The 223,198-nt window shown below is 63.6% G+C and carries 191 protein-coding genes and 4 pseudogenes (1 of these 195 cut by a window edge); 80 read left to right on the top strand and 115 right to left on the bottom strand.

Going from position 1 to position 223,198, the window contains the following annotated elements; translation table 11 throughout:
- From NCR37_RS19500 to NCR37_RS19460, 9 genes and pseudogenes are all read left to right on the top strand, one after another.
- Positions 1–117: pseudogene (locus NCR37_RS19500) on the top strand (citrate synthase); the annotation flags it as partial.
- 89 nt (positions 118–206) lie between these two features.
- On the top strand, positions 207–728 hold the full coding sequence (locus NCR37_RS19495) for a hypothetical protein (protein ID WP_250474469.1): 522 nt from the start codon (positions 207–209) through the stop codon (positions 726–728).
- Positions 729–759: 31 nt separating this feature from the next.
- On the top strand, positions 760–2,211 hold the full coding sequence (locus NCR37_RS19490; RefSeq protein ID WP_250474468.1) for a bifunctional 2-methylcitrate dehydratase/aconitate hydratase: 1,452 nt from the start codon (positions 760–762) through the stop codon (positions 2,209–2,211).
- 69 nt (positions 2,212–2,280) lie between these two features.
- The gene (acnA, locus tag NCR37_RS19485) at positions 2,281–4,986 is read left to right on the top strand and encodes an aconitate hydratase AcnA (RefSeq protein WP_250474467.1); all 2,706 of its coding nucleotides are present in this window, start codon (positions 2,281–2,283) and stop codon (positions 4,984–4,986) included.
- Between the two features lie 685 nt (positions 4,987–5,671).
- The gene (tssF, locus tag NCR37_RS19480; RefSeq protein WP_250474466.1) at positions 5,672–7,552 is read left to right on the top strand and encodes a type VI secretion system baseplate subunit TssF; all 1,881 of its coding nucleotides are present in this window, start codon (positions 5,672–5,674) and stop codon (positions 7,550–7,552) included.
- Positions 7,553–7,561: 9 nt separating this feature from the next.
- Positions 7,562–10,369: a type VI secretion system Vgr family protein gene (locus NCR37_RS19475; protein ID WP_250474465.1), complete on the top strand. Its 2,808-nt coding sequence runs from the start codon at positions 7,562–7,564 to the stop codon at positions 10,367–10,369.
- Positions 10,370–10,451: 82 nt separating this feature from the next.
- Positions 10,452–11,585: a hypothetical protein gene (locus NCR37_RS19470; RefSeq protein WP_250474464.1), complete on the top strand. Its 1,134-nt coding sequence runs from the start codon at positions 10,452–10,454 to the stop codon at positions 11,583–11,585.
- A 10-nt stretch (positions 11,586–11,595) separates the two neighbouring features.
- Complete coding sequence (locus NCR37_RS19465; RefSeq protein WP_250474463.1) at positions 11,596–13,350, top strand: TIGR02594 family protein; 1,755 nt, start codon at positions 11,596–11,598, stop codon at positions 13,348–13,350.
- 21 nt (positions 13,351–13,371) lie between these two features.
- Entirely contained in the window at positions 13,372–13,833 is a 462-nt protein-coding gene (locus NCR37_RS19460) for a hypothetical protein (protein ID WP_250474462.1), read from the top strand.
- A 225-nt stretch (positions 13,834–14,058) separates the two neighbouring features.
- Here NCR37_RS19460 and NCR37_RS19455 read toward each other — a convergent pair whose 3' ends face one another.
- Genes NCR37_RS19455 through NCR37_RS19445 form a run of 3 tightly spaced genes read right to left on the bottom strand, consistent with a single transcriptional unit; the run spans position 14,059 to position 16,013 of the window.
- On the bottom strand, positions 14,059–14,670 hold the full coding sequence (locus NCR37_RS19455; RefSeq protein ID WP_175940897.1) for a DUF5666 domain-containing protein: 612 nt from the start codon (positions 14,668–14,670) through the stop codon (positions 14,059–14,061).
- Between the two features lie 49 nt (positions 14,671–14,719).
- On the bottom strand, positions 14,720–15,487 hold the full coding sequence (locus NCR37_RS19450) for a molybdopterin-dependent oxidoreductase (RefSeq protein WP_250474461.1): 768 nt from the start codon (positions 15,485–15,487) through the stop codon (positions 14,720–14,722).
- 4 nt (positions 15,488–15,491) lie between these two features.
- On the bottom strand, positions 15,492–16,013 hold the full coding sequence (locus NCR37_RS19445) for a cytochrome b/b6 domain-containing protein (RefSeq protein ID WP_250474481.1): 522 nt from the start codon (positions 16,011–16,013) through the stop codon (positions 15,492–15,494).
- Positions 16,014–16,248: 235 nt separating this feature from the next.
- Between NCR37_RS19445 and NCR37_RS19440 the strand changes: the two genes are divergently transcribed.
- Both NCR37_RS19440 and NCR37_RS19435 read left to right on the top strand, forming a co-directional pair.
- Positions 16,249–16,920 (top strand): heavy metal response regulator transcription factor, encoded by a 672-nt coding sequence (locus NCR37_RS19440; RefSeq protein WP_206469105.1) that lies wholly within the window; start codon positions 16,249–16,251, stop codon positions 16,918–16,920.
- The gene (locus NCR37_RS19435) at positions 16,917–18,329 is read left to right on the top strand and encodes a heavy metal sensor histidine kinase (protein WP_250474460.1); all 1,413 of its coding nucleotides are present in this window, start codon (positions 16,917–16,919) and stop codon (positions 18,327–18,329) included. The genes NCR37_RS19440 and NCR37_RS19435 overlap by 4 nt, the downstream gene beginning before the upstream one ends.
- Before the next feature lie 18 nt (positions 18,330–18,347).
- Here the strand turns inward: NCR37_RS19435 and NCR37_RS19430 are convergent, their stop codons facing one another.
- From NCR37_RS19430 to NCR37_RS19380, 11 genes are all read right to left on the bottom strand, one after another.
- Entirely contained in the window at positions 18,348–20,141 is a 1,794-nt protein-coding gene (locus tag NCR37_RS19430; RefSeq protein ID WP_250474459.1) for an FAD-dependent oxidoreductase, read from the bottom strand.
- Positions 20,138–21,250, bottom strand: a complete 1,113-nt coding sequence (locus NCR37_RS19425) for a DedA family protein/thiosulfate sulfurtransferase GlpE (RefSeq protein WP_250474480.1) — start codon at positions 21,248–21,250, stop codon at positions 20,138–20,140. The genes NCR37_RS19430 and NCR37_RS19425 overlap by 4 nt, the downstream gene beginning before the upstream one ends.
- Before the next feature lie 379 nt (positions 21,251–21,629).
- Positions 21,630–22,595, bottom strand: a complete 966-nt coding sequence (gene denD / locus NCR37_RS19420) for a D-erythronate dehydrogenase (protein ID WP_250474458.1) — start codon at positions 22,593–22,595, stop codon at positions 21,630–21,632.
- A 28-nt stretch (positions 22,596–22,623) separates the two neighbouring features.
- Complete coding sequence (gene otnI / locus NCR37_RS19415; RefSeq protein ID WP_250474457.1) at positions 22,624–23,412, bottom strand: 2-oxo-tetronate isomerase; 789 nt, start codon at positions 23,410–23,412, stop codon at positions 22,624–22,626.
- A gap of 67 nt (positions 23,413–23,479) precedes the next feature.
- On the bottom strand, positions 23,480–24,433 hold the full coding sequence (gene ltnD / locus NCR37_RS19410) for an L-threonate dehydrogenase (RefSeq protein ID WP_250474456.1): 954 nt from the start codon (positions 24,431–24,433) through the stop codon (positions 23,480–23,482).
- Positions 24,396–25,100, bottom strand: coding sequence for a FadR/GntR family transcriptional regulator (locus NCR37_RS19405; RefSeq protein WP_175942340.1), 705 nt, complete (start codon positions 25,098–25,100; stop codon positions 24,396–24,398). Before NCR37_RS19405 ends, ltnD begins: the two co-directional genes overlap by 38 nt.
- A gap of 101 nt (positions 25,101–25,201) precedes the next feature.
- On the bottom strand, positions 25,202–25,540 hold the full coding sequence (locus NCR37_RS19400) for a thioredoxin family protein (protein WP_250474455.1): 339 nt from the start codon (positions 25,538–25,540) through the stop codon (positions 25,202–25,204).
- Positions 25,541–25,811: 271 nt separating this feature from the next.
- Positions 25,812–26,339: a chromate transporter gene (locus NCR37_RS19395; protein WP_250474454.1), complete on the bottom strand. Its 528-nt coding sequence runs from the start codon at positions 26,337–26,339 to the stop codon at positions 25,812–25,814.
- The gene (locus NCR37_RS19390) at positions 26,336–26,881 is read right to left on the bottom strand and encodes a chromate transporter (protein ID WP_250474453.1); all 546 of its coding nucleotides are present in this window, start codon (positions 26,879–26,881) and stop codon (positions 26,336–26,338) included. Before NCR37_RS19390 ends, NCR37_RS19395 begins: the two co-directional genes overlap by 4 nt.
- A 69-nt stretch (positions 26,882–26,950) precedes the next feature.
- A complete protein-coding gene (gene panE, locus NCR37_RS19385; protein ID WP_250474452.1) occupies positions 26,951–27,889 on the bottom strand; it encodes a 2-dehydropantoate 2-reductase in 939 nt (312 codons plus the stop codon).
- Between the two features lie 60 nt (positions 27,890–27,949).
- On the bottom strand, positions 27,950–28,291 hold the full coding sequence (locus tag NCR37_RS19380) for a hypothetical protein (protein WP_206469091.1): 342 nt from the start codon (positions 28,289–28,291) through the stop codon (positions 27,950–27,952).
- A gap of 283 nt (positions 28,292–28,574) precedes the next feature.
- On the opposite strand from NCR37_RS19380, the gene gnd reads away from it, so the two are divergent.
- The 5 genes from gnd to NCR37_RS28725 all read left to right on the top strand — a co-directional run bounded on the left by gnd (position 28,575) and on the right by NCR37_RS28725 (position 37,916).
- Positions 28,575–29,981 (top strand): NADP-dependent phosphogluconate dehydrogenase, encoded by a 1,407-nt coding sequence (gene gnd, locus NCR37_RS19375; protein ID WP_250474451.1) that lies wholly within the window; start codon positions 28,575–28,577, stop codon positions 29,979–29,981.
- A 539-nt stretch (positions 29,982–30,520) separates the two neighbouring features.
- Positions 30,521–32,407, top strand: coding sequence for a type VI secretion system baseplate subunit TssF (gene tssF / locus NCR37_RS19370; RefSeq protein WP_250474450.1), 1,887 nt, complete (start codon positions 30,521–30,523; stop codon positions 32,405–32,407).
- A 34-nt stretch (positions 32,408–32,441) separates the two neighbouring features.
- Entirely contained in the window at positions 32,442–34,961 is a 2,520-nt protein-coding gene (locus tag NCR37_RS19365; protein WP_250474449.1) for a type VI secretion system Vgr family protein, read from the top strand.
- Between the two features lie 3 nt (positions 34,962–34,964).
- Positions 34,965–37,310 (top strand): hypothetical protein, encoded by a 2,346-nt coding sequence (locus tag NCR37_RS19360; RefSeq protein ID WP_250474448.1) that lies wholly within the window; start codon positions 34,965–34,967, stop codon positions 37,308–37,310.
- Positions 37,311–37,316: 6 nt separating this feature from the next.
- Positions 37,317–37,916, top strand: coding sequence for an XAC2610-related protein (locus NCR37_RS28725; RefSeq protein ID WP_502800558.1), 600 nt, complete (start codon positions 37,317–37,319; stop codon positions 37,914–37,916).
- A 1,606-nt stretch (positions 37,917–39,522) separates the two neighbouring features.
- On the opposite strand, the gene NCR37_RS19355 is transcribed toward NCR37_RS28725, so the two are convergent.
- From NCR37_RS19355 to NCR37_RS19330, 6 genes are read right to left on the bottom strand one after another with little or no spacing between them, the layout of a single operon-like run.
- The gene (locus NCR37_RS19355) at positions 39,523–40,644 is read right to left on the bottom strand and encodes a Gfo/Idh/MocA family protein (protein WP_250474447.1); all 1,122 of its coding nucleotides are present in this window, start codon (positions 40,642–40,644) and stop codon (positions 39,523–39,525) included.
- Entirely contained in the window at positions 40,641–41,702 is a 1,062-nt protein-coding gene (locus NCR37_RS19350; protein WP_250474446.1) for a sugar phosphate isomerase/epimerase family protein, read from the bottom strand. Before NCR37_RS19350 ends, NCR37_RS19355 begins: the two co-directional genes overlap by 4 nt.
- 55 nt (positions 41,703–41,757) lie before the next feature.
- Entirely contained in the window at positions 41,758–42,720 is a 963-nt protein-coding gene (locus NCR37_RS19345) for a substrate-binding domain-containing protein (RefSeq protein WP_250474445.1), read from the bottom strand.
- A gap of 31 nt (positions 42,721–42,751) precedes the next feature.
- Complete coding sequence (locus NCR37_RS19340; protein ID WP_250474444.1) at positions 42,752–43,768, bottom strand: ABC transporter permease; 1,017 nt, start codon at positions 43,766–43,768, stop codon at positions 42,752–42,754.
- On the bottom strand, positions 43,749–45,236 hold the full coding sequence (locus NCR37_RS19335; protein ID WP_250474443.1) for a sugar ABC transporter ATP-binding protein: 1,488 nt from the start codon (positions 45,234–45,236) through the stop codon (positions 43,749–43,751). Before NCR37_RS19335 ends, NCR37_RS19340 begins: the two co-directional genes overlap by 20 nt.
- 2 nt (positions 45,237–45,238) lie before the next feature.
- Positions 45,239–46,258, bottom strand: coding sequence for a LacI family DNA-binding transcriptional regulator (locus tag NCR37_RS19330; protein ID WP_250474442.1), 1,020 nt, complete (start codon positions 46,256–46,258; stop codon positions 45,239–45,241).
- 198 nt (positions 46,259–46,456) lie between these two features.
- Here NCR37_RS19330 and NCR37_RS19325 point away from each other — a divergent pair, with 198 nt between their 5' ends.
- Entirely contained in the window at positions 46,457–46,876 is a 420-nt protein-coding gene (locus NCR37_RS19325) for a YciI family protein (RefSeq protein ID WP_244849746.1), read from the top strand.
- On the opposite strand, the gene NCR37_RS19320 is transcribed toward NCR37_RS19325, so the two are convergent.
- Together NCR37_RS19320 and NCR37_RS19315 are read right to left on the bottom strand one after the other, a co-directional pair.
- On the bottom strand, positions 46,873–47,580 hold the full coding sequence (locus NCR37_RS19320) for an SDR family oxidoreductase (protein ID WP_250474441.1): 708 nt from the start codon (positions 47,578–47,580) through the stop codon (positions 46,873–46,875). The two genes, NCR37_RS19325 and NCR37_RS19320, sit on opposite strands and share 4 nt — an antisense overlap.
- A 76-nt stretch (positions 47,581–47,656) precedes the next feature.
- Positions 47,657–48,085: a MarR family winged helix-turn-helix transcriptional regulator gene (locus NCR37_RS19315; protein WP_248322910.1), complete on the bottom strand. Its 429-nt coding sequence runs from the start codon at positions 48,083–48,085 to the stop codon at positions 47,657–47,659.
- Positions 48,086–48,446: 361 nt separating this feature from the next.
- On the opposite strand from NCR37_RS19315, the gene NCR37_RS19310 reads away from it, so the two are divergent.
- Entirely contained in the window at positions 48,447–49,607 is a 1,161-nt protein-coding gene (locus tag NCR37_RS19310; protein ID WP_250474440.1) for a branched-chain amino acid ABC transporter substrate-binding protein, read from the top strand.
- A gap of 3 nt (positions 49,608–49,610) precedes the next feature.
- Here the strand turns inward: NCR37_RS19310 and NCR37_RS19305 are convergent, their stop codons facing one another.
- Positions 49,611–50,549: a LysR substrate-binding domain-containing protein gene (locus tag NCR37_RS19305; protein WP_250474439.1), complete on the bottom strand. Its 939-nt coding sequence runs from the start codon at positions 50,547–50,549 to the stop codon at positions 49,611–49,613.
- A 93-nt stretch (positions 50,550–50,642) separates the two neighbouring features.
- Here NCR37_RS19305 and NCR37_RS19300 point away from each other — a divergent pair, with 93 nt between their 5' ends.
- From NCR37_RS19300 to NCR37_RS19290, 3 genes are all read left to right on the top strand, one after another.
- Complete coding sequence (locus NCR37_RS19300; protein ID WP_250474438.1) at positions 50,643–51,797, top strand: methionine aminotransferase; 1,155 nt, start codon at positions 50,643–50,645, stop codon at positions 51,795–51,797.
- Positions 51,798–51,820: 23 nt separating this feature from the next.
- Positions 51,821–52,603 carry an ABC transporter substrate-binding protein gene (locus tag NCR37_RS19295; RefSeq protein WP_250474437.1) on the top strand — a complete coding sequence of 261 codons (783 nt, stop codon included), beginning with the start codon at positions 51,821–51,823 and terminating at the stop codon, positions 52,601–52,603.
- Between the two features lie 104 nt (positions 52,604–52,707).
- Positions 52,708–54,276, top strand: coding sequence for a DHA2 family efflux MFS transporter permease subunit (locus NCR37_RS19290; RefSeq protein ID WP_250474436.1), 1,569 nt, complete (start codon positions 52,708–52,710; stop codon positions 54,274–54,276).
- 19 nt (positions 54,277–54,295) lie between these two features.
- Here the strand turns inward: NCR37_RS19290 and NCR37_RS19285 are convergent, their stop codons facing one another.
- The 3 genes from NCR37_RS19285 to NCR37_RS19275 all read right to left on the bottom strand — a co-directional run bounded on the left by NCR37_RS19285 (position 54,296) and on the right by NCR37_RS19275 (position 60,088).
- Entirely contained in the window at positions 54,296–54,733 is a 438-nt protein-coding gene (locus NCR37_RS19285; RefSeq protein ID WP_250474435.1) for a DUF29 domain-containing protein, read from the bottom strand.
- Between the two features lie 92 nt (positions 54,734–54,825).
- Entirely contained in the window at positions 54,826–58,488 is a 3,663-nt protein-coding gene (locus NCR37_RS19280; protein ID WP_250474434.1) for a DUF748 domain-containing protein, read from the bottom strand.
- A gap of 133 nt (positions 58,489–58,621) precedes the next feature.
- Entirely contained in the window at positions 58,622–60,088 is a 1,467-nt protein-coding gene (locus NCR37_RS19275) for a DUF1254 domain-containing protein (protein WP_250474433.1), read from the bottom strand.
- Positions 60,089–60,353: 265 nt separating this feature from the next.
- Between NCR37_RS19275 and NCR37_RS19270 the strand changes: the two genes are divergently transcribed.
- From NCR37_RS19270 to purU, 5 genes are all read left to right on the top strand, one after another.
- The gene (locus NCR37_RS19270) at positions 60,354–61,004 is read left to right on the top strand and encodes an FMN-binding negative transcriptional regulator (RefSeq protein ID WP_250474432.1); all 651 of its coding nucleotides are present in this window, start codon (positions 60,354–60,356) and stop codon (positions 61,002–61,004) included.
- A 94-nt stretch (positions 61,005–61,098) separates the two neighbouring features.
- On the top strand, positions 61,099–63,393 hold the full coding sequence (locus tag NCR37_RS19265) for a heavy metal translocating P-type ATPase (RefSeq protein WP_250474431.1): 2,295 nt from the start codon (positions 61,099–61,101) through the stop codon (positions 63,391–63,393).
- Between the two features lie 779 nt (positions 63,394–64,172).
- On the top strand, positions 64,173–67,241 hold the full coding sequence (locus NCR37_RS19260) for an acetoacetate--CoA ligase (RefSeq protein ID WP_284506938.1): 3,069 nt from the start codon (positions 64,173–64,175) through the stop codon (positions 67,239–67,241).
- 207 nt (positions 67,242–67,448) lie between these two features.
- The gene (locus NCR37_RS19255) at positions 67,449–68,768 is read left to right on the top strand and encodes a glycosyltransferase family protein (protein WP_250474429.1); all 1,320 of its coding nucleotides are present in this window, start codon (positions 67,449–67,451) and stop codon (positions 68,766–68,768) included.
- A 117-nt stretch (positions 68,769–68,885) separates the two neighbouring features.
- Complete coding sequence (gene purU / locus NCR37_RS19250) at positions 68,886–69,761, top strand: formyltetrahydrofolate deformylase (RefSeq protein ID WP_250474428.1); 876 nt, start codon at positions 68,886–68,888, stop codon at positions 69,759–69,761.
- A gap of 72 nt (positions 69,762–69,833) precedes the next feature.
- Here purU and NCR37_RS19245 read toward each other — a convergent pair whose 3' ends face one another.
- From NCR37_RS19245 to NCR37_RS19200, 10 genes are all read right to left on the bottom strand, one after another.
- Entirely contained in the window at positions 69,834–70,688 is an 855-nt protein-coding gene (locus NCR37_RS19245) for a glycine betaine ABC transporter substrate-binding protein (RefSeq protein ID WP_250474427.1), read from the bottom strand.
- A 100-nt stretch (positions 70,689–70,788) separates the two neighbouring features.
- A complete protein-coding gene (locus NCR37_RS19240; RefSeq protein WP_502800557.1) occupies positions 70,789–71,982 on the bottom strand; it encodes an FAD-binding oxidoreductase in 1,194 nt (397 codons plus the stop codon).
- A gap of 20 nt (positions 71,983–72,002) precedes the next feature.
- Positions 72,003–73,298: an aromatic ring-hydroxylating oxygenase subunit alpha gene (locus NCR37_RS19235; protein WP_250474426.1), complete on the bottom strand. Its 1,296-nt coding sequence runs from the start codon at positions 73,296–73,298 to the stop codon at positions 72,003–72,005.
- 51 nt (positions 73,299–73,349) lie between these two features.
- A complete protein-coding gene (locus NCR37_RS19230; RefSeq protein WP_250474425.1) occupies positions 73,350–74,108 on the bottom strand; it encodes an electron transfer flavoprotein subunit beta/FixA family protein in 759 nt (252 codons plus the stop codon).
- Complete coding sequence (locus NCR37_RS19225) at positions 74,105–75,271, bottom strand: electron transfer flavoprotein subunit alpha/FixB family protein (protein ID WP_250474424.1); 1,167 nt, start codon at positions 75,269–75,271, stop codon at positions 74,105–74,107. The genes NCR37_RS19230 and NCR37_RS19225 overlap by 4 nt, the downstream gene beginning before the upstream one ends.
- Positions 75,272–75,274: 3 nt before the next feature.
- Positions 75,275–77,188 carry a (Fe-S)-binding protein gene (locus NCR37_RS19220; protein ID WP_250474423.1) on the bottom strand — a complete coding sequence of 638 codons (1,914 nt, stop codon included), beginning with the start codon at positions 77,186–77,188 and terminating at the stop codon, positions 75,275–75,277.
- Positions 77,189–77,203: 15 nt separating this feature from the next.
- Positions 77,204–79,267 carry an NADH:flavin oxidoreductase gene (locus NCR37_RS19215; RefSeq protein ID WP_250474422.1) on the bottom strand — a complete coding sequence of 688 codons (2,064 nt, stop codon included), beginning with the start codon at positions 79,265–79,267 and terminating at the stop codon, positions 77,204–77,206.
- Positions 79,268–79,289: 22 nt separating this feature from the next.
- A complete protein-coding gene (locus NCR37_RS19210; protein ID WP_250474421.1) occupies positions 79,290–79,832 on the bottom strand; it encodes a DUF5943 domain-containing protein in 543 nt (180 codons plus the stop codon).
- Positions 79,833–79,861: 29 nt separating this feature from the next.
- Positions 79,862–80,833, bottom strand: coding sequence for a dipeptidase (locus NCR37_RS19205; protein ID WP_206469039.1), 972 nt, complete (start codon positions 80,831–80,833; stop codon positions 79,862–79,864).
- Positions 80,834–80,854: 21 nt separating this feature from the next.
- Complete coding sequence (locus tag NCR37_RS19200; RefSeq protein WP_250474420.1) at positions 80,855–82,129, bottom strand: serine hydroxymethyltransferase; 1,275 nt, start codon at positions 82,127–82,129, stop codon at positions 80,855–80,857.
- A gap of 449 nt (positions 82,130–82,578) precedes the next feature.
- Between NCR37_RS19200 and NCR37_RS19195 the strand changes: the two genes are divergently transcribed.
- Positions 82,579–83,574: a GlxA family transcriptional regulator gene (locus tag NCR37_RS19195; protein ID WP_250474419.1), complete on the top strand. Its 996-nt coding sequence runs from the start codon at positions 82,579–82,581 to the stop codon at positions 83,572–83,574.
- Between the two features lie 54 nt (positions 83,575–83,628).
- On the opposite strand, the gene fdhA is transcribed toward NCR37_RS19195, so the two are convergent.
- The 17 genes and pseudogenes from fdhA to NCR37_RS19110 form a co-directional block, all read right to left on the bottom strand.
- Entirely contained in the window at positions 83,629–84,825 is a 1,197-nt protein-coding gene (gene fdhA / locus NCR37_RS19190) for a formaldehyde dehydrogenase, glutathione-independent (protein ID WP_250474418.1), read from the bottom strand.
- Between the two features lie 141 nt (positions 84,826–84,966).
- On the bottom strand, positions 84,967–86,385 hold the full coding sequence (locus NCR37_RS19185) for an MFS transporter (RefSeq protein WP_250474417.1): 1,419 nt from the start codon (positions 86,383–86,385) through the stop codon (positions 84,967–84,969).
- Between the two features lie 1,220 nt (positions 86,386–87,605).
- Positions 87,606–87,905 carry a type I-E CRISPR-associated endoribonuclease Cas2e gene (gene cas2e / locus NCR37_RS19180; RefSeq protein WP_250474416.1) on the bottom strand — a complete coding sequence of 100 codons (300 nt, stop codon included), beginning with the start codon at positions 87,903–87,905 and terminating at the stop codon, positions 87,606–87,608.
- A complete protein-coding gene (gene cas1e / locus NCR37_RS19175) occupies positions 87,877–88,782 on the bottom strand; it encodes a type I-E CRISPR-associated endonuclease Cas1e (RefSeq protein WP_250474415.1) in 906 nt (301 codons plus the stop codon). Before cas1e ends, cas2e begins: the two co-directional genes overlap by 29 nt.
- Complete coding sequence (gene cas6e, locus NCR37_RS19170) at positions 88,779–89,543, bottom strand: type I-E CRISPR-associated protein Cas6/Cse3/CasE (RefSeq protein ID WP_250474414.1); 765 nt, start codon at positions 89,541–89,543, stop codon at positions 88,779–88,781. The genes cas1e and cas6e overlap by 4 nt, the downstream gene beginning before the upstream one ends.
- Positions 89,530–90,294 (bottom strand): type I-E CRISPR-associated protein Cas5/CasD, encoded by a 765-nt coding sequence (cas5e, locus tag NCR37_RS19165; protein ID WP_250474413.1) that lies wholly within the window; start codon positions 90,292–90,294, stop codon positions 89,530–89,532. Before cas5e ends, cas6e begins: the two co-directional genes overlap by 14 nt.
- A 1-nt stretch (position 90,295) precedes the next feature.
- Positions 90,296–91,471 carry a type I-E CRISPR-associated protein Cas7/Cse4/CasC gene (cas7e, locus tag NCR37_RS19160; RefSeq protein WP_250474412.1) on the bottom strand — a complete coding sequence of 392 codons (1,176 nt, stop codon included), beginning with the start codon at positions 91,469–91,471 and terminating at the stop codon, positions 90,296–90,298.
- Positions 91,472–91,517: 46 nt separating this feature from the next.
- Positions 91,518–92,144: a type I-E CRISPR-associated protein Cse2/CasB gene (gene casB / locus NCR37_RS19155; RefSeq protein WP_250474411.1), complete on the bottom strand. Its 627-nt coding sequence runs from the start codon at positions 92,142–92,144 to the stop codon at positions 91,518–91,520.
- The gene (locus NCR37_RS19150; protein ID WP_250474410.1) at positions 92,141–93,751 is read right to left on the bottom strand and encodes a type I-E CRISPR-associated protein Cse1/CasA; all 1,611 of its coding nucleotides are present in this window, start codon (positions 93,749–93,751) and stop codon (positions 92,141–92,143) included. Before NCR37_RS19150 ends, casB begins: the two co-directional genes overlap by 4 nt.
- Position 93,752: 1 nt before the next feature.
- A complete protein-coding gene (gene cas3 / locus NCR37_RS19145) occupies positions 93,753–96,410 on the bottom strand; it encodes a CRISPR-associated helicase Cas3' (protein WP_250474409.1) in 2,658 nt (885 codons plus the stop codon).
- A 1,899-nt stretch (positions 96,411–98,309) separates the two neighbouring features.
- Positions 98,310–98,564: pseudogene (locus NCR37_RS19140) on the bottom strand (hypothetical protein); the annotation flags it as partial.
- A complete protein-coding gene (locus tag NCR37_RS19135) occupies positions 98,561–98,989 on the bottom strand; it encodes a dihydroneopterin aldolase (protein ID WP_250474408.1) in 429 nt (142 codons plus the stop codon). The pseudogene NCR37_RS19140 and the gene NCR37_RS19135, both read right to left, overlap by 4 nt.
- The gene (locus NCR37_RS19130; protein ID WP_250474407.1) at positions 98,986–99,651 is read right to left on the bottom strand and encodes a sarcosine oxidase subunit gamma; all 666 of its coding nucleotides are present in this window, start codon (positions 99,649–99,651) and stop codon (positions 98,986–98,988) included. The genes NCR37_RS19135 and NCR37_RS19130 overlap by 4 nt, the downstream gene beginning before the upstream one ends.
- The gene (locus tag NCR37_RS19125; protein WP_250474406.1) at positions 99,641–102,643 is read right to left on the bottom strand and encodes a sarcosine oxidase subunit alpha family protein; all 3,003 of its coding nucleotides are present in this window, start codon (positions 102,641–102,643) and stop codon (positions 99,641–99,643) included. Before NCR37_RS19125 ends, NCR37_RS19130 begins: the two co-directional genes overlap by 11 nt.
- Positions 102,640–102,939 carry a sarcosine oxidase subunit delta gene (locus NCR37_RS19120; RefSeq protein WP_250474405.1) on the bottom strand — a complete coding sequence of 100 codons (300 nt, stop codon included), beginning with the start codon at positions 102,937–102,939 and terminating at the stop codon, positions 102,640–102,642. The genes NCR37_RS19125 and NCR37_RS19120 overlap by 4 nt, the downstream gene beginning before the upstream one ends.
- Before the next feature lie 13 nt (positions 102,940–102,952).
- A complete protein-coding gene (locus NCR37_RS19115; protein ID WP_250474404.1) occupies positions 102,953–104,197 on the bottom strand; it encodes a sarcosine oxidase subunit beta family protein in 1,245 nt (414 codons plus the stop codon).
- Between the two features lie 25 nt (positions 104,198–104,222).
- Positions 104,223–105,617, bottom strand: a complete 1,395-nt coding sequence (locus NCR37_RS19110; protein ID WP_250474403.1) for an L-serine ammonia-lyase — start codon at positions 105,615–105,617, stop codon at positions 104,223–104,225.
- 308 nt (positions 105,618–105,925) lie between these two features.
- On the opposite strand from NCR37_RS19110, the gene NCR37_RS19105 reads away from it, so the two are divergent.
- The 3 genes from NCR37_RS19105 (at position 105,926) to NCR37_RS19095 (ending at position 108,234) form a co-directional block, all read left to right on the top strand.
- Positions 105,926–106,240, top strand: a complete 315-nt coding sequence (locus tag NCR37_RS19105; protein WP_250474402.1) for a hypothetical protein — start codon at positions 105,926–105,928, stop codon at positions 106,238–106,240.
- Between the two features lie 119 nt (positions 106,241–106,359).
- A complete protein-coding gene (locus NCR37_RS19100; RefSeq protein ID WP_250474401.1) occupies positions 106,360–107,445 on the top strand; it encodes a GlxA family transcriptional regulator in 1,086 nt (361 codons plus the stop codon).
- Between the two features lie 24 nt (positions 107,446–107,469).
- Positions 107,470–108,234 carry a class II aldolase/adducin family protein gene (locus tag NCR37_RS19095; RefSeq protein ID WP_250474400.1) on the top strand — a complete coding sequence of 255 codons (765 nt, stop codon included), beginning with the start codon at positions 107,470–107,472 and terminating at the stop codon, positions 108,232–108,234.
- A 32-nt stretch (positions 108,235–108,266) separates the two neighbouring features.
- On the opposite strand, the gene NCR37_RS19090 is transcribed toward NCR37_RS19095, so the two are convergent.
- The 7 genes from NCR37_RS19090 to NCR37_RS19060 all read right to left on the bottom strand — a co-directional run bounded on the left by NCR37_RS19090 (position 108,267) and on the right by NCR37_RS19060 (position 114,251).
- On the bottom strand, positions 108,267–109,259 hold the full coding sequence (locus tag NCR37_RS19090; RefSeq protein ID WP_250474399.1) for a GlxA family transcriptional regulator: 993 nt from the start codon (positions 109,257–109,259) through the stop codon (positions 108,267–108,269).
- Positions 109,260–109,266: 7 nt separating this feature from the next.
- A complete protein-coding gene (gene choW / locus NCR37_RS19085) occupies positions 109,267–110,169 on the bottom strand; it encodes a choline ABC transporter permease subunit (RefSeq protein WP_250474398.1) in 903 nt (300 codons plus the stop codon).
- Positions 110,162–111,340 carry a quaternary amine ABC transporter ATP-binding protein gene (locus NCR37_RS19080; RefSeq protein ID WP_175940830.1) on the bottom strand — a complete coding sequence of 393 codons (1,179 nt, stop codon included), beginning with the start codon at positions 111,338–111,340 and terminating at the stop codon, positions 110,162–110,164. Before NCR37_RS19080 ends, choW begins: the two co-directional genes overlap by 8 nt.
- A gap of 253 nt (positions 111,341–111,593) precedes the next feature.
- Positions 111,594–112,211 carry a flavin reductase family protein gene (locus NCR37_RS19075; protein WP_250474397.1) on the bottom strand — a complete coding sequence of 206 codons (618 nt, stop codon included), beginning with the start codon at positions 112,209–112,211 and terminating at the stop codon, positions 111,594–111,596.
- 233 nt (positions 112,212–112,444) lie between these two features.
- A complete protein-coding gene (locus NCR37_RS19070) occupies positions 112,445–112,597 on the bottom strand; it encodes a hypothetical protein (protein ID WP_250474396.1) in 153 nt (50 codons plus the stop codon).
- A 214-nt stretch (positions 112,598–112,811) separates the two neighbouring features.
- Positions 112,812–113,447, bottom strand: coding sequence for a hypothetical protein (locus NCR37_RS19065; RefSeq protein WP_250474482.1), 636 nt, complete (start codon positions 113,445–113,447; stop codon positions 112,812–112,814).
- 120 nt (positions 113,448–113,567) lie between these two features.
- Positions 113,568–114,251: an MgtC/SapB family protein gene (locus NCR37_RS19060; RefSeq protein WP_250474395.1), complete on the bottom strand. Its 684-nt coding sequence runs from the start codon at positions 114,249–114,251 to the stop codon at positions 113,568–113,570.
- Positions 114,252–114,356: 105 nt separating this feature from the next.
- Here NCR37_RS19060 and NCR37_RS19055 point away from each other — a divergent pair, with 105 nt between their 5' ends.
- Positions 114,357–115,469, top strand: coding sequence for an AGE family epimerase/isomerase (locus tag NCR37_RS19055; protein ID WP_250474394.1), 1,113 nt, complete (start codon positions 114,357–114,359; stop codon positions 115,467–115,469).
- Here the strand turns inward: NCR37_RS19055 and NCR37_RS19050 are convergent.
- A complete protein-coding gene (locus NCR37_RS19050; RefSeq protein WP_250474393.1) occupies positions 115,466–117,007 on the bottom strand; it encodes a methyl-accepting chemotaxis protein in 1,542 nt (513 codons plus the stop codon). The genes NCR37_RS19055 and NCR37_RS19050 overlap by 4 nt on opposite strands.
- A 247-nt stretch (positions 117,008–117,254) precedes the next feature.
- Between NCR37_RS19050 and NCR37_RS19045 the strand changes: the two genes are divergently transcribed.
- Positions 117,255–117,692 carry a PaaI family thioesterase gene (locus NCR37_RS19045; protein WP_206469020.1) on the top strand — a complete coding sequence of 146 codons (438 nt, stop codon included), beginning with the start codon at positions 117,255–117,257 and terminating at the stop codon, positions 117,690–117,692.
- Between the two features lie 73 nt (positions 117,693–117,765).
- Here the strand turns inward: NCR37_RS19045 and NCR37_RS19040 are convergent, their stop codons facing one another.
- Genes NCR37_RS19040 through NCR37_RS19025 form a run of 4 tightly spaced genes read right to left on the bottom strand, consistent with a single transcriptional unit; the run spans position 117,766 to position 121,347 of the window.
- Positions 117,766–118,614 carry an ureidoglycolate lyase gene (locus tag NCR37_RS19040; RefSeq protein WP_250474392.1) on the bottom strand — a complete coding sequence of 283 codons (849 nt, stop codon included), beginning with the start codon at positions 118,612–118,614 and terminating at the stop codon, positions 117,766–117,768.
- Between the two features lie 45 nt (positions 118,615–118,659).
- Positions 118,660–119,403 (bottom strand): SDR family oxidoreductase, encoded by a 744-nt coding sequence (locus NCR37_RS19035; protein WP_250474391.1) that lies wholly within the window; start codon positions 119,401–119,403, stop codon positions 118,660–118,662.
- A 52-nt stretch (positions 119,404–119,455) separates the two neighbouring features.
- Positions 119,456–120,304: an amidohydrolase family protein gene (locus NCR37_RS19030; protein WP_250474390.1), complete on the bottom strand. Its 849-nt coding sequence runs from the start codon at positions 120,302–120,304 to the stop codon at positions 119,456–119,458.
- Positions 120,301–121,347, bottom strand: a complete 1,047-nt coding sequence (locus tag NCR37_RS19025) for an aldo/keto reductase (RefSeq protein ID WP_250474389.1) — start codon at positions 121,345–121,347, stop codon at positions 120,301–120,303. Before NCR37_RS19025 ends, NCR37_RS19030 begins: the two co-directional genes overlap by 4 nt.
- Positions 121,348–121,546: 199 nt before the next feature.
- Between NCR37_RS19025 and NCR37_RS19020 the strand changes: the two genes are divergently transcribed.
- Both NCR37_RS19020 and NCR37_RS19015 read left to right on the top strand, forming a co-directional pair.
- Entirely contained in the window at positions 121,547–122,347 is an 801-nt protein-coding gene (locus NCR37_RS19020; protein WP_250474388.1) for an IclR family transcriptional regulator, read from the top strand.
- 87 nt (positions 122,348–122,434) lie between these two features.
- Positions 122,435–122,980 carry a hypothetical protein gene (locus NCR37_RS19015; RefSeq protein WP_250474387.1) on the top strand — a complete coding sequence of 182 codons (546 nt, stop codon included), beginning with the start codon at positions 122,435–122,437 and terminating at the stop codon, positions 122,978–122,980.
- Between the two features lie 20 nt (positions 122,981–123,000).
- Here the strand turns inward: NCR37_RS19015 and NCR37_RS19010 are convergent, their stop codons facing one another.
- Positions 123,001–125,403, bottom strand: coding sequence for a bifunctional acetate--CoA ligase family protein/GNAT family N-acetyltransferase (locus NCR37_RS19010; RefSeq protein WP_250474386.1), 2,403 nt, complete (start codon positions 125,401–125,403; stop codon positions 123,001–123,003).
- A 241-nt stretch (positions 125,404–125,644) separates the two neighbouring features.
- Between NCR37_RS19010 and parA the strand changes: the two genes are divergently transcribed.
- The 3 genes and pseudogenes from parA to NCR37_RS19000 form a co-directional block, all read left to right on the top strand.
- On the top strand, positions 125,645–126,307 hold the full coding sequence (parA, locus tag NCR37_RS19005) for a ParA family partition ATPase (RefSeq protein ID WP_250474385.1): 663 nt from the start codon (positions 125,645–125,647) through the stop codon (positions 126,305–126,307).
- A 24-nt stretch (positions 126,308–126,331) separates the two neighbouring features.
- Positions 126,332–126,437, top strand: a pseudogene (locus NCR37_RS28720) (ParB/RepB/Spo0J family partition protein); the annotation flags it as partial.
- A gap of 86 nt (positions 126,438–126,523) precedes the next feature.
- Positions 126,524–127,396 (top strand): annotated as a pseudogene (locus NCR37_RS19000) (ParB/RepB/Spo0J family partition protein); the annotation flags it as partial.
- Positions 127,397–127,439: 43 nt separating this feature from the next.
- Here the strand turns inward: NCR37_RS19000 and NCR37_RS18995 are convergent.
- Positions 127,440–128,804, bottom strand: a complete 1,365-nt coding sequence (locus NCR37_RS18995) for a replication initiation protein (protein ID WP_250474383.1) — start codon at positions 128,802–128,804, stop codon at positions 127,440–127,442.
- A 1,650-nt stretch (positions 128,805–130,454) separates the two neighbouring features.
- Between NCR37_RS18995 and NCR37_RS18990 the strand changes: the two genes are divergently transcribed.
- Positions 130,455–131,651: a DNA-binding protein gene (locus NCR37_RS18990; protein ID WP_250474382.1), complete on the top strand. Its 1,197-nt coding sequence runs from the start codon at positions 130,455–130,457 to the stop codon at positions 131,649–131,651.
- A gap of 48 nt (positions 131,652–131,699) precedes the next feature.
- On the opposite strand, the gene NCR37_RS18985 is transcribed toward NCR37_RS18990, so the two are convergent.
- Together NCR37_RS18985 and NCR37_RS18980 are read right to left on the bottom strand one after the other, a co-directional pair.
- Entirely contained in the window at positions 131,700–132,713 is a 1,014-nt protein-coding gene (locus NCR37_RS18985) for a tyrosine-type recombinase/integrase (protein ID WP_250474478.1), read from the bottom strand.
- Positions 132,714–132,894: 181 nt separating this feature from the next.
- Positions 132,895–133,251 carry a DUF2471 family protein gene (locus tag NCR37_RS18980; protein WP_250474381.1) on the bottom strand — a complete coding sequence of 119 codons (357 nt, stop codon included), beginning with the start codon at positions 133,249–133,251 and terminating at the stop codon, positions 132,895–132,897.
- Positions 133,252–133,487: 236 nt separating this feature from the next.
- On the opposite strand from NCR37_RS18980, the gene NCR37_RS18975 reads away from it, so the two are divergent.
- Positions 133,488–133,676, top strand: coding sequence for a CsbD family protein (locus NCR37_RS18975; protein WP_206469004.1), 189 nt, complete (start codon positions 133,488–133,490; stop codon positions 133,674–133,676).
- A 121-nt stretch (positions 133,677–133,797) separates the two neighbouring features.
- Here the strand turns inward: NCR37_RS18975 and NCR37_RS18970 are convergent, their stop codons facing one another.
- The gene (locus tag NCR37_RS18970) at positions 133,798–134,400 is read right to left on the bottom strand and encodes a helix-turn-helix domain-containing protein (RefSeq protein ID WP_250474380.1); all 603 of its coding nucleotides are present in this window, start codon (positions 134,398–134,400) and stop codon (positions 133,798–133,800) included.
- 132 nt (positions 134,401–134,532) lie between these two features.
- On the opposite strand from NCR37_RS18970, the gene NCR37_RS18965 reads away from it, so the two are divergent.
- Positions 134,533–135,735: a glycine C-acetyltransferase gene (locus NCR37_RS18965; protein WP_250474379.1), complete on the top strand. Its 1,203-nt coding sequence runs from the start codon at positions 134,533–134,535 to the stop codon at positions 135,733–135,735.
- Between the two features lie 90 nt (positions 135,736–135,825).
- Complete coding sequence (gene tdh, locus NCR37_RS18960) at positions 135,826–136,857, top strand: L-threonine 3-dehydrogenase (protein WP_250474378.1); 1,032 nt, start codon at positions 135,826–135,828, stop codon at positions 136,855–136,857.
- A gap of 8 nt (positions 136,858–136,865) precedes the next feature.
- On the opposite strand, the gene NCR37_RS18955 is transcribed toward tdh, so the two are convergent.
- A complete protein-coding gene (locus NCR37_RS18955; protein ID WP_250474377.1) occupies positions 136,866–137,495 on the bottom strand; it encodes a YceI family protein in 630 nt (209 codons plus the stop codon).
- A gap of 188 nt (positions 137,496–137,683) precedes the next feature.
- Here NCR37_RS18955 and NCR37_RS18950 point away from each other — a divergent pair, with 188 nt between their 5' ends.
- The 4 genes from NCR37_RS18950 to NCR37_RS18935 all read left to right on the top strand — a co-directional run bounded on the left by NCR37_RS18950 (position 137,684) and on the right by NCR37_RS18935 (position 141,092).
- Complete coding sequence (locus tag NCR37_RS18950) at positions 137,684–138,211, top strand: hypothetical protein (RefSeq protein WP_250474376.1); 528 nt, start codon at positions 137,684–137,686, stop codon at positions 138,209–138,211.
- 593 nt (positions 138,212–138,804) lie between these two features.
- On the top strand, positions 138,805–139,467 hold the full coding sequence (locus NCR37_RS18945; RefSeq protein ID WP_175940799.1) for a response regulator: 663 nt from the start codon (positions 138,805–138,807) through the stop codon (positions 139,465–139,467).
- The gene (locus NCR37_RS18940; RefSeq protein WP_250474375.1) at positions 139,464–140,843 is read left to right on the top strand and encodes an ATP-binding protein; all 1,380 of its coding nucleotides are present in this window, start codon (positions 139,464–139,466) and stop codon (positions 140,841–140,843) included. Before NCR37_RS18945 ends, NCR37_RS18940 begins: the two co-directional genes overlap by 4 nt.
- Positions 140,844–140,873: 30 nt before the next feature.
- The gene (locus tag NCR37_RS18935) at positions 140,874–141,092 is read left to right on the top strand and encodes a hypothetical protein (protein WP_250474374.1); all 219 of its coding nucleotides are present in this window, start codon (positions 140,874–140,876) and stop codon (positions 141,090–141,092) included.
- Between the two features lie 47 nt (positions 141,093–141,139).
- On the opposite strand, the gene NCR37_RS18930 is transcribed toward NCR37_RS18935, so the two are convergent.
- Both NCR37_RS18930 and NCR37_RS18925 read right to left on the bottom strand, forming a co-directional pair.
- On the bottom strand, positions 141,140–142,063 hold the full coding sequence (locus NCR37_RS18930; RefSeq protein ID WP_250474373.1) for a LysR family transcriptional regulator: 924 nt from the start codon (positions 142,061–142,063) through the stop codon (positions 141,140–141,142).
- Positions 142,064–142,158: 95 nt separating this feature from the next.
- Entirely contained in the window at positions 142,159–143,565 is a 1,407-nt protein-coding gene (locus NCR37_RS18925; protein ID WP_250474372.1) for an MFS transporter, read from the bottom strand.
- 273 nt (positions 143,566–143,838) lie between these two features.
- On the opposite strand from NCR37_RS18925, the gene NCR37_RS18920 reads away from it, so the two are divergent.
- Positions 143,839–144,609 carry an IclR family transcriptional regulator domain-containing protein gene (locus tag NCR37_RS18920; RefSeq protein WP_250474371.1) on the top strand — a complete coding sequence of 257 codons (771 nt, stop codon included), beginning with the start codon at positions 143,839–143,841 and terminating at the stop codon, positions 144,607–144,609.
- 24 nt (positions 144,610–144,633) lie between these two features.
- Here the strand turns inward: NCR37_RS18920 and NCR37_RS18915 are convergent, their stop codons facing one another.
- Both NCR37_RS18915 and wrbA read right to left on the bottom strand, forming a co-directional pair.
- Positions 144,634–145,167 (bottom strand): nucleoside deaminase, encoded by a 534-nt coding sequence (locus tag NCR37_RS18915; RefSeq protein WP_250474370.1) that lies wholly within the window; start codon positions 145,165–145,167, stop codon positions 144,634–144,636.
- Positions 145,168–146,010: 843 nt separating this feature from the next.
- Positions 146,011–146,616 (bottom strand): NAD(P)H:quinone oxidoreductase, encoded by a 606-nt coding sequence (gene wrbA / locus NCR37_RS18910; RefSeq protein WP_250474369.1) that lies wholly within the window; start codon positions 146,614–146,616, stop codon positions 146,011–146,013.
- A 155-nt stretch (positions 146,617–146,771) separates the two neighbouring features.
- Here wrbA and NCR37_RS18905 point away from each other — a divergent pair, with 155 nt between their 5' ends.
- Positions 146,772–148,073: an FUSC family protein gene (locus tag NCR37_RS18905; RefSeq protein WP_250474368.1), complete on the top strand. Its 1,302-nt coding sequence runs from the start codon at positions 146,772–146,774 to the stop codon at positions 148,071–148,073.
- A gap of 1 nt (position 148,074) precedes the next feature.
- On the opposite strand, the gene zwf is transcribed toward NCR37_RS18905, so the two are convergent.
- The 4 genes from zwf to NCR37_RS18885 all read right to left on the bottom strand — a co-directional run bounded on the left by zwf (position 148,075) and on the right by NCR37_RS18885 (position 153,430).
- Complete coding sequence (gene zwf / locus NCR37_RS18900; RefSeq protein WP_250474367.1) at positions 148,075–149,550, bottom strand: glucose-6-phosphate dehydrogenase; 1,476 nt, start codon at positions 149,548–149,550, stop codon at positions 148,075–148,077.
- Between the two features lie 181 nt (positions 149,551–149,731).
- Positions 149,732–150,631 (bottom strand): LysR family transcriptional regulator, encoded by a 900-nt coding sequence (locus NCR37_RS18895; RefSeq protein ID WP_250474366.1) that lies wholly within the window; start codon positions 150,629–150,631, stop codon positions 149,732–149,734.
- A 77-nt stretch (positions 150,632–150,708) separates the two neighbouring features.
- Positions 150,709–152,787 carry a 2Fe-2S iron-sulfur cluster-binding protein gene (locus NCR37_RS18890; protein WP_250474365.1) on the bottom strand — a complete coding sequence of 693 codons (2,079 nt, stop codon included), beginning with the start codon at positions 152,785–152,787 and terminating at the stop codon, positions 150,709–150,711.
- Positions 152,788–152,809: 22 nt separating this feature from the next.
- On the bottom strand, positions 152,810–153,430 hold the full coding sequence (locus tag NCR37_RS18885) for a glutathione S-transferase family protein (protein WP_250474364.1): 621 nt from the start codon (positions 153,428–153,430) through the stop codon (positions 152,810–152,812).
- A 230-nt stretch (positions 153,431–153,660) separates the two neighbouring features.
- Here NCR37_RS18885 and NCR37_RS18880 point away from each other — a divergent pair, with 230 nt between their 5' ends.
- Complete coding sequence (locus NCR37_RS18880) at positions 153,661–155,685, top strand: AI-2E family transporter (RefSeq protein WP_250474363.1); 2,025 nt, start codon at positions 153,661–153,663, stop codon at positions 155,683–155,685.
- On the opposite strand, the gene NCR37_RS18875 is transcribed toward NCR37_RS18880, so the two are convergent.
- The 4 genes from NCR37_RS18875 to NCR37_RS18860 all read right to left on the bottom strand — a co-directional run bounded on the left by NCR37_RS18875 (position 155,682) and on the right by NCR37_RS18860 (position 159,764).
- On the bottom strand, positions 155,682–155,915 hold the full coding sequence (locus tag NCR37_RS18875) for a hypothetical protein (protein WP_159839271.1): 234 nt from the start codon (positions 155,913–155,915) through the stop codon (positions 155,682–155,684). The two genes, NCR37_RS18880 and NCR37_RS18875, sit on opposite strands and share 4 nt — an antisense overlap.
- Before the next feature lie 164 nt (positions 155,916–156,079).
- Positions 156,080–156,871 (bottom strand): 3-hydroxybutyrate dehydrogenase, encoded by a 792-nt coding sequence (locus NCR37_RS18870; RefSeq protein ID WP_250474362.1) that lies wholly within the window; start codon positions 156,869–156,871, stop codon positions 156,080–156,082.
- A gap of 64 nt (positions 156,872–156,935) precedes the next feature.
- On the bottom strand, positions 156,936–157,733 hold the full coding sequence (locus tag NCR37_RS18865) for a GNAT family N-acetyltransferase (RefSeq protein WP_250474361.1): 798 nt from the start codon (positions 157,731–157,733) through the stop codon (positions 156,936–156,938).
- Between the two features lie 630 nt (positions 157,734–158,363).
- On the bottom strand, positions 158,364–159,764 hold the full coding sequence (locus NCR37_RS18860) for a GntP family permease (RefSeq protein WP_250474360.1): 1,401 nt from the start codon (positions 159,762–159,764) through the stop codon (positions 158,364–158,366).
- A gap of 278 nt (positions 159,765–160,042) precedes the next feature.
- Between NCR37_RS18860 and NCR37_RS18855 the strand changes: the two genes are divergently transcribed.
- Together NCR37_RS18855 and NCR37_RS18850 are read left to right on the top strand one after the other, a co-directional pair.
- On the top strand, positions 160,043–161,485 hold the full coding sequence (locus NCR37_RS18855; RefSeq protein WP_250474359.1) for a sigma-54 interaction domain-containing protein: 1,443 nt from the start codon (positions 160,043–160,045) through the stop codon (positions 161,483–161,485).
- Between the two features lie 99 nt (positions 161,486–161,584).
- On the top strand, positions 161,585–161,839 hold the full coding sequence (locus NCR37_RS18850) for a hypothetical protein (protein ID WP_175940781.1): 255 nt from the start codon (positions 161,585–161,587) through the stop codon (positions 161,837–161,839).
- 12 nt (positions 161,840–161,851) lie between these two features.
- Here the strand turns inward: NCR37_RS18850 and NCR37_RS18845 are convergent, their stop codons facing one another.
- Entirely contained in the window at positions 161,852–162,421 is a 570-nt protein-coding gene (locus NCR37_RS18845; protein ID WP_250474358.1) for a lipocalin family protein, read from the bottom strand.
- Positions 162,422–162,881: 460 nt separating this feature from the next.
- Here NCR37_RS18845 and NCR37_RS18840 point away from each other — a divergent pair, with 460 nt between their 5' ends.
- Both NCR37_RS18840 and NCR37_RS18835 read left to right on the top strand, forming a co-directional pair.
- A complete protein-coding gene (locus NCR37_RS18840) occupies positions 162,882–163,856 on the top strand; it encodes an AEC family transporter (RefSeq protein ID WP_250474357.1) in 975 nt (324 codons plus the stop codon).
- A gap of 587 nt (positions 163,857–164,443) precedes the next feature.
- Positions 164,444–164,995 carry an NADPH-dependent FMN reductase gene (locus tag NCR37_RS18835; protein WP_250474356.1) on the top strand — a complete coding sequence of 184 codons (552 nt, stop codon included), beginning with the start codon at positions 164,444–164,446 and terminating at the stop codon, positions 164,993–164,995.
- A gap of 64 nt (positions 164,996–165,059) precedes the next feature.
- Here NCR37_RS18835 and NCR37_RS18830 read toward each other — a convergent pair whose 3' ends face one another.
- Together NCR37_RS18830 and NCR37_RS18825 are read right to left on the bottom strand one after the other, a co-directional pair.
- Complete coding sequence (locus tag NCR37_RS18830; RefSeq protein WP_250474355.1) at positions 165,060–166,436, bottom strand: general stress protein; 1,377 nt, start codon at positions 166,434–166,436, stop codon at positions 165,060–165,062.
- Between the two features lie 93 nt (positions 166,437–166,529).
- Positions 166,530–168,779 (bottom strand): hybrid sensor histidine kinase/response regulator family protein, encoded by a 2,250-nt coding sequence (locus tag NCR37_RS18825; RefSeq protein ID WP_250474354.1) that lies wholly within the window; start codon positions 168,777–168,779, stop codon positions 166,530–166,532.
- Positions 168,780–169,480: 701 nt separating this feature from the next.
- Between NCR37_RS18825 and NCR37_RS18820 the strand changes: the two genes are divergently transcribed.
- From NCR37_RS18820 to NCR37_RS18785, 8 genes are all read left to right on the top strand, one after another.
- On the top strand, positions 169,481–169,849 hold the full coding sequence (locus NCR37_RS18820; RefSeq protein ID WP_175940775.1) for a response regulator: 369 nt from the start codon (positions 169,481–169,483) through the stop codon (positions 169,847–169,849).
- Positions 169,842–170,465 carry a chemotaxis protein CheC gene (locus tag NCR37_RS18815; protein WP_175940774.1) on the top strand — a complete coding sequence of 208 codons (624 nt, stop codon included), beginning with the start codon at positions 169,842–169,844 and terminating at the stop codon, positions 170,463–170,465. The genes NCR37_RS18820 and NCR37_RS18815 overlap by 8 nt, the downstream gene beginning before the upstream one ends.
- 12 nt (positions 170,466–170,477) lie before the next feature.
- Entirely contained in the window at positions 170,478–171,419 is a 942-nt protein-coding gene (locus tag NCR37_RS18810) for a GGDEF domain-containing protein (RefSeq protein WP_250474353.1), read from the top strand.
- A gap of 213 nt (positions 171,420–171,632) precedes the next feature.
- Positions 171,633–172,481: a presqualene diphosphate synthase HpnD gene (gene hpnD / locus NCR37_RS18805; protein ID WP_206468943.1), complete on the top strand. Its 849-nt coding sequence runs from the start codon at positions 171,633–171,635 to the stop codon at positions 172,479–172,481.
- The gene (gene hpnE, locus NCR37_RS18800; RefSeq protein ID WP_250474352.1) at positions 172,481–173,767 is read left to right on the top strand and encodes a hydroxysqualene dehydroxylase HpnE; all 1,287 of its coding nucleotides are present in this window, start codon (positions 172,481–172,483) and stop codon (positions 173,765–173,767) included. The genes hpnD and hpnE overlap by 1 nt, the downstream gene beginning before the upstream one ends.
- The gene (gene shc, locus NCR37_RS18795) at positions 173,767–175,746 is read left to right on the top strand and encodes a squalene--hopene cyclase (RefSeq protein ID WP_250474351.1); all 1,980 of its coding nucleotides are present in this window, start codon (positions 173,767–173,769) and stop codon (positions 175,744–175,746) included. Before hpnE ends, shc begins: the two co-directional genes overlap by 1 nt.
- A 62-nt stretch (positions 175,747–175,808) precedes the next feature.
- Positions 175,809–176,465, top strand: a complete 657-nt coding sequence (locus NCR37_RS18790; protein WP_250474477.1) for a phosphorylase — start codon at positions 175,809–175,811, stop codon at positions 176,463–176,465.
- 120 nt (positions 176,466–176,585) lie between these two features.
- On the top strand, positions 176,586–177,059 hold the full coding sequence (locus NCR37_RS18785; protein WP_250474350.1) for an acyl-CoA thioesterase: 474 nt from the start codon (positions 176,586–176,588) through the stop codon (positions 177,057–177,059).
- Positions 177,060–177,113: 54 nt separating this feature from the next.
- On the opposite strand, the gene NCR37_RS18780 is transcribed toward NCR37_RS18785, so the two are convergent.
- Together NCR37_RS18780 and hpnN are read right to left on the bottom strand one after the other, a co-directional pair.
- On the bottom strand, positions 177,114–178,091 hold the full coding sequence (locus tag NCR37_RS18780) for an MlaA family lipoprotein (RefSeq protein ID WP_502800556.1): 978 nt from the start codon (positions 178,089–178,091) through the stop codon (positions 177,114–177,116).
- Positions 178,088–180,745, bottom strand: coding sequence for a hopanoid transporter HpnN (hpnN, locus tag NCR37_RS18775; protein ID WP_250474349.1), 2,658 nt, complete (start codon positions 180,743–180,745; stop codon positions 178,088–178,090). Before hpnN ends, NCR37_RS18780 begins: the two co-directional genes overlap by 4 nt.
- 263 nt (positions 180,746–181,008) lie before the next feature.
- On the opposite strand from hpnN, the gene NCR37_RS18770 reads away from it, so the two are divergent.
- Positions 181,009–181,626: an MlaC/ttg2D family ABC transporter substrate-binding protein gene (locus NCR37_RS18770; RefSeq protein ID WP_244849638.1), complete on the top strand. Its 618-nt coding sequence runs from the start codon at positions 181,009–181,011 to the stop codon at positions 181,624–181,626.
- A 1-nt stretch (position 181,627) separates the two neighbouring features.
- Here NCR37_RS18770 and NCR37_RS18765 read toward each other — a convergent pair whose 3' ends face one another.
- Both NCR37_RS18765 and NCR37_RS18760 read right to left on the bottom strand, forming a co-directional pair.
- Positions 181,628–182,266 (bottom strand): response regulator, encoded by a 639-nt coding sequence (locus NCR37_RS18765; RefSeq protein ID WP_250474348.1) that lies wholly within the window; start codon positions 182,264–182,266, stop codon positions 181,628–181,630.
- Entirely contained in the window at positions 182,256–183,668 is a 1,413-nt protein-coding gene (locus NCR37_RS18760; RefSeq protein WP_250474347.1) for a cache domain-containing protein, read from the bottom strand. Before NCR37_RS18760 ends, NCR37_RS18765 begins: the two co-directional genes overlap by 11 nt.
- Before the next feature lie 160 nt (positions 183,669–183,828).
- Between NCR37_RS18760 and NCR37_RS18755 the strand changes: the two genes are divergently transcribed.
- The 4 genes from NCR37_RS18755 (at position 183,829) to NCR37_RS18740 (ending at position 186,907) form a co-directional block, all read left to right on the top strand.
- Positions 183,829–185,913, top strand: a complete 2,085-nt coding sequence (locus NCR37_RS18755) for a carbon starvation CstA family protein (protein WP_250474346.1) — start codon at positions 183,829–183,831, stop codon at positions 185,911–185,913.
- 24 nt (positions 185,914–185,937) lie between these two features.
- Positions 185,938–186,132: a YbdD/YjiX family protein gene (locus NCR37_RS18750; RefSeq protein WP_086967065.1), complete on the top strand. Its 195-nt coding sequence runs from the start codon at positions 185,938–185,940 to the stop codon at positions 186,130–186,132.
- 143 nt (positions 186,133–186,275) lie between these two features.
- Positions 186,276–186,515 carry a type II toxin-antitoxin system Phd/YefM family antitoxin gene (locus NCR37_RS18745; RefSeq protein WP_250474475.1) on the top strand — a complete coding sequence of 80 codons (240 nt, stop codon included), beginning with the start codon at positions 186,276–186,278 and terminating at the stop codon, positions 186,513–186,515.
- Positions 186,512–186,907 (top strand): type II toxin-antitoxin system VapC family toxin, encoded by a 396-nt coding sequence (locus NCR37_RS18740; RefSeq protein ID WP_250474474.1) that lies wholly within the window; start codon positions 186,512–186,514, stop codon positions 186,905–186,907. Before NCR37_RS18745 ends, NCR37_RS18740 begins: the two co-directional genes overlap by 4 nt.
- 82 nt (positions 186,908–186,989) lie before the next feature.
- On the opposite strand, the gene hpnH is transcribed toward NCR37_RS18740, so the two are convergent.
- Complete coding sequence (hpnH, locus tag NCR37_RS18735; protein WP_250474345.1) at positions 186,990–188,144, bottom strand: adenosyl-hopene transferase HpnH; 1,155 nt, start codon at positions 188,142–188,144, stop codon at positions 186,990–186,992.
- A 14-nt stretch (positions 188,145–188,158) separates the two neighbouring features.
- A complete protein-coding gene (ispH, locus tag NCR37_RS18730; RefSeq protein WP_244849634.1) occupies positions 188,159–189,130 on the bottom strand; it encodes a 4-hydroxy-3-methylbut-2-enyl diphosphate reductase in 972 nt (323 codons plus the stop codon).
- Between the two features lie 454 nt (positions 189,131–189,584).
- Between ispH and NCR37_RS18725 the strand changes: the two genes are divergently transcribed.
- The gene (locus tag NCR37_RS18725; RefSeq protein WP_250474344.1) at positions 189,585–190,787 is read left to right on the top strand and encodes a glycosyltransferase; all 1,203 of its coding nucleotides are present in this window, start codon (positions 189,585–189,587) and stop codon (positions 190,785–190,787) included.
- Positions 190,788–190,806: 19 nt separating this feature from the next.
- Here NCR37_RS18725 and NCR37_RS18720 read toward each other — a convergent pair whose 3' ends face one another.
- The 4 genes from NCR37_RS18720 to hpnA form a co-directional block, all read right to left on the bottom strand.
- Positions 190,807–191,364 (bottom strand): hypothetical protein, encoded by a 558-nt coding sequence (locus NCR37_RS18720; protein ID WP_250474343.1) that lies wholly within the window; start codon positions 191,362–191,364, stop codon positions 190,807–190,809.
- Entirely contained in the window at positions 191,351–191,563 is a 213-nt protein-coding gene (locus NCR37_RS18715) for a hypothetical protein (protein ID WP_250474342.1), read from the bottom strand. The genes NCR37_RS18720 and NCR37_RS18715 overlap by 14 nt, the downstream gene beginning before the upstream one ends.
- Before the next feature lie 20 nt (positions 191,564–191,583).
- Positions 191,584–193,830 carry an NADP-dependent isocitrate dehydrogenase gene (locus NCR37_RS18710; protein ID WP_250474340.1) on the bottom strand — a complete coding sequence of 749 codons (2,247 nt, stop codon included), beginning with the start codon at positions 193,828–193,830 and terminating at the stop codon, positions 191,584–191,586.
- A gap of 276 nt (positions 193,831–194,106) precedes the next feature.
- The gene (gene hpnA, locus NCR37_RS18705) at positions 194,107–195,117 is read right to left on the bottom strand and encodes a hopanoid-associated sugar epimerase (RefSeq protein WP_250474339.1); all 1,011 of its coding nucleotides are present in this window, start codon (positions 195,115–195,117) and stop codon (positions 194,107–194,109) included.
- 173 nt (positions 195,118–195,290) lie between these two features.
- Between hpnA and NCR37_RS18700 the strand changes: the two genes are divergently transcribed.
- The 5 genes from NCR37_RS18700 (at position 195,291) to NCR37_RS18680 (ending at position 201,447) form a co-directional block, all read left to right on the top strand.
- The gene (locus NCR37_RS18700) at positions 195,291–198,431 is read left to right on the top strand and encodes a response regulator (RefSeq protein WP_250474338.1); all 3,141 of its coding nucleotides are present in this window, start codon (positions 195,291–195,293) and stop codon (positions 198,429–198,431) included.
- A 16-nt stretch (positions 198,432–198,447) separates the two neighbouring features.
- On the top strand, positions 198,448–199,284 hold the full coding sequence (locus tag NCR37_RS18695; RefSeq protein WP_250474336.1) for a CheR family methyltransferase: 837 nt from the start codon (positions 198,448–198,450) through the stop codon (positions 199,282–199,284).
- A gap of 2 nt (positions 199,285–199,286) precedes the next feature.
- A complete protein-coding gene (locus NCR37_RS18690) occupies positions 199,287–199,886 on the top strand; it encodes a chemotaxis protein CheB (RefSeq protein ID WP_250474335.1) in 600 nt (199 codons plus the stop codon).
- Positions 199,887–199,925: 39 nt separating this feature from the next.
- Positions 199,926–201,065, top strand: a complete 1,140-nt coding sequence (locus tag NCR37_RS18685; RefSeq protein ID WP_250474334.1) for a hybrid sensor histidine kinase/response regulator — start codon at positions 199,926–199,928, stop codon at positions 201,063–201,065.
- A gap of 85 nt (positions 201,066–201,150) precedes the next feature.
- Complete coding sequence (locus NCR37_RS18680; RefSeq protein ID WP_175942315.1) at positions 201,151–201,447, top strand: acylphosphatase; 297 nt, start codon at positions 201,151–201,153, stop codon at positions 201,445–201,447.
- 19 nt (positions 201,448–201,466) lie between these two features.
- Here NCR37_RS18680 and egtD read toward each other — a convergent pair whose 3' ends face one another.
- Entirely contained in the window at positions 201,467–202,435 is a 969-nt protein-coding gene (gene egtD, locus NCR37_RS18675) for an L-histidine N(alpha)-methyltransferase (RefSeq protein ID WP_250474333.1), read from the bottom strand.
- A gap of 287 nt (positions 202,436–202,722) precedes the next feature.
- On the opposite strand from egtD, the gene rarD reads away from it, so the two are divergent.
- Entirely contained in the window at positions 202,723–203,652 is a 930-nt protein-coding gene (gene rarD / locus NCR37_RS18670) for an EamA family transporter RarD (protein ID WP_250474332.1), read from the top strand.
- A 105-nt stretch (positions 203,653–203,757) separates the two neighbouring features.
- On the opposite strand, the gene NCR37_RS18665 is transcribed toward rarD, so the two are convergent.
- Positions 203,758–204,231, bottom strand: a complete 474-nt coding sequence (locus tag NCR37_RS18665; protein ID WP_250474331.1) for a hypothetical protein — start codon at positions 204,229–204,231, stop codon at positions 203,758–203,760.
- Between the two features lie 362 nt (positions 204,232–204,593).
- On the opposite strand from NCR37_RS18665, the gene NCR37_RS18660 reads away from it, so the two are divergent.
- Positions 204,594–204,914: a hypothetical protein gene (locus NCR37_RS18660; protein WP_250474330.1), complete on the top strand. Its 321-nt coding sequence runs from the start codon at positions 204,594–204,596 to the stop codon at positions 204,912–204,914.
- Positions 204,915–205,019: 105 nt separating this feature from the next.
- On the top strand, positions 205,020–205,424 hold the full coding sequence (locus NCR37_RS18655; RefSeq protein ID WP_250474329.1) for a hypothetical protein: 405 nt from the start codon (positions 205,020–205,022) through the stop codon (positions 205,422–205,424).
- Positions 205,425–205,543: 119 nt separating this feature from the next.
- Here NCR37_RS18655 and NCR37_RS18650 read toward each other — a convergent pair whose 3' ends face one another.
- The 3 genes from NCR37_RS18650 to NCR37_RS18640 form a co-directional block, all read right to left on the bottom strand.
- Complete coding sequence (locus NCR37_RS18650) at positions 205,544–206,110, bottom strand: transglycosylase SLT domain-containing protein (protein WP_502800554.1); 567 nt, start codon at positions 206,108–206,110, stop codon at positions 205,544–205,546.
- A 104-nt stretch (positions 206,111–206,214) separates the two neighbouring features.
- Positions 206,215–207,609 (bottom strand): DHA2 family efflux MFS transporter permease subunit, encoded by a 1,395-nt coding sequence (locus tag NCR37_RS18645; protein ID WP_250474328.1) that lies wholly within the window; start codon positions 207,607–207,609, stop codon positions 206,215–206,217.
- Positions 207,610–207,714: 105 nt separating this feature from the next.
- A complete protein-coding gene (locus NCR37_RS18640; protein WP_250474327.1) occupies positions 207,715–208,257 on the bottom strand; it encodes a phosphonate degradation HD-domain oxygenase in 543 nt (180 codons plus the stop codon).
- A gap of 93 nt (positions 208,258–208,350) precedes the next feature.
- Here NCR37_RS18640 and NCR37_RS18635 point away from each other — a divergent pair, with 93 nt between their 5' ends.
- The gene (locus NCR37_RS18635; RefSeq protein ID WP_250474326.1) at positions 208,351–208,677 is read left to right on the top strand and encodes a hypothetical protein; all 327 of its coding nucleotides are present in this window, start codon (positions 208,351–208,353) and stop codon (positions 208,675–208,677) included.
- A 67-nt stretch (positions 208,678–208,744) separates the two neighbouring features.
- Positions 208,745–209,296 (top strand): J domain-containing protein, encoded by a 552-nt coding sequence (locus NCR37_RS18630; protein WP_250474325.1) that lies wholly within the window; start codon positions 208,745–208,747, stop codon positions 209,294–209,296.
- Here the strand turns inward: NCR37_RS18630 and NCR37_RS18625 are convergent.
- The 4 genes from NCR37_RS18625 to NCR37_RS18610 all read right to left on the bottom strand — a co-directional run bounded on the left by NCR37_RS18625 (position 209,293) and on the right by NCR37_RS18610 (position 210,779).
- Positions 209,293–209,541 carry a hypothetical protein gene (locus tag NCR37_RS18625; RefSeq protein ID WP_250474324.1) on the bottom strand — a complete coding sequence of 83 codons (249 nt, stop codon included), beginning with the start codon at positions 209,539–209,541 and terminating at the stop codon, positions 209,293–209,295. The two genes, NCR37_RS18630 and NCR37_RS18625, sit on opposite strands and share 4 nt — an antisense overlap.
- A 199-nt stretch (positions 209,542–209,740) precedes the next feature.
- Positions 209,741–210,112, bottom strand: coding sequence for a VOC family protein (locus tag NCR37_RS18620; protein ID WP_250474323.1), 372 nt, complete (start codon positions 210,110–210,112; stop codon positions 209,741–209,743).
- A 5-nt stretch (positions 210,113–210,117) separates the two neighbouring features.
- Positions 210,118–210,426, bottom strand: a complete 309-nt coding sequence (locus NCR37_RS18615) for a hypothetical protein (protein ID WP_250474321.1) — start codon at positions 210,424–210,426, stop codon at positions 210,118–210,120.
- A gap of 143 nt (positions 210,427–210,569) precedes the next feature.
- Entirely contained in the window at positions 210,570–210,779 is a 210-nt protein-coding gene (locus NCR37_RS18610; RefSeq protein WP_250474320.1) for a hypothetical protein, read from the bottom strand.
- Positions 210,780–211,026: 247 nt separating this feature from the next.
- Here NCR37_RS18610 and NCR37_RS18605 point away from each other — a divergent pair, with 247 nt between their 5' ends.
- The 4 genes from NCR37_RS18605 to NCR37_RS18590 all read left to right on the top strand — a co-directional run bounded on the left by NCR37_RS18605 (position 211,027) and on the right by NCR37_RS18590 (position 214,429).
- Positions 211,027–211,560: a DUF3280 domain-containing protein gene (locus NCR37_RS18605; RefSeq protein WP_250474319.1), complete on the top strand. Its 534-nt coding sequence runs from the start codon at positions 211,027–211,029 to the stop codon at positions 211,558–211,560.
- A gap of 149 nt (positions 211,561–211,709) precedes the next feature.
- Entirely contained in the window at positions 211,710–212,774 is a 1,065-nt protein-coding gene (locus NCR37_RS18600) for a beta-propeller fold lactonase family protein (protein WP_250474318.1), read from the top strand.
- Between the two features lie 110 nt (positions 212,775–212,884).
- Positions 212,885–213,295 (top strand): hypothetical protein, encoded by a 411-nt coding sequence (locus NCR37_RS18595; RefSeq protein ID WP_250474317.1) that lies wholly within the window; start codon positions 212,885–212,887, stop codon positions 213,293–213,295.
- 93 nt (positions 213,296–213,388) lie between these two features.
- Positions 213,389–214,429 (top strand): histidine kinase, encoded by a 1,041-nt coding sequence (locus NCR37_RS18590; protein ID WP_250474316.1) that lies wholly within the window; start codon positions 213,389–213,391, stop codon positions 214,427–214,429.
- Here NCR37_RS18590 and NCR37_RS18585 read toward each other — a convergent pair.
- From NCR37_RS18585 to NCR37_RS18540, 10 genes are all read right to left on the bottom strand, one after another.
- Positions 214,360–215,058 (bottom strand): response regulator, encoded by a 699-nt coding sequence (locus tag NCR37_RS18585; protein ID WP_250474315.1) that lies wholly within the window; start codon positions 215,056–215,058, stop codon positions 214,360–214,362. The genes NCR37_RS18590 and NCR37_RS18585 overlap by 70 nt on opposite strands.
- A gap of 4 nt (positions 215,059–215,062) precedes the next feature.
- Complete coding sequence (gene pqqE, locus NCR37_RS18580) at positions 215,063–216,250, bottom strand: pyrroloquinoline quinone biosynthesis protein PqqE (RefSeq protein WP_250474314.1); 1,188 nt, start codon at positions 216,248–216,250, stop codon at positions 215,063–215,065.
- 24 nt (positions 216,251–216,274) lie between these two features.
- Positions 216,275–216,574: a pyrroloquinoline quinone biosynthesis peptide chaperone PqqD gene (gene pqqD, locus NCR37_RS18575; protein WP_250474472.1), complete on the bottom strand. Its 300-nt coding sequence runs from the start codon at positions 216,572–216,574 to the stop codon at positions 216,275–216,277.
- A gap of 5 nt (positions 216,575–216,579) precedes the next feature.
- Positions 216,580–217,314, bottom strand: a complete 735-nt coding sequence (gene pqqC / locus NCR37_RS18570) for a pyrroloquinoline-quinone synthase PqqC (RefSeq protein WP_250474471.1) — start codon at positions 217,312–217,314, stop codon at positions 216,580–216,582.
- Between the two features lie 45 nt (positions 217,315–217,359).
- Positions 217,360–218,280 (bottom strand): pyrroloquinoline quinone biosynthesis protein PqqB, encoded by a 921-nt coding sequence (gene pqqB / locus NCR37_RS18565; RefSeq protein ID WP_250474313.1) that lies wholly within the window; start codon positions 218,278–218,280, stop codon positions 217,360–217,362.
- A gap of 31 nt (positions 218,281–218,311) precedes the next feature.
- The gene (locus NCR37_RS18560; protein WP_250474312.1) at positions 218,312–218,881 is read right to left on the bottom strand and encodes a cytochrome b; all 570 of its coding nucleotides are present in this window, start codon (positions 218,879–218,881) and stop codon (positions 218,312–218,314) included.
- A gap of 62 nt (positions 218,882–218,943) precedes the next feature.
- Positions 218,944–219,765 carry a formylmethanofuran dehydrogenase subunit C gene (locus tag NCR37_RS18555; protein WP_250474311.1) on the bottom strand — a complete coding sequence of 274 codons (822 nt, stop codon included), beginning with the start codon at positions 219,763–219,765 and terminating at the stop codon, positions 218,944–218,946.
- Positions 219,762–220,703, bottom strand: coding sequence for a formylmethanofuran--tetrahydromethanopterin N-formyltransferase (gene fhcD, locus NCR37_RS18550; RefSeq protein WP_502800559.1), 942 nt, complete (start codon positions 220,701–220,703; stop codon positions 219,762–219,764). Before fhcD ends, NCR37_RS18555 begins: the two co-directional genes overlap by 4 nt.
- Positions 220,704–220,714: 11 nt before the next feature.
- Positions 220,715–222,418, bottom strand: a complete 1,704-nt coding sequence (locus NCR37_RS18545) for a formylmethanofuran dehydrogenase subunit A (RefSeq protein ID WP_250474309.1) — start codon at positions 222,416–222,418, stop codon at positions 220,715–220,717.
- A protein-coding gene (locus NCR37_RS18540) for a molybdopterin-binding domain-containing protein (RefSeq protein WP_502800553.1) crosses the window boundary here: on the bottom strand, positions 222,418–223,198 show its 3' portion. The gene runs 323 nt beyond the window's last position; 781 of the gene's 1,104 nt are visible here — the last part of the coding sequence; its start codon lies off the right edge, out of view — the gene reads right to left on this strand; its stop codon occupies positions 222,418–222,420. The genes NCR37_RS18545 and NCR37_RS18540 overlap by 1 nt, the downstream gene beginning before the upstream one ends.

Below are 223,198 nucleotides of genomic sequence, written 5' to 3'. Positions count from 1 at the left end.
TCGGGCTGGAGCGCGCACATTATCGAGCAGCGCATCGACAACAAGATCATTCGGCCGAGCGCGAATTACACGGGGCCCGAGAATTTGAAGTTCGTGCCGATAAATAAGCGAAAATAGCGGGCTGCGCGATCGGAAATCGCGTTTTGGCGACTCCCATCCGCGCAGCAACCGCCACTCAACCCAAATGTTTCTGAAAGGTTTCACCGATGAATAAACTTCTGATCGCTGCAATCGTCGGCACGCTCGCCACGTCGAGCGTGTTCGTGAGTGCCGACGCCTTCGCCGCGACAACCGAATCGAGCGCGGCCAAGGCCAAGCGCCCCGCTCCGGCACGCCGCCTGATCAAGCGCAAGCCCAAGGCCGAAGCGGCTGCGGCAGCGAAGACGGACCCGATCCCCGACGGCTCAGTCAAGTGGTCCTGCAAGGACGGCATGGCTTTCTACCTGAAAGGCGACATGAAGCGTGACGCGATCGTCACGGTGAACTGGGCCAAGAAGGACTACAAGCTGCCGCGTCAGGACACCACGACCGGCGCAGACCGCTTCCACGACGCCGCAACCGGCATGGACCTCGTCGTCATCCCGACGAAGGCGATGCTGTTCTCGGACAAGGACTCGTCGCGTCTCGCCGACGAGTGCGTGACGCCCGAGATGGCAGCCGGCGCCACGGCGCCCACGCAGGCAGAAGCGTTGAAGCAGAACCCGCTGATGCTCAAGCCGGCGGAATAAGCCACATCAGTATTCAATACAGGAATCCTCGATGTCCGCACCGATCTCCAATGTCCGGCCCGAACCGGACAAGGTACTCGTCGACATAGTCGACTACGTTCTCGATTACGACGTCGACAGCGCCCTTGCGCTGGAAACCGCGCGCAATTGCCTGATCGACACGCTCGGTTGCGGACTCGAAGCCCTCTCGTACCCCGCCTGCACCAAGCTGATGGGACCGATCGTGCCCGGCACGATCGTCCCCAACGGCGCGAAGGTGCCGGGCACCCAATTCCAGCTCGATCCGGTCCAGGCCGCGTTCAACATCGGCGCGATGATCCGCTGGCTCGACTTCAACGACACATGGCTCGCCGCCGAATGGGGCCATCCGTCGGACAATCTCGGCGGCATTCTCGCGACCGCGGACTGGCTCTCGCGCAACGCCGTCGCGACCGGCAAGAAGCCGCTCACGATGAAAGACGTCCTGATCGCGATGGTCAAGGCGCACGAGATTCAAGGCTGCATCGCGCTCGAAAACTCGTTCAACAAGGTCGGGCTCGATCACGTGCTGCTCGTCAAGGTCGCATCGACTGCGGTGGTCGGGCAGATGATCGGCCTGTCGCGCGAAGAACTGATCAACGCGGTCTCGCTCGCCTTCGTCGATGGCCACTCGCTGCGCACGTATCGGCATGCGCCGAACACGGGCTCGCGCAAGTCGTGGGCGGCGGGCGACGCCACTTCGCGCGCCGTGCGTCTCGCGCTAATCGCCAAAACCGGCGAGATGGGCTATCCGTCCGTGCTGACCGCCAAGACGTGGGGCTTCTACGACGTCCTCTTCAAGGGCAACGAGTTCAAGTTCCAGCGTCCGTATGGCTCGTATGTGATGGAAAACGTGCTCTTCAAGATTTCGTTTCCGGCCGAGTTCCATTCGCAAACGGCGGTGGAAGCGGCCATGACGCTGCACGACAAGCTGAAGGAAGCGGGCAAGGGCGTCGAAGACATTACGAAGATCACCATTCGCACGCACGAAGCGGCGATTCGCATCATCGACAAGAAAGGCCCGCTCGATAATCCCGCAGACCGCGATCACTGCATTCAGTACATGATCGCCGTGCCGCTGATTTTCGGCCGGCTGACCGCCGCCGATTACGAAGATGTCGTGGCGAAAGATCCGCGCATCGACACCTTGCGCGCGAAGATGGAATGCGTGGAAGACCCGCAATTCACGAAGGATTATTTCGACCCGGACAAGCGTTCGATCGCGAATGCGCTGACCGTCGAGTTTAACGACGGCACGAAGCTCGATGAAATCGCGGTCGACTATCCGATCGGACACAAGCGCCGCCGCGCGGACGGCATTCCGCTGCTCGTCGAGAAGTTCAAGACGAACCTCGCGCGGCGCTTTCCCACCAGGCAACAGCAGGCGATCCTCGCGGTATCGCTGGACCAGGCAAAGCTGGAAGCAATGCCGGTCAATGAATACGTCGATCTGTACGTGATTTAGTCGATCGACTCGGTCATACAGAAACGTTGCATCGAAGCTATTTCCTCGTTTAGCCCTAGGAAAATAACCATGGCCCACAATCTCCACAACACGCTCAAGGAATTCGACAGCGGCTCCGGCAAAGGCAAGTACTACTCGCTGCCGCAACTCGGAAATGCACTGAACGTCGACATTCAGCGCCTGCCGGTTTCGATTCGTCTCGTGCTCGAATCCGTGCTGCGCAACTACGACGAAAAGAAGATCAGCGAGGAGCACATCAAGCAGCTCGCGAACTGGAAGCCGAACGCGGCCCGCGTCGATGAAATTCCGTTCGTCGTCGCGCGCGTGGTGCTGCAGGACTTCACCGGCGTGCCGCTGCTCGCCGACATCGCCGCCATGCGCGGCGTGGCGAAGCGCACGGGCAAGGACCCGAAGGCCATCGAGCCGCTCGTGCCGGTGGATCTGGTCGTCGATCACTCGGTGCAGATCGATCACTTCCGCGAGCCGAACGCGCTCGATCTGAACATGAAGCTGGAATTCCAGCGCAACAACGAGCGCTACCAGTTCATGAAGTGGGGCATGCAGGCGTTCGACACGTTCAAGGTCGTGCCGCCGGGCGTCGGCATCGTGCACCAGGTGAACCTCGAATACCTCGCGCGCGGCGTTCACAAGAAGGACGGCGTCTATTATCCGGACACGCTCGTCGGCACCGACAGCCACACGACGATGATCAACGGCATCGGCGTCGTCGGCTGGGGCGTGGGCGGCATCGAAGCGGAAGCGGGCATGCTCGGCCAGCCGGTGTACTTCCTGACGCCGGACGTGGTCGGCGTCGAGCTGAAGGGCAAGCTGCGCGAAGGCTGCACGGCCACCGACCTCGTGCTGACCATCACTGAGATGCTGCGCAAGGAGAAGGTCGTCGGCAAGTTCGTCGAGTTCTTCGGCGAAGGCACGGCGTCGATCGCGGTGCCGGACCGCGCGACCATCGGCAACATGGCGCCGGAATACGGCGCGACCATGGGCTTCTTCCCGGTCGATGAAAAGACCATCGACTACTTCCGGGGCACGGGCCGCAGCGACGAAGAAATCTCGGCGTTCGAGAATTACTTCAAGGCACAGAACCTCTGGGGCGTGCCGAAGGCCGGCGACATCGAATACACGAAGACGCTGACGCTCGATCTGTCGACCGTCGCGCCGTCGCTCGCAGGTCCGAAGCGTCCGCAAGACCGCATCGAGATCGGCAATGTGAAGAGCACGTTCACCGATCTGTTCTCGAAGCCGGTAGGCGAAAACGGCTTCGCAAAGAAGCCGGACGATTTGCAAGCGACGTACAAGACGGCGGACGGCATCGACGTGAAGAACGGCGACGTGCTGATCGCGGCCATCACCTCGTGCACGAACACGTCGAACCCGAGCGTGCTGCTCGCCGCCGGCCTGCTCGCGAAGAAGGCGGTGGAAGCCGGCCTGACGGTTGCGCCGCACATCAAGACGTCGCTCGCCCCGGGATCGCGCATCGTCACCGACTATCTGACGAAGACGAACCTGCTGCCGTATCTCGACCAGCTCGGCTTCACGCTGGCCGCTTACGGCTGCACGACGTGTATCGGCAACGCGGGAGACCTGACGCCGGAACTGAACGACGCGATCGTGAAGAACGATATCGTCGCCGCGGCCGTGCTGTCGGGCAACCGCAACTTCGAGGCGCGCATTCACCCGAACATCCGCGCGAACTTCCTGGCATCGCCGCCGCTGGTCGTCGCGTATGCGATCGCCGGCAACATCACGCGCGATCTGATGACCGAGCCGGTCGGCCAAGGCAAGGATGGCCGCGACGTGTTCCTGGGCGATATCTGGCCGACGAGCGAAGAAGTGCACGCGCTGCTCAAGTTCGCCCTCGATGCCGATACGTTCCGCCAGAACTATTCTCAGCTCACGAAGGAAGGCGATCTGTGGAGCAAGATCGCGGGCGAAACCGGTCAGGTTTATGACTGGCCGAAGTCGACGTACATTGCAGAGCCGCCGTTCTTCGGCAATGACTTCTCGATGAAGCCGGCCGATTCGATTCCCGCAGTGACGAAGGCACGTGCGCTCGGCATCTTCGGTGACTCGGTGACGACCGACCACATCAGCCCGGCGGGTTCGATCAAGGAAACGTCGCCGGCGGGCGTGTGGCTGAAGGCGAATGGCGTGCAGAAGGCCGACTTCAACAGCTACGGCTCGCGCCGCGGCAACCACGACGTGATGATGCGCGGCACCTTCGCGAACGTGCGGATCAAGAACCTGATGATCCCGCCGAAAGCGGACGGCACGCGCGTGGAAGGCGGCCTGACCATCCACCAGCCGAGCGGCGAACAACTGTCGATCTACGACGCCGCGATGAAGTACATCGACGAAGGCACGCCGACCATCGTCTTCGCGGGTGAGGAATATGGCACGGGTTCGTCGCGCGACTGGGCGGCGAAGGGCACGCAACTGCTCGGCGTGAAGGCCGTGGTGGCGCGCAGCTTCGAGCGGATCCATCGTTCGAACCTCGTCGGCATGGGCGTGCTGCCGCTGCAGTTCAAGGGCTCGGACAGCGTGCAGTCGCTCAACATCACGGGCGAAGAGACCTATGACATCGAAGGTCTCGGCGACGACTTCAAGCCGCAGCAGGAAGTCACGCTGGTGATTCATCGCAAGGACGGCAAGGAAGATCGCGTGGCGGTGCTGCTGCGTATCGATACGCCGATCGAAGTGGATTACTACAAGCACGGCGGGATTCTGCCGTTCGTGCTGCGCTCGCTGCTCGCGGCTTAAGCGGAAGCGTTTTGCAGGTGACCGCGCCCGAAAGGGCGCGGGAACATTGAACCCGGCCTTGGCCGGGTTTTTTTTCGGGTGCGTGATCAACTACTGAGTTTGCATGGTCGCGCGAACGTGCGCCAGCAGGCGCAGATTGGCTTCAACCCATTCCGCATCGACTTGATGCCTGCCAATACGTCGATAACGGACTGCACAAGTCAAGGACAGGACTTGACGTGAACACTGTGTCGAGGCACAACGATACCCTCCTCGTCGAATGTCTGCACTACTACACTTGTATGCACTGCCAAACGCTCCGAAGCTGCGGCTCGTCGATGTGCCGCGACTAGCAGCGGCGCTGGATATTAACGCTGCCGCGGCACTGCTTTCGCATCCGAGCCCAGGTCGATTTCCATCGATATGCTCTTTCGAAAGCCGACGGTGACACACATCGTATCGCAGCATGCGTTCGAGCTTCTGCAACCGGCTCAGGTGGTACTCGCGCGGCCGTTGGCACACTATAGTGATCCATGAGGCGACAAATGCCACGATTCTTTGCACCTGCTCACCATTCGTCGAGGTTAAACTTAGGCGCATCTTCGAGGAAAAACAATCTAAAAGAATGCGCGAACTCGTGATTCTCCTGGTGTCACTGACCGTTGATCGTCGAGCTTTCGCGCCATATGCAAACTAAGGCGAAGCGATGGACCCGCGTCTGCTTGACCACTACAATCGCGAACTACATCGCCACAGGGAACTCATGCTCGAGTTCGCCGAAACTCATAAGAAGGTCTCCCAGCGCATGGGAATACAAGTCGGCGATATCAACGACACCTATGTCGATCGGTTGATTCAGTCGTCGTCGTTTGTGACCGCGCGTGCCGACATGCGTCTTGCCGATGAATTCGGCCTTCTCACGCAAGCGCTGCTGCAAACGACATACCCGAACTACATAACGCCAACACCGTCTATGTCCATCGCCCGTCTCGTTCCGGGCGAGAAGACAGGCACACTTCGCCGGGGGGTTACTCTACCGCGCGGCAGCGTATTGAAATCTCGCATTCCGAACAATGAGCAAACGGCGTGTGAGTTTACAACCAGTCAGGATGTCACCCTCTATCCGCTCGAAGTCAGTGAAGCACGACTAACCGGTATTCCGCCGGATATTCCGGCGTTAGACCGATTCGTGCCCGCAGGGGCGCAGGTGCAAGGCGCGCTGCGATTAACGCTGCGCATCATCGGCGATGCTTGCTGCAACGAATTGGACGGTGTCGACCGACTTCCCATCTACCTTTCCGGCGACGAGACGGTCGCCTCACACCTATTCGAACTAATTCACGCTGCGAGCATAGCAAGCGTTATTGGCGCGCCAGGGCAATTTGCGTCCGACCGGTTGCACCCGGTTACCCGCGATGCGGTCGTCCACGAGGCGCTTGAACCGGAAAACAGCCTTCTGCCCGCCGTCCCGCATAAGCTTCATGGGCACAACCTCGTGCAGGAGTATTTCTGTTTTCCCCAACGATTCTGGTTTTTCACCATCACGGGCTTGAAGCGCGCGTTCGCTGGTATACATGGAAAGCACGCCGAGGTCGTTCTGTTGTTGAGTCGTCCTGTTGGAAATCTTGCTAACTTAGTCGACGCGACTAACTTTGCTTTGCTTTGCTCACCTGTTATCAATCTCTTTCCGCGTAGCAGCGGACGCCTCAGCATCGACCCGAAGAAAGCCGAGCATCTTCTCGTACCGGTTCCGTCCAACCCCAACGACTTCGAAGTGCATTCTGTAAGCCTTGCAAAAGGGCAGATAGCGCATACATCCGAAGGCGTCACCTTCTACCCGTTGCACGACAGATACTTCGAAGACACCGCTCAGGCGCACCGCTATTTCACGCTGCGCCGCCAGGTGAACCGACCGCAGCTTCAGCTGCGTCCTTACGGTACCCATCGCCAATTTACCGAGACGCGTACTTACATTTCGCTCGTCGATGGCGAAGGACGTCCGGATGCCGAAGGCATGCGCTATTTAAAAGTAGACGCGCTGCTGACCAACCGCGATTTGCCGTCCCTGTTATCTGTCACCGGACTGAGTGATCTCGATGTCGACGATTCATTACCCGTTCGGAGCATCGGTCTTTTGCGCCGACCGACAAACTCAACACCACCCCTAGGATTGGGGGAACGTGCGTGGCAGCTGTATAGCCAGCTTCACCTGGATTATCTGATATTCGAGCCAACTCCTGACACGCTGCCCGGCGAAGGGCTGCGGCGACTTCTTCGCCTCTACGCGACCGCGTACGACGCGGCTTATCTACACCAGATCGAAGCCCTGATCGGCGCCTCTGCGAAGCCAGTTAATCGTCGCTTGCCTCGGAGCTTCGATCAGCCGTATGGAAGGGGTATCGAATGCAAATTAACGATCGACGAGACCGCCTTCAACGGCAGCCCCTATACGTTAGGGCTAGTGCTCGAGCGTTATCTTGCTCGCCATATCTCGGACAGTTCGTTCACAACAACTGTGCTCCGTTCAAAGCAGCGCGGCGACATCGCTCAATGGCCGCCACGCCGAGGTTGCCGCGCGGCCTTCTGATTTACTTCTATGGAAACAAATATTCAGACGTCGTGGTTCACTCAGCCGCGAACCCTCGATTTGTCGGGCGCATCGCTGCCACGCTTCGCGGGGAAGCCGCTTTTCGCCGTTGCTCGCGTGAGGGGAAGCGAAGAACTCGGTCGCTTGTACGAATATGACGTGGATCTTGTCACAATCGATGATCCGCGTTTACTCGCGTCGGATGTTCACGCGCTCGTCGACCTAGATTCCTTGATTGGCAAAGAAGTCACGCTTTCAATTGCAGTCGAGGGCAACGGCACGTGGGTACAAGGCCAAGCCGGCAATGAAGACTGCCGCAACATTGGCGCCGATGTGCGAAGAATAACGGGACTCGTCACGGCCGCGGAATGTGTCGGCAGCAACGAACGACGTGCCCGCTACAGTCTGAAGGTCAGGCCGTGGCTGTTTATATCGACGCTCAATCAGGATAGCCGTATCTGGCTTGGACAGGACATCGTACAGATCACGCAGGACGTCCTCGACGCCTATCCTTTTCCATATGAACTTCGCTTGGCCGGTCCCGGCGGTGGCGGAGCCTACCCGAAGCGCGATTATCAGCGCCAGTATTGGGAAAGCGACTTCGCCCTGCTCGACAGACTTTGGCAAGAATGGGGCATCACTTACTTCTTCGATGGCATCACGCTAGTTCTCTGCGACTCACCCGCAGCATTCAGAAAGCACGGCCCCGCATATGAGACGGTGCGATATCTTGACCGAAACGCGCAACGCATTGACGAGGAACACATACATGAGTTCCGCGTGGCTCGCCAACTCACGACCGGCAGGGTATCGCTGGTGGATTACGACTACACCCGATCGCTCGCGAAGCTGACTGCGCAGCAATCTGATCATAGCGAGCGAGTCTTCGATAACGCGGAGCACTACGGCTGGGGCGATTACTCGCAACCGCTCGCCGACGCGATGGGGATTTACGGCGAGCCGAACGACTACAAGTGCGAGGCCGAACACCTCGCGAGGATCAAAGTCGATGCCAATCGTTGCCAGAGCTTACGTGCAAAGGGCAAGGGCAATCTCCGAGGCTTGATGACAGGTCACACCTTTCATCTCAGAGACTATCCGCTCAAACCCGGCGACGGAGAGTATCTCGTGATTTCTACCGAGATGGAGATTGTCAATAACGACACGGTCACGCAAAACAGCGTAGCCGTGCAGCAGTACACATGTGAAACGTCGTTCACAGCACAACCGGCGAACGTCTTCTACCGCACACCACAGACGGCAAAAAAGCCCCGCGCCTTCTCGGAGACAGCAATGGTGACCGGATATGGCGATGAGCCGATCTGGACCGATGCGTTTGGCAGAGTGAAGGTACATTTCGTCTGGGACCGTCGTCGCGAGAAAGATCAAGCCGCGAGTTGCTGGCTGCAGGTCGCTTCGCCGTGGCAAGGTCAAAACCACGGAGCGGTCTGGGTGCCGCGGGTCGGCCACATGGTCTCCGTGGGGTATCACGACAGCGATCCCGATCGCCCGTACGTGTCATGCGAGCACACTACCGAATTTCACCAGCTTCCATGGGCTTTACCTAAGAACGATGCGCTCTCGGGCTGGCGGAGTCAGGAGCTAAACGGCGCCTCCGCTAACAGCATCGTGACGGACGACACGCCGGGTAAGCTGCAAGTGCAGGTGGCGAGCGACCACGCACAGTCACGCCTCGTATTGGGTTACAACACGCGTATCGACGGTCACGCGGGTCGCAAAGAAGCGCGAGGCGAAGGGTTCGAGCTTGCCACAGAAGCACACGGCGTAGTGCGGGCGAACAAAGGGCTGTTGGTCACCACGGAGTCGCGCAACGGCGCAAGTGCTCCCGCCAAGGCCATGGAGGAACCCGTCCTGCGACTGACGGAAGCGAGCGCGCAACACCAAACGCTGCATGAGCTTGGAGTTCGGCACAAAGCACACCAACAGCTTGGACATCTTGACGACATTGCGTCCGCGATAGGAACGCAAGTCAGTGCTATCTGTGGCGCCGCGGCGGATCTGCCTGGACGGCTGCCTGAATTGGCGCGACCCGATTTCGTATTGGCAAGCAGCGCGGGCATCGCGACAACGGCGACTGAAAGCACACACATTGCCAGTCAGCAAGATCATGCGGTGACGGCTGGCCGAGACGTGAGTCTGTCTTCCGGCCGATCGTTTTTCGCATCGATCCGCGGAGCTATCTCAATGTTCGCGCAACAATTGGGAATACGGCTTGTAGCCGCCAAGGGCAACGTCGAAATCCAGTCTCAACGTGACCAGATCGCACTGACTGCCCTCAAGGACGTGGCGGTGACCAGCGTCAACGGAAAGGTCGTGATCACTGCGTCTGAGGAAGTCTGGATTGGTGCGGGGGGCTCGTACATCCGCATCAATGGAACCGGAATCGTCAATGGCTCGCCGGGTGCAATTCTCGAGAAGGCGGCAGTCTGGAGCAAAGAAGCGGCCGACGGCGCCGACCAGCAGACGCAGACATTTTTTGAAAGCCAGTCTGAACGGCAATACAGCCAGCAGATACGCGTCGACGAGACAACCCTCGGTCCGTATAACGACAAGCTCGTCAAATACTACTTTCAGAACGAGGCTGGCGAAAACCTTGGTGTCGGGAATCTCGACAAACAAGGCTCAACGCTCCGGATATTCACCGACTCTCCGACTAAGATCAAGTCGGTTCTGGATGTTGCCAATGGGAAGTGGAGCGTCCTTAAGTTCAGTGAGCCGTTCATCTTCGAAGAGAACCGCACGGATCACCCAGAAGCCGCCGTCTTCGATTACGACGACCACGATGAGTGCTTCTGACGTATTAAAAAAACGTTCGGCTCCCGGTACGTCCGCCATCCACAGACTTGCGTCCCCGCCGAGACAAGGAAATCAACTTCAGATGTCATCTACATGGCCAAAACTCGGTGCCGCCGTCACGGCCGCACTGCTTACGATAGCCTCGTTTCCGACCGCGGCTGCGCCAGTGCAAATCGACTTGAGAGCGCCGACAGGTTTTACCGCCGTCTCCATTGATCCCGTTGGAAACGACCACTTCTGTATTACTGGGGATTTGACAAGCGACGACGGCGAGTCGCGCACCGCCTGGGCCACATTGGTCGATGTGGTTCCTAAGCAGATTGCCTGGGCGCAACGTCTCCCCCCGCCAGATCATTACATCGGTAATTCCGCTGTTCGCTGCGCGACCGACGGTCACTCATATTACGTGCTGACGCAAGCCTACACGCATTCCGAGTCGACCTTGAATCAAACGAAGGTATTCATCAACCAGCTATCACCGAAAGGTGAACTAGGCATTTCGACACTAGTTTCTGCTGGCTTCGATGAATGGGCGACTGCGCTAGATGCGTCGCCTGCGGCTATATCTGTCATCGGCGGCGCCAATAGCGCGCTCGACAGTCAAGGACGCTTCAGTATGTACGTCCAGCAGTTCGACGCAACGTTGAAGCTCACGCACAGCGTGACGATACCGCATGGCGCTTTCGCACCCAATTCGGAGGCCAGTCTCCGACAAGGAAGCCTCCGCATTGCTGGTGAGTTCCTGCCGGACACGGTAGCGAACGCAGCCGGACGACAGGCGTTCGCGTTTTCTGACGTTGACCTGCGGACCGGTCGCTATTCGTGGTCAACATACGTCTCTCCACCCAAGACAAGGTCCGAGAAATCGTTACTTGCGAGCGACGGAAGGGATTTATACGTAGGTCTCACTCCGAATGACATGACAGTGGCAGTCGTCAATGCCAAGGGAGAAGTTGCTCAAACGTTCTCTACAGCTAACCCCCTCTGCGAGATAAAAGCCATCGGCGGTAGCGGCGATACGTTGTACCTACTTGGCGCTGCGTGCAATCAAGAGGCGACAGGCCAACTTTTTTTGATAGACGTCAAGCATAGGACCACCAAGTTAGTCAGAGAACTTCCAGGTTACATAGTGGTAGCGCGGTTCACCGACAGCGGCTGGGCAGCGGTAATGAAACAAAAAGATGGAATGTTGTCGCTAATGCACGACGGCTTTTGAGTGTTAAGAAATGAGTTACAGCCAAGAAGACAAGATCAATTTCATAAAAAGCCTTTACTGCCCCGCTCGACAAGTCTCGGCAGAACAGGGCTGTTCGTGGGAATTGATTCTCGCACAAGCTGCGCAGGAAACGGGGTGGGGAGAAAAGATTCTGCCCGGAACCAATAACGTTTTCAATATCAAGGCCGATGCCAGTTGGACGGGAGAATCGACCGTCCACAGAGTATGGGAAGTGACACCAGGCGGGGCGACGGAGTGGGTCAACGCACCTTTCCGAGTCTATCCATCGATATTGGAAAGCCTGCGCGACCGACAGAGCTTCCTGGCGTCGCAACCGCGCTACAAGACTGCTGGCCTGTTTGACGACGACGTGCGCGGCGATCTCGCTAAAGAAGCCGATGCTCTGCAAAAGGCCAAGTATGCGACAGACCCAGCGTACGCGGCACACATCGTCGATGTTTTTCAAGGCCGCACCATGCAGAAGGCGGTCGCAGAAGCCAAAAAAGAAGGCTGCAAAGGCTGCCTACCTACGATAAATGTTCAACTCCTCGACGCGGCTAAGACCCCATTAGCCAGTACGAGAATCAAAGCATCGCAAGGCACGAAAACTCTGACGACCACCACGGATGCGGACGGCCGCGCGCAAGTTCAAGCCGCGCTCCCCGGCGGCACCGTTGCGATCTCGGTTTGGTCTGACCATGACCGCAAGTGGACGAAGGTCGCAGAGAATCTCGTTCCAACGTCGCCACCGGTCCTGCTCACCATCACGGCTCCCACGATCGTCGTTAATGCACAGACGGAGCCGCATCGCCATGTAGCGAGCGAAATTGAGCCCGCGCGCACGGAGCAACCAACTTCTCCTAGCAAGACGACGGAATCGGCTGCGGCCTCCACGCCGAAGATGCAGTACACGGAGTACAAAGTCCGCAAGGGCGACACGCTCAGCAAGATCGCTCGCTCGATTGGGACACATTACGCGCTCATTGCGCATCTAAATGGTATCGCTTCGCCGTACCGCCTTTTTCCCGGCCAGGTCATCAAAGTGCCGCTGCAGTCGGGACGAAGCCAGGCATCCTCTCGCCCGCACGATGCCCGGACCACGCCCGGAAGTAGTGAACACAGCAATCCAAGCTCTTCGCGCAACAGCGAGCAGGACCAACCGGTCGGTCCACAGTTGCACCCACACAGCGAGGTCCATGTCATCAACACCACGGCAACGCAAGATCACCCATTGACCGAAGTTTTCTCTTCACAACATGCTCCGTGGATGGCCGTAGCAGAGAAGGAGTTCCAAGCGGGTGTTAGGCGTCGCGGGGGCAAACAGCCGGACGAACACATCGAAGAGTATTTCAGTGCGACCTCGCTAGGAAAGCAACGTAACGACAAGCTGGCCTACTGCGCCGCGTTCGTCAACTGGTGTCTGACGCAGGCCGGCGTTGAAGGAAACAACAGCGCATCGGCGGCGTCCCTAGCCTCGTGGGGACGGCCGACGCGAAACAATCAACCCGCCTATGGCGCAGTCGCCGTTGTAAAGATCGGCACGGGTCACCACGTCACTTTCGTAAACGGTCGAACCAAGGACAAGCGCTTAGCGACGCTCGGAGGCAATCAAGGTCGCAACCACGGAGTAACGAAGAGCGCGTTGCCACTCTCCTGGGTGACTGACTATCGATTCCCGAAAGACTATGTCGAAAAGGACGAAGACTATGATCTACACATCGTCGGTGTAGACGGCTCGACGATGACTTATGCATCGACACATTAGGATCGACGAAGCAAATTTGCTATGAAAAAATCAGTAATTCGTTATCTGGGCATAGCCGTCCCGGCCCTTTTCATAACGGCCGCACAGGCGGGCGAAAAGTTCTACGTATTAACCTCAAAAGGCGAAGTCCCGTACAATGCACAGATCAAAATTGCGAAAGGCGCAGGGTGGCGTGAAGGCAACAAGACCGTGTCATACGACATGACGCTAGACTCGGCGCATTGTCACACGCACATGACCGGTCACGCGAAGTTCTACTCGAAGCTCGACTCCGTCGGCAGCGACTCCTCCATCCTGCCCGATGGAAGGTACGTGCTATCGAACGTGTTCAGGGACGTTGGCGCGAACGGAGTTGTGGAGATCACCATGGACGTGCAATCTCGCACGCCCCAATATGTCGGCGTGGGAATCCAAAACGCCCCGCTGACGCCTGGAAGCTGCATCACAGAGAAGGACGACGGCTGGAATTTCTTTCGATGGTAAGTTCGACTCGTGCGCAACGACTCGAGCGTTCGCTGACGACGAACGAGGACGCTTTGTGACTCGGCACCTGCGTCAACTCAAATAGGCGCACGTAGTGAAGTGTTCCGTGCAGTCCTTTCACTACGCCCTCCACGGACACGTCGATAGTTGGTCGCGAGCCACGCGCGCCCGCAAGGACTTCGCGAATCTCCTGCGGGCCGCTCACCTTCACTGCAACCTACAACCTCACATCGGCGGCACAACCCCCTCCTTCTCCACCACGATCCGCTGTGCCGCAAAATCCCCACCGGCCGGGCTCGCCACGACGAACACCTTCTTCCCCGGCTTCAAATCATCGTGCGTGGCAGGCGCGAACGTCACCACCGGCACATTCTCCGGCACCGTGATCGAACTGGAACCGCCCTTATACGACAGCTTCAGATCACGTCCGCTCGTGCCCTGAACGACCTGATCGACGTTCGCGTTCGTCATCGAGCTCTGCGGGCCCAGGTCCCACGCGTAATGTCCCTCGCCCGTGCCGCGCGCCGCTTCCGGGAACACCAGCACTTCGGTCGCCGTGAGCTTGCCGTCGGTGCCCGTCGTCGCCGCCGTGCCGACGAACTCGCCCGGCTTGATGTCCTGCAGCTTGATGTTCCTGAGCGCCGTCACCGGCGTGTCGGCTTTGACCGTGATTTTGACCGTATCGCCGCTGCGGCGATGCACCGTGAGCGTGTCGCCCGACAGCGCGACGATATCGCCGCGAATACGCGTGGGCTTGGCGGCGGGCGTCTGCGCGAACGCGCCAGCCGTGAATGCGAGCGCCGCAATGCTGACGCCGAGTTTCATGCGAATCGACATGCAATCTCCTTGTGGTTGAACAAAAGACAAGCGTTGAATCAATGTTTGATCAGGAACCGCCGAACCAGTTGTAGCCCTGGTTCTCCCAATAGCCGCCGGGGTATTCGTTAGTCACGGTTATCGCGACGATATGCTTCGGGTTCTTGTAGCCGAGCTTGGTCGGCATGCGCAGCTTCATCGGGAAACCATACTTCGGCGGCAAGATCTGGCCGTCGTACGTCAGCGTGAGCAGCGTCTGCGCGTGCAGCGCGGTCGGCATGTCGATGCTCGTCGAGTAGTTGTCCGCGCAATGGAACGCGACATACTTCGCGCTCGTATCCGCGCCGGCGCGCGCCAGAAAATGCGCGAAGCGCACGCCGCCCCATTTGCCGATCGCGCTCCAGCCTTCTATGCAGATATGCCGCGTGATCTGGCTTTCCTGCGGCATCGCGTGAAGTTCGTCGAGCGTCCACACGCGCTTGCCTTTGACGAGCCCGCCGACTGCCAGCTTGTACGCGGACGGATCCACTTCCGGCACTTGGTCGATGTCATAGAACGCGTTGAACGGAAACGGCCGCGTGATCATCGACTCGGGATAGGTCGGCGCGAGCTTGTTCGGATCGAAGAGCAGCGCCTGCGCGTCGTCGTTCAGCGACGAAATCTTGCGCAGCATCGCGTTCACGGATCTGTCGTCGGTGATATTGCAGCCGGACAGCATCACGAGGCCGCCCAGCGAAAGAATGCGCTTGCCGAACAGGCGCCGCGCGGGCGCTTTCAGTTCCTTCGCGGCGTCCTTGATGATGGACTCGGCGTCGAGTGTGTTCTTGCTGATCCGCATGGCGTCAACGTCCTTTGATCATCAATACGAGCGAGCGCGGCACGAGCGCGACCATCGCCACATGCAGCACGACAAACGCAACGAGAAAGCTCATGCCGAAGAAATGTACGACGCGGGCGTTGTCATAGCCGCCCATCAGCGTGCGCAGCCACGGAAACTGCACGGACTTCCACACGACCAGCCCCGACAGAATGATCACGACGATATCCACGATCACCGCGAGATACGCGAGCTTCTGCACCGCGTTGTAATGCGTGAGATCGTCGTGGCCGAGCTTGCCGCGCAGCGCGGCGAACGCATCGCTGAAGACACTCTTGATGCTCAACGGAAACATGCGGCGGCACAGGCGGCCGGTCGCCACATTCATCGCGAGATAGACGATAAAGTTCGCGACCAGCAGCCACATCGCCGCGAAATGCCACTGAAGCGCGCCGCCGAGCCAGCCGCCGAGCGTGATGGCGGGCGAGAACGTGAGCGCCTTGAAGATGGGCGACGCGTTATAGATTTGCCAGCCGCTCGTCACCATCACGAGAATGGCGAGCGCATTCACCCAATGCGTGATGCGCAACCAGAGCGGCTGAACCGGCCGAAGTGTTCGTTCTTGCACGTAGTGCCTCGCGGGTCGATGATCGAGCATGGACGCATGCTAACGGCCTCGCGCTGATCGATCGATGACGTCTCCATGACGTTTTTGTCATTTGCGGCGGAACAAGGCAGACGCTCGATAGAATCACGTCAACCTGATAACGAAGCTCGCGCGCATGACCATCCTCGTGATCGAAGACGACCGCAAGACCGGCGACTACCTGAAAAAAGGGCTCATCGAGTCCGGCTATCAGGTGGACCTCGTGCGCAACGGCACGGACGGCCTGCATCAGGCGCTCGCCAACCCGTACGAGCTGATCGTGCTGGACGTCATGCTGCCCGGCATCGACGGATGGCAAGTCATGGCCGCATTACGCGCGAAACGTGACTTGCCTGTCATTTTTCTCACGGCGCGCGATCACGTCACGGACCGCATTCACGGACTGGAACTCGGCGCGGACGATTATCTCGTCAAGCCGTTCTCCTTCACCGAACTGGTCTTGCGCATTCGCACGCTGCTGCGTCGCGGCGTGATGCGCGAGTCCGATACGTTTCAGATCGCCGATCTACATGTGGATGTCTTGCGCCGCAAAGTCACGCGCAAGGGCATCGACATCGTGTTGACCAACAAGGAGTTCGCGCTGCTGCATCTGTTCTGCAAGCATCCCGGCGAAGCGTTGTCGCGCACGCTCATCGCATCCGAAGTGTGGGACATGAACTTCGACAGCGACACCAATGTGGTCGATGTCGCTGTCAAACGCCTGCGCGCGAAAATCGACAACGCGTTCGAGCCGAAGCTCATTCACACGGTGCGCAGCATCGGCTATTCGTTCGGAGAGGACGCTTGAACCGGCGCTTGATTCCGCGCTCGCGCTCGCTTGCACTGCGCATCGCGCTGTCGTTCGCAGCCATCGTGTGGATCGTGGTCGGCATGGTCGGCGTGGCGCTGTATCAAGCGACGAACTCGGCGCTGTCCACGCGCGCTGATTATCAGTTGATCGGACGCGTGGAGCATTTTCGCTCGCTGCTGCACGATCTTTATACGATCAACGAGATCGAAGCGCGCCCCCGGCTCTTCGAAACCATGCTCGGCGACCGGCAGGACGTGATCATTTTCCGGCGCGCCGGATCGGCGGCGTTCATCAACGTCAATCCCGATCATATGCCATTGCCGCCGCTGCATATCGTGCCGGTCGACCGCGCGATCGGGCTCGACGATCTGTACGAAGGCGCCCGCGCCGACGGCGTGCGCATGCGCTGGATCGGCGCGCAGGCGCGCATCGGCGAGAGCGGCGAAGTGGTCGAGATCATCGCGGCGCATGTGATGACGCAGGAAGCGCGCGTGCTGTCCACGTACCTCGTTCGCGTGTGGGTCAACATGATCGGCGCGGCGCTCATCGCGATGTTGCTGGCGTACTGGGCCACGAGCCGCGGCCTGCGACCGCTCAAGCTCATGGCCGACAAAGCCGCCGAGATCACGCCCCACCGCCTGTCCTCGCGTCTCGACGTGGCGCATGCGCCGACTGAATTGCAGGGCCTCGCCGCGTCGTTCAACGCCATGCTCGACCGTCTGGAAACCGGTTACGAGCGCCTGCTGCAATTCTCGGCGGACCTCGCGCACGAACTGCGCACGCCCATCGGCGTGTTGATCGGCGAGACGCAGGTGACGCTCGCGCACGCGCGCAGCGCGCCGGAATATCGCAACGTGCTCGAATCGAATCTCGAAGAACTGGAGCGGCTCGCGCGCATCGCGCAGAACATACTGTTTCTCGCGCAAGCGGATCACGGCGAGCAGGCCATCGAGCGCGAGCGTCTCGACATACGCGAGGAATTGCAGAGCATCGCGGCGTATTTCGAAGGCATCGCGGAAGAACGCCGCATCACGTTCGATATCGACGCAACCGGCGACATGCACGCCAACGCGATCATGTGCCGCCGCGCTATCGGCAATGTCGTGGTGAACGCGGTGCGGTATGCGACGCCGGATAGCGTCGTGCGTCTGTCCGGCCACGCGGATGCCGAGGGCGCGTGCATCGTCGTCGGAAATCGCGGCGCGCCGATCCCGCGCGAAGCACTCGCGCGGCTTTTCGACCGCTTTTATCGTGGCGACGCAGCGCGCAGCGAATGGACCGAATCGAGCGGACTGGGCCTCGCCATCGTTCAGGCGATCATGCGGATGCACGGCGGAAGCGCGTCGGCGGAGTGCTCGGCCGACGGCTGGATCGAGTTCACGCTGCGCTTTCCCGCCGAAGCCTGAGCGCGCCTGGCCAAGCGCTCACGTCCCCGCGACGCTCGCCACTTCGCGCTGCGCCAGCAACGCGTGGATCTGCGAGACGACCGCCGCGCCTTCGCCCACGGCCGCCGCCACGCGCTTGGTCGAACTGGAGCGCACGTCGCCGATGGCGAACACGCCCGGCACGCTTGTTTCCAGTCCCATCACGCCTTCGGTGCGTCCCTCGTGCGCCTCGGGTCCGGTCAGCACGAATCCTTTTGCATCCGTATTCACGCTGCAATCGCGCAGCCAGTCGGTGTTCGGGTCCGCGCCGGTGAACAGGAACAGATGCCGCGATTCGAGCTTGAGCGGTCCATCCGGCGTCTTGCAGTTGATGGCCGTGAGCATGCGGTCATCGCCTTCCAGCGAGACGATCTGCGTATGCGTGCGTACCGTCACGTTCGGCAACGAGCCGATGCGCTCCACCAGATAGTGCGACATGCTCGCCGAGAGGCTCGCGCCGCGAATCAACACGTCGACGTGGCGCGCGTGCGATGCGAGATACACCGCCGCCTGCCCCGCCGAATTGCCGCCGCCCACCAGTACGACGTCCGCGTTCTTGCAGAGCTTCGCCTCGACCGGCGACGCCCAGTAGTAGGTGCCACGGCCCTCGTAACGTTCCAGCCCTTCGATGGCCGGCCGCCGGTACGCCGCGCCCGACGCGATCACGACCGTCTGCGTGGCAACGCGCGTGCCGTTTTCCAGTTCGATTTGAATGGGCGACTCGCCGCAATGCAGCGCCTTGATGCGCGTCGGAATGGCGATGTGCGCGCCGAACTTCTGCGCCTGCACGAACGCCCGCCCCGCGAGCGCCTGACCGGAAATGCCGGTAGGAAAGCCGAGATAGTTTTCGATACGCGAGCTCGCGCCCGCTTGCCCGCCCGGCGCGCGGCAATCGAACACCGCCACCGACAATCCTTCGGACGCCGCATAAACCGCCGTCGCAAGACCGGCCGGCCCCGCGCCGACGATCGCGACATCGTAGACGTGGCTCGAGTCGAACTCGGGCAGCCAGCCGAGCTGCGTCGCCACCTGGTTCTCGTCGGGCGCGCGCAACACCGTGCCGTCCGGACAAATGACGAGCGGAAAATCCGCCGTGGAGGCCGAGATGCGCTCCAAAAGCGCGATGGCGTCCGGGTCCGTGCTCGCGTCGATGACCGTGTGCGGATAGCCGTTGCGCCGGAAGAAGCCTTGCAGCGAGATGAGCCGGCCATCGTCCGCCTGGCCGAGCAACACGGGCCCGCTGCCCTTCTCGATCAACCCGACGCGCCGCAGGATCAGCGCGCGCATGATGCGCTCGCCCAGTTCCGCTTCGGCGACGAGCAGCGCGCGCAGCCGTTCGGGCGGGATCACGATGCCTTCGACATCCTCGGCCGCCATGCCGTCAACCAGACACGGTTTGCCGGAAAGCTGCGCGACTTCCGCGAGAAAGTGCCCCGCGCCGTGTGCGACGACGATATGCGACTTGCCGAGCGCATCGCGCCGGGTGACGCGCACGAGTCCCTTCAGTATGACCACCATGCCGCGCCCGACTTCGCCCGTGCGGAACATCCACTCGCCCGCGCGCCAGCGCGCCGCCTTGCCGAAGCGGGACATGCGCTGGATCTCGTCGTCGGTGAGACGCGGAAACATCTGGTGCGCCCGCGTTTGCAGCGGCGAGAACGGCGCGCTCTCCGCTTCGGGCGCGGCCGCGGCCGGCGCTGGCGTGCCCGAATCGTCCGGCGGCGGCATGCCCGGACTCCACGCCACGACGTTCGGCATCTGCGTGGCGTGATCGCTGTTCGGGGTGGTGCTCATGCGTGATCTCCGTGAGGTAAGCCGGGTTCATGCAGGGGCGCCGACGTTATGTTGGCGGACGGTGTGTTGGGCGACGCCGCATCTCGCACCATCGGCAGCGAGCACGTATTGGCCATCTGCTCCGCTTCCTCCGGCGTCGCCGCGACGATTTCGCCGAACTCGGTCAGCTTCGCCACTTCGAAGCCGGCGAGCCGCCATGCGTCGAGGCCGCCCGTGAGCGGAAGAACGTCGCGAAAGCCCGCGTTGCGCAGCGTCTTCGCCATCCATGCGGCGGACACTTCGTTCGGGCACGAGCAGTAGATGACGAGCTTGCGCTCCTTGTCGTAGTTCTCGATGATCTTCTGCAACTCGCGCTCGTCCGCGAACAGCGCGCCCGGAATCACGTACGGGTCGAGCATCCGCTTTTCCGCCGAGCGGATATCGAAGATGACGGGCAGCGGATCGCCGTGCATCAGCGCGTACAGATCGTCCACCGAAATGCGCGCTTTCTCCAGCGTCGCCATGAGCGCGCGGCGGCGCCACCAGCGGTAGGTCACGTAGACGGCGAGCAGCACCGCCACCACGATCACCGCCTGGCGTCCGAGCCGCGAGATCATCGCGAAGACCATTTCCAGTTCCGCCGCGAACACCACGCCGACGGAGAGGCCGACCGCGCTCCACAACGCGACGCCCGCGCCGTCGTGCAGGACGAAGCTGCGCAACCGCACGCCCATCGCGCCCGCGAGCGGCACCGACACGAGCGACAAACCGGGGATGAACTTCGCGACGAGAAGGATGCGCACGCCCCAGCGTCCGAAGAAGCGTTCGGTCTTCTTCACGCAGGTATCGCGCGAAAGCGACAGCTTGCAGATGGTTTTGAGCGTGCGGTCGCCGTACTTGCGCCCGCCCTGGAACCAGACGAGATCGCCCAGCACGCCGCCCAGCACAGCGACGGCGAGCACGCCGACGAGCGGCGGCCAGAACGCTCCGCCGTTCACGGCCATGAGCGCGGTGGATGCACCGACGATGATCATCGTCGGCATGGCGGGCACGGGCAGCCCGAGCGCGGAGCCCATGACGTTGATGAAAACGATCGCCGGGCCGAAACGATCGACTAGCTGGTGGAGCAACATGGGATCTCCCGCGTGCGCGATGGCGTTCTGACGTGACCGAAGCGCTTGCCGCGAGCGCGGCGAAGGCGGCAATCCGGCCGCGAGCGAGGGAGAAACGGGCGTGCGACGCCCGTGATCCACTGCGGCCTTCGTCACACTGAAGAGAGGAGTGTAGCGCGGAAATAAGGATGTAAGCGTGACACGTGCGCGGCATGCCGAGCGCGATGGCGTTAGCTATCCGCTCCTTTGAATTGGCTGCGCGCGTTTGCGCTCCTGGCGCTAAACAGTGTGCGGTTCGCGCGAGCTTCACGCGACGAGCGCGGCTAAGAGGTCGGCGGCTGCATCACCCGACGGTTCTGCCGCGCCGCTCCCGCATGAAGTTCGCCGTCTTGCCCCGCTACCCGCGCATTTCCTCGATATAAGCGCGAATCACCTCAGCGAACGACCGGTCCCCCGTCAGTCCCAATTGCTGGGCGCGCGACGTATCCCACGCGCCCGGCCAGCTTGCGACGATCTTCGCAATGCGCTCGTCGCGCTGCCAGTCGATGCGCGACGCCGCTTCGTCGCCCGCCACTTCGCGCAGCGCCGCGACCATCTCGTTCACGCTCACCGACAACCCCGGCAGATTGATGATCGGCCGCATGCCGAACTCGGCGCGGTCGATCTCGCAGCCGGCGATCAGCGCATCGACGGCGCTCTTCGGCGAGAGCAGCCACAGCCGCGTTTCGCCGTCCACCGGACACACCGAGCGTTCGCCGTTCAGCGGCTCGCGAATGATGCCGCTCGCAAACGACGACGCCGCCGCGTTCGGCTTGCCCGGCCGCACGCTGATGGTCGGCAGCCGCAGCACGCGGCCATCCACGAAGCCGCGCCGCGAGTAATCGCAGAGCAACAGTTCCGCAATGGCCTTCTGCGTTCCATACGACGTTTGAGGGTTCAGCGCCGTGTCGTCCTGCACGATGTCCGGCAGCACGCCGCCATAGACCGCAACCGAACTCGTGAACACGACGCGCGGCGCGTGCCCCGACGCGCGGCAGACTTCGAGCAGCGTGCGCGACGCGTCCAGATTGATGCGCATGCCGAGATCGAACTCTGCTTCGGCCTGGCCGGAGACGATGGCCGCGAGATGGAAGATGGCGCGCGTCTCGCCGTCGATGCAGCGTTCCAGCACGGCGCGCTCCGCAATATCGCCGGTCTCGGCGCGCACGCGCGGGTCGGCGAGCAGATGCGCGTCGGCGGGACGCGCCACGTCGAGCAGCAGCACTTCGGTGACCGGCTGGCCGTCGAGCGTCCCACGCTCAAGCAACCGCTTGGCGAGCCGCTGGCCGAGAAAGCCCGCGCCGCCCGTGATCAGTATTTTCATGTCGTCGCTCCGGAACGCATCACACGCATCACAGATAAGGCTTCAGCCAGCCGAGACCTTCGGAAGTGCCCGCTCTCGGCCGGTATTCGCAGCCGATCCATCCGTCGTAGCCGAGCGAATCGATCAGTTCGAACAGATACGGGTAGTTCAGCTCGCCGATATCCGGCTCGTTACGGTCCGGCACGCCCGCGATCTGAATGTGCCCGATGCCGGCGTTCGGCCGCTTCATGTCGCGCTTGAGTTTCACGGCGATATCGCCTTCGACGATCTGGCAGTGATAGATGTCGAACTGCACTTGCAGATTCGGCGCGCCGATTTCATCGCAAATGGCTTGCGCCTCGTCCTGTCGATTCAGGAAGAAGCCGGGGATGTCGCGCGTGTTGATCGGCTCGATCACGATGCCGACGCCCGCCGTCTGCCCCGTTTTCGCCGCGTATTCGAGATTGCGCAGATAGACGGCGCCGTGCTCGTCGCGCGGCTGATCCGGCGCGATGAGGCCGGCCATCACGTGCAGCTTCTTGTTGCCGAGCGCGGCCGTGTATTCGAGCGCCTTGTCGATGCTTTTCCGGAACTGGTCCTCGCGCCCCGGCAACGACGCGATGCCGCGTTCGCCTGCCGCCCAGTCGCCGGGCGGCGCGTTGAAAAGCGCCTGCGTCAGGCCGTTGTCGGTCAGGCGCGCCTTAATATCGGCGGCGGGAAAGTCGTACGGGAACAGGAATTCGACTGCCTCGAAGCCGTCTCTCGCGGCTGCGGCGAAGCGGTCGAGGAACGCGTGTTCGGGGTACATCATCGTCAGATTCGCGGCGAAGCGGGGCATCGCGTGTTCTCCTTCAGTGTCTTTGTGGCGGCTCGGCGGCGTGCGGCTCGTCTTATCGCATCAAGCGTCACTTCGCGCCTTTCGGAAGCTCGATGCCGGGAAAGATCTTGATGACCGAGGAATCGTCCTCGCCGCCGTACCCGGCCGTCGACGCCATCATGAACATCTGATGCGCGGCCGCAGAAAGCGGCAGCGGAAACTTCGTGCTGCGCGCCGTATCGAGCACGAGGCCCAGGTCTTTCACGAAAATATCGACAGCGGAAAGCGGCGTGGTGTCGCCCGCGAGGATATGCGGCACGCGGTTCTCGAACATCCACGAATTGCCCGCGCTGTGCGTGATGACGTCATAGAGCGCCTCCGGATCGACGCCTTCGCGCAAGCCGAGCGCCATCGCTTCGGCGGCCGCCGCGATATGCACGCCCGCGAGCAGTTGATTGATGATCTTGACCTTCGAGCCCGCGCCGTGCGCGTCTCCCAGCCGATACACCTTGCCGGCCATCGCATCCAGCACGTCTTCGCACGCGGCGTAGGCGGCGGCGGGGCCGGAAGTCATCATCGTCATTTCGCCGGATGCGGCCTTCGCCGCGCCGCCGGATACCGGCGAGTCGAGCATCAGCACGCCTTTTTGCGCGATGCGCTCGCCCAGTTGCACGGCGAACGCAGGCGCGACCGTCGCGCAGGCCAGCACGACGCCGCCGGGCTTCATCGCGTCGACGGCACCGGACTCGCCGAACAGCACGGCTTCCGTTTGCGCCGCGTTGACGACGAGCGTCACGACGACATCGCACTGGCTGCCCAACTCGGCCGGCGACGCGCACGCGATGCCGCCTTCCGCCGCGAAGGCGTCGAGCACGTCGCGGCGCACGTCGCACGCATGGACGGCGAATCCCGCCCGCAAGAGCGAGCGCGCGACGCCCATTCCCATCGCGCCCAGCCCGATGACTCCGACGTTTCTCGACATGGCGTTCCTCTGGTTTGATGTGTTAGCGAATGCCCGCTTCCGCGAGACGGCGCGCGGCATTGATGAGATGCGTCTGCGCGGCGTTGCGCGCGGCCACGGCGTCGCCCGCGCGGATGGCATCGGCAATGGCGGCGTGTTCTTCGCGCACCTGCCGCGAGAAGTCCTCGCGCAACGCTTCGTTGCGGCGCGTGACGACCGTGCCGGCTTCGAGATATTGATTAAGAAACGCGAGCGTCTTCAGAAAATACGGATTGCCGGTCGCGTTCGCGATCTCGCGATGAAACGCCACGTCTTCGGCCACGCCGTCGCGTCCTTCGCGCACGGCTTCGTCGATACGGCCAAGCGCCGCGTCAATCGCCTGCAAATGCGCGTCCGTGCGATGCATCGCGGCTTCGGATGCCACTTCGGCTTCAATCGCGCGACGCAGCGCGAGAATCTGCACGACCGCGCCCGGTTCGACCGCCTGCGCGTAATCGATGCGCAGCGGCCGGATGCCCGCGCGCTCGACGATGAACACGCCGCTGCCCTGCCGCGGCTCGACCATGCCTTCGTTTTTCAGACGAGAGACGGCTTCGCGGATCACCGTGCGGCTCACGCCGAACTCCTGCGCGAGCACGGCTTCGCTCGGCAGCTTGCCACTCGCGGCGAAGCTGCCATTCTCGATCAGCGTCTGCAGTTGCTGCGCGACTGTGTCCGATAACGCGCGAGGCGGAATTTTTTCGAACAGGCGCGGAGTGGACGGTTGTAAAGTCATCGGGTCATCATACAAGTCAGATGCGGCGCTGTCTTGCTGGCGATAACCCTGAGCGCGCTAAAAAGCGCGAACGGTCATTCAGCGAGCGGCTCGTCGATGAGCGCGAGCGCGTCGCGAATTTCTCCGACGTCGCCCGGGCGCACTAGACGCGCGACTTCCTTGCCTTCGAGCATGAAGATGAGCGTCGGCCACAGCTTCACGCGGAAGGATCGGCCGAGCGGGCGGCCGCTGCCATCCTCGATCTTGATGTGATGCACGCCGCGATGCGCCTGAAACGCCTGCGCGATCAGCGGCTGCGCGGCGCGGCAGAAGCCGCACCAGTCCGTGCCGAATTCGACGACGGTCGGCGCGGTCATCGCGTCGATTTCGCTGCGTTCGGGCGCGGTCTTCGCGTATTCGGTGGTCATGGTCATGGCGCATTCCTCGTGTTTGCGTCGGCTGTTTGCATCTGCTTGAAGTTCAGCAGGAAGCCTGCCAGGTTGGCGCCCAGCCGGTTAGCGGCCGAAGCCCGACAGCTTGCCGTTGCCCGGTCACTGCTTCGGGCACAGTAAGCCCGTCATTCGTCGGTCACTGCTCCGAGCCGGTCATGAGCGCGCCGTTAGCCGGTTGGCGCGCGAAATCCGATCAGCTTGCCGTTGCTCGTTTGCTTCCGAAGAACCGACAGTCACAATTCGCCGTTGTCGGTCACTGCCCGAAGCCCGACAGCCCGATCAGCGCGCCGCCCGCGAGCAGCCACAGCGGATGCAGCTTCGTCTTGTATGCGAGCACCGCGACCGTCGCCGTGATACCGACGAGCACCGCCGCGCGGTCCGACGCCTCGGCAATCAAAAGCGCGCTCGCCGCGACGAGTCCGACGGTGATCGGCGCGAGCCCGAGCTGCACATAGCGCCGCCACGGGCGGTCCTTGAACTGCTCCCACGCGTGCAGCGCGAGAATCGTCACGAGCGACGACGGCCCGAACTTCGCGAGCGACGTCACGACGACGCCCGGCCATCCCGCGACGTGCCAGCCGATCAGCGTGACGACCATCATGTTCGGCCCCGGCGCGGCCTGCGCGAGCGCGAAGAGCGCGGAGAAATCGGCCTTCGTCATCCAGTGATGCACCTGCACGACCTGCCGCTGCATCTCCGGCAAGATGGTGTTGCCACCGCCGAACGCAAGCAACGACAACTGGCTGAAGATGGCCGCGAGCGAAAAGAGATCGTCTTTCATCGGCGCACCTTCCAGGCGATCAGCACGGAGATAGGCGTGAGCACGAGCATCGACGGGAGCAGCGGCGTGCGCAGCAACGCGATGCTCGCGAACATCACGATCGCGACGGCGGCGGCCTCCGGCTTCTTGCGCAGCGGCCAGAGCAGCTTCACGGCCATCGCGATCAGAAGCCCCGCCGCGGCCGCCGCGAGCCCTGCGAAGAGATGCGCGACGCGCGGGTCCTGATGCGTGCGCTGATAGATGACGCCGAGCCCGATCACGATCAGCGACGGCCCGACGAGCAGCCCCAGCAGACCGGCGAGCGCGCCCGGCACGCCGCGAAAGCGCATGCCGACAGCCACCGATAGATTGATCACGTTGCCGCCCGGCAGGAACTGGCAGAGGCCGAGCAGATCGGTGAAGGCTTCGGCATCGAGCCATTTGCGGCGCTCGACGATCTCGCGTCGCGCGAGCGGCAGCGCGCCGCCGAACGCCGTGAGGCCGAGCGTCAGAAAGCCTAGGAAAAGTTCGGGAATCGTGGGACGGGCGGAATCCGGTGGCATGGCGCGGTGAAGAGCAAAAGCCAAGAGCGTACAGCGTCGGGCCGCCCGGCATAAGCGGCCCGCGCGGGTTCATGCCTGAGAAGCGCGCGCCCGCCTTGCTTCATACGCCTTCAGATGCGCATACGCCGTTGCCAGCACGGAGGACGACGCATCCACCGCCGATTTCCGCCGCGCAAGCAAATCGCCGACGATATGGTCCGCTTCGATCGGCGCGTTGTTCTCGATATCGCGCAGCATGGACGCCGTCATCTGCGAGCCGCGCTCGGAGAAGAACGCACGCGCACGCGCGAGCACGGCATCGCCGGGAGCGTGGCCGTTGTCGGCGGCGATCTCGCGGCATTCATCGAAGAGCCGACGCAGTAGCGCTTCGCCGCCCGGCGCGGCCACGATGTCGCCGATCGGCGCGCGCATGAGACACGTGCCGCTCGCGAGCGTCGCGAGAAAGACCCACTTGTCCCACATCGACTGAAGAACGTTCTCGCTCACGTTGAGTTCGAAGCGCGCGCCGCCGAGTTGCTGCTCGATGGCGTCGATGCGCGGCGTCCGGCCGCCCGCGCGCTCGCCGATGGTCATCGACTGCATGTTGTTCAGATGCCGGATCGTCCCTTCTGCATCGAGCGTCGCGGCGATCACGCACTGGCCGCCGAGCACGTTCGCGGCTTCGAAACGCGCGTCGAGCGCATCGAGGTGAGCCATGCCGTTCAGGAGCGGCAGAATGGCCGTGTCGGGACCGACGGCGGGCGTGAAGGAATCGATCGCGCCTTGCAGATCGTAGGCTTTGCAACTCAGCAGAATGAGATCGAAAGGCTGGTCGATGTCTTCCGCAAGAACGACAGGCGGATTCGCGAACGTCAGATCGCCTTCAGGGCTTCGAACGTTCAGCCCGCCTTCGCGCAGCCGCTCGGCGCGGCGTTCGCGCACGAGGAAGGTCACGTCCCTGCCCGCTTCCAGCAGCCGCGCGCCGAAATAACCGCCGATCGCCCCCGCGCCTACGACCAGAATCCGCATGTCTCGCTCCTTATCGCGATAGTTGTCCGATAGTTGCCTGATAATCGCCGCTGTTCGCCTTCAAGCCTGCCAGACGCCGTAACCCGCTTCGCGCAAGCCGATCGCCAGTTCTACTTCCATGTCGCGCGCGCCGTCGTAGGGCATCGGGTTGTACATCTCGTACAGATGCGGCAAGAGCCGCAGCCCGAATTCGCGCACATAACGATTCGACTGAATGCCCGCCTTATGCTTGTCGAAACGCACATCCGGGTCCACGCCCGTCATGCCGACATACACGAACGGCTTGCCGAGCACGTAATCCGGATTTGCACGACGAAAGCGCGCTTCGTTCCAGACGGCGTCCGAGAGTTCGACGACATAAACCGAATAGTGATGCGCTCGCGTGCGCCGGGAAAGCGCCATGATTCGTTGATAGCGTGGCTCTTGGCGTGTTGCGCCGATGGCGGGCGTCCATTCTATGCCGGCGAACCGCGCCGCGCACAACCGCGCCGCTGCCGGATAACGCCCGAAGTGGTAAATTCGGGCGGTCTGCGCTCGCGCACCGGCCGGGCGGCGGCGCAATCCTTCGCCGGTCGGACAAGAGGACGACCCCTCCCGCGCGAAGCCCGCATTCAATCGACACGTTTCTTTCCCGAAGCGACAAGCGCCACGAGCCGCGATCGCTTCGGTCATTCGGAGATCAAGCATGAGCAAACAAGCTATCGGCGTGGTGGGTCTCGCCGTCATGGGCAGCAATCTGGCCTTGAACATCGAGAGCCGCGGGCACGCTGTGTCGGTCTACAACCGCAGCCGCGCCAGAACCGACGAACTGATTGCCGAACACCCCGACAAGAAGCTCGTGCCCACGTACACGCTCGAAGAGTTCGTGCAGTCGCTCGAGACGCCGCGCCGCATCCTGATGATGGTGAAAGCCGGCGCCGGCACCGACGACACCATCGCGGCGCTGCGTCCGCTGCTCGAAAAGGGCGACATTCTCATCGACGGCGGCAACACGCATTTCACCGACACCATCCGCCGCAATCAGGACCTCGCGAAGTCGGGCCTGCATTTCATCGGCACGGGCGTGTCGGGCGGCGAGGAAGGCGCGCTGAAAGGGCCGTCGATCATGCCGGGCGGACAGAAGGAAGCGTACGAACTGGTCGCGCCGATCCTCACTGAAATCGCCGCGAAAGCGCCGGACGGCGAGCCGTGCGTCGCGTACATGGGACCGGACGGCGCGGGCCATTTCGTGAAGATGGTGCACAACGGCATCGAATACGGCGACATGCAGCTGATCGCCGAAAGCTACGATGTGCTGAAGCGCGTCGCGGGGCTGTCGAATGAAGAGTTGGGCAAGGTCTACGTCGAATGGAATCAGGGCGAGCTGGATAGCTATCTGATCGAGATTACGTCGAAGATTTTTTCGAAGAGGGACGAGGAGACCGGCAAGGATCTCGTCGATGTCATTCTGGATCGCGCCGCGCAAAAGGGCACGGGCAAGTGGACGAGCCAGAACGCGCTGGATCTGGGCGCGCCGCTGCCGCTGATTACGGAGGCGGTGTTTGCGCGCGTGCTGTCGTCGCTAAAGGATCAGCGCGTGGCGGCGAGCAAGGTGCTGTCGGGACCGGCGCCGAAGTTCGACGGCGATCGCGCGGCGTTTATCGAGTCGGTGCGACGTGCGCTGTATCTTTCGAAGATCGTTTCTTATGCGCAGGGCTTCGCGCAGTTGCGCGCGGCGTCGGAAGAGTACAACTGGAATCTGCAATACGGCGAGATCGCGAAGATTTTCCGGGCGGGCTGCATTATCCGCGCACGCTTCCTGCAGAAGATCACCGACGCTTATGCTACGAATAAAGACCTCGCGAATCTGCTGCTCGATCCGTATTTCAGCGACATCGCGGCGAAGTATCAGGACGCACTGCGCGATGTGGTCGTCGCGGCGGTGAAGGCGGGCATTCCGGTGCCGGCGTTTTCATCGGCGATTGCTTATTTCGACGCGTATCGGTCGGAGCGGCTGCCGGCGAATCTGGTTCAGGCGCAGCGCGACTTCTTCGGCGCGCATACGTTCGAACGGACGGATAAGGCGGGGAGTTTTCACGCGAATTGGGCGTGAGGAGTTGGTTGAGGCGTTAGTCGTGACGGGCGGTTTGTGTTGCACTGACTGCTGAGAGAGCCCTGGCTTCGTGAGCTGAGCCCCAAGAGTTGGACATTAATCCGACCTTGGGGTTTTTTCATGAAGAAGCACGATGAACAGTTGAAACGCGAAGTAGTGCTGAGTACCACGATAAGACTTGCGTTCGACCGGCTCCGGCCCACCGTCGTCAGCCTTTCCGGTCACACCCTCATCGTCGTCTGCGCTCGCCGATAGCGACAAGAGTTGCTTCCAAGGATAAAAGCGGTGGCTGCTCGAGTGCAGCGTCGCGCTGTTAGTCCAATCTCTAATCCATATCACGGCGAACCTGGGGTGGCCGGAGCCTTTCGGGACGGGGTGGGCATCACCCACTTTTGTCACGTTTAGTCGCATCAATAGCCGACGCATGTTTAGGATGGCAAACTCTTCGGCATCCGTCCCTATCTCGGCGCCATGCGACTCGAATTCGTCATGCCAAGCAGCAACTCCGCATCCCGCCGTTCCGGGGCGCGTCGATAGCCATGGATCCGCGCTTTCTCGAGCAGTATCTGCAGCAACTGCGCTATATCGAAGCGAGCGCGCATGAATTCGGCAATGATCATCTAAAGATCGGCCGACGGCTGGGCATCAGCGAGAACGAAGTGGCCGATCCTTTCGTTCAAAGGCTGCTCGAAACGTTCGCCTTCGTCATGGCGCGTGGCGCGCAGCGTATCGAGGACGCGTTTCCTGACTTCATCCAGCCGTTGTTGGCGGTGACATACCCGAACTACGTGACACCTATTCCTTCAATGGCCGTGGCGCGTGCGTTCCCCACAGACGGCGACGGTCATCGTCGCGACGGCATCCTGTTGCCACGTGGCACCGCGTTCAAATCCGTCGTGTCGGAGGAAGCCCAAACTGCATGCGAATTCCGCAGCAGCCAGGACGTGCAGATCTTCCCGCTCGACATCGCGCGGGTTCGAGCCATCAACGCTCCACCGCCCGACATTCCGATGCTTTATCGCTACGTGCCGGCAGACCAAACCGTGCTCGGCGCGCTGCGCATCACGCTGCGCACCGTCAACGGCATGCCGATCTCCGGGCTAAGCGGCCTGGACCGCCTGCCGGTGTATCTGGCCGGCGATCAGACCACGGCCTCGCACCTGTTCGAACTGCTGCATACCGCGAGCATCTCGACGGTTATCGCCGCGCCCGGCGCGTTCGCCAACGGCAGGCTGCACTGCGTCTCCCGCGATGCCGTGGTTCACGAGGGGCTGGAGCCTGAGCAGAGCCTCTTGCCGTGCGTGCCCGACCGTTTCCACGGCCACAATCTGCTGCACGAGTGGTTTTGTTTTCCGGCGCGCTTCGGCTTTTTCACGCTGACCGGTCTGAGCAAGGCGCTCGCGTCGATTCATGGATCCGGGGCCGAGATCGTCGTGCTGTTGAATCGGCCGTTCGGGGCGCTCGCGGAGCGGATAAGCGCGGCGGACTTCGCCCTTCACTGCACGCCGATCATCAACCTGTTTGCGCGAACTGTCGGGCCGCTTAAGATCGACGCTGCCGCTCGTGAGCATGTCCTGACGCCCGTGCCCGACGCGCCACGTGACTACGAAGTGCATTCGGTGCAAGCCGTGCGCGCGCAAGCCGGGCAAGACTCTCCGCCGGTGGCCTTTCACGATTATCACGCCGCGTATCGAGACGACCGCTTGCGCGACGCACGCTACTTCGCGCTGCGTCGCGTGCTCAATCAGACGGACTACGACGAGCGTCAGTACGAGACGCGCCGTCCGTTCACCGAGACGCGCACGCTGCTCGCGCTGATGAACAAAGACGGCCAGCCGCTAGCGCAAGCCTTTGGTTATCTAACGCTAGACGCGTGGCTCACCAATCGCAATCTGCCTTGTCTGATCGCGTGCAACGGACACAACGATGTGGTTGCCGACCGCACACTGCCGATCACGGGCATCGGGTTGATTCGCGCGCCCACAGCGCCGAAACCGGCTATGGCGATCGGCAAGCGGGCCTGGGAGTTGTACGGGCAACTGAACCTCGACTACCACACGCTCAATTCGTCGCCGGATGAGTCGTCCGCGGAAGGCTTGCGCCGCCTGTTGCGCCTGTATCTGAACGACGACTCCGCATCGCAGCGTCGTCAGCTCGATGCCCTCGTCGGCACGCGCACGCAACCGGTGACGTGCCTGCTGTCGCCCGAGTTAGACCAGCCGTACGGACGCGCGATCGAATGCACGCTCACTTTCGATGAGGCGCGCATGGACGGCGTGAGCCCCTATGCGCTTGCGTTGGCGCTGGAGCGCTATGTCGCGCGGCACGTGTCCACGCACAGCTATACGACTATGGCGCTCAGATCCTTGCAGCGGGGGCTTATTACGCAATGGCTGCCGCGCATGGGCACGCGAGGCATCGCTTGAGTCTCACAAGTAGAAACAAGAAAGGAGTTGCAGCATGAGTTGGTTCGATCAGCCGCGTACGCTCGCCTTGTCGGGCCGCGCGCTGCCGCAATGGCTCGATGAGCCGTTGCTCGTCGTCTCGCGCGTGAAGGGCAACGAAGAGCTCGGGAAGCTCTATGAATACGACATCGAGGTCAGCACCGTAGAGGCTGCCCACCTGCCCGTGCAGCAGGCGCAGGCACTGGTGGATCTGGATAAACTCGCCGGCAAGGAAGTCACGCTCAGCATTGCCGTAGAGGGCAACGGCACATGGGTACAAGGCGCCACGCGCGCCTCGATGCTCAACATCGGCGCGGATGTGCGCAAGATCACCGGCGTGATAGCGGAAGCGCAAGCCATCGGCGCGGACGAGCGGCGCGCGTTCTATCGCTTCAAGCTGCGCCCGCGGCTTTGGATTGCCACCCTCAATCGCGATAGCCGAACGTACCAAAACCGCGATATCAAGCAGATTTCGACGGAAATTCTCAACCGGCTGAGCATTCCGTTCGAGTTTCGGCTCAGCGGACCGTTTCTCGGCAAGCGCGGATATCCGGCGCGCGACTATCAGAGACAGTGGTGGGAGTCGGACTACGCGTTCCTCGACCGGCTCTGGCAGGAATGGGGCATCACCTACTTCTACGACGACGCGACGCTCGTGCTCTGTGACTCGCCCGGCTCATTCAAGCAGCACGGCCCGGCCTATCAAACGGTGCGCTATCTGGATCGCGGCGGCCAGCGTATCGACGAAGAGCATATCCACGCGTTCAATGTCACCCGCCGCCTCACCACCGGCAAGGTGTCGCTGGTGGACTATGACTACACGCAGTCCGTCGTGAAGCTCACCGCGCAGCGTACGCAGCACAGCGAGAGCACGCAGGACAACGCCGAAGAGTACGCCTGGGGCGACTACGCGCAACCGCTCGCAACGCCGCTCGGCGTCTCGGGACGCCCCAACGATGCGATATTCGAAGCCGAGCATCTGGCGCAGGTCAAAGTCGAGGCGCATCGCGCGCAAAGTCGGCTCGCGAGCGGCTCGGGCAATCTGCGCGGGCTGATGACCGGCTATAAGTTCCGGCTCGAAGGTTATCCGCTCACGCCGGGCGATGGCGAGTATCTCGTCGTGTCGACAGCGCTGGAAATCGTCAACAACGATACGGTCACCCATCGCGGCGCGCTCGAGCGCCGCTATCAGTGCGAGACGCACTTCACGGCCGTGCCCGCCGACACGTTCTATCGCACGCCGCAGACGGCGACCAAGCCGCGCGCTTTCGGCGAGATGGCGGTGGTGGTCGGTTTCGACGATCAGGACAAGATCCTCACCGACCCGTATGGGCGCGTGAAGGTGCATTTCGTCTGGGACCGCGTGAGTCCGCTCAACGACACGGCGAGTTGCTGGCTGCAGGTGGCGTCGCCCTGGCAAGGACCCGGCTACGGCGCGTTGTGGACGCCGCGCGTGGGGCAGATGGTGCAGATCGGCTATTTCGATAGCGATCCGGACCGGCCGTTCGTGATGGCTGCGCACAGCACGGAGAACCATCAACTGCCGTGGGAGTTGCCGCGCAATAGCGTGCTCTCGGGCTGGCGCAGCCGCGACTTGAACGGGCAGTCGGCCAATAGCGTGCTCACCGACGATACGCCGGGCCAACTTCAGGTTCAGGTGGCGAGCGATCACGCGCAGTCGCGGCTGGTGCTGGGGTCCAATACGCGCATCGACGGGCATAAGGGGCGCAGCGAGGCGCGGGGCGTTGGGTTCGAACTCGCGACCGAGGCGCACGGTGTCCTGCGGGCCAACGCTGGTCTCTTGATGACGACCGAGGCGCGCGCCGGTGCGACATCGCCCGTCAAGGACATGGGCGAGACTGTCGCGCGGCTCACGCAGGCGCGCGGGCAGCATGAGGAGATGGGGCGAATTGCGCAGCAGCATCTGGCGCAGACGGCCGACATAAGCCAGGCCGACGCGGCGCAAGCCATCAAGACGCAGAACGAGGCGATCAAAGGCGGCGCAAAGGCGCACGACAATCCGTCGCCGGAGATGACGCGGCCCGACGTGGTGCTCGCGAGCAGCGCGGGGATCGCGACGACTGCGGCTGAGAGTACCCATCAGGCGAGCGGTCAGGATCATGCGATCACCGCCGGGCGGGATATGAGCGTGTCGCTCGGTCGCTCATTGCTTGCGTCCGTGCGTGGCGCGATTTCGATGTTCGCGTATCAGCTTGGGCTGAAGTTGATTGCGGCGAAAGGCAAGGTCGAGATTCAGGCGCAAAGCGATCAGATGGCGCTCGCGGCGCTCAAGGACGTCACGATCAGCAGCACGGACGGGAAAGTCGTGATTACCGCGTCGAAAGAGGTGTGGATTGGCGCGGGCGGATCGTATGTCCAGATCAACGGCAGCGGGATCGTGAACGGATCACCTGGACCGATCTTGGAGAAAGGGGCGTCGTGGGACGTGCCGGGGCCGGATGCGAAGCTGGAGCCGGCTCCAGCCATGCCCCAAGGCAATTCGAGAACAACAGACATCTATCACCATTCGCGCTAAGCCATGATTATCAGCCCCCCCTTTCTACCGCAGTCCGCGCTTAATGCCCGGAACAATGCCGACCCCGATGCGATGATGACCGCAGTCGAAGCATATGAGGCGGGATATCACGGCTGCTTTCCGGTGACAGTCGACCGCCGCTGGCATTGCGGCATTCATCTTGTGCCTGCGTCGCAGTCGGAGCCCGTTCGAGCCATCGCAGACGGAGAGGTCGTCGCCTACCGTATCAGTCAAAGTCCGATTTCCGATGGTCACGTTGACCAAACGACAGGACGCCAGGTGCTGAACACGAACACAGGGTTCGTGCTTCTTCGCCACGTCACCGAGACGGGAGAAGAACGCAAGCTCACCTTTTACTCGCTATATATGCACCTGCTCGATCTCACCGCTCAGCATGCGTTGATCTCATCGCAGGTCGGGAACCCGCCTGAAAAGACCTCGCCGACTGCCCTTTCGTCTTGGCTGCTCGAGGCTGGGGAGAATGTCAAACCAGGAAACGGAAAGAAGGTGTGTCGAAAGGATATGCTCGGGTATCAAGGGCAGTCGCAAGGACTGCGGCACTTGCATGTCGAGATATTCATGACCGAAGAGGATTTCACCGCTTGGTTTCAGAAACCTGGCCGCGATGTGCAGTTGGGCGAGAAGAACCCTAAACAGCCGACATCGGACGATTGGTGGGGACATGCATACTTCGTCATTCCGGCATCGGTTCAATTTGTCGATCGCCCCGGGACGCAACACGACGATACCTGGTTTCCCAGGTTGGCCGCCGGTCGATTGCCAAACGACAGAAGTAAGCTCTACGTCGAGGCATATTTTCACTTGGGGCAACGCTATACACGTGCGTGGTTGGATGAACATGGTGATGGCAATTGCGTGCTACTCACCCATGATCCGATCAAGGATCGCTACGACGACTACGAATACAAACTGTATGAGCGCGCGATGGCCCTCTACCCAAAATGCGCGAGCGACGGCTATGAGCTACTACGGTTTGGGCGCATCCTTTCGCAAGCTCCCACGCTAACTTCCGCCGCCGATACAGCGACGTGGGTTGCGGTGCCGTTTGGTGCCGACGGCAGACAGGGCTACGTGAATCTTGCTCAAACATCGATCGTCAAGCTGTCGGATGCTGACTTCCCGTTCTTCACTGGCTGGCAGAAAATCGACTCCGCAAGTGCACCCGTTGGCTCGGATGGCTTATTCGATTACGACAAACTCTGCCGACTTCTCAACGATACACCTCATCCGGCAATCGCTGCGTCTGGGGCGTCCGATCCAAGGGCTCTTGATCGACAAGTCTCGAACTACGTACAAGGCACCGACGGTGCGCGGATCGCAATGTCCGGGTTTGTATGTCACGCGAAGAGCGAGTGGGATCCTGCTAACAACGCGGCCCGCTATCAAGACTTGAACAAACCTGACGGTTATTTCGGCCAGCGAAAGGCAACGGACCCGGACGGCTATGACAAATTCATTAGCTTCCTCAAGAAGCTTCAGTTTTTGGACAAGGTTCCGCAGTTGGCAGGCGGGAAGAAGTTCTGGTTTTTTCATCCGCTCGCTTTCATTCGGCATTTCAGGAAATGCGGTTGGCTAAGCGATGCCGAGCTCGGAAGAGCTATCCCCCGAAGGATCATTGAGCAGACGAGAGATCACGCTCATCGTACGGTCTATCCGACCTCTTTGATGGAATGGAGGGTGGCCCATTCGCGCAGCCAGCGTTTTGTCAAACCATTGAACCTTGCCCTAAGAAAGTATTGCATTTCGAACAATGCCATCCGGCTATCGTATTTCCTCGGAAATGCGATTCAAGAAACGACATACCTGAGCAGCACGACTGAGCTCGGCGGATCTAATACACGCTATGCCCCTTGGTTTGGACGCGGCGTTATTCAACTTACCTTTGAAGAGAACTACAGGCGTTACGGGACTTTCAGAGGCTGGAACGATGCCCCCGCAACGTACCGGGACCTTTTGGCGACGGATCTAGTTATAGCGAGCGACTCGGCCGGGTTCTACTGGGTCTCTTGCGCAAAACCCGCTGGCCAGATGCATAACATCAACCGAGAGGGCGACGTGCAGCCCGAGTTCGAGCGCACCATCGTCTCGAACGCGTGCTCGGACTATAGCTATGGTCAGCATAGCTGTCGAAGGGAGTTGTCACCGATGGATTTTCTAAGTTGCAAACAGTTCGAGAGAGCAGCCCGCGCGGTCAATACCGGCAATCCGAATAGCACCATTCCGATGAACGGCCTGATTCCTCGAACCAATGTTTTCTTAGCTGCTATTGCTGTGATGTCAGACGTTCTGATCGACTTCACCGCGGCATATGACCAGAAACCTGTTTAAGACACCATGAGAACGTTTCAGTTGCGAAGGAACAGAATGCGAACCAGATGTCTGAGAAGCGTGGGAAGCCTCGCTGCAGTCAGTGCGCTCATGTGTGCACTTGCGACTACCACCGTGTGTTGCGGAGAATCCGTGGCCAAGCCAAACTTAAGAATTGAAGGGTCCGTGGTTTTCATCAAGACTCCTGCAGGAAAAGACCAGAAGCTAGTGTTCGACCATACGATAGTCGCGTCCGATATCACAGTACAAAGCCTCTCGTTCGGACGGTTCGCAGATTTAAAGGTTCTTGACACGGAGGGCGCAAATCAAAAGCTGTATAAGGTCTTCTTGTACCATCCGGACACGGGGCTCTATGTCTTCAATTCGAAGCTCAGTAATATACCTTGCTTAGAAGTCGATCAGAGGCGGAAGCAATTGATAGGAGCCTGTTTTCACGCGAGTGCTTGTGAAAACTGGACGGAGCGGTACAAATTTTCTCCCCCTGAAAAGCTATCGCTTGTAGAAAGGGCCGGGACATATTGCGATGCAGCCGGAGAAGGCTACGAATACATCGAGAAGTATAGTAACGGGAAGACAGTTTCGTCTACCGTGAGGCCTGCCCGATAGGAAGTTCCACCGGAAGGTCGGCGAGAATGCTTCAAGGCGCATAAGTTATCAATGTCGCGGAAGCATACTTTGCTGAACCTGTCGGATTCGTCGTGCGCCGAGGTCATTAGACGATAGACGATACAGCGTCCTATGACCGAAGCGCCCGACAAGGAAGACCGAGCCTCCAAAGAGCCGAAGCGGTTCCGATCAGTTGTTGAGCGATCGACTGGAGGAGAGCGAACGCTCAGAAGGCTTTGAGTAGCAGCACCGATCAATGAAGTGTAGAAGCGGATTACTTGGCACCCTAGTTTGCGTTCTATCTCTTGAGTGAGCGGGCGCGCGTTCGAAAAAAATGGTTCAACACTTCTAAGCCCGAGGAAGATGACACACCTTGTCAATCACATTATCACTTTAAGCTCGGCAGAACAAAACGGCAATGCTGACTTCTATTAGGGTCGTGCTGATGAAGGACTCGGACGAATGGACGAGTCCGAACTCCAGCGAAAAGTTCGATCTACGAGGGATCAACTCTCCGGCAATTGGGTTCGAGCCTAAGTGCGAAGCGGCCCTCATACCGATGACAGTGAAATGTTAGTCGGAACGCGCAAGTCAGCGGACTCAAGGGCGCGCTTGCAGTGACATATGGTTCAAGATCTTCGCCGAGTCTGTCAATTTCCTGTCGTAAGGCGAAATCTCGAAAGCCCGCTCTCAACTCTAGGGTTTTTCGAGGAAACATCACTGCAACGGTGACTCAAAGAGACGACCCATTCGAGCGAACGTGGTTGTCCGCAAGAAATCTGAGCAAAAACCAGTGAAAGAGGGCAACGAACCCATAGTTGCCCGAGACGCGGTTACGGATGACGCAGCTAGCCCACCCTTTGCCCACCCATGAACAAGCGAGGATTTGATAGGCAAATGTTTGTGGCGGTGCAGCGCTTCATCAACAATGCACGCCAGCGCAGGCGTACCTGGGCCAGCAAGGTAGTCGCTATACTGACGTTCAACCAGCTCAAAGATCCTTACTTGCTGAAACGGCGGAAATTATCACAAGTGGGACGAGCGTACGCGAACAAGGATTAGAGCATCCGGAGATGGTATGTGATCTTCAGACGGGGAATATAAGATAGGACACGATTGTTACTGCGAACCTGGACAAGTCACTCACGAACTCCATCAGCGAGATAAAGACCAATATGGAAATATGGAGCAGGCCAAACAACGGGCCATCCGTGAAAATACAGGGAAGGTCGTTATGCCGATCATGTTGAAGGCTTCGAGTGAATTTCTTCGGTCTGGTTGCCGTTATGCTACTCGCGAATCATTCATTTGCTGCACGTCACACACCGGACGGCGTACTGGTTCTGACGGAAGGATAGCTCCGATACGCAGTGGGATAATCGTCGTCGATGCGCCTCGCGACAAGCGAGTTATCAGCTCGCCGCCTTCTGCCCAGCGAGCGTTATTGGCCGCAACGAGATCGTGTTCCCCAAAGCGTCGTCGCGTCACCTGGAGGAAAGGCGAGCAGGCGGCTCGTGGAGGCAGAGCTGTTCGCTGCCACGTAGGCGCGCGTAGAGACTTGCTTCGAAATAGTCGTTCACGTAGCGACGGTCGACCGCCGCTTCTCCTACTCCACCCCCACCCACTCCCCATCCCCCGCACTACTCCTCAACACCGCCTCCACAAACCTCAACCCCGCGACCCCATCCTCCACAGTCGTAAGCCACTCATCACCCTGCGTCGTCCCGAGCGCAATACACCCCGCCGCATCCGCATAAACCTGCGCGAACGCTTCGATATACCCTTCCGGATGCCCCGCCGGCACGCGCGTCGCACGAAGCGCCTCGGGGCTTTGCACACGCCCGCGCGTGATGCGCTCCGACGCCCCACCGACCGGCGTGAACCACAGCTCGTTCGGCGCTTGCTGGTCGAACATCAAACCGGCCTTCGTGCCGTACACGCGCAGCCGCAGCGCGTTCTCCTCGCCCGCCGCGACCTGACTCGCCCACAGCATGCCACGCGCGCCGTTTGCATAACGCAGCATGGCCTGCACGTGATCGTCGACGCGTCGTCCCGGCACGAACGTCGTCGCTTCCGCCGATAGCTGCGAGGGCCGCATGCCCGTCACATACTCGGCCAACTGATACGCATGCGTGCCGATATCGCCGAGACAGCCCGCCGGGCCCGCGAGCGCCGGATCGGTGCGCCACGCCGCCTGCCGGTTCGCCTGCGTCTCGACCGGCATCGAAAGCCAGTCCTGCGCATACTCCACCTGCACGACGCGGATATCGCCGAGCGCGCCGTTCCGCACCAGCGCGCGCGCATGGCGCACGAGCGGATAGCCGGTGTACGTGTATGTCACCGCGAACACGCGGTTCTTATCCCGCGCGAGCTTCGCCAACGCCTCGCCTTCATCGAGCGATACCGCGAGCGGCTTGTCGCAGATCACGTGGATGCCGGCTTCCAGAAACGCCGTCGCAATGGGCGCGTGCAGATGATTCGGCGTGACGATCGCAACCGCTTCGATGCCGTCGGCGCGACTCGCTTCGACGCGCGCCATCTCACGGTAATCGTCGTAGCTGCGCGGCAAGCCGATGGCCGCAGCGCTCGCCGCCGCGCGCTGCGGATCGGACGACAACGCGCCCGCCAGCAACTCATACCGGTCATCCAGCCGCGCCGCCATGCGATGCACCGCGCCGATAAACGCGCCCTCGCCGCCGCCGACCATGCCGAGCCGCACGCGCCTCATCGCTGACCTCCAATCCCCAGGACATCGCGCATTTGTTCACGGCTCGCGCCGCTGCCGGCAAAGTCGTCGAACGCATGCTCGGCCACGCGAATGATGTGATCGCGGATGAACGTTGCGCCTTGCCGCGCGCCGTCCTCCGGATGCTTCAACGCGCATTCCCATTCCAGCACGGCCCAGCCGGGAAAGTCGTATTGCGCCATCTTCGAGAAGATCGCCTTGAAGTCGATCTGGCCGTCGCCGAGCGACCGGAAACGCCCCGCGCGCTCGACCCATCCCGAATAGCCGCCGTACACGCCTTGGCGACCGTTCGGCCGGAACTCCGCGTCCTTCACATGGAACGCCTTGATGCGCGCGTGATAGATGTCGATGAACGCGAGGTAGTCCAGTTGCTGCAAGACGAAGTGACTCGGATCGTAAAGGATGTTCGCGCGCGGATGATCGTCCACGGCCGCGAGAAAACGCTCGAACGTCACGCCGTCGTGCAGGTCTTCGCCGGGATGCAGCTCGTAGCACACGTCGATGCCCGCGCGGTCGAACTCATCCAGAATCGGACGCCAGCGCGTGGCCAATTCATCGAAAGCGGCTTCGACGAGACCCGCCGGGCGCTGCGGCCACGGATACACGTACGGCCACGCGAGCGCGCCGGAGAACGTGACGTGCGCACTCAAGCCCAGCCGCTTCGATGCCGCGGCCGCGTGCTTCAACTGCGATATCGCCCATTCGGTGCGCGCCTGCGGGTTGCCGCGCACATGCGGCGCGGCGAAGCCGTCGAAAAGCGTGTCGTAGGCCGGATGCACGGCGACCAGCTGGCCTTGCAAATGCGTCGACAATTCGGTGATGACAACGCCCGCATCCTCGACCGTGCGGCGGATCTCGTCGCAATAGGCATCGCTCGATGCGGCTTTTTCCACGTCGATCAGGCGCGGATCGGCGGGCACCTGAATGCCCTTGTAGCCGAGTCCCGCCGCCCACGACGCCAGACTGGCGAGCGTGTCGAACGGCGCTTCCCCGCCCATGAATTGCGCGAGAAAAATCGCCGGGCCCTTGATGGTCTTCATCTTTCGCCTCGTTAGAAACGCCGGTCAGCGCCATTTAGCGTGACCGGCTGTGCACTCAGAACGGCGAGTTCGGGTAATAGAACTGCTTCGCGTTGTCCTTCGTGATGAGCACCGAAGGAATGATGGTCGTCGGCGGCAGCTTGTCGCCCTTCAGGCGCGCCTCGGCCGTGAGCTTGATCGCGTCGTAGATGAACTTCGGCGAGTACGAGACGTCCGCCTTCACGCGCTGGTCGCCGTCCATGATGCGCTTGACCGCTTCCTTCGATCCCGCGCCGCCGAACACTTCCTTGATATCCGTGCGGTGCGCCTGATCGATCGCCTTGAGCACGCCGATCATCATGTCGTCGTCGGCGGCCCAGACGGCGTCGATATGCTTGAAGCGCGTCAGATAGTCCTGCATCACCTTGAAGGCGTCGTCGCGGTTCCAGTTCGCGTACTTGGCATCCAGAATCTTGATGTCCGGATGCTGCTTCATCACGCCTTCGAAAGCGGTCCAGCGTTCGTTGTCGAGCGTCGTCGGAATGCCGCGCAGCGCGACGATATCGCCCTTGCCGTTCAGCGTCTTTGCCAGATATTCGGCGGGCAGCTTGCCGAACGCCGTGTTATCGCCCGCAACGTACGCGTCTTGCGCGCTGGTGTCGGTCAAACCGCGATCGACCACGGTCACGTACACGCCCTTCTTCTTCACCTGCATGACAGGCTGCGTGAGCGACGCCGATTCGAACGGGAAGATCACGAGCGCGTTGATCTTGTTGACCGTCACGAGATCCTGCAACTGATTGGCCTGCTCGGGCGCGCCGGACGCCGTCTTCACGATGATCTTGAGGTCAGGATGCGCCTTCTCCAGCTCCTTTTTGGCCTCGTTCGCCCACCAGACGATGCCGCCCGTGAAGCCGTGCGTGGCGGTCGGGATGGCGACGCCGAGCACGACTTTGTCGGCGGCGAAGGCGGACGATGCCGTGGCGAACGCGCTCGCCGCGAGCGTCAGCGCGCCGAGCGCGCGAAGCAGTTTTTTCATGACGAAGTCTCCTGTTATTCGAAGTAGGAAGTTACCGACGGCCACGCTGCAAGAAGGCTACGAAAATGATCACGGCGCCCTGCACCGCCGCGTTCAGATACACGCTGATGATGCTCGTGAGGTTCAGGATGTTGTTGATGACCGAAAGCAGGATCGCGCCGATGACGGTGCCGATCACGCGCCCTTCGCCGCCCTTGAGCGCCGTGCCGCCGACCACCACGGCGGCGATCGCTTCGAGTTCCCAGAGAAGACCGGTCGTCGGCGTAGCTGACCCTAAGCGCGGCACATAAAGGACGGTCGCCACGGCCACGCACAGTCCGAGCAGCACGTACGTCGCGATCTTTACGTTATCCACGCGGATGGCCGCATAACGCGCGACCTGTTCGTTCGAGCCGATGGCCTGCACGTGCCGCCCGAACACCGTGCGGTTCAGCACGAGCGCGCCGCCCGCCGCGACCATCGCGAAGACCCAGATGGGCACCGGCACGCCGAACAGATTCGCGTAATACACGGGGCCGTAGAGATCGACGAGCGAATTGTCGAGGGTGAGCGCGCCGCCGTCCGCGAGCCACGTCAGAAGCGCGCGAAACACGCCGAGCGTGCCGAGCGTCACAATGAACGGCTCGATGCGCCCTTTGGTCACGAGCAGTCCGTGCGCGAAGCCGAACAGCGCGCCGAGCACGAGCGCGAGCACGATGCCGAGCGCCACGATCAGAAGCGACGGCAGCGCATGCCCGCGCACGCCTTGAAGCAGGCCGTTCATCATGTAGATCATGCTGCCCGCGATGAGCGCGGCCATCGAGCCCACGGACAGATCGATGCCACCCGAGATGATCACGAAGGTCATGCCCACCGCGATAATCCCGATGAACGACGTGCGCGTGAGCACGTTCATCGCGTTGTCAAAGGTGGCGAAGTCGCCGTTCAGAAGCGTGCCGCCGATGCACAGCGCGATAAGCCCGATCAGCGGCCCGACGCCGAGCAGAAACCGCGCAGTGGCGGTGAGGCGGCTTTCTTGCGCGGTGTCTTCAGTGTGTGCCGGTCGCATGCGCGATCAACCTCTCTTCGGTCAGAAGGTCCATGCCGAGCGTCGCGACCAGTTCGCCCGCGCGCATCACGGCAACGCGATGACACAGCCCGATCAGTTCGATCAGCTCGGAAGAAATGACGATCACCGCGCGGCCTTCGGCGGCGAGGCGGTGAATCAGGAAATAGATGTCGCGTTTCGCGCCGACATCGACGCCGCGCGTGGGCTCGTCCAGCACGACCACGCGCGGATCCGGATGCAGGAACTTCGCGAGCGCGAGCTTTTGCTGGTTGCCGCCCGAGAGCATGCGGGCGCGGCTGCGCGTGTTGCCGGTGCGAATGCCGAAGTCCTTGACCGCGAGCGTCAACGCGTCGCGCTCGGCGCGCGAGTCGATGAGCGGGTGCGCGTAGCGTTCCAGCGTCATCATCGTGAGGTTGTCCTTGAGCGCCATGTCCACGTGCAGGCCGCGTCCCTTGCGGTCTTCGCTCAAGTACGTGATGCCGTGGCGCATCGCGTCGCGCGGGTTCTTGAGCCGCACGCTCTCCCCCTCGATGGCGATGCGCCCCGCCGCGAGCGGCCGCAGGCCGACCAGCGCCTCGAACAACTCCGTGCGTCCCGCGCCGACGAGCCCCGCGAAGCCGAACACTTCGCCCTGGCGCACGGAAAAGCTCACGCCTTCGGCCCATCCGGGCACCGACGCGCCTTCCACCTGAAACGCGAGCGGCGCGTTCGCGGCGAGCGCGGGCTTCTCTGGAAACATGTCGGAGACTTCGCGGCCCACCATGAGATTGGCCATTTCGCGGCGGGTGAGGTCGGCGGTCGGCGCGCGCGCGACGAAGCGGCCATCGCGCATCACGATCACTTCGTCGGTCACGCGTTCCACTTCGTCGAGCTTGTGCGAGATATAGACGATGGTCGTGCCTGCTTCCTTCAGCCGCGCCATCAGCGCGAAAAGGCGCTGCGTCTCCGAGGGCGTGAGCGTAGCGGTCGGCTCGTCCATGACGAGCAGGCGCGTGTCGCGCAGCATGGCCTTCGCGATCTCGACAAGCTGCTTCTCCGCGACGATCAGCTCGCGCACCTTGGTGTCCGGATTCTTGTGCAGGCCGACTTCGTTGAGCGCGGCGCGGGCCTCCTCGCGCATGGCGGGTTCATCGAGGAAGAAGCCTTTGCGCAGTTCGTGGCCGAGAAACATGTTCTGCGTGATGCTCAGGTGATCCGCGAGATTCAGTTCCTGGTGAATCAGCACGATGCCCGCGCGCTCGGCGTCGCGCGAACTCGCGAAGGCGGCGGGCTTGCCGTCGATCAGCACGTCGCCGGCGCTCGCGCGCTCGTAGCCCGCGAGGATTTTCATGAGCGTGGACTTGCCCGCGCCGTTTTCGCCGAGCAAGCCGTAGATGTGCCCCGGCGCGAGATCGAAGCTCACGCCGTGGAGCACGCGCACCGGGCCGAAATTCTTCTCGACTGCGTCAAAGCGCACGGCAAGGGTCATCGTCAGGCGCTCCTTCTTTCTATCAGGCGATGCGGCAGAAGCACGCCGGGCACCTCCGCGCGCGGATCGCGCAGGCGCTTGAGCAAGAGCTCCGCCGCCGTCTCGCCGAGCGCGCGCATCGGCTGCGCGACCGTCGTGAGCGGCGGCACGGCGTGCGCCGCCACGGCAATGTCATCGAAGCCGACGACCGCGACATCTTCCGGCACGCGCAGCCCCGCGCTGCGCAGGCCGTTCAGCACGCCGATGGCGAGCGTGTCCGACACCGCGAAGATGGCGGTCGGCCGGTCGCGCCCGAGCGACGCGAGCTGCCGGGCGGCGCGTTCGCCGGCGTCGTAATCGAGGCTGTCCAGTTCGACCTGCCACGCCGGATTCGCGACAATGCCCGCAGCTTGCAGCGCATCGCGATACCCCGCGAGGCGCTGTCGGCCATACAGATAGCCTTCGCCCGAGTTGATCAGCGCAATGCGCTCGTGGCCCTTGTCCAACAGATAACGCACGACATCGCCTGCGGCAAGATGATTGTCGATGCCCACGTAAGGCACGCGCGCGGCCGGATCGAATTCGCAGCACGCGACCCACGGGAGCGTCGACGCCTGCTCGACGAGCGCCTTCTGCACGGCGGCAGGGTCGAGACAAATGGCGCCGTCCGCGCGACGCCCGCGCAGCAGGTCAAAGTAGCTGCGCTCGCGCAACGGATCGGCGCCGGTGTCGCAGAGAAGCATGAAGTAGCCGTTCTGCCGCGCGACCGTGTCGATGCCGCGCACGATGGCCGCATAGAACGGGTTGCCGAAGTCGGGCACCATGGTGAGAAGCAGGCGGCTCTCGGCCGTGCGCAGATTGCGCGCAAGCTCGTTCACGCGATAGCCGCTCGCCGCGACCGCCTCGCGCACTTTCTCGCGCGTGGCCTCGCGCACATTGCTGTGGCTATTGAGCACGCGCGACACCGTGGCGACGGAGACGCCGGCACGCCGGGCAACGTCGGCGATCGATACTTCCTCGGTTGGACGCACGGTATCGGACATGCTGCGCGCCGGGCGGCGAACGAAATGTAATGGATTACATTATTCGACGGTGTTCGTCCGGAAGGCAACCCGAATCGGATAGGGATAAACGCCTAAGCCAAAAGTTGACGGCTGATGTCGATCACGCGGCGGCGTGCGCGTCGTAAGGTGTGAGCGCGCGGAACTGCGCGTTTGTCGACCTCGAACAGGAGCACTCCCATGCGATTCATGATGCTGATGATCCCGCGCGGCTACGAAAGCGCGGAGCCGGGCGCGATGCCGAGCGCTGAAGCCGTCGCCGCGATGATGAAGTATAACGAAGAACTGCAGAAGGCCGGCGTGCTGCTCGCGCTCGACGGGCTGCACCCACCGTCGATGGGCGCGCGCGTCACGTTCGAAGGCGGCAAGCCGCGGGTGACCGACGGGCCGTTCGCCGAGGCGAAGGAAGTGCTCGGCGGCTACTGGATGATTCAGGTGAAGTCGCGCGAAGAGGCGATCGAATGGGCGAAGCGGTGCCCCGCTTCGGCAAACGAGATCATCGAAGTGCGGCAAGTGCAGGAGTTCGGCGACTTCCCGCCCGACGTGCAGGAAGCCGCCGCCGGCTTCGAAGAAATGCAGAAGGCGCAGAAGCCGGCTTAACCGGGAATGCCGGTGATGTAAATCGGCTTCGCGGTGGACAGCGACTGCTTGACACCGCGGCCGGTGTCATCCACGAGCACTTCTTCTTCGTCTCGCTCGATAGCCGCGAGCACTTGCTCGACCACGCTCGTCGGCGACGTTTTCGGCGCAGTGACTTCCGCGACCATGTCCGTGTCGATGTAGCCCGGATGCACGCCCACCACGAGCGTGCCCTGTCCGCGCAACTCGCCGCGCAGCGCGTTGGTCACGGCCCAGGCCGCCGATTTCGACGCGCTGTAGGCGCCGGCGTCCGGCAGCGCGACCCAGCTCAGCACGGACAGCACGTTGATGACCGCGCCGCCGCCGTTCTTCTTGAGCGTGGGCGCGAACGCCTGCGTCATGGCGAGCGGACCAATCACGTTGACCTCGAAAAGATCGCGCATGGCTTGCGTCGATGCAGGATCGACCAACGCGCCGCGCGCCAACGCCCCCGCGTTGTTGACGACAATCTGCACGTCCGGGTACTTGGCCGCGGCTTCGGCGATGTCGGCGGGCTTCGTGACATCGAGGCGGATGGCTTCGACGCCTTCGATATCCACGCTGCCCGGATTGCGCGCCGCCGCATAAACCTTGGCGGCGCCCGCCTGCAACAGCGACTTCGCGAACTGCTTGCCGAGACCGCGGTTGGCGCCGGTGACGAGTACGACTTTTCCGTTGATCTGCATGACTGTTCCTATTAGTGCATATGCACTTTTAACGACATAAAAAAAGCACGCGGCTTTGCGTGCCCGTTTGCTGGATTCAATCCATCGCGGTGATCTGAAACAGCATCTGACGCAGCGACTTCGCGCGCTTCTCGCCGTACTTCTGCTCGAATTCGGCCTGCGCCGTTCGCCACTTCTCGACGCCCTGCGCGAGCAGCGCCTTCCCCGCCGCCGTCAACGTGAGACCGACCGCTCGAGAATTCGGCGACTGCTGATCCGCCTGCACCATGCCGTCGCGCTGAAGCGGCTTGAGCGCGCGCACGAGCGTGGTGCGGTCCATGACCATGGCGTCCGCGAGTTCGACCATCTGCACGCCGGGCTTGCGCGCAATCGACGCCAGCAGCGTGAATTGCGCCGAAGTCAGGCCGACTTCGCCCATGTGCCGCTCGTAGAGTTGCGAGACATAACGCGCGGCCTGCCGGATGGCGAAGCAGTTGCAGTCGAGAGGAGATGAGTGCGTTGACATGAGTCGTAGCTTATATGTGTATATGCACTGGTGTCAAATGGCGTGTTTTCATCGACGCGATAGGCCAAGCGCATGACGCGGCACGAATCGTCGCGCGCCCGGGCTCGGCGAAAGGCGTGACGCCGCGCCGCGTCTGACAAAGCGCCCTGCCGGGCCTGTGCCGAAATCCGCAGTCGCCGCGCGACGAATCGACAAGACGCGGCCAATTTGGCTTCCTACATTGCCCTTGTCCGCCGTCATGCCGGTACGGATGCCACTTTCGCCGCGCCGAGGGCAACCCCGTCTTGCGGGCGGGTAATTGGTCATGTTCCATGCAGTAGCCGCGTTCCTGGATTGCGAAACCACAAAAGGAGAGGAAACCATGCGTATCCGTACGAACCTCAAACCCTTGGCATGGCTGGTGGCGTGCGCCAGCGCCGCACTCGCCGCCGTGCCCATGACCGCCGCCGCCGAAGATGCCACGGTCAAGATCGGCTTCGCCGCGCCACTCACGGGCGCGAACGCGGGCTACGGAAAGGATCTCCAGAACGGCGTGCAGCTCGCGCTCGACGAGGCGAACGCCAAGAAGATCAGCATAGGCGGCAAGACGGCGAAGTTCGAGATTCAGGCGGAAGACGATCAGGCGGACCCGCGCGTCGGCGTGCAGGCGGCGCAGAAGCTGGTGGATGACGGCGTGGCCGTCGTCGTCGGTCATTTCAATTCCGGCACGACGCTGCCCGCTTCGCCCGTCTACAACAACGCCGGCATTCCGATGATCGATCCGGCCGCGACGAATCCGACCATCACCACGCGCGGCCTCGAGAACGTGTTCACGGTAATTTCCAGCGACGCGCAGAACGCGGGCAATGCCGGCGCGTACGCGGTCACGACGACGAAAGCCAAGCGCATCGCGATCATCGACGACCGCACGGCCTTCGGTCAGGGCGAAGCGGACGAGTTCGAGAAAGCGGCGAAGGCGAAAGGCGGCAATATCGTCGGTCGCGAATTCAGCGACAACCAGACCGTTGATTTCAGCGCGCAACTCACGCGCATCAAGGCCACGAACGCGGACCTGATTTTCTTCGGCGGACTGGACCGGCAGGCGGCGGCTGTCGTGAAGCGCATGAAGCAGCTCGGCATGAACGCGCAGTTCGTGGGCGGCGGCGGCGTGATGGACGCCGACTTCCTGAAACTCGCGGGCGACGCCGCTGAAGGCGCGCAGGCGTGGGAATACGGCAGCCCGCTCGACAAGCTGCCGCAAGGCAAGGCGTTCAGCGAGAAGTTCCAGAAGCGCTTCGGCGTCGCGATTCTGTCGTACGCACCGTTCGGCTACGACGCGGCGTGGGCCGCCATCCACGCAATGGAGAAGGCGAATTCCTCGGATCCGAAGGTGTATCGCCCGGTGCTGAAGAAAATTTCGTTCGAGGGCATCACGGGCCCCATTGCCTTCGACGACAACGGCGCGCTGAAAAACGCGTCATCGACGCTGTATCAGGTGAAGAATGGGCAATGGGAAACCGTCGTCACCAAGCACGGCATGTAGGCGCTATTGAAGACGCAGGGTGTCGCGCGTGGCCGCGGCTTCGCCGTTCAGCCACTGCGCGAACTGCTGCAACGCGGGCGACGGCGCCGGCCGCTCCGGATAGACGAGGTAGTAGGCCGCGCCGCTCGGCACGCGCAACGCGAATGGCGCGATCACGCGTTTCGCGCGCAGGTCTTCTTCGATTAGCGAGACATCGCCGATGGTGACGCCCAGGCCCTGCATCGCCGACGAGATGGCGAGGTCGAGCGTGTCGAAATGTTGCGCCTTCGCGGATGGCAAGCCGTCGTAGCCGTACGCGCCGAGCCACAAGAGCCAGTCGCGGCGATCGCGCGTCGGGTGCAACAGCGTCTGGCCCGCGAGATCGTCGGGCGTCGGCTCCGCGTTGCCGCGCGGTTTCCACAGCTCGGGCGCGCAAACCGGCGTGAGGACTTCATCGAACAGATGGTGCACGGTCAGGCCCTTGCCCGACGGCTTGGCGGACGTCGCGCTAAAGACGATGGCGGCGTCGAACTGTTCCGCATTGAATTCGACGCCGTGCGACACCGACGCCGTCACTTCCACCACCTGTTCGGGCCGCTCGTTTTGCAGCCGGATCACGCGCGGAAGGACCCAGCGCATGGCGCAGGTCGGACACTTGACGCGCAAGGTCCCGGAGGCGCTGCCGCCCTTGGCGAGCGCGTCGCCGATTTGCGCGAATGCCTGCTGCAACGGCGCGATGAGCAGCGCGCCGTGATGCGTGAGCGCGAGCCCGCGCGCCTGCCGCACGAAAAGCGCGTAGCCGAGCTGCGCCTCCAGTCCCGCGATCTGCCGGCTGACCGCGCCCTGCGTCACGTTGAGCGCATCGGCCGCGCGCGTGAAGTTCAGCTTCTGAGCGACAACGAGAAAGGTCTTGAGAACGTCGAGCGAGGGCAGCGGTTTCATCGGGTTAACGAAAGGAGCCATGAGCGGCGCACATGGCTAGTATGACAAAGTTTCGATTGTCGGCCGTTTATTGCCGCGGTTGAATCGTCGCACTGTCCATTGGAGCGAGCCGTCGTGCACAGCGCCTGTATTCCTGAATCGAAGCTGCCGAAAGTCGGCACCACCATTTTCACGGTCATCGGCCAGCTTGCCGAAGAACATCACGCGCTGAACCTGTCGCAAGGCGCGCCGAATTTCGCGTGCGATCCGAAGCTCGTCGAAGGCGTCACGCGAGCCATGCAGGCAGGACATAACCAGTACTCGCCGATGTCCGGAGTGCTTGCGCTGCGCGAGGCAATCGCCGTCAAGACGCAGAAAGTCTACGGCGCGCAGTACGATCCGGGCACGGAAGTGACCGTGGTCGCGAGCGCGAGCGAAGGGCTGTACGCGACCATCAGCGCGCTCGTGCATCCCGGCGACGAGGTGATCTACTTCGAGCCGTCGTTCGACAGCTACGCGCCGATCGTGCAGCTTCAGGGCGCGACGCCGATCGCGATCAAGCTGTCGCCGGAGAATTTCCGCATCGACTGGGACGAAGTCGCCGCCGCCATCACGCCGAAGACGCGCATGATTCTCGTCAACACGCCGCACAATCCGACGGGCAGCGCGTTCACGCCCGCCGACATCGAGCGGCTCACGGCGCTCACGCGCGATACGAAGATCGTCGTGCTGTCGGACGAAGTGTACGAGCACGTCGTGTTCGACGGCGCGCCGCATCATGGCATGGCGCGTTATCCGGCGCTCGCCGAACGCAGCGTGATCGTGTCGTCGTTCGGCAAGTCGTATCACGTGACGGGCTGGCGCGTCGGCTATTGCCTCGCGCCCGCCGCGCTGACAGCCGAGATCCGCAAGATCCACCAGTTCATGACCTTCTCCGCCGACACGCCGATGCAAATGGCGTTCGCCGAGGCGCTCGCCGACGAATCGAGCTATCTGAACCTCGGGCCGTTCTATCAGCACAAGCGCGACGTGCTCGCCAACGCGCTCGCCGGCTCGCGCTTCGAACTGTTGCCGAGCGCAGGCAGTTTCTTCATGCTCGCGCGCTACAGCGCCATCTCGGACGCGCCCGACAGCGATTTCGTGCTGCGGCTGATCCGCGAGGCGCGGGTCGCCACCATTCCGCTGTCCGCGTTCTACACGGACGGCACCGACAATCGCCTGATTCGCCTGTCGTTCGCAAAGGACGACGATACGCTCATTGAAGGCGCGCGCCGCCTTTGCCAGATCTAGCCCTTGATTTCCCGGAGACCACGATGAAGAAGAACCACCTCGCCGCCGCGCTTTTCGTCGCGTGCTCGCTCGCGAGCGGCGCGGCGCTCGCCGCCGACACCCTGCGCTTCGGCGTCGAAGCGCAATACCCGCCGTTCGAATCCAAATCGGCGACGGGGGAACTGCAAGGACTCGATATCGACGTGGGCAATGCCGTCTGCGTCGCCGCGAAGATGCAGTGCAAATGGGTCGAAACGTCGTTCGACGGCCTCATTCCCGCGCTGCAGGGCCGCAAGTTCGACGCGATCAATTCCGCCATGAACGCCACCGAGCAGCGCCGCCAGGCGATCGACTTCACGACCGTCGTGTATCGCGTGCCGACGCAACTCATCGCGAAAACGGGCAGCGGTATCGAACCGACGGCGGCGGCGCTGAAAGGCAAAAGCGTGGGCGTGCTGCAAGGCTCCATTCAGGAGACGTTCGCCAAGGCGCACTGGGAAAACGAAGGCGTGAAGATCGTGCCGTATCAGGACCAGAATCAGGTCTACGCGGACCTCAAGTCCGGCCGTCTCGACGCGACGCTCGTGCTCGCGCCCGCCGGACAAAGCGGGTTCCTCTCGAAGCCGGACGGCGAAGGCTTTTCGTTCGCCGGCGCGCCGGTGCGCGACGACAAGATTCTCGGCAGCGGCATCGCGTACGGCATCCGCAAGGGCGACGATGCGCTGAAGGCCAAGCTCGACGCGGCCATCGCGAAGGTGAAAGCGGACGGCACCATCGACAAGTACGCGAAGAAGTATCTCGGCAACATCGACATTTCAGCGAAGTAAGCTGCGGGCGGCGGCTCTGCAGCTTTTTTGAAGCGCAGGCACACTGGCGGATTCGTTGACATCCGGCCGCGACCTGAGCGTCGCGGCGCTTCGCCGGGAGATGCATGAGCACGCCGCCGCCAACCACCGCCGCACCGCCTCCACCGCCGCTCAAGGGCGGCCAGCTCGTGCTCGCCACCTTCGCCGTGGCGCTCGCGACCTTCATGAACGTGCTGGATTCGTCGATTGCCAACGTCGCGATCCCGACGATCTCCGGCAACCTCGGCGTGTCGGTGAACGAGGGCACGTGGGTCATCACCGTGTTTGCGGCGTCGAACGCGGTTTCCATTCCGCTCACCGGCTGGCTCACGCAACGGCTCGGGCAGATCCGGCTTTTCGTCGGCGCCATTCTGATGTTCGTGCTGTCGTCGTGGCTCTGCGGTCTCGCGCCGAATTTGCCGGTGCTGCTCATTGCCCGCGTGCTGCAAGGCGCGGTGGCCGGGCCGCTGATTCCGCTTTCGCAGGCCATTCTGCTCGGCTCGTATCCGAAAGAGAAAGCGTCGATGGCGCTCTCGCTCTGGGCGATGACCGCGACCGTCGGGCCAATTGCCGGCCCCGCGCTCGGCGGCTGGATCACCGACAGCTATTCGTGGTCGTGGATCTTCTACATCAACATACCGGTGGGCATCTTCGCGGCGGGCGTGACGTGGTTCATCTACCGCACGCGTGAATCGCCGACGCGCAAGGCGCCGATCGACGTGATCGGGCTCGCGCTGCTCGTCGCGTGGGTGGCGTCGCTGCAGATCATGCTCGACAAGGGACGCGACCTCGACTGGTTCTCGTCGCCGGTCATCGTGATGCTGGCGATCGTGGCAGTTATCTCATTCGCGTTCTTCGTCGTGTGGGAATTGACGGAGGCGAATCCGGTGGTCGATTTGCGGCTCTTCACCGGGCGCAATTTCTTCGGCGGGACGGTGGCGATTTCGGTGGCGTACGGCGTGTTCTTCGGCAACCTCGTGCTTCTGCCGCAGTGGATGCAGCAGTATCTGAACTACCGCTCCGTCGATGCCGGGCTCGTCACCGCGCCGCTCGGCATCTTCGCCGTGATCCTCGCGCCCGTGATGGGCAAGGTTCTGCCGCGCAGCGACGCCCGCGTGATCGCGACGATGGCGTTCATCGGCTTCGCGTTCGTGTTCTGGCTGCGCTCGAAATACGTGATCGAGATCGACACCTTCCATCTCGTGCTGCCGACGCTGCTTCAGGGCATTCCGATGGCGATGTTCTTCGTGCCGCTGACGGCCATCGTGCTGTCGGGCCTGCCGCCTTCGAAGATTCCGGCGGCGGCCGGGTTATCGAACTTCGCGCGGGTGTTTTGCGGCGCGGTGGGCACGTCGCTCGCGGGTAACGCGTGGGACGACCGCATCGCGCTGCACCACGAGCGGCTCACCGAGCAGGCCAACGCCTTCAACCCGACGTTCTGGCAGGCGCTCGGCGCGTCGCAATCGACGCTCGATATCAGCGAAGCGCAGGCACGCGGCATGTTCAACTTCACCGTGAATTCGCAGGCCGCGATGATGGGCCTCAACGATATCTTTCTGATCTCGGCGGTGATCTTCATTCTGATCATTCCGCTGATCTGGATCACGAAGGTGGCGAAAGGCGGTGGAGGTGGGGCCGCGGCGGGGGCGCATTAGAGCGGGGGCGGGCCTCCGCTCAGTCAGGATAAAACTCCGGATCGAGAACCTGCGTCATCGGCCAGGGGCAGGTCTCGGGAAACGCGTCGATATCCAGACCCGTTTCCGATTCCGCGAGATTGCGTGCGCGCGACCACACTACGTCGATCCACGCCGCGTCGTCGAACTTTCCGCGCAGGCTCGGCGCTTCTTTCAGCGCGTATTCCACTTCTTTGCGCTGCGTCCGGATAGTATGGCTCCAGCTCTTGCTGCGTCTTGCGTGCTGATACGTCCACTTCAACAAATGCGCCAGCAACACCGACATCCGGCTCGCCAGTTCGCGCTGTTCGCTCTTGCCCACGTCCTCGATTTCCTCTGCGATATGCTCGATATCGATGGCCGTGAGCTTCCCTGCACGCAGCAGCGCGGCCTGTTCCCTGGCCCACGCGACGACGTCCTGCTCGTAAGGCGTTCCCATTGGCTGACTCCCGTTTTCTTTCGAATCTCCGGTTTGGCTCATCGTAATTCGCCCCTCGCTGTTCTTCGAGATCGTCCGTTCGGCTAACGCCGCTATTTCAGGCCCAGATCGACGCGGCTTCCCGCGCCTTTGTCGTCGATGCCGTCGGCAGTCAGCTTCGGCGCGACGACGAAAATCCGGCTGCTGTCGATCTTTCCGTCGAAATATTCCTTGACCGCCTGCGCGCGCCGCTGCGCGAGGTCGCGCAACGAAGCCTCGTCGACCGGCGCGTTCTGCAACAGCGCGGCCTTCATGTCGGCATCCGGCACAGTCTTGGTGAGACCGATCATATTGCGCGGCTTCTTGAAATCGACCGACTTGTAAACCTTCGTCAGGTACTTGTCGTAGTCGTCGCCGGACACCTTCACGCTCGCCCAGTCGACGTTTTCGCCGTTGCCCGACATGTCGCGCACCTTCGCGCGCTTCACCTGCGCGTCGAGCCACGCGCTGCGCAAGCCCGGTTCGTCCACCTTCGGATCGACGCGGCCGGTCACGTCCAGCCGGATCGACGGCTTGTCCGCGAGCGCCTTCGCGATCGTGTCGAGCTTCTTCTGCGCGGCATCGGTGAGCGTGGCCGAGCCGGCGTCGAATTCCACGTAGTTCAACTCCTCGCCGCTGCCGCCGAACGCATGCGCAAGCAGCGAGAACGGCGCGGTCACGGCCTTCTGCACGAGGTTCAGAATGGCCTGCCACACGAGCCCGCCGACCGAAAACTCCGGATTCGACAGCGAGCCGGAAATCGGAATGTTCACGTCGATTTCGCCGCGCGAGTTCTTCAGCAACGATACCGCGAGCCGCACCGGCAGCTTCGTCGCGCTCGGATTGTCGATGTGATCGCCGAAGGTCAACTGGTCGATGAACAGGTGGTTGTTCGCCGTCAGCTTGTCGTCGGCGAGCATGTAGTGCAGATCGACGTTCAGCTTGCCCTTGGTGATCGGATAGCCCGCGTATTTCGCCGAATACGGCGTGAGGTTGGTCAACTCCACGTCGTGCGCGCTCGCGGTCAGATCGAGCGCGGGTTTCGCGATCAGCGGATTCACCTGCCCCTTGATCGACACCGGCCCGTTGGCCGCGAGCTTCGCGGTGACATCGACGGGCGCGGGCGTCGTGGATTGCGTGCCGAACGCGCCGATGGTCCCGTTGATCGCCACGAGATTCGCCGTGTAGTTCGGCTTGATGAAGTTGTCGGTGTACGTGACGCGGCCGTTCTGCAACACGAGTTCGCCGAAGCGCAGGTTCACCGGCGGCCCGGACTTCGCCGTGTCGGCGGGCGCGCTCGCGGCAACCGGCGCCGAGGCTGACGCAGACGCCGCCGGCTGCGTCACCGATTGCCCGGCTGCGTGATCGCTCGCCACGACGTTCTTCAGGTTCAGCTTGCCCTGCGCATCGAGCAGCACGCGGCCATAGAAGTTGGCAAACGTGACGCGCGCCGCCTCCACGTCCGTGCCGCGCTCGCCGTAGCTCGCCTTCAGATTCGTGAGGCCCAGCAGCTTCCAGCCGGCGAAGCGGTCGGACGTGGCCTTGTCGATCATGCGCACGTCGGTGAGCGACGCGTCGCCCTTGTACGACGCCGCGAGCGTCTTGCCGCTGCCCGACATCGCCATGTCGCCGTTCGCGTTGAGCGCCGCGCTCGCCACTTCGACGTTGAGTTTGTCGCCGAAATACGGCTCGAACGCGGACACATCCACCTGGTCGCCCTTCACATGCAGCGCGACCTTGAGCGGACTGAGCGTGACGTTGCCGTTCACGGCGAGCGCGCCGCGGCCGTTGAGCGTGAGCTTGCCGTCGACGGGAAGCGGCTTCGTCATGTCGTCGCTGAACTGCCTGACATCGAGAGCCAGCGGCGCGACGCTCAGCTTCACCGGCCGCGCGGGCGTTTCGTCCGTGAACGTGGCCGATGCGCCGTCCAGCCCGATCTGGCCGATCTGATAGCGCCACGCCGGACCGGCCTGCTGCGCCTTCTGCACCTTGCGCGTCGCCGTTTGCTCCGGCGCGGCCTCGTGCGGTCCCGCGAGCGCCGCCAGATCGATGCTTCCGTCCTTGCGGCGCGTCGCCTCCAGCGCGAGGCCGCTCACCCGCACGCTGTCGAGCGCGGCGGTGCGCGCGGCCACATCGACCTTGCCGATCTTCGCGACCGCCGAGCCGAGCTTGATCGGCGCCGCGCCCGCCGCGTTCGACGGCACGAGTGTGAGACCGGCGACTGTGACATCGCCCGCGCCGACCTGCGCGCCCGCATCGGGCTTCGACCAGTCGACCGACACCGGCAGATTCGCGCTCACCGTGCCAGCGACGACGCGCGCCGCCACCATGTTCGCGATGTACGGCTGCAGCGGCGGCAGCGCCAACGCGTCGAGCGCGAGCTTTGCGTCCGCCGTGTGGGCGGCAAGCGTGACGTTGCCCGAGGCCGCGAGCGTGCCGCCTTTGTCCGACGCCGTCTTGAGCGCGTAGCGCGCGGGCGTCTTGCCGAGCGTGGAGAAGTCGTCGAGCGTGACGGCGAGGTTCGTCAGCGCGGCTTCGACGTGCTGCTTCAAGAGATCGTCGGCATATGCGAGGCGCCCGCCGTCGATGGCGAGATGGCGGATCGCGAGGTCGAGCGGTTGCGACTTGCTGTCCGCGGGCTTCGCGGTTTCAGGCTTCGAAGGCGACGCGAGCCTGGTCACGTTGAACGCGCCCGAGGCGTCGCGCGTGATATGCGCATCCGGCCCGGACAGCGTGATTTCGTCGAAGTGATATACGCTGCGCAGCGGCTGCATGTCCGCGATCTTGACGTGCAGCGCGCGCGCGGCAATGAGCGGAGCGTTCGCGCGATCGGTCACGGCGGCGTCGGCGAGATCGGCGGTGCCGTCGATCCGGATGGTCGGCACGTCGCCCGCAATTGCGAAACGCACGTTGAGATCGGTCGAGAGCCGGCCGCTCTTGACCGCGACCGGCAGCGAGGCGGGCGCATACGACGCCAATTGCGGCACGTCGAGCCCGTCGAGCGTCAGCGCGATTTCCGACTCCCGCGACTGCGCGAACGGCTTCGTGCGGCCCTTGAGCACGAGCGGCGAGCCGTCGATGCGCGCCTGCAAAAGCGGCGTCACGAAGATATCCGCGGCGGACGGCAACGTGGCGATGAACGGAATGCCGAGCGCGATGCGGTCGATGGTGTGCTTTGTTTTCGTGAGCCTGTCGTCGAAAACGATGCGCCCGTTCTCGATCCGGATATTCGACACCGAGAACCGCGCGGGCTTGTCCGAGGGCGGCGACGAAGGCTTCGAGAACTTCGCGATCAGATCGGAGAAATTGAAATGCTCGGCGTCGTACCGGACGATGTTGATGCGCGGCGAGTCGATCTTCAGTTCATCGATCACCGGCGCGAGCCGGAACAGCGACGTCCACGACGTGCGCACGACGAGCCGCGACACATCGACGAAGCCCGGCGCGTTCGGGCCTTGGGCGCGGGATTCGCCGATATGCACGTCATCGGCTTCGAGATCGAGCGTATAGGGATTGAGCGCGATGCGCCGGATGCTCGCCGGCCGGTCGAGCTGTTTCGAAAGCTGCTGTTCGGCGACGTGCCGGATGACCGGCGGGGCGACAAAGAACCCGAGCAGCCCGATCACCAGCAGCGCGACGACGAACCCGATTGCGATGCGCCGCGTGCGGCGCGCGTGGACCACGCCGCGCAAGGTCTGCCCGGCCGTGGTGAACGTTGACTTCGTGGTGCTTGACATGCGATGCGCGGCGACGCGATGCGCGCATCGGCGCGGCGCGATCTCGCCGTCTCGGAAGGAGGATGCCCGAGTATACGACGACGCGCCGCGCCAACGTTGTCAAAACTCTTCGATGACGCGGCGCGAAAAGACGCTATTGCCGCTGCACGGGCGGCGGCGCCCACGTGCCGTCGCTCGCCTGCGGCTTGGGCGCATAGAGGCGCATGGCCAGCTGGAACTCGCCTGCGGGCGCGGGCAGCCAGTTCGACGCACGCCCCTTGCCCGGCGACTCCGACGACACGATCACGTCGATCGAGCCGTCGCGATTCTTCTTCAGGCGGTCGCGGTCCGAAAGGGACAGGCGCGGCGCTTTGGCATCGGCGAGCGCGCCGTCTTTGGTATAGGCCGTGAGCGTCCAGAAGCCGCGCACCGGCGGAAGCTGATTCGGCTCGAAGTGCAGCACGTAGTCGTTCGCGCCGTTCAGCGCGTGGCCGTCGCTGTCGACGGATGCAACCGGCTTCGTTTCGCCGTCTTTCGTGCTCGTCGCCGTCTGCCGGCGCGCGAGATAGGCGCGCAGCGTGTAGTCGGTGCCGTAGTTGCCGACGCCGTCGCCGAACCACGTCCAGCCGTTCTTCGTGATTGCGTTGGGCGGCACGGTCGAGAGCCGCTCGCGCGCCTCGGCGATGCCCGCGTCGAGCACCGGCGCGTCCGTCGTCGTGAAGTGCACCGGCTCGCCGGGCTTCACGCCGATGGCGGCGAGACGGCTCATCGCGGGCGTGTCGGCGGTGGCGGGCGGGTTGTCGTCGAGCGAGCGGGCAAGACGCGCGAAGAAGGCGCTTGCGTCGAGCGATTCGGCTTGCGCACCGGGCGATGCCGTCGGGGGCGCGGCGGGCAGCGGCGGCACCGCCGGCTGCTGGCCGCTGCTGCCGCCGGGCCACGCGCCGGTGACGGCGGGCGTCGCATCCGCAACGGAACCTTTTGCGGGCGTGAGCGCCTCGATGCGCATCGCGGTTTGCAGCTTGCGTGCCTCGCGCACGTCGCGCGGGCCGTTCACGCGCACGCGCACGGAGAGCCACACGTAGCGCGTGCGGCATTCGACGCGCGTGGCATCCGCGGGCAGCGTGCCGCTGAAGCCCGCCGGCACGAACGCAATCGACTGCATCTTCGGATACGGCGTCGTGTCGGCGCTCGAATAGAGCGCGTTGGTCCACGCGTCGAAGGCGCGCGCATCCAGATACCGCCCGCGCGGCGCGGCGGGCAGCGAGACGATCACCGGATCGGCCGACACATCCAGCCATGCGGTCGAATCGAGCGTATCGACGCTCGGCCAGCCCGCCGCGCCGACGGGCGGCAGCGCGCTCGCGTGCCGGAACGTGTTGAGCGGCGCGCGGCCCGACTGCGCCGCGTTGCCGCTCGCGCGCTCACGGGCGATGTCCGAGGCAACGAGCGGAAAGCCGAACGTGTAGGCATCCGCCACCTGGTCCTTCACCCAGCCGGTGCTGGCTTTGGCCTCGGGCGGCTTGTTCGCCGCGCAGCCGGACAGGAGGCTCATTCCGGCGATGCTTGCGCCCAGACAGAAAGCGGCGTTGAGCGGGAAGGTCCAGCGTCGTTGTAGGTTCATTCGAATGGGAGTCCGGTTCTTGTTTCGCATGGGTTGGCGCAACTTCCGGCGCGCAAACCGATGCTGCCGCCTTAACGTTTGCGCCTTTGTTACGGGCGCGGAAACTATCTCGAAAGTCGGGTTTTAACGTATCCGCTGATGATAGGCAAGGAGCCGCTGCCAAAACCGTCGTAAGGCGCTAATAACTGAAGCAAACCGCATGCGCCGGCATCGCGTAACATCGGGTTTCTTGCTGTTCTTCATTCCACCGTCACAGAGCCGACCGATGTATCTGCCCGCCCATTTCGAAGAAAACCGCGCCGACGTGCTCCACGCGCTGATCGCCGCGAACCCGTTCGGCGCGCTCGTCACGCACGGCCCGAACGGGCTGGACGCAAATCATGTTCCGTTCGAATTCGACGCGACTGCGAGCGAGCACGGCGTCCTGCGCGCGCATGTGGCGCGGGCCAATCCGGTCTGGAAAGAAGTGGCGCCGGGGGAGAACGTGCTCGTGATCTTCCAGGGCGAAGCCGGGTACATCTCGCCGAATTTCTATCCGAGCAAGCAGGAAACGCATCGGCAGGTGCCGACCTGGAATTATTTCGTCGTGCACGCGCACGGCCGCATCACGGTGCGCGATGACGAAGCGTACGTGCGCGGCGTCGTCGCGCGGCTCACGCGCAAGATGGAAGCGGCCGAGCCCGCGCCGTGGAAGATGGGCGACGCGCCGCGCGATTACATCGACGAGCTGCTGGGCGCGATCGTCGGCATCGAGATCGAGGTGACGCGGCTCGTCGGCAAGGCCAAGCTCTCGCAGAACAAGGCCGACGCCGACCGCCTGGGCGCGGTCGCCGGCCTGCGTCAGCGCGGCGGCGACGCGGCGCACGCGCTTGCCGACGCCATGTCCGCCACCCTGAACGATCCGCCGCGGGGCTGAGAACCGCGCTTGACCTTCCAGTCATGGGAAGGTCGATACTGGATGCATGAGAACGGGAATTGCGCCCGTTCAGCCAGATCCGGAGCGTTTCACCATGTCATCGGCTTCAACTCAATCCGAACGGACCGCCGAATTCGCCGTCGGCGGCATGACGTGCGCGTCGTGCGTCGCGCGCGTCGAAAAGATGCTCAAGCGCGTGCCGGGCGTGGATGCCGTCGCCGTCAATCTCGCGACCGAGCGCGCCACCGTTCACGCGAGCGACGCCGTCACCGACGACCAATTGCTCGCCGCTATCACCAAAGCCGGCTACGAAGCCACGCGGATCGTCCGTGACGCGCCGCCCGCCGCCGACGCCGGACCCGCGCGGGACCGGGAACTCGCGGCGGTCATCGGCAGCGCGGTGCTCTCCGTGCCACTTCTTGCGCCGATGTTTGCGCCGATGCTCGGCCTCGACCTCTCGCCGTGGCTGCAACTGGCGCTCGCGAGCGTCGTGCAGTTCGGCTTCGGATGGCGCTTCTACGTCGGCGGCTATCGCGCCGTGCGGGCGCTCTCGGGAAACATGGATCTGCTCGTCGCGCTCGGGACGTCGGCGGCATGGGGCGTGTCCGTTTATCAGATGTTCGCGCACGGCCATGCGCATCTGTATTTCGAGGCGTCGGCGGTGGTCATCACGCTGGTGCGCTTCGGCAAGTGGCTGGAGGCCCGCGCGAAGCGGCAGACGACCGACGCCATCCGCGCGCTCAACGCGCTTCGCCCGGACAAGGCGCGCATCCGCGATGCCAGCGATCCCACGCGGGAACGCGAAATCGCGCTCGCGGACGTGCGGATCGGCGATATCGCCATCGTGCGGCCGGGCGAGCGCGTGCCGGTGGACGGCATCGTGCGCGAGGGCCGCACGCATATCGACGAATCGCTGATTACCGGCGAGAGCCTGCCGGTCGCCAAGGAACCGGGCGCGCGCGCGACAGGCGGCTCGATCAACGGCGAAGGCGTGATCGCCATCGAAACCACCGCCGTCGGCGCGGAGACGACGCTCGCGCGCATCATCCGGCTGGTCGAGTCCGCGCAGGCGGAGAAGGCGCCGATCCAGCGGCTCGTCGATCGCGTGTCGGCCGTGTTCGTGCCGGCGATTCTCGGCATCGCGCTCGTGACGCTCGCCGGCTGGCTGCTGCACGGCGCGAGCGGCGAGACGGCGTTGCTCAATGCGGTCGCGGTGCTGGTGATTGCGTGCCCGTGCGCGCTCGGCCTCGCGACGCCGACCGCGATCATGGCCGGCACGGGCGTCGCGGCGCGTCAGGGCATTCTCATCAAGGACGCCGAGGCGCTGGAGCGCGCACATGCCGTCGAAATCGTCGCGTTCGACAAGACCGGCACGCTCACAGTCGGGCGGCCGGCGCTCGTCGCGTTCGACGCCGCGCCGGGCCAGCATCGCGACGACGCGCTCGCGCTCGCGGCGGCCGTGCAGCGCATGAGCGAGCATCCGCTCGCGAAGGCCGTCGTGGCGGCAGCGGGCGTGACCGACGACGCGCGGCGCTTTCAGGCACGCGCGGTTCGCGCAATCGCGGGGCGCGGCGTGGAAGCGGACGTCCCCACGGCCGGGGACGCTGTCGCGCCGCGACGCGTCGCAATCGGCAGCGGGCGCTGGCTGAAAGAATCGAACGCGGCGGTGCCCGGCGCGCTCGCCGAGCGTGCCCGCCAGCTCGAAGCGCAGGGCAACACCGTCTCGTGGCTGTTCGAGCCGGAGCGCGGCGCGGTGCTCGCGCTGCTCGCGTTCGGCGACACCGTGAAGCCTGCCGCGCGCGCCGCCATCGAGCGTCTCTCGCAGATGGGCGTGACGAGCGCGCTCGTGACCGGCGACAACGCGGGCAGCGCGCATGCCGTCGCACGGGCGCTCGGCATCGCGCAGGAGCGGGTGTTCGCGCAGACGCTGCCCGGCGACAAGGCGCAGGTCGTCGCGCAACTGAAGGCGTCGGCGAAAGGCGTCGTGGCGATGGCGGGCGACGGCATCAACGACGCGCCCGCGCTCGCCGCCGCCGACATCGGCATTGCGATGGCAAGCGGCACGGACGTCGCGATCGAAGCGGCGGGCATCACGCTGATGCGCGGCGATCCCGCGCTGGTCGCGGATGCCATCGACATCTCGCGGCGCACGTATCGCAAGATCCGCCAGAACCTGTTCTGGGCGTTCGTCTATAACCTGATCGGCATTCCGCTCGCGGCACTCGGCATGCTCGATCCCATGTACGCGGGCGCGGCGATGGCGTTTTCGAGCGTGAGCGTGGTGACCAACGCGTTGCTGCTCAGGACGTGGCGCGCACGGGCCGGACACGCGGGCTCTGAGACGGCCGATGCCGGGCGCGACGGAAAGCCGGTCACGCGGACCGCATAACGCGCGTTGTCGCGGCGGCGGGATGGCGACGATGCCGCCGTCGCGAGAAGCGGTCTTCCGGGCCGCACCGGAAAGTGCTTGCATGCGCTTCTTGCCACGCGCATGGCGCTCCGCGCTCGCGGTATTGCCCGCCGCGACGCCATGCCGATGCCGCTGGTCTGCGTGCCCGAGTAGTCTGCGGCCGCCGAATGGCGACGATGCCGCCGTCGTGAGAGGCGGCTTTCCGGGCCGCGTCGGAACGCGCTTGCATGCGATCCTTGCAACGCGCATGGAGCTCTGCGCTAGCGGTGTCGCTCGCCGCGAGCGCCATGCCGATGTCGCCGGTCCGCGTGCCCGAGTAGTTCGCGGCCGCGCGATGGCGACGATGCCGCCATCGCGAGAAGCGGCTCTCGGGGCCGCACCCAGAACGCGCTTGCATGCGCTTCTTACAACACGCAGCGATTCGCAGCCCCCAACCCGGTGCGCGAATTCCCCACGCTGCCACATGGCAATGATCGACGCGCACCGTGACAAGCATTTTGAAATCCGAAATGTTTCTCATCCTGACCGAGGCAACATCGCCATGACAAAGCACTCGGCACAGACCGCTCGATAGACAGAAAAACACGGATGCCCGTTTGTGCGTGGTCGCACATTGCGGCGATTTCGCTCGCGGTACTCTGGCTTCACACACCTGACCGGCGGCGAGGCGCTGTACCGGAAACTGAGAGATTTTCGGGGCCCGACGCTGAACACATAAGCATTCATACACGCAGCGCAGATTACAGGTCCGTCGCAACATGCAACGTCTTAACGCTATGCGCGAGCGTGCGCGTATGGGCTCGCGCCCGTCCCTGTTCCAGCCAGACGCGGAGCGCATCGCGCGCTCCAGCATGACCCGCTTTACCGAGGGCTTCGAAACACTGACGGGCGAGCACTTCGCCGATTACCCGTCATTGCACGCCTACAGCGCCCGCGAATTCCGCCGCTTCTGGCAATACTTTCTGCAATCTGCGCAAGGGCTCGAATGGTCGGGCAACGCGGACCCGGTTTGCATCGGCGACCGCTGCGAGACCGCGCGCTTCTTTCCGCATGTTCAGTTGAACTATGCCGAGAATCTCCTGAATCCGGGCATTGCGCCCGACGACGCCCCCGCGCTCGCTTCCTGTTATGCCGATGGCGGCCGCGTCGCCTACACGCGTGGCGAACTGCGCGACCGCGTCATGCGGCTTGCGCACGCGTTGCGCGAACTGGGGCTCGCACCGGGCGATCGCGTCGTCGCCATCATGCGCAACGACGCCGACGCGATCACCGCCGCGCTCGCCGTCACCGCGCTCGGCGCGACGCTCTCCACGGCCGCACCGGAGAATGGCGTGCAATCCATCGTCGACCGCTTCGCGCCGCTCGCGCCGCGCATGTTGTTCGCGCATACCATGCCGCGTTCGTTCGATACGGCCGGCTCGCTCAGCGCGCACGTCGCGGCGGTCGCGGCCGAACTGCCGTCGCTCACGGACACCGTGTGTCTCGACGACATGCCGCTGCCGACCGGAATCGGCACGCGTCAGCACGTATTGCACGACCTGATTCTGCTAGGCGACGCGGCGCAATTCGCGTGGCAGCGGTTCGCGTTCGCGCATCCGCTCTTCATCATGTTTTCGTCGGGCACGACGGGTAAGCCGAAATGCATCGTGCATGGCGCGGGCGGGACGCTCATCGAGCATGTGAAGGAGCACCGGTTGCATAGCGACCTCGGCCCCGGCGACAAGCTGTTCTTCTTCACAAGCTGCTCGTGGATGATGTGGAACTGGCAGTTGTCGGCGCTCGCGTCGGGCGTGCAGATCGTCACCTACGACGGCCCCGTCGCGGCCGTGGATACGCTCTGGCGCATCGTGGCGAACGAGCGCGTCACGGTGTTCGGCACCAGTCCCGCTTATCTGAAGATGAGCGAGGACGCGGCCCTCGAACCCGGCGCGCAGTTCGACCTGTCTGCCCTGCGCGCGATGATGTCGACCGGCGCCGTGCTTTTCGATTCGCAGTTCCACTGGGTGCATCGGCATGTGAAGCCGTTGCAGCTTCAGTCGATCTCGGGCGGCACCGATATCCTCGGCTGCTTCGTGCTGGGTAATCCGAATCTGCCGGTGTTCGCGGGCGAGGCTCAGTGCAAGAGCCTCGGCCTCGACGTGCAGGCGTTCGATCATGGCGCGCCGACGGCGCTGCCCGGCGAGCTCGTCTGCACGAATCCGTTTCCGTCCCGGCCGCTCGGTTTCTTTGGCGACGACGAGGGCGCGCGCTTTCACAGCGCGTATTTCTCGCAGAACGAAGGCGTCTGGACGCACGGCGACGTCATCGAATTCTCGGCCGAAGGCTCCGCGCGTCTGCATGGCCGCAGCGACGGCGTGCTCAATGTTCGCGGCATCAACGTGAGTCCCGGCGAGATCTATCGCATCCTCAGCGACATTCCCGAAGTCTGTCAGGCGATGGCCGTGGCGCAGACCGGCGAGCGCGTGGGCGAGAGCGGCCAGCGGATCGTGCTGCTGCTCGTGCTGCGGCCCGGCGCGCATCTGAATGCGACGCTCGCCGTGCACATGCGACGCGAGATCATGCGGCAAGGCTCCGCAGCGCTCGTGCCCGACGTGATCGTGCAGGTCGACGGCCTGCCGGTCACGCACAACGGCAAGCCGTCCGAAGCCGCCGCCCGCGATGCCGTCAACGGCCTGCCGGCGCGCAACGTGTCGTCGCTCGCGAACCCCGGCTGTCTCGATGGCATCCGCGAGCACCCGCTGCTCGCGCGGCAGACGGGCGAACTGCCCGCGCCGGGGGAATCGGTGGAGAGTGTGGAAGCCTATCTGTGCGCGCTGTGGGAGCAATACTTCAACTTCGCGCCGATCGGCCGGGACGACAACTTCTTCGAACTCGGCGGACACTCGCTGCTGGCCGCCCGCATGCTCGCCGATATTCGGCGGACGACCGGTCGCACCCTCCCGATTGCCACGTTGATCGTCGCGCCAACGATTGCGCGGCTCGCCGGCGCAATCGTTTCCGACCAGGGCACGAGCGCCGCGAACTCGACGCTCGTGCAGATGCGCGCGGGGCGCGGCCGCCCGCTCTTCATGGTCCATAGCATCACGGGATCGGTCATGGAGTGCCTGACGCTCGCGGCTACGCTTCAAAGCGAGCGGCCCATCTACGGGCTTCAGGCGCAGGGACTCGATGGCGATGAAACGCCGCAGCGCAGCGTCGAGGACATGGCGCGCGCTTACGTGCTGCGCATGCGCGGCGTACAGCCGACCGGGCCGTACGCGCTCGTCGGCTATTCGTTCGGCGGACTGGTCGCGCTGGAGATCGCGCAGCAGCTCGTGAAGGCGGGCGAGCAGATCGAAATGCTCTGTCTGCTCGATACCTACGTGCACGAACGTTGTCTGCCGCTTTCGGCGTGGGCGCGCTATCAGGCCGCCATGCTCGCGTATCGCATGCGGGAATTCCGCTCGCTCGACGCGCGCTCGCGCGTGCGCTACGTGCGCGGCAAGGCGCTCGCGCTGACGGACCACGTCCGCATGCGGCTCGGCAAGACGGCGCAGCGGCCCGGCCCGGAAACGCGCAGCCTGCCGCCGCCGCTGATGCTCGTGCGTGAATCCATGCGCGTCGCGATGACGACCTACAAGCCGCGCCGTTATCTCGGCGGCCCGATCGTCTACGTGCGCGCGTCGATCATGCAGGACGATCGCGGCGATCCGCTGCCGGTGTGGCAGCGCGTCGCGAAGCAGGGCCTGCGCATCATGCAGGTGGAAGGACGGCATCACGACCTCGTCGTGGAGCCGCATCTGGCAACCGTCGCGCTGGCGCTCGCGCAGGTGTTGTCGAATATGTGAGCCGTCGACGGCGGCGCATGACACTTCACGCGATATGAAAACCCGGCCGTCTCTCGACCGGCCCCCCTCTTTGCCTACGCGGCGCGTCCATCGAATTTCTTCGATTTCAGACATGCCCGATACCACTCTGCGCGCAGGCTCCTCATACTTCGGAAACTGTAAAAAATCCGCAATCACGCAACGTCCGCATTGTTTCCAGTACGACCTATGACTACCCGCTGCCTGAGCTTTCTCCGAGTCGACGCACCCGCAGTTCTCGTCAATCACAAACACTATTGCGCGCAACTGGGCTACGAGCACGAAACCATATCGTTGGTCGGGCTCGAATCGAAAGCGCAACGCCTCTTGCTGAAGTACGAAACGGTGCTGCACCATCTTCGGCAGATGCCTGAACATGCGCTGCTCGTCTGCTTCAGCGAAGACTGCCTGGTGCTCAACATGCATCCGGTCGAACCCATGGCCGATGGCCGTCAGCATCTTCTGCCCGCGCTCGGCGGCAACACCGGCAAGGAACAGACGGCGCTGCAAATCTGGCGCAATACGCAGCCTATCCGCGATTTCATCGTTCATTGCATCGAGCAATGCAAGATCTGCGGCGCGACCGACGACGAGATCCAGCTTCTCTCCCCGCTCGACTATATCGAGCCGCACGGCGAGCGCGGCGGCATCATGTGCGCCATGTTCTGCAATCCGCGCTTCGAACCGGTCTGGGCGAACCGCGTCAATCTGTGGACTATCGTCATGGCCGAACAGGAGATGTACGGGTTCATCCATGCGTCCTTTCGCAATGCGCTCGCCGAGCACATCAACGATTGCCAGCAGAAAGGCGCGCGGCTTCTCGACTTCTCGCGGCACGCGGCATACATGCCCGCCGAGCCCTTCAGCGTCTTCAATCCCGGCCGCCCGATCGCGCTGGTGACCTATTACACGGCGAATGTGCGCAACTACGGCGCGGTCGCGGAGCAGAACATGCGGCGCTATTGCGAGCGCCACGGCTACACGCTCTACGTCTATCGCGACACGCCCGCCGACGCCGATCCCGGCAGCACCGGCACCTGGCTCAAGCCGTGGTTCCTGCGCAAGCACTTGCCGCATCACGAATGGATGATCTGGATCGACGCCGACATTCTCTTCGTCAACCAGAAGAAGCCGCTCGAACCGCTGCTCGCTGATCGCGACATTCTCGCCGCGCACGACATCGGTCCGTGGGTCATCAACGCGGGCGTGCTGGGCTTCCGGCGCACGCCGGGAAACACGGCTTTCGTCGACGAAATCTATCGCCATGTGAGCGCTGCGCCCGACAAGTCGAGCACGTACGCGAACGGCGGCGATCAGACGATCATCGCCAATCTGCTGCGCGACCGGCTCGGCTGGACGCTCGGGAGCGGCCAGGACTGCGTGAGTCTCAATACGCCGTGGTATTTCCAGCAGCCGTCGAGCCTCATGGTGCATTTCGTCGCCATCCAACCGCCAATGCGCGCCATGATGATGTGCGCGCAAGAACGCGTGAGCCTGCAAGCGGGCTGACGCTTTCATACCAGCGCGACGGCGTAACGCTTCTATCGCGCGCGCCACTCCGTTTGCTCTACTAGCGAGACGCTCGCCCGATTGCGGGCGACGCCTTCTCTCGAACGTGGAGCACGCATGTCAGCGCAACCTCGCCTCAATCAACTGGTGCTCACCGTCGCGTGCCCGAGCGCGGCGGGTCAGGTAGCCGCGATAGTCGGCTTTCTGGAGCATCACCACGGCTATATCGACGAACTCAGCGTCTTCGACGACGACCTGAGCGAACGCTTCTTCGTGCGGTGCGTCTTCCATGCCGCGCGCCGCGACGACACGCTGGACCTCGCCATCCTGCAACGCGAATTCGCGCCCATCGCCACGCGCTTTTCGATGACGTGGGCCATGCACGATCTCGCCGTGCGGCCGAAGGTGCTCATCATGGTGTCGAAGCTCGAACACTGCCTCGCGGACCTGCTGTTCCGCTGGCGCATGGGCGAGCTCAAGATGGATATCGTGGGCATCGCTTCGAATCATACGGATCTCGCGCCGCTCGCTGCGCAGCACGGTCTGCCGTTTCATCATCTGCCGATCACGGCCGACACCAAGCCGCAGCAGGAAGCGCGCGTGCTCGATCTCTTCGAAACATCGGGCGCCGAGTTGCTGATTCTCGCGCGCTACATGCAGATTCTCTCGGCCGACACCAGCCGCAAGCTCGCGGGCCGCGCGATCAACATCCATCACTCGTTCCTGCCCGGCTTCAAGGGCGCGAAGCCATATCATCAGGCTCATGCGCGCGGCGTGAAACTCATCGGCGCGACCGCGCACTTCGTCACCGACGATCTCGACGAAGGCCCGATCATCGAGCAGGAAGTGGAGCGCGTCGATCACGCGTATAGCCCGGAGCGTCTGCTCGCGACCGGGCGCGACGTCGAATGCATCACGCTTGCGCGTGCCGTGAAGGCGTTCGTCGAGCGGCGCGTGTTCATCAACGGCGAGAGGACCGTCGTGCTGCGCTAGCGGCCTGAAGCGCGCCTGAAACGTCAAAGCGCCGCTCGAGAGCGGCGCTTTTCATCGGGCCCTGCCTGACGCTTACTTCACCCAGCTATCCACGCGATCGCCGTGTGCGCTGATCCATGCATCCGCGGCGGCAGTCGGCTTCTCGCCGTTCTGCGTCGCGAGCATCACGCTGTCGATTTCGCCCGGCTTCCACTGGAACTTCTTCAGGAACGCGACTACAGGCGGCGCCTTCTTTTCCAGCTCGGGGTTGACGACGTTATCGACATGCTCGGCCTCGCCGAAGACCTTCTTCGGATCTTCGAGGAATTTGAGCTTGTACTTCGCGAACATCCAGTGCGGCTTCCAGCCGGTCACGATGATCGGCTTGTTGGCCGCTTCCGAGCGCGCAAGCTCGGCCGTCATCGCGCTGCCGGAACTCGGCATGAGCCGGTAATCGAGGTTGTATGCCTTGATCGCTTCGCTCGTCTTTTGCATGACGCCCGCGCCCGCGTCGATGCCGACGATGCGCGAATCGAACTCCGCCTTCTTCGCTTCGAGATCGGACAGGCTCGTTACGTCCGCGTTTTCCGGCACGATCAGGCCGATCTTCGCGTCATTGAAGTTCGGTCCGAGATTCACGACCTTTGACTTGAAGTTGTTCCAGTACGCGCCGTGCGTGACCGGCAGCCATGCGGACAGCGTCGCATCGAGGTCGCCACGCGCCACGCCTTGCCACATCACGCCCGCCGCGACCGGCACCAGTTGCACCTGATAGCCGAGCCGCTTTTCGATGATGCGCGCCGCCACGTTCGACGTCGCCACGCTATCGTCCCATCCTTCGACGTAGCCGATCTTGATGGTCGGCTTCTCATCGGCGCCCGCACCCATGCTCGCGGCAAGGGCCGCGCTCATCGCGCCCAGCACGAACAGTCTTCTCATCGCTTTCATTGCTTTCCCCTTTGCGGCCCCACGCCGTGTATGCAGAATCGCCAGCCAGAATTGCCACGTAACGCGCTTTTACGACACGCAGTTGTCCAGAAACGACGCGCTATTTATCGACGACGAGATCGGTGAGCGGCGTGCTGCAACACAGCAGCACCATGCCCTGATCGATTTCGCGCTGACGGATGCCGCCCGCATGTTTCATCGATACTTCGCCCGAGACGAGCTTCACCTTGCATGTGCCGCACATGCCTTGCGTGCACGACGACGGCAGGCGCACGCCCGCCTTCTTCGCGGCATCTAGAACATGCTGCGTGCTGCCGCATTCGATCTCGCGCCGGCTCTTGGCAAAGCTCACCTTGAACGTGGTGTCGACGGGCGCGGGCGCGAAGCCGCTCGATTCATCGCGTGCTTCGATCGCATCGGCGTGCGCGGCGATGGCATCACCAACATGTGCGCTCGCCAACTGCGAGGCCACGTCCGCGATGGTCTCGAACGAAAAGCTCTCTTCGTGGTAGTGCGTGCGGTCGAAGCCGCCTTCGTCGAGCAGATCGCGCACCGCCTTCATATACGGCGCCGGACCGCACGTGAAGATTTCGCGTTCGAGAAAGTCCGGCGCAATCAGCTTCAGCAGCGGCAAGCTCAAAAAGCCCGTGATTCCAGGCCAATTCGTGCGCGCGCCCACGCGCTCGCACACGAACGCCGTGCGGAAATTCGCATGATTCGACGCGATCAAATCCAGCTCGCGAGCGAAGATGATGTCGTCCGGCGTGCGCGCGCTATGCACGAAGACGATATCGGCGTCGTCGCCCAGTTCGTGATGCGCGCGGCTCATCGACATGAGCGGCGTAATGCCCGATCCCGCCGAGAGAAACAAGAACTTGCGCGCCGGATGCCGCGCGCAGGTGAACTCGCCCGATGGTCCGAGCACGCGCACGCGCGATCCCGCGACGACGTTGTCATGCAGCCAGTTCGACACCTTGCCGCCCGGCACGCGCTTCACCGTGATCGAGATGGTGTGCGGACGCGTGGGCGCGGACGAGATCGTATAGCAGCGGTTCACCGGCTCGCCGTCGATGTCGAGTTCGAGCGTGATGAACTGTCCCGGCTCGAAGACGAATGTGCGTTCATCGGCTGCACGGAAGAAAAAGCTCTTCACGTCGTGCGTTTCCTGCCGGACGTGGCAGCAGACGAGCGTATCCTCGGTGTCGCTGTTCCAGCGCGCGGGCAGCGCGCCCCAGAACCTCGGTTGAGTCACGCGGCTGGGAGTCGGCTCGAACGTCGCCTGATCGCGCATCATGATGTGCCTCTTTAACGCGCCTAGCGCATGAAGGAAACGACTTTCTCGCCATGCGGGGCGAGCTTCTCGTCGGGCGCGTTCGCATAGTCACCGAGTCGCCCGATGTACCACTCGGAGAACTTCTCGACGAGCCCCTCCGTATAGGGCGAGTACGGGCCCGGCTCGTAGGCGCTGCTCACCGCGCCGAGTTGCGAGTACTCGACGAGCGTGCGGTCCTGATCGTTCGTCGCGCGCCAAACGGCGGTGAGATTATCGACGTCGTAGTCGATGCCTTCCTGCGCATCCTTATGCACGAGCCACTTCGTGCGCACGAGCGTTTCGCCTGCGGACAGCGGGATCACGCAGAACGTCACGATGTGATCGCTCATGAAGTGATGCCACGAATTTGGCTGCGTCCAGAACGACAAGCCGCCCAGGTCCGCGCGCGCGAAGCCGCCCAGCAGCTTCTTCGATGCGACCTTCGCATCGAGCGTCTGCGATTCGCCGTCGCGGTCGAGCGGCAGGCGCTGCGTGCGAAAGCCGGTGACGAGATCGGACAGACGGTCGATCTCCGCGGACGGCAGACTCATCGCTTCCCACTGCTTCGTGCGTTCGACGACCGTGCGCTCGAACGCCGCCATGCCTTCCTCGTTCGCGGGCGAGCGTTGATAGCCGAAGCCGTATTCATAGAGCGAAATGGTGAGCTCCGGATGATTCGCGACGCAGTGGTAACACTCGCGATTGTTCTCCATCGTGAGCTTCCAGTTGCCCTTCTCCACGATATCGATGCTTGCCGCGATCTTGCAATCCTCAAGGCCATGCGGAAGCAGATATGGCTCCATGGCCGCGCGCATCACGGCGAAATCGGCGGGCGGTTCATCGGCGAGACAGATGAAGATCAAGCCTGCGAGATTCTCGACATGCACCTTCTTCAGGCTGTGCTTGCAGCGGTCGAACTGGTCGCCCATGTGCTCCGCGAACATGAGATCGCCGTTGAGGCTATACGTCCAGCTGTGATACGGGCACACGATGTTGCCGAGCGAGCCTTTCTCCTCGTTGCACAGACGCGCGCCGCGATGACGGCACACGTTATGGAACGCGCGAATCTGCATGTCGTCGTCGCGCACGATCAGAATCGAATCGGCGCCGATCTCGACTGTCGTGTAGTCACCGGGCTCGGGCACGTCCGGCTCTACAGCGACCTGAATCCAGTGCCGCTTGAAGATGGCGTCCATATCGAGCGCGTGAATCTCCTCGCTCGTATAGAACGGCGCTTCGAGCGTGTAGCCTTTCTTGCGGCGTTCGATCATTGCGCGAACGTCTGCCGATACTTTCATCGTGTGCTCCTGCATCGCTTTGGCCCGTTTATCGTCTGCTGCGCGTCGAAATCAGTAATCGACCAGTTGATGCTCGCGCAAATACGCCAGAATCACTTGTGCTTTTTCGACGGAACTCCCTTCAATTACGACGCTGCCGCCACGGCTCTCCGTCGTCGTCGCGGAGAGCATGCGCGCGTGACCGCTGCGCTTCTCCGGCGCGGCGAGGCGCTTGGGTTTCGCTGCGATAGGGCCGAGCGTCCACGCCTTGCCCTCGTTGTCCACCGGCGCACTCGATGCCACCGGCACGACGTGTCCCTCGCGCATGCGCGCATACGCATAACGCGGCGCGGCATTGGCGAGCGGATGCACGGCGATGAGCGCAGGCGGTTGCACGCGCACGCGCCGGCGCAGGCCCTTGGGCATGAACTGGCGCACTTCCACGCCTTCCTTGGTCACGCTCAAATCCACCGCGGAACCAACGAGCGCGATATTCAACGCGTTCGCCAGCTTGTACGGCAACGTGCCGCTATCGAATGCGCCTTCTGCGCGCGTGCCCGTCAGCACGAGGTCATAGCCCGCGATGCGCTGTGCGAGCGCGGCGCACGCATCGCCTTCGGTGTTGAGCACTTCGACGCGCGGCGCGCCGAGTGCTAGATATTCCGCAAGCGCGGCATTCGAAGGATCGCCCGCGTGCAACACGTCGAGCTGCGCGCCTTGATGTCTCGCGATATCGAGCGCAATGGTCAGCGCAGCGGCGTCGTTGCGGCTATAGCGCGCGACACCGCTCACCGGGTGGCGTCCCACGGAAACGAGCACGGCGATCTTCATGCGAACACTCCTTCCGCGAGCGGCGCGTCGAGCACGATGGACGCGCCATTACCACGCGATGCCCGCGCTGCCGAAGCCGCGTCGGTAAGCGCCTTGATCGTCTCCTGCGTATCCGCGACGACCGTGAGATTCGCGCGCTTCGCGATGGGCGCGCTCGCATCGGAATTCACCGCGATGACGTGACGGCAATCCTTGATGCCTTGCAGATGCTGCACCGCGCCCGAGATGCCGAACGCGATATACACGCTCGCCTGCACGGTCTTGCCCGTTGCGCCGATCTGCTTGTCGCGCGTGAACTTGCCGTCATCCACTGCGACACGGCTCGCGCCTATTGCAGCGCCGAGCGTGCTGGCTAGCGCCTCGAACGCGGCAACGTCGGAGACGCCATTGCCCGCCGAGACAATGAAATCCGCCTCTTCAAGCGCGATCTGCGCGGCGTCCAGCTCTTCGATGCCGAGATCGACATATGCGCTCGCCGTCGGTGCAGGCACGATGCCCTCGCTCGGCACGCGCTCGCCCGCGCCGACGAAAGGCAGCTTCGCATCCACGGCATTCGGGGCTAGCATGACGACCTCCGGCAATGCGCGCGATGCCCATGCGCGGCCCGCTTGCGCATAACTCGCGGCGTGCGTGGCATCCAGTTCCGCGACATGCGTCGCGATGCTCGCACCCGCGAGCGCCGCGTAACGGCGGCCGAGATCGCCATCGCCTGTCGCGTTGTCGGGCATGAAGAGATGCGCGGGCGCGAAGGCAGCGGCGCATGCGGCGAGCGCGCGCAGTTCTTCGTCGGGCGCGAAACGCCGGCTGTCGAAGGCGTCCAGTTCGACATAGCGATCCGCGCCGAGCGATGCCGCGTTGTCGTTGAACGCGCCGAACACGATCAGCACGACTTCCGTGTCGTCGTCAGCGAGCAGCGCGGCAGCGGCAAGCGCCTGGCGCGTGTGGTCGTCCAACGCGCCGCGATCCGTATGCGCCGCCACCAGCACGCTGCGCCGCGCGGGCTTCGTCGTGCGGCGCGGCTTCGCCGTATCGCGATGCGCGGCATGCGCCGACGCGAAGTCCTGCAACGCGCCCGTGCCGACTTCGCCCAGCGTGATGCGCCGCAGTCCCGCTGTCGTGACGATGAACGGCCGGCGCGGATCGATTCGTTTGATCGTGTTCATGCGTTACTCCAGTGCTGCGGCGACCAGCTCCGCCACGTCGAGCACTTCGGGACGAGCACCGACCACGCCTTCGAGCATCGCGGTGCATTGCGGGCAGCCCACCGCGACCACATCGGCGCCGACCGCTTTGGCGTCCGCCATGCGGATATCGGGAATGCGCTGCTTGCCGGGGATATCCGTGAGCGGCGCACCGCCCCCGCCGCCGCAACACCGCGCGCGCATGCCGTGGCGTTCCATCTCGACAACCTTGATTCCGATGGACTTCAGCAGCTTGCGCGGCGCCTCGGTCTCGCCGTTGTAGCGGCCGAGATAACAGGGGTCGTGATACGTGATCTTCTTGTCCGCGAGCACGGCGGCCGCCTTCGGCGTGAGCTTGCCGCTGGCCACGAGCCCGGCCATGAACGCAGTGTGATGCTGCACTTCGTAGAAGCCGCCGAGCGCGCGATATTCGTTGCGCAGGCTATGCAGCACGTGCGGATCCGCCGTGACAATGCGCCGGAACGTATAGCGCGAAAGCGTCTCCATGAGCTTCGAGGCGCATTGCTGGAACGTGGCTTCGTCGCCTAAGCGGCGAGCGGTATCGCCCGTATCGGTTTCCACGCCGCCGAGCACCGCATAATCGACGCCCGCCTTGTTCAGCACCTTCACGAATGCGCGCAGCGTGCGTTGATAGCGCATGTCGAACGCGCCTTCGCCTGCTATCAGCAAGACATCCACCGGCCGCCCGGGCTGCGCGACCTGCACTTGCAGATCCACCGACCAGTCGTAACGCGCGCCGATGTCGTAGCCATTCGCGCTGCCGGTCTCGCGCAGGTTGGCGAGCGTGATCGGACCTTTGCCCGGCACGTCGCCTTCGACGAGCGTCTGATTGCGGCGCATATCGACGATGGCATCGACATGTTCGATCAGCATCGGACACTCCTGCACGCACGCGCGGCACGTGGTGCAGGACCAGATGGTGTCCGCTTCGACCATGCTCGAAATCAGCGGCTTGCCCGGCGCGCCCGCGTGCTTGCCGACGGGAATCCCCGGCGTGGCGCTGCCTGCATACGCCGCGTCCGTGCCGCCGACCATGCCGGTCACGAGATCCTGTATCAGCTTCTTCGGGTTCAACGGCTGACCCGATGCGAACGCGGGGCACGCCGCTTCGCACTTGCCGCACTGCACGCATGCATCGAAACTCAGGAGCTGATTCCAGCGGAACTCGACCGGCTTGCCGACGCCGTATTCCCTGGCATCGAGAACGGGCTTCTTCAGCGCCGTGGGCGGCACCACATCGTTTTCATGCTGCGCCTTGAAACGCTCCTGGCGCGGATGAAACGCGAGATGCAGAAGACCCGCCATCGCGTGCTTCATCGGGCCGCCGCGCGCCGCGCCGAAGGTCATCGTGTAAGCGCCCGCCGCAATCGACAAAGCGACGATGATCGCAAGCGCACCCGACATCCACGTTGCGGGCAGCAGCGTGAACAGTGCGAGGCCGAGGGCGAACGCGCCGAGCAGCAACGGCAACGCGTCCCACGGTCCGCGCGACAGACGCGCCGGCACTTGTTTCGCGCCGTGCCTGCGCTTCCACACGAAGAACGTGCCGCCCAACATGACGAGCGCCGCGATGAAGATCAGCTTGTCGATCCACGGCGAATAGATCGCGAGACCGTAGTTGACGAAGACGAGCGCCATCGCGAGAATCGCGCCGCCCGCTGTCGCCACGTGCGTCTTCGCGATATACGGATCGCGCGCCACGACATGGTGCAGGTCCACGAAGTACCGCTTCGGGATACTAAGGAGATTTCCCCAGCCGTACGCGCCGGCCGCGGTGGCGCGGCCTTCGCGCCAGTATGCCGCGCGCTTCATGACGGCGAAGGCGAGACCCGCCACCGAGAGCCACAGCAAGGCGGTGATGACAAACACGGGGTTCATCGTGCAATGCCCTCGTCAAAAGTCTTTGCAAAGCCGCAGCGCGTCGTAGATCGCGCCGTGGATGTTGTGCATCGAGATGCAGTCGCCGACTCTGAACAGCAGAAAGCGCCCGTTGCCGAGTTCTTCGGACAAGCACGGCTGCGCTTGCGCCGCGAAGAGCGTGTGCACGTCCACCTGGCCGCGATTCAGCGATTCGGGCTTGAGCTTCCAGTACAGCGCGTCGTTGGGCGTGCTGCCGTTCTCGATCACCACCTGATCGACCGCGCGTTCTTCCTGCTCTTCCGTGTACTCGTTGCGCAGCACGGCGATCTTCTTGCCGTCTTCCTCGTACACCTTGTCGAGCCAGTAGTTCGGCGTATGAATCACGCCTTGCGCATACAGGCGCCGATAGAAGATCGGGAACGTGGTGCCGCCCACGTCATCGGCCACTTTCACATCGGGCGTCACGATCTCCACGTTTCCACCGCGCGATGCGATGAAGTCCGCCACGCCCGCGCCGGCATGCGTGCTCACGCCGTCGTAGACGAGCACGTTCTTGCCCGGCTCGACCTTGCCCGAGAGAATGTCCCACGCGCTCACGGCGAGCCCTTGCTCGACGCCCCACGCAGGCACCTGATCCGTGAACGACGAACCGCCCGTCGCAAGCACGACGATATCGGGCTTCTCCGCCATGATGGTCTTATCGTCCGCCGCGACACCCAAGCGCCGGTCCACGCCGAGCCGCTTCGTTTCCATGTCGAACCATCGAACGATGCCCGCCATCTGCTCGCGTTGCGGCGCCTTTGCGGCAAGCATGATCTGACCGCCGACGTAATCGTTCTTCTCGAAGAGCACGACGTCATGCCCGCGCGATTTCGCCACGCGCGCCGCCTCCAGTCCCGCAGGCCCCGCGCCGACGACCACGACCTTGCGCTTCGGTCCGCGCGTCTTTTCGATGACATGCGGCATGGTCGCTTCGCGCGACGTCGCCGCGTTCTGCACGCACAGCACGTCGAGCCCGTTGTACTGGCGGTCGATGCAATAGTTTGCGCCGACGCATTGCTTGATCTCGTCCTCGCGGCCATCGCGAATCTTGATGACCATATGCGGGTCGGCAATCTGCGCGCGCGTCATGCCGACGAGATCGACCATGCCGTTCGCAAGCAGACGCTCGGCCTGCCCCGCATCGCGAATGCTTTGCGCGTGCATGATCGGCAGCTTCACCACCGACTTGATGCCCGCTGCGAGATGCACGAAAGGCTCGGGCGGGAGCGCCATCGGCGGCATGCAGTTGGCGAGCGTGTTGTGCGTATCCGCGCCCGAGCCGATCACGCCGATGTAATCGATGAGGCCCGTCTCCGACATGGCCTGCGCGATCTCCTTGAGGTTTTCGTGCGACAGGCCGTCTTCATGGAACTCGTCGCCGCACATGCGCAGGCCCACGCAAAAGTCGGCGCCCACGGCTTCGCGCACGGCCTTCAGCACTTCCACGCCGAAACGCAGGCGGTTTTCGAGCGAGCCGCCCCATTCGTCCGTGCGAAAGTTGGTGCGCGGGCTCCAGAACTGATCGATCAGATGCTGGTGCGCCGCCGAGATTTCGATGCCGTCCATGCCCGCATCTTTCACGCGCTTCGCAGCGGCTGCGAAGTCTTCGATGATGCGGCGAATCTCTTCCACTTCGATGATCTTGGCGTTACCGCGATGCACCGGCTCGCGCACGCCCGATGGCGTCATCAGATGCGGCCAGTTCTCCCCATGCCATGCAGAGCGGCGGCCCATGTGCGTGGCCTGAATCATGATCTTCGCGCCGTGACGGTGCATGGCTTCGGCAAGACGCGACAGCGGATCGATGATCTTGTCGGTCGACAGGTTCACCGACTTCCACCAGCCTTGCGGACTGTCGATCGATACCGGGCTCGAGCCGCCGCACACGGCGAGCCCCACGCCACCCTTCGCTTTTTCCTCGTAATAGCGGATATAGCGGTCGCCGGGCAGGCCGCCCGGTTCGGCATAAACCTCCGCATGCGCCGTGCTGACGATGCGGTTACGCAGAGTCAGCTTGTTCAGCGTGAGCGGCTTGAAAAGGTTCGGGTAACGCATGGCGGACGACCTCGGATTGAAGCTACGCGTGGAGTTGCAACGGCGACACTTCGAACACGCAATGATCGTGGCCTTCGGCCGCGCATTGCGTTTCGATGGATCGCGAGCGCGGGCCTTTATTCGCGCTGTCTGATACGGTGTCGTTCACCCAGTCCATCGCGCCGGCGAACCAGCCCGCGAACATGTAGCAGAGCTTGCCCTGCTTGCCAGGCTGCGCGAGCACGAACGACGAGTGCCGCAAGTGAATGCGCGCCATCGCGCTTTGCGGGTCCGATTCGACGATATCGAAGAGACCCCAGCCGCGCTGCGACAGGCGCTTCAGGTAATGCTCGAACACGTCCATGCCGGCGATGCCGTGCTTCGCGGCTTCCTTGTCGCACCAGTGATACGCGGACTTGTAGCCGGCCTTGTAGAGAATTTCGGCATACGTCTCGCGTCCCAGTGCTTCTTCCACGGCCACATGATTGTTCGTGAAGAAGTGACGCGGCACGTAAAGCATCGGCAGTGCGTCGGTGGTCCAGACGCCCGTTTGCGCGTCGACGTCGATAGGCAGTTGCGGTTGCATCTCAGGTTCCTGTTCTTGTGTCGTTGCGTTCACACGTTCCAGACTTCGCCGAATACGCGCAGCCAGTTTTCGCCCATCACCTTCTTGATGCGCGACTCGCTCCAGCCCGCGCGCTCCATTGCGGCCGTCAAATTCGGGAATTCACCGATCGTTCGGATTCCTTCCGGATTCACGACCTTGCCAAAGTTCGTGAGTTGGCGATAACGGCCCTTGTCATGCGTGATCCAGTCGAAGAACTCCGTGCTGTAGCCTTGCGTGAAGTCCGTGCCGATACCCACGCGGTCCTCGCCGATGAGATCGACCACGTATTCGATGGCCTCCAGATAGTCCTCGACCGTCGCGTCCGGGCCGCGCTTCAGGAACGGCGCGAACATCGTCACGCCGACGAAGCCGTTGGCGTCGGCAATTTCCTTCAGTTGCTCATCCGTCTTGTTGCGCGGATGTTCTTTAAGGCCCGACGGGCAGCAATGCGAATACGTGACGGGCTTCTTCGAGCAGGCGATGGCATCCGATGATGTCTTCGCGCCCACGTGCGACAGATCGACCATGATGCCGACGCGATTCATCTCCTGAATCACTTCGCGGCCATAGCCGGACAGACCGCCGTCGGCTTCATAGCAGCCGGTGCCGACGAGGTTCTGCGTGTTGTAGCAGAGCTGCACCACATTCACGCCGAGTTCCTTGAACACTTCGATATAGCCGAGGTTGTCCTCGAACGCATACGAGTTCTGGAAGCCAAAGATGATGCCCGTCTTGTTCTCTTTCTTCGCGCGCAGAATGTCGTCGGTGGTGCGCACCAGCGTGAGAATCTCGCTGTAATCGCGGATTTGCTGCTTCATTTCCGCGATGTTGTCCACGGTCTTCTGAAAGTCTTCCCACACGGACACCGTGCAGTTCACCGCCGTGACGCCGCCCTTGCGCATGTCCTCGAACACGGAGCGCTCGAACTTCGAGATGTTGAGGCCGTCGATGATGATGCTGTTATCGTGCAGAGTGCTCATCGCTTGTTGCTCCGTGTGTGCTCAGTAGATGGGGAAACGTTCGCACAGCGCGAAGATTTCGCGGCGCACGCGTTGTTCTGTTTGCGGATCGCCATCGGGATGCGCGCGCAGCGAGTCGAAGACTTCCAGAATCAGGCGGCCGATGTCGCGGAACTCGTTCACGCCGAAGCCGCGTGTCGTGCCGGCCGGCGTGCCGAGGCGAACGCCTGACGTGACGGTGGGCTTTTCCGTATCGAACGGAATGCCGTTCTTGTTGCAGGTGATGCCCGCGCGCTCCAGCGCCTGCTCGACCTGGTTGCCCTTCAGGTTCTTCGGACGCAGATCGACGAGCAACAGATGGTTGTCGGTGCCGCCCGTTACCAGATCGACGCCGCCTGCCTTGAGCACTTCGCCGAGTGCTTGCGCGTTGGCGAGCACGTTGTCGATATAGCTCGTGAAATCGGGCTGTAGCGCCTCGCCGAAGGCCACCGCCTTGCCCGCGATCACATGCATGAGCGGACCGCCTTGCAGCCCCGGGAAAACGGCGGAGTTGATCTTCTTCGCGATGTCTTCGTCGTTGGTCAGCACGAAGCCGCCGCGCGGACCACGCAGCGTCTTGTGCGTGGTGGACGTCACGACATGCGCGTGCTCCACCGGATTGTCATGACGCCCCGCCGCGATGATGCCCGCGATGTGCGCCATATCGACCATCAGCTTCGCGCCCGCGTTGTCCGCAATCGCGCGCAGCCGCTTGAAGTCCAGCTTGCGTGGATAAGCCGAGAAGCCCGCGATGATGAGCGAAGGCTTGTGCTGCTGCGCCAACTCCTCGATCTGCTCGTAGTCGATGAGCATGGTGTCGCGACTCACGCCGTACTGCACCGCGTTGAACCACTTGCCCGAGAGCGCCGGCTTCGCGCCATGCGTGAGATGGCCGCCTGCATCGAGCGACATGCCGAGCACGGTGTCGCCCGGCTTCGCCAGCGCGAGCATCACCGCGCCGTTGGCCTGCGCGCCCGAATGCGGCTGCACGTTCGCGAACTTCGCGCCGAAGAGTTGCTTGATGCGATCGATCGCGAGCGCCTCGACTTCATCGACGAACTCGCAGCCGCCGTAATAGCGCTTGCCCGGATAGCCTTCTGCGTACTTATTCGTCAGAACGGAGCCTTGTGCTTCCAGCACGGCGCGCGACACGATGTTTTCCGACGCGATCAGTTCCACCTGCGATTGCTGGCGCTCCAGCTCTTTCAGTACCGCGCTGCGCACCGAGGCATCGCGGGCCGCGAGCGGCGCTTCGAAGAAGGGATTCGAGTTCGACATGGGCTTGAGTCCGGGTCAGAAAGAACGGTCGTTGGATGAAGCTCGCGTCGCGTGTTTCAGGCCGCTCGTGTCTTCATCGTTGCGTCTATTCTTGACCCTCGCCTTGCTGGTCAATTTATGAATTCAGACGTGTTCTTGGCCTTTTCCGACATGCGCGTCCTTTTTCGACAAGTGGCGAAAAGGCTTTGGGTGTAGGACGCTTTGCCCGCACGCGCTGCACTGCGGAGGAACGATCGTGCGCTTTATGAGTGCTTTCAAACGGGCGTTCGCGCCGCGTTAGTGCGTGCTTCGACGCGTGAATCGCAGATGCATGAAGGCGCTCAGGGTTTAGCCTGATGGCATGCTAGTTGCACTCGAAATCAAAATGCAGAACTGTCTACCCATGACAGAAGTGACAAGCGCCGCGAATGACGGCGTCGAACATCAGATTCCAAGGAATCAACTCCCCCATGTCCTCCGATCGCACGGCGTCGCTGTCGCACTTCGCCTTCATGCCGCTTCCCAACTTCACGATGATGGCGTTCACCAACGCGATCGAAGTGCTGCGCATGGCGAACTATCTGACAGGACAGCCGCTGTATCGATGGTCCATCGTGAGTCCCACGGGCGGACCGGTCACGGCGAGCAATGGACTCTCCGTCGATACGGGACCGGTGGAATGCGTGGGCCAGCCGGATATCGTGTTCGTGGTGGGCGGCATCGACGTGCAGCGCTCGACCGCCCTCGAGCATCTTGCTGCGTTGCGCCGCTTCGCGCGCACGGGCTGCGTGCTAGGCAGCCTGTGCACCGGCACGTATGCGCTCGCGCGTGCAGGTTTATTGGCGGGCTATGCCTGCGCGATTCACTGGGAGAACATGTCGGCGCTTAAAGAAGAGTTTCCGGACACGCGCTTCCTGAAGGAACTCTTCGTGATCGACCGCGATCGCGTGACGTGTACCGGCGGGGTCGCGCCGCTCGACATGATGCTGAATCTGATCGCCTCGCGCGTCGGCACTGCGCGCGTCACGCAGATTGCCGAGCAGTTCATCGTCGAACACGTGCGGGATACGAGCGCCCAGCAGCGCATGCCCCTGGTCGCGCGGCTCGGATCGGCGAACAAGTCCTTGTTCGAAGTGATCTCGCTGATGGAGAACAACATCGAAGAGCCGTTGTCGCGCGAAGAACTCGCGCGGCTTGCCGGCATGTCGCAACGGCAATTGCAGCGGCTCTTTCGCGAGCATCTCGGCATGACGCCGACGCATTACTATCTGACGCTGCGTTTGCGACGCGCGCGCGAGCTGCTGTTGCAGACGGATATGTCCATCATGCACATCACGATGGCGTGCGGATTTCAGTCCGCTTGCCACTTCTCGAAGAGCTATCGCGATGCATTCGGCACTGCGCCGACGCGCGAGAGAAGGAAGCAGGTGCCGCCTTTGAGTCCGGTCCCGGTGATGGTGGCCTGAGCTTACTGGTGCTTCGCATGAAAAAGCGCCCCTTGTTTAAGGGGCGCTTTTGCTTTAAGCGGCTTTGAGCATGCCGTGCGGATCGAGCACGAACTTGCGCGGCGCGCCGCCATCGAATTGACGATAACCGTCCGGCGCCTGATCGAGCGATACCACCGAGACGTTCACGATATCCGCAATCGGCAGACGATCCCACAAAATCGCCTGCATGAGATTGCGGTTGTACTTCATCACCGGCGTTTGGCCCGTATGGAACGAATGCGACTTCGCCCAGCCGAGGCCGAAGCGGATGCTGAGACTGCCCTTCTGCGCGGCCGCATCGGCGGCGCCGGGGTCGTCGGTGACATAGAGGCCCGGAATGCCGATCGCGCCCGCTGCCTTCGTGATTTCCATCAGCGAATTGAGGACCGTTGCCGGCGCCTCCGCGTTGTGCTCGCTGCCATGACCATGCGCTTCGAAGCCGACGCAATCGACGGCGCTATCCACTTCCGGCTTGCCGAGAATCTGTTCGATTTGTTGCGCGAGCGTGGCGTCTTTCGATAGATCGACCGTCTCGAAGCCCATCTTGCGCGCGTGCGCGAGGCGCTCTTCGTTCATGTCGCCGACGATGGTGCAGGCCGCGCCCAACAGACGCGCCGATGCCGCCGCCGCCATGCCGACCGGTCCCGCGCCCGCGACATAGACGGTCGCGCCTGGCTTCACGCCCGCCATGACGGCGCCGTGATAGCCGGTCGGGAGAATGTCGGAGAGACAAGTGAGGTCGCGGATCTTCGACATCGCCTGTGCCTTGTCGGGGAACTTCAGCAGGTTGAAGTCGGCGTACGGGACCATCACGTACTCGGCTTGTCCGCCGATCCAGCCGCCCATGTCGACGTAGCCGTACGCCCCGCCCGCCCGCGACGGGTTCACGTTCAGGCACACGCCCGTGTGCTGCGCCTTGCACGTGGGACAGCGTCCGCACGCGACGTTGAACGGCACGGACACGAGATCGCCGATGGCGAGCGTTTCGACGTCGCGGCCGATCTCGATGACTTCGCCTGTTATCTCGTGTCCCAGCACGAGTCCGATGGGCGCAGTGGTGCGGCCGCGAACCATGTGCTGGTCCGAACCGCAGATGTTGGTGCTGACGACTTTGAGAATGACGCCGTGGCCGATGTCGCGGCCACGCGGATCGACCATTCTCGGATAGTCGATGGACTGGACTTCGACCTTGCCCTGACCGAGATATACGACGCCGCGATTCGTGCTCATGTGACTCGTCTCCTTGGATTCGTGGACGGCGGGCGCGAGCTCATTCTTTGCGATGCTCGCGGCCGTGCGGGAAGAGTACGCTTGATCGCGAATTTCGCCGGCGTCGAATGCGACGTGGGTTTGGTTCGGAGCGACAGCGATTCAGTTCTCCGCCGAGGCCCAGACCTTTGCGCCTTCATCGTGTTCGGCTTCCGAGACGAGCTTCTCCAGCGCCACGCCTCGCGTCTCCACGCCCAATACCCAGACTGCGGAAGCCGCCACCACGAAGCACATCGCTCCGAGCGAGAACACGCCGCCCTGGCCGAACACCGGCAACACGACGCCCACGACATAAGGACCGATCAACGATCCCACGCGCCCTATCGCCGACGCGAAGCCCGACCCGGTGGCACGCGCGCCCGTTCCGTACAACTCGGGCGTGTAGGTGTAGAGCGCGGCCCACATCGCGAAGAGAAAGAACTGCATCGCCAGTCCGGCGCAGATCAGCAACGTGGGCGTTTCGGCGTGCAGCGCGGTCTGTCCGTAGAGGTAAGCCATCACGCCACTGCCGACGAGCGATGCGATGCACGTCGGCTTGCGTCCCCATCGCTCGACGAGCCACGCCGCGCACAAGAAACCCGGCACGCCGCCGAGCGAAATCAGCACCGTATAGAGCACGGACTTCGTCACCGCAAACCCCGCTTGCTGCATCAGCGCGCCGAGCCATGACGTCAGCCCATAGAAGCCGAGCAGCGCGAAGAACCACAGCATCCACACCATGATCGTCCGACGCCTGTAGGCCGCGCTCCAGATTTCACGGAATGCGCCGACGCCTTTCGCGACCGGCGGCTCGGCGAGCATCGAGGGCGCCGGCAGCTGGCGCAAGCCGGTCGCCTTCATCACCTTCGCTTCGACGTTCGCGAGCACGCTGTCCGCGTCCGCCGTGCGCCCGCGATGTTCGAGCCAACGCGGTGATTCGGGCACCACGCGCCGCACGATCAGCACGAATACAGCGGGAATGGCGAGCAACGCGAACTCGGTACGCCAGCCGAAGTGCGGCAACACGAAGTAGGAAACCACGCCGGATGCGATGAACCCGAGGGGCCAGAAGCCATCCATCAGGGCAATCACTCTGCCGCGCGAAGCGGTCGGCACGAATTCGGACAACAACGTCTGCGCGATCGGGAATTCCATTCCCATGCCGATGCCAAGCAGCACGCGATAGAAGATCAGAGATTCGACCGAATGCGCCGTCGAACAGAGATACGACGCGACGCCCCAGAGCACCATGCTCCACTGGAATACGGGACGTCGGCCGAAGCGATCGGCGAGCAGGCCCGCGACAGCCGCGCCCAGCACCATGCCGAAGAAACTGGCGCTCGCGACGAGACCCGCTGTCGCCGTCGAGAGGCCGAACTCGGTCTTGATCGAGCCGAGCACGAAGGTCATGGTGCCGAGATCGACGGAATCGAAGAAGAAAGCCACCGCGATGATGATGAAGATGGTGCGGTGATAGCTCGAGAACGGCAGGCGTTCGAGCCGCGCCGCGGCGCTCGCGCGGGGGTGTGTGGCGGTGGACATTTTTTGGTTCCTCTCGATGCGGACGTGACCGCTTGGGTTCGTTGCAGGTCTTTTCAGTAGACGCCGACATAAAGCCGGGACATAGAAGGAATGCGTCATGGGGGTGGAATGGGGGCGTCATGGGGGGCGGAGGGTAGCTCCGCGTGTGCGGAGGAAGCTGAACCGTTGCCGCTGCGCAGTTTCCCGGATTGGGCCTATCTCCGCGTGTGCGGAGAAACCGCGTGCATCGCTCGACGGCGCAGCAGGCGATGCGGCCTATCTCCGTGTACGCGGAGGAACCACAGCCGGGTACCAAGGCGAAGCGACGCAGAAGGGCCTATCTCCCCGTACGCGGGAGAACGTCAGCAATGAAGCCACGCAACACTGACTCAGGCGGCCTATCTCCGCGTACGCGGAGGAATCTGCGGCCCGTAGCCGGCCGGGTAAACCTGCCCGGGCCTATCTTCGCGTGCGCGGAGGAACCTGCATGGCGGCGACGTGCTACGGCCACGCCACGGGCCTATCTCCGCGTAAGCGGAGGAACCCGCAGCGCCGAGGCGTGCCTTGTCGGACATGATGGCCTATCTCCGCGTACGCGGAGGAACCACGTGCACAAAGCCGATTGAGCCATCAGCCAGGGCCTATCTCCGCGTACGCGGGGGAACTCCATGATTACGCCGTCGATCGTCTGACCGACGAGGCCTATCTCTGCGTACGCGGAGGAACCTGGTCTTCAGCCGCGCGGATGGAAGTCTCGAAGGGTCTATCTCCGCGTACGCGGAGGAACCATCCAAGGTGGGCAGGTCTTTATCAGCCAGGCGGGTCTATCTCCGCGTACGCGGAGGAACCTGAATGCGCCATGACTCCGATCTTCGGTACCACGGTCTATCTCCGCGTACGCGGAGGAACCCGGCCGGGTCCATCGTGAGGACGTCATGCTGTGGGTCTATCTCCGCGTACGCGGAGGAACCATGGTCGGTGAGCAAGCCCGCACACTGAGCCAAGGTCTATCTCCGCGCACGCGGAGGAACCTGGGTCGCGGAATCGGAAGCCGATCCCACAGGGGGTCTATCTCCGCGCACGCGGAGGAACCTGGCTGAAGGACAACGAAATCATCGACGTCGAGGGTCTATCTCCGCGCACGCGGAGGAACCTCTCCCACGTAACTCGATGATCGGAAACACAAAACGCCCCCCATCCATCGAAAAATCCAAATTTTCAGAGAACGAATGTCGGCTCGCCTACCGCGCTTCCCGCCTAACCAGATACATCCCATCTACATCCACGAGCTGCCTCGCAGGCGATCCCAACTGCGCGATCCCGATTCCCCCAACCGCATCGAGCTCCCGCCACACCATCAGGACGCTGCCCCTCGGCTCCGCGCCATGCCACTCGGCGAGCACGGACCACGTCCGCTCGCGCACGCCTTTGTTCATCCGCGGCGCGACGTACACGCCACCCGACACCTCGAGCATCACCGAGGCCAGATAGCCCCGAAAGCGGTCCGCCACGTCACGCGTCACCACTACGACCAGCGCCATCCGCGTCCTCCAGCTTCTCGTCGACCCGCAACACCTGCTTGATGCGATCGATCATCGCGGGAATCACCTGCAGCTTCCGAAAGACGCGCGCCGCCTCTCGTCGCACGAGCCGGTCGATCGTCTCCGCGCCACGTTCGGCCTGCTTGACCGCGGCAAAGGCTATCGAGAGCGTCACGTCATCGCGAAATAGATTAGCGATATCCAGGACGAATGCCTGACCCGAGTCCTCGTGGATGAATCCCAACTGCGGCACAGCCGCAAGCGCCTGCACGGCGATGGCCGCCGCCGCTTGCACAGCCGTCGCCGCGTGATTGATGGCCTGATTGGCGAGATCGGCGGCCTCGGGATTCGCGCGGTCGTCGTGCCGTCCGTTCCAATCGATGCCGAATTGCTGCGCGCGCAACCGATAAATCGTCTTCACGCGCGCCCCTTCGATGCCGCGCAGCGTATCCAGATCGCGATGCGGCAACACCTCGCCCAACCGGAGCGCATACATGTGCCGCGCAACGGCCAGGCGTCGGCGCGCGCTGCCCCACAGCTCGGCTTGCCGCCGCGCGACACCCGAGCGATCGGGCATGAGCGGCAACGCGGTGTAACTGCGCACCCCGCTCGCGCCAACCGCCGCAAGCAAGGTGCCGTGGCGCGCAAGCAAACGCAGTGCGTCATGCGTCACGCTGCCGCCGGGACCGAGCAAAATCATAGATACCGACTGATGCGGAATCTGATCAACGTACTGCCCGCTCGTGAAATGCAGGCATCCATCGTGACGCTGAGTTCGCCACGCTCCAGCCGCAGCAGCCCGTGACGATCCCCATGCGGCACGCGCGACGTGTCGAGCCCCAGCCGCCCCTTCAGCATGTCGCGCCTGCGCGATCAACCGTCGATAGACGCGGGCTTCAGCACCAACATACCGAACCCGAACGCCCGATGCCGTCCGACGCCGCGCGCAAGCAGCCGAGCGAAGGCATCCGCCTCTTCGACACGCAAGTGTCCGCTGAACACCGCATCCGGGCCGTCGATGGAACGTGACTGTCGAGGCGTGCCGCCGCCAGAAACGGCTTGCGTGCGACGAAGCACCGGCGTGAGCTGGAACCGCGTCATGCGAGCTTCGACCAGACTGGCCGCTTCAGTCGATCGGAACTGTTCGTTCAGCCATTCGGCATAGACGGCCTCGCGTCGCAGATCGTCGTCTTCCGGTCTTTGCGAGCACGCGACCAGAAACGCGTCGCGTTCGCGGACTCTCTTCTCGTCAACGTGCTCGCGGCGTCGCGTGGGCCGCACGCGCACTTCGAAGCCCAGCACGCGCCCTGCCTGCCATTGCGTCGGAAACGCGCGGATGTTGAGTCCCGCGCTACGCGGCCCTGCATCGAGGCCGAGTGCATCGGCCAGTTCCGGCGCGGCGCAAAGCGCGCTCGCCTCCCACAACGCCTCGGCGGAGTGTGGGGAATAGGCAATCAGCCCGGCACGCGCGTCGCGGTAATAGAAAGGCTTGGGCGCGAGCGGACCAAAGACTGCCTGCAGCGCCGCGTGCAATGCGTAACCGAGATCGCCGCCGGACGGCAGCACGCCATGCCGCGATGCCCACAGCCCAAACTTCTGCGGATCGGGCTGACAGTGAATGAGATTAAGCGCGGTCATACGAAAATTCCGGCGATATCGATGGATGTTCGACGAACGATGCCCGCTTCGCGCTCATTTCGAGAACGGGACGCCATCCGCCATGCACGCCGCTCGTCCAGTTGCGCTCGTCGCAGACGTCGAGCGCCTCTGTCTTTGCCTCAGACATCGTGCCTTCGTCTTTCGGCCATTGCATGCGGAAGGCGCCATCGGCGACGCCTGGAGGCAAGGGCACGCGCAACAACGCATCGAGCACATGCTCGGCGTCGATGAAACCGGCGAACACGCGCGTGGACGGCAAGCATGGTTTGCGTCCGATAAAAAGCGGACGCTGCGGCCGGTCGAGCGCGCGAGCAATGTCGGCGAGCGTGGGCGACTCGTCGGCGGGATCGAGCCGCAATGCGACCAGCGCGTCGAGGCCGGCGTGATAGTCGCGGTATCGCAGATGCGGGCTTTTGTAGGTATCCTCGCCGCCATCCCGCGACTCGGGAATGCCTCGCCACGTCCAGCCGCTATCTTTCCGCGAGATCTGAGCCGTCTGAAAGTCGCAGAGCCGCTCGCCGGAGTTGTCCAGCCGCGTTCCCATCACGAGACGCGCCTGAAGGCGCTCATGCTTCTCGCATTCGCCGCGATCCCAGCCGAGCGCGTTCGCGATCAGCCCGGTAATCATCGACAGCGCCGGGAAATCGCGGATCACGCCGTACCTGTCGATCGCCTCGCCTCCGAACGCGACGAGCGGCGCACGCAGGCGCATCAACATGTGACGCCGCATGTCACGCGCCCTTGACGATGCGCGTCTGCACCCAATTCGCGAGCTTATCCAGCGAATAGTGCTTGGCGTTCGGGATATCGGCGGGATTGAGAGCGACAAAGCCTCGGTCCAGCGCGCCGTAAGCGGCATCGTGCTTCTTCAATTCCTGCGCGATGCGATCGACAGCGGCGTTGCGTATATCATGGCCCCTCAACGGCAACGCGGTTTCGAAAGCCGCGCTCAGGCTGCGCGGCTGCCAATCTCCCGTCTCGACCAGCATGAGATTCGCATAGCCGAAAGGAGCGGTCGATCCGCGTTTTGCGCCGGGGCTAACGGTAGCGATCAGATGCAACAGGTGATGCACGACCTGAGCAGCAAGCTCGCGCCGGTCCGGCGACGCATTGAAGCACTCGCTGGCGGCGATTCCTTCCAGGTTCGCCACCAGTTGCGGAACATCCACGACGACGTAACCGTAGTAAAGGCCCGATGCCAGTTCGGTATCGAAGAGGCCCGCCGAGCCTTGCTCGCCCGCTTCCCGAAGCAGATCGTCGACCACGGTGAAGTAGTCGTTCTCCACCTGCGCCTCGTGCACCGTGAACGCATGCGCGACGTACACAGCGGCATCGCGCTGGGCGAGCACGTCGGATGTCACCATGCGCCCGAACAACGCCGATTCGAGACCGCTGCCATGCTTGAGCGCGACGATATTGGCGGACTCGTTCTTCAGAAACGCCGCGACGGCCGCCTTGAGGCCGTCTTCGTCCTGATGCTCGCGCGCAAGGGCCGTGCAACGTTCGACCAGGTACTTGATCTCCGCCGTGCCAAGCAGCACCGCCTGACCTGTCTTAACGGCATCGTCTCCTTTGCGGACTTTGCCGGCCTTGTCCAGAAGACCGCCGAAGCGCAACGCTTCGACGGCTGTCTGAGCCAACGCCTCAGCGACGCCATTCTTGACCAACTCGTCGCGAACAAGTGCGAGCGTTTCCCGAGAACGGATGGCCATCGGAACGCCGAGCGTCGAAAGCGCATGACGGTCGTCCGCAACGCGCCAGTGTCGCTTCAGACACTGCGATGAAATACGCGTGCGAATGGCATCGCCCATAGGCAGCCGCTTGGCCATGCCGGAATCGTCGCGGTTGAGCAAGGCGGCGGAATAGCTGTGCAGCGTGTGAATCTGAATAAAGCGCGGATACGTCATTTTCTTGTCCTAGACTTGTCGAACGTTGTTGCCAGCCTTCCCATCCTCAGTCGTCCCGCGATTCGCCAGGCTTCGCCGAGAAGAACGCATGCGCGATATCGAGGCGAGTCTTCTCAGCGATACGCCGTCCCTTGTCATCGCGCGCGCCTTCGTTCAGGACGAGCCTCGCGAGTTGTACCCAGTTAGGCTTCACGCTTTTGCTCGCCAACAACCGAAGGACGCGGCGCAGCAACTGGAAGAACACCGCTCCGCGCGCGTCGAGCAGCCGCGTCACGCGCGCCTCCGACACACCGGCCGTCGCGAGTTGTCGGCCAAAATTTGCGCCGATGCCGCCGCTCTCCGCGCCTCGATCATGCCCGGCAAGCGCGATGCCGTATGCGATGAACGCCCACCGGCGCCATCGGTCGAGACTCCAGTGAATGGTGTCCAGCTTCGCGCGCTGTGCGGCGTTTGTGAGCGCGGCGATTTGCGCGGTGGTGAGTTCCTCGGCTTCCGGGTCAAGACGCGCGAGCGCCACCCGGTCGTTCTTCGATGCCTTGACTCCCTCGCCGGCGTCTTGCAGAAATGCAGCGATGGCTTCTATTTGGTAGCTCAGGCTGGGCGTCGCAGTCTGTGCAGCAGCTTGCCCCGCAGACTGCTCCAGTGCTCCGGCCGATGTATCTGTCGACTTCATATCGCACGTCCTTGCATATCCGTTTCCATAGCTGCCTTGCGCGCTTGCGAACGTTGCTTCAGCACACGCGCCATGGTCTGCAATTCCTCCTTCTTCTTTGAATGGATACCGACGCGGAACCGCGAGAGCGCTGTGCTCTGCGCGCGATACCGCCTCGTACTCGCGCGCGGCCCTGCCACGAACGCGCGAATCAATACCTGTTCCGCGCGATCCGCCAGTTCACCGAGCCATTGCTCGTGCGCAAGTTCCCGTTCTTCAGACGTGTTGCCATCGACTTCCAAGATCAGGTCGTCAAAGAAGCGACGGTCTTCGGCCTGCTCGAATGACTTCGCGAAGCGACTCGCCTTGTCCTTAACGTCGTCCGAAGCGGTGTCTTCGCCGTTGCCGAACAGAGCACAAAGCGCGCTCCATAGCACTGTGCGCATCTCGCCGATCACGCTGATGCGCCTGCGGGCGGCGTGGGCGAGTTCATCGATGCGACCATTTAGAAACGCCTCGCGCATATTCCGGGATACGGGCATGCGTCGTTCGTGATAGCCCTCTGTCTTTCCCTGCCCGCGCGCGACAGCTTGCGCAAGCAGCACGACGCCCTTCTCGCCGTCATCGCGCGTGACGTTGCGAGTGATCGTCTCTTTGTAGTCGCCTTCGAACGCCAGCTTGCTCATCAGCTTGTAGTCGAAGCCTCTCGCCGTGATGGACAACGCTTCTCCGCCCGCCGCGGCGACGGGCGTCCAGGCATCCCCAGTTGCGCCCAAACGATCTTTCGCGGCGATGCGCGTGGTCTTGCTACTCGTCGTGAGCGCGAAGAGCTTTCCGTTCGCCAAGTTCAGACGCACGCGGCGGCACACTTCGATATAGAACGGATCGAGTTCGCTGAACAATAGACTGCTAACGCCGTCCCAGGGCTTCGTCCAGACCAGCGCAAGTCCGTTGATCTCCTTGAGCCCGATCTCGTCGACGATCTTCTGACGATGCTGAAGCAGCCGCCGCGAGTCTCGCTGCCACCGCTTGCCCCAAAGTCCTTGCGGAACTGCTCCGAAAGCCGGCCGGCTGGACAGACCGCCGTTCATGCGTGAGATGCCGTAGTTGCCGGCGCCCATGACGCCCTCTTGCGTCTGCAAACTCACGAGCGCGTACACCCAGTCCTCCGGCTGCGCGCTTGTCATGCGCGCGGCTTTCACGTCGTGATTGCGCGAAGTCACCAGCATGTCCAATGCGTCGGGCGTCACAAGCGGCGCTTTCTTCCACGAGTGCGATTCCCCTGGCGTGCACGGCGCTTGCAAAAACGCAGGACGGTCGTCAGGCGCAACGAGCGAAAACGCCGCGCCATCCGGATCCTCCGGCGTCAAAGCGAGAAGCCCCGCCCGCCATTCGCCCGCTGTCTCGAACGGCTCCGACCGCCCGGCTGCATGCAACGCAATCGCCGCGAGTTGTGTCAGGAACGCGTGCCACGGATGCCGTTGATGCGGCCGCAGCGCAGGGAAGTCGCGCACGGTGTCGGCCGTCATCGCGACGAACAGTTCGGGCAGCGTGGCATTGTGCGCGTGACCCGAAGCATCGCGATAGCGCAGCAGGCGGTCGTCGAGCAAGCGATGGTGGAGGGTCATGTTAGTCATCGTCCTTGCGCTGCGCGTTCACACGCTCGACGCCGTAGCGGCCATAGCGGAACACGTTCGTGCCGAGCGAGAATTCGAAGCCGTGCTCCACGAGCTTAATGTTGGAGGGTTTCGCGTCTGGATCGACGTCGTCGTCCAGCATGTGATGACGCAGCGCGATACGCTGTACATCGACGCCGAATGGGCCGGGCACGGGTGGATCGAATTCGACCAGGCGGTCTTCCATGCCAAGTCGTGTCGCCAGGCGTCGCTCGTCGTCCGGAAATAGAAGGTCGAAGAATGGCGTCTTGTAGTCGAGCGCATGCATGCGGGCTAGAGACCGCTCGGCCCCTTGCCCGCCTTCGAGTTGTTGATGGAGCTTTTCCCACGCGTGTCCGAGTTCGCGTTGAATCGCACGCAAACAGTCGGGGTGCGTCGCGCGTTCGACCAGAAGACGGTTATCGCGCGGAATCACGCGGCATGGCGCCTCTACGATGAGTCGTCGGGTGGCTTCGATCATGCGCAGATCGGGGTACACGCCGCCGCCGTTCTTCGATCGCCCGAGTCCATTGCGGGGCTTGTCGAGATAGGCTTCGAGCGAATTCCCAGCTGGCGTCAACACCCACGCATGTGCGTCCCGAAAGCCCTCCGGACGCTCTCTTGGGTCTCGCTCATGCCGATGCAGACGGCCAATGCGTTGCAACAGCACATCCATAGGGCAGATGTCGGTGATAAGGAAATCGGCGTCGATATCGAGGCTTTGCTCGAGCGTCTGCGTGCCGACCACGATGCAGCCCTTCAGCGCCGCGCGTATCTTGCCGAGGCGCGATTCCACCGCTGCATCGAGCAGCGGACGGTCCTGGCGGCTGAAGCGGCTGTGATGCAGCGTGACGACGCCATTCAGGTCGAACAGTATTTCCCGATCGCCCGAACCGTCGATCAGGCTCTCGATGGCCCGCTGCGTCGCGACGGCCGACGGGACCGTGTTACGAACGATTAGCACGCGCGCGCCACGGCTTGCTGCATCGATCGCCAAACGCGCGATGCGTTCGTGGTCATCCATTGCGTCGAGCGTGGACCAGTGGACGGTCTTGGACGCGCCACTGACCGTCAAGCTACGGATGTTCGCGCCGTCAGTCAGCGCGGGATAAGGAAAGGCGCAGGCTTGCTCCACGCTCGGCAAAGCGAGCGCCGCCGCGGACCTCTGCGCGATCTGCTGGAAGCACGTGCGCTGCCTGGAACCGAGCGTCGCTGACAACAGCAATGCATGGCCGCCCGTGCCCACGTGCGCGCTCAACACCTGCTCCAGCAGTTGCGACATATAGATGTCCGACGCATGCACCTCGTCGACGACCAGCAATGAACGGCTCAGCAAGGCATGACGCATGTGCGCGTGACGGACCATGAGCCCGGCGAGCAGAACCTGATCGATGGTGCCGACCGCGATGGTCGCCGCCAGAAAACGCTTCGGCGATTCCGCCGCCCAGCGGGTCGCGGCTCTCGCGTCGTCCGGGTGATCGGACCATTGCACGATGAAGTCCGGCAGCGCGATCTTGTCGCTGCCGTCGGCGCTTTCGTAGCCCGGCAGCGCGCGAACGACAACGGGCGCATCGAGCGGCCAGAGACGACGGACGAACTTCAGCACGCGTTCGTACACCTGTGCTGCGGCGACGCGCGTCGGCAGCGCGAAATACAGCGAATCGACCTTATGCTCGGCCAAGAGCTGGACGAAACGCCATAGCGCGGCTTCTGTCTTGCCGCTACCCGTCTCCGATTCGAGGATGAGCAACGGTCCGAGGTCACTGTCGCCGAGCGCGGCTTGCACGGGCCTCGGCACTTTGCCTTCGAATGCGGACTCGAACGAGATAGGGCGTTGCAGGAGCTCGATTCGCGCGGCGCACGCATCGAGGCCGATTGTCGATACAGCACGTGTCGCGCGTTCTTCAGCCTGCGCTCGGATCCGACGCGTGCCCGGATCACTAAAGGGAAAGAAGCCGGGATGTGATCCCAGCCAGTCCGCGAACTGCATGACGCCTGCGAAAAGATGAACGAACGCCGGAGTCGATGGCAGCGGTTCGCCATCGGTTTCGAACGCGCGGGGGAAGTCTCGCTGTAACTGCTCGCCGATGTTTAGTATTGCTTCTTTAGGACTATAGATAACGGAGCCTGCGCGGTCTCGCACCGGCTTCCAGACGATCGGGTCTTGGCCGTTCGGAGCCGGCAATGGACGGCCGTGATGCGAAAGGCTCGCCAGCAGCAACGACTCCGCGTCCGGACTCCATGTTTTGATGGATTCGAGCGGCAAGCACGAAGCGAGTTCTTTGTGGCGAAACAGCAAGAATGCTTCGACGCCATGACCCGCGGGCGTCGGCCAGCCAGCCGGCGCGCTGCCTTTCCAACGCTTGGCCTGGAAGCCGCTGTTCGCCTTGCCTAGATCGTGAAGGCAAGCGAAGACCGCGAGCCGTTCGATGTCTTGCTCGCTCAAGACTCGACCCGCCACGGTGTTGAAGGCGTTGCGCAAACGCGTGCCGTGTTTGAGCGCGACTAGAAAGCAGGCGGCCACGTCCATCATGTGGTCGTATAGCGGGTGCATGCTGCGTTCGCCGATGCAGTCGGCGGCGTCGCGGCTAAGTTTCCCCCACGGCTCTAGCTGATGCGCTTGCGGTTCCATGATTGCCTGCTGTGGTCCTCGTCGGGCTTTTTATTTCTTGCGGATATTAGTTCGCAATGCTTAGGTTAGCATCGGATCAGGGCCAAACATGCGCATCTTTCTGTCAAAGTTTTTTGATGACAGGGCGCAGGTATGTCGGGCGTTGTGTGATGGTTTCACTGCTTGTCGGCAACCGTATTCGGACGGATGCGGTCGTTCGATGCATAGTCAACCGGTGCTCGACGCACGCAATTGACAGCGCATCTTCGACTCACCATACTCGCGTGCCGGCAGTGAATTCGGAGCATCGGGTACGCTGTTTGTTCTTTAACATCATCGAGTTAGGTGGTAGGGGTTCCTCCGCCTATGCGGAGATAGGCCCTTTCCCGTTGCTACGAGCCCGACTCCGTAGAAGGTTCCTCCGCGTATGCGGAGATAGGCCCCACCCGCCACTCATAGCGCGTCGCGGGAACGAGGTTCCTCCGCGTATGCGGAGATAGGCCCGTGACAGCCTCGGCCATCGCGTCTTTCAGCTCGGTTCCTCCGCGTATGCGGAGATAGGTCCGCGTTGCCAGCAGCTCGATGTTGCGGGCGCAGGTTCCTCCGCGCATGCGGAGATAGGCCTTCGCGTGTCAATGCGCGGTTTGCAGTTCGCGGGGTTCCTCCGCGCATGCGGAGATAGGCCCGTCGAAGCCCGCGCCGCTGCATCTGCGAAGACGGTTCCTCCGCGCATGCGGAGATAGGCCCGAACGATTACGCATTCTGGCAGACCTCTGGACGGTTCCTCCGCGCATGCGGAGATAGGCCGCAGACGGGAAAGGCGTCCGAGCAGGCAGCCGAGGTTCCTCCGCGTATGCGGAGATAGGCCCGCGCAAGGCTCCAAATTTTTTATCGACACAGCGGTTCCTCCGCGTATGCGGAGATAGGCCCCGACGCGCGACACCTGGGCGGTCTATCGCAAGGGTTCCTCTGCCTATGCGGAGATAGGCCGCTTATCCCCGCACACATGTGCGTCTCTTATCGGGTTCCTCCGCGTATGCGGAGTTAGGCCTGTCTGCGGTCCTTTATCTATCTGGCCGAGACGGTTCCTCCGCGTATGCGGAGATAGGCCCTACACGAGGACTGCGCAGGTGCTCGCCGACACGGTTCCTCCGCGTATGCGGAGATAGGCCCGTCGGAGAAACGCCCTATGCGGTCTTCGACCGGGTTCCTCCGCGTATGCGGAGATAGGCCGTGGATCCACACGAATCCGGTGCACGACGTGAAGGTTCCTCCGCGTACGCGAAGATAGGCGCTGGACCACCTTCTTGACGCCTGCACAGTACTGGGTTCCTTCGTGTACGCGGAGATAGGCCCCAATCGGAGTTGGCGTGAAGTTCAAATCCTATGGTTCCTCCGTGTACTCGGAGATAGGCCGTAGCCAATGTCGAAGAAGTGGAATATCTGGCCGGTTCCTCCGCGTACGCGAAAATAGGCCTTGTCGCTGTACAAGAGCGGCTTCGACTACAAAGGTTCCTCCGCGTACGCGGAGATAGGCCCTGCATCCGCATGACGCCTAACGCCGGGCTGTGGGATCCTCCGCGTACGCGGAGATAGGCCCTTCGCTTTCTCCTGCGCGGCGATTGCGGCGTCGGTTCCTCCGCCTAAGCGGAGATAGGCCCCGCTTGTCGAACACGTTATCGTCGTTGCCGTAGGTTCCTCCGGGTATGCGGAGATAGGCCTTGACGACTTGCGCGCTGATGCGGAGCGGTGGTGGTTCCTCCGCGCATGCAGAGATAAGCCGTGAACGGAGAGTTTGCTCAAGCGCGCTGACTAGGGTTCCTCCGCATAAGCGGAGATAGGCCGCACACACTCTCTCTTCTCGCTCTTGCGCTCGCGCTTCCTCCGCCCATACGGAGACAACTCAGACTCCTCCCCCCCCAACCTCCCCCGCGCCGCCTTCACCACCCCCGCCAACGCGTCCCCACTCAACCTCGAAGCAATCTCCTCAACATACACATGATGCCGCCCCTCAAGCGCCGCCCCAAGATACTGCGCGTGCAAATACCGAATCAGCGCAATCCGCCGATGCCCCAACGCGATGCTCCGATCGAGCAACGCCAGCGCCGCCTGCGCATCGTGCTCTTTACAAGCGCGTTCAGAAAGCCGCGCCGCAGCATCGCGCGATGCGTTCATGCGCTCGACACAGCCAACGCCTGTTGCGCACGCCAAGCATCGTAATCCGCGCGCCGCCAGTCGAGTTCGAGCGCGAGCCTTCGCGTGCCCTCGCGAATCTTCGGCTTGGAGAGCGCGAGCGTGAGCGCATCGAGCGCCGGCCATTCATCGAACGATAACGCGGCAATCTCCACCGCAAGCGTTTCGAGCAACCGCGTATGCGTCTTCTCTTGCAGATACGCCGTCACGCGATTGCACCATGCCTCGTAATCGATCAGCTCATCTTCGAAAGGCATGCCGCGATACCGCAGGCTCACATCGATGGATAAAGCCTGCGGCGCGCGATGCTCGTGCTCATAAAGCCCGACGCGCGTCATCACGACGAGTTCATCGACGATGACGCGCCATCCTTGTCCGCCCGCATGCAACGGCTCGTACGGCTTCATGCGAGTAGCGGCTCGGCCGCATCGAGCATGATCTTCACGAAGTAATCCGCGAAGCTGCGACGCACGATGATTTCGAAGCGATCGCCGCCCAGCGGCACCAGCGTGATAGACGCCTTGAAGTAGTGACTCTGCGCGCACTGTCCCGCGCCGAAAACCTTCGGATGCAGATCGAGCGGACAGCCGCGCGAGAGAACATCGCGCGTGCGAGGACCGTCGATATCGAGCACCGTATAACCGCTGCCGATATCCACCGCCGATGCGAACGCGCCCGCGAAGGCATCGCGCAATCGCGCTTCGAGCGGCGCCGCGCACGATGCATCATGCTGCGCCTCGGACACCACGAGCCATTCATCCGGCCCGAGCCACAGCATGTCATAGCCATTGCCCTTCGCGATGGTGTTCGGCTTTTCCGGCGGGGCACAGCCGATCACGCTCTCCGCCGCACGCATGAACGCGGCATCGCGCGTATCGCCGCGCACGTTCACAAGTTCCAGGAACGGCCGCTCCGTCAAGCGAAACGCCTTCGATGCGCCCGCATGATGCGCCTTCATCAATGCATCCGCGCCAACGAGCGGCGACTCCTGCCACGTCGGGCCGAGGCTGCTCTGGCCGACCGTCATGCGGTCCACAACGGTCGAGGAACCTTTGGTTTCATTCCACATGTTGACGTGCTCCTTCGCTGTCGTAGAACACCGAACTGGTGATTTTCGCGTTGATCTGCTTGCCGCCCGCGAGCGGAATCGTGACGGTTTCGCCGATCTTGTCGAGCCCGCCCTTCACGACGGCCAACGCAATCGAACGCTTCAAAACAGGGCTGTAATAGCTGGACGTCACGTGACCGAGCATCGGCGCGGTATCGCCCTGGAAGGGACCCGCGACGATCTGCGACCCCTCGGGCAGCACGAACGAAGGATCGTCCGTGAGCAAGCCCACGAACTGCTTGCGTCCCGCCTTCGCGGTATCCGAGCGCGTGAGCGAGCGCTTGCCGATGAAGTCTTTCGACTTCGCGACGAGGCCACCCATGCCGAGGTCGAACGGCGTCATCGAGCCATCGGTATCTTGCCCGACGATGATGTAGCCCTTCTCCGCGCGCAGTACGTGCATCGTTTCGGTGCCGTACGGCGTGATGTCGAATTCCGCGCCCGCTTCCATGATGGCTTCCCACACCGCGCGGCCCACGTTCGCCGGCACGTTCACTTCGTAGGCCAGTTCGCCCGAGAAGCTGATGCGCATGACACGCGCCGATGCACCCGCCACCGTGCCATCGCGATAGCTCATGAACGGAAACGCGGCGTTGGCGAAGTCGATGTCCTGACACACCTTTTGCAGCACCTTGCGGCTGTTCGGTCCGACCACGGCGAACGTCGCCCAATGGTCCGTCACCGATGCGAGCCGCACGCGCATGTCCGGCCATTCGGTTTGCAGCCAGCGTTCGAGCCACGTGAGCACGCGTGCCGCGCCGCCGGTCGTCGTCGTCATCATGTAGTGATGTTCGGCAAGGCGCACGGTCACGCCGTCGTCGAAGATCATGCCGTTTTCATCGAGCATCAGGCCGTAGCGGCATTTGCCGACTTCCAGCTTGCTCCACGGGTTCGTATAGACCCAGTTGAGCAGCTTCGCGGCATCGGGGCCTTGAATGTCGATCTTGCCGAGCGTCGATGCATCGAGAATGCCCACGCTTTGGCGCACCGCGAGCGATTCACGCGCGACCGCCGCGTGCATGTCTTCGCCGCCCTTCGGGTAGTACCACGGGCGCTTCCAGTTGCCGACGTCCTCGAACATCGCGCCGTTCTGCACGTGCCATTCGTGGATCGTGGTCTTGCGCACGGGATCGAGAAACTCGCCCAGTTCGCGGCCCGCGAACGTGCCGAACGTGACAGGCGTGTAATTCGGGCGGAACGTCGTGGTGCCCGTCTCCGGAATGGTCTTGCCGAGCGCCTGCGCAAGAATCGCCATGCCGTTGATGTTGCCGAGCTTGCCTTGATCGGTGCCGAAGCCCATCGCCGTATAACGCTTGACGTGCTCGACCGATTCGAAGCCTTCGCGCGCCGCGAGATAGATGTCGGCGGCGGATACGTCGTTTTGGAAATCGACGAACTGCTTCGGTCCGCGCGTTGCGAGTTCGCGTCCGCCGACGAGCCACAGCGGCATGAGCGGCGCTTCCGCGATCTCCGCGACCTTCACCGGCTGTGTCCGGGCGACGATATGTCCCGCTGCGCGCGCCGCTTCCGCGCCCGCTTCGAGACCGAAGCGAATGCCGCGTGCCAGCGTGAAGTCGCCCGCGCATGCGCCGACACTCGTCTCCGCCTGCATCGCCTTGCCGGGGACGAAGCATGCCTTCTCATCGTGCCAATGCGCCTTGCCGCCGGATTGCGCGAAGAGATGCAGCACCGGGCTCCATCCACCGGACATCGCGACGAGATCGCAAGACAGGTCCGCCTGCTTCGCGCCGACCGTGCCGTTCGCATACGAAGCCACTTCCACCGACGACACGCGCAGCTTGCCATGCGCCGCCGTCACTACGGCGTTGTTCATTACGCGCACGCCGTAGCGTCGCGCGGCTGCGGGCAATGCACCTTTCGTTTCGCCAGGACGCGGATCGACAACCGTGACCTGCGCGCCCGCCGCCTTGAGATCGAGCGCGCATTGGTAGGCGTCGTCGTTATTGGCGAACACCACTGCGTTGCGGCCCGGCAGCACCGCATAGCGATGCAGGTACGTCGATACCGCGGACGCCAGCATCACGCCCGGCAAGTCGTTGTTGCCGAACACGATGGGACGCTCGTGGGCGCCCGTCGCTAGAATCACGCGCTTTGCCCGCACTTTCCACATCAGTTCGCGCGTGCCCTTGCGCATCGACACCGGCAAGTGATCGGTCAGACGCTGCGTCACCGTCACAAGGTTGTGGTCCTGATAACCGAACGCCGTGCTGCGTGAAAGTATCTTCACGTCGGGCATAGTGCGCAGTTCGGCCTCGATTTTCTGCACCCATTGCAGCGCGGGCTTGCCGTCGATCTCCGCGCGGCACGAGAGCAGCGAGCCGCCCAGTTCGCGCTGATCGTCGACGAGAATCACGCGCGCGCCCGACAAGCCCGCCGCATACGCCGCAGCGAGACCCGACGGCCCGCCGCCGACCACGAGCACGTCGCAATGCGCGAAGCACTTGTCGTAGCGGTCCGCGTCGCGTTCCTCGGGCGCCTTGCCGAGACCGGCTGCATCGCGGATCACTTCTTCGTACTTCGGCCACAATTTGCGCGGCCACATGAACGTCTTGTAGTAGAAGCCCGCCGGAATGAAGCGCGCGAACTTCTGATTGATCGCCATGCGATCGTTTTCGATGTTCGGCTTCGCGTTCACGCTCTCCGCGACGAGTCCTTGATACAGCTCCACTTCGGTCGCGCGCGCGTTCGGCACCGTATAAGCGCCTTTTTCGAGCTGCACGACCGCATTCGGTTCTTCCACGCCCGCCGTCACAATGCCGCGCGGCCGGTGGTACTTCCAGCTACGCGCGACGAAGTGCTGTCCGTTGGCGAGCAACGCGGACGCGAGCGTATCGCCCTGAAAGCCCTGATACGTCTTGCCGTTGAACGTGAAGGTCAGCGCGATGGCGCGATTGATGCGCCCGCCCGTGGCGAGTCGGTCTTTCTGGCTCATTTCGACGCTCCCTCCTTGTTGTCCATCGCAGCCAGCGGACGGTCGAACGTCTCGTAGCCCTGAATCTCGTAGGTCACCGTGTCACGCTGCGCCTTGAACCAGCGGCGGCAGCCTTGCGCATGCATCCATTGCTCGCGATGCACGCCGCGCGGGTTCTTGCGCATGAAGAGGTATTCGCCCCATTCCTTGTCGGTGAGCTTTTCCGTCTCCAGCGGGCGCGCAATGTCCGCTTCGCCGCCGCAGGAAAATTCGCTTTCGGCGCGCGGCCCGCACCAGGGGCATTCGATCAGCAACATGTTCAGTACTCCTTCAGTGCGCCACGGCAGCCGCGCCGTGTTCGTCAATCAGATGGCCGGTATAGAAGCGGTCGAGCGAGAACGGCGCATTTAGCGGATGCGGCTCGTCTTTCGCGATGGTATGCGCGTACGCCCAGCCGGAACCCGGCGTCGCCTTGAAGCCGCCCGTGCCCCAGCCGCAATTGAAGTAGAGGCCCTTCACGTCGGTCTTGCTGATAATCGGGCATGCGTCCGGCGAAACATCGACGATGCCGCCCCACTGGCGATTCATGCGCACGCGCGAGAACACGGGGAACATCTCGACAATCGCTTCCAGCGTGCCTTCGATAATCTGGAAGCTGCCGCGCTGCCCGAAGCCCGTGTACTGATCGACGCCCGCGCCGATGACGAGATCGCCCTTGTCCGACTGGCTGATGTACGCATGCACCGCGTTCGACATCACGACCGTGTTGACCACCGGCTTGATCGGCTCGGACACGAGCGCCTGCAACGGATGGCTTTCGAGCGGCAGCCGCACGCCCGCCATGTCCGCGAGCGTCGTGGTGTTGCCGGCCGCGACGATTGCAACTTTCTTCGCCTTGATATGGCCTTTGGTGGTATCGACGCCGGTCACGCGGTTGCCGTCGCGACGAATGCCCACTACCTGACAGTTCTGGATGATGTCCACGCCCGCCTGATCCGCGCCGCGTGCGAAGCCCCAGGCCACCGCATCGTGACGCGCGACGCCGCCGCGACGCTGAATCGACGCGCCCAGCACCGGATAGCGGCTATTCAGGTTGATGGTCGGCTCGATTTCCTTGATCTGCGCCGGCGTCAGGAACTCGGCATCGACGCCATTGAGCCGGTTCGCGTTCACGCGGCGCTCGGTATCGCGCACGTCTTGCAGCGTGTGCGCGAGATTCATCACGCCGCGCTGGCTGAACATCACGTTGTAGTTGAGGTCTTGCGAGAGGCCTTCCCACAACTTCATCGCTTTCTCATACAGCGCGGCCGATTCGTCCCACAGATAGTTGGAACGCACGATGGTCGTATTGCGCGCGGTATTGCCGCCGCCGATCCAGCCCTTCTCCAGAATCGCGACGTTCGTGATGCCGTGCTCTTTCGCGAGATAGTAGGCCGTCGCGAGGCCGTGCCCGCCGCCGCCGACGATCACCACGTCGTACTCGCGCTTGGGCTCCGGGCTGCGCCATTGGCGTTCCCAGTTCTCGTGATACGACATGCCGTTGCGCAGCAGGCTGAATATCGAATAGCGGCTCATGTGTCTCTTCCTTCGTAGCGGTGTTTCAGCACTCGATGACGTTCACGGCCAGCCCGCCGCGCGACGTCTCCTTGTATTTCGTCTTCATGTCCGCGCCCGTTTCGCGCATGGTCTTGATGACCGAATCGAGCGAGACGTAATGCTGGCCGTCGCCCTTCATCGCCATGCGCGCGGCGTTGATCGCCTTGATCGCGCCCATCGCGTTGCGCTCGATGCAGGGAATCTGCACGAGGCCGCCGACGGGATCGCACGTCATGCCGAGGTTGTGTTCCATGCCTATTTCAGCGGCGTTTTCCACTTGCGCGGGCGTGCCGCCCATCACGGCTGCGAGCGCGGCGGCGGCCATCGAGCACGCGACGCCCACTTCGCCCTGACAGCCCACTTCCGCGCCGGAGATCGAGGCCGTCTCCTTGTAGATGATGCCGATGGCTGCCGCCGTCAAAAGGAAGCGCACGATGCCTTCGTCGTTCGCGCCGTGCATGAACTTCACGTAGTAGTGCAGCACGGCGGGAATCACGCCGGCCGCGCCGTTGGTCGGCGCAGTGACCACGCGCCCGCCCGAAGCGTTTTCTTCGTTGACGGCCATCGCGTAGAGATTCACCCAGTCGAGCATCGAAAGCGGATCGCGCAGCGATTCTTCGGAACGCGAGCGCAGTTGCCCGCACAGATCCGCGGCCCGGCGCTTCACGTGCATCGGGCCGGGCAACTCGCCGCGCTCCTTGCAGCCGCGCTCGACGCACGCGGCCATCACGCGCCACACGGCCAGCATGCCCTCGCGCACTTCGTGTTCAGTGCGATTCGCGCATTCGTTTTTCATCGCGACATCGGCGATAGACAGACCTGTCTCCCGGCAGATCCGCATGAGATCGTCGCCGGTACGAAACGGATAAGGCACGCTCGCGCCCGCGCGCACGCCGTTGACGCGCTCCCCTTCGCGGTTCGTGACGAACCCGCCGCCGACCGAGTAATACTCTTTCTCGACGAGCAATTGCCCATGTTCATCGAACGCCTGAAAGCGCATGCCGTTCGGATGCACCATGCTCGATCCCGCCGCGCCCGGCATCAGCTTGCGATAGAAGCCGATATGCTCGCGCTCGTCGAACGCGATGGCGCGCTTGCCGAGCAAGTTCAGACGCTTGGTCGCGCGAATGTCGGCGAGGCGCGGCGCGATCGTGTCCGGGTCGATCAGATCGGGCAGATTGCCTTCAAGGCCGAGCAGCACGGCCTTGTCGGTGCCGTGGCCCTTGCCCGTTGCGCCGAGCGAGCCGAACAACTCGGCCCGCACGCGGGTGACGAAGCCGAGCAGGTTCGCGTCCTCGATATGCGACGCGAAGCGGCACGCCGCGATCATCGGCCCGACGGTATGCGAGCTGGAAGGTCCGATGCCGATCTTGAACAGATCGAAAACGCTGACATTCATGGCGTGGCCTCAAGGTTGGCGGTTCGCGTCGTTCGAGTGAGCGAGCGCGTTCGACATGGCCTCATTGCACCAAACCGCAATTCCGGCAGATAGAACAAAAACGGCATGGAAATGGGATGGCGGCGTCAGCGCTTAACAGAGCACGCAGGCCGCTGCGCGCTCTTGCGCAGTTTCGTTGCAAACCGGGGCATTTTTGAGATTGCTCTGAACGGCTAAGCAAATACGTCTCGGTATATTCCCTAGGTCCGCGAGAGCCCGCGCGAATGCGTCTCTCGTCTTCAATTCCCCCGTTTATCCCGTTTGCAGCAATGGAAAGTCACGCTCTTCCCGATCAGTTCTTCAAGTCCTGGGTCTTCGCGTTTCTTGTCGGCGTCGGCGTCGTCGGCGCGCTTCAGGCGACAGGCGTCCTGGCTCCTGAACACGTCCTCACCCGCGAAGCGCCTTTGTGGGCCGCGCTGATGCTCGTCTGCTCGATCGATCCGGTTCTGCGCTACTTCGGCGTGTTGAAAGCCGAGGTCGAGCAGCGCTGGGGCGATTACACCGTAGCAAGCCTGCTCGGCCGTTCGACGGGCGCGCTCATCGGCGGCGTGTTCGCCTGGGCGTTCGCCGTTCTCGGCGGCTGATTCATTGCTCGAAGCCGCGCGTTGCCGCGCGGCGCCTCCTGCCTTTCTGACCATGCGCCCGTTGCGCGCGCCCGGTGTTATGCTCGCCGCATACCCCAGAGCCGCCGCACCGCACGCGCATGAATCCCGCAGAATCTCTTCCGCCGCTTTCCATCGACGGCCAATCGAAATCGCGCATCCGCTTCGGCATCGTGTTGTTGCCGAACTTCACGCTGACCGCGTTCTCCGGCTTCGTCGATCTGCTGCGTCTTTCCGCTGACGAAGGCGACTTCAGCCGCCCGGTGCGCTGCTCGTGGAGCGTGATCGGCGAAACGCTCGCGCCCGTGCGCGCGAGCTGCGGCATCCAGATCACGCCGTGGGAAACCTACGAGCAGGCGGAACCGTTCGACTACGTGGTCGTCGTAGGCGGCCTGCTGCATTCCGGGCCTTCCGCGAGCGACGCCACGCTGCAGTTCATTCGCCGCGCCGCCGCCCGCGACGCGACCATCGTCGGCATGTGCACGGGCGTGTTCACGCTGATGCGCGCGGGCGTGCTCGACGGCCATCGCGTGTGCGTGAGCTGGTTCCACTACTGGGACTTCGTGGAGCGCTTCCCGCAAGCGGACGAGCAACTGCTCGTCGCGGACCGGCTGTTCGTGATCGACAGACGGCGCATCACATGTTCAGGCGGGCGTGCTTCCATCGACGTGGCCGCCGCCATTTTGCTGCGCCACTTCGAGACCGCGACGGTGCAAAAGGCGCTGCGCATTCTGCTCGTCGACGACATGCAGAAGGGCAACGCGCCGCAGCCGCATCCGCCGGGCCTCGCGCCCGCCACGCATCCGAAGGTCAAGCGCGCGATTCTTCTGATGGAGCAGCACGTCGGCCGTTCGCTCACGCTCGATGAACTCGCGCACAAGCTGGACATGTCGACGCGGCAACTCGAACGCCTCTTCAAGGCCGAGACGGGCAAGGCGCCGCAGGCGTACGCGAAGCAGGTGCGGCTGCGCACGGCCGCGTGGCTGCTGACGAGTTCCGACAAGACGGTGGCCGATATCGCGTCGAGCTGCGGTTTCTCCGATGCATCGCACCTTGGCCGCGAGTTTCGCAAGCAGTTCGGTTTGCCGCCGATGATGTATCGCGAACAGCGCGGCGCAGACACCGAGGAAGTGCATCACGCAATGGACTACGACGAGACGTTTCCCGGCCGCGCGCAGGCCATCTGACCGATTCCAACGAAGGAGACTGGCATGGAGACTCACGGCTATTCGGAGCAAGAGTGGGCGCTACGCTGTGACCTGGCGGCGCTGTATCGCGTCATCGCGCATTTTCGCTGGACCGACATGATCTTCACGCACATCAGTGCGCGCGTGCCGGGGCCGGAGCATCACTTCCTCATCAACCGATACGGCGTGCTCTTCGACGAAATGCGCGCGTCGGACCTCGTGCGCATCGACAGCGAAGGCCGCCCGGTCGATGCGAAGGCGGCCGAGTATCCCGACCGGTATCGCGTGAATCCGGCGGGCTTCACCATACACTCGGCCATTCACATGGCGCGGCCGGATGTGGTCTGCGTCGTGCATACGCATACGCCCGCGGGCGCGGCGGTCTCCGCGCAGAAGCAGGGGCTCTTGCCCATCAGCCAGCATGCGCTGAAGTACTACGGGCAGATCAGCTATCACGACTACGAAGGCATCGCACTGGATCTCGCGGAGCGAGATCGCCTCGTCAACGATCTCGGCCCGCATAACGCGATGATTCTGCGCAATCACGGATTGCTTGCATGCGGCAGTTCGATTCCCGCTGCGTTCCAGGAAATGTATTTTCTGGAGCGGGCCTGCGAGATTCAGTTGCGCGCGCTCGCGGGCGGCGGCGAGCTGAACCTGCCTTCGCCCGAAGTGTGCGAAACGACCGCCGCGCAGTATCGCAGCGACAGCATGGAAAGCATCACCGCGCTGCAATGGCAGGCCGCGTTGCGCATGATCGAAGGCGGCAAGACGGATTACCGAACGTGATCGTCAGCTAGCTTCGTGGCGCAACGGCGGCGTCAAGCGGAAAGACGCCGCTCCGCGCTCGGCGCATGGCCGAATTGCGCGCGATACGCCTTGCTGAAGTGGCAAGGCGAATGGAAACCGCAGATGCTCGTCACGCGCGCAATCGACGCATCGGTGTTGCGCAACAGATCGCGGGCGCGTCGCAGGCGCAGGGTCAGATAGTAGTGCGTCGGCGACACGCTGAGGAACATCTTGAACATGCGCTGAAGATGCCGCTGCGAAAGATGCACGAGCCGCGCGAGTTCGTCGAGCGAAAGCGGCTCTTCGATATTCGCCTCCATCAGCCGTACCACTTCCACCAGTTCCGCCCGCGAGAAGCCGACGCGCGCATCCACCGGAATGTGCTGATAGTCGGTCGAGCCGCGTATGCGCTCGACGATGAACTGCTCCGACACTTGCGCCGCATGCGCCTGCCCGAGCCGCAGGCTCACGAGATTGAGCATCAGGTCGAGCGGTGCGGTGCCGCCCGTGCAGGTCACGCGGTCACGATCGATCACGAAAAGCTCGTCGGCGAAGCGCACATGCGGGAAGCGCTTGTTGACCGGCGACATGTCTTCCCAGTGCAGCGTGCAACGGTAGCCGTCCAGCAATTTCGCCGCGAGGAGCGCATAGGGCCCGGTGCAAATGCCGCCAAGGGGCACGCCCGCCTCATGCGCGCGCTGCAACAGCGCGATCACGGTGTCGTCGACGTAATCGGCGACGTGCCAGCCGCCGCACACGATCAGCACGTCGGGCATGCCCGCTTCGTCCAGCGTCGTCGCGGGCTTGACCGTCATGCCGTTGCTCGCGCGCGCCGGCTCGCCGTCCGGCGTGATGACCGACCATCGGTAATGCTCCGCGCGGCCGATGTAGTTCGCCATGCGCAGCACTTCGACCGCGCTCGTGAACGCGATCATCGAGAAGTTCGGCAGCGTCAGAAAGCCGAAGTGCGCGAGGTGGGCGAGCGGCGAATCGGCGGCTGCGGGGGCGATCGCATCGCGCTTCATGGGCGCATCAACCTTGTTGCGTCGCCGGCGCGCGGCGCACGCGCATCACGGACTTGAAGCCCGAGAAAAGCGGCGCGCGAGCCATGCCGGGCGAACGTCCGAAGCTCTCCGTGATGCGATCGAGGATGATCGCGAGCAACACCACCGACAAGCCGCTCTCGAAGCCCAAGCCGATATCCAGCCGCTGAATGCTCGCGAGCACGTCGTTGCCGAGGCCGCCCGCGCCGACCATCGACGCGATGATGACCATCGACAGCGCCATCATGATGGTCTGGTTCACGCCGGTCATGATGGACGGCAGCGCGTTCGGAATCTGCACCTTGTAGAGCAGTTGCCACGGCGTGCAGCCGAACGCCTGACCCGCTTCCACGATCTCGCGATTCACATGCTTGATGCCGAGCGACGTGAGGCGCACTGCGGGCGGCATCGCGAAGATCACGGTAGAAAGGATGCCGGGCACGCGGCCGAGGCCGAACAGCATCGCGGCCGGAATCAGATACACGAAGGCAGGCATGGTCTGCATGAGGTCGAGCACAGGGCGCACGATCATTTCGACCATCTTGCTCTTGGCGGTCCATATGCCGAGCGGCACGCCGAGCAACAGGCTGATAAACGTTGAGGACAACGTAAGACCCAGCGTGATGACCATCTGATCCCAGAAGCCCGTCGCGTAGACGAGCAAAAGCGAGAGCAGCGTGAACGCCGCGAAACGCCAGCCGACGCGCCACAAGCCGATGCCGACGAAGATCGCCATGAGCGCCCACATCGGAATGGCCTGCAGGCCGTGTTCGATGAGCGCCGCGAAGCTCTCGATGACCTTGCCGATGGAGTCGAACGTTTTGGCGTCGTGATCGAGCAGATAGTGGACGCCGTGATCGACCCAGCTACCGAGCGGAATGATTTCAGACATGGGAACCTCGATGGCGCGTTAAGACCTGGAGCACGTTCGTCTTGTTGACCGAACCACAGTACGAACCGTCTGCGTCGACAACGGGCAGCGGCGCGGGGCTTGCGACCACGCGATTCACCACGTCGTCGAGCGTCATGGTTCGCTGAATGCATTCGACATGATGGATTTGCGGCACGGCGTTGCCCGTGGCGTCGCGCCCGACGAAGCCGCGGATGCGGCGCTCGGCGTCCAGCACGAACGCATATTCCGCGCTGCCGTTGAGCGTCTTCGCGACGCTCGATGCGTCGATCTGCGGCGAATGCTTCATGACCGGCACGGCGTCCGTCTGCATGAGATCGCCGGCCGTGAGGTAACGGCTCGTGTCGATGCCTTCGAAGAAGGCCTGCACGTAGTCGTCGGCGGGATTCTTGATGATTTCCTGCGGCGTACCAATCTGCACCACGCGACCACCTTCCATGATCGCGATGCGCGTGCCGATGCGCATGGCTTCTTCGAGATCGTGCGAGACGAAGAGAATCGTTCGGCGCTGCTCGCGCTGAAGGTCGAGCAGCACGTTCTGCATTTCCTTGCGCTTGAGCGGATCGAGCGCGGAAAACGCTTCGTCCATGATCATCAGCGAAGGATTGACAGCGAGCGCCCGCGCGAGGCCCACGCGCTGCTGCATGCCGCCGGACAACTGCGACGGCAGCTTCTGCGCGAACGGCGCGAGGCCCACTTGTTCGAGCACGGTCATGGCGCGCGATTCGCGTTCCTTGCGTCCGACGCCCGCCACTTCCAGCCCGAACGCGGCGTTGGACAGCACCGTGCGCTGCGGCATCAGCGCGAACGACTGGAACACCATGCTCATGTCCCGGCGGCGCAGCGCCGTCAGTTCCGAGCGCGGCACGGCGGCCACATCGCGCCCGTCGATCAGCACTTTGCCGGCGGTCGGATCGACGAGCCGGTTGATGAGGCGAATCAGCGTCGATTTGCCTGAGCCGGACAGGCCCATCAGCACGAAGATCTCGCCTTCCCTGACATCGAACGAGACGTTGTGGACGCCGACAATCTGGCCGGTACGCGAGAACACCTCTTCCTTCGACGCACCGCCGGCCAACAGGTCGATCGCCTGTTTGGGGTTGCTGCCAAACACTTTGCACAGCCCTTCGACCACTACCTTGGGGGAATCCATCGACATTCTCCAGAACCGTGGCGGACGCGCTTCCGCGCTCTGCATACATAGTTGCCAGAAAAAAGTGCCGTGAGCCGACTATTTGCGACAATCACATGTGGAAATACGACACTGATTTGTCGCAGTTTCGCGGCAGACAGCCGGACGCCCTTGCTAGACAAGGCTTTGCGGAAGAAGGGAGAGAAGCGCGCTACGGTGGATGCGTGTCGCGCCACGACAAGTCGCGGCGCGAAGCCGATGTTTCGCCTTTGGGTCAGGCGCTCGGGCGGATCATCTGGAACATTTCGCCGATCTCGGCGTAGTCGGCGCGATAACCGGCCCGCATGATCGGGCGCGCGGCGGCGGTATCGAAGAGACCGTCCTTCAGAAACTCGCTGCGAATGTGCACGCCCACCACCTGGCCTAGCGCGAGCCAATTGTTCATCGGCTGGCCGGCGAGGTCGTGGATGCGCACCACTTGCAGCAGCCGGCATTCGAGCGCCGCCGGGGACTCGGCCACATGCGGCACGTCGACATTGCGGCCGGGTCCTTTCGTCAACCCGGCGAGCTCGAATTCGTCGATTTCCGGCGCCACCGGCGCCGACGTGCGGTTCATGCGCTCGGCGAGCGGCCGCGTCGACATATTCCAGACGAATTCGCCGGTCGCCTCGATGTTGCTGATGCTGTCCTTGCGACCTTCGCTGGAGAAGCCGATCACGTAAGGGAATGACGCGAACGCGCCGAAGAAGCTGTACGGCGCGAGGTTCACGCCGCCTTCGGCGGTGCGGCTGGAGATCCAGCCGATGACGCGCGGCGCGACAATTGCCTTGAAGGGGTCATGCGGCAGGCCGTGGCCTTCGCTCGGATCGTAGAAATGGATGTCGCCGGTCATGAGGGGCCGCGCAATGCGCGATGGTTCGTGAGAACGAAAGGATACCGCGGCGGCTCGTCGGACGACGGGCGCAGGAAAACAGCAGGGGATGTGATGCCGTGTCGCGCGCTTCGAGCGCGGAAGTGAGATGCTGGAGAACTGCTAGAAAAACTACAAAACTGGCGGGCGGGTGTACGGCGCTTGCCGTCGCATCTTGCTTCTAGTGTGTGTCCCGCGCCGCCTTTAGCCGCGCATTACAGATGAATGCCGAAAGCCGTGCCGCGTGCCTTGCGCTGACGCTCGGATTCGCGGAAACGCGCTTGATACGAGTAGTCTTTGTCCAGCGGCAGGTGCGGCGATTCGAACATCGAAGCGAGTTTTTGCAGCAATGCGAAGAGGTAGCTCATGTCAGACTCCGGTTGATAATTGAGGGTTTTCCCTTAGCGATGATTATAGGGTTTGCCCTGCCGGATTCCTAGTGCAATGCAGCATTTACTTCCAGAAAATGTTGTAGTTTTTCTACAGACACGGCTTTTTTGACCGGCTGGAAACTAGGGGCGGGACGCAAGGCGCCGCGCGGCGGTGATCGCGCGCGACCCCGAGGCACGTTGTCGCAGGGAACTATGGCGCGCTGAAGGCGTCGGGGACGGTCGGGAGGCGGATCACCGGCTGGGCGATGACGGTCGCGTACGTCGCCAGCATCGCGCACAGAAGCCAGGCGAACGAGTGGAACGAGTGCGAAGCAACGGCCGCCACGTGCCGATCGAGCGAGACAGTGTCGGGCGCGGGCAAAGCGGTCGCGGTAGCAAGGAGCGTCGGGCCTTCCTCCGCCGGACCGGGCGAACTCGACGAATCCGCGATCAGATCGCCTTGCGTCGGCGTCTCCGCCCGCGCTTCGGCCGGCGCCGCTGCACGCGCTGCTCGCCGCCTCGCCGACGATTCCACCGCCGCCAGAAACACCTCCGGCAACTCGAAGCCCTCGAACGTGCCCTGACGGATATCGGTGTTCATCGCCTGCTGAGTGGCGCGTTCCGCGTCCTCGGCGAAGAGGTCGAGCGTTTCGCCGGGGCGGATCGCTTCGCGCAGTTGGGCGACGCGCTGCGCGGTGCGCGCCGGACTCCGGCGGCTGGCTTTGGCGGAAGGAACGGTATCGTCCGATGAGACGTCAGGATTTCGGGGTACAGCGGAATCTGGCATAGGTCGCAAGCTGCGGATCGAAAGACTGCGGCCGGAACTGCTGGCGCGCAGCGCGCCCACGCGGTCCGGCAATAAATTTCGAGGCCGCATTGTCGCACGGCTGCGGGCCTTATCCAGCGGCTTTACGCGATGTTTCGGCGTTCAATTTCGCATCCGTGCGATGCACTCGCGCGCCGCCGCTCAGCCGGTGCCGTCTTCGCGAAACTCGCGGACGACTTCGAGTTGCCGCAAGCGCGCGCAGATCGACCGATACTCCCCTTCCGACACGCGCGACAACTCGACTTGCACCTCGTCCGAATCGGGCGACTCTTCGCTCTGCTGCACCACGAACTGCTTCACGCGCACGCTGCCCGGCCCGAGCGCCTCGTGCAGCGCGTGAAACGAGAGCGAGCCGCGATCCACGAGCATCGTCAGTTGTCGGCGCTGTCTCACCGAGATGAAACGTCGCTCGAGCGGCTTCAAGCCCGCCAGAATGATAAGGATGATCGCCGTCGCCGCGATCGATGCGGTGTACAGGCCGCCACCGACCGCGAGACCGATCGCCGCGACGGACCACAGGCTCGCCGCCGTCGTCAGGCCGCGGACGATTTCGCCGCGCAGAAGAATCGAGCCCGCGCCGAGGAAGCCGATGCCCGACACGACCTGCGCCGCCACGCGCGATGGGTCCAGCACCACGTGCTCCGCCTTAAGCGCATCCGCGAATCCGAACGCGGACACGATCATGATCAACGCCGAGCCGACGCACACGAGCATATGCGTGCGCAGCCCGGCGGCCCATGAAAGCCGCTCGCGCTCGAAGCCGATCACGCTGCCGAGCACGGCGGCCATGACGAGCCGGGATACAAGTTCGACGTTGTTCAACATGTTTTTCTCTCCTCATGATGCCGGCTTGTCGCGCGACGAGCGCCGTTTGCTATGCTTGCCAGGCTACGCCGTAGCGCCTCTCAGAACACTTCTAAAGACTGTCGCATGCAACATCAATCCACGCCCGGCGCACCGTCGACGCCGTCCGCGAATCTTCAAACCGGCGCGGCGCTGCGCGCGCATTACGCGAACGTCGTGCTTCCGCTGTGGCGCGGCCCCGGCTTCGACGCGACGCTGCGCCTGCCGTTCGAAGCCGTCGGTCCCGACGACCACGCGCCGCTGCCGCCCAAGCGTTATCGCGCGATGGCGTGCGCGCGCCAGCTTTTCGTCTTTACGGATGCGGGCGATCTGGACCACGCGGCGACCTTGTTCGAGTCGTTGCAGCACTACTTTCACGACACGCGCCACGGCGGTTGGTTCTATAGCGTGGATGCAAACGGCGCGCCGCTCGAGCGACAGAAGGACTTATACACGCACGCGTTCGTCGTTTTCGCGTGCGCGCATTACGCGAGCAAGAGCGGTTCGGCGCGCGCGTTCGCCGTCCTCGATGAAACGGCGAAGCTGATCGAAACGCGGTTCGCGCATGTTGGGGAAGTCCTGAACGCCGTCGTGGCGGAAGACTTCTCCGCGACGTGGGAAGGTCCGCTGCAGAACCCGCTGATGCACCTCTCGGAAGCATGGCTCGCTGCCCGCGAAGCGACGGGCGACGCCGCCTACGACGCACGCCTCGCCACGCTCGCCGAGTGGATCGCGCGCCTTTTCGTGCACGAGCCGACGGGCTGCATCGCCGAACTGCCTGTCGGCGCGGCGGACAACCGGCTGGAGCCGGGACATCAATTCGAATGGTATTTCCTGGTCAAAGGCAGCGGACACGCCGCATTCAAGGCCGTCGCGCTGGATGAGCGGCTGGAACGCGCGTTCGACTTCGCGCAGAAGCACGGCATCGAAGAGAAGACGGGCGGCGTGTTCGCCGCGCTCGATGAAACCGGCCGCGTGATCGACGGCACGCAGCGCATCTGGGCGCAGACCGAATATCTGCGGGCGCTCGCCACGCGCGGCAACGCGCTCGGCGAGCAGATCAGCCGATACGCCGCGCGCTTCTTGCACGCGCGGGGATGGGTGGAGTGCCGCTCGGCCGATGGCAGCATCAGCCGGGCGGAAATGCCGTCCACGACGCCGTATCACCTTGCCACGGCGTACGCGTCGTTGCCTGCTTAGGCGAGCTGGAACACGGAGACCGCCGCCTTCAACTGCCGCGTCTGCTCGTGCAACGAAGACGCGGCAGCCGCGGCCTGCTCGACGAGCGCCGCGTTCTGCTGGGTCATCTCGTCCATCTGCGTGACCGCCTGATTCACCTGCTCGATGCCGACGCTCTGCTCCAGCGACGACGCGCTGATCTCCGCCATCATCTGCGTGACGCGCGAGATCGACGTGGACACTTCGCGCATCGCGGAGCCGGCGCGCTCGACCAGTTCCGAGCCGTCGCTGACCTGAGCGACGGACTCGCCGATCAATTCCTTGATTTCCTTCGCCGATTGCGCCGAACGCTGCGCGAGGCCGCGCACTTCGCCCGCCACGACCGCGAAGCCGCGGCCCTGCTCGCCTGCGCGTGCCGCTTCGACGGCCGCATTCAACGCGAGGATGTTCGTCTGAAACGCGATGCCGTCGATGACGGAAATGATCTCGGCGATCTTGTCGGAGCTTTGCGCAATCACACGCATCTTGTCGACGACGTCGTCCACGACGCTCGACCCGCGCGACGTCGCTTCGAGTGCTTCGCCCGCGAGCGCGTTCGCTTCGCGCGCGTGTTCGGCGTTCTGGCGCACGGTGGCGGTCAGCTCTTCCATGCTCGATGCGGTTTCTTCCAGCGAAGCCGCCTGATTCTCGGTGCGCGCCGACAAGTCCGCGTTGCCGCTTGCGATTTCGTCCGCGCCGAAGTTGATGGATTCCGACGTCTCGCGCACGGTCTTCACAGTGTTCGCGACGCTCGCCTGCATGGCGGCGAGACCGGCGAACAGGCGGCCGATTTCGTTGGTGCCGCGATCCGCGATGCGCTCGTCGAGGCGGCCTTGCGCGATGCGCTCGAAATGGCGGCCGGCTTCTTCCAGCGGCGCGATGACGCCGCGACGCAGTGCGAAGTGCACGAGCACGACGCCGCCGATCAGCGCGACGGCGATCGCCAACCCCACCGCGCGGAACCACGCGTAACGCGTGTCGATCGATTCGAGGTACGCATTGCTCGACGCATTGCCGAAGTCGACGAATTTCTGCTGTTCCGCGAGATAGCGGTCCTGGAAGCCCTGCGTCGGCTGATCGAGAAACGCCTGAATATTGCCTGCGTCGAGATACTGCACGAGTTCGGAGAGCGCTTTCGCGTACTCAGCGTATTTCGCCTGCAGCGCGTTCATGCGCGCGACGTTTTCATCGCCGGTCTTGGGCGCGTTCATGAAAGCGCCGAACGACTTCTCCGCGCTCGCAATCTGTTCACGCGCATGCTGCACGATCTCGACCGGCTCCGTGCCGCCTCGCACCATGCGCGTACCGGCGCGCGACAGGTTGATGCGCGCATCCATCAAATGCTGCGTGGTCTTGTTGACGGCGTTGACCTGTTTCAGCGCGATGTCCGAAAGACTATTGACGTCGTCGTGCGTCCTCGAAAGCGACCAGAAGCCCAGCCCTTCGGTCACGAGTTGAAAGACACAAAACACGACGAGTACCGCGAGCAAGCCCGATGCAACCTTGATTTTTCCAAACATCACTTCCACCCGTACTGACGAATTGACCGTTCCATGACGGCGACAGTGCGGGTTTACGGCATGCATCGCAACAAGCTTGAATCGTTAGCGGCGAAAGCTGTCTATGCGGTACGACGTCCGGGCGCGCGGGCGCCGCGGTACGCCGAAATGCACCATTGCACGATTTTTGCCGAACTTCCTTGCGAAGCGCGCGAACGCTATCTATTGTCTTTGCAGGACGGCGCCGAACCCACCAAGGAGTGTCCGAATGGCCGAGATTGTCGATATCGCACGCGGTGCACTGAACGCGCAGCCGTTCAGCGCCTTGCTTGGCACCAAGCTGATGCAGGTCGATTCAGCGAGTCTCACGCTGTGTCTGCCGATCCGCGACGAATTGAGGCAACAGCACGGCTTCGTGCATGGCGGCGTGGTGAGCTATCTGGTCGACAACGCGCTCACCTTTGCCGGCGCATTGCGGCTCGGTCCGAAGGTGGTCACGGGCGAGTTCAAGATCAATCATCTGCGCCCGGCGGTAACGGGCACGCTGATGGCGCGGGCGCGCGTGGTTCATGCGGGCATGGCGCAGGCGACTTGCCAATGCGATGTCTTCGTCACCGACGGCAATACCGAGCGGCTCGTCGCGGTGGCGCAGGGCACGATTACGCGGATCGGCGACGGCGCGGCAGAAGCGCTCTACGACGCGTAGGCTGTTTCTTCTACCGTCCAGCAGCGAAAAACCTCGCCGCGGCGAGGTTTTCTGTTTTCGAACGCACGGCGTGTTACTTGGCCGCGACGGTCTTCTGCTGCTGCTCGCCGAGACCCTGAATGCCGAGACGCATCGTCTGGCCGGCCTTGAGGAACACCGGGCTCGGCTTCACGCCCATGCCGACGCCCGGCGGCGTGCCGGTGGAAATGATGTCGCCGGGCTGCAGGCTCATCGTCTTCGACAAGTACGCGACCAGTTGCGCGACTGTGAAAACCATCGTCTTCGTGTTGCCGTTCTGGTAGCGATGGCCGTCCACTTCGAGCCACAGGTCGAGCTTCTGCGGATCGTCGATTTCGTCCTTCGTGACGAGCCACGGGCCGATCGGGCCGAACGTGTCGAAACCCTTGCCCTTGTCCCACTGCGTACCGTGTTCCAGCTGCCATTCGCGCTCGGACACGTCGTTGATCACGCAGTAGCCCGCGACGTAATCGAGCGCGGTGGCTTCGTCGACGTACTTCGCTTCTTTGCCGATCACCACGCCCAGTTCGACTTCCCAGTCCGTCTTCCTGGAGTCGCGCGGAATCTCGACGTCGTCGTTCGGGCCGCAAATGGCGCTCGTCCACTTGCCGAAGATGACCGGCTCGGTCGGCACCGGCAAGTTCGATTCGGCGGCGTGGTCCGCGTAGTTCAGGCCGATGCACACGAACTTGCCGACCCGCGCGACGCACGGCCCAATGCGCGGATTGCCCTCGACGACGGGCAGCGACGCCGGATCGACGGCGCGCAGTTTCGCCAGGCCCGCATCGGTCAGCGTGTCGCCGGCAATATCGCCCACGACCGACGAAAGGTCGCGAATCTGGCCGTCGGCGTCGAGCAGGCCCGGCTTTTCCTGACCCTTGGGGCCGTAACGAAGCAGCTTCATCTGATGTGATCCTCGTGGTTCTGAAAGTTGAAAAGCGACGGACGGTCAGTTGGACCAGCCGCCATCGATAACGTGAATCTGACCCGTGGTGAACGACGACTCGTCGGAGCCGAGATACAGCGCGAGCGCAGCGATCTCGCTTGCGCGGCCGACGCGCCCCATCGGCTGACGCGCGACGAACGCGGCCTGCACCTGCTCGACGGTCGCGCCTTGCGCCTGCGCCTGCTCCGCGATGCGCTCCTTCAGCGACGGCGATTCCACGGTGCCCGGACAAATGGCGTTGCAGCGGATGCCGCGCGTGACGAAATCCGCCGCGACCGACTTCGTCAAGCCGATGACCGCCGCCTTCGACGCGCCGTACACGAAGCGGTTCGGCACGCCCTTCACGCTCGAGGCCGCCGACGACATGTTGATGATCGAGCCGCTGCCCTTCTCCAGCATGGCGGGCAGGAACGCGCGGATCGTCCGGTACATGGCCTTCGCGTTTAGGTCGAAGGCGAAGTCCCAGTCGGCTTCCGTCGCTTCGAGAATCGAGCCGGCGTGAACGTATCCCGCGCAGTTGAACAGCACGTCGATTGCGCCGATCTCGTTCGCGAGATCGCTGATTGCCTGCGCGTCGAGAACGTCGAGCTTGCGCGCCTCGAACGGCTTGCCTTCAAGCGATTCGATGCGGATATCCGTCGCGATCACGCGCGCGCCTTCAGCCGCGAACATTTCGGCCGTCGCGAGCCCGATGCCTTGTCCGGCCGCTGTGATCAGCGCGGTCTTGCCTGCCAGTCTTTGTACCATCCACTGCTCCAGTCCAGGTTGATTTTGAGACATGCCGGGTATATGGCAGGTCTCAGAGACGGTAGAACGCGCGGGCGTTTGCGCCGAAAATCGCCGCTTGCCCGGCCTTTTCGAGATGCGCGATGAGGCGCGTGGCGGCAGCATGCCATTCAGTGTAGCCGCCGTTGAGATTCAGCACCGGCCAATCGCTGCCCCACATCAGACGTTCTGCGCCGAATTGCCCGATCAGATGCGCGACGTAGGGTTGCAGCGTCGCCTCCGTCCAGTTCGGCGCGGCTTCTGTGGCGAGGCCGGACAGCTTGCAGTAGAGCCGCTGGGGCACCGCCGCAAGTTGCGCGATGCCATCGGCCCAGGGTTGCCAGCCCGCGTCGATACCGTCGTGAATCGGCGGCTTCGCGCCATGATCGACGACGATGCGCAGCAACGGAAACCGCCGCGCGAACTCGATTAGCGACGGCACGTGGCGCGCGAAGATGAGCGCGTCGAAGGCGAGATCGAGTTCGATGAGGCGCTGTATCGCGGCGTCGCGGGGCGCGTGAGCAATCCACGTATCGTCGGGCAAGTCCTGAAGCATCGGGCGCACGCCTTTGAACTTCGGTTCGCGCGCCAACTCGTCGATGATGTCGAGCGCGTCGTCGGAATCGAGCGGAACCCAGCCGACGACACCCGCCACCGATTGATCGTCGCGGGCCAGTGCAAGCAGATAGCGGGTTTCATCGACGGTCGGCGCAGCCTGAACGACGACCGTGCGAGCGACGCCCGTCGCCTCGCGCAGCGGCGCGAGATCACGTGGTCCGAATACGCGATAGAGCGGCTCGAGCTCGGGCGTGAGCCAGCCGTAGTCGCCGCGCGCGGGATCCCAATAATGCTGATGCGCGTCGATCGAGTCGTCCGGCATCATCGCGGCACCGGCGCGTTCGCGTGAAGCAGCCCTTCGGCACGCAGCGCATCCCAGAGCGCGGGTGGAATCGGTGTCGCGAAGGAGGCGGCGTTTTGGCGCACTTCGTCGGGCGTGCGCGCGCCCATCAGCACGGTGGCCACAACTTTATGCGCATAAGGAAACTGCAGCGCCGCGGCGGAAAGCGCCACGCCGAAGTCACGGCAGACACGCTCCAGTTTGCCGACGCGTTCGACAACTTCTTTGGGTGCGTCGCCGTAGTTGAACTTGAGATCGCCGTGCGCGTTCGTATCCAGGCCACGCGCGAGGATGCCCGAGTTGAACGCTCCGCCAAGCAGGATGCTGACGCCGCGCTTCTCGCATTCGGGCAGCAGATCGTCGAGCGTGTTCTGCTCGAGCAGCGTGTAACGTCCGGCGAGAAGCGCGCAGTCGATGTCGTATTCGGCCATCGCTTCCATGACGGCTGCGCCTTCGTTGACGCCGAGGCCGACGGCCTTGACGCCGCGCGATTGCTTCAATTCGTCGAGCGCGCGAAAACCGCCCTCGTCCGTCAACTGCCGCCAGTAGTGGGCGTTCTCTTCGCCGTGCGTGTATCGGCCGATATCGTGAATGAGCACGATGTCGATATCGATCATGCCGAGCCGATGTTGACTGTCTTCGAACGAGCGGAGGATGCCGTCGTAGGTGTAGTCGTAGATCGCCTGAAACGGCAGCGGATTCGCCCAGCCTTCGCTTCCGTCATCGGGCGTCGTTCGCGGCACGAAACGACGCCCGACTTTCGTCGAGAGAACGAACTCGTCGCGCGTGTACCGGCGCAGCGCATCCCCCAGGCGATGCTCCGCCTTCGTGTGTCCGTAGTGCGGCGCGGTGTCGAAAAAGCGGAGGCCTGCTTGCCACGCGGCATCCACGGTGGCGCGCGCTTCGTCTTCGGTCAGTTCGTGATAGAGGCCGCCGAGCGGCGCGGTGCCGAGCGACAGCGCCGTCACTTCCAGCGGGGTCGATCCGATTCGGCGTCGGGGCAAAACGTCCTGCTTTTCAGCGGTCATTGCAAGCCTCGGAGAGTTGATGCGATTGACTGCGAATCGAGCTGTGGCGAATTTGACGCTCGAAGTGGCGATTCATTCATTAATGAACGTATTATTCATAGACGCACAAAACCAAGTCAAGGATGGCGCGGCCCCGGGCGGTCGGTGTATTCCCTAAGACCGTGGCCGGACGCCCGGACGCCCGAACGCACGCCGAAACATGAACCGACAGACGCCAACCGCCGTGGACGCGGAAGACAACGATGCCGACCGATATCGCGCGCCGGCGCTCGACAAGGGACTGGACATCCTCGAATTGCTGGCCGAGCAAAAGTCGGGACTCACGCGTGCGGAAATCACGAAGCTGCTCGGGCGCAACGCGAGCGAGATGTATCGCATGCTCGAGCGGCTGGTCGCGCGCCAATACGTCGTGCGCTCGCCCGAGGGCGACCGTTACTCGTTGAGCCTCAAGCTGTACGCGCTCGCGCACCGTCATCCGCCGATGAACCGGCTGATTGCGGAGGCGTTGCCCGCGATGCAGCGTTTCGCCGACGCGGCGGAGCAATCGGTGCATCTCGCCGTCTATGACCGCGGCAACTTGCTCGTCATCGCGCAGGTGGACGGCCCGGGCGCCTGGGGCATTTCCGTGCGTCTCGGCTCGCGCGTCGGATTGATCGACACGGGATCGGGCCGCGTGATATTGGCCTTTCAGACCGACGAGCAGCGCGACCACATGTTGGCCGAGCATACGAAAGTGAAAGGCGAATTGCCGATCGACCGCAGCGTGCTCGACGCCGATTACCGACGGATCCGGGAAGCCGGCTTCTCGAAGAAGGAGAGTCAGCAAACCTTCGGCATCACGGACGTGACGTTCCCGCTGCTCGGTCCGTCAGGGCAAGCGATCGCAGCGCTCACGTGTCCGTACATGCGGCGAATCGACGAGTACGTGGCGCCGTCCATCGAGGAAGTCACCTCGTTGCTGAGAGATGCCGCGGCCGCGCTTTCGATGTCGCGCGTTTAGCCGCGCGCGGATCACGTTAGAATGGCGGCCCTCTCAAAATAGCGGCTGCCCATTGCGAGCCGCCGTGCCTATCTCGACGCATCATCCATGGCGAAACTTCTTTCCGATTCCGAGTTCCTGCGCTTTTCCGAGCTTCAGCAAAAGCAAGCGAGCTTCACCATCACTACCGACGAGGCCGATGAACTGCGTGACATCGTCGCCCGCGCGCAGAAAAAACGCGACGATCGCGCCGCCGCCATGCAGGCCATCGAAGCGTACATCGCGCAGTTCGACATTAGCCCGGACGAACTCTTCTCCCCCGAGCAGATCGGCGAAGCGGCGCGCACTTACGGTCTGATTCCCGCCGCGAAGAAGGAGCGCGCGCTGCCGCCGCAATTAACGCACAACGGCAAGCCGTACCAGTGGACGTCGCGCGCGTTGCCCGATGAAATTCGCACGCCGCTCTTCGAAGCGTTCACGGCGGGACATTCCGTGAAGGCGTTCATCGCGACGCCGAAGGACGCCGCGCGCTGCGCACTTACGATCGCGCGGCTCGAACGCGAGACCGGCGCTTCGTATGCCGAAGCATTGTTAAACGAACTGTCGCTGTCGCGCGAACAGATCGACGACGCGCTCTCGAAAATCGGCGCCTAACTACGTGCGGCGGACGGCGGCTATGTCGGCGTCTCGACGAGCCGCATCCTGAAACCGACGACGCCCGGGTCGTCCGTGCGCGTCAACTCGAAACCGAGCTTGCGCGCCAGCCCGATCATGCCCGCGTTTTCCCGCAAGGCTTCGCCGATCATCCATCGCGTGCCGCGCTTTTTTTCGTAATCGATGATCCGCGTGAGCAGCAGCGAGCCTAAGCCCTGCCCTTTCATGTCGGAGCGCGCCGCGAGCGCGAACTCGGCCGTCTCGTTGTCCGGGTCGGCGATGGCGCGCGCGACCGCAAGCGTCTCGGACGCGCCGTCCGCGTTCGTTCGCGTCACGATGAGCGCCATCTCGCGGTCGTAGTCGATTTGCGTCATTCGCGCGAGTTGCGAATGATCGAAGCTGCGCACCGCGCCGAAGAAGCGCAGTCGCAAATCTTCCGCCGTGTTCGCGGCGACAAATGCCCGATGCGCGTCTTCGTCTTCCGGTCGAATGGGCCGCACCGTGATGCGCATGCCGCGCCAGTCCAGCGTCTCTTCCATCGCACGCGGATACGGGACGATCGCGAGCGGTTTGCGGTGCGCGCCCAACGTCAGTTGCGGCTCGTGCACGGCAACTGAGTCGCGCGTCACCTGCAACGTTAGCCGAAGCGCGACGATTTCCTCGACATAACAAACGAGTTGGGACAACGCCGTGAGCGCCTGAAGCAGCATGTCGCCGGGCAACTCCCGTGAGCGCGGCGAGCGTGCGATCAGATCGCGAGCGAGCACCGGATTCAGCGGCGGCAGTGAGAATTCATGAAGGGCATCCGCGAGCCCTAGCGCGCCTTCCGCCCGGAACTCGAAGACGGGGCCAAAGACGCGATGGTTGAGAAGGCGCGTCTGTATTTCGACTCCCTCGGTGGACTTTGCACCGCAAGGCCCCGCCGTCACGGCGATGCCGAAGCGGACGAGAATACGCGATGCGCGGTTCCCCGCCAGTTCGACCGTGCCGTTCGCCAGCGCCTCGCGGACCTCCTTTTGCGCATCGTCGATGTCTTTCGGCACATCAGCGGGCAACCCGTCGGGCGTCTGCATAAGCAGTTCGCGGCCGTGCCGGAAGTCGACCAGTCGCGCAAAGCCGCGCGCCAGTCGATGCGGCGTCGTGTGCACGGGGATCCCGGCCGCATGAAGATCATCGCGCGTGGCCGCATCGATGCATCCGAAAAAGCAGGCAAGCAGACCGCGATAGGTATGCTGGCGCTCCGCGATGAGCGTGCGCGCAACGTCCGCGACCGGTGCGCTGTGCGTCGGCGCGTGCACGACGAACGCTGTACCGGTCTCGCGATACGGTGCGAGCGTTCGAAGCGCATTGGCGAAATCGCTCGCCGATGCGTCGTCACCGAGAAGCAGCGGGTTGCCGGATTGCGCTCCCGGCAACGCAGCCGCGACGGCGTCCCGTGCGGCCGCAGGAAAGGCGGCGAGCCCGCCTCCCGCCGCGCCGAAGGCGTCTTTCGCAAGGGCCGCCACACCGCGATCGCTCGTGATGACCGTCGCCGCGTCGCTCGAGGCGACGCGCCCGACGCCGAGGGTTTCGATTTCGTCGAGAAGGTCGTCGAGCGAGTCGACGCGCACGAGCCCCGCGCGTCGAAATGCAGCGCCGTACAGTCGATCGAACGGATCGTCGTGACCGGTGCGCAGTACCAGCACGGGCTTGTTTCGCGCGGCCGCACGAGCGGCGGACATGAATTTCCGGGCTGCGCTTATCGTTTCGATGGCGAGCAGGATTGCCCGCGTCGACGCGTCGCTCGCCAGAAAGTCCACAACGTCCCCAGCGTCAACGTCGGCTTCGTCGCCGAGCGCGACTACTCTTGAAAAACCGAGGCCGCGAGCACGGGCCCAGCCCAAGACGCCGTTCGTCAGCGCGTTCGATGCCGACACCCATGCGACTCGGCCTGATTTCACCTCGCACACCGGCGCACCGAGACAGGCGCCGATCGACGGCGTCATGACACAGAGGCTCGCCGGCCCGACGACGCGAAGCAGATGCGGGCGGGCGGCAGCGAGCGTGCGACTGGTCCATTCGTGCTGCGATGCAACGGCTGATGGCTCATATGACGCAGCAGGTCCGCCCTCATGCGCCTCGCCGATGATCACGACGGCCTTCGTTCCCCGCCGACCGAGACTCTCGACGAGCGAAGGCCATGTTTCAGGCCGCGTGCACAACACCGCCACACTCGGCGCATCAGGAAGGTCGTCGACGTCAGCGAAGACCGGTTGTCCGTCGAGCGAGGCGTGCTTCGGATTGACGGGCCACACGGGGCCTGCGAATCCGCAGGAAGTCGCGCGTTTCCATACCATTTCACCGATGCTTCTCGTCCGCAACGACGCGCCGATTACCGCAATCGACTGCGGAGCGAACAGGGTGTCGAGGTTGCGAACGGTCATAGCGGCTCTCACCAGGTTGGACAACGGTAAGCATAGGCGATCTGACGAACTGGTTGAACGAGCACGGAGGCTTGCGCGTGTCCGCGAGCTTTATGCGCATAAAGCCGGCAGAAGCCCGACGCCGCCGGTTTATGCGCATAAAGCCTCGTCCGTTTGGCTAACGCGTCGTTTTACTACGAATATCGCTGGAAAAAGTTTTAGCGCTATGTAGAATTCCAAACGGACATTTTCGGAGCGAAACGTGGCGGCGGAAATCATAGCGATCACACAACAGAAGGGTGGGGTCGGCAAAAGTACGATAGCGATGCACCTCGGCGCGGCCTTCCATGAGAAGAAGAAGCGCGTGCTCGTTGTCGATGCGGATGGCCAGAACACGCTCATTCACTGGTCAAGCGCCGCATCGGAAGACGCGTCCGGCATTCCGTTTCCAGTGGTCAACCTTTCGGAGGCGGGCGGCCAAATCCACCGCGAAATCAGGAAGTTCATCAACGACTACGACATCATCGTCGTAGACTGTCCGCCGTCGATCACGGAGAAGGTCTCGGGCGTGGTCCTCCTGGCCGCCAGCATCGCGGTTATTCCGACGTCTTCCTCGCCCGCGGATTATTGGTCGAGCGTCGGACTCGTCAAGCTGGTGCAACAGGCGCAGGTCATGAACGAAGATTTGCGCGCGGTCTTTTTGCTCAACAAGACCGAGGAGAAACGCATGCTCACGCGAGAATTGAAAGTCGCGCTGGAAGAGCTTGGCTTTCCGCTGCTCAAGACGCAGATTCCGACGCGCGAGTGCTACAAACAAGCAATGGCGCTTGGCCAGACCGTGCTGCAGATGACGGATCGCGGCTCGCGGCTCGCGGCGGCAGAGATCCGGGCGTGTGCCGACGAGATCGTCGCCATGCTCGCCTGACTTTATGCGCATAAAGGACCCTGAATGAAACCGTCGCAGTTCGCAAGGGGCTTCAAAGCCCGTCCCGATACCACGAGCAGTGAGAAGAGAACCGCGCTCGATCGAATCAACGCAATCGACGGCATCGTCGACCTTCAGCAGGCGTCGCAGGCCGCAGCCAATGGCCGGTCGAGCGCATTCGTCGCCGACGATCAATCTGACGCGAACGGGGCACATGAAACGGAGCCATACCGAGCCTGGCGAAAAGCGAATCGCTACACGGTAGGGCAGGTGATCGAGTTGCCGCTCAAGGCCATCAAGCCGAGTCCGTTCAATCCGCGTCACTTCTATCTGAAGGCTTCGATCGCCGAACTGGCCGTCAACTTAGCCAAGCAAGGTCAACAGCAAGCCATTCACGTCATTCCCGACTACGACGAGCCGGGCATGTTCTTCGTGAGCGACGGCGGCCGCCGCGTGCGCGCGCTGAAGGAGGCCAACAAGGAGACGGTGAAGGCAGTCGTCGTCGACTTGCCGATCGGCATCGAGAGCTACAAGCTCGGCTACGACCTCAACGTCCAGCGCGATTCGCAGACCGTCTTCGACAACGCGGTCGTATGGCGTCGGTTCTTGGACGAGCAACACTTCCAGAGTCAACGTGAATTGGCGGAACACCTTGGGCTGGATGAATCGACGATCGCCGTGGCGCTATCTATCGCGAAGCTGCCGGAAAACGTGATGCAAGAGATGGTCGCTCGGCCGGACCGGTTCGGTTCCAATATGGCGTATCAAATCTCCCGCTATCACGCAGCGCGTGGAAGCGACGCGACGCTTCGGCTCATCAACAAGATCGCGTCTGACGACTTGAGCACGCGCCAGGTCGCGGACATCGTCAAGGGGCGAGCCAGCGGGCAAGAGACACCGAAGCCGCTCGGCCGGCAACGGTATGCGCAACGGCTGGAGGTCAAGCTGGACGGCGTTGCAGTCGGGGATCTCAAGTCTTATGGCGAGGACCGGCTCGAGTTGAGGCTGCGGGGCTTGTCACGCGAGACACGCGACGAACTGCTGCATCAAATTGAGACGATGCTGGAAAAAGCCAATACGCGAAAATAACGGTACGCCGCAGGCGGCTTGAACGCCGCCTCGCTAAGTTCGCTCAGCTCGCTCGCGACTGGCTCAGCGTAAAAGCGAGCAAGTCGCCATCGGTCGGCTCGCCCCACGTCCGCCGGGCGAGCCAGTCGAAGAACGACGTTTCCGCAAGCTTGGAGTCTAGTCCGCGCTTTCGCCAATCGTCGCGCATATGCGCTCCGAGCTCCGGCAACAACTCTTGCTCGAAGCTCTGGCGCGCGAGCTCCCGTTCTTCCTCACCTTGCTCTTCGTACATTGCACGGGCTTCCTTACGCCGGAAGGCCGAGAATTCCCCCAACAACCGCGCTTTGAGATCGTCCGCCGCCGAGGCGCTCGGCGCACCGGCGCGCGGCGACGCGCCGTTCGCAGCTGAGGGCAACGCGTCGACCAGCGGCGCATAGCCCTTCTTCAATGCGTCTTTGAACAATGCGGCGGCACTGCGGACCGGCGGCAAAGTCGTGCTGCGCATGCGCTGCTCCGTCATCAACAGAGCGGCGCGGATGCGATTCTCCTCGCTGTCGGCATAGAGGGTCTGCGCTTCCTTCAGCGGGATCCCGATCTTCACCATACGGTCGACGAGCGTGCTGTCGAAGACATTCGGATGCTCGTCCAACGCAAGCATCGGCTGCTTGCGCTCGGTCACGCGGAATTGAATCTCGGCGACGCGCCGCCCCTCTCGATGCTCCACCAGTTCGACGAAGATATTGGTTACGGCGTTGACTTCGGCAATCGCGGGGCGCAGGTAATCGCGCTTGAAGTATTTGTACTCGCGTTTCGCCTCGTCGCCGGCTTCCGTGTCGGGCGTGCCAGACAGAATGGGCCGCCACCACTCCCAGGTTTCGCGCATCGTCAGATGGCTGGGATTCGTCAAATACCGGACGCAGATCTCGTACAGCGCAAGGCCGGCGCTGCTGCGCAACTGGCTCTGGAATTGGAGACTCAGCCTGGCATACTGAACCGGGTCGAGCAGCTTCTTCTTGATCTTCGGGGCGAATGAGAACTCGACCCAGACCCGACGCGTAGACGGGTCTTCGAGGATTTCCGCGTCGGCGATCAGCGTGGATATGCCCCACTTACGGCCAGGCTTCTGGCTCGACGTACCGGTGCTCCACTCCACTTGAACTGAAACCATGCGGCGCAAGTGTTCTTTGACGAGTGCCGTGTCGTTCGAATCGAAGGCCGAATTTGCGACAATATCCGAGAGCAGCGCGCGATATGTGTCGCCAGATTCGTCCGCTTGCTGCGCAACGGCGAGCAAGACGTTGAACAACTTGCGCGTCAGCAGCGTGATCTTTCCGCTTTTGGGCTGAATCGCGATGGCCTCAACGGCCTTGCGCAATTCCGCCGAGCTGGGGCTGACTACGTCGGTTTTCTTTGCGCGCCTAGTCGCCATACAGGTATCGAATTCAGTATTGCGGCAAGCATAGCGGGTGCGGTGATCCCCGTCTACCGGGTGAGATCACCCTTTGGATGGTGATGGCTAGCTCAGGTCGCAGGCTCACTGCGGTGCGCTCCCGAAAAGGCTCACCCCTCACCTGTTGTCCTCATTCGGTTTACCCAGAATCCGCGCGGGTAAACGCTTCGTCCCGTTCTTCGGCAGCGGCATCCGACTGCGACAAGGGTCCCGAAAACGCTCACCTAGGAGGTTTTTCGACCAGAAACAAGGTGTGGCGCACGAGAGACAAACAAAAAACCGTTCGCTTACCCGCAGTTCGGCCGTGTAGCACTCGTTTTCTCCGTTTCGAACAGCGGCCGCAGAACCCTCGAGCGGAACTTACTCCCGCAAAGTCTCACCTTCGCGCCCAGCAAACGTTACGGAGCGGCCTTCGAAGCCACCGAGCCACGACAAGCTAGAGCGGACCAGTCCCGAAAAGCCTCACCTTACCCTGGAAGAACAAGCACAGCGGCTCCCGAAAATGCTCACGTCGGGTTTCCCGCAAAACCTCACCTTTCGGTTTTGTGTACGCCAAACATGGTAAGGAGAAGGCTGATTTGGGACGATAGCGGGTCCGTCGAGTGGCGAATGTTCCCGCAAAGACTCACTGTAGCGAGTGCGCAGGCATTCGGACGAGGCGCAACGTGCCGCCGAAGCTTCAAACTTCTTTCACAGAACAGAGATAAGTTGTTAATTGGCCTAGGTTATCTGCGTTGGACGCGCCCGTCGCGGTGCCCTGTACGCGCATCCCGAATAATCTCACCCACCGCCAAGTTGCCGTTCGAAAGGCGATCAGCCTCCCGAAAACGTTCACCTTTCGGTACCGCGACTGTCGTGCGCGCTCCCGAAAATCCTCACCGAAACCTGCGCAAAAGGGCATTCAGGCGTTGCACGTCGACAAATGCTCCTGAATGACCTCACCTTAGAAGGCGAATTCGGCCCGTAAACGCTCACCAGAGGGAAAAATCGACACAAAAAAGCAGCGCGAGCACGCCTACGCCGCTCTCCCGCATCGTCTCACCGATGTGAAGACGCACAACGCATCGGTTTTCGGCATGACAAGGCGCTCAGATGCGGATCCTCCCGTATTCGCTCACCAATCTGCGAATGCTTCTTCCCGAAGCCGCTCACTAAGCCTCCTGGTTCCTCTCACTGATCATCCCGAAACACACCACCTACGCCACCCGTAGCGGCTCACCAACTATCCCGCAAACGCTCACCGAGCCGGCCGGGAAGCCTTACGCCATAAGGGTTGGACGAGGCGTTAACTGTTTCAACAAGGGTTCAAGGGTGTTTACTTCTAATACTCTCAAGGCTGTGCATTTCCTGCAAAGAATCCGCACCGCTTCCCACCAGCCACTTGACCGTGTTGTTCACAACTCCCTGTGAAACACGCGGTTGCTGTTCGTGATCGCTTCAATCGCCTAAGAATCATGGGCTTAGGACAACAATCTCATCATGTTTCACATGGATCGTCTACAATCCCAACGTCGTTGCATCAAAATACGCTGTGGTGTCCCAGAAGGCTTCTCTGGGCCAAACCAGGATCGTCGTTGTATCGCCTGAAACGTAAATCGTGCCGGGCAAAACATATCTCGTTGAGGAACAATGGACTCGCACCTTCGCGACACTGTTCGCCAAGAGCTGGAGAGAATGCGTTCAGCCGGCGCACGCCGACACGAACTCTCTCAGCATGCCTGCCGACGACTCTTTTTCGACCTCGGAATCCGCCCGTCAGTTACGACAGTGCGGGATTTGACGCAGGTCGGTAGTGCTACTGACATCCCGCGAGACATCGACGCGTTCTGGGAGACGGTCCGCTCGAGTGTTCGGGTGCGCGTCGAGGCAGGCGGAATCCCGCAGGCACTCCAGGAACGTGCGGGCGAGTTGCTCGCGGAGCTTTTCGTCGAAGCTAGGCAGCAGGCGGGCATTGCGCTCGATGACGAACGCTCCCGAATAAGCGAAGATCTCCGCCGTGCCGAAGCGAGCGCGCGCGACGCAGATATTCGCTGCCAGGCGATCGAACAGGCACGGCGAGACGCCGAGACGCGAGCCGATGTCGCCGCGGCGCGGATAGCGTCGCTCGAATCGGAGGTGACCCGACTGCGGCAGCGCGAGGCTGATATCCAAGAAGAGCTCCGCAACGCGATGGCTCGCTGTCAAGCCGAGAATTCGGCGCTTGCCGAGCGTCTTGCGGCAGAACAGTCGCAAACGGCGCGTCTGCGCGACCGTCTAGACGATCTTCAGGACGAACTGCGGACCAACACGGAACGTTACGCCCAGCAAATCAACGACGCAGTCAAGGATGCAGAGCGACGCGTGAAGCCGATGCTCGTCGAACTGGACAGCTTACGGGGTGTCTCCGCGACCTATCAGACAAGCATCCGCGAAGCCGGCCGCAAAGAGTTTGAGTTCATTCAACAGCTTAGCGTCGCGCGAAGCCGGGCGGATCGCCTGGAGTCGCAAGTGCGCGCGCAGTCCGACGAGATTGACGCGCTCACGCGCGAGCGCGACGCACACCGGGTGCGGGCGCGCATGAGCACGGAAGTCGGCGAATTGATTGCGTCGCTTGCAGTGGACGGACGGCTCACCGATGAAGAAATCGCCGCTCTCGGAGCGCAAGCCGATCTGTACGTAGCCGTGCCGCCAACCTGCCCCGGCTGCGAGGACGGAGAACCCGAACTGCAACTGCACGAAGACGAATACGAGTTGTGTTGCCCCAAATGCGAGCGAACCTCTGGCCCGGCACCGTCGAAATTGTCGGCGTTATATGGCTTTCGACACGCGTCTCAGGTGCGCGCCTGACGGGCTGATTCCCTTGTGGGCGATAGGTGAGCGTTTTCGGGAGCGCCGTCAGACGCCGGTAAGCCCTGCTTCTTCGCTCGCGCCAGCCTGAGCCTGCGCGAGATCGCGCTCCCGTATTTGCTCACCCATCCAGTCCTGCCACGCTCTATGGAGCCGATGCACAGAAATCATCTGCTGGAAGCCCAGCCACTGGCCAACCCGCTCCGGGTCGACGCCTTCGTCGAATAGCTCCGCCGCGTAGGTGTTGCGAAGCGTCTGCGGACTGGCTCGCGCCACGCGAGACGCTGCCATGCCCGACTCGGCCACGACCGCATCGATGGCGCGGAGCATCGTCGCCTTGTGCATGGGCCGGCCGGACGGCGCCGCGGGAAAGAGCAGTTCACCCGCCAGCCCGGCTGCTCGGCGCTCGTTGATCCAACCGTCCAGCAACTCGACGGCGAACGGCGCGAGCCGGGCCTGGCGGATCAAGAGCGGATTCGATGCATCGACCGTTATGTAGGGCGCGCCCGGCGCGTAGCAGTCGACGGTCAACTGCGCCGCCTCGCCCGTTTTCACCCCCGCGCCCAAGAACGCGGCAACCAGCGCGCGGTCGCGTTGTTCGCGCCAGCGCTGTCCGGCCGGCAGCGCGCCCAGAGGCGAAAACAGATGCGCGGTCAGCAAGGCCCGCTCGTCGTGCGTCAGAAAGCCGGTGGGCTCGTTGTCGCGCGCTTTGCGCCAGGCTGCATCGCCGTCCTGCGCGATGAACCGCGCGGGATTGGTCCCCGCGGCCTCGATTTCCCGCACGTGATCGAGCACGCGCTCGATCAAACGCAAGTAGCGCATCCGCTGCGGACGTCGAATGTCGAGCTGCGAGACAAACTGTTCGATGACGGGCCGTTGCACGGTGTGGAGCGTCGCCCGTTTCGCCTGTAGCCATTCGAGGAAGTTGCCCCACTGCGCGCGATAAACATCGGCCGAAGACGCGCGGAATTCTTGCTGGGCAAGCCATGCGTCGAAGGCAGCGTGCGGGTCGGCCTGCCAGTCTGCGCGCTGTTGGTCGAAGAGATCGGTGGTTGTCGGCATTGTGTTCGTAGGGCGATCTGACGCTGTTCGCTTTGCAGAGAGGGTCGGGCTTCGCGTGGCGGGCGTCAAGCGTCCACTGTACCGAACGCTGCGCGCGCTGGCTGCGCCCATGTGCTAATCGGCTAATCGGCGAAGCCAGGCGTTAGCGCGGTGTTGGATCGCCCATCCGTTGGCTGCTCGATCAATGACCCGCGATGGCCAGTTGCGGCCGGCCCTGCCGTGCAGCGCACTCGTAGGCGTCGACGGCGAAGCCGAACACCGCAGGCAAAGCGTCGGACGAGGCGATGTCCACGACGTCGTCGGTCTCGGGATAGGCGAAGTTCTGCGGGCGAGCAAACAATTCGCGCAGCGCGGCTTCGTGACGGCCCGCGAAACCGAGGTCTGCAACGGCCTCCGCTTCGATCGCATGCAAGAGACGCCACGTCAGCGGCACGCCCTTGTCGATGTAGCGAGCCGCTATTTGCCGCGTGATGCTTTCGAGGTCGCGCACGGCCCGCTCGAACTGCTTTTTGCTCAGATGTTCGCCGTCTGACTCCATGTTGTCACCCCTCGCACCGGTCCTTGTACTGTATAAATATACAGTATCGTCGCGCCTGAAAATAGCGTCGCGCTGTTCGGCCGTCGTGTATGTGCGATTCCGCCTACGCGTTGTTCAGACATCCGCGGCTGCCCAAAGGCATCGGGATGACGCATCCTAAGCCTGCGCTGGAGCGGTTTCCACCGTTCCAAACGACGCATAACGCAATACTTTCACGCTGAACCAAGGAGAACATGATGAACAAGGACCAAGTAAAAGGCGTCGGCGAGCAAGTGAAGGGGAAGATCAACGAAGTGGTCGGCAAGGCTACCGACGACCCTGCGCAGGAAGCCAAGGGTGACATGCAACAGGTCGCCGGCAAGATTCAAAAGGGCGCGGGTGACGTGCGCGAAGATCTGAAGGACAGCGTGCGGAAGAATCCGTAATTAGGGGCGCGGCCGGCACCGATGGTTGAAGGCGGGGCGTCCAATTAGGCGCCCCGCTTCGTATGAGCACTCATGCACCCCGAACTTGATGCGCATAAAGTTCGGGGAGCCATCCGCTGGATCAACCATGAATCACCACAAGCAGCGCCTTCGCTTCCGAACGCCCCGCGTTGCGAATGGCGTGACTGTCGTCGGCCGCATACCGTGCGGTCTCGCCCGTTTTTAGACGACGCGTCGAAGCCGCTACTTCTACCTCGATCGTTCCATTAAGCACGGTCAAATGCTCGCGCGTGCCTGGCTCGTGTGCGTTGGATCGGAGCGCCGCGCCAGCCTGCAACGTGAGTTCATACCACTCGAACTTTCCCGCGAGTTCGATCGGCCCCCAGACGCGAAGTTGATATCCGCCGTTGTCGCCGCTCAAGGTCGGTATGTCGTGCGGGCTCGCGACGCGGATCGCTTCGGCAGGACGTTGTTGCGCAAATAGCTGATCGAGGCTGATACCGAGCGCATTCGTGAGCCGCCACGCTACCGCGATAGTCGGATTGGCTCGGTCCCGCTCTATCTCGGACAACATCGACTTCGATACGCCAGCCGCTCGGGATAGATCGTCGAGTGTCAGCTTTCTTTCGTTGCGCAATCGTTGAATCTGCTCGCCGACGCGCGGCGGAACAGACCCAGTCGCCGTCGGTTCCGTGACTATCGGATCTAAACGCGAACTTGCCATGACGCTTCGATACCCTTAGAGTGTTCTCTATATTGGAAATTCGTTCGAAATATCGAACGTGTCCAATGCGATGGTTCGACTATAACAGGGCTAACACGCCGCGTGCGCACGCGGATACAACCGGAAGATGCCATGAGAGACCGCTATTTGTCCCATCTTCGCGACGTCATCGACGATATTCGCGCCGCTGGGTTCTACAAGAACGAGCGCGTCATTGCGAGTCCGCAGTCGCCGGAGATTCGCCTCGCGGACGGGCGCGACGTGCTCAACTTCTGCGCGAACAATTACCTGGGGCTAGCCGATGATCCGCGCCTGATCGAGGCCGCCAAAGCGGGGCTCGACGCCGACGGCTTCGGCATGGCGTCGGTGCGCTTCATCTGCGGCACTCAGACTGTCCACAGGTCGTTGGAAGGCGCGATTGCGCAGTTCCTTCAAACCGACGATGCGATTCTCTATTCGAGTTGCTTCGACGCCAACGGTGGCCTGTTCGAGACGCTTTTGAGCGAAGAGGACGCCATCATCAGCGATGAACTGAATCACGCCAGCATCATCGACGGCGTGCGGCTCTCGAAAGCGCGACGTCTGCGCTACAAGAACAACGATCTGGCGGATCTTGAAGCGCGTCTAAAGGAAGCGGACGCCGCCGGCGCACGCTTCAAACTGATCGCCACTGACGGCGTGTTCTCGATGGACGGGATCATTGCGAATCTCGCGGGTATCTGCGATCTAGCTGACCGTTACGACGCCCTCGTGATGGTGGATGATTCGCACGCGGTCGGCTTCATCGGCGAGAAAGGACGAGGCACGCCCGAGCACTGCGGCGTGCTGGACCGCGTGGACATCATCACCGGCACCCTCGGGAAGGCGCTCGGGGGCGCTTCCGGCGGTTACGTCGCCGCACATAAAGAGATCGTCGAACTGCTGCGCCAGCGCAGCCGCCCGTACCTCTTCTCCAACACGCTCGCGCCCAGCATTGCGGCTGCATCGCTAAAAGTGCTCACGTTGCTGGACAGCGATGAAGGCGCGGCGCTGCGCTCGCGCGTGCGCGAGAACGGCGCCCGATTCCGCCAGGCGATGTCTTCTCTCGGTTTCGATCTCGTCCCGGGCGAGCATCCGATCATTCCGGTCATGCTTGGCGATGCGCAGTTGGCGTCACGTATGGCAGATGCTCTACTCGACGAAGGTGTGTACGTGATCGGCTTTTCGTATCCGGTCGTGCCGAGGGGACGCGCACGCATTCGCACGCAGATGAGCGCGGCGCATACACCGGAGCAAATTGATCGCGCGGTGGAGGCCTTCGCTCGTGTGGGAAGGTCTCTTCGTGTCATCCAGTGAGCGGTGTCGCTCGCCTGACTTTATGCGCATAAAGGCCCGTCTGTCCCACACGCGACACACAGCAACTACCCACATCAGGACCCGCCTCACATGAAAGCTCTCGCCAAACTGGAACGCGCACCCGGCCTCACGTTGACCCGCGTAAAGCGTCCGGAGGTCGGTCACAACGATGTCCTTATTCGCATTCGCAAGACTGCAATTTGCGGTACGGACATCCATATCTGGAAATGGGACGACTGGGCGCAAAAGACGGTGCCGGTGCCGATGCACGTGGGCCACGAATACGTGGGCGAGATTGTCGAGATGGGACAGGAAGTGCGCGGTTTCGCAATCGGCGATCGCGTGTCGGGCGAAGGTCACATCACATGTGGCTTCTGCCGCAATTGCCGCGCCGGGCGACGGCACCTGTGCCGTAATACCGTCGGAGTAGGCGTAAACCGCGAGGGCGCGTTCGCCGAGTATCTCGTGATCCCGGCGTTCAACGCGTTCAAAATTCCCGCCGGCATCTCCGACGACCTCGCCGCCATCTTCGACCCGTTCGGCAACGCCACGCATACCGCCCTGTCGTTCAATTTGGTGGGCGAGGACGTGCTCATTACCGGCGCAGGTCCGATCGGCGTGATGGCGGCCGCTATTGCCCGGCACGTCGGCGCGCGGAACGTCGTGATTACCGATGTCAACGCCTATCGGCTCGACGTCGCGCACAAGATGGGCGCGACGCGTACCGTCAACGTCGCGCATGAGGATCTGCGTGATGTCATGCGTGAACTCGGCATGACCGAGGGATTCGATATCGGTCTCGAAATGTCCGGCGTGCCGAGCGCCTTCACGGGCATGCTGGAAGCGATGAATCATGGCGGGAAGATCGCGCTGCTCGGCATTCCGCCCGCGCAGACTGCCATCGACTGGAATCAGGTTATCTTCAAGGGGCTGGAGATCAAAGGCATCTATGGCCGCGAGATGTTCGAAACTTGGTACAAGATGGTGGCGATGTTGCAAAGCGGACTCGATCTGTCGCCGATCCTCACACATACATTCGCCGTCGACGATTACGAGCAAGCGTTCGCAACCATGCTCTCCGGCAACAGCGGCAAAGTCGTGCTCGACTGGACTGCGGCCTGACCCCAGAGTTATTCCTTCGGCTTCCCGAACTCGGCCTGAATGGCGACGTGCACATCGTCGCCGACGGCGGGAAACCACGTCGTCAGGCCGAACGCCGCGCGGCTGAAATGCCCGTCGGCGGAAAAGCCGAGCGTCTCCTGTTTCGTCAGCGGGTTTGCAGCGTGGCCGTTGAACGTGACGTTGAGCTTCACCGGGCGTGTCACGCCGCGAATCGTTAAGTCGCCGGTGAGTGTGCCGGTGTTATCGCCCGACCGCTCGAATGTCGTGCTCTGAAAAGTAATGTTCGGATACCGCGCGGCGTCAAACATGTCGGGTCCTTTCAGCATGCGGTCGAGCAGCGGCACGTTCGTGTCGACGCTCGACGCGTCGATGGTCGCCTGAACGGGGCTCGCCGCCATTCCGCCGGCTTTCCAGTCGAGGCGTGCCGATACCTTGTCGAAGCGGATCACGAATCGCGAATAGTGAAAGTGATCGACGTCGAAGCTCACGTTCCAATGATGCGCATCGAGTTCATACCGCCCGACTGGCACGCTGGCTTCGTTCGCCGAAACGCGGTGCGTCACGACATTCAAGGCCGTGCATCCGCACAACAGCGCGACCGAGCAAACTAATGCCGGATAGTGCCTCGCAGCGTTCATCACGGACTGACTCCAGAAAGAAGCTCGTTCTCGACAACGAATGAACAATCAAGCAGACCACAACTAGAAATACAACGGCCGTCACGCCGATTTCGTCCGCGCAAACGAAAATGACGCGTTTCAGGTAGAGTTCGCGTCGATTCTCATCTCAAAAAGGCGCCATGGCCACGTGCGATGGCGGATAAAACATGCGCTTGTGGCGGCACCGCTTTTACCCGCTTCGCTCCCGATGGCTTGCGGTCACGCTGCTGATTGTCTCAGCCGCGTTCACCTGGGCTTCGCCCGCGCAGGCCGCAGGGTGCGACGACGGATTATGGATCGACGCGATGATCGGCTCGCACCACTTTCATCCCGACAAGCATTTCGAGCAGTTCAACCCGGGAATCGGCGCCGAATGCTGGCTCGCGCCGCAGTGGGCCGTGACCGGCGGCTATTTCCGCAACTCGCTGTCGAAACCGTCGTTCTATGGCGGCGGCGTCTGGGCGCCCGAATTCCTCCATTGGGGCTTCGTACGGCTCGCCGCGATGGGCGGGCTGATCTCGGGCTACGACTACGGCCGCTGGGGCATCGGGCACGATCACATGGTGGGCCCCGTGGCCGCGCCGCTCGTAATGGTGGCTTACAAGCGCGTCGGCGCGAACTTCATCCTGATCCCGCCGATTCCGTCCAGCGATCTGCCGTTTACTATCGGGTTTCAGCTTCGCGTGAAGTTCTGATGCGGCTCCGCTGGAAAACGGGAAACAGGCTGCTCCTGAAAAACCTCACCTGAGCCACGCGCAGAAGCCCGCCGACAGGCGGTTCTTCCACCCGATTCCCGAAAATCCTCACCTCAATGCCAGCCCGAGCGCCAGCGGGACAAAAAAAGAGCCCGGCCATGAGCCGGGCTCGAACCGGACCGGGCGAGTTCCGAGTCACGCCCGACCGCGTGGACTTCTCGACGAAAGCGCCCGCGACGACAGCCGCCGCCGCGGCAACGACGGCTTTCGGCGCGATGCAGTTCGAGATGCAATTCGAGGAGCCAGCCATGCGCATCGTCTCGATGGAGATTGGCCGCGCACGGTCTGTTCGCGGCGTCGAATGCAGCCTCGCGATGCGTCGTACGACGCGCACCACGCCCGCCATGCTGCATCGGAGACCGCGACGCACAGCGCGACCAGCACCGCATGCGCGCGCACGGTTTGCGGCGTGCATGGCGGTATAGTGCGGGCTGATTGCTTATGCGATGCTTAAGTTCGGCGTGCCGGGCGTTAAGTGGCGCTTAAGCAAGACGCAAGGAGAATGGCCGCGACGTCAAAGCTTGGGGAAGGGCATGCGCCTGCTTTTGGTAGAGGACGACGAAATGATCGCCGAGACGGTGCTGGCCGCGTTGCGCCGCTCCAGCTACACCGTGGATTGGGCGCAGGATGGCCGCGCGGCCGAATTGTCGCTCGGCAATGACGTGTACGACCTCGTGTTGCTGGATCTCACCTTGCCGAAGCGCGACGGCCTCGATCTCCTCGGCGTCTACCGCAAGAACGGCGGCCATGCGCCGGTCATGATCCTCACGGCGCGCGACGCGGTGGATGACCGCATCCGCGGCCTCGACGCCGGCGCGGACGACTATTTGCTCAAACCCTTCGATCTCGATGAATTGGCCGCTCGCGTGCGCGCGCTGCTGCGCCGCCGCACGGGTCATACGCAGCTCGTCTACACACACGGCGACTTGTCGCTCGATCCGGCCGCGCACGAAGCCTCGAAGGGCGGCGTCGCGCTGAATCTCGTGCCGCGCGAATTCGCGCTGCTTCAGGCGTTGATCGAGGAGCCGTCGCGCGTGTTCCGCCGCTCGGAACTGGAAGAGAAACTCTATGGATGGGGCGAGGAAGTGGGCAGCAACGCGATCGAAGTCCACGTGCATAGCCTGCGGCGCAAGATCGGCGCCGAGCAGATCGTCACCGTGCGCGGCGTAGGCTATCGGCTGAAGAGGATCGGATGAACTCCATCCGGCGCTGGCTGCTCGGCTGGCTCATCTGCGGACTCGCCGCGGCGTGTCTGCTCGCGGGCTACGGCATCTTCCACATGGCGCAGCTGGAGGCGGGCGAACTCTTCGACTACGAGCTGCGCACCGTCGCGGTCTCGCTACCGGGCAACATCACTGCCTCGGATGTCGCGGAAGGGCGCAGCCACGACCTTGAAGGCATTGCCGACGACCGGCTCGTCATCGACATCTGGGACAAAACCGGGCGGCTCATCTATCACTCGCCGCATGAACCCGCGCTGCCGCGTTTCGGCGACGGCTTCCGGTCCGCCGAGCGCGAAGGCTACCGCTGGCGCGCGTTCGGCATGACCTTGCCGGATCGCTTCGTGCAGGTGGCGCAGCCGTACTTCGTGCGCGAGGACATGGCCATTTCGCTCGCGCTGCGCACCATCTGGCCGCTCGCGCTGTTGATACCGGTCATCGTGGTGATCGTGCTCGTGGTCGTGGCGCGCGGTCTCGCGCCGGTGCGCTGGCTCTCGCGATCGCTCGCCGCGCGTTCGCCGGAATCGGTCGCGCCCGTGTCGCTTGCCGCGAGCACGCCCGTCGAACTGCGCCCGCTCGTCGATGCGCTGAACGGCCTGCTCACGCGTCTCAACGAGGCGTCGGAGGCGCAGCGCACATTCATCGCGGATGCCGCTCACGAACTGCGCACGCCGCTCACCGCGCTCAAATTGCAGATACAAGGCGCCATCAGCGACGGCTCGCTGAAAGTGGACGAGGCGACGGTCGGCAAAATCGATGGACGGCTGAACCGGCTGATTCATCTTGCGCAGCAGTTGCTCAGCATGGCGCGCGAGGACGCGGCACGCGAGGCGGCCATCGCGCCGATGAGCCTGCGCACGCTATGCGAGACGCGCGTGTCGGACTTCTCGCTGATTGCGGAGGCGAAGTCGATCGACCTCGGCCTCGAACTGGAAGATGCACGCAGCGAGGACGACGCGTTCGCGATCCTCGGCGACACGCATGCGCTCGCCGTGCTGCTCAATAATCTGCTCGATAACGCGATCCGCCACACGCCGCCCGGCGGACGCGTCGATGTGACGCTGCGCCGCGAGTCGAACGGCATCGCACTGACGGTCCTCGATACGGGCCCCGGCATTCCGCCCGACGAGATCGACCGCGCGTGCGACCGGTTTTATCGCGGCGCGGGGACGCACGGGCAGGGCAGCGGGCTCGGGCTTGCCATTGCGTCACGCGTGGCGCAGCGGCATCAAGCGGCCTTGACCGTCGAGAACCGCGCGGGCGCGGGCGGGCTCGCGGTGTCGGTGCGCGGCTTGCGCGGCGTCGAGATGAAAGAGCAAACAACGGAGTGCGCTGCCGTGGCGATCCGGTGACGCTCTGAGCTTTCACGAGGCTCGACTACGATGAACCGCTGGTTTCGTATTGCTTTGCTGGTTCTCGGCTTCGCATCGGCGCTGACTTCATATGCCGACGATGCCGCCAGCGCGTCCGCCGCCTCTGAGCCCAAGACGCTGAAAGAACGGCTCGGCGACAAGGCCAGCGACGAGCAACGCGTCGACCATTGCAAGGTGCCGCCCGAGCGTCGTGGCACGAAAGCGCGTCCGGATGCCTGCGCACGCTGACCACGCGGCGGGAGCGGAGCGACTTCGATAAACGCCACGCACCGCGATCACCCGCCTGTATCCGCCCCGGTCAACGCAATCACCATGTCGAGAAACGCCCGCGTTTTGGCCGGCGGATGATGCCGCGACGGATGAAACGCATAGAGCGGAAAGCGCTCGTCGGGCCAGTCCGGAAACAGGTCGATCAGCGCGCCCTGCGCCATCAGATGCGCGTGACCGAGTTCGAGTATCTGCGCAATGCCGTATCCGGACAGGCACGCGCTCAACATCGTGCCGGGATCGTTCAGCGTCAGATGCCCGCGCGTGTCGACCGTGAGCCGCTTCTTTTTCCGATGAAACTCCCACGGGAACGGCCGCCCCGTTTCGGGATCGCGGAACTCGATGCACGTGTGAGCGCCGCTCGCGAGCGCCTGCGGTGTCGCGGGCCGCCCGCAGCGCGCGATATACGACGGCGCGGCCACGGTGCGCACCGGCGTATCCAGCAACTTGCGCGCGACGAGACTCGAATTGCGCGGCTCGCCGAAGCGCACGGCGAGATCGAAGCCATCGGCGATCATGTCGCCCAGGCGGTCGCGCGTGAGCAATTCGAGTTCGAGTTCGGGATGCGCTTCCATGAACGCTTCGAGCTTCGGTCCGAGCACGAGCCGCGAAAAGATCGGGTCGACGTTCACGCGCAGCCGCCCGCGCACCGCTGTTGCGCTGGCCGATGCAGTGGAAGCCGCTTCTTCGAGCCCGACCAGATGCGGCATGACCTGTTCGAAGAAGCGGCGGCCGTCGTCGGTGAGCGAGACCGTGCGCGTCGTGCGGTCGAACAGGCGTATCTTCAGGCGCGTTTCCAGACGCGCAATGGCGCGGCTCACGCCCGGCTGCGACATGCCGAGCTTCTCGCCGGCTGCGGCAAAGGTGCCCGCATCGACGATCGCTGCAAACACGCTGATGCCGTTCAGGATGCGCTCGTTGAACCCCGCCATTCATGCCTCCGCGTCATGCAAGAAGTGGCTCGCACGTTATCGCGAAGCAACAAAAAGGGCCCCGAAGGGCCCCATGGATCACACGCGTGTTTGGTTCAGGCGTGAGCCTTGGCCACCTTCTCGACGGCCATCGAATCCGCGCGCATGCGTTCGTATTCCTGTTCGCTCATCGGCACGGCGTCTTTCTTGCCGAGATCGTCCAGGCGCACGCGATACGTCTCGCGCGCCGACCACGCCGCGATCGCCGCGATGATCGTCACGCCGAACGCCAGCGCGCCGACCGTGAGCGGAATGTTGGGCGATCCCGGCGGCGCGACGGCCGCGAACAGCGCGGGCAGCAGCGCGGTAATCGTGGTGCCGATGTTTTGCGCAATCGCCATCGCCGACACCCGCGAACGCGTCGGGAAGAGCTCCGGGAAGAAGCTCGGGAAGATCGCGTTGTAGCCCTGATACACGATGCCCCACATCAGGAGCGACATGACGATGGCGAGCGGCACGTTGCGGATGCTGATGGCATACAGATACGCGAACGACAAGAGACCCGCGAGCAGCGAACCGACGATCATCGGCATGCGGCGGCCGATCTTGTCGGACAGGTTGCCGACAAACGGAATCACCAGCACCGCGAGAATGTTGCCGACGACCGGAATCCACAGATACACGCTCTTCTGGAAGCCGATGCCGTACGACGCCTGCACCGCATAGGCCGCGCCGAAGATGGTCGCGACGACCGGAATCACGTTCATCAGCGCCATGCAGACGACGCGGATCATGTCGGGCGTGCTGTTCGCGAAGGCTTCCTTGATCGGCGACTTCGGCAGCTCGCCGTGCGCGCCTTCCGCCGAGAACGCGGGCGTCTCATGCACTTCGCGCCGAATGATGTAGCCCGCGACCAGGACCAGCGCCGACAGCAGGAACGGCACGCGCCAGCCCCACGAATTGAACATGGGCTCGGGCATGAACGCAGCGAGCGGCAGGAATACGGCAGCCGCGAGGATCTGGCCGGCCTGCACACCCTGAAGCGTAAAGCTCGCGTAGTAGCCGCGCCGGCCGAACGGCGCGTGCTCCAGAATCATCGAGCTCGCGCCGGAAATTTCGCCGGCCACCGCGAAGCCTTGAATCAGCCGCAACACGACGAGCAGCGCGGGCGCCAGCATGCCGACGCTGTGATACGTCGGCAAGAGACCGACCGCCATCGTCGAGAAGCCCATCAGGAACATGCAGATCAAGAGCACGTTCTTGCGGCCGTGCGTGTCGCCCAGATGACCGAGCACGAACGCGCCGATCGGCCGCGCCACATAGCCCACGCCGTACGTCGCGAGCGATGCGACGATCGCCACTTTCGGATTACCCGACGGAAAGAACAGCTGCGGAAAGATGAGCGCCGCCGCCTGCGCGTAGATGAAGAAATCGTAGTACTCGAGCGCCGAGCCGATCCAGCCGCTCGCCGTCGCTTTTTTCGCCTGGCGGCCGCCATGCGCCTCTTCCTTAGGGCTAGCCATAGAAGTGTCTCCGAATGATGATTTAACGAGTGGTTCCGCTACTGCCTGTGCCTTTCTTCTTACCTGCGTTTTCTGCCGATTCGCGCCGCCGCGTGGTCGGGCGGCGAGGCAATCGGGCCAGGCTCGCGAACGTGTTCCTTACAAGTGAGACGAGCATAAGAGCGCAACCACGAGCGGGCAATGATTTGTGATAAATTGTGCGCGATTATCGCACGCATGCGTCCGATAATCGGCCGCTTTGGGGGTTAGCACTAGCAGAGGCTCGAACCGCATATGACGAAACCGGCACTGGATAAGCGAGACTGGATCGCCGGGCTGGAGAAGGGGCTGGCGATCCTCGAAGCGTTCGACGACCAGCACGCGCGCATGACCCCGACGCAAGCGGCGGTGCGCACCGGCATCACGCGCACGGCCGCGCGCCGGTATCTGCTCACGCTCGCGCACCTCGGTTATGTGCAGACCGACGGCAAGCTCTTCAATCTGACGCCCCGCGTGCTGCGCGTGGGCTGGTCGTACTTCGACTCGGCGCGGCTGCCGCGCATCGTCCAGCCGTATTTGCAGCACCTGAGCGCGTTGATCCATGAGAACGTGTATGTCAGCGTGCTGGACGAATGGGACCTCGTCATCATCGCGCGCAACGGCGCCTCGCGCGTGATGACCACCGGCTTCGTGCTGGGCGCTCGCGTTCCGGCTGCGTTGATGTCGGCCGGACTCGTGATGCTCGCCTACAAGACGGACGAGGACGCGGTGCGCGCATGGCTCGACGCAACGGAGTTCAGGCCGTTCACGCCGCTCACCATCACCGACAAAGACGCGCTCTACGACAAGATTCGGCAGGCGCGCGCGGAGGGCTACGTGGTCTTCGAACAGCAGTTGCAAGTGGGCGTGCGTGGCGTCGCGGTGCCGATCAAGAACCGGCATGGACAAGTGGTCGCGGCGCTGTCCGTGAACATGCCGATCGGGAAAGAGACGAGCGAGGCCGCGCTCGCCCGCGTATTGCCGCCGTTGCAGGAAACGGCGCTCGCGATGCTCAATGTGATCTAGCGGCGCCCTGCTGCGTGCGCCGATTCATCGCGTAGACCAGAAGGCGCGCTGCACGCGCAGCACTTCTTCCTCGACTTCGGCGATCGGGCCGATCAGCTCCACCTGCTTCTGGCAATGGTCGAAGACATAGCGCGACGAGACGCTCATCGTCGGATTCTCCGCGTGATTGCCGGTGGCTTCGAGCAGGCGCTCTTCGGTCAGCCCGTAGACCACGCGTCCGATGTTGGCCCAGTACGCCGTTCCCGCGCACATGCAGCACGGCTCGACCGATGTGTACAGCGTGCAACTCCACAGATAGTCCGGCGTGAAGTTGAGCGCCGCGACGCGGGCCAGCACCGATTCCGCGTGGTTGACGGTATCGACGTTGCCTTGCTCCATCAACACGCTTTGCTGATCCGGGCCGACGAGAATCGCGCCGAACGGATGATGTCCGAGCAACGTTGCGCGCTCGGCGACAGCGCTCGCATGCCGCAGATGCCGGATGATTTGCTCGCGCGTGGGCGTGAGGCCCTGCGGTGGCAGGTTCTGGTCGTGCGAGGCGGAGGCGGTCAGGCTCATGGTGGCGGCTTTGGCAAAGGTGAGGAGTTACGGGATCCGGTTGCGGTGAGCGTTTCCGGGAGCGTCAGTGCTCGGTCGACGCGCGTCTTCGGTTCGAAGGCATCGCAACTTTCGAGCAACGGTAAAGCGTCCTCGAATCCGACGCAACCGTCCTCGACACAAGGCGGCGCGTGATCGCGTTGGTGCAACGAGCAACGTCGCGCCGTCTGCGCTTTCGCACACGCGCCGGCTGCGATAGTCATGCGATTCTGCGGGCGCATGCGGCGTGGCGTTTGCAGATCTCAAGCGATGATCCGATTAGGCATCCAAATTGAACCAGTCGAAGGCGCGAACGCCGCACGTCGAGAACATTGTGCGTCGTTCGGTGTGGCCGTCTCAAGACGTTGTGCGAATCCCGGACGATGTACATGGTCCGGTTGCCTGTGCAGTTGCTGCCGTTCACCTGATAGATCGCGGCGGTCCGCGCCGCAGCCGGCGACAGATACAGCTCTAGATGAGTTCCGCGCTTTCGCCGCACAGCGTATCGGCGCGTTAAGTGTCGGCACTCGCGTAATCGAGATCACGGCAGCGCGCCGTCGAGAATGCCCGCTTGGAGCCGGGAATACCCGCTTTCATGCGACCATGAATGAATAAGAGAACGGACCGGCGTAAGAAGCGGCCGGTCCGGTCGCGCCTTGCAGTGGCAGGCAGCAAGGCGCGACGCTCTCGTCATGCAGCGAGCGTGCCAATCCCCGCGCGACGGCTTGCAGCAAGGCGAGCGCGAGCGCCGAGCATCGCACCTGTCGCATAAGCGCCGACAGACTGAGTCAAAGCGTGTCGGCCCGCGCCAGTCAGTCGAGCGGCTTACTTGCCCGCGATCTTGACTGCCAGTTCAGCCACGTGCTTGCCCTGATAACGCGCGATGTCGAGTTCGTTCTGCGTCGGATGACGCTTGCCGTCGGCACCGACAATCGTGGTCGCGCCGTACGGCGTGCCGCCCGAGATTTCCGACATGCTGGTGAGCGCGGCGCACGCGTACGGCACGCCGGCGACGATCATGCCGTGATGCAGGAGCGTCGTGTGAAACGACGTGATGGTAGTTTCCTGCCCGCCGTGTTGCGAAGCCGTGGACGTGAACACGCTGCCGATCTTGCCGACCAGCGCGCCTTTCACCCAGAGGCCGCCCGTCTGGTCGAGGAACGTGCGCATCTGCCCGGCCATGTTGCCGAAGCGCGTGGGCGTGCCGAAGATGATGGCGTCGTAGTTCGCGAGTTCGTCGATGGTGGCCACGGGCGCCTGCTGGTCGAGCTTCACGCCGATGACGGCGGCCTGATCCGCCGGAATGGTTTCCGGCACGCGCTTCACCGTGACCTCGACGCCCGGTACGCCGCCCGCGCCTTCCGCGACGGCGCGCGCCATCGTTTCGACGTGACCGTACATCGAGTAATAGAGCACCAGTACTTTCGCCATGAGATGTCCTCGTCGTGGCGCCGGTTGAACGGATTGTCGGGGCCGCGCACTCAACCATAGCATCGGCGTCCCGAAGCTGCCGGATGCGCTCGCGATGCATTGCGCTCGTGCCGATCCGCGTCTACGCTCAGACAAGAACCCCGCCACCGCCGACGATGCCGAACGATCATTCCACGATTCACCACCCATCCGCCACGGCCGCCTCGTCGCGCGGGGCCTTCGCGGCGTTCGACACGCTCGCTGCTCTCGTGCGCGAGGCATTCGTGTCGCTCGGGCGCGAACTCGCCGCCCTCCGGCCGACGCCCGCCCGCGCGTCCTTCGCGACGCAGGCGATGGCATCCGTCGCGCTCGCGGTGGCGCTTGCGTACGCCTTTCGACTCGAACACATCTGGTGGGCGGCGATCAGCGGCTTCGCGGTCATGCAGTCGAAGTTCTCGGCTTGCGCGCAGCGTGGCGTGCATCGCGTGCTCGGCACCATCGCCGGCGCGTTGCTCGGCGCGACGGCGGGACCGCTGATCGGCGATACGCCGTGGCTCTTCGTGCCGTTGCTGGCGCTGATCGCGGGCGTGTCGGTGTATCGCGCGCTTGCGTCGGATGCCGGCTATGCGTGGGTGCTGGGCGCCGTGACCTCACTGATGGTGACGTTCGAGGCGCATCGGCTGGCGTCGGCCTCGGCGACGGCTTCGTTCGCGTTGCTGCGCGTGGCCGAAGTCGTCGTCGGGACGCTCGCGTGCGTGGGCGTGTCCGCGCTCTTTCACGCGGCGGCGCAGCAGTATCGGAAGTCGCGGGGCGCGCCGCCCGTATCGAGCGCGAGGGCGTCGTCGACGGCGGATCGCGTCGATGGATCGAGCCACGAGACGGCGGCCGTCTCGGTCATTCCGTCGAATGCGACCACGAGTCTGCAGGCACTCAGCGCGAAGCAAGAAATGCAGTCCGCCCGCGCCATGCGCAAGCGCCTCGCGTGGCATGCGGCGTGGTCGGTGGCGATACTGGCGTCGGTGGCGTATGCGTGGAACTTGCCCGGCTTCGCGCAGGCGATGGTCACGGCGATTGCCGTGTTGATCCTGCCTGCAGCGGCGTTCGGCAAGCCGACGCGGCGGCCTATCGCGTCGCGCATGGTGCAGCGCATGCTCGGCTGCCTGATCGCGGGCGCGGCGAGTCTTGCGCTTTTGCCGCTGATCGGCGACAGCGACATCGCGTGCATGCTCGCGCTATGCGCGGGCGTGTGGATCGGCTGTCATGTGCAGACAGGCACGCACGGCGCGAGCTATGTCGGGCGGCAGTTCACCATCGCGTTCATCATGGTGTTCGTGCAGGATCACCAGTGGTCGTCCGATCCGATGCCCGCGGCGCTTCGGCTCGCGGGCATTCTGTGCGGAATCGGCGTGCTTGCGGCGGTGATGGCCGCGGAAAAGGCGCTGGCATCGCGGCGCGCGGCGCGCCCCGCGATGCGCTGAATCAACCTTCTTCCGCCCACGCGAGATTCTCCCGCGCCATCAACGCGGAAGACGCCGCCGGCCCGAACGTGCCCGCCGTGTAGCCGCGCGGCCGGTCGCCGAGTTCCTTCCAGCCGTTGAGAATCGGCTCGACCCACGCCCATGCCGCTTCCAGTTCGTCGCGGCGCATGAAGTGCGTGAGCCGCCCGCGAATCACGTCGATCAGCAAGCGTTCGTAGGCTTCCGCGCGGCGCTGGGTCATGGCCTGCTGAAGATCGAGATTCAGGTTCACGGGCAGCATCTGCATGCCGCTGCCGGGTTCTTTCGCAAGCATCTGCAACTGGATGGACTCTTCCGGCTGCAACGTGATGATGAGACGGTTGCCATAGTTGCGTGGCCCGCTCGGGATGATGGAAAACGGCAGGTCCGCGAAGTCGATCACGATTTCCGAGCGCCGCGTCTGCATGCGCTTGCCGGTGCGCAGGAAGAAGGGCACGTTGGCCCAGCGCCAGTTGTTGATATGCGCGCGCAATGCGACGAACGTCTCCGCTCGGCTGTCGGGCGGCACGTTGTCTTCCTGCAGATAACCCTTGACCGGCTCGCCGCCCACCGCGCCCGCCGCGTACTGGCCGCGCACGGTGTCGCGGGCGGTGTCGGAGACGGTCATCGGGCGCAGCGACTTAAGCACCTTCAGCTTTTCGTCGCGCACGGCGTCGGGATCGAGCGAAACGGGCGGCTCCATCGCGACGATGCACAGCAGTTGCAGCAAGTGGTTCTGCACCATGTCGCGCAGCGCGCCGGTGTGATCGTAGAAGCCCGCGCGGCTGCCCACGCCCACCGTTTCTGCCACCGTGATCTGCACGCTTTTGATGTACGGCGCCTGCCACAGCGGCCCGAAAATGGGATTGCCGAAGCGCAGCACCATCAGATTCTGCACCGTTTCCTTGCCGAGATAATGGTCGATGCGGTAGATCTGGTCTTCCTTGAAGTGCCGGCCGACCGCGTCGTTGATGGCGCGCGCAGAGGCGAGGTCATGGCCGAGCGGCTTTTCGAGCACGACGCGCGCTTTATCGTCGACGATGCCGGCCGCCGAGAGGTTGTCGCAAATCGTCGTGAAGAGCTCGGGCGAAGTCGAGAGGTAGAACACGCGCTGCACGTTCGGACGCGTGGCTTCAGCGAGGCGGCGGAAGTCGTCGGGATTCTCGACATCGACGCGCACGTAGTCGAAGAGCGCGAGGAATTTGTCCCAGGACTGCGCATCGAAAGCCCCCTCGTCGATGAACGGACGCGACTGCTTCTCCATGAAGTTCTTCAGATAATCTTCGCGCGTCCAGTCCTTGCGGCCGATCGCGAGAATGCGCGTCTCGGCGGGCAGGTTGCAGTGCGAGTGCGCCATGTAAAGCGCGGGCAGCAGCTTGCGCGCCGCCAGGTCTCCGCCGCCGCCGAAGATGATCATGTCGAGCGGGCGTTCATTGGTGGGAGAGGTCGGGTTCGTCATGGTGCGTGAGCCGTTGAGGTTCGGAAGAGCCGGTTCGTCGAGCCGGAACGCGGCTGGGAGCGCAAATACGCCGAAGAGAGCTATGTTGCATGGTTTGCCGCCATTTTGCACGGCTCGCGCGCTAACGGGCGTTCGATTCCTCAAAGATTCACGAAGCCGCCACGCGCTTCGTTTAGCGCGATCAGCGCAACGATGCATCCGAGCGCAACGTCGCCACGGCCAGATCGAGAAACGCGCGGACCTTCTGCGTGACGTGGCGTCCTTCGCGATGCACGAGATGAATAGGCAGCGGCGGCGGCTCGAATTCGTCGAGAACGATCACGAGCCGGCCTTCGCTTACGTGTTGCGCCACCTGATACGACAGGAGCCGCGCGATACCGAAGTCCGCGAGCGCCGCATCGATGGCCGAATCGTTCGTCGTCGTGATGAAGCGCGCTCGCGTGCGGACGATCACGGTGCGATCGCCATCGTGAAGACGCCATTCCGGCGGCGACGACGATCCCGTAGACGCAATGATCGTGTGCGCGTCGAGGTCTTCCGGGCGCGATGGCGTGCCGTGCTTCCCGAGATAGGCGGGCGACGCGCAGAGCACGCGCCGCACGCGGCCGACTGGAATCGCCTGAAGCGACGAATCCGGCAGCTCCGCGATGCGCACGGCCACGTCGATGCCCTCGTCGACGAGATTCACCACGCGGTCGACGAACCAGCAGTTCGCATCGGCCTCGGGATAACGCGAAAGATAGTCGAGCACGATGGGCGTCACATGCAGCCGGCCGAACAAGACGGGCGCGGTTAGCGAGAGCACGCCGCGCGGCGATGCATGCGTGCCTCGGGCGGCGAGCTCGGCGGTGTCCACTTCGCCGAGAATGCGCCGGCAGTCTTCGAAGAAGCCGCTGCCGGCGTCGGTCAGGCGCACGACGCGCGTGGTGCGCGTGAGCAGGCGCACGCCGAGCCGCTCTTCGAGTTCGGTCACGACGCGGCTCACGACCGAAGGCGAGACATCGAGCTTGCGCGCGGCCGACGCGAAGCCGCCTGTTTCGACCACCGTGACGAAGGTCGACATTGCCTGAAAACGGTCCATGTCGGATGCGGGAAGCGGGCGAGAAAGTTGCCGTGCATTCTCGTGCATGCCGGGGCGTCCCGCAATCGCGCATTGCTTTACAGATCGAGTTGCAGCGGGGCGTCGGCGTCCGCTGAGGGGCGCGCGCAGCAGATCAGCGCTTCGTCGTCATTGACATGAAACGCCGGCTCGCTCGCATACGACACCGCGCCGCTCACGATGCGCGTTCTGCACGTCCCGCACGTTCCGCCGCGACAGTTCGATTCGGTTTCCACGCCGCACGCTTCGGCCAGTTCCAGGAGCGTGCCGCTCGCGGGCTGCCATTGCGCATCGCGGCCGGATTTCACGAAGCGCACAGGCACGGCTTCGGTGGCGGGCGGGCGCATCGGCTTCACCTCGACGCCGCGATCCGGCGAGCGCACGAGCGACGCAGGACCGAACGCCTCCGCATGAATGCGCGTATCCGCAACGTTGAGAGCGCGCAGGCCGTCGTAGAGCGATTGCATGAACGCGCCCGGTCCACACAGATAGAAGTCGTAGTCGTTGAACGGCAGGAAGCTCGTCAGCAGATCGATGTCGATGCGGCCCGACACGTCGTAATCGCGCTTGAGTTGCGCGCCTTGCGGGTCGCTCAGCACGCGTATCACGTTGACCGCGCCGCCCGCGCTTTGAGCGAGCGCGTCGATCTCGGCGGCGAACGCGCGGTTCGCAAGCGTGCGCGCCGACGCGATCAGCCAGACCGGACGCACGCGCCGCTTGCGCAGTCCTTCATAGACGACGTGGCGCAGCATCGCGAGCATCGGCGTGATGCCGACGCCCGCGGCCAGCAGCACGGCGGGGCGCGCTTCGAACGGATCGATCGTGAAGCTGCCCGCCGGCTGCCGCGCTTCGATGATGTCGCCCACTTTCAGCGCGTCGTGCAGATAGGCGGACGCGCGGCCTTCGCGCTTCACGCTGATGCGATACACGCCGTCCGCCGGGCCGACCGACAGCGTGTACGTGCGCACGAGCGGCCTTGTTTCGCCCGGCAGCGTGACGCGCACCGGCAAATGCTGGCCCGCCGCGTGCGGCACAGTGCCCGCGCCATCCGACGGTTCGAGCCAGAACGAGCGGATCACGTCGCTTTCATCGACGATGCGGCTCACGCGATACGGCCGCCACGCATTCGCGAGCGCCGCGGCCTTCATGCGCTGCGCGGCTTCGTTCCAGTCGCCCGTCATCAGCGAATTCGGCGACCAGCCTTCGCGGCGAAACGTCCAGCGCAGCGGCAGCGCGTCTTCGCGCAGCACAACGCGGCGCGGCACGAAGCGCCACAGGCGCTCGGCGCCCTGAAAGGCGGCGGTTTCGGCCGAGTCGAGCAGCACTTGCGCATCGCCCGTGAGTTGCAGGACGTCGCCGGTTTCGAAGTCGGCGAACACGAGTCCCGCCCGGCCGTTGACCGCGATATTGCCGAGCGTGTTGAAGAACAGATTGCCCGCGAAGTCGGGAATGGTGAGCGCGCCGTCGTCGGACACGCGCACGAAGCCCGCCTTGCCGCCACGATGCGACACGTCCACCTGACGATGCCCGTCCTCGCGATCGAAGTACGACGCGACGAAAAACGTATCGGCGCGCTCGATCATCGCCCGCATGCGCGGCGACTGCGCATCGAGCGAAACGGGACTGGACGGCGAGGGCGCCGACGCGTCGCGCACGAACGCGAAGTCGCGCAACTGAATGTACTGCGGACAATTGCCGAAGCTCTGCTCGACGGCCACCTCGAATGCGTGCGCATGAGCAGCGTTGTCGCGATGAATTGCGCCGTTCACGCGATTGCGCCGCCGCGTATGCATCTCGATGCCGAGCAAGCCGACCGACGCGCCGTCCGCAAGACCCGCGTCGGCTGGGTCTAGCGGATCGCGAACGTGCTCGACGGAGAGCGTGGTCGCATCAGGCGTGCTCAAAAAGCCGGGGCTGCCGGTCAGAAACGTGGCCCAGGCGTCGCCGTCGGCATCGACCGTGCCGGCGACGATGAACGGCAACTGCGCGAAGAATTGCCGATGTTGTTCCGGCATGAACCGGCGCACGACGCGCTGTCCGACGTCGTGCATGCGCTCCGCGACGCCAGCGGCGGTTTGCATCTCGACTTCGCCGCGATGCCAGGGCGAAGGCGCGGTAATCGAAGCGGTGGCAGGCATGATCGTCGTCTCCGGCAAGGGGTCAGGCGCGCAGGCCAGCGGCCGTCTTCTGGAATGGCACGAAACCCGGCAACGCCTCGATGCGAGCGAGCCACGCCAGCACGTTGCGATAGCCCGACAGATCGACATTGCCTTCCGGCGCGCCCGCGATGTAGCTGTAGAGCGCGATATCCGCGATGGTCGGATGCGCGCTGCCGATATCCGCGATCCAGTCGCGGCTTTGTAATTCGTCGTCGATCACCTTGAGCACCGCATGCGCGCGGGCGATGACTTCATCGACGTCGAACTTGCTGCCGAACACCGTGACGAGGCGCGCGGCCGCCGGCCCGAACGCGATCTGCCCCGCCGCGACCGAAAGCCAGCGCTGCACGGCGGCGGCTTCGGCGGGCGTTTCGGGGAGCCATTGCGTCGCGCCCGCGTTCTTGGCGATGTAGACGAGGATCGCGTTCGAGTCCTGAATGACATGCTCGCCGTCTACCAGCACGGGCACCTGGCCGAAGCGGTTCAGGCGCAGGAATTCGGGCGATTTGTGCGCGCGGGCGCCGAGATCGACTTCCTCTTCGTCGTGCTCGATGTTCAGCAGATGCAGAAAGAGACGAGCGCGGTGCGAATGTCCGGAAAGCGGGTGATGGTAGAGCTTCATGGCAACTCCTCTCATGTAGACCACCGGGGAAATCCCGGTCGCTTAAGAAGAAGTATGGGTTTGTGCGTCATGAAGCAGAATACGAGCGGAAATCAAATCACTGTTCTCGTTCCCAGATCAATCCGCGGGCGTTCTCCCGTATTCGCTCACCATTTGGAGAAACGCTCCCGAAAACGCTCACCGGCACGCGCCTTGCTTCGTTCGGAAAGTATTTCCTACGAGCCGACTCCATGCCTCCACTTCCCGGCCCACGCCGGCCTCCTGCGAAGATCCTGCCGCCCGACGCGCCGGGCCTGCGCGCGCTGGCGTCGCTGGTCGCGGTCGTCGTCGTGATTTGCGCCCTGTATTTCGGGCGCGCAGTGATGATCCCGATCATCCTCGCGATCCTGCTCAGTTTTCTGCTCGCGCCGTTCGTCGATTTCCTGCGGCGGCTGCGCTTCGGTCAGGTGCCGTCGGTGATCGTGGCGGTCGTGGTCGCGTTGTCCGTGCTCACGGCCGTCGGCGCGCTGATCGGCGCGCAGGTCGCGCAACTCGCGAGCGATCTGCCGAAGTATCAGGTGGCCGTCGAGCGCAAGGTGGACAGCGTGCAGCGCATGACGGTCGGGCGCGCGGACGCGTTTCTCGGGCACGCGTCGCGTGCGTTGAAGCGTCTGTCGCCGGCGCGCGAGCAGGAACCCCACGCGAACGAGGACAACCCGGCGGCTTCGCCCATCGATCAGCCGATGCCCGTCGAAGTGCACGAGCCGTCGCCGTCCCCGCTGGAACTCGCGCAGCGGTTTCTCTCGCCCGTCATTAGTCCGCTCGAAACCACGGGCATCGTGCTCGTCGTCGCAGTGTTTATCCTGTTGCAGCGGGAAGACCTGCGCGACCGGCTGATACGCCTCTTCGGTTCGCGCGACCTGCACCGCGCGACCACCGCGATGGACGAAGCCGCGCGCCGCCTCTCGCGTTATTTTCTGGCGCAACTCGGCATCAATGTCGGCGTGGGAATCGTCATTTGCATCGGGCTCGCGGTGATCGGCGTGCCCGGCGCGCTGCTCTTCGGCGTGATGACGGCGCTCCTGCGCTTCGTGCCGTATGTCGGGACGTGGATTGCCGCGTTGCTCGCGGTGATTTTCGCGGCGGCCGTCGGGCCGGGCTGGACCATGCTGATCTGGACGATCGTGCTGTACGGCGCGACCGACATCATCGCCGGGCAGGTCGTCGAGCCGCTCCTGTACGGACACAGCACGGGACTTTCGCCGTTCGCGGTGATCGTCGCGGCGATTTTCTGGAGCTGGATCTGGGGGCCGATCGGCCTCGTGCTTTCGACGCCGCTCACGCTTTGCCTCGTCATTCTCGGGCGACACGTGGACCGCCTCGAATTCCTGGATGTGCTTTTCGGCGACCGGCCCGCGCTGACACCGGCGGAAAACTTCTATCAGCGCCTGCTCGCCAACGATCCCGACGAGGCGCTCGTGCAGGCGGAATCGCTGCTGAAGGACCGCTCGCTCGTCGCGTATTACGACGAAGTCGCGCTCGAAGGCTTGCGCCTCGCGCATAACGACGTGCTGCGCGGCGTCGTGACGGCGGACCAGTTGAAGCGCATCAACGAATCGGCGCTCGACATCATCGAAGGGCTGGAGGACGCCGAGGACGTGACGCCCGTGGTTCAGCGCAAGGAAGAGCCGCTCGTGAACCTCGCCGCCGACGACACGGCAGCAATCGCATCGGAGACGCCGCCCGAATACTTCGACGCGGGCGCGGAAGGGCACACGGCATCGGTGCTGTGCATCGCCGGGAGAAGTCCGCTCGACGATCTCGCCGCGACCATCGCCGTGCAGCTTTTCCGCAAACACGGGCTGGGCGCGGATCTGACCGGCTACGAGCGGTTCTCGCGCGGGCGCTTCGGCGAAGTGGACTTGTCGGGCGTGACGATCATCTGCGTCGTCTCGTTCGATGCCGCCGAATCACCGCCGTATCTGCGCAATCTGCTGCGTCGGCTGCATCAGCGCGCGCCTGCGGCGGAGTTGATCGTCGGGCTCGTGGTCGCGGAGAGTCCGCTGCAAGGCGAGGTGCTCGTGCGGACGAGTTCGGCGGCGGTGTCGTTCAAGGAACTGGTCGATGCCTGCGTGGCGGCCGCGCGCCGCCAGTCCACCGATGGCGTGTCGTGGGCCGGCCTCGAATCGCAGGCGACGGCGCCCGCGGTCGACGACCGCAGCCGCGCCGCGCAGGCCGACGTGCCCGCGTTGCGCAACGTACTGGGCGACGCCTAGCGGTTGCCGTCGAAGAGATCGTTGAGCATGGTGTCGAAGGAGGCCTGCGCGTCTTCGAGTTCCTGCAGCGCGGCGTCGAACGTCTGGAGCGCCATCTGCGAGGGCCGTCCGTCGCCTTCGGGCGGGAACTGCTTCTGCAGCGCGACGAACGCGGACTGCACTTGCCGCGTGGCGTTGACGATACGTTCCATCGCGCGCGCTTCTTCCGCGCGATTGTTCTCAGCGGTCATCGGAGACACTCCTCGTTGGCAATGTCCCGATAGTACCAAGCGCGGCGCGCTTGCAGGCTGCGCCGTCATGCGACTTCGTGCGTCTGGTCAGACGCTGCTCCGCGTTGCTTCCGTCGTTGAACGGCGCGACGCCGCCCCATGCAGCGGGGCGGCGCGCGACGCGCTTACTGCGCGCTCCATCCGCCGTCGATCTGCAACGCCGAGCCGCGCATCTCGCTCGCGGCATCCGAGCACAGAAACACGGCCATGTCGCCGATCTGCGTCGGCGTGACGAACTGCGCGGACGGCTGCTTTTCGCCGAGCAGTTTCGCGCGGGCGGCGTCGGGCGAGAGCGATTCGCGGGCGGCGAGATCGTCGATCTGCTTCTGCACGAGCGGCGTCAGCACGAAGCCGGGGCAAATGGCGTTGACGGTCACGCCCGTGCGCGCGTTTTCCAGCGCCGCCACTTTCGTGAGTCCGAGAATGCCGTGCTTGGCCGCGACATACGCCGACTTGCCCGCCGAGCCGACGAGCCCATGCACCGACGCGATGTTGATGACACGGCCCCAGCCGCGCTCGCGCATGCCCGGCAGCGCGACGCGCATCGTGTGGAAAGCGGAACTCAGATTGATCGCGATAATCGCGTCCCAGCGTTCGACCGGAAATTCGTCGATGGTCGCGACGTGCTGAATGCCCGCGTTGTTCACGAGAATGTCGAGCGCGCCGAAGCGTTCCGCCGCGAACGCGATCATGGCCTCGATCTCGGCGGGCTTGGTCATGTCGGCCGCGTGATGCACGGCCTTCGCGCCGGTTGCCTCGATCTGCGCGAGCGCGCCGCTCACGTCGCCGAAGCCGTTCAGCACGAGATTCGCGCCCGCTTGCGCGAGCGCGGTGGCAATGCCGAGGCCGATACCGCTCGTCGAGCCGGTGACGAGCGCGGTCTTGCCGGCCAGATTGTTCGATGCGGATTGAGTCATGAGCAGTTTCCTTTTTCTGTAGCGCTGCGGATACGACTATCTTCGAGATTCATTAAACGGACAGCTAATCGCTTTCAGGCGTCGCCGGCGCCACCGATTTTCTCACGACGCGATTCACGACGCGCATGGCGCGTTCCCGCGTCTGTTTGACGAATTGCTTCGTCATATAACCGGTTTGTCCCCATGGCGTCGCGAGCACCATGAATGACGACATGGGATACGACTCGCCGCCGCTCCAGGACGTTTTATAGCGCTGCTCGCCTGGACCGAAGTCGAAGTCCAAATGATGTTCGAATGCCCATTTCACGCATTCATCGACGAGAATGGTGCCGGGTGAAAATTTCTTGAGATTCAAATCGTAAGTAATCGCGATGAGATAGAAGGTATTGCTATTCATCGAAACGATATTCGCCGCGACCGGCTCGCCATTGAACGTCATGACGAAGAGCCGAAAGATTCCGGACGCCGCGGCCGGGCCGGAAAGAAGCGCCTTCCAGAATTTGAGGCTCGCATCGGAAAATGTCCATAGACTCTCTCCGACTTTCTCGGTCGCCCACTTTCGCTTTTGAACCACGAACCATTCGATGAACGATTCGAGGCGCGGATCGGAAGCCTCGACTAATTCGATTTTGAACTGTCCTTCCTTCGCCAGCCGCCGCTTGAGGTACTCCGGCTTGGTCTTTTCTCTTCCGGACCGCGAGCGGCTGAAAGCATCCCATTCTTGAACGCCGCGTAACGCCGCGTAAGGCGTGAGGTCCTCTTCTTCGCGGCGAATTACCGCATGGCGCTTGACGCACGCATAGAGCGGCGAAGTCTTGCGAATGCGCCATAACTCGAAAACGTCGGCGCGCGTGGCGCGCACAGTCTCTTTGTACAGCGCTTCGACGATTTGCTGCGCGTCTATTTCCGGAGCGACGAGAATATCGCTCGGCGAACGGTTTTGCGGTGTCAGCGGTTCAGCGAATTTCCAGCAATTGCGATAAGACACGAGCAACGGCCACACGGCCACCATTTTTCCATTGCGCCTCGCGACGACGCAATGCGGTTTGCGCCGCGTGCCGACGTGTTCGCACATCAGGCTGCTATAGCAATACTCGAACGACTGAAAATATTCGCCGTCGATACGGCGATATAATGCGCTCCATTCCGCTTCGAGAGCGCGAATGCTTTCAGGATCGCGGCAGTGCTCGAATGTCAGAGACTGATGGGCGGATGTCGGGTTATCAGCGCGAGAGACGTTTTCTTTTTCAGGAGTCAGATTCACGTAAAAGCCCGCGATTGAGATGTTCCAGATTAAGCGTGAGCAAATGCTTACGCTGGATGACACTGTCGTCTCGTCATTTTATCAGGCATCAGTTAATCGAGCGCATAACTGGCGCATTAGATACTAAATGACCGACTATCGGGCGGTAATGAGGGTAAACCTGCTCGTCTTAATCGGACAAAAAATAGCGGATGGCCGCCGCGTTAAAGCGTGCGGCCATTCGACCCATTACACGATACGGGTCGCGTAGTACACGCCGATGACGAAGAACACCGCAAGCGTCTTGATGACCGTGATGGCGAAAATGTCGCGATAGGACTCACGGTGCGTGAGGCCGGTGACCGCGAGCAGCGTGATGACCGCTCCGTTGTGCGGCAGCGTGTCCATGCCGCCGCTCGCCATCGCGACCACGCGGTGCAGGACTTCCAGCGGAATATGCGCGGCTTCAGCGCCCTTGATGAAAACATCCGACATGGCGGCGAGCGCGATGCTCATGCCGCCCGACGCGGACCCGGTGATGCCCGCGAGCGAACTTACTGAAATCGCGGCGTTGACGAGCGGATTCGGAATGCTCTTCAGCGCGTCCGAGACGACCAGAAAGCCCGGCAGCGCCGCGATCACGCCGCCGAAGCCGTATTCCGACGCCGTGTTCATCGCGGCGAGCAACGCGCCCGCGACGGCGGCGCGCGTGCCCGGCGCGAAACGTTCCTTCACGCGAGAAAACGCCGTCACCAGCACGAGCAGAATGCCGAGCAGCAACGCGCCCTCGACCGCCCAGATCGCGATGACCGGCTTGATGGCCGTGGTCACGGGCGTGTGCACGCCGGGCAGCGCGTTCGGCGCGACGGTATAGCTCGCGCCGTACCACGTCGGAATCCAGCGCGTGAGCGCGAAGTTCGCGACACCCACGAGCACGAGCGGCGCGACCGCGAGCAGCGGATTCGGCAGACTGGCGGACTCGACGCGTTCCGGCTCGTTCACGAGCGAGGTGCCGTAGCCTTCGCCCTTGGCCATGGCCGAGCGCCGGCGCCACTCCAGAAACGAAAGCCCCACGACGATGATGAACACCGAGCCGATCACCCCCAGCCACGGCGCGGCCCAGCCGGTCGTCTTGAAGAACGTCGTCGGGATGATGTTCTGGATTTGCGGCGTGCCGGGCAGCGAATCCATCGTGAAAGAGAACGCGCCGAGCGCGATGGCGCCGGGCATCAGTCGCTTCGGGATATTGCTCTGCCGGTACATTTCCGCTGCGAACGGATACACGGCGAACACGACCACGAACAGCGACACGCCGCCATAGGTGAGCAGCGCGCACACGGCGACGATCACCGCATTGACCCGCGACTTCCCGATATAGCGGATCGCGGCGGCGACGATCGACTCGGAAAACCCGGACAGCTCGATCACCTTGCCGAATACCGCACCCAGCAGAAACACGGGGAAATAGAGCTTCACGAAGCCGACCATCTTCTCCATGAAGATGCCCGAGAACACCGGCGCGACCGCGGCGGGATCGGTGAGCAGGACGGCTGCGAGCGCGGCGATCGGCGCGAAGAGGATGACGCTGTAACCGCGATAAGCGGCCAGCATCAGGAACGCCAGGGCGGCGAGCACGATGAGGAACGACATTGAGTCTCCATTAATGGTTGTTCTTTGAACTTCGTCCACGGCTTCTTACGGCGGGCCGTCGGCGGCGGGCAAACATGCAGCTTCCGTGCCAATGGTCGTGAACGCACACTGGCGCACGCTCAAAGGCGGGGCGACCTGCGGGAAGCCGCCCGATTGTCTCCGAAAAGAGACGGCCAAGCTAACAATACGCCTGTCGCCTCGGCTCTATCAGGCTGTCGGCTGTCTCCGATCTGAGATACGCTGTCGCCAACAAGAGAAAACACCGGAGACAAGCGCCGATGCGCAACGACTGGATCAACGTACCCGCCGACTACAGCGACGTCATGCGGCGCGCCATGGAGTCGCTCTTCAAGACGTTCGAGAACCTGAGCGAAGGCACTTTCATCGTCGATGCCGACGCCCGCGTCGTCTGGATCAACAAGCGTTATGCGGCGCGCTTCGGCTTTTCCGATCCGACCGACGCCATCGGTCTCGACTGCGAAGCGGTCATCCCGAACAGCCTGATGCGCGAAGTCGTCGCGACCGGAAAGCCGATTCTGCTCGACGTGCTCGAGACGGACCGCGAGCCGCTCGTCGTCACGCGCCTGCCGCTGAAGGACGATCAGGGCGCGACCGTCGGCGCGATCGGCTTCGCGCTCTTCGACGAGATGAAGGCGCTCACGCCGCTCTTCGCGCATTACTCGCGCGTGCAGCAGGAATTGATCGCGACGCGGCAGTCGCTCGCGCAGGCGCGGCGGGCCAAGTACACGTTCGCGAGCTTCGTCGGCACGAGTCCGGCGAGTCTCGAAGTCAAGCGGCAGGCGCGCCGCGCCGCGCTCGTCGATTCGCCCGTGCTGCTGCTGGGCGAAACCGGCACAGGCAAGGAATTGCTCGCGCACGCGATCCACGGCGCATCGACGCGGGCGGCCAAGCCGCTCGTCACCGTCAACGTGGCGGCGATTCCGGACACGCTGCTCGAAGTGGAATTCTTCGGCGCGGCGCCCGGCGCGTACACGGGCGCGGAACGCAAAGGGCGCGTCGGCAAGTTCGAACTGGCGGACGGCGGCACGCTGTTCCTCGACGAAATCGGCGACATGCCGCTGCCGCTGCAGGGCAAGCTCTTGCGCGTGTTGCAGGATAAGGAGTTCGAGCCGCTCGGGTCGAACCGTATCGTGCGCGCGGACGTGCGAATCATCGCGGCGACGTCGGCGGATTTGCCCGCGCTCGTCGCGGCGGGGCGCTTTCGCGCCGACCTGTTTTATCGGCTGAACGTGCTGACGATCCACGCGCCGCCTCTGCGCGAGCGGCTCGGTGACATCGAGGCACTCGCGTACGCCATCCTCGAAGACCTGTCCGGCGAAGCGCGCACGGGACGCATTCGCCAGTTCGTGCTTCACGACGACGCGCTGCGTCTTCTGACCGCGTGCGCGTGGCCCGGCAACGTGCGCGAGCTGCGCAACACGCTCGAACGGGCGCTGATGCTCTCGGACAGCGAGCATATCGATGCGCGCGCGCTCGCTCCTTTCATCGATTCGAAGCCGGCCGCGCTGCCCGCGCGCGCTGAAAAGGCGCAAGCGGAAGCGGCGGTGCCGTACGCGCAGGCGATGAACGACTTCGAGCGCCGCTTTCTCGCCGACGCATTGCGCGCGAGCGGCGGCCGCGTGGTGGAAGCAGCGCAACGCATCGGCATCGGGCGGGCGACGATGTACAAGAAGATCGCGGCACTCGGCATCGAGGTGTGAAAAGCGCGTCGCGCGCCGTAAATCGACGCGAAAGCTCCGCGTGGCATACTCGCGAAGCGACGCAATCAAGAATAACGACCTGAAAACAAGGGGTGCGGGATGAAGCTCGGCAAGGCAATCGGCCATATCGTCATGCTCGCTGCGAGCGCGTGGGCGCTCGGCGGATGCAGCAGCGCGCCGCCGCTTTTTTCCGCCGACGGCCGGCCGACGCAACTCGTCACCTGTCCGGCATATGGCGGCTGGCGTCTGTGCACCGATAACGCGAAGGTCGCGTGTCCCGCCGGCTACGACGTGCTCGATCAGTCGAGCGACAACAACCAGAATTCGCTGCTGCTCGCCTGCAAGGCGAACTGAGCCGGACCGCGCTCAGTCGTGCTGCGTTTCGCGCAGCATCGTGGTGTCGTAGCCGAGCGCGGCGGCGCGCACAAGCAGCGCGCGGCGCAATTCGGCTGACGGACGGGCCTCGCGCGTGAGGAGCCACAAATAGCGGCCCGTCGGCTCGCCGACGATGGACCACGAATAGTCGTCGGCGTGATCGAGAATCCAGTAGTCGCCGACATAGAACGGCCCGAAGAACGAGACTTTGAGCTTCGTTCCGTTCGAACCCGGCACGACCTTCGCGCGTCCTTCCGCCGACCGGTATCGCCCGGTCAGGCTGTCTTTTCGGCAGGCGTTGATGACCGAAATCAGACCGTCCTCGCGCCGCGCGTAGTTGGCGGTGACGGCTTCGCAATTGCGCTCGAAGCGGTTTTCGTAGCGGGCGAATTCAAACCAGTGGCCGAGATAGCGGTCGAGGTCCACGGCCTTCGACGGCTCCGGCACGTGCTCGTTGCCACTGCGCTTCGCGCCTTTCAGCCCATAAGCCGCGAGCGCGCCGATGCCTGCTACTGCTATCAGCGCCGCGGCGCCATACGCCCAAGGTCGTCGTGATTTCATTGGCTTGAGAGTCCGTTGGAGATCCATCGGGTAGCAATGACCGTTCCGACGCGAGCGGTCCCGGAAAGTCTCACCTCTCGCCGTTGCAGCGCGGTGCTGAGCACGACGGCTTACCCGCAGACTGTTGCGATGATTGGCTTTTTTTCCCAAGCTAATGACGCGCTGCGCCGCGCCCGCCGGCTCCCGAAACGTCTCACCTCAAAGCGCAGCGACCCCGTGACAGCGAACATCCGGCGAGCGCGTCGCGCGTAGAGCAGCGAATCCGCGAAACCCGCGTTCTGTCTGCAATCAACGAGTTGCGTGAATGAGTGAAGGCTTTGTCACGGCTGCGTCCGACCATAAAGTGAGACTCCTTGGCGCAGCGGTCCTCACCGTCCATCAGCTCCCGAAACGTCTCACCTGTCGATCTGCGGGTATGCTCTCGGCACTCTCGATTCGGCTCGCGCGCCAACGCTCTTTCATGTCATCGCCGGTTTCTTCGCCCGTTGCGTTTCTCTCGTCGCTGGTCGGTCCGCTCGTCACCATCATCTTGCCCGTCTTCGGCCTGATTGCCGCGGGCTATGCCTGCCGCAAGCTCAACAAGCTCGGGCCCACGGCGGCGTCCGAATTGAACCGCTTCGTCGTTTATCTCGCGCTCCCGGCGCTGCTCTTCGACATCATGGCGAAAACGCCATTGAAGACGCTCGATCAACCGGCGTTCATCGCGGTATTCGGCATCGGATCGGCGGTCGTGTTCGCGCTGACGCTCGGCGTGCGGCTGATGCAAGGGCGTCCGCTCGCGGATGCCAGCATCGACGGGCTGAACGCCGCCTATCCGAACACAGGCTTCGTGGGCTTGCCGCTCTGCCTGCTGGCCTTCGGGAAGCCGAGCCTCGCGCCCGCCGTCATCGCGACGATCATGACCGTGTGCGTGCTCTTCGGCATTGCGATCGTGCTGATCGAACTCGGCTTGCAAGCGGGAAGCGGTATCGGCGCGACGCTGTGGCGCGTGGCGAAGTCGCTCGGCAAGAATCCGCTTCTGATCGCGCCGGTCGCGGGCGCGTTGATGAGCGGCAGTGGCGTGGCGGTGCCTGAAGGCGCGGAAGCGCTCATCAGGCTGCTCGGCGGCGCGGCGAGTCCGTGCGCGCTCGTCGCGCTCGGTCTCTTTCTCGGCGCAAAGGGCGAAGCGCGCAATGTCCGGACGACGAGCGCACTCGTCGCGCTCAAGCTCGTGGCGCAGCCGCTTCTGACGTGGTGGCTCGCGGTTCACGTGTTCGCGCTGCCGCCGCTGTGGGCCAAAACCGCCGTGATTCTCAGCGCGCTGCCGACGGGCACCGGTCCGTTCATGCTCGCCGAGTTCTACCGCCGCGAGGGCAGCGTGACGTCGAGCACGATCCTCTTTTCGACCGTGCTGTCGCTCGTCACGGTCACGCTCTGTCTCGCGGTCATGTTGTGACCGCGCCGTAAGCGCGCGACGATTATTGCAATCGCAGCAAAAACCACTTCGGCCGAAGCCGCTTTTTCCGCCGCCGCCGCGCCGATAAAGTTCGGCTCAACCGGTCCGACCGGTCGGTCAACGAACTCAGCGGAGCATCCCATGAAGCGCACTCTTTCCATTCTCGCCGCATCCATCGCTCTTTTTGCAGCAGCCGGCGCTGCGCACGCGGCCGATTCCCAGCCGTCGACGTGTCAGGGCTCGGCCGCGCAATGCAACGTCTTCTTCGGTCAATAAGCGCCGTTTACATCTCACTGAAACCAGCCCGGCGCTGCGTTTTGTTTCGTTCGTGAATCGAAAATTGAGGGGCGCCGGCCGTGGACCCGGACTTATCCACAGTTTCTGTGGATAAACGTGGGGATAGCTCGCCGCAAACCGAGCGTTCATGCGGCGCGAGCTGGACTGCGCATTGGTTACAAGAACTGAGGCAGTTGCCTATCGCAGCATTCCGGTGACGATCGCCTGACGATAGGCCTATGATTGCTCTCGCGTCGGTTACAGATGGCGTATCGGTGGTTCAATCTCATCCTTTCGACGGGGGAAATATCATGGCGTACAAGATCGCGGTGGTCGTGGGGAGCCTGCGCAAGGATTCGTTCAACCGGCAGCTCGCCCACGCGCTCGGATCGCTCGCGCCGAGCGATTTCACGTTCGAGCATCTCGACATCGGCAGCTTGCCGCTCTACAGCCAGGAATACGACAGCGACTTCCCGGAAGCCGCGCGCACGCTCAAGCAGAAGATTTCGGAAGCCGACGCGTTGCTTTTCGTCACGCCCGAGTACAACCGCTCGATTCCCGGCGTGCTTAAAAACGCGCTCGACTGGGGCTCGCGGCCGTGGGGACAGAGCGCGTGGGGCGGCAAGCCGGGCGCGGTCATCGGCACATCGGTCGGCGCAATCGGCACGGCGCTCGCGCAAGCGCATCTGCGGAGCGTGTGCGCGTACCTCGACGTCGCGCTGATGGGTCAGCCAGAGATGTACATCAAGCACGACGAGAACCGCATCGACGCGAACGGGAATATCGTCAGCGAGGACACGCGCAAGTTCTTGCAGACTTTCATGGACAAATACGTCGCGTGGGTGCGCGATTTCGCCGCCTGAGGCGTCTCGCAAACAACAACGGCCCGCGCGAGCGGGCCGTGGTCATTGAAGCGGGGCTCGCCGGTCACACGTGAGGTTGCCCCGTCACGCGGTCCCAGCCGTGACGGATCGCCGCCTTGAAGCGGTCCCACGTATCGCCTTCGGGATGGCGGCTCTCCCAGTCCCGCCGCATTTCATACTCCATCTGGTCGTCCCACGCGCGGTTGCGGAACCGCTCGTCGTTGCCGAGTGTCGCGCCGTAGCGATACGCGCTTTCATAGTCCTCGTACGGCTCGCCGGTCGTCGCGTACTTCGTCGCGTAGTCGGCGCGGAAGTCCTCTTCGTACTCCATGTACTCGTTTGGCACGGTGCGCGGACCGAGCGGAACCGCGGCCTGCGACGCCGCCGACGTGCCGATCGGATCGCCCGCCGCGCCCATCGCGGGCATCGACTGCGATTGCACCTGATTCTGCATGTTCAACTGCTGCGGCTTGGCGGGCTCGTCCAGCGTGCTCAATGGCTCGATCGTGTCGATGGAGCGCCAGTCCGTGTTCGGATCGACGTGCACGCCGGTCAGCGGATCGGTCTGCGCCTGTCCTTGCGCCTGTCCTTGCGACACACCCGCCGCCGGCTTCGTTTCGACCTGTTCATATTGCGTCGTCGACGGCTCCGGCGTGCCGCGCTGCGGGCGCGTCGCCGGCATCAGCGGGTCGTCGGCGGGGTCGGTCACGTAGTCGCGCGAGGTCAGGGTCGCGGGATCGGTGCGCGTGAAAGCTTCCGCGCCGGTCTCGCTGCCGATTCCGCCGCCCGCCGGCGTGCGCGGCTCGCCGATCGGATCGAGCAGCGGATCGCCGAGCGGACCGGCAAGCGGATCGATGACCGGCGGCGCGACCGGATCGGCAACCGGCGCGTCCGAGCGCGGATAAGCGCGCGCGCGCGGCACGTCCGCACGCGGCGGATTGACAGGATCGCGGCCCGGAACGCCGCTGCCGCGACCGAGGCCGAGTTCGTCGAGAATCGAGTGATCGCGGTCATCGGCGGTCGTGGGCGGCGTCGCGGCCGCGCCGTGCGAAAGCGTCGACCAGCTCGCCGCGCGTTCGTCGATGTCGATCGCGCCGCAGTCGGTCAGCGTCGTGCGTGCGATATCGGCTTGCGCCTCGCTCGGCGTATCGACGGCGACGAGCACCGCGCCCCGGCGCACCGCTTCCGAATAATGCGCGACTTCCGGCGGCTGATCGCGTCCGCCGAAGAGCATGCTGAAGAACCGCTCGATGTTGGCGAGCACGCCCGGCTGCGCGTGCGTCTCGGCGTCGGTCAGGGTCGACGGCTGCGCGGCATCGTCCCGCTTCGGGTTCGCCTGGAGCTCGATATCGCCGCGCGCGAAGCCCGCCGTAACGAGCGCCGAGCGCGCATCCTCGGCCTGGGCGTAGGTATCGAATACTCCGATGACGGTGTGTCGCATGGTCGTCTCCTCTCGTTGAGCGGATTTCGCGGATCGGCAACGCTTGGTTGCCGCACATGCGGTTGGCTCACGCAACAGTCATGCCGGGGTGCGTCAGCGGTCGACCGAACGCGCTGCCTGTTCCTCGCGAATGCCGCGTAGCAGCGTATCCAGCAGCGCGATGTCGAAGGGCTTGGCGAGCACGCGCGCATCCACCTGGCGCGCGCGGTCGAGTTCTTCCGCATAGCCGGTGACGAGAATGACCGGAATGCGCGGCTCGAACCGCTGCATGCGTTCAGCGAGATCGATGCCGTTGAGCTGCCCCGGCATGTGGATGTCCGAGAGCACGGCATCGAACGGGAAGCCCGATGCCGCCATGTTCTCCCGAGCCGCTTCGAGCAGCGTCATCGCGGTATCGGCGTTGAACACGTACGTCACGCGATGACCCATCATCGTGAGCAGCGCCTCCGTGCCGGCGGCGACTTCCTCGTTGTCTTCGACGAGCAGCACACGCAAGCCGTCCGCCTCCTGCGCCGTCGCGGCCGCCTGCTCCGGTTCCGCGTGAGGCGCGTCCGTCGCCGCGGCCTGTGGCAGATAGAGACGCACCGACGTGCCCGCGCCGATGGCGCTGTCGATGGTCGCGATCCCGCCCGCGCGCTCGCAGAACGCGAAGACCTGCGGCAGGCCGAGCCCGGTGCCCATGCCTTTCGGCTTGGTCGTGAAAAGCGGCTCGAACGCGCGGGCGAGCACGTCCGCGCTCATGCCAACGCCCGTGTCTTCCAGTGAAATCTGCACGAATTCGCCGATGAGCGGAAAGCCGTCCTCATGCCGAAAGCGCACGTTGTCGGCGCGCACGGTGAACGTGCCGCCGTTGGGCATCGCGTCGCGCGCGTTCACGGCCACGTTGATGAGCGCCAGTTCCAGTTCGGCCGGATCGACGCGGATCGTCCACACGTCCGCCGCGACCTCCGAGTGCAGCGCCACCTTCGCGCCGAGCGACGCGCGCAGCAGTTCGCGCTCCGCCGTCACCCATTTGCCGATGGCGATGACCTCGCTGCGCAACGGCTGCTTGCGCGCGACGCCGAGCAACTGCCGCGTAAGCGACTGGCCGTTCTTCAACGCGCGCTCCATCGCCGTCAGTTCGCGGTCGAGCCCGATGGGGCCGCGCCGCCGCGCAATCTGCACGTTCGTGGAGACGATCATCAGCAAGTTGTTGAAGTCGTGCGCGACGCTGCCGACGAGATTGCCGAGCGCCTCCATCTTGCGCGCCTGCCGGTACGCGGATTCGATCGAGCGGCGCATCGACGCTTCGGCCTGCCAGCGTTCCCATGCTTCTTCCTCCTTGGCGAGCCGCCGCAGCGACTGCCCGATCACGCCCCACAGCACGACGCACGGCGCGAGGATCGACAGCGCCAGCACGCTCAGATGGCGGTACCACTGCGTCCAGATCGTGTCGACGGGAAAGCCGCTCGACACATAGAGCGGATAATCGCCGACCCGGCGAAACGCGACGATCTTCAACTCGTTGTCGAGCCCCGACACCATCCTCATCACGCCGTCGTGCGTGCCGGCGCGATACGCCTCGCGCAGCGGCGAACTCGCGGCGAGCGCCATGCGCTCGGGCGGCCGCTCGGGATACCACGCGAGCACTTCGCCGTCGGCGCGGGTGAGACCGATCGACACCGTCGGGCTGTCACCGAGCAGTTCGCGATAAAAGTCGTTGAAGTACGACGGACGCAGCGCGATCGACACCATGCCGGCGAATTGCCCGTCGGGCGTCTTGCGTGCGACGGCTGTATTGAATACGCGCTCGCCGGCGATTTTGCCTAGCATCACGCGAGAAATCTGCGCGAGCCGGCTGTCGGCGCGCAGGCCGGCGAAGTCCTCCCGGGTGCTTACCGTGACGTCGGGCGTCGGCCAAACGCGGCTCGTGGCGAGCAACCGGCCGTCGGAACCGAACACCGACGCCGCCGACACCTGCCGGTAATTGCCGATCAGCTGGCTCAGGCGCGCGTGGACGACGCCGTCTTCGCGGCGAATCGCGTCCGCGTCCAGGTCGTCGAGCAGATCGACGATGCGTTCGTTCAGCGTGACGTTGAGATCGAAGACTTTGAGCGCATGCTCCTCCGCGATTCGCGCGTTGCGGGCGACCGCGTCCGACGCGCTCGCGACTCGGGCGTGATAATCGGAGATCGCAGTGATGGCGACGTACACGCACGGAAGCACGACGGCGGCGACGAGCAGCGCGTAGAGCGTCATGCGCTGCGCGGCGAAGTTGCGCTCGGGGACGACCGGAAAAGGCGGTTCTTCCTGCCGCGTTGCGTCGGCAGGCTCGGCGTCGTGCTCCTCACGTTGCAGCGTCATTTTGGCAGCGAAGTGGAAAACTTTACTCGACCGTTGGTGCGATCAACCGTTCGATAACGGCGCGCGAGGCGCGCGCGGTGGAATCGTCCGGAGCATGCAGGAAATGTGCCACGGCCGCAGACCGAGCGAATTGACGCACCGGTTCCGCACGCGCGTGCGAGGCGTAGTTAGCGAAAATATCCGTAGCGCAAACGTACACCGAAGCAGCGGACAATTCGCGCGGCGGCAGTCAGAAAAGAAATTTCTCGCATTGGCCGATGATCGAGTATTAAGATCCCTTAGTCGCTGTGCGGCGAGTTGCTTTTGCACGCATCAAGGCCGACAATGCAATCTTCCGGTCAATCTGCCCCTAGAGCGGATGTCGGACACAAATCGCTCGCTTACGCGCGCCGCGCGGGCGGGCAATAGAACAAAAGGCCAACGTCCGGCGCGGCTCGCCGACCGGACGACGCACGGGGCAAGGCAACATGACGCCGAACCAGACGCTCGGGTGCGCGCTCGCCGCGTGCCGTTCCATCGCGCCGCAAAATCGCGCCGCTTGGGCGCTTTCGCATTCGCTTTCGCCCGCAATGACCGGCCGGCGACGAACGCGCCGCCTGTCTCCCTAAAGATCTCCGCAGTCGCGCCGTAAACGCATACGAGAGCATGCCGTGTAGGCCGTGCTTCCCGTCAGCCACGAACGTTCACCGATTCGACCGACCATGCCTTTGCCGATTGTCATTGCCGATGATTCCCTGCTCGCGCGCAAGGTGTTGACGCGCGCACTGCCCGCGGACTGGGACGTCGACATTTCCTACGCGACGAACGGACGCGAGGCGCTCGAGTTGTATCGCGCGGGCCGCGCATCCGTCATGTTTCTCGATCTGACCATGCCGGACATGACCGGCTATCAGGTCCTCGACGCGCTTCAGCACGAAGACCTGAACACGTTCGTGATCGTCGTTTCCGCCGACGTGCAACCCCTCGCGCAGGAACGCGTGCGCGCGCTCGGAGCCATTGCGTTCCTGCCGAAGCCCGTGACGCCGGAAGCGCTGCGTCCCGTTTTGAAGGAGTACGGTCTCCATGGTTGAACCCGCCCTCAACGAAGACCAGCGCGACGCGCTGCAGGAAGTCGCCAACATGGCGATGGGCCAGGCCGCCACGCGCCTGTCGAAGCTGCTCGGCACGTTCATCGAACTGTCGGTGCCGCGCGTGCGCGTGGTGAACGTGTCCGAAGCCTCCGCCGCGCTGCGCGAGATGACCGGCATCACCGACGCCGTGACCGCCGTGCGCCAGGGCTTTCGCTCCGACATCAAGGGCGAGGCGATCGTGCTGTGCAAGAGCGGCAGCGTCGATGACCTATGCGCGCTCGTCGACGATCCGTACACCAAGTCCACCTACGAAGCGACTACGCGCACGGAACTCGTCTTCGACGTGGCGACGGTGCTCATCGGCGCGTGCGTGTCGTGCATTCTGGACCGACTCGGCCGCGCGCCGATCTTCTCGCCGCCCGGCATGCTCGGCGCGGAACTCGCGCTCGAAGAAGTCTTCCAGCCCGCGATGCTCGCGTGGAAAACGGCGCTCCTGCTCGAAGTCAACTTCGCGCTGGAGGACCACAGCTTCCGCGCGCATCTGGTGATGCTGATGGCCGAAGACGCCATTGCGCATCTGAACGAGGCGCTCGACGCGCTGCTTTCCAGCTTCTGACGCCGCGCCGATATGGAAGAACTGCGGCATGTGCTGAGCGAACTGGTGATCGAGCGCGTCGGCTTCGGCATTTTCGTGCTCGACCGCGATTTGAACGTGCTCATGTGGAACCGCTTCATGGCGGACCACAGCGGCAAGACGGCCGAGCAGGTGACGGGCAAGTCCATTTTCGCGAGCTTTCCGGAACTGCCGCGCGTGTGGCTCACGCGCAAGGTCGAAAGCGTGTTCCAGCTCGGCAGCTTCGCGTTCAGTTCGTGGGAACAGCGGCCGTATCTCTTCAAGTTCGATCACGACCGGCCGATTACCGGCGGCGTCGACTTCATGCAGCAGGACTGCACGTTCATGCCGCTCACGCACGAGCGCGAAGTGCGCGCCGTCTGCGTGACCATTTCCGATGCCACTCACCCGAGCATGATGCAGCGCGCCCGCGACGAAGCCGTGGCCAAGCTGCAGGAGTTCGCCGACCGCGACGGCCTGACCGGCATCGCGAACCGGCGTTATTTCGAACTGCGCATTCGCGACGAATTCTCGCGCTGGCAACGCTACGGCGGCGATTTGTCGATGCTGCTGTTCGATCTGGACCACTTCAAGCGCATCAACGACGAGTTCGGCCATCTGGTCGGCGACACCGTGCTGCGCGTGATGGCCGAGCGCGTTGCTGAGACCGTGCGCGTGCAGGACGTGTTCGGGCGCTTCGGCGGCGAGGAATTCGCGCTGCTTTTGCCGTGCACGAACTTCGACGATGCGATGATCGTCGCGGAGAAAGTGCGCCACGCGATCTGCGAAACGCCTATCGACGTGCAGGGCGCGCGCGTGCCGGTGACGGCGAGCGTCGGCGTGGCGTGCGCGCGGCGCGAGGTGACGTCGTCTTACGAGGCGCTCATCAATGAAGCCGACGCCGCGCTGTACGTGGCGAAACGCGAAGGGCGCAACCGCTCGGTCGGCTTCGCCTGACAGCGGCCACGCGCGCCGCCGCAAGGCGCAATCGGCCCGAATCATTGGTATACTCCTAGCCGCTTCCGGCGCAGTTCGCAGCCGGCGCGCGCCGGCCGTCTCCTTCGGTCATTCCCTCTTCAGCGCCACGTCGTTCCGCGCGCTCGATGGGATCGTCGGAACCGGCGCCCGATCTCTTAATTTGCCCTTGGGGGCGCCACAGCGGAGTCCGTCTTGGCCGTTTCCAACTTCATCGCCGACGAATCCACCACCGAGGCCGCGAAGGCTTCGTCGGGCAGTTCGTTCTATCTCGCCATGCGCATCCTCCCGGCTGCGCAGCGGGACGCGATGTACCAGATCTACGCCTTCTGCCGCGCGGTGGACGATATCGCCGACGAAGGCGCGTTGCCGCGCCGCGAACGCGCGCTCGCGCTGGAAGGCTGGCGCGAGGACATCGACGCCTGCTATCGCGGCGCGCCGAAGCGCTCCCTCGAGGCGCTCACCCGCCACATCCACGCTTTCCATCTTTCCCGCGACGACTTTCACGCCGTGATCGACGGCATGGCGATGGACGCCGCCGGCGACATCGTCGCGCCCGACGAAGCCACGCTCGACCTGTATTGCGACCGCGTCGCGAGCGCGGTCGGGCGGCTGTCGGTGAGAATCTTCGGGATGCAGGAAGACGCCGGCCGGCGGCTCGCGCATCATCTCGGGCGCGCGCTGCAACTCACCAACATCCTGCGCGATATCGACGAAGACGCTGCGATCGGTCGCGTCTATCTGCCGCGCGAGCTGCTTGCGCGGGAAGGCATCGCGACGAGCAATCCGGCGGCGATCGTCGGCGACGCGCGTCTGCCGCGCGTGTGCGCGGTGCTCGCCGAGCGCGCGAAAGGCCACTACGCGCAGTCCGACGCGATCATGGCGGCATCGCCGCGCCACGAAGTGCGCGCGCCGCGCATCATGTCGGCGGCGTATCGCGCGGTGCTCGAGGCGAACCTGAAACGCGGCTTCGACCTGCCGCGCACGCGCGTGCGCACGCCGCGTGCGCGCCTGCTCTGGATCGTCGCGCGCAATCTTCTCTGATGTCCCGGCTCGTACACGTCGTCGGGGCCGGCCTCGCCGGTCTCGCCGCCGCGGTGCAGGCGCAGCGGCGCGGAGCGCGCGTCGTCCTCCACGAATCGGCGGCTCGCGCCGGGGGCCGAAGCCGCTCGTACTTCGACGCGAAACTCGGCATGACGGTCGATAACGGCTGTCATCTGCTGCTCTCGAGCGATCACGCCACGCTCGGCTTTCTTCGCGCGATCGGCTCCGCAGACGGCATCAGCGGCCCGACGCAGCCCGACTTTCCTTTTTTCGATGCCGCGAGCGGGCAGGCGTGGACCATCCGCATGACGCCGGGACGCTTGCCGCGCTGGATCTTCGACGCCGAGGCGCGTCTGCCGGGCACGCAGCCCGCCGACTATCTGCCCATGCTGCCGCTCTTTTTCGGCAAGCCGGGGCGCACCGTCGAGGAGTCGATGCGCGCGCGCGGCCGCGTGTGGGATCGGCTCGCGCGGCCGCTGTTGCGCACGCTGCTGAACGCGGACCCGGCGGAAGCGAGCGCGACGGTCGCGTCGCATCTGCTGCGCGAAACGCTGGCGGCGGGCGGTCAGGCGTGCCGGCCGCTCATCGCGAAGAACGGCGTGGCGCATGCGTTCGTCGAGCCCGCGCTGCGGCTCTTGCAGTACGGCGGCGCGGACATCCGGCTCGGCGCGCGGGCGGCCAACATCGGCTTTTCGGGCACGGATTCGAAGGAACGGGTAAGCTCGCTCGCTTTCGAGGGCGCGGGCGAGCCTGTCGCGCTCGGGCCGGGCGATGGCGTGGTGCTCGCCGTGCCGCCCGACGCGGCGCGCGCGCTCGTGCCGGAGATCGTCGCGCCGGACGAATTCCGCGCGATCGTCACCGTGCACTTCGCGGTGGATGCGCCGATCGGTTCGATCGGCGCGGAGCGGCTGACGTTCTTCGTCAACGGCGCGGCGGACTGGCTCTGTGCAGGCGATGGCCGGCTCACGGCGACCATCGTCAGCGCGGATCGGCTGCTATCGACGCCGCACGAGGAGATCGCGGCGGCTGTCTGGCGCGACGTGGCGAAAGCCGTGCGCCTGCCGCCTGTGCCGATGCCGCCGTGGCAGGTCATCGCGGAAGAACGCGCGACCTTCGCGGCGGTGCCTTCGCAGGAAGGCTTGCGGGCCGCGACGCGCACGCGCTGGCCCAATCTCACGCTCGCGGGCGACTGGACGGCAACGGACCTCCCCGCGACGATCGAAGGCGCGATCCGCTCCGGCCAGAAGGCCGCGGATGCGCTGTTGAACCCATCGATGGAACGCTGATGAACGATTTATCTCTGTCGGCCGTGGGCGCGCCGGCGTCGAATGCCGCGCTGGACCACGCCGTCACCCACGCCACCGACGCGCTGCTCGCGGCGCAGTTCACCGAAGGCTACTGGCTCTACGAACTCGAAGCCGACGCAACGATTCCCGCTGAATACGTGCTGCTCGTGCATTACCTCGGCGAGACGGCTGACGACAAGCTGGAAGCGAAGATCGGCCGCTACCTGCGCCGCATCCAGCGCGAAGACGGCGGCTGGCCGCTTTTCACGGACGGCGCGATGGACGTCTCCGCGACCGTCAAGGCGTACTTCGCGCTGAAGATGATCGGCGATTCGCCCGATGCCGAGCACATGCAGCGCGCGCGCCGCGCCATTCTCGCGGCGGGCGGCGCGGAAAAGGTGAACGTCTTCACACGCATTCTGCTGGCGCTTTTCGGCGTGGTGTCGTGGCGCGCGGTGCCGATGATGCCCGTCGAAATCATGCGGCTGCCGATGTGGTTTCCGTTCCACCTGTCCAAGGTCTCGTACTGGGCGCGCACGGTGATCGTGCCGCTGCTCGTCCTGAACGCGAAGCGGCCGGTGGCGCGCAATCCGCGCGGCGTGCGCATCGACGAAGTGTTCACCGACGCGCCGGTCAATACCGGCATGCCGGAGCGCGCGGGGCATCAGAGCCGCGGCTGGTTCACCTTCTTCCGCATGGTCGATACGGTGCTGCGCGCAACCGACAGCGCATTCCCGAAAGCCGGGCGCGAGCGCGCGATCGCCGAGGCGGTGCGCTTCGTCGACGAGCGGCTGAACGGCGAGGACGGCCTCGGCGCGATTTTCCCGGCCATGGCGAACGCAGTGATGATGTACGACGTGCTCGGCTATCCGCCCGAGCATCCGAACCGCGCGATCGCGCGCAAGTCGGTCGACAAGCTGCTGGTCGTCGACGAAGCGGACGACGGCGAGGCGTACTGCCAGCCGTGTCTGTCGCCGGTTTGGGACACGTCGCTCGCCGCGCACGCGTTGCTCGAAACCGGCATGCCGAAGGCGCGCGCCGCCGTTGCGCGCGGGCTGGAATGGCTGCGCCCGTTGCAGATTCTCGACGTGCGCGGCGACTGGATCTCGCGCCGTCCGAACGTGCGGCCGGGCGGCTGGGCGTTCCAGTTCGCGAACCCGCACTATCCGGATGTCGATGACACCGCCGTCGTCGCGATGGCGATGGAACGCGCGGGCCGCGAGAACGGCACCCCCATGTTCGACGAGGCGATTTCCCGCGCGCGCGAATGGGTCGTCGGCATGCAGAGCAGCGACGGCGGCTGGGGCGCGTTCGAACCGGAAAACACGCAGTATTACCTGAACAACATTCCGTTCTCGGACCACGGCGCGCTGCTCGATCCGCCGACCGTCGACGTGTCCGCCCGCTGTCTTTCGATGCTCGCGCAACTCGGCGAAACGCCCGCGAACAGCGAGCCGGCGCGCCGCGCGTTCGACTACATCGTGAAGCATCAGGAGCGCGACGGAAGCTGGTACGGGCGTTGGGGCATGAACTACGTGTACGGCACCTGGTCGGCGCTTTGCGCGCTCAACGCGGCGGGCGTCGCGCCTTCGGACTCGCGCATGAAGCGCGGCGCGGAATGGCTCATCGGCATTCAGAACCCGGACGGCGGCTGGGGCGAGGACGGCGAGAGCTACAAACTCGACTATCGCGGCTACGAACAGGCGCCGAGCACGGCGTCGCAAACGGCGTGGGCGCTGCTCGGGCTGATGGCGGCGGGGCTCGTCGAACATCCGGCGGTCGCGCGAGGCATCGAGTATCTGATCCGGACGCAGCAGGCGCACGGCCTCTGGGACGAAACGCGCTTCACCGCGACGGGCTTTCCGCGCGTGTTCTATCTGCGCTATCACGGCTATCGCAGGTTCTTCCCGTTGTGGGCGCTCGCGCGTTACCGCAACCTGACGCGCGAAGGCGAAACGCGCGTGACGGCGGGCATGTGAACGCCCGTTCCGCCGCGCTTTCGCGTCCTTTGGTTGGTGCGCCCGTCGTCGCGGTGACGGGCATGGCCTTCGAGGCGAAGATCGCGCGCGGGCGCGGCGTGGATGCCGTGTTCGCCGCGCGCGCCGACTGGCTCGAACGCGCGTTGTCCGATGCCGTGGCGCGCGGCTGCTCGGGCATTATCAGCTTCGGCACGGCGGGCGGCCTCGCGCCGGATCTGGAGCCGGGAACGCTGATCGTCGCGGAAAGCGTGTCGGGCCCGTTCGGCACCTTGCCGACCGACGCCGCGTGGTCCGCGCGCATCGTCGAGGCTTTCGGCGGCTCGCCGCTCGCGCGGATCACGCGCTCCGGTCCGATGGCGGCCGTCGCCGCCCCGGTCACGAGCGAGTCCGACAAGCGGTCGCTGCATTCGTCGACGGGCGCGCTCGCCGTCGACATGGAGTCGCATATCGCGGGCGCTATCGCGACGGCGCGCGGCTTGCCGTTCGCGGTGTGTCGCGCGGTGGTCGATCCGGCGTGGCGCACGCTCCCGCCCGCCGCGACCGCCGGCTTGCGCGATGACGGCACCACCGCTATCGGTCCGATTCTGCGTGAACTCGCGCGTCAGCCGTCGCAGATCGGCGCGCTGCTGCGGCTGGCAGGCGATGCGCGCGCCGCCCGCGCGACGCTCGTCCACGCGCGCCATGCGATGGAGAAGGCGCGGGCGCTTTCCTTCGACTAGTCCCGTTCGCGCGGTCTTGCTTTCTGCGGGTTAACCCTCAGCTTGGTTATAATCAGGGAAAACCCTAGACTGGCTGCGTAAAGTACGCGGTCATCGCAGGAACGTAAGAGGAAGCGCACCATGAACTTTCACACCCGCAAATGGGTCAAGCCCGAAGACCTCAATCCTAACGGCACGTTGTTCGGCGGCAGCCTGCTGCGCTGGATCGACGAAGAAGCCGCCATTTACGCCATCTCGCAGCTGGGCAACCAGCGCGTCGTGACCAAGTTCATGTCGGAGATCAATTTCGTCAGTTCAGCGCGGCAGGGCGACATCATCGAGCTGGGCATTACCGCGACGCATTTCGGACGCACGTCGATCACGCTGCGCGCGGAAGTGCGCAACAAGATCACGCGCAAGAGCATTCTGACGGTCGAGAAGATGGTGTTCGTCAACCTGAACGAACAGGGCGAACCGGCGCCGCACGGCCGCACGCAGATTCGCTATGCGGACGAACTGTTCGAAGCCTACCGGCGCGATCAACGTACGGTGGAAGCGCCGAAAGCATCGACCGATGACATCGGCCGCGAAGAAACCGCCGAGGCGGCGCATTAAGACAGAAACGGGCGCATGAGCGCCCGTTTCCTTTTACGCGCTGGCCGCAGCGGTTTACTTGCTTTCCGCCGGGTCCTGATACTGAGGCAGGCCCTGCGACTTGCTCGAACTCGGCGACGGCGCGGTGTTCGGCTCGCCCGCGCCCGGCGCCGGCGATTTCGGCCCCACGCCACCGGCAGGCGATGCCGCCGCGCCCGGATCGACGTAATTCGGCAGGCCTTGCTCCTCGCTGCTGCTGCCCGGCGCGCTCGCTCCTTGCGGCGCGCTTGCTCCTTCGGGCGCGCTCACGCCTTCGTCGCCGTAATCGGGCAGCGACGCCGACGAGCCGCCCGTCAGCAAATACTGGCGGCGCTGCGTGTAGGCATCGCGCACGAACGCGTATTTGTCGAGCGCGGCTTGCGAGAGCAGATCGGTCGCCCCGAGCAGGTCGGCGCGCGCGCTCACGAAGTTCACGCCGTACAGCGGCCAGCGAATCTCCGAGTCCGCATAGCTCACCGGATTCACCCGCCAGTCGACGAGCCATGTCGTCGAATCGCGCACCGAGCTCGGGCCGAGCAGCGGCAGCACGACATACGGCCCCGACGGCACGCCGTAATGGCCGAGCGTCAGGCCGAAGTCCTGATGATGCTTGGGCAAGCCCGCAGGCGATGCAATGTCGATCAGCCCGCCGATGCCGAACACCGAATTCATTGCGATGCGCATCAAATCCTGCGTGGCGTCCGTGATCTTCAGTTGCAGCAGGTTGTTGGCGAAGTTGCTGAAATCGCCCAGGTTCGAGAAGAAGTTGCTGACCGCCGTGCGGAACGGACTCGGCGTCCAGTTCACGTAGAACTGCGCGACGGGACGCGCCACGTAATTATCGACCGTGTCGTTGAACTTGAAGATGGTCCGGTTCATCGGTTCGAGCGGATCGTGCGGATTGCGGTCCGGACCCGTCGCGCACCCAGCCATCAAAAGCGCGCCCGCGACGGCGAAACTCGTCGCCAGCTTGCGGAGCGCGGCAGCGGCAGGCGCCGCTGGAGCCATTCTCATTCTTCAATTCCTCTTAGATTGTCATGCCGCTGGCTCGCGCGCAGCCTAGCGCGGTCCGCCGCGCGCACCTTGCGCGGTTTGCCCATCAGCACGGGCTGAAACACCACGGCGCCGATCAGCGTGCACAGAAGCGACAGCGCCAGGAGCCGCCCCATGCTCGACATGCCGGGGTGATGCGAAAACCAGAGACTGCCGAAAGCCGTTGCGGTGGTGGCCGCGCTGAACATCACGGCGTGCGTGAGGCTCGACTGGAGAAGGCGCGTCTGTCCTTGCCGCCACGCCATCACGAAATAGATCTTGAACGCGACGCCGACGCCCAGCATGAGCGGCAGCGCGATGATATTCGCGAAGTTGAGCGGCATGCGGAAGACGACGCACAACTCCAGCGTCACGATCGCCGAAACGAGCAACGGTACCAAAGTTCGCAGAACGTCGCCGAAACGACGCAGCGCGAGCCACAGCAGCACCGTGATGGCGATGAGCGAATACAACGCGGCATGTTCGAACGCGGTGATGATGACTTCGGCCGAATGGCGCACGGAAATCGGTCCGCCGATAGCGGTAGGCTCGACGCGCTGCACGGCGTCCGCGAAATGCGCGAGCAGCGTGTCGTCGTTCGGATCGACGCCCGGCGGCGCTTTCGGCGACACGTTCACGAGCGCCTGGCCTCCCGGCGTCACCCACGACTCGACCATCGCGGGCGGCAGCGTCGCGCGGGTGATTTCGGCCGGCTGCAACAGCGCGCGAAGTTGCGCGAGCGCAAGGCGCAGCGGCTCGGCCATCGCGTGTTCGGCGCGGTCGCGCGTGGCGGCGTCGGCTTGCGCGAGCTTCGCCAGCGTCGCCGACAAATGCTTCGCTTCCGGCGCGCCTTGGCCGGGATGCTCGTCGGCGGCGAGCGAAAGCTGGTTCGACACGCGCTTGAGCGTCGCGACCCGCACCGCGTCCGTCACCGGCGACGCCACCGCCTGATTCAGCGCGGGCAGCAGTTGATCGGCGGCGGCCTGAATCAGCTTGAGCTTCGCCGGCTGATCGGCAGGAATGAGCGACGACAGCGTGGTCGCGCGTTCCACTTCGGGCAGCTTGTCGAGCTTCGCCGCGATGCGGTCCGCGTCAGCCAGCGACGGCGCGAGCACGGCGACATCGTTTACCGCGGCTTCGGGCGAGTCCTTGAGCGAGATGAGCGTCGCCATCGACTCGGTGCGCGGGTCTTTCAGATGCAGCGGATTGAAGTCGAAGCGCAAGTGCGTGAGCAGCGGCAGCGCGCCGATCACGACGACGAGCGTGCCGATCAGCACCGGCTTGCGATTCCGGTCGAGGAATTCGTCGACGGGCGCGAGCATCGGGAAACCGGGCGCTTTGGCCTCGCCCGGCGGCGCGAACACTTTTATGAGCGCGGGCAAGAGCGTCATGTTGGTCACGTACGCGACGAACATGCCGACGCCGGCGATCAGCCCCAGCTCCGACACGCCGCGATAGGCGGTCGGCAAAAACGAGAAGAAGCTCGCGGCGGTGGCGGTCGCGGCGAGCGTGAGCGGCACGGCGACATGCCGGGCGGTCTCCGCGAGCGAGACGTCGAGCCGCTTGTGCCGATGCCGCTCCTCGCGATACTTCACGCCGAACTGAATGCCGAAGTCCACGCCGAGCCCGACGAACAGCACCATGAACGCCACCGAGATCATGTTGAGCGCATGGACCATCATGAGGCCGAGCGCCGCCGTCACCGAGAGCCCGACGAAGAGCGTGATGAACACCGCGAGGATCATGCGCTTCGAGCGCAGCGCGACCCAGAGAATCATCAGCACGACGAGGAAAGTGAGCGCGCCGTTGAGCGCGGCGCCGTCCTGCACGGAGGCGAATTCCTCGTCGGCGAGCGGTTGTGCGCCGGTCAGATGCAGCGTCGCGCCGTATTTCTTGTCGAGGCCGAGCTTCGCGGCCACCGCGCGGATTTCGTCGGACGTGCCGGCGGCCGCTTTCAGCGCGCTGAAATTGAGTTGCGGCAACACGGTGATAAAGGCGCGGCCTGGCCCGTCGCCGCCCGGACTGGCGACATCGCGCCATGAGAACGCGGCGGGCTGGTTCGCGAGCACGCGGTCCAGCACGGTCGCGCTGCGGCCGAGTAGATTGGCCATTTGGCCGAGATTGACCTGACCGAGCATCAACGGCACATTGAGCGTCGTGTTGAGCGTCTGCGCGAGGCCCGTGAGCGTGGGATCGTGCGCCAGCGTGTTGATGAGCGGGCGCGCCTGGGCCAGCTGCTTCGTGACCTGATCGACGTTGTCGGCCGGCAGATAGAGCAGGCCGTTGTGCGCGAAGAACTCGCCGCCTTCCGGCTGCGAGATCGACTTGAAGCGGTCCGGCTCTTTGGCAAGCGCGGCGGCGAGTTCGTTCGCGGCGGCATCGGCAAATTCGGCGGCGGGCGCTTCGACCACGATCAGCAGCGTGGCGCCGCGCTGCGGAAAGGCTTTTTCGATGGCGTCGCCGCGTGCAGCCCATTGCGGTTCGTTTTCGATCAGCTGGCTGACGTCGGTGCTGATCTTGAAGTGGTGAACGACATAAATCGTGGAGAGGATGCCGAGCAGAATCGAAGCGGCGATAATCCACGCCGGCCGGCGAATGGCGAGCGTGACGAAGCGGGTAATGTTGGACGTCAGCATGAAGACGCTACCTGGTGTGACCTGTTATTTTCGCGGACCGCATATTGCGAGCCGCGTAGTGACGCTGCCGCGTTCGCGCGCCGGCTTTCGCTTCGGCGGCCGAACCGCGAGTCCAACGACGGCGGTTGATGCCGCGCAAGTATACCGGTGGAGACGGCGCGGTCGGGCGGCGGTGAACTGTCGGCCCGCTGGTCTGTCGATATACTGGCTCGACGGCCTGACGAGTCCGCGCCGAACAATTGGATCATTAGAGAACGGGTGCCATGAAACGCTATCTGTCTGTCTGCTTCGCTTTTCTCCTCGCCACGCTGTCGTTTTCCGGCGCGGCGGTCGCCCAAACGAGCCCGGAGGCCGTCGTCAAAAGTGCAGTCGAAGGCACCGTCAACGCGATGAAGGCCGACCCGCAAGCGCGCGGCGGCGACATGGCGAAGATCACGCAACTCGTGCAAGCGCGCTTCCTGCCCGCCACCGACTTTCAGCGCACCACGCGCATTGCATTGGGCAAGGCATGGGCCAGCGCCACGCCCGAGCAGCAAAAGCAGCTTTACGACCAGTTCCAGACGCTGCTCGTGCATACGTATGCGGCTTCGCTCGCGCAGCTGCGGGACCAGGACGTGACGTTCCGCTTCGACCCGCCGAACGTCGACGCGAGCGCGAAAGACGCCGTGGTGGAGTCGCACGTCGTCTCGACGGGTGGCGACAACCCGGTGCGCTACCGCCTCGGCAAGACGGCGCAGGGCTGGAAAATCTACGACATCGACATGATGGGCGCGTGGCTCATCCAGGTCTATCAGCAGCAGTTCGCCGGTCAGCTTCAGAAGGGCGGCGTAGACGGCCTCATCAAATATCTGGCCGAGCATAACGCGCGTTCGGCCGGCTGACCTAGCCGCGCCGGTTTTCCACGGCGAACTTGATCAGTTCCGCCTGTCCGTCAATAGATAGCTTCCGCTTGAGGTTCAGCCGGTGCGTCTCCACCGTGCGCACCGACAATCCATGCTGCGTTGCAATCTGCTTGCTCGACAAGCCCTGCGCGAGCGCGTCGAGAATGTCGCGTTCGCGCGGCGTCAGACGTTCCAGCGGCGTTTGCATGGCCTGTGCCTGAATCATGCGGGCCGCGAGCCCGGCGCTGAAGAAGGTCTTGCCGGCGAGCACCGCGTCGATCGCCTGAATGATCTCGGTGGCCGGCGAATCCTTGAGCACGTAGCCGCTCGCGCCCGCGCGCACGGCCTGCGTCACGTACTCCACGTTGTCGTGCATCGAGAGCATCAGCACGCGGATAGCGGGGAAGCGTTCGTGGAACCGCGCGGCCAGTTCGATGCCGCTCATGCCCGCCATGCCGACGTCCATCAGCACGAGGTCGGGGCGCGTGGCTTCGTCGGCGGCGAGCGCGAGCGCCTCGTGGCCGTTCCCCGCTTCGCCGGTGACAGACAGACGCGGCACGGCGTCGAGCCGCGCGCGCAGGCCGTCGCGCACGAGCGGATGATCGTCGACGAGCAGCAGTCGGGCGGGTTCAGGCGTCATCGGAAAGTCCTTGAAGATTCGGGGCGGAGAGCGGCAATGGCACATGCGCCGTGATCGACGTGCGGCCCAGTTGCGACTGAATGGAAAGCGTGCCGCCGAGCGTGTCCAGCCGCTCGCGCATGTTGCGCAGGCCGAGGCCGCTCGCCGGATCGGCCAGCGCGGATTGCGCATCGAAACCGCGTCCGTTGTCGCTGACGACGAGCCGCACGCCGTTCGGCGCGATATCGAGCGCGAGCGTCGCCCGGCTCGCGTGCGCGTGCCGCGCGATGTTGTTCAGCGCTTCCTGCGCAATGCGAAACAGCACCGTATTCACCGGATCGGGCAACGCGGAAGGCTTGCCGTCCGCCGTCGGCTCGAAGCGCACTTCGATGCCGTCCTGCCCGTCCATCTCGCGCGCGAGCTGTTCCAGCGCGGCCGCGAGGCCGAGGTCGTCGAGCATCGTCGGGCGCAGCGCGTGCGAGATGCGGCGCACTTCGCGCAAGGTCGCGGCGAGACGCCCGAGACCGGTGGCCAGCGCGGCCTCGGCGGCGGCTTCGCGCGCCGGGGAACGTTCGAAGCGCGCGAGCGCCGATTCCAGCAGCAGCTTGACGGACACCAGCATCTGGCTAATGCCGTCGTGCAGTTCGCGCGAGAGCCGCGCCCGCTCGTGTTCCTGCGATTCGACCACCTGCCGCGCGAGGCGCTTGAGCTTGGCGTCCGCGCTGCGATGCTCGCTGATATTGAGCACCGCGCCGCACAACGCGATCACGCCGAGCGCCGCCAGCGCGATACCGCCGATCCACATCACGGTTCTGTCGATGTTCGCGGCGGCCTGGCCGTCGATGCGCGTGAGCGCCGTCTCCACATCCTCCAGATAAATGCCGGTGCCGATCATCCAGTCCCAACGTTCCAGCGGTACCACATAGCCGAGCTTCGGTGCGAGCTGGCCGGTGGACGGCCGCTGCCACACGTAACGCACATAGCCGCCGCCCTTCGACGCTTCGCGAATCAACTGCTGGATGGTGAGTTCGCCGGCGGGATCGCGCATGGTCCACAAGTCTCGTCCGACGAGATCCGGCTGGCGCGGATGCATCAGCGACTTGCCGCGCATCGTGTAGACAAAAAAGTAGCCGTCGGGCTCGAAGTCCAGACGATGCAGCGCATCGAGCGCAAGCTGACGGCGTTCGTCGTCGCTGCGCGGGTCGCCGGGCGGCGCGTTGTAATACGGCGCGATGGCGCTCTTCGCCAGTTCGACGTAATGTCGCAACTCCACTTCCTTGCTGGACATGTACGCCGTTTGCAGCGTCGCGTGCTGGGCGCGGGCGAGCGAGGTCGCCTGATGGCGCACGCCATATTCGATACCGCCGATGGCGAGCGCGAACGGCACGATCGCCAGTAAAACAATTTTGGCTTTCAGGTTCATGACGCTGGAACGTTCGATGCTCTACGTAGTTTCGCGTAGGGAGCGTACGTAGTTGTCCGGTTGTGAGGTCCGGGACGAAGGCGAATACTACACGCCCGAGGCGCTCCACGGCTCGAGCCGCGCGGGCGGACATCCAAGACTTACCAAAATAGGAGACACCATGAATCGGGCTTCCGGATTCCTGGTCTGGATCGCGCTCGCGCTTTTGGGCGCGTTCGCTTTCGGCACCATCGCGCTCGCGCACGGCGAGCGAGTCAGCGCACTGTGGATCGTCATCGCGGCGGTCTGCGTCTATCTCATCGCGTATCGATTCTATTCACGCTTCATCGCCGGCACGGTGTTGAAGCTCGACGGCTTGCGCATGACGCCGGCCGTGCGCCACAACGACGGCCTCGATTACGTGCCGACCAACAAATACGTGCTGTTCGGCCACCATTTCGCGGCGATTGCGGGCGCGGGTCCGCTCGTCGGTCCGGTGCTCGCCGCGCAGATGGGCTACACGCCCGGCATGCTGTGGATTCTCGCGGGCGTCGTGTTTGCGGGCGCGGTGCAGGATTTCGTCGTGCTCTTTATCTCCACGCGCCGCGACGGCCGCTCGCTCGGCGATCTCATCAAGATGGAACTGGGCACCGTGCCCGGCGTGATCGCGCTCTTCGGCGCGTTCCTCATCATGGTGATCATTCTCGCGGTGCTCGCGCTGATCGTCGTGAAGGCGCTGACGAATTCGCCGTGGGGCACGTTCACGGTCGCCGCGACCATTCCGATTGCGCTCTTCATGGGCGTCTATACGCGCTTCATTCGGCCGGGGCGCATCGGCGAAGTATCGATCATCGGCTTCGTGCTGCTGATGCTCGCGATCACCTACGGCGGACAGGTCGCGCAATCGCCGACGCTCGCGCCGCTCTTCACGTTCACGGGCGTTCAGCTCACGTGGATTCTGATCGGCTACGGCTTTATCGCGTCGGTGCTGCCGGTGTGGCTGCTGCTCGCGCCGCGCGACTATCTTTCGACGTTCCTCAAGATCGGCACGATTCTCGGCCTCGCGATCGGCATTCTGATCGTCGCGCCCGAACTGAAGATGCCCGCGTTCACGAAGTTCGTCGACGGCTCGGGTCCCGTCTGGGCGGGCAACCTGTTCCCGTTCCTCTTCATCACGATCGCGTGCGGCGCGGTGTCGGGCTTCCACGCGCTGATCTCGTCGGGCACCACGCCCAAGATGATCGACAACGAAGTAAACATGCGTTTCATCGGCTACGGCGCGATGCTGATGGAATCGTTCGTCGCGATCATGGCGCTCGTCGCCGCCTGCGTGATCGAGCCGGGCGTCTACTTCGCGATGAACAGCCCGGCCGCGCTGCTCGGCACGACGCCGGACGCCGTCGCGCACACGGTCACGTCGTGGGGCTTCACGCTGACGCCGGACATGCTCACCTCGACGGCGAAGGCCGTCGGCGAAACCACCATCGTCGCGCGGGCGGGCGGCGCGCCGACGCTGGCAGTCGGCATGGCGGAGATTCTGCATCGCGTGATCGGCGGGCCGGCAATGATGGCCTTCTGGTATCACTTCGCCATTCTGTTCGAGGCACTGTTCATTCTGACCGCGGTCGACGCCGGCACGCGCGCCGGACGCTTCATGCTGCAAGACCTGCTCGGCACGTTCCACCCGGCGCTGCGCCGCACGGAATCGCTGGTGGCCAATCTCGTCGCGACCGGCTTGTGCGTCGCCGCGTGGGGCTACTTCCTGTATCAAGGCGTGGTCGATCCGTTCGGCGGCATCAATACGCTGTGGCCGCTCTTCGGCATCTCGAACCAGATGCTCGCCGGCATTGCGCTGACGCTCGGCACCGTGGTGCTGTTCAAGATGAAGCGCGAGCGTTTCGCGTGGGTGACGATCGTGCCGACGGTGTGGCTGCTCATCTGCACGCTGACTGCCGGCTGGCAAAAGATCTTCGACGCGAACCCGAAGGTCGGCTTCCTCGCGCATGCGGGCAAGCTGCGCGACGCGTTCGAGGCAGGCAAGGTGATGGCGCCGGCGAAGTCGTTGCCGGAGATGCAGCGCATCATCTTCAATGATTACGTCGATGCCGCGCTGTCGGCGCTCTTCATGTTCGTTGTGGTGAGCATCGCGGTGTATGCCGTGCTGGTCGTGCTGCGCGCGCGCCGCGAGGCGCGGCCGACGGTGCGCGAAACGCCGTTCGAGCCGATGCCCACGGGCGGCGGCGCGGCAGTGCGCTCGGGTCATTGAGCCCAAGAAGCCAGGGAGTCGGCCATGTTCAGCGATCTTCGGCAAGCAGGGCGGTATCTCGGCCAGGCAATGCGCCTGATGGTCGGCATGCCTGATTATGATGCGTACGTCACGCACATGCAGACGACCCATCCCGACAAACCCGTGATGACGTACGCGGAGTTTTTTCGCGAGCGGCAGGAGGCGCGGTACGGATCGGGCGCGGGGAAGTGTTGCTGATGCGTGACTGATTCCGGGAAGCAGTGACTGAAAACGCGACGGCGGGAGCCGTCGCGTTTTCATTTGGACTTCGAAAAATGTCCGTTTTGCCTATTCCGTTCGGACGAGGCTAAAATGACTACCGTCACGTGACCAGGGTCGATATCATGTCTCACAAGCGAGTTTCGAAATCGGAGTTCAAGGCAAAGGCGCTCGAATACTTCCGGCTCGTCGAATCGACAGGAGAGAGCATGATCGTGACGGACCATGGAAAGCCCGTGCTTGAGGTACGGCGGTACGACAACTCGGCGCTCACGCCACTGGAGGAATTGCGGGGCAGCGTGCTGTTTTGCGAAGACGCCTTCGAGCCGATCGGCGAGGACGATTGGGAGGCGTATCGGTGATCGTGCTCGACACGCATACGCTGCTGTGGTGGGTGAGCGGAGGCGCGCTCAGCAAACAGGCGCGCGCGGCAATCGAGAAGGAATCAGGCGAACGCGGCGAGATCGTCGTCTCCACCATCTCGGCGTGGGAGATCGCGCTGCTCGTGCGGCGCGGCAAGATAGGACTGTCGATGGACGTGGGCGACTGGATCGAGAAAGTGAATCGAATCGACGCAGTGCGGTTCATGCCCGTGGATAGCAGCATCGCCATCAAGTCGATCGACTTGCCGGGCGAGTTTCACAACGACCCGGCGGATCGCTTGATCGTCGCGACGGCGCGTGCGCTCGCGGCGCCTATCGTGACGCGGGATCGGCTCATCCGCGAGTACGAACACGTCAAGACGATCTGGTAGCCGCAAAGAGAAGCCGCAAAGAGAAAGGGCGAATGACCCGAAAGCCATCCGCCCTTTGCAGATCTCAACCTTCAACTAAAGCTCAGTGCGCCGCCGCAGCCGTCTTCGACGACTTGTTCTTCTGCGCGCGCCCGATCTCTTCCAGCTTGATCTCGACGTGCTTCGAGAACACGTATTCGGCCGGACGCTGCTTGTCGATCGGCAGTTCCTTCGCGTAAGCGCCTTCCGTGCGCGGCCCGCGCATCGACACGCCCAGCGCCTTCAGCGGATGCGCCACCGTATCCATCACGGCAGTCGCCTCGAAGCCACTGTGCACCATGCAGTCCGCGCACTTCTCGTAGTTGCCGGTGCCGTACTTTTCCCACTCCGTGGTTTCCATCAGCTCCTTGAAGGTCTTCGCGTAACCTTCGCCGAGCAGATAGCACGGACGCTGCCAACCGAACACCGTGCGCGCCGGGTTGCCCCACGGCGTGCACTGATACGTCTGGTTGCCCGCGAGGAAGTCGAGGAACATGGCCGACTGGCTGAACGACCAGTTCTTGCCGTTGTTGCCGCGCTTGAAGATCTCGCGGAAAAGCGTCTTGGTCTTGTCGCGATTCAGGAAGTGCTGCTGGTCCGGCGCGCGCTCGTACGCGTAGCCGGGAGACACCGTGATGCCGTCCACGCCCATCGGGCCGAGCGTGTCGAAGAACTTCGCGACGCGTTCCGGATTGGCATCGTTGAACAGCGTGCAGTTGATGTTCACGCGAAAGCCGCGGCGCTTCGCCTCGCGGATGGCCTTCGTGGCCTTGTCGTACACGCCGTCCTGCGACACCGAATGGTCGTGCATGGCCTGATCGCCGTCGAGGTGAACGGACCAGACGAAGTACGGGCTCGGCTGGTAATCGTCCATCTTCTTTTCCATCAGAAGCGCGTTCGTGCAGAGATACACGAACTTCTTGCGCTCGATGATGCCCTTCACGATCTGCGGCATTTCCTTATGCAGGAGCGGCTCGCCGCCCGCAATGGAAACGACCGGCGCGCCGCACTCGTCAACGGCGCCCAGGCATTCTTCAAGCGACAGGCGCTGGTTCAGGATCGGGTCCGGATAGTCGATCTTGCCGCAGCCGTTACACGCCAGATTGCAGCGAAACAGCGGTTCCAGCATGAGCGCGAGCGGATAACGCTTATTGCGCGAAAAGTGCTGGCGGGCGATGTACGCGCCAACGCGGACCTTCTGGAGCATCGGGATAGACAATTTGCGTCCTCTCCTTATTCTTCGCGAATCGCCGTTGCGGCCGTGGCCGACAGCGCGGCGAGCGGTTGCAGCAACTTCGCGGGGAGTTTGAATTCGACCTTCTCCTCGCGGCCGTTCATCGTCGTGACTTCGACGTGTCCGAAGGCGCGCAGGGCATCGATCACATGTTCGACCATTTCTTCGGGCGCCGAAGCGCCCGCCGTGATGCCGACCGTCTGCGCATGCGCAAACCATTCGGGCTTGATCTCGGAACCGTCCGCGACGAGGTAGCTCGGCACGCCGCTTTCAGTGCCGATCTCGCGCAGACGGTTCGAATTGGAACTGTTGGTCGCGCCGACCACGAGCAGGACATCGACTTGCGATGACAACTCGCGCACCGCGGCCTGCCGGTTCTGCGTCGCGTAGCAGATGTCGCGCGTGTCCGGCCCGACGATATCGCTGAAGCGGCGCTGCAATGCGTCGATGATGCCGCGCGTGTCGTCCACCGAGAGCGTCGTCTGCGTGACGTAAGCGACGGGCGTGTCGGGCGGCAGGGACATGGTGTCGACCTCGGCTTCACTCTGCACGAGCACCACCTTGCCGGGAATCTGGCCGATGGTGCCTTCCACTTCCGGATGCCCGGCGTGGCCGATCAAAATCAGCGTGCGCCCTTGCGATACATATTGCCGGCCCTGCACGTGAACCTTGGTCACGAGCGGGCACGTGGCGTCCAGCACGTCGAGACCGCGTGCCTCGGCATCGCGCTCGACGCTGTGCGCCACGCCGTGCGCGCTGAAAATGGCGACCGCGCCTTGCGGCACTTCGTCGAGCTCTTCCACGAAACGCGCGCCCTTGCCACGCAGGTTGTCGACAACGTGCCGGTTGTGAACGATCTCATGGCGAACATAGACCGGGGCGCCATGCCGTTCGAGCGCGCGATCGACAATTTCGATCGCACGGACCACGCCCGCACAAAAACCGCGGGGTTGAGCAAGGATGATACGCATGTTCGAGCGAACTCCGACTAGCGCGGGTTTCGGGTAATAGACGCGCAACTCACGCTTCGATTGATTGACGTTGCATACGCAATGCCTGCAACGTCCTGGAAGCACACCGGAAGAAGGACCCGGTAAGTTTGTCTGCGCGCCGAGGATGACCGCGTATTCTAACGCGTTCCCTTTTTGAGCGCTCGTCGTGCGGCGCGGGCGAACGCGTGCGGCGCGCCGTCGATACGCCCGCGCGCCAAAGCCATTAAACTGTCGGTCGCCCGGGACGGCGTGAACGCTTGCGGCATCGCGTTATCCCGCGCCGTGTACATCCGCGGCGGCTGGTTTCGGCGGGCCGCCGCCATCCTGATTCGTGTGTCCTCCGTGCAACGCGTGCTTTGCCGTCAAGCGCAGTCGATGCGCGCGCGCATGGGTGCGCTGCCCGCAACGCGGGTTCAAGCTAATCGTCAAATTCATGTTACTCATCGCCTGGCTGTCATTCCTGATCTGGATCGTGCTGCTCGTTGCGCGAGGTGGCTTCTGGCGCGCGCAGCCCGCGCCCGCGCTTTCGGATGCCGCGGTGCACGCGGTCGGCAAGGCGGAGATCGCGCGGCGCGGCGCGTGGCCTGCGCTCGTCGCGGTCGTCCCCGCGCGCAATGAAGCCGACGTGATCGGCCGCGCGGTCGGTTCGTTGTTGAAGCAGGACTATGCGGGCGCGTTCCACGTCGTGGTCGTCGACGATCACAGCACCGATGGCACGGCCGCCGTCGCGCTTGCCGCGGCCCGCGATCTCGGCCTCGAAGACCGGCTGACCGTGCTGACGGGCAAGCCGCTGCCGCCGGGATGGTCGGGCAAGGTATGGGCGCAGTCGCAGGGCATCAATGCGATCGACACGCTCGGTCTTCCCGCCGAATTCCTGCTCCTCACCGACGCCGACATCTACCATCCGGCCGATGCCGCGACGCAACTGGTCGCGCGTACCATTCTGGAAGATCGCGATCTCGTTTCGCTGATGGTGCGCCTGCGCTGCGATTCGCCGTGGGAGAAGGCGCTGATTCCGGCGTTCGTGTTCTTTTTCGCGAAGCTGTACCCGTTCGCCTGGGTCAACGACAGGCGCAAGATGACCGCGGGCGCGGCGGGCGGCTGCATGCTCGTGCGCCGTTCGGCGCTCGTGGAGGCGGGCGGCATCGAATCGATCCGCGGCGAACTGATCGACGATTGCAGTCTCGCGCTGCGCATCAAGCATCGCGCGGGCAAAGCGGACGCGCGCCCGATTCGCCTCGATCTCGCGGACCGGAGCGAGTCGCTGCGCCCTTACGACGACTGGCGCGAAATTTGGAACATGATCGCGCGCACCGCGTTCACGCAGTTGCGCTATTCGCCGCTGCTGCTGGCCGGCACGGTGCTCGGCATGGCGCTGATCTATCTGGTTCCGCCGGTCTTCGCGCTGACGTGGCGCGCGCGCGCCTGGCCCGCCTGCGCGGCCTGGGCGATGATGTGCATCGCCTATGGCCCGATGCTGCGTTACTACCGGCGGTCATTGTTGTGGGCGCCGCTGTTGCCGCTCGTGGCGCTGTTCTATGTCTCGGCGACGATCGGTTCGGCCGTGCGCTACTGGCGCGGCAAGGGCGGACAGTGGAAGGCGCGCGTTCAGGCGCCGACGCAGGAAGGTTCTTGATCGGGCGGCGGCGCAGGACTTAGCGCCGCGTCAGCATCGCGTACAGTTCGACGACCATGTCCGGCGAGAATGTGAACGGCACCCAGCCGTGACCCGTGTGCCGCATGATCAGCAGGCGGTCGCCGTTCGCGTGCTTCTGCACCGCCATCACCGGATTCTTCGTCGCCGAAAAGCGCCAGCCGGGCGCAACGCCCATCGGCTGTTCCACCGACATCGACGCCCGCACGTTTGACAACTCCTCGATCAACTCCGACACGCCCTGCGGATTCAGCAGCACGGACTGGCCCGCGATGGTCATCTGAATGGTGTCGCGGTCCGGGCGCGAAACGGTCAGCGCGGGCGGCGCGTCGGGCTCGGCGTCGGCGGGCGCTTGCGTCTGAGCGTCGGTGGCTGCGAGCGCGGTTTCCTGGGACTCGTCCGCGCGGGGCGGCAGCGGGAAAGGCGGCTCGGCGATATCGTCGGTGGCCGACGCAGCGACAGACTGAGCGGCAGCGCCGGTAACCGGCGGAACGGTGGCGGCCCGGAGGAGCGCATCGAGGCTCGACTCCAGCGCGCCGAGCTGGTCATGTAGATTCATGCGAAGTTGGATGTCTTGCGAAGCTGGCAGCGAGGGCAAGAATTTTACCTGCTCCCTTTCCTGCGAGCCGGCACACGTTGTAACCAAATGCGTTGAAACGGCGCGGGGCTGAATGCCGCTGGGAACGAACGCCGCGAAAAGGCGTTCGAAGAGAAATCGCGTTGGCGCCGAACGCCAACGCGAGGATGAGCGCGAGCATGCAGCCCGCGCTCCTTCGCCTTACTTCGTTTGCGCCTGCGCGAGCGCGGCGTTGAGCGTCTGGCTCGGACGCATCACGGCGGTGAGCTTCGCGTCCTCCGGCTTGTAGTAGCCGCCGATATCCGCTTCGCTGCCCTGCACGGCAGTCAGTTCCTCGACGATCTTCTGCTCGTTCTCAGCCAGGCTCTTTGCGAGCGGCGCGAAGAACTCGGCCAGTTCGCGAACTTCCGTCTGGTTCGCCAATTCCTGCGCCCAGTACATGGCGAGGTAGAACTGGCTGCCGCGGTTGTCGAGCTGGCCGGTCTTCGGCGACGGGCCCTTGTTGTTGTCGAGCAGCTTGCCGGTGGCGGCGTCGAGCGCTTTCGCGACGAGCTTCGCCTTCGCGTTGTTGCTCTTGATGCCGAGCTCTTCCAGCGATACCGCCAGCGCCAGGAACTCGCCGAGCGAATCCCAGCGCAGGTGGTTTTCCTGCACCAGTTGCTGCACGTGCTTCGGCGCCGAGCCGCCCGCGCCGGTTTCATACAGGCCGCCGCCCGCCATCAGCGGAACGATGGACAGCATCTTCGCGCTCGTGCCGAGTTCCATGATCGGGAACAGGTCGGTCAGGTAGTCGCGCAGGATGTTGCCGGTCACCGAAATCGTGTCGAGGCCGCGGATCACGCGCTCGAGCGTGTAACGCATGGCGCGCACTTGCGACATGATCTGAATGTCGAGCCCTTCGGTATCGTGATCCTTCAGGTACTTCTCGACCTTCTTGATGAGCTCGTTTTCGTGCGGACGATACGGGTCGAGCCAGAATACGGCCGGCATGCCCGAATTGCGCACGCGCGTGACGGCGAGCTTTACCCAGTCGCGGATCGGCGCGTCCTTCACGAGGCACATGCGCCAGATGTCGCCTTGCTCGACCTGCTGCGTGAGCGATTCGATGACTTCGTTCGTCGCGTTATCGACGATACGCGCCGTGCCGTCTTCCGGAATTTCGAACGTCTTGTCGTGCGAGCCGTACTCTTCGGCCTTCTGCGCCATCAGGCCGACGTTCGGCACCGTGCCCATCGTGCGCGGATCGAATGCGCCGTTGGTCTTGCAGAAATTGATGATTTCCTGATAGATGCGCGCGAACGTACTCTCCGGAATCAGACACTTCGTGTCTTGCGGACGGCCATCCGCGCCCCACATCTTGCCGCCGGCGCGAATCATCGCGGGCATGGATGCGTCGACGATCACGTCGTTCGGCGCGTGCAGGTTCGAGATGCCCTTCGCCGAATCCACCATGGCCAGTGCCGGACGGTGCTCGTGGCACGCGTGCATGTCGCGGATGACTTCATCGCGCTGCGATTCCGGCAGCGCCTCGATCTTCGAGTAAAGATCGACGAGACCGTTGTTGACGTTCACGCCCAGTTCTTCGAAGAGCTTCGCGTGCTTGGCGAACGCGTCCTTGTAGAACACCTTCACCGCGTGGCCGAAGACGATCGGGTGCGACACCTTCATCATGGTCGCCTTCACGTGCAGCGAAAGCATGACGCCGGTCTTGCGCGCGTCTTCCATCTGGTCTTCGTAGAACGCGATGAGCGCCTTCTTGCTCATGAACATGCTGTCGACGATCTCGCCTTCCTGCAGCTTGACCTTCGGCTTCAGCACGATGGTGTCGCCGCGCTTCGTGACGAGCTCCATGCGCACTTCGCGAGACTTGTCATTCGTGATGGACTTTTCGCCGTGATAGAAGTCACCGTGCTTCATGTGCGCGACGTGCGTGCGCGACGCCATGCTCCATTCGCCCATGCTGTGCGGATGCTTTTTCGCGTAGTTCTTGACGGCGAGCGGCGCGCGGCGGTCCGAATTGCCTTCACGCAGAACCGGGTTCACCGCGCTGCCGAGACACTTCGAGTAACGCTGGGCGATGGCCTTTTCTTCGTCGTTCTTCGGCTCTTCCGGATAGTTGGGCACCTTGTAGCCCTTGCCCTGCAGTTCCTTGATCGCGGCGACGAGCTGCGGCACCGACGCGCTGATGTTCGGCAGCTTGATGATGTTGGTGTCCGGAAGCTGCGTGAGGCGGCCAAGTTCGGCGAGGTTGTCCGGGACGCGCTGCGCTTCCGTCAGAAATTCGGGGAACTCGCCGAGAATGCGCCCGGCGAGCGAAATGTCGCTGGTTTCCACATTCACGCCGGCCGGCGCGGTGAACGTGCGGATGATCGGCAGAAAGGCGCTGGTCGCGAGCAGCGGAGCTTCGTCGGTCAGGGTGTAGATGATGGTGGGTTGCTGATTACTCATCGCTTGTCTCGACATCCAGAAACGGGTTGAAAAAGGACCGCCGGCTGCTGTGGACCTGCGCGGGCGCTCTCGCGCCGCCGCGGCCGCACGCAACATGGTTGCTCGCGCCTTCCGGCATCAGTCCGCTATTTTGCCTGATTTTGCGGGCGGCGCGTGCGTCAGAAGGCTTGCGCAGACACCCGGAAGCGCGAGTTTCCCCGTAATTTCAACGACTTAATTTTTTTGGGTCTTATAGAAGAGTTGCGATGCAGCGCGTTCCGCAACACGTTGCGCGTCTTACGCGTCGAGGTAGCCGTTCGCGCGGAACCAGTCGAGCGCGTCGCGCAAGCCTTCGCGATACGGCCGCGCCCGATAGCCGAGTTCCGCTTCCGCCTTCGCCGACGTGAAGTACATCTTGTTCTTCGACATCCGCAGGCCGTCGACGGTCACGAACGGTTCCTTGCCGCTCACCTTCGCGAACATTTCCGCGCCGATGGCGAGCGGATACAGCGGCCCGCGCGGCAGCTTGATGGTCGGCGGCTTGCGGCCGACGAGTCCGGCGATATCCGCGAGCATCTGCTGCAACGGCAGGTTTTCGCCGCCGAGAATGTAACGCTCGCCGATCTTGCCGCGCTCCAGCGCGAGAAAGTGGCCGTTCGCGACGTCATCGACATGCACGAGATTCAGGCCCGTGTCGACGAACGCGGGAATTTTCCCCGTTGCCGCTTCGACGATGATGCGCCCCGTCGGCGTCGGACGCACGTCGCGCGGGCCGATGGGCGTCGACGGATTGACGATGACGGCGGGCAGCGCGTCGTTCGCGACCATCCTCTCTACTGCGCGTTCGGCCAGCACCTTGCTGCGCTTGTACGCGCCGATGGTGCTCGCCGCATCCGACGGCTTCGTTTCGTCGACGATCGCGCCCGAGCTCGTCACCTTCAGCGTCGCGACGCTGCTCGTGTACACGATGCGCTCGACGCCTTCCGCCAGCGCCGCGCGCATCGTGGCCTCGGTGCCTTGCAGATTCGCGCGCTCGATCTCGCTCGGGTCCGGCGCCCAGATGCGATAGTCCGCCGCGACGTGAAAGAGATAGCGCACGCCCTTGAGCGCCGCGCGCATCGACGCTTCGTCGCGCATGTCGCCGACGACGATTTCCGCGTCGAGCGACTCCACGTTCTTGCGCGGACTTGTCGCGCGCACGAGCAGCCGCACGTCGAAACCGCGTTCGATGGCGAGCCGCGCGAGCGCCGACCCGACGAAACCCGAGGCGCCGGTGATGAGCACGCGAGAGCCGGATAGATCTGTCATTCTTACCTCTTGAGATGCGCACTAAGCGCGATCGTTCGTAACAAGTGCCGCGCTGAAATCGCTGCCCGAATTGCCGCCGGAGCCGATGTGACAAGGCGTTGCGGCTCGTGCTATGGTCCGTGCCTGCTGCGGGGCGCGCGGCCTTCGCGAAACGGACACACTACTGGTCAACGATGCCTCAGGACAACCGCAACCACTCCTTGTGGATCTACTTCGCCATCGCGATTTCGCTCGCGCTGGTGTTCGCCGTCGATGTGCTGACGCCCATGCGCGTGGCCATCTGGGTGTTCTACGTGTTGCCGGTCGTGCTGTGCATGTGGATAAACCGCCCGGCCGTGCCGATGATTACCGCCGGCGCGGCGTCGGTGCTGATGATTCTCGGCTACGTCCTTTCCACGGGAGACTCCGTCGCCAGTCGCGAAGTGCTGCAACTGAATCGCGCGATGGGCATTTTCGTGCTGCTCGTGCTGTCGATCGTGGCGCATCTGTATATCAAATCGCGGCTCGCGGTACAACGCACCGCGTGGTTGCAGGAAGGCGTCGCGCAAATGAGTCTGCAATTGCGCGGCGAGCAATCTCCGGCGTCCATCGGCGTCAGCATTTTGCGTTCTCTCATTCCGTATGTGAACGCGAAGGTCGGCGTAGTCTACGCCCTCGAAGGCGAGACACTCGAACGCATCGCGGCCTGGGCGCTGCCCGATGAGAACGGCGCGCCGCGCCGCATTGCGCGCGGCGAAGGGCTCGTCGGACAGGCAATCGTGGACAAGCGCGTGCTTCAGCTTCGCGATGCGTCCGCGCACTATCTGAAGGCGGGATCGGCGCTCGGCGCGGCGGCGGCATCGCGCGTGGTCGTCGCGCCGCTTTACGCCGATGGCGATGTGACAGGCGCGATCGAAGTCGGTTTCGTCGGCGACGAGGGCCGCTTCGACGACGCCCGCGTGCTGCTGGAACTGGCCGCCGAAGCGATGGGCATGGCGATGCGCTCCGCGCGGTATCGCATGCGGCTTGTGGAACTGCTCGAAGAAACGCAGCGCCAGAGCGAAGAGTTGCAGGTGCAGCAGGAAGAACTGCGCGTGTCGAACGAAGAACTGGAGGAACGCGGCCGCGCGCTCCAGGACTCGCAGGCGCGTCTCGAACAGCAACAGGCCGAGCTCGAACAGACGAATGTGCAGCTCGAAGAACACGCGCAGCATCTGGAGCGGCAGAAGACCGAACTGCTTCAGGCGCAGCAGGAACTGACCGCGAATGCGCTGGAAATGGAGCGCGCGAGCCAGTACAAGTCCGAGTTCCTCGCGAACATGTCGCACGAGTTGCGCACGCCGCTCAATAGCTCGCTGATTCTCGCGAAGCTGCTTCAGGACAACAAGCAGGGCAATCTGACGGACGAGCAGGTGCGCTATGCCGCGACGATTCACTCGTCCAATAGCGATCTGCTTTCGCTCATCAACGACATTCTCGATCTGTCGAAGGTCGAAGCCGGCCAGATGGACGTGCAATTCGCGCCGACAGCCGTGGAATCGCTGATGCAGGCGTTGCGGCAATCGTTCACGCCGGTCGCCGAAACCAAGGGGCTTTCGTTCATCACCGAAACCGGCGAGGACGTGCCGCAGTACTTCGTCACGGACAGTCAGCGGCTGCTGCAAGTGCTGCGCAATCTGCTGTCCAACGCGTTCAAGTTCACCGAGCGCGGCAGCGTGACCGTCGCCGTGCAGCGCGCGGGCGACGACGCAGTGCGCTTCGAAGTGCGCGATACGGGCATCGGTATTCCGCGCGACAAACAAGACCTCATCTTCCAGGCGTTCCAGCAGGCGGACGGCACGACGAGCCGCAAATACGGCGGCAGCGGCCTCGGCCTTTCGATCTCGCGCGAGTTCTCGCGGCTGCTCGGCGGCTCGGTCGGCGTATCGAGCGAAGTGGGGCGTGGCAGCGTGTTCTCGGTGACGCTTCCGCTCGACAGCCATGAAGGGACCGTGACCGCGAAGCTCGACACCATCGGCCACATGAAGGAGCCGGAACCCGCTGCGATCGAGCCGCCGCGCGCCGTGGCTCCTGCGCCGGCGCCCGTTCCCGCGCAACCGGTTCCCGCGATGCCGGAGCCACAAGGCATCGCCGATGACCGCGCGAAACGTCAGCGGCCGGATCGCGTGATTCTCGTGATCGAGGACGATCAGCGTTTCGCGCATATCCTCTACGACCTCGCGCACGAACTCGACTTCGATTGCGTGCACGCGGCCACGGCCACGCAGGGCGTCGAACTCGCGCGCTCCATGCAGCCGAACGGCATTCTGCTGGATATCGGCTTGCCCGATCAGTCGGGTCTCACGGTGCTCGAATGGCTCAAGCACGACCCGATGACGCGCCACATCCCGATTCATATCGTGTCCGCCACGGATCACGCCGATGTCGCGCTGCATCTCGGCGCGATCGGCTACACGCTCAAGCCGAGCGCCCGCGATGATCTCGCGCAGGCCATCCGCAAGCTGGAAGCGCGTTCGTCGCAGGGCGCGCGGCGCGTGCTCGTGGTCGAGGACGACCCCGCGCTGCGGCAGAGCATTCATGCGTTGCTGGCGAGCGAGACGGTCGGCATCGTGGAAGCCGGATCGATATCCGAGGCGCTGGAGGAGATGAAGCGCGCGCCGTTCGATTGCGTCGTGATGGACCTGGCGCTGCCCGACGGTTCGGGCTACGAGTTGCTGGAGAAAGTCTCGACGAGCAGTGGAAGCGCGTCGCCGCCGGTCATCGTCTATACGGGCCGGCAGATTTCGGCGGAAGAAGAGCAGCGTCTGCGGCGTTACTCCAAGTCCATCATCATCAAGGGCGCGAAGTCGCCTGAGCGCTTGCTCGACGAAGTCACGCTGTTTCTGCACAGCGTCGAAAGCGCGCTGCCGCCGGAGCAGCAGCGCATGCTGCGCGCGGCGCGCCAGCGCGACGACGTGTTCGAAGGCCGCAATATTCTTCTCGCGGAAGACGACGTGCGCAACATCTTTGCGCTTTCGCGCGTGATCGAGCCGCTCGGCGCGACGCTCGAAATCGCGCGCAACGGACGCGAGGCGCTGGAGGCGCTCGCGCGCCGCGACGACATCGATCTCGTTCTGATGGACGTGATGATGCCGGAGATGGACGGCCTCACCGCGATGACCGAGATTCGCAAGCACCCGGAGCACGCGCGCCTGCCGATCATCGCGCTGACGGCGAAAGCCATGCAGAGCGATCGCGAGAAATGTCTCGAGGCGGGTGCGGACGACTACATATCGAAGCCCATCGACGTGGATAAGCTCGTGTCGTTATGCCGCGTCTGGCTGCGGCAGCGATGAACCGACATTCGACCCGATGAACGACAGCAAGCACGAGGAAGACGCCACGTTCGACATCGAACTGAAGCTGCTCCTCGAAGCCATCTATCTCAAGTATCAGCACGACTTCCGGCATTACTCGGTGAGTTCGCTGCGGCGCAGGCTCGCGCAGGCCGTGCATGACCTGGAATGCGCCACGCTTTCGCAGTTGCAGGAGCGCATACTGCGCGAGCCGGCGCTTTTCGCGCGGCTCTTTCAGTACCTCACGGTGCAGGTCAGCGAAATGTTCCGCGACCCGAGCTATTTCCGCGCGATACGCGAGCAGGTCGTGCCGATTCTGCAGACGTATCCGTCCATCAAGGTCTGGGTCGCGGGGTGCAGCAGCGGCGAAGAGCTGTGGTCGCTCGCGGTGCTGTTCGCCGAAGAGAACATCGCGGAGCGCACGCTGTTCTATGCCACCGACATCAACGCCGAAGCGTTGCGGCAGGCCGAGAGCGGCATCTATCCGCTGGAGCGCATGGCGGGCTTCAGCCAGAACTATCTCGCGGCGGGCGGCAAACGTTCGCTGTCGGACTACTATCACGCAGCATACGGCGCGGCGAAGTTCTCGCAGACGCTCAAGTCGCGCGTCGTGTTCGCGGATCACAGCCTCGCCACTGACAGCGTGTTTCTGGAAGCGCATCTGGTTTCGTGCCGCAACGTGCTGATCTATTTCGATCGCGCGTTGCAGGACCGCGCGCTCGGACTCTTCAGCGATTCGCTCGTGCGGCGCGGCTTTCTCGGGCTTGGCAGCAAGGAAAGCCTGCGCTTTTCCAGACACACGGACCGCTTCGCGGATTTCAACGCGCGCGAGCGGCTTTATCAGAAGGTTTAGTGATGAGCCCCGTAGCCATCCCCGATGCCTTCGACGCCGTGGTGATCGGCGCATCCGCGGGCGGCGTCGAGGCGCTGATCCTGCTGCTGCCCGAGTTGCCGCGCGACTTCGCAGCGCCGGTGCTGATCGTGGTGCATGTGCGGCACGGTCAGCCGAGTCTTTTGCCCGCGCTCTTCGCCGAGCGCTGCCGGTTGCGCGTGGTGGAACCGTTCGACAAGGACGAGATCGCGCCCGGCACCGTGTATTTCGCGCCGCCCGGCTATCACATGATGGTCGAGGCGGAAGGCGGCGAGCCGCCTGCCATCGCGCTGTCGGTGGATCCGCCGGTGCGCTTCTCGCGGCCATCGGTGGACGTACTGTTCGAATCGGCGGCGCATGCTTACGGCAAGCGGCTGCTCGGCATCGTGCTCTCGGGCGCGAACGACGACGGCGCGCGCGGCGCGCGTGCGATCCGCGACGCAGGCGGCCTATGCTGGGCGCAGGACCCAAAGACGGCGTCCGCGCCCGCGATGCCGCTCGGGGCCATCGCGCAAGGCGCGGTGCAGGACATTCTCACGCTGGACGACATGGTCGCGCGCCTCGCGGGGCGCGCGCGCCGATAAGACGTTCGACACGCAACAACGAAGGCAAGGAGTCACCAGATGACGCAACCCATTCACGTGCTGATCGTCGACGACATCCGCAACAACATCACCGCGCTCGAAGCGTCGCTCGCGCGGCCGGATCTGTCGGTGCTGAAGGCGGAATCGGGTCCGGCTGCGCTCGAACTCCTGCTCAAGTACGAAGTCGCGCTCGCGATTCTCGACGTCAACATGCCCGGCATGGATGGCTTCGAGCTGGCGGAATTCATGCGCGGCAGCCCGCGCACCGCGCACGTGCCGATCATCTTTCTGACCGCGACGGCGCAGGACACGAACCGCACGTTTCGCGGCTACGAAGCGGGCGCGGTGGACTTCCTGTACAAGCCATTCGATTCGCGCATCCTCAATTCGAAGGTCGATGTCTTCATTCAGATCGAGCGGCAAAAGCAGCAACTCGCGACGCAGCTCGCCACCGTGCAGCAGTTGCTCGATGCGAACGAAATGCTGATGGCCGTGCTCGGTCATGACCTGCGCACGCCGCTGTCGGCGGTGATCGCGTCGGCCGAATATCTGTCGCGCTTCGTGAAGGACGAGAACGTCGCGAATATCGGCACGCGCATCAAGTCGAGCGGCATGCGCATGGTCCGCATGGTCGATCAGTTGCTGAACCTCGCGCGGCTGCGCGGCGGGCGCGTGACGTTGCAGCCGCGAGCGGTCGAACTCACCACGCTCGCGAAGAATATCGTCGAGGAATACGAGGCGCGCGTCGGCAAGGGACGCATTTTCGTGCTGCGTCAGGGCGATACGCTCTTGCAAGCCGACGGCGATCTGCTCTCGCAAGTGTTCTCGAATCTGATCGGCAACGCGCTGCAGCACGGGCTCGAAGGCGCCGCGATACAGGTGCGGCTCGAAGGCGGCGCGCAGGACGTCAGCATCATCGTGCAGAACGCGGGCGAGATTCCGCCCGACGTACTGCCGAACATCTTCGCGCCGTATCGCTCCGGGCGGCGTCAGCATGAATCGGGCGGGCTCGGGCTCGGCCTGTACATCACGCGGGAAATCGCGCGGATGCACGGCGGCGACGTGAAAGTGCGCTCGTCCGCCGAAACGGGCACCATTTTCGAAGTGACGCTGCCTCGCGTGGCGCGTCCCACTACGGGCGATCGGGACGATAACGCGCAGACGTTTCGTCTCGGCTGAACGCGCGGGTCGAAACGCGCGGTCTACGCAGATTCGCGCGCGTGACTACAATGCGGCGTATGAATCAGTCACGAGGAATTTCATGATGTCCGGCCCGGATCTCGATACGAGGATCGAAACCTATTACGTGCGTGTGAAAGGCGTGGTGCAGGGCGTCGGCTTTCGCCATCACACCGTGCGGCGCGCGCATGCGCTCGGCGTGCGCGGCTATGTCGCGAATCTCAACGACGGCTCGGTGGAAGCCGTCATCCAGGGCGCGGCGAATCAGGTCGATCTGATGCTCGAATGGCTGCGACGCGGGCCGCCGCATGCCCGCGTCACCGATTTTTTCAGCGAAGAGCGTTACGTCGAAAAGCGCTACGAACGCTTCGAGCAGCACTGAGCGACACTGAGCGGCACGCTTAGCGCGCGACCAGCAGGCTTTCCGCGAAGTGCCATTCGTCGTCGCGCCACTGATGCGTGCATTCGAAGCCCGCATCGATGGCGATCGGCGCGACTTCTTCGGCCGCGTACTTGTGGCTGCTTTCCGTCCAGATGGTTTCGCCTTCGCGGAAGTCGACGTGCAAACCGGCATCGCGCACGCGCGCCGTCAAGGGGCGTTTCGCGCGCAGGTGCATTTCGATGCTGCGCGCATCGGGATTGAAGCGCGCAACGTGTTCGAACGCGTCGAGCGGAAAGTCGCCCTGCAATTCGCGGTTGATGCGCGCAAGCAGGTTCAGGTTGAACGCCGCCGTCACGCCGATGGGATCGTCGTAGGCCGCCATCAGCACCGGCAAGGGCTTGATCAGATCGGTGCCGAGCAAGAGGGCGTCGCCGGGTTCGAGCATGCTGCGGATCGACTGGAGAAACTTGGTGGCCGCAAGGCGCGCGAAGTTGCCGATGGTGCTGCCCAGAAAAAGCACGAGCAGCCGCTCGCCCTCATTACGCCGGGCGCTCACTTCGGACAGGCCGGCCAGATAGTCGCGTTCGTAGCCGACAATCGAAATGCGCTCGATATCCCCCAGTTCGCGGCGGCACAGTTGCAAAGCCGTGCGGGAGATTTCGATCGGGTAATAAGCGGTCGGCTGCTTTTTACACAGTGCTTCAAGAATTCGGCGTGTCTTGCGTCCGCTTCCGCTTCCGAGTTCCGCGACTTTCACGTTGCCCGGCAGCGCGGCCACGATGTCGGTGGCGTGCGCCTTCAGCACGCGTTCTTCGGCGCGCGTCACGCCGTATTCCGGCAGCGCGGTGATCACTTCGAAGAGGGCAGAGCCGACTTCGTCATACAGATACATCGAAGGCAGTTCTTTTTGCGGGCGCTTGGACAAGCCGGCATGGACGGCTTCTGCAAAGGCACTGGAAAAGCGGGGCGACGGGGCAGCTTGAGTCATGACGTCTCCATCGATGCGGCGTTTTCTTCGCGTGCTTGCGTGAATCGAGCACGGCGTTCGGATGCTGCTGATGCAATGACGTGAGCGACGGCTTCGCACGTTGCTCGACTTTCTGTGGACTTCTGGATTGCCCGTAGGCGTAGACGGTTTAAGACAACATTCCGGTGCAGCGAGTTCGGACCTATTCGCGGTTCATGCGCCGGGGTTCGCGCGATACGACGTTTAGAATGCGCAGTTCTTCCGCTTCGCCGGCCAACGCAACCACTCGGCGCCTCGCGCTTCTTTCGATGAATCAGCATGTCCTCGGACGCGGCATTGCGCTTTCCGTCGCCGCTTCCGCTTTGTTCGCGCTCCTGTCGGGTTATACGAAATGGCTCGCGCCGCTCGACGGACTCGACATTTTTGCATGGCGGATCGTCTGGACGTTGCCGGGTGCGCTGCTGCTCGTGGCGCTCTCCAGACGATGGCGGCAATTATGCTCGCTCGTGGCGAACCTCGCCAGAAACGTGCGCATGCTCGCGGCTTTCGTGGTCTCTACTGCGCTGCTCGGCTTGCAGCTATGGATATTTCTGTGGGCGCCGGTGCATGGACGCGCGCTCGAAGTATCGCTCGGCTATTTTCTGTTGCCGCTCGCGATGGTGCTGATCGGGCGCTTCTACTACCGCGAACCGCTCGACGCGCTGCAATGGGCGGGCGTCGCTGCGGCAGCGGTCGGCGTGGCGCACGAGTTCTTCGCGACGCATGCGTTCGCGTGGCCCACGCTCGTCGTGACGCTCGGCTATCCGCCGTATTTCATGGTGCGGCGGCGGCTCAACGTCGATCCGCTCGTGGCCTTCGCCATCGAGATGATGATGCTGGCTCCGTTCTGCGTCATTGCGCTGATCCTGCGCGGTTCGTTCGCGGTCGTCGCGGGTTCGCCGCTTCTTTGGAGTGTCTTGCTGCCCGGCCTCGGCGCGTTGAGCACGATTGCGCTCGGCTCTTATCTGCGGGCAAGCCGCTATTTGCCGCTCGTGTTGTTCGGCATTCTCGGCTATGTCGAACCGGTGTTGCTCGTGGCTGTCGCGGTCTTGCTGCTCGGCGAACCGTTCACCGCGAGTCAGCTAGGAACATATGGGCCGATATGGGTGGCAGTCGCGCTGACCGCTGTGCATAGCGCGCGGCTCTTGCTGCGCGAGCGCGGGTCGAGGGCGCAACACGCGGTGTCGCCTGGAGAGTGAGCGCGGAACAATAAAAAGCGAGCCCGCAGGCTCGCCAGATGTCACAACGCATGGGACGCTTTTGCCGACGCGCCCCATTGCGCGATGCGATAACGCCGGCCTCCCTTACTTCTTCGCCGCGTCGACCTTCGCATCGGCAGCCGCCTTGTTCGCGTCGCTTTGTGCCTCGACTTTTTCTTTGTCGGCTTTGGCTTGCGCCACCTTGGCATCTTGCGCTGCGTCCTGCTTCTTCTTGTCGGCCTTGGACTGTGCAGCGTGCTTCTTCTTGTCGGCTTTCGCCTGTGCCTTGGCGGCATCACCGCGGGCGTCGGAGGCTTGCTCCGGCGTGGTCGCCTGCGCTACCTTCGCGGCTTCCTTGTTGGCATCGTCCTGAGCGGATGCCTTGTCCTTGTTGGCGGATGCCTGCGCCTTGGCGGCATCCTGTTGAGCATCGGTCTTCTTGCGGTTGGCAGTGGCCTGAGCCTCCGCCTTTTCGTGGTTGGCTTTGACTTGCGCCTTGGTGGCATCGGATGCGGCCGTTTGCGCGAAGACAGTGCTTACGAGCAGCGTGGATGCGAGAGCGGCGACGATTTTCTTCATGATGTTCGACTCCTATGATCCTGCGTTTCTTTGGACACGCCATGATCGGCATGTGACGATGAAAACGCCGTCCTGTTGCGCGTCGTTGACCGTCATCTCGTGACAAACCGTAACCCGTGCGAGCAAATGCAACGGCGCAGGTCCGGGCGCAATCGCAATGCAGGCCAACGTTAAAAAGTCAATAGAAGCTTTGTTACCGCACGGCAAATGTCGCCGACCTTGTTACGCCGGTTGATTCGGTGTCCGAAGGAACCGGAATTTGTAATCGTTGAAATGCGCCGTTACCAACTGCTGCAGTTATTTCCAAAGCGTCTGCTTAAGATGCGTCCATACACCCGGCATTCGGGAATGGAGAAGAAGTCATGAAACGCGCAGCCCTTGTCTTGTTGATGATTGGTAGTTTGTCCGTGGCGGGCCAGGCATCCGCGCACGGCCACGGCGGCGGTCATGGCCATGGCGGCGGCGATGGCGGCGCGATTATCGGCGCCTTGATCGGCGGCGCGGTGCTGGGTGCATTAGTCACGTCGGTCGCCAACGCGCAGCCGGCCTACTCGCAGCCGGTCTACGCGCAACCGGCGTATGCGCAGCCGGCGTATGCACAGCCGGCGCCGCCGGCGGGATATTGCTACGACGGCTACCGCCGCGCCTATGTGCCTTGCGCGCCAGCGGGCTATGGCTATTGAACTGCCGCGCGCAAAGCGGATGCGGCACGTTGCTTGCGCTTAATAGATGCGGCGGGTGCGGCGGATTTGCTGCATCGGCCGGCACGCTAACTCTGGAGACTTCCAATGAAAGCGATCAGAACGAAGCTGGTAGTTTCAGCGCTGGTGTTGGGCTTGTCGGGCGGCGTCTATGCGCAGGCAGGCGGCGGCGGTGGCGGTGCAGGCGGCGGCGGTAGCGCAGGCGGTGGTGGCGGCGCCGGAGCGGCAGGCGGAATGGGCGCGGGCGGCAATGGCTCGGCCGGAGCGGGCTCGAGCGCGTCGGGCAAGGGCGGCGGCGTTGGCATGGGCGGCACCGGCATGGGCGGTTCGAGCGACGGCACGAGCGGTACCGGCGTGAACAGCGGCATGGGCAACAATGGGGCGAACAACGGCATGGGCCAAGGCACCATGCAACGCAGCGGCCCGGGCAGCACCGGCAGCACGAGCAGCAGAAGCCCTGGCGGCATGGCGCACGGCAACAACTCGCAGTAACAGCGGTTGAACACGAACGAAGCGGCTAAAGCCGCCCTCAGCGCGCAAGCGGGTTTTATCGCCGTGAAGTTTGCGGCATCCGCCACGCGGCGGCGCGCATAAGAAACAACTAGAAGCTATTACTGAGCAGGCGCGGACGCTGAGTAGACAGCCGCCACAGGCTCGAACGTCTTGGCTCGCAGACTCACTTTCTCCGCATAAGCACGCGAACCGCCATAGTTCTTGAGCGCGGCGTCGACATCGCCTTGCGCGGATTTCAGATACCCATGCAGGATGGACGAGCCGATTTCGATATTCGTCTCCGGCTCCGTCAGGTCCACGTTGCGCACGAGCTTCTTGTGCGCGGAAGGCACCACCTGCATGAGCCCGGTTGCGTTGTTCGCGCCGACGGCCGTTTCCTTGAAACGCGATTCGATTGAAATAATGGCAAGCAGCAGCGCCGGCGGCAGCGAGTATTTCGACGCCGATGCCATGACCGCGCTCGCTATCGTTTGCGCTTTCTCGCGCGCGACGCCGAACTTGCGCGTGATGACTTCCGAGATTTTGTGACGCGCCGCGTCGAGGCGGGAGTCCTGCTGCACGACTTCTTGCGGGTTCGTGTCGCTGGCGGCGAGCGGGTCTGCCTGAGCGAAGGCGGTGTTCGCGAAGGTCAGAACGAGGGCGGAGAGTAAGAATGTGCGGCGCATCGGTCTAGCGAGGTAAGCGGTGCCGCATTATATCGTCAGAAAATCTCCTTTGCGATCAGGTACTTGTCTTAAATACGAAGAATCGTTTCGATAGCCGGAAGAATTTACTTCGCCGAAGAAGCCGAGATGCCTTCGCCGGCGTCGTCGGAGAGGCGCGCGAACATCGGCAACGAGGCGAGGACGAGCAGCGCCGTTGCGGCGAATCCGCAAGCGAGTTGCCACTGTTCGGTCCGCGCGCTGCCGGAGACGAGCATCGTGGCCTGGATGGTTCCCGCCGCGACTGTGACACCGAGCGCCTTCATCAATTGCTGCGCGGTGCCCTGGAACGAAGTCGCCGCGGCGAGGCGCGGCTTCGGAACGTCGGCGAAGGCGAGCGCGCCCATCGTCGCGAAACTGAGCGAACGGCCGAGGCCGCCGACGAGCAGCAGCGCGAAGATGGCGCTGGCGGGCCACGCTTGCGACATCGTTGAACAGACGGCGAGCACGGCGGCGAACGAGACGCTGCCCGCGCACAGCACCGTGCGCACGGAAAAGTGCCGCAGCGCGAGCGCGGTCATCGGCCGCATGCAAAACGAGCCGAGCGCGCTCGCAAAGGTCACGAGTCCGCTCGCCGACGCGCTATAGCCGAACCCTGTCTGCAACGTCAGCGGCACGAGAAACGGCAATGCGCCGGCACCCGCGCGAAAGAGACTGCCCGCCACGGTCGCGGCGTGGAACGTCGGAATGGAAAGCAGCGAAAAGTCGATGGCCGGATTCGGCGTCTTGCGGCAATGCACGACCGTGGCCCTGAAAAGCAGCACGCCGATGACGACGCATACCCACGGCACGCCGTCGGGCAGCACGTGGCGGCCCGCGCTTTCGATACCGACCATGAAGAGACTGAGCGATGCGCCCGAGAGCACCGTGCCGCGCAGATCCGGCGGCGTGCGCGCTTCGGGCGGCGAAGGCGGCAAGAGCCGCCACGTCAGCAGCAGGCCTGCCACGCCCACCGGCACGTTGACCCAGAAAATGCTGCGCCACGACAGCGCGTCGGTGAGAAAGCCGCCGAGCGGCGGGCCGAGAAGCGGACCGACGAGCGCGGGCATCGTCAGCCACGTCGTCGCCTGAAGCAATTCTTCGCGCTTGACGCCGCGAAACAGAATGAGGCGGCCGACGGGGACCATCATGGCGCCGCCGAGTCCCTGAACGACGCGCGCCGCGAGGAGTTGCGGCAGGTTCATCGCGGCGGCGCAGGCAATGGAAGCCAGCGTGAAGGTGGCGATGGCCCACATGAAAACGCGTCGCGCGCCGAAGCGGTCGGCTACCCAGCCGCTTGCGGGAATAAAGACGGTCAGCGCGACCAGATACGCGGTAATGGCGCTGCTCAGGTGGACGGCATCGACGTGGAGATCGCGGGCCATCGTCGGAATGGCGGTCGCGACGATCGTGCCGTCCATGTTCTGCATGAACAGGGCGCTGGCGACGACGGCGGCGGTGATGCGGAAGTTGCCGCCGTTCATGACGCCCCGCTCGCGAAGATGCCAGGACGTTGCGGCCACATAGTTTTGGTGTAGTCAGCGTGCATGCACCCAGTTTACTCGAACGGTCGTTGCACCGTTTGTCCGCTACCGAAGGCTCGCCGCGATCTGCAGATAGTGCGAAAGAGGCGGCGTGACGCGGCTTGCGTCCTTCGCGGCGTCGTCCCAGCGTCGCAGGGTCATGGCGTCTTGCGCGTAGGGCTTCGCTATGAATGCGTGCGCTCCGTCCGCATCGAACACGCCGCCCTGCAATTGCAGGCTGCGCACGGAATCCGCCGAGAGCTGTGCCTGATACTCGGGATCCATCGCGCACAGGCAGCGTTTGGCATCGACATGAAGGCGAATCGGTTCGAGCACTGCGTCCGGGAACACGGGCCGCAGAAAGGGAAGCGCGTAGTACTGGTGCAGATCGTCGATACCGCGTTCGGTCGGCGTGTCGCCTTGCACGTTCAGCAGATGCCCGAGATCATGCAGCAGCGCTGCGACGATCAACTCACGACTCGCGCCCGCTTCTTCTGCGAGCCAGGCAGTCTGGAGCGCGTGCTGCAACTGGGTGACAGGTTCGCCGCTGTAGGCCATCGAACCGTGCGCGTCGAAGAGATGCCGGATATCGTCGAGAGAAAGCGCCATCGTCGGTAAGTCGCCTCGGCGTATGCTAGATGGGACGAAGCCCGGCATTATCAACGCGCAATATGACGCGCTCATGGCGCAGCGAGTCACATCATGCCGTTTCTTTTTCATCGACGCCCGGAACTCGCAGGTCTGGACCGTCGCGCGCGAAGCGACGTGCGACGCCTGGCATGGCACTTCGCGCAGCGTCACTGGACACTGCACGCGCCGGCCTTTGCGTGGGTCGTCTTTGTCGCGCTGCATACGCGCTTCGGCCTCGTGCCCGACCCGCGCGACTATGCGTTAGCGACACTCGGTCTGTTCGCGGCGGCGGTCGTCGTGATTCGGCTGCATATCGCGCATCATCTGCGTGCGGCGCGCGCCATCTACGACGCCTTGGGTCCGGCATGCCTCAACGTCATCATCCGCACGCGCCGATAACCAAGCCACGGAAAGTCCCCATTTTTCGCGTGTTACGATGCCTCGCGTCCCTTCTCAACGATCGCACATGGCAACGTTATACGAAACGCTAGGCGTCGATGAACACGCCACCGAAGACGAGATCAAGCGCGCCTATCGCAAGGCCGCGATGCGCTCCCATCCGGATCGCAATGCCGGCCACGAAGAGGCGGCGCGGGTCCGCTTTCAGGAAGTGAAAGAAGCGTACGCGATCCTGTCCGACCCCGCGCAACGCGAGGTGTACGACCGAACCTTCGCCGAAGAAATCGAACGCTGGGAAGCGCGCATGCGCGAAGAAGAGGCCGAGCGTGAGGCGCTCTATGCGAAGCGCGTAGCGCTTGCCATGCGCTTTGCATCGCAGGGGCATAATCGCGATGTCGTGTTCGGCGTATTGCTTGGGCAGGACTGCGATGAGCCCACCGCGCGTCGTATTGCGGAAAGCGTCGTCGCGCTGCACGAGTCACGTCAAGAATCCGCGACGAGCGAAGCGAAAGAACAGTCCGCCGAGCCTACGCCTGAGAAAACGAAAGCCGACGAGCCGCATGCAGCGAACCCGCTCGGAGCGATGTGGTTTCAGTTCTTCAACAATCTGCGCTTCTAGGCCGCGAGTCGTTCACTGCGCATGTTCCCTTTGCGCGGCGCGGCGGGATAGACGCACCACTGCCCGTCGTCGTGACGGAAAAAGAACAGCGCCTTCGACGCGGCGCCTTGCATGGTTTCCACGCACACGAAACGCCGATGATCGGCGCGCGTGCGGCTGAACTGCTTGACATGGACCGGCACGCTTGCCGGCGCGAGCCATTTCTCGACGAGATAACGAAGCGATCGTTCGTTCGCGCATTTCATCTGAAGTCTCCTGCATGCGGCGTTCATGGCTGTATATCGGCCGAAAGCATTCGACGCTTGAGCGGTCGCATGAAAGACGCCTGCCGCAACGCACCACACTCGTGACAAAGCACTTGAACTGTACGCCTGAATCGGCCGTGCACGCGCAGTTTGGCGTAATAGCAACAGGAGCGCGCGGTGCCGCTCAAGAGCGCTTGGATCAAAGCGGGCGCGCGAAGCTGAGTTCGTGGCCGTCGGGATCGGTGAGATGGAAGTAGCGTTCGTTCCACGGCGCATCGCGCGGTGCGAACTGGGGCTCGATACCGAGCGCCTTCACTTTGCGATAGAAGGCATCGACATCCGATACGTAGAGGATGATGCGGCCCCACCACGTGATGGGGCCATGCGTTTCGCTCGTGATGTTGAGGTACGAGTCGCCGAGCGCGAACGATGTGAACGCCTCATTCGCACCGCCGTGCACGATGCGAAAGCCCAGCGCCTGATAGAAGCCTACGGCGCGCGCCATGTCGTGCGTGGCGAGCGCGACCGCGCTGAGACTGATGAGACGAGCATCGTCGATGGGTGTCGTCATGTAGCTCAGGAATGGTGATGATGCGAGACGATGGACAGCACGGACAGGTCCGGATGCGTGCCATCCACGATGCTTTTGCCGATGTGCCGCGCATCGTCTATAGCGTCTGCGGCGGTTTTGTATGCGTCGTCGCCATCTGAGTGAAAGTGGACGGCTTCGCCGGGCACGTCCGCATTGGCGCCATGCAGGCACACATGGCCGATGAAGACATATCGTTGCGCCGGCTCGGACCCGGTCTTGAGTTGCGGAAGCACGTGAATATCGAAGCCTTCGTATTCGAAGACATGCCATTGAGTAGAGAGGTCGACGGCCATGATCGTCTCCTGTTTCGCGATGCTGGCAATCCGACCTTACTCCTCTTGACGTGACGAATCCATTGGCGAATGCATCGATGACAATGCAGTGGCGGCCCGCATGCACGCACCCGCGCCGCCGTTCAACATCGAACGACATCGGCTCAAACGATATAAGGACCGCCGACCCGCCCTTCGAAGATGGCGATATTCATCTGCCAGTCGTCGATGGCCGCGGTCGAGCGACCGTCGACTGTGGCGAGAGCCGACCGTCCTCCGGCGATCTGCTGCATCTGTTGCCGCGATAGGACGGGTTCGTTGCAGCGCGCGGTGGTGTCGAGCGTGAGGTCGGTAATGACGAGAGCGGGCTTCATGGCGTTTCTCCTGGCAGCGTGGCGTGGGTGGATCGAATATGCGGCGAGCACATCGAGTGCTCGCGCGAAATTCTGCAAAGCCTATGCCAATGCGACGCTCAAGCTCCCGTCAGAACGCGGGCTATGGCGCACGACGCTCGAAGGCCGCGCTCAACCCATGCAGGGTGCACAGCAATGTTGGACAGAAGCCGACAGACCGGCGCATGCTGTTGGCTCCGGCGTCATCACGCAACGCTCGACCAAGACCATGACATCCCTCGTCCGTATGCTGGCGTTACTCGTTCTATGTGCTCTGCCATTGAGTGGACAGGCGCAGGCGCAGCAAGCGCAACAATCCATCGCGCTGCTGGACTGCACATTGATCGACGACAACGCCGCATATAACGATGCGGACACCAATCGCATACAGGCCGAGCGCCTCGCGAAGGTCAGCAACGCACTGCGCGAGCAATTGCGCGAGAAGACACCGTTACATGTGACGGACAACGCACGGGCGAGCGAACTCATCGCAGCGCTTGAACACGCGCAGGACATGAGCGCCTGCAACGGCTGCGAGCTTCGCGTGGCGCGCGAGCTGGGTGTATCGCGCGTCGGCGTGTGCTGGGTGCAGAAGATCAGCAACCTCATCCTCAATATCAATCTGCGCGTGGAGGACGTCGATAGCGGCGCGACGCTCTTCCAGCGTTCGGTCGATATGCGCGGCAACACGGACCAGTCGTGGCAGCGCGGCGCAAGGGCGCTCGTCGATCTGCTGACGAGCGAAGCCTCTGTCATGCGTTAGGCGTGCGGTCGCATCCGGCCTCCGTATATCGGGAATTTCTCCCGCCATGCAGCGTTGCCTGCACGCGGGATCCTGCGCTAAGTTGGCTGTGGGGCCGGCGTTTAATACGCCCTTAAAACGATACGAAGAACGTTCAGCCGGAGACGATCATGCATGTGAGCTTCAACGCGACGCGCCTTTCACTCGTGTCGTTATTCGCGTCCGCGGTGCTCCTCGGCGCAAGTCACGCACACGCGGCAGCGCCGCTGGCCTATGTGACGAGCGAAAGCAGCGGCGTCGGCGTGATCGATCTCGACGGCCTGTCGCTTGCCAAGACCATCGACGTGGGCAAGGACGGTCCGCGTGGCCTGAGCCTGAACAGCGACGGCACGCGCCTTTACGTCGCGAACAAGTCGACGGGCGATCTGTCCGAGATCGACACGGCGTCCGGCACGGTGCTTCGCCGCGCGAAGATCGGCAAAAATCCGGAGTTCGTGCGCGTGCACGGCGGCGAGGCTTATGTCACGTATGAGCCGGGAGAATCGGGCGCGCCCGGAAAGCCCGGCGAGCCGCAGAAAGATGACGACGACGCGCATTCGCCGCCTGCGGAAATCGCCATTGTCGATCTGAAGACGATGAAGGTCAGGCGCTCGGTGAAGAGCGGCCATGAGACGGAAGGCGTCGAGTTTTCGCGCGACGGCAAGCTCCTACTCGTGACCAACGAGGGCGACGATACGGTATCGGTCTATCGCGCCGGCACCGGCCAGCCCGTGCGCACGGTCAATCTGCCCAAAGGGTCGCGCCCGCGCGGCATCAAGGCATCGCCTGACGGCAAGGCTTATGTCGTCACGCTGGAGAACGCGAACAAGTTCATGGTGCTCGCGGGTAACGACCTCAAGCCGGCGAAGACCGTCGATACGAAAGCCGGGCCCTATGGCGTGTCGTTCGATCCATCCGGCAAGCGTCTCTTCGTGGCCGCATCTCGCGACAAGACGCTGCAAGTCTTCGATGCTTCGACATACGCGCACTTGAGCGACGCGCCGATCGGGCAGCGTTGCTGGCACTTCAGCTTCACGCCCGACGGCTCCAAGGTGCTGCTCGCATGCGGCCGTTCGAACGCCGTCTATGTGCTCGACGCGTCGAGCTACGCGACCGTCAAGCAGATCGGCGATGTACCGCTTGCATGGGGCATCGTGACCTATCCGCCGAGCGCGGGCTCCATCACCGGACGTTGAGTTCGAGCGCACAGCCGTTTCGTTTTGTGCCGCGCATCATTGCGCATTACACGTCGCGTCTCGCGGCGGGCGACTGCTAGTATCAGTTAGGCTCGCCGGCGAGGACAATCATGTGTACATTAGCCGAGGCGTTTGACACCATCAGCGATACACCCACGCGCAAGCGCGTGCTCATCGCGTCTCAGGGCGGCACGGGCAATTGCCGCTGGCTGCCTGCGTCCATAGGCAAACACGGCGAGTTGCGCTTCGACGTGTGCGAAGAAGAGGGCGTCGAGATCGACGACGAAGCCGCCGATGCGGTGCGCCTCTTCGATGCCGGCTCGCTCTCATCCTGCGCCTTGGTCGTGCATCTCGGCGCGCTCGGCGTCGGCGCGCTGGTCATGGGACCGGAATCGCCGAGCGACGCGATGCGCATGCTCGAACAACTGAAAGCGCATGCGTTGAGCCGTTTCGTGGAGAACTATCTGGCGGAACTGCGGCAGCGGCGGCCGGCGAAGGTCTATCCATTCAAGCCGCGCTGATTCGGGAGATTCTCCCGTTCATCGAAGGAAGCGCTCAAACGTGCGATGCCTACTGCGCCGCCTCTCGCAGGCGTGCGTAGAATGTTTCGCGTGATGCCATCCGAGTCCTTCTCCTCGCCCGCGAAAGAGCATTTCGCTCGCACGCCGCGCTCGACGGTCGTGCGCGATCTCGCCTGCGTGCTCGCCGTGACCTTTGCCGCGGGCGCCATGTTCGCGACGTTCGATTTCAGCGAGTTCACGTATCGCTGGACGCGCAGCGCGGAGCGTTTCCAGCTCGACGAGATGCCCGCGACGCTCTTCGTGCTGGCGCTCGGCCTGGCGTGGTTCGCGTGGCGGCGCTATCGGGAAGCGCAACGCGAAGCGCGGCGGCGTCGGACGTTGGAAGAGGAAGCAGAGCAACTGCTCGCGCAGAATCGCCGCCTCGCCAATCAGGCGATGTCCGCGCAGGAGAACGAGCGTCGTCATCTTGCGCGCGAATTGCATGATGAACTCGGTCAATACCTGAACGCCATTTCCCTCGATGCAGCGCGCATTCGCGACCTTTCCGCGGGACGCGAAGCGGAGATACATCGGCTCTCTCTCGCGTTGATGCAAAGCGCGACGCATGTGTATCGCGAGATCGGCGGAATGATACGCAAGCTAAGACCCACCGGGCTCGATGAATTCGGCTTGCCGACCGCGCTCGAACATTGCATCGAAGGCTGGCGCGAACGCTTGCCGCAGGCGGTCTTTTCGCTGACGGTGGAGGGCGACTTCGATCATTTGAGCGATGCGCTCAATATCACCTTGTATCGGCTGGTGCAGGAAGGGCTTACGAATATATCCAAGTTCGCGCGCAATTCGCGTGTCGAAATCTATCTCGTGCGCACGCCGCAGGATGCGGACTCAGGCGCGGATGAAATCGTCGTCACGATGGCCGATGACGGTCCCGGCGTCAACCTCACGGTTCCTCGCAAGGGCCTGGGACTGGTCGGCATGCGCGAGCGCGTCGAGGCGCTCGGCGGCGAGTTCCATCTCGCAAGCACCCCGGGCGATGGGTTCCTCTTCTGCGCCCGCGTGCCCGCTCATGCGGGACTGCCGTTGCCGAGCGAGCCGAACGGCGCATCGGCTGCGCCGGTGAAGTCGGAGAAATGAAGGCCGAGGCGGCTCGCGATTTGCGCAAGCTGCACGCCGTTGTCCGCGCCGAACTTCTGGCGTATGACCGACTGGTGATTCGCCACGGTCTTCTGACTTAGACCGAGCTTCTCCGCAATGCTCGGCAACGTATAACCCTGCACGAGCAAACGCAAGACTTCGAATTCGCGGGCCGATAACTGCCGTCCCGGCGGGCCTTCACGAATGGTTTCGCGCAATGCGAGCGCCTGCGATATGTCGGGACTCAGATAGCCGATGCGGCGCGCCACGGAGCGCACGGCTTCGACCAGCACGTCCGGCGCGCTTGCTTTCGTCACATAGCCGCGCGCGCCGGCATCGAGTGCGCGGCGTACGAAGATCGCTTCTTCGTGCACGCTGAAAATGAGCACGCGCGCCTGCGGCTCGCGTGCGAGCATGCGCCGCATCGCCTCTATGCCGCTTGCGCCCGGCAATGCAAGGTCCATCACGACGACGTCCGGCTGCAACGCGCAGAACTTCTGATAAGCCTGCGCCGCGTCCGCTGCTTCGCCCGCGACGCTCACGTCGGGGCTCAGTTCGAGCAGACGCTTGTAGCCCTCACGCACGACTGCGTGGTCGTCCACCAGCAGCACGGAGATGTCGGCGGTCACGTTGTTATTCTCCGTTGTCCGAACTATTTGCGCGCGGTGCGGCCGCCATGCGCCGCGAGTTGGCATCGTTGCGAAAGACGATGGGTTGCTCGGCGGGTTCCTGCCTGACCGATGCCGCGCGCACCACCTCGATGACACGTTCATGATGCGGGGACTTGTCGCATACCGGGTCGGCGTTCGCCGGATCTTGCGTGAGCAGATACGCCTGACAGCGGCAGCCGCCGAGGTCGATGGCTTTCTCGTCGCAACTGCGGCACGGCTCCTTCATCCAGCCGAAGCCGCGGAAGCGGTTAAACGCATCGCTCTCATACCAGATGTCTTTGAGCGGCGTCTGCGTCACGTTGGGGAAGGTGAGGCCCGGCAACGAGCGCGCCGTATGACAGGGCAACGCGGCGCCATCCGGCGCGATGCCGAGAAACACGGAGCCCCATCCGTTCATGCAACGCTTCGGCCGACGCTCGTAGTAATCGGGCACGACGAAGAATATCTTGCACTTGTCGCCTATTTCGCGCCGGTAACGCTCGACCACCGCTTCGGCTTCCTGCAACTGATCCGCGGTCGGCATGAGTTGCGCGCGGTTGGCGTGCGCCCAGCCGTAGTACTGCGTGTTCGCGAGTTCGAGATACTCGGCGTCCATCGCGAGCGCCATGTCGATGATGCGGCCGATATGCGGCAGGTTATAGCGGTGCAACACGCAATTGAGCACCATCGGGAAGCCGTGGGCCTTGATGAGATTGGCGACGCGCTTCTTCAGGTCGAAGGTCTTGGTGCTAGAGAGAAAGTCGTTCAGCTCCTGCGTCGAATCCTGAAACGAGAGTTGAATATGATCGAGTCCCGCGTCCTTCAGAGCAGTAAGACGCTTGTCCGTGAGACCGATGCCGGACGTGATGAGATTCGTATAGAAGCCGAGTTTGCGTGCTTCTGCAACGAGCGTTTCAAGATCGTCGCGAAGCAGCGGCTCGCCGCCTGAAAAGCCGAGTTGCGCCGCGCCGAGCGCGCGCGCCTGCCGCAATGTGTCGAGCCATTGCTCGGTGTTCAGCTCTTGCGTGTGTTCCGCGTAGTTCACAGGGTTGTAGCAGAATACGCAATGCAGCGGACAGCGGTAAGTCAGCTCGGCGAGCAGCCAGAGCGGCGGCGGTATGACCGCGCCTTCGTGCTCGGGCTTCGCAATGGGTTCGGAAAGATCGGTCATGCTCGTGCCTCGGCTTGTGCCTCGTTACTCCAGCCATCCGCGCAAACGTGCGCCGGCGATGAACGCCCGCACGTCGTCGCCGAGGCCGCTTGCGTTGAATGCCTGCTCCAGATCCGCAACGAGCGCGGGAATGTCGCGCGTGCCGTCACAGCGCAAAAGAATCTGCGCGGCGCTTTGATTGAGCTTCACCATGCCTTCGGGATAAAGCAGGACGTGCGCATCCTGCGCGGGCTCCCATTGCAGGCGAAAGAGACGCTTGAGCTTCGGATGCAGTGAGTCATCCGGGGCTTCGACGGCTTCCTGGACACGCTGCGTCGGGTTCATATCAGTCATGACGGAAAGGCCTTTTCGATGGAATCCAGCATGGTCCAGAGAATATCCAGCTTGAATTGCAGAATATCGAGCGCGCGTTGTTGTTGCTCGCGTGTCGTGAAGTGAGCGAGCGTCACTTCGAGACCATGTTCGACATCGCGCTGGGCGAGCGACACACGCGAGCGAAAATAAGCGAGACCATCGGCTTCGATCCACTTGTAATGTTCGGGCCATGTCGCCAAGCGATCCTTGTGAATCTGCGGCGCGAACATTTCCGTCAACGACGAGCACACCGATTCCTGCCACGGCGCGCGCCGCGCGAAATTCACGTAGGCGTCGACGGCAAAGCGCACGCCGGGCGTGACGAGCCGAAGCGACCACAAATCGTCGCGCGAGAGACCCACTGCGTCGCCGAGGCGCGCCCACGCTTCGATGCCGCCGGGTTGATCGTCATAGCCGTCGTGATCGAGAATGCGCAGCACCCAGCGGCGGCGCGTCTCGCGGTCCGGGCAGTTGGACATGACCGCCGCGTCCTTCAACGGAATGTTGATCTGATAGTAGAAGCGGTTGGCGACCCAGCCGCGAATCTGATCGGGCGAACATCCACCGCTATTCATCTTCACGTTGAACGGATGATGGATGTGGTACGCCGTGCCTTTCGCGCGCAATTGTTCCTCGAACTGTTCGCGCGTCCACGCAGGCTCCGCCGTCTTCACTGCGGTGAAATGCGGGCCGGTCGTGGGATTGAGCATCGGCGTGAACGGGTTGTCAGGCATTCATTATTCTCCAGAGATTCTTCATAGCTCGAGGCTCATGCCGTCGTGCGCCACTTCGATGCCATGCTCCGACAACAGGCGGCGTTCGGGACCATCTTCGATGAGAATCGGGTTCGTGTTGTTGATATGGATGAGCACTTTGCGGATTTCCGCGCGCTCGATCGAATCGAGCACCTCGATCATGCCGCCTGCGCCGCTCTGAGCGAGATGACCCATGTCGGCGCCGGTCTTCTTCGTCAGGCCCAGACGAATCATTTCGTCGTCGGTCCATACCGTGCCGTCGATCAGCAAGAGGTCGGCCTCGCGCATCGCCTCGAGCACATGCGGTTCGATCGCGCCGAGCCCCGGCGCATAGAACGCTCGCTTGCCCGTTGCGCTGTTCGTGAACACGAGGCCGATGTTGTCGCCCACTTCGGGCGCTTCGCGGTGCGGCGAGTAAGGCGGCGCCTTGCTCGAAAGCGGTAATGCTTCGATCTGCACGCGCGGCAGTTCCGGCACGCTCAACGCGGCCCCGTCCAGCGCAATGCGCCGATGTTCGACGCCGCAGTAATGCGAGAGGATCGACGTGACCGGGAAGCCCGTCGAGAGGTCTTGCCACACGGCATCGGTCGCATAGAGCGGCAAGGGCGTGCCGCGTTCGCGCAGCATCAGCAGGCCGGTGACATGATCGATCTGCGCGTCCATCACGATGACTGCCGCGATGCCCGTATCGCGCACGCGACGCGCGGGCTGCAACTCCGGATTCGCCGCGATTTGCGCGAGTATGTCCGGCGAAGCATTGACGAGCAGCCAGTCCTCGCCGTTATCGCTGACGGCAATGGAAGACTGAGTGCGCGCCCGCGCCGCTATGGTGCCGCGACGCACGCCATCGCAATTGCGGCAGTTGCAGTTCCATTGCGGGAATCCGCCGCCTGCCGACGAGCCCAGCACACGAATCTTCATAAGCCAGCCTCGCTGACCTGCATCACGGCGCTCATGGCCACATTCTCCTTAACAGCCCGTCCTTGTCGATCAATTGATGTTTCATCGCGCCCAGAAAATGCAGCACGATCAGCGCGGCCATGATCCACGCCAGATAAACGTGAATGCCGAAGAACAGTTCCCGCATGCCCTTGTCGTCCCATCCCCATTGCGGCAACGGCACGCCCCAGAAGCGCGTGCCGAATCTGTTGAACGACGAGCCGAGGTAACCGGTAAGCGGCATCGCGATCATGCCAACGTATAAAAGACCCTGCGTGGTGCTCGCGGCGGCGCGTTGCCACGCTCCCATCTGCGGCAGAGGCGGGCGGCCATAGGCCAGGCGTACCAGGATGCGGATCAGCACCAGCAGGAAAACCGTCATGCCGAGCGACTTGTGGAAGTTGATGAGCGTCGACTTGAACGGCAGCCCGCGCGGCAGGCCGACCATGTAGAAGCCGATGCACAACATCGCGATAATGGCGGCCGCGATGATCCAGTGCAGCGCGACGAGAGGACGCGCGAAGCGCTCGTTCGCCGCGACCGCCTTGCCGTGCGCCGCAGCGGAGATTCGTGCAGCGGTCATGGCGCGCCTCCTTCGTCAAAGGGCATTCGTCCGCCGGATATGAGTCCATTGTTCTCGTCTGTTCATGAATTGGCGATCAGCAATTCCCCCCGTCCGTCCACGGCGAGATCGCCCGCATAGCGCGTCGGCAGCATGCTGTCGGCGAGCGTCGCAAAGGGCGGCATTTCGCGCGCCACCGTGCGGGTCAGCAGCCGCCAGAAGACGTCGAAGCCACGGCCGCCTTCCACGAAGGTCGGTTCGATGCGTCGCGGCGCCTTCAATAGTAGGACCGTGCCGCGTCGCATGCCATAACCGAGATGCGCGCCCGTCTCGCCCGCGATGCAAACGGTGCCCGCAACGAGCCGCGATGCCGCGAATTCGCCCGCATTGCCGCCGATCAGCACGGTGCCGCGCCGCATGCGGTCTGCAAGACGCGCGCCTGCATCGCCGTGGACGATCATAACGCCGCCGCGCATGCCCTCCATGTCGCCGGGCAGCGCGCCCGCTGCGAAATCGCCGACACTCCCGCGCACCGTCATGCGTCCGCCCTGCATTTCGCATGCGGTAAAGCGGCCCGCATTGCCGTCGATATGCAGCTCGCCGCCGCTCATGCCGATGCCCGCGTAGTCGCCCGCTTCGCCGTGGACGAAAAGGGAGCCGGCATCGAGCGACGCCCCGATGCGGTCGAGCCACGCAACATCGCCTTCGATACGGAGTGTTGGCGCTTCGCTCTGCGCTCTGCTGATGTCGAAGAGGTCGGCTATCGCGCACTGCTCGCCGTGCCCTTGCAATATGAATCGCGCGACTTCGCTATCCTTGATGCGACCGAGTGCGCAGGGAAGTAACTTCGACGCATCGACGCGAAAGCCGGGCGCACTTTTTACACGCAGCGTGATGGCGCTCATGCACGACTCCCGTCGATGCCGGCTGCAAGTTCGTGCAGCTTGAAGTGATACGGCCCGAGCTTGCCGCCGTAATTGCCCGCCGATATGCGCAGCATGCCGCCCGCTCGCCCTATGGCAGTCGCGGCCGCGATGCCCGCAGTCATCGCGGCGCGCACATCCGCATCGGTCAGACCGTCGATCACGATTTCGAGCACGCATGCGACCTCGGCCGTGAGCTCGCTCTTTTTCGACAAGCCGACGAGCGTGGGGCAGAAGGCATCGTTCGTTGAGGCGGTCGCGCCTGCGTATTTCGAGCCGATCTTCGAGCCGGAACGCACGACGCCGCCGGGAAATGGCGTGATGATGTTCGGCAGCGCGTGCATTGCGGCAACGGCGGCTTCGGCGGCGTGCAATGCGCTGTCGAGATCACGCGCGAGGAACAGCAGATTGCCGCCGCCCACCGCCTTCACGGTGGCTGTGAATTCCTCGCAGACGAATTCGCCGTCCATTACGGGCACGCGCCAATAGCGCGTCGCGCCGAGCACTTTCGATATCTGAAAGCCGTCGCCGAAGAAACGCAGGCCCGCGCCGAGCGGTGCGTTGTCGGAGAGCGGCGCGCAGCTCGTTGCCGGATCGATGCCGCCATAGACTGCGGTGGTCGGGCACGTGAGCACGCATTGCCCGACGCGCCGCGCGACCTGCTTCGCCAGTTCTTTCGACGACACAGCGAAGATGAGCATCGAAATGCCCGGCCTGCCATCGGGCGTCTCATCGGCTGCGAGATCGCGTTCGATGCCCGCTTCGCATCCGCAATCGATCACGGATGTCGCAAACCCCGTCAGCGAATTGGCGGCATGACGCGCCCATGTCGGCGTATGCGCGGTAATGACGAGGCGCGTCGCCTTCATCGGGAACGCTTCGGCGAACGTGTCGTCGATCTCCGTGTCGTTGATCCGCATGGCGGTCATGGTCATGCGTTCCCGCGCGTGGCGAAGCACGCAACGGGCAACAGCCGGCCGCCGTTGCAGCATGCGCAGATTTCGTCGTCGCCGATAGCCGCGTTCTCGAAGCGCGCCGCAAGGTTGGCTTCGGTGAAAGCGCGCACGCGCGCTTCGATAGAACGGTCATAGTCCGGCTGCACGTAGTGGATACCGCCTGTCGGTACGGTGAGAAGCGTGCCATCGCGTGCGATCAATTCGCCGTCCTTAAAAACATAGGCAGGCGACGTGAACATGCGTTCGCGGTCCGCAATCTCGCGATAAACGGCAATGTCCGCTGCTGCGCCGACTCCGAGATGCCCGCGATCCATCAGCCCGAGCAATCGCGCGGGTCCGGCGCGCGTGATGATGGCGATCTCGTAGAGCGAGAGCTCGCGAGTGAGCTCGCCGAGGGTGGTCGCGGTCTTCGCATCGCCGTGCAGTTTGTCGAGTTGCTCGTCGCGAAAGGACTTGTCCATCAGAAGCCGAATGAGATGCGGGTAACTCGTGAACGGACCGCCGTTCGGATGATCGGTGGTCATCGATACGCGCCACGGATCATCCACGAGCAGGAAGATCTCCAGCCCGATGATCCATTGCAGCGCGTTCACGAAGCTCTGCTCGCGATACCGGAAGGGCAGCACGCCACAGCCGCCATCGCATTCGATATCGCCGAGTATCCATTTACGCGGTCGAGCGAGCGGCGCGTTGCGGAACTGCATCATCGTGTCGCCCGAAGCGGTGACGGTCTGACCGAAGATGATCTGTCCGACATCGATGGTCACGTTGGGACGCGCGTTGACCGCTTCGGCAATGGCGCGCGCCCCGGATGAGAACTTGCGCGGCCCTTCTGTGCCGTAGCTGTGGAACTGGATATGCGTGAGATGCACGGGCAGGCCTTCTGCCGCATCCATCGTCGCGATGGTCGTATCGACGTTGCCGGGCACACCGAGATTGCTCGCGTGCACATGCAACGGATGCGGCACGCGCAAGTCGGTGAGCGCGCGAGTCAGTGTCTTCAGCACGTCACGCGGCGTGATGCCGTAATGCATGTGTGCTTCGTCGAGATCCAGTGAACGCTGATTGAACTTGAAAGCGGATATGCCGCCGGGATTCACTACCTTGACGCCGAGCGCCTTGCTTGCGTTGATGGTCCAGCCGACGTAATCGCGCATGCGCTCGTAGTCTTCGCGCGCCGCCAGCATCTGCAAGAACAATTCGTCGTTGCCCATCATCACGTAGGCGCCGTGATCGATGATCGGCGTATCGCCCATTTCGAGGTGAGTATGACGCGCGTTCGAGGCGACCATCGCCGGCTCGAATGCAGCCGTATAGCCCATCTCGGCGTAACGGTATCCGGTGGCGAGCGTTCCGGGCGCGCACGTGCCGCAGGAAGGCAACCGCATATACCGGCCCTCGTCGGGCCTGTCCGGCACGGCGCGCGGATCGTCGCGATGATCCTCCGGCAAAAGCAGACGCGAAAGATTGGTCTTGCCGCCGCCGATATGCGAGTGCAGATCGATACCGCCTGCCATGACCACCATGCCGCTCGCATCGAAGTCACGTTCAGGCGGAATGTCGTGACCATTCAGGCCATCGACGATACGGCCGTCGCGGATCGTGATGTCGCGCTGTTCGCCGTTGATCCCGTTCGTCGGATCATAGACGGTTCCGCCTCTCAGTCGCGCCGTGCTCACTATGTGCTCCTTGTGCGTATCGACTGCGCGAGTTCGCTCGCGATGGCGGCCACGGTGGGCAACGCCGTATCGCGTGCCGGCGCGAGCGGCGCGACCACCGATGTATCCATGCGAAAGAGGTGTCCGCTGCTATCGACGCCCGGTGTCGCAACGGGAATGAACACGGTGGGCGCGGTGCGTTCATGGAGCGCGGTGGCGGGATGCGCGAGGATGATCGCGGGAATATCGTCGGCAAGCGCATCGGGCATCGGCTCGGGACCGAAGCTCGACACCCATAGCAGCGCGTCGGCTTCCCGCCTGTGCAACAACGTGTGCGTGCGATAACGATACGGATCGTGATCGAGCGGCATTCCCACGGTGACGCGCGTTCTGAGTGGAAAGCCGGAGAGCCACGTGACCGTCTGATTGACCGACAGCGCGCCGTCGTCCCCGGTCAATGCAAGGACGCCTGCGCGCACGGTGCGATTGAGCGTCTTCACGATTCGGTGTATCGCTTCTATCGCGAGCGCTGCGTGCGGGTGTGGCAATGCGGCGGGTTCATAGACGAACGCGGTGTAGTGCGCCGTGTGGATGCGGTCGTTAAACGCCTGCAGATCGCGGGCGGTTTCTGCGTCTGCGAACGCATCGGACTTGCGGTCTTCGAGGAGCGCGGACCAGAGGGCGAGCGTATCGAAGGGATCGAGATCGCGCAGCAATGTCTCGCCATGCGAGGCGGCCGTATCGACGTCGCATCCCAGGAAGACCATCTTCTTTTCACGCTGCGCGGTTTGCAGCCGCTCA

This window comes from Caballeronia sp. GAFFF1, from assembly GCF_023630705.1.
Taxonomy (GTDB): domain Bacteria; phylum Pseudomonadota; class Gammaproteobacteria; order Burkholderiales; family Burkholderiaceae; genus Caballeronia.
This window is presented reverse-complemented; position numbering and strand designations above follow the sequence as displayed.

Coding starts and splice junctions, on each gene's coding strand:
- fhcD (WP_502800559.1), bottom strand. CDS start 220,703: ATGCGGATCAACGACACGGAGATCGACGACACGTTCGCCGAAGCGTTC.
- NCR37_RS18895 (WP_250474366.1), bottom strand. CDS start 150,631: ATGGACCGTTTTCAGGCAATGTCGACCTTCGTCACGGTGGTCGAAACA.
- NCR37_RS19220 (WP_250474423.1), bottom strand. CDS start 77,188: ATGAACCCCGTGTTTGTCATCACCGCCTTGCTGTGGCTCTCGGTGGCG.
- hpnN (WP_250474349.1), bottom strand. CDS start 180,745: ATGCTGACGTCCAACATTACCCGCTTCGTCACGCTCGCCATTCGCCGG.
- NCR37_RS19080 (WP_175940830.1), bottom strand. CDS start 111,340: ATGGATTCCCCCAAGGTAGTGGTCGAAGGGCTGTGCAAAGTGTTTGGC.
- NCR37_RS18700 (WP_250474338.1), top strand. CDS start 195,291: ATGCCTCAGGACAACCGCAACCACTCCTTGTGGATCTACTTCGCCATC.
- NCR37_RS18925 (WP_250474372.1), bottom strand. CDS start 143,565: ATGGCTAGCCCTAAGGAAGAGGCGCATGGCGGCCGCCAGGCGAAAAAA.
- NCR37_RS19330 (WP_250474442.1), bottom strand. CDS start 46,258: ATGTCCGATACCGTGCGTCCAACCGAGGAAGTATCGATCGCCGACGTT.
- panE (WP_250474452.1), bottom strand. CDS start 27,889: ATGCGGATTCTGGTCGTAGGCGCGGGGGCGATCGGCGGTTATTTCGGC.
- NCR37_RS18790 (WP_250474477.1), top strand. CDS start 175,809: ATGGCCTTCGAGGCGAAGATCGCGCGCGGGCGCGGCGTGGATGCCGTG.
- NCR37_RS19310 (WP_250474440.1), top strand. CDS start 48,447: ATGCGTATCCGTACGAACCTCAAACCCTTGGCATGGCTGGTGGCGTGC.
- NCR37_RS19205 (WP_206469039.1), bottom strand. CDS start 80,833: ATGAGCACTCTGCACGATAACAGCATCATCATCGACGGCCTCAACATC.
- NCR37_RS18825 (WP_250474354.1), bottom strand. CDS start 168,779: ATGACGCTGCAACGTGAGGAGCACGACGCCGAGCCTGCCGACGCAACG.
- cas5e (WP_250474413.1), bottom strand. CDS start 90,294: ATGCGGCGTCACATGTTGATGCGCCTGCGTGCGCCGCTCGTCGCGTTC.
- rarD (WP_250474332.1), top strand. CDS start 202,723: ATGAATCAGCATGTCCTCGGACGCGGCATTGCGCTTTCCGTCGCCGCT.
- NCR37_RS19015 (WP_250474387.1), top strand. CDS start 122,435: ATGGCGAAACTTCTTTCCGATTCCGAGTTCCTGCGCTTTTCCGAGCTT.
- NCR37_RS18710 (WP_250474340.1), bottom strand. CDS start 193,830: ATGAGTAATCAGCAACCCACCATCATCTACACCCTGACCGACGAAGCT.
- hpnE (WP_250474352.1), top strand. CDS start 172,481: ATGTCCCGGCTCGTACACGTCGTCGGGGCCGGCCTCGCCGGTCTCGCC.
- NCR37_RS19235 (WP_250474426.1), bottom strand. CDS start 73,298: ATGAAAGTATCGGCAGACGTTCGCGCAATGATCGAACGCCGCAAGAAA.
- NCR37_RS18650 (WP_502800554.1), bottom strand. CDS start 206,110: ATGCGCCGCACATTCTTACTCTCCGCCCTCGTTCTGACCTTCGCGAAC.
- NCR37_RS19245 (WP_250474427.1), bottom strand. CDS start 70,688: ATGAAAGCGATGAGAAGACTGTTCGTGCTGGGCGCGATGAGCGCGGCC.
- NCR37_RS18855 (WP_250474359.1), top strand. CDS start 160,043: ATGCGCAACGACTGGATCAACGTACCCGCCGACTACAGCGACGTCATG.
- NCR37_RS18815 (WP_175940774.1), top strand. CDS start 169,842: ATGGTTGAACCCGCCCTCAACGAAGACCAGCGCGACGCGCTGCAGGAA.
- NCR37_RS18555 (WP_250474311.1), bottom strand. CDS start 219,765: ATGAGCGCCATCACGCTGCGTGTAAAAAGTGCGCCCGGCTTTCGCGTC.
- NCR37_RS18860 (WP_250474360.1), bottom strand. CDS start 159,764: ATGTCGTTCCTCATCGTGCTCGCCGCCCTGGCGTTCCTGATGCTGGCC.
- choW (WP_250474398.1), bottom strand. CDS start 110,169: ATGTCTGAAATCATTCCGCTCGGTAGCTGGGTCGATCACGGCGTCCAC.
- NCR37_RS19365 (WP_250474449.1), top strand. CDS start 32,442: ATGAGTTGGTTCGATCAGCCGCGTACGCTCGCCTTGTCGGGCCGCGCG.
- NCR37_RS18610 (WP_250474320.1), bottom strand. CDS start 210,779: ATGAAGCCCGCTCTCGTCATTACCGACCTCACGCTCGACACCACCGCG.
- NCR37_RS19060 (WP_250474395.1), bottom strand. CDS start 114,251: ATGTTGAACAACGTCGAACTTGTATCCCGGCTCGTCATGGCCGCCGTG.
- tssF (WP_250474466.1), top strand. CDS start 5,672: ATGGACCCGCGTCTGCTTGACCACTACAATCGCGAACTACATCGCCAC.
- NCR37_RS18915 (WP_250474370.1), bottom strand. CDS start 145,167: ATGAGCCTGACCGCCTCCGCCTCGCACGACCAGAACCTGCCACCGCAG.
- NCR37_RS19215 (WP_250474422.1), bottom strand. CDS start 79,267: ATGCGTTACCCGAACCTTTTCAAGCCGCTCACGCTGAACAAGCTGACT.
- NCR37_RS18665 (WP_250474331.1), bottom strand. CDS start 204,231: ATGAAGAAAATCGTCGCCGCTCTCGCATCCACGCTGCTCGTAAGCACT.
- NCR37_RS19490 (WP_250474468.1), top strand. CDS start 760: ATGTCCGCACCGATCTCCAATGTCCGGCCCGAACCGGACAAGGTACTC.
- NCR37_RS18780 (WP_502800556.1), bottom strand. CDS start 178,091: ATGAGAATGGCTCCAGCGGCGCCTGCCGCTGCCGCGCTCCGCAAGCTG.
- NCR37_RS19195 (WP_250474419.1), top strand. CDS start 82,579: ATGTCCTCCGATCGCACGGCGTCGCTGTCGCACTTCGCCTTCATGCCG.
- NCR37_RS19280 (WP_250474434.1), bottom strand. CDS start 58,488: ATGTCAAGCACCACGAAGTCAACGTTCACCACGGCCGGGCAGACCTTG.
- NCR37_RS19070 (WP_250474396.1), bottom strand. CDS start 112,597: ATGAGCTACCTCTTCGCATTGCTGCAAAAACTCGCTTCGATGTTCGAA.
- NCR37_RS19270 (WP_250474432.1), top strand. CDS start 60,354: ATGTATCTGCCCGCCCATTTCGAAGAAAACCGCGCCGACGTGCTCCAC.
- NCR37_RS19380 (WP_206469091.1), bottom strand. CDS start 28,291: ATGGCGCTTTCCCGGCGCACGCGAGCGCATCACTATTCGGTTTATGTC.
- NCR37_RS18760 (WP_250474347.1), bottom strand. CDS start 183,668: ATGAACCTGAAAGCCAAAATTGTTTTACTGGCGATCGTGCCGTTCGCG.
- NCR37_RS18990 (WP_250474382.1), top strand. CDS start 130,455: ATGGACTCGCACCTTCGCGACACTGTTCGCCAAGAGCTGGAGAGAATG.
- NCR37_RS18810 (WP_250474353.1), top strand. CDS start 170,478: ATGGAAGAACTGCGGCATGTGCTGAGCGAACTGGTGATCGAGCGCGTC.
- NCR37_RS18590 (WP_250474316.1), top strand. CDS start 213,389: ATGCCATCCGAGTCCTTCTCCTCGCCCGCGAAAGAGCATTTCGCTCGC.
- NCR37_RS18560 (WP_250474312.1), bottom strand. CDS start 218,881: ATGACCGCTGCACGAATCTCCGCTGCGGCGCACGGCAAGGCGGTCGCG.
- fdhA (WP_250474418.1), bottom strand. CDS start 84,825: ATGAGCACGAATCGCGGCGTCGTATATCTCGGTCAGGGCAAGGTCGAA.
- NCR37_RS28725 (WP_502800558.1), top strand. CDS start 37,317: ATGAGAACGTTTCAGTTGCGAAGGAACAGAATGCGAACCAGATGTCTG.
- NCR37_RS18965 (WP_250474379.1), top strand. CDS start 134,533: ATGAGAGACCGCTATTTGTCCCATCTTCGCGACGTCATCGACGATATT.
- NCR37_RS18620 (WP_250474323.1), bottom strand. CDS start 210,112: ATGACGACACCCATCGACGATGCTCGTCTCATCAGTCTCAGCGCGGTC.
- NCR37_RS19475 (WP_250474465.1), top strand. CDS start 7,562: ATGGAAACAAATATTCAGACGTCGTGGTTCACTCAGCCGCGAACCCTC.
- NCR37_RS19360 (WP_250474448.1), top strand. CDS start 34,965: ATGATTATCAGCCCCCCCTTTCTACCGCAGTCCGCGCTTAATGCCCGG.
- NCR37_RS18920 (WP_250474371.1), top strand. CDS start 143,839: ATGACGAAACCGGCACTGGATAAGCGAGACTGGATCGCCGGGCTGGAG.
- NCR37_RS18690 (WP_250474335.1), top strand. CDS start 199,287: ATGAGCCCCGTAGCCATCCCCGATGCCTTCGACGCCGTGGTGATCGGC.
- cas3 (WP_250474409.1), bottom strand. CDS start 96,410: ATGGAACCGCAAGCGCATCAGCTAGAGCCGTGGGGGAAACTTAGCCGC.
- gnd (WP_250474451.1), top strand. CDS start 28,575: ATGAGCAAACAAGCTATCGGCGTGGTGGGTCTCGCCGTCATGGGCAGC.
- NCR37_RS19025 (WP_250474389.1), bottom strand. CDS start 121,347: ATGACCGCTGAAAAGCAGGACGTTTTGCCCCGACGCCGAATCGGATCG.
- NCR37_RS18770 (WP_244849638.1), top strand. CDS start 181,009: ATGAAACGCTATCTGTCTGTCTGCTTCGCTTTTCTCCTCGCCACGCTG.
- NCR37_RS18680 (WP_175942315.1), top strand. CDS start 201,151: ATGTCCGGCCCGGATCTCGATACGAGGATCGAAACCTATTACGTGCGT.
- NCR37_RS19440 (WP_206469105.1), top strand. CDS start 16,249: ATGACCATCCTCGTGATCGAAGACGACCGCAAGACCGGCGACTACCTG.
- NCR37_RS18955 (WP_250474377.1), bottom strand. CDS start 137,495: ATGAACGCTGCGAGGCACTATCCGGCATTAGTTTGCTCGGTCGCGCTG.
- tdh (WP_250474378.1), top strand. CDS start 135,826: ATGAAAGCTCTCGCCAAACTGGAACGCGCACCCGGCCTCACGTTGACC.
- NCR37_RS18755 (WP_250474346.1), top strand. CDS start 183,829: ATGAATCGGGCTTCCGGATTCCTGGTCTGGATCGCGCTCGCGCTTTTG.
- NCR37_RS18870 (WP_250474362.1), bottom strand. CDS start 156,871: ATGACTCAATCCGCATCGAACAATCTGGCCGGCAAGACCGCGCTCGTC.
- NCR37_RS19010 (WP_250474386.1), bottom strand. CDS start 125,403: ATGACCGTTCGCAACCTCGACACCCTGTTCGCTCCGCAGTCGATTGCG.
- ltnD (WP_250474456.1), bottom strand. CDS start 24,433: ATGCCGCGCGCCGTCTCGCGGAAGCGGGCATTCGCTAACACATCAAAC.
- NCR37_RS18655 (WP_250474329.1), top strand. CDS start 205,020: ATGAAAGCGATCAGAACGAAGCTGGTAGTTTCAGCGCTGGTGTTGGGC.
- NCR37_RS18615 (WP_250474321.1), bottom strand. CDS start 210,426: ATGGCCGTCGACCTCTCTACTCAATGGCATGTCTTCGAATACGAAGGC.
- NCR37_RS19445 (WP_250474481.1), bottom strand. CDS start 16,013: ATGGTGACGAGCGGCTGGCAAATCTATAACGCGTCGCCCATCTTCAAG.
- NCR37_RS18635 (WP_250474326.1), top strand. CDS start 208,351: ATGCCGTTTCTTTTTCATCGACGCCCGGAACTCGCAGGTCTGGACCGT.
- NCR37_RS19400 (WP_250474455.1), bottom strand. CDS start 25,540: ATGACCATGACCACCGAATACGCGAAGACCGCGCCCGAACGCAGCGAA.
- NCR37_RS19230 (WP_250474425.1), bottom strand. CDS start 74,108: ATGAAGATCGCCGTGCTCGTTTCCGTGGGACGCCACCCGGTGAGCGGT.
- NCR37_RS19345 (WP_250474445.1), bottom strand. CDS start 42,720: ATGAAAAAACTGCTTCGCGCGCTCGGCGCGCTGACGCTCGCGGCGAGC.
- NCR37_RS19045 (WP_206469020.1), top strand. CDS start 117,255: ATGGCCGAGATTGTCGATATCGCACGCGGTGCACTGAACGCGCAGCCG.
- NCR37_RS18995 (WP_250474383.1), bottom strand. CDS start 128,804: ATGGCGACTAGGCGCGCAAAGAAAACCGACGTAGTCAGCCCCAGCTCG.
- casB (WP_250474411.1), bottom strand. CDS start 92,144: ATGAAGTCGACAGATACATCGGCCGGAGCACTGGAGCAGTCTGCGGGG.
- NCR37_RS18820 (WP_175940775.1), top strand. CDS start 169,481: ATGCCTTTGCCGATTGTCATTGCCGATGATTCCCTGCTCGCGCGCAAG.
- NCR37_RS19035 (WP_250474391.1), bottom strand. CDS start 119,403: ATGGTACAAAGACTGGCAGGCAAGACCGCGCTGATCACAGCGGCCGGA.
- NCR37_RS19150 (WP_250474410.1), bottom strand. CDS start 93,751: ATGACCCTCCACCATCGCTTGCTCGACGACCGCCTGCTGCGCTATCGC.
- otnI (WP_250474457.1), bottom strand. CDS start 23,412: ATGCCCCGCTTCGCCGCGAATCTGACGATGATGTACCCCGAACACGCG.
- pqqE (WP_250474314.1), bottom strand. CDS start 216,250: ATGACCGATCTTTCCGAACCCATTGCGAAGCCCGAGCACGAAGGCGCG.
- wrbA (WP_250474369.1), bottom strand. CDS start 146,616: ATGGCGAAAGTACTGGTGCTCTATTACTCGATGTACGGTCACGTCGAA.
- NCR37_RS18630 (WP_250474325.1), top strand. CDS start 208,745: ATGGCAACGTTATACGAAACGCTAGGCGTCGATGAACACGCCACCGAA.
- ispH (WP_244849634.1), bottom strand. CDS start 189,130: ATGCGTATCATCCTTGCTCAACCCCGCGGTTTTTGTGCGGGCGTGGTC.
- NCR37_RS19040 (WP_250474392.1), bottom strand. CDS start 118,614: ATGAAGCTGCTTCGTTACGGCCCCAAGGGTCAGGAAAAGCCGGGCCTG.
- NCR37_RS19455 (WP_175940897.1), bottom strand. CDS start 14,670: ATGTCGATTCGCATGAAACTCGGCGTCAGCATTGCGGCGCTCGCATTC.
- NCR37_RS19105 (WP_250474402.1), top strand. CDS start 105,926: ATGGAAAGTCACGCTCTTCCCGATCAGTTCTTCAAGTCCTGGGTCTTC.
- NCR37_RS19090 (WP_250474399.1), bottom strand. CDS start 109,259: ATGAAGCGCGATGCGATCGCCCCCGCAGCCGCCGATTCGCCGCTCGCC.
- acnA (WP_250474467.1), top strand. CDS start 2,281: ATGGCCCACAATCTCCACAACACGCTCAAGGAATTCGACAGCGGCTCC.
- NCR37_RS18970 (WP_250474380.1), bottom strand. CDS start 134,400: ATGGCAAGTTCGCGTTTAGATCCGATAGTCACGGAACCGACGGCGACT.
- NCR37_RS19255 (WP_250474429.1), top strand. CDS start 67,449: ATGACTACCCGCTGCCTGAGCTTTCTCCGAGTCGACGCACCCGCAGTT.
- NCR37_RS18875 (WP_159839271.1), bottom strand. CDS start 155,915: ATGACCGCTGAGAACAATCGCGCGGAAGAAGCGCGCGCGATGGAACGT.
- NCR37_RS18830 (WP_250474355.1), bottom strand. CDS start 166,436: ATGCGACACACCGTCATCGGAGTATTCGATACCTACGCCCAGGCCGAG.
- NCR37_RS18930 (WP_250474373.1), bottom strand. CDS start 142,063: ATGGCGGGGTTCAACGAGCGCATCCTGAACGGCATCAGCGTGTTTGCA.
- NCR37_RS19395 (WP_250474454.1), bottom strand. CDS start 26,339: ATGAAAGACGATCTCTTTTCGCTCGCGGCCATCTTCAGCCAGTTGTCG.
- NCR37_RS18660 (WP_250474330.1), top strand. CDS start 204,594: ATGAAACGCGCAGCCCTTGTCTTGTTGATGATTGGTAGTTTGTCCGTG.
- purU (WP_250474428.1), top strand. CDS start 68,886: ATGTCAGCGCAACCTCGCCTCAATCAACTGGTGCTCACCGTCGCGTGC.
- NCR37_RS18600 (WP_250474318.1), top strand. CDS start 211,710: ATGCATGTGAGCTTCAACGCGACGCGCCTTTCACTCGTGTCGTTATTC.
- NCR37_RS19120 (WP_250474405.1), bottom strand. CDS start 102,939: ATGTTGCTGATCGAATGCCCCTGGTGCGGGCCGCGCGCCGAAAGCGAA.
- NCR37_RS19460 (WP_250474462.1), top strand. CDS start 13,372: ATGAAAAAATCAGTAATTCGTTATCTGGGCATAGCCGTCCCGGCCCTT.
- NCR37_RS18840 (WP_250474357.1), top strand. CDS start 162,882: ATGTCATCGCCGGTTTCTTCGCCCGTTGCGTTTCTCTCGTCGCTGGTC.
- cas6e (WP_250474414.1), bottom strand. CDS start 89,543: ATGACCGCGCTTAATCTCATTCACTGTCAGCCCGATCCGCAGAAGTTT.
- NCR37_RS18950 (WP_250474376.1), top strand. CDS start 137,684: ATGCGCTTGTGGCGGCACCGCTTTTACCCGCTTCGCTCCCGATGGCTT.
- NCR37_RS18595 (WP_250474317.1), top strand. CDS start 212,885: ATGTGTACATTAGCCGAGGCGTTTGACACCATCAGCGATACACCCACG.
- NCR37_RS18625 (WP_250474324.1), bottom strand. CDS start 209,541: ATGAAATGCGCGAACGAACGATCGCTTCGTTATCTCGTCGAGAAATGG.
- NCR37_RS18935 (WP_250474374.1), top strand. CDS start 140,874: ATGAACCGCTGGTTTCGTATTGCTTTGCTGGTTCTCGGCTTCGCATCG.
- NCR37_RS19495 (WP_250474469.1), top strand. CDS start 207: ATGAATAAACTTCTGATCGCTGCAATCGTCGGCACGCTCGCCACGTCG.
- NCR37_RS19355 (WP_250474447.1), bottom strand. CDS start 40,644: ATGAGGCGCGTGCGGCTCGGCATGGTCGGCGGCGGCGAGGGCGCGTTT.
- NCR37_RS19285 (WP_250474435.1), bottom strand. CDS start 54,733: ATGGGAACGCCTTACGAGCAGGACGTCGTCGCGTGGGCCAGGGAACAG.
- NCR37_RS18750 (WP_086967065.1), top strand. CDS start 185,938: ATGTTCAGCGATCTTCGGCAAGCAGGGCGGTATCTCGGCCAGGCAATG.
- pqqB (WP_250474313.1), bottom strand. CDS start 218,280: ATGAAGATTCGTGTGCTGGGCTCGTCGGCAGGCGGCGGATTCCCGCAA.
- zwf (WP_250474367.1), bottom strand. CDS start 149,550: ATGACGAACCCGACCTCTCCCACCAATGAACGCCCGCTCGACATGATC.
- NCR37_RS19095 (WP_250474400.1), top strand. CDS start 107,470: ATGGAGACTCACGGCTATTCGGAGCAAGAGTGGGCGCTACGCTGTGAC.
- NCR37_RS19240 (WP_502800557.1), bottom strand. CDS start 71,982: ATGATGCGCGATCAGGCGACGTTCGAGCCGACTCCCAGCCGCGTGACT.
- NCR37_RS18845 (WP_250474358.1), bottom strand. CDS start 162,421: ATGAAATCACGACGACCTTGGGCGTATGGCGCCGCGGCGCTGATAGCA.
- NCR37_RS19135 (WP_250474408.1), bottom strand. CDS start 98,989: ATGAAGCCGTACGAGCCGTTGCATGCGGGCGGACAAGGATGGCGCGTC.
- NCR37_RS18720 (WP_250474343.1), bottom strand. CDS start 191,364: ATGAATCTACATGACCAGCTCGGCGCGCTGGAGTCGAGCCTCGATGCG.
- NCR37_RS18645 (WP_250474328.1), bottom strand. CDS start 207,609: ATGAACGGCGGCAACTTCCGCATCACCGCCGCCGTCGTCGCCAGCGCC.
- NCR37_RS19225 (WP_250474424.1), bottom strand. CDS start 75,271: ATGAACACGATCAAACGAATCGATCCGCGCCGGCCGTTCATCGTCACG.
- pqqC (WP_250474471.1), bottom strand. CDS start 217,314: ATGCTCAATCCCACGACCGGCCCGCATTTCACCGCAGTGAAGACGGCG.
- NCR37_RS19305 (WP_250474439.1), bottom strand. CDS start 50,549: ATGGCTCCTTTCGTTAACCCGATGAAACCGCTGCCCTCGCTCGACGTT.
- NCR37_RS19055 (WP_250474394.1), top strand. CDS start 114,357: ATGCAACATCAATCCACGCCCGGCGCACCGTCGACGCCGTCCGCGAAT.
- NCR37_RS18980 (WP_250474381.1), bottom strand. CDS start 133,251: ATGGAGTCAGACGGCGAACATCTGAGCAAAAAGCAGTTCGAGCGGGCC.
- NCR37_RS18885 (WP_250474364.1), bottom strand. CDS start 153,430: ATGAAGCTCTACCATCACCCGCTTTCCGGACATTCGCACCGCGCTCGT.
- NCR37_RS19430 (WP_250474459.1), bottom strand. CDS start 20,141: ATGAGCACCACCCCGAACAGCGATCACGCCACGCAGATGCCGAACGTC.
- hpnA (WP_250474339.1), bottom strand. CDS start 195,117: ATGACAGATCTATCCGGCTCTCGCGTGCTCATCACCGGCGCCTCGGGT.
- NCR37_RS18715 (WP_250474342.1), bottom strand. CDS start 191,563: ATGCTCGCGCTCATCCTCGCGTTGGCGTTCGGCGCCAACGCGATTTCT.
- NCR37_RS19290 (WP_250474436.1), top strand. CDS start 52,708: ATGAGCACGCCGCCGCCAACCACCGCCGCACCGCCTCCACCGCCGCTC.
- NCR37_RS18605 (WP_250474319.1), top strand. CDS start 211,027: ATGACATCCCTCGTCCGTATGCTGGCGTTACTCGTTCTATGTGCTCTG.
- NCR37_RS19315 (WP_248322910.1), bottom strand. CDS start 48,085: ATGTCAACGCACTCATCTCCTCTCGACTGCAACTGCTTCGCCATCCGG.
- pqqD (WP_250474472.1), bottom strand. CDS start 216,574: ATGAACCCGACGCAGCGTGTCCAGGAAGCCGTCGAAGCCCCGGATGAC.
- NCR37_RS19335 (WP_250474443.1), bottom strand. CDS start 45,236: ATGACCCTTGCCGTGCGCTTTGACGCAGTCGAGAAGAATTTCGGCCCG.
- NCR37_RS19110 (WP_250474403.1), bottom strand. CDS start 105,617: ATGAATGTCAGCGTTTTCGATCTGTTCAAGATCGGCATCGGACCTTCC.
- NCR37_RS18890 (WP_250474365.1), bottom strand. CDS start 152,787: ATGCCTGCCACCGCTTCGATTACCGCGCCTTCGCCCTGGCATCGCGGC.
- NCR37_RS19020 (WP_250474388.1), top strand. CDS start 121,547: ATGAACCGACAGACGCCAACCGCCGTGGACGCGGAAGACAACGATGCC.
- NCR37_RS19275 (WP_250474433.1), bottom strand. CDS start 60,088: ATGAACCTACAACGACGCTGGACCTTCCCGCTCAACGCCGCTTTCTGT.
- egtD (WP_250474333.1), bottom strand. CDS start 202,435: ATGACTCAAGCTGCCCCGTCGCCCCGCTTTTCCAGTGCCTTTGCAGAA.
- NCR37_RS19320 (WP_250474441.1), bottom strand. CDS start 47,580: ATGCAGATCAACGGAAAAGTCGTACTCGTCACCGGCGCCAACCGCGGT.
- NCR37_RS19450 (WP_250474461.1), bottom strand. CDS start 15,487: ATGCGGATCAGCAAGAACACACTCGACGCCGAGTCCATCATCAAGGAC.
- shc (WP_250474351.1), top strand. CDS start 173,767: ATGAACGATTTATCTCTGTCGGCCGTGGGCGCGCCGGCGTCGAATGCC.
- NCR37_RS19470 (WP_250474464.1), top strand. CDS start 10,452: ATGTCATCTACATGGCCAAAACTCGGTGCCGCCGTCACGGCCGCACTG.
- NCR37_RS19185 (WP_250474417.1), bottom strand. CDS start 86,385: ATGTCCACCGCCACACACCCCCGCGCGAGCGCCGCGGCGCGGCTCGAA.
- NCR37_RS19130 (WP_250474407.1), bottom strand. CDS start 99,651: ATGTGGAATGAAACCAAAGGTTCCTCGACCGTTGTGGACCGCATGACG.
- cas2e (WP_250474416.1), bottom strand. CDS start 87,905: ATGGCGCTGGTCGTAGTGGTGACGCGTGACGTGGCGGACCGCTTTCGG.
- NCR37_RS18685 (WP_250474334.1), top strand. CDS start 199,926: ATGACGCAACCCATTCACGTGCTGATCGTCGACGACATCCGCAACAAC.
- NCR37_RS18905 (WP_250474368.1), top strand. CDS start 146,772: ATGCCGAACGATCATTCCACGATTCACCACCCATCCGCCACGGCCGCC.
- cas7e (WP_250474412.1), bottom strand. CDS start 91,471: ATGACGTATCCGCGCTTTATTCAGATTCACACGCTGCACAGCTATTCC.
- NCR37_RS18765 (WP_250474348.1), bottom strand. CDS start 182,266: ATGACGCCTGAACCCGCCCGACTGCTGCTCGTCGACGATCATCCGCTC.
- NCR37_RS18940 (WP_250474375.1), top strand. CDS start 139,464: ATGAACTCCATCCGGCGCTGGCTGCTCGGCTGGCTCATCTGCGGACTC.
- NCR37_RS19325 (WP_244849746.1), top strand. CDS start 46,457: ATGCGATTCATGATGCTGATGATCCCGCGCGGCTACGAAAGCGCGGAG.
- NCR37_RS18975 (WP_206469004.1), top strand. CDS start 133,488: ATGAACAAGGACCAAGTAAAAGGCGTCGGCGAGCAAGTGAAGGGGAAG.
- NCR37_RS19295 (WP_250474437.1), top strand. CDS start 51,821: ATGAAGAAGAACCACCTCGCCGCCGCGCTTTTCGTCGCGTGCTCGCTC.
- NCR37_RS18695 (WP_250474336.1), top strand. CDS start 198,448: ATGAACGACAGCAAGCACGAGGAAGACGCCACGTTCGACATCGAACTG.
- NCR37_RS18880 (WP_250474363.1), top strand. CDS start 153,661: ATGCCTCCACTTCCCGGCCCACGCCGGCCTCCTGCGAAGATCCTGCCG.
- NCR37_RS19260 (WP_284506938.1), top strand. CDS start 64,173: ATGCAACGTCTTAACGCTATGCGCGAGCGTGCGCGTATGGGCTCGCGC.
- NCR37_RS19075 (WP_250474397.1), bottom strand. CDS start 112,211: ATGACCGGCGACATCCATTTCTACGATCCGAGCGAAGGCCACGGCCTG.
- NCR37_RS19050 (WP_250474393.1), bottom strand. CDS start 117,007: ATGTTTGGAAAAATCAAGGTTGCATCGGGCTTGCTCGCGGTACTCGTC.
- NCR37_RS18785 (WP_250474350.1), top strand. CDS start 176,586: ATGAACTTTCACACCCGCAAATGGGTCAAGCCCGAAGACCTCAATCCT.
- NCR37_RS19390 (WP_250474453.1), bottom strand. CDS start 26,881: ATGCCACCGGATTCCGCCCGTCCCACGATTCCCGAACTTTTCCTAGGC.
- NCR37_RS19200 (WP_250474420.1), bottom strand. CDS start 82,129: ATGTCGAACTCGAATCCCTTCTTCGAAGCGCCGCTCGCGGCCCGCGAT.
- NCR37_RS18640 (WP_250474327.1), bottom strand. CDS start 208,257: ATGGCGCTTTCTCTCGACGATATCCGGCATCTCTTCGACGCGCACGGT.
- NCR37_RS18835 (WP_250474356.1), top strand. CDS start 164,444: ATGGCGTACAAGATCGCGGTGGTCGTGGGGAGCCTGCGCAAGGATTCG.
- NCR37_RS19350 (WP_250474446.1), bottom strand. CDS start 41,702: ATGAAGACCATCAAGGGCCCGGCGATTTTTCTCGCGCAATTCATGGGC.
- NCR37_RS19210 (WP_250474421.1), bottom strand. CDS start 79,832: ATGCAACCGCAACTGCCTATCGACGTCGACGCGCAAACGGGCGTCTGG.
- NCR37_RS19115 (WP_250474404.1), bottom strand. CDS start 104,197: ATGAGCCGCTATTCGATATTCAGCCTGCTGCGCAACGGCATGTCGTAT.
- NCR37_RS19465 (WP_250474463.1), top strand. CDS start 11,596: ATGAGTTACAGCCAAGAAGACAAGATCAATTTCATAAAAAGCCTTTAC.
- NCR37_RS18945 (WP_175940799.1), top strand. CDS start 138,805: ATGCGCCTGCTTTTGGTAGAGGACGACGAAATGATCGCCGAGACGGTG.
- NCR37_RS19340 (WP_250474444.1), bottom strand. CDS start 43,768: ATGCGACCGGCACACACTGAAGACACCGCGCAAGAAAGCCGCCTCACC.
- NCR37_RS18985 (WP_250474478.1), bottom strand. CDS start 132,713: ATGCCGACAACCACCGATCTCTTCGACCAACAGCGCGCAGACTGGCAG.
- NCR37_RS19100 (WP_250474401.1), top strand. CDS start 106,360: ATGAATCCCGCAGAATCTCTTCCGCCGCTTTCCATCGACGGCCAATCG.
- NCR37_RS19125 (WP_250474406.1), bottom strand. CDS start 102,643: ATGAGCCAGAAAGACCGACTCGCCACGGGCGGGCGCATCAATCGCGCC.
- NCR37_RS19265 (WP_250474431.1), top strand. CDS start 61,099: ATGTCATCGGCTTCAACTCAATCCGAACGGACCGCCGAATTCGCCGTC.
- NCR37_RS18850 (WP_175940781.1), top strand. CDS start 161,585: ATGAAGCTCGGCAAGGCAATCGGCCATATCGTCATGCTCGCTGCGAGC.
- NCR37_RS18725 (WP_250474344.1), top strand. CDS start 189,585: ATGTTACTCATCGCCTGGCTGTCATTCCTGATCTGGATCGTGCTGCTC.
- denD (WP_250474458.1), bottom strand. CDS start 22,595: ATGAAAATACTGATCACGGGCGGCGCGGGCTTTCTCGGCCAGCGGCTC.
- tssF (WP_250474450.1), top strand. CDS start 30,521: ATGGATCCGCGCTTTCTCGAGCAGTATCTGCAGCAACTGCGCTATATC.
- NCR37_RS19030 (WP_250474390.1), bottom strand. CDS start 120,304: ATGATGCCGGACGACTCGATCGACGCGCATCAGCATTATTGGGATCCC.